We start from the raw sequence: 230686 nt of genomic DNA on the forward strand, positions 1-230686 counted from the left end.
TCAACCTGGAAACCAAGGGCCACCAGCACGGCGAGCAGGTCCTCAGCGCGCTCCGCGCCGAGGGTTTCCAGCCAATCGTGGTGCACTAGGAGGGACCATGGCCGGACTGATGGGCAACGAAGGCTTCGGGGAGCGGCGGACCATCGCCGCCCGGGCAAAGGGCGGACTGCTGGTGCTTGGCGGCTTCGTGGCCCTCCTGTTCGCCATCGAACTGTTCAACGCGCTGATGCTGCGCTCGCTGAACCGGACGTATGGTCTGCGGCCCAGAAGCGCCGACGGGCTGCTGGACATCTTCACCTTCCCGCTCCTGCATGCAAACCTGAACCACTTGCTGTCCAACAGCCTTCCGCTGATAATTTTCGGCTTCCTGGTCTTTCTGTCCGGACTGCGGGTTTTCCTGACGGCGCTGGCCTTCAGCTGGCTCGGCTCCGGGCTCACGGTCTGGCTGATCGGGAACGGCGGCATCACGGTGGGGGCCTCCGGCCTGGTCTTTGGGCTGTTCGCCTTCCTGCTGGTCCGCGGCTTTTTCAACCACAGCTGGCGGCAGATCCTCCTGGCAGTTGTGCTGTTCATGGGCTACGGCAGCATCCTGCTGGGCATCCTCCCCCTGGTCTCCGGCTTCGTCTCCTGGCAGGCGCACCTCGGCGGTGCTGCCGGCGGAGTGGTGGCCGCGCTGCTCCTGAGGCCCCGCAAAGGAGCAGCAGGCACGAAGTCCTGAAGTCGAGTCCTTAAAACAAAACGCTGGCCGCCCCGGGGGCGGCCAGCGTTTTGTTAAGGCTTAGGACTATGCGGCGTACGGCTTGGCTGAAAGGATCTCAACTTTGATGTCCTTGCCGTTGGGCGCGGTGTAGCTCAAGGTGTCGCCTTCCTTGTGGCCAAGGATGGCTGCACCCAGCGGAGACTTCTCGCTGAATACGTCAAGATCTGAGTCGCCTGCGATTTCGCGGGAACCGAGCAGGAAGGTCTCTTCGTCACCGGCGATCCTGGCGACCACGATCATTCCGGGCTCAACGATCCCGTCGTCTGCCGGAGACTCGCCCACATGGGCGTCCCGAAGCAGGGCAGTCAGCTGGCGGATGCGCGCCTCGATCTTGCCCTGCTCCTCCTTGGCGGCGTGGTAACCGCCGTTTTCCTTGAGGTCACCCTCTTGCCGGGCTGCTTCAATTTTTTGGACGATCTCTGCCCGGCCAGGGCCGGAAAGGTGGTCCAGCTCTGCCTTCAGGCGGTCAAAAGCTTCCTGGGTAAGCCAGGCTGCAGCTGCGCTGTTGGTGGTAGACACGGACTTCTCCTCTAATGGTCCTACATGCAAAAGACCCCGCCACGGTGGCCACTTGTGGAACAGTAACCAGCTCAGCGGGGTGAAGGTATTGCTCCATTGTAGTCAATCCTATGAATTTAACCCAACAAGGAAGCGGCCTGTATCACATCTTCCGAGCCTAGCCGCCAGCTTGGTCGTCGGGGATCCAGCAGCTGTCCACCACGCCGGATACGGACAGTGACTCGGTCCTGACCGGCACCCGCTGTGAAACCGTACGCCCGCCGTCGGCTGTTCCATCGGCCTCCGAAGGAGGAATGTCCACAACTTTCCACCCCACCACGGCGTACTTCGAATCCAAAGCCTTAATGGCACATTGCACCGGGATCCCGTGTTCCCTGGTCACTTGGAAGTCAACCTCGGCCAGCGTGGCGTCCGTCGTGACGTAGCCAATGTCCTTAAAGCTGACGTCGTTGAGGGAGTTCGACGTGGAAACCCAGGCCATAAAACCGATGCCTGCGGCCAGGGCCACACCTCCGATGGTGCGCTTGGCGGCAGGGGAGAGCCGGCGCTTTTTAGCACCATAACGATTGGCTAGGCTAGTGTTCGCGGGCTCGGAATCGGCCGACTGTTCCGGGGAGGTCACCTAACCAGTTTAGTGCCCCTTCCGCCGGAGCTTTCCCGGCCGACGGCACAGCAGGCCTTGAAGCGCCCGCCCGCACAGCGAACCGTTCAGCAGCCATCAAGCCGCCAGAAGAATAAGGAGCCGTCCTTCCATGACAGCGTCCAGCAACTCCCACGCACCGCTCCGGCTGCTCGCCGTCCATGCCCACCCCGACGACGAATCCAGCAAGGGTGCCGCCACGATGGCCATGTATGCAGCGTCCGGGGTGGACGTTATGGTGGCCACCTGCACCGACGGCTCACGGGGGGACATCCAGAACCCGGCCGTGGAAGGCGAGCCCCATCCCAAACGGGACATGGCCGGTGCCCGGCGGCTGGAGATGGAACGGGCCGCCAGGATCCTGGGCATCAAGCAGCGATGGCTGGGCTTCGTGGATTCGGGCCTGCCGGAAGGTGATCCGCTTCCGCCGCTGCCTGCCGGATCCTTCGCCACCCTGCCGCTTCACCACGCGGCTGCCCCGCTGGTGCGCCTGGTCCGCTCCTTTAAGCCCCACGTCATCCTCAGCTATGACGAAAATGGCGGCTATCCGCACCCGGACCACATCATGGCCCACCGGGTTGCTGTTGAGGCCTTCGATGCTGCCGGTGATCCGGCGCGTTATCCGGACGCAGGTGAACCCTGGGAACCGGGCAAGCTGTACTACGACCGGGCCTTCAGCCCGGAGCGGTTCCGTGCCCTTCACTTCGCCCTGGAGGAGGCAGGCCTCCAGTCCCCGTACGCCGAGCGGCTCGCCGCGTGGCTGGAGTCCGACGCCGAAGGCCACACGCCGCCGCCGGCATCCCACCCCACCACCACGCAGGTGGACTGCGGAGACTTCTTTGAAGTGCGCGACGACGCCCTGCGGGCGCACCGTACACAGGTGGACCCGCTGGGGTTCTTCTTTGCCGTCTCCCCGGAAATGCAGCGCCGGGCGTGGCCTTGGGAAGACTACTCGCTGATCCAGTCCAGGGTCCCCTCCGTGCTCCCGGAGAAGGACCTGTTCGCGGGGCTAAGATAGAAGCGGCAGGCAATTTCTATGCCGCGTAGAAGAGGTGGCCGGACTTGGGCCGCCGTATCTGCTGCCTGCTGACACCCGTTCCATAGAAGGTATTCACCGTGCATCGTCTACTCCTCAGCCTGGCTACCACCCCCTCGCCCCTGCCCACACCTTCCCTTCGTGAGGGGATTTCCGAGGACCAGGTAACGCCGGGCCTGCTGGGATTCATCATGACGGCATTTTTTGTGGCGGCCACCGCCCTGCTCATTGTGGACATGGTGCGGCGCATCCGCCGGGTCCGTTACCGTGCCCAGGTGGAGGAGGAGCGCATTGCCGCAGCCTCTGCTGCAGATATCGAAGCTGCGGAAGCCGCAGAGGCAGGCTCCGCAGATGCAGGTTTCGCGGCGGAAGGCCCTGCTGCCGGGCCGGTGGTTGGGGAGTCCTACCAGGGCCCGTCCGACGGCGGCGCGGACGTCGATCCCGGAAACCGCCGGCACTAGAGCCGTCCCGGCTCCCGTTCTTCCTATGCGGTCTCCGGCGCCTTGGCGGGCATCTCAGGCAGCCGGGACACCACTGCTGGCCTGGAGATACTGCACCTAGCTCAGCACTGCCAGGGCAATGGCTGTGAAATGCGAAGCGAAGGCCACCACGGTCAAGGCGTGGAAGAGCTCATGGAAGCCAAAGTGGTGGTAGCTGAAGTTCGGCTTTTTGAGGGCGTAAAAGACGGCACCAGTTATGTACAGGGCTCCGCCCACGCAGATGAGGACGGCGGCGGGGGCGTTGGCCTGGAAGAACTGCGGCAGGTAGAAGAGCGCACCGCAGCCCAGGGCGATGTAGATCGGAACGTAGAGCCAGCGCGGCGCCTCGGTCCAGAGCAGCCGGAACAGCACCCCCAGAATGGCGCCGGACCAAATGACCCACAGCAACAGGACGGCCTGGGGCCGTTCAAGGAGGGTCCAGGCCAGCGGCGTGTAGCTGCCGGCGATGACCAGCATGATGTTTGTATGGTCCAGCCGCTTGAGCACCATCTTCACCCCCGGCGACCAGTTGCCACGGTGGTACACAGCGCTGACACCGAACAGCAGCACGCCGGTGGCCGCGTAGATGGCCGACGTAATCTTGCGGTCGGCCGTCGGAGCCAGCAGCACGAGGACAATCCCCGCCGCAAGTGCCAGCGGAGCCGTCAGAGTGTGGATCCAGCCGCGCCACTTCGGTTTGATCATCAGGAGCTCGGCAAGGCGGACGGCCGCCTCGTCCATAGCGGTTGTGTTGGCGTTCGTTTCCGCGCTGGCTTCCGCGCCTGGATTGTCCTGGGGCCGCGGCGTCCGGGGAGCGTCCGGGGTGTCGCTGTTCATGGCTCCAGAATAACTTACGGCCCGGTAAGTTACCGGTCAGTAACCATGGACCCGCGCACGCCCGACGGCCGGGAAGAGCGTCTCAGTTCCCCGCGGACGGTAGCCTAGGATGTGCAAAGCCGAACGTACAGCAAGGAAGTCAGGTGAGAGACCGCGTGGAGTTGCCCGGGTTCCTCTACGGCTTTTACGAGCGCCGGCTGCTCAAGGACCTTGCCCGCGACCGCATTCCCCGGCACATCGGCGTTATGGTGGACGGCAACCGGCGTTGGGCCAAACAGTTCAACGCGCCCACCAGTCAGGGCCACCAGGCGGGCGCGGATAAAATCCATGAATTCCTCGGCTGGTGCCAGGAACTCGGAGTCAAGGTGGTCACGCTATACATGCTGTCCACGGACAACATGAACAGGTCCAGTGAAGAACTCGACCTCCTTATGGGCATCATTGCCAACACCCTGGACCGGCTGGACGAGGACGCCAATATTTCGGTGCACGCCATGGGTGCTCCCGAGCTGCTGCCGGACTATCTCGCGGAGCGGCTCAACAAGCTCACGGCACGCACGCCGGTCCGCGAAAAGATCCATGTCAACGTGGCCGTGGGGTATGGCGGACGCCGGGAGATCGTTGACGCCGTGCGCGAGCTCCTGCACGACGCCGTCGCAAGGGGCACGGACATCGGCCAGCTCGCGGACGACCTCTGCGTTGACGACATTTCCCGGTTCCTCTACACGCGGGGCCAGCCGGATCCGGACCTGGTGATCCGTACCTCCGGTGAACAGCGGCTCTCCGGGTTCCTGATGTGGCAGAGCGCCTACAGCGAGTTCTACTTCTGTGAGGCCCTGTGGCCGGCCTTCCGCAAGGTGGACTTCCTGCGTGCCCTCCGCGACTATGCCGGCCGGCAGCGGCGCTTCGGCTCCTGACATTCCGGGTTCACCCACAGTTCACATGGACGCAACAGGAATCGCCGCGTAATGGTTGCGGAAATTACTTCCGATGGATTTACGTTATATCCATCAGCAGGCAAACCGCCGGCTGATCGGGGAGGCCAGTACATGGAGCGAGACATCGCGCCGGTTGTATGGGAGGCCGGACCCGGCCTCGTGGCCGAGCCGCCTCACCACTAACAATTCCGGGCATGCGCCCGGGGCTGGAGTCGATGTGGCTACTTCTGAACAACTGCCCGCGGTCCTCTTCGACCAGGGACAGAAAGCTACCTCTCGCGCCATGCGAGCCACCTCAGAGACCGGCACAGCAGAAGATGCTGCGGCCGGTTTTGCTGTCTCCGGAAGGGAAGCCACCATCCACACGTTCGTGATCGACACCTCCGTCCTGCTGTCCGACCCCCGTGCGCTGCTGCGCTTTGCGGAACATGAGGTCATCGTTCCGGTTGTGGTCATCACCGAGCTCGAGGCCAAGCGGCACGACCCCGAACTTGGCTACTTCGCACGGAAGGCGCTCCGGCTCCTCGATGATCTTCGGGTCAAACACGGCGGCCTGAGCCAGCCGATTCCCATCGGCGACGACGGCGGCAGCCTCATGGTGGAACTGAACCACATTTCCGCCGAGGTGCTGCCGCTGGGGTTCCGAAGCGGGGACAATGACAGCCGCATCCTCGCGGTCGCAAAGAACCTCGCCAACGAGGGCCGGGACGTCACCGTGGTGTCCAAGGACCTTCCCATGCGGGTCAAGGCTTCAGCCATGGGGCTCACCGCCGACGAATACCGCAACGAGCTGGTGAAGGACTCCGGCTGGACCGGTGTGGCCGAGGTGGAAGCCGGCGAGCAGGAGATTGCCACCCTGTACGGGCACGAACCCGTGTTCATTCCTGCGGCAGCGGAAATGCCGGTGAATACCGGCCTGGTCCTGCTGTCCAACCGCGGCTCCGCGCTCGGCCGGGTCGGGCCGGACAAGCAGGTGCGCCTGGTGAAGGGCGACCGTGATGTGTTCGGCCTGCACGGACGGTCCGCCGAACAGCGGCTTGCCATCGACATGCTCATGGATCCCGCCGTCGGCATCGTCTCCATCGGCGGCCGGGCAGGAACGGGCAAGTCGGCCCTGGCTTTGTGCGCGGGCCTGGAAGCGGTGCTGGAGCGCCGCGAGCACCGCAAGGTGATCGTTTTCCGGCCCCTCTACGCAGTGGGCGGCCAGGAATTGGGTTACCTCCCCGGCTCCGAGTCCGAGAAGATGAATCCCTGGGCGCAGGCTGTATTTGACACCCTCGGGGCACTGGTCAGCCAGGAAGTGGTGGAAGAGGTCATGGACCGCGGCATGCTTGAGGTCATGCCCCTGACGCACATCCGCGGACGCTCCCTCCACGATGCCTTCGTGATCGTTGATGAGGCCCAGTCACTCGAGAAGAACGTCCTGCTGACGGTCATGAGCCGCATCGGCCAGAACTCGAAGATCGTTCTGACCCACGACGTCGCCCAGCGCGACAACCTTCGCGTCGGACGCCACGACGGAATCGCCGCCGTCGTCGAGACCCTGAAAGGGCACCCGCTCTTCGGCCACATCACCCTGACCCGCTCTGAGCGCTCACCCATAGCAGCACTGGTCACGGAACTGCTCGAAGGCTAAGAGCTCAGTTGTTCAGAGGGGTCGTGGTCCGGTTCGCCGGGCAACGGCCCCTCTTGTGCGCGTCCGCGGTTGGGTTCGTCCGCCCCGAGTCCTTCGCCGTCGCTTAGACACCTCCCGGCGCACCGCTACGGTCGCTGGGCGACCTGCGCATGCTCTGGTCGGCGATGCGCTCCTACGCGAAGCACTCGGACCGGCCGCGTGCCGAGGCGCACCTTGGGCGTCAACAGGCACAAGCCGGGTTATGGGCCTTCTCGTAGGAGCGCATCGCGGCGCATCGGCCGCCGGAGGTCGCCCAGCGACCGCAGGTGGCCCCATGCGTCGTGTCTAAGCGACGGAGAAGGACCGTGGCCCGGCGAAGCCAGCCACGGATGGGGCACTAACTGACCTTGAGGAACTTCGCCGCTGCTTCGTGGCCGCTCACTTGGAGGGTCCAGTCGGGGCGTTTGAAAGTGCTGGGCGTGAGGCGGACGTGCTGGACTGTTTCGACTTTGCTGCCCCAGGCCTTCCTGGTGGTGCCGTTCAGTTCGTAGCCCAGGGAGCGGGAGACGCCGAGGGAGGCTTCGTTCCAGCTGGCGGCTTCGGACTCGGCCACTTCTGCGCCCAGCCAGTCGAACGCGTAAAGCGCGACGGCGGCGCGCATCTCCTTGCCCAGGCCGCGGCCCTGCACGGACTGCGTGAGCCAGGATCCCGTGGTGACGGTCCTGAGCGCAGCGAAGTCCTTGGCCCCGACGTCCTGGCACCCGATGAAGTTGCCCTCGTGCCAGATTCCGAGGAGCAAGGTCCAGGACTCCGGGGAGCAATCCGCGCGGCAGCGCCAGTACCAGCGGGCCATGTTGGGAGCCAGCTCATCTGCCGGAAGCGCCGTCCACGGGGTGCTGAATGGACTCCTGCCCGCCTCGTGAATTCCGCTTTGCGCGGCTGCAACGGCCGCCGGAATTTCCTGGTCCTGGATGGGGCGGAGTTCCAGCCGCGGGGTGGCAAGCCTCAGGCCGAAAAGGGGCCAAACCTCGCTCAGTGATGTCATCAGCGAAGCCTAACCGATGAGCGCCGCGGGGGCCTGTCACAGTCAGGCAGGGACATCCCAGGTGATGTGCTGGCGTACGTCGGTAAGGCTCATCGACTGGGCCAGGAAGAGGTCGTCCAGCATGTACTCGTCGACGGCGATTATCCGCAGCCAGTGGCCATACTCCTCTGTCCCGGGCTCAAGGGACTGGCTTGCCACGCATACGCCGGTGGCCAGGTCCACCAGGATCCGGGATCTGCCGGCAAGGCACAGCGGCGCGGCCGGATGGGCCGGATGGTAGGCGGCTGTGGGGACCACAACTGCTTCAAGCACCGGACGTCCCTCGTGCTCCTGCTGCCGGACCTCGCGTATTTCCACAGAGTTGCTGCCGGGAAACTCAAGAGGCACGGGGGCGTTGCCGGCCAGCTCCACCGGGTCCAGGGCTGCGGAGAACCGTCCGTTGCCGAACCCTGGCTCGCCATAGGCTGCTTCCGGCCGCCGGCGCACCAGGCCATGGTCGTCGTACACGGGCGTCACCAGGTGCGGTGGCAGGAGCCACGACTTCCGGGTGGCACTGACATACAGGCCATCCCTGGAATCGTTGATCCCTGTAGTGCTGTGCAGGACAAGTCCATCGGCAGTTTCAAGACGGAGCGCGCCCGGACGGCGAAGCCAAGCCCGCACCAGGGGCGCCGCCGGATTCGGGGCATCCGCGAAAGGCTCATCCCAATACTCAAAGCGCAGGGACTGCCACTTCCAGGGCGAGGACCTGCAAAGATTCCGGAAGAAGGCAGGGTTCCCGGTGGCTGAAGTGCCGTCCGGATCCATCCGATGCCGGGAGTCCCACGTCGCCATATCCACAGTTTACGCGCGGGCGCTGCGGCGTCGAGCGGAAATCCAGTAGCATCCGAAGGTGATCCAACGACTGGGCGAACTGTGGCAGCACACCCCGCTGGCTTTCTGGCTGGTGCTGGCAGCCTGCGCTTACTTCGCGGTGATGGCCGTCCGCCTCACGGTGATCGACGTCCGCCACCACCTCCTGCCAAACCGGATTGTCTTCCCGTCCTACGCCGTGGCCGGCGTCCTGCTCCTCGCGGCAGCGGCCTTTGCCGGGGTTGGTGCAGGCCAAGGCAGTGCCAGTCCCGCCGCAGGCCTTATGGCTATGCCGGCACTCCGCGTAGTGGCCGGTGCCGCCATCCTGTGGCTTTTCTACTTCATGCTGCGGTTCGCGTATCCGCCCGGCATGGGTTTCGGGGACGTGAAACTCGCCGGAGTGCTGGGGATGTACCTCGGCTACCTGGGGTGGGGACACCTGTTTGCCGGTACTTTCCTGGCTTTCCTCCTCGGCGGGTTCTGGTCCATCGCGCTGCTGGCCGCCCGCAGGGGGACGCTGAAATCGTCCATCCCGTTCGGCCCCTTTATGCTCGCCGGGGCCGCCGCGGCAATGCTGCTTCCGGCCTGACGCAGCGTGCCGCCGGATGTAAACAGGCAGCAGAGGATGTGGCTTGGCCGGTTGAAGGCAAGGCGGGCAGGCAGTTCGGTAGGCTGGCGGAATGCCTGCCCCTGACTACGTCCTGAAACTCCGCAAGAAAATCGGCAACGATCCGCTCTGGGTTCCCGGAGTCAGGGGCGTGGTCATTGATGGCTCGGGGAGAGTGCTGCTCGCCCAGAGGGCCGACAACAGGCAGTGGGCGCTGGTCAGCGGAATGCTTGAGCCAGGGGAGCAGCCGGCAAGCGGCCTGGTACGGGAAATCTTCGAGGAAACGGCCGTCGTGGCGGAACCGGAACGGGTTGTATCTGTAGGGGCGGTAGGTCCGTTCACGTATCCCAACGGCGACGTGTGCGAGTTCCTGGACGTCGTGTTCCGTTGCCGCTACGTCTCCGGGACCGCCCGGGTGAATGACGACGAATCGCTGGCTGTCGGCTGGTTCGGCGTTGATGAACTCCCTGAGCTGATGCCCGGCCACCTCACCAGCATCCACCGCGCCCTGGCTCCGGCAGAGGCAGCCCACTTCGAACCCTGACAGCACCCCGCCACGCCAGGGCCCGGCCCGGGAACGCAGCAGGGGCGCCGCAACCCCCAAGATTGCGGCGCCCCTGCCAGTCCCGCACTCCCGCACCACAGGCCGCAGGAGTACGACGGCGGTCAGTTGCGCTGGGAGACCAGCTCGCCGTCGTCGTCCTTGATGGTGTCCCGCTCCAGGGCTCCCGCCGCTGCCCCCACGGTTGAGCCGGGCAGCCCGGCGGCGAGGCGCTCGGCTTCTTCACCACCCACGGCTTCGCCGCGTGCCACCATCCCGGCGGTATCCGACAACGGAATTTGCTTGAGCGTGACGGCAAGGATCAGCGCCACCGCAATGAACGGGATGAGGTACCAAAAGACCGGGGCGAGCGAGTCGGCGTAGGCGTTCACGATGGCGTCGCGCAACTGCTCCGGAAGCTGGCTCATGGCCTGCGGGTCCAGGGTGCTGGTGGACTGCGCAGCCTGCTCCGCGGAGGCGCCGGCGCCGGTGAACGCGCCGGTCAGGGATTCCGAGAGCCGGTTGGTGAAGATCGCACCGAAGATGGCCACGCCCATGGCCGCTCCCACCTCACGGAAGTAGTTGTTGGTGCTGGTGGCCGTGCCGATCTGGTCGGCGGGGACGGAGTTCTGCACCACCAAAACCACCACCTGCATGATCAGGCCCAGGCCTGCCCCGAAGATGAACAGCTGGACGCAGATGACCCAGATGGGGGTGCTGGCGGCGAGGGTGGTCATCCAGAGCATGGCAGCCATGGTGAGGGCCGCTCCCAGGATGGGGTACATCTTGTACTTGCCGGTCTTGGAGATCCGGATGCCTGAATAAATCGAGGTGCCCATCAGGCCTGCCATCATGGGCAGCATCAGCAGGCCGGACTCCGCCGCGGACGTGCCGGAGGACATCTGCAGGAACGTGGGTACGAAGGCGATCGCTGAGAACATGCCCAGGCCCAGGGTGAAACCGATGGCCGTGGCGTTGACGAAGATCCGGTTGCGGAACAGGCTGAGCGGAATGATGGGATCCTCTGCACGGCGTTCCACCATCACAAACGCGGCCGCGGACAGCACCATGCCGGCACCAAAGGCCCAGGTGAGGGGCGAATCCCAGCCTTCGTCCTTCTTGCCGCCGAAATCGGTAAAGAAGATCAGGCACGTGGTGGCGGCGGAAAGCAGCACAACGCCCAGGATATCGATCCGCTTTTCGGCCTTCTTGTTGGGCAGGGTCAGGGTGAACCAGGCGATGGCGAACGCTGCGATCCCGATGGGGATGTTGATGTAGAAGGCCCACTCCCAGGTCAGGTGGTCCACAAAGAAGCCGCCCAGCAGGGGTCCGGCCACAGCGGAAAGGCCGAAGATCGCGCCGAGCGGCCCCATGTACTTGCCGCGGTCCTTGGCCGGAACAATGTCCGCGATGATGGCCTGGGACAGGATCATCAGTCCGCCGCCGCCGAGGCCCTGGATGGCGCGGAAGATCACGAAGCCCCAGAAATCGGTGGCAAGGGCACAGCCTACCGAGGCCAGGGTGAACAGGGCGATGGCAATCAGGAACAGGTTGCGCCGGCCCAGGACGTCACCGAACTTGCCGTAGATGGGCATCACGATGGTGGTGGCCAGCAGGTACGCCGTGGTGATCCAGGCCTGGTGTTCCACGCCGCCCAGCTTGCCCACGATGGTGGGCATGGCGGTGGAGACGATGGTCTGGTCCAGGCTGGAGAGCAGCATCCCGGCGATCAGAGCCGAGAAGATGATCCAGATGCGTTTCTGGGTCAGCAGCAGGGGACCTGCGGGCGGTTTGGTGGTGGTACTCATTCGTGTCCTTCTGCGGCTGTGGTTTCCGGGTTGTCGAAAGGCTGTGAGAAGAGGGTGCTGGCGGCCGCGATGTTTTCCATCAGCAGCTGGCGGTAGGGGCGCGTGTTGCCGTCGGCGAAGTAGGCCATGCTGCTCTTGCGGGCGATGGTGCCCAGCAGCACCACAGCCATCTGCACCACGGGATGGTCGGCGGCTACGCCTTCGCGGCGGGCGACGTCTCGGGCGAACTGGGCTTCGCGCTGTTCGGTGATTCCGATGATCCTGAGGATCAGCTGGGGTTCCTTCTTAACAACGGCGATCAGCTGCCGGGTTTCCTCCTCGGAGCCGGCCAGGTCCTCGGAAAGCCGCAGGGAGAGCCGCACCAGGTCCTGGAACAGGGTGGGGGAGATCCCGCCGGGAGGGGACGAGGCGCCGCCTTCGATGAATTCCGCGATGACGTCCGTGGGGATGTCATCGTCCGCGTGGCCGATGATCGCATCTTCCTTGGTGGGGAAGTAGTTGAAGAACGTGCGGCGGGAGATCCCGGCGCGCGCGCACACTTCCTCCACCGTGTATCCGTTGAGGCCCCGTTCCCCCGTCAGTGCCCGTGCCGCGGCAGTGATGGCTGCACGGGTGGCGGCGCGCTTCCGTTCACGGAGGCCGCCCTCAATAACTGCACTTTCATTCACAAAGTAAAGTTTTGCACCGAAGCCCTCGTAGTGCAACTTTAGCCCACGGCCAATGCAAGAAGAACGACGACGGCCGCCCACCTTCGCTGGGAAGATGGGCGGCCGTCGCCTTTAGTAAGGGAGGCGGTGGGGACTAAGCCTTGTGCGGCGGGCGCGTCATGGACATAACGTCCAGGGCGCTGTCCAGCTGCTCCTCGCTAACCTCGCCGCGCTCCAGGAAGCCCATTGCGACGACGGTCTCACGGATGGTGAGCCCCTCTGCAACCGCCTTCTTGGCAATCTTGGCTGCGTTCTCGTAGCCGATGTACTTGTTCAGCGGGGTCACGATGGACGGCGACGCCTCGGCCAGGAAGCGGGCCCGCTCCACGTTGGCGGTGATGCCGTCGATCATCTTGTCCGCCATCACGCGGCTGGTGTTGGCCAGCAGGCGTACCGATTCCAGCAGGTTGGCGGCCATGACGGGGATGCCAACGTTCAACTCGAACGCGCCGTTGGTGCCGGACCAGGCGATGGCGGTGTCATTTCCGATGACCTGGGCGGCTACCATGATGGACGCCTCGCAAATGACCGGGTTGACCTTGCCGGGCATGATCGAGGAGCCCGGCTGCAGGTCCGGGATCGCGATTTCGCCCAAGCCGGTGTTGGGGCCGGAGCCCATCCAGCGCAGGTCGTTGTTGATCTTCATGAAGGAGATGGCGATGTTGCGCAGTTGGCTGGACGCCTCGATCAGGCCGTCACGGTTGGCCTGGGCCTCAAAGTGGTCGCGGGCCTCGGTGAGGGGAAGCCCGGTGTCCGTGGCGAGCAGTTCGATGACGCGCTCGGGGAAGCCGGCCGGGGTGTTGATGCCCGTCCCCACCGCCGTGCCGCCCAGAGGAACTTCGGCGACGCGGGGGAGTGAGGCGTTGATGCGCTCGATGCCGTAGCGGACCTGTGCGGCGTAGCCGCCGAATTCCTGGCCGAGCGTCACCGGGGTGGCGTCCATCAGGTGGGTGCGGCCGGACTTCACGACGTCCTTGAACTCAACCGCCTTGCGCTCCAGTGACTCGGCCAGGTAGCCGAGGGCCGGAATGAGGTCGTTGATCAGGGCCGACGTCGCGGCAACGTGCACCGACGTGGGGAAGACGTCGTTGGAGGACTGCGAGGCGTTGACGTGGTCGTTCGGGTGGACAACCTTGTCGCTGCCGGCGGCCTTGAGGGCCCGGGTGGCCAGTTCGGCGAGGACCTCGTTGGTGTTCATGTTCGAGGACGTGCCGGAGCCGGTCTGGAAGACGTCGATGGGGAAGTCGCCGTCGTACTTGCCGGCTGCCACCTCATCCGCTGCGTCTGCGATGGCCTTGGCAAGCTCGCCGTCGAGCACACCCAGTTCAGCGTTGGCCTGGGCGGCAGCCTTCTTGACCCTGGACAGTGCCTCGATGTGGGCACGTTCCAGGGTCTTGCCGGAAATGGGGAAGTTCTCCACTGCCCGCTGCGTCTGCGCGCGGTACAGTGCGTTCACGGGGACGCGGACTTCGCCCATCGTGTCATGTTCAATGCGGAACTCTTCAGTGGAAGTCATGGGGCTAGCTTAGGGCGATCCGGCACCCCATCGAAAACCGTGAAGAGCATGCTACGGGCTGGTTTTCACCCCTGCTCTAGAGCTCACCGATCCCGGAAACAACGTTGGCGCGGCCCTCGGCCAGGCTGTACGAGAGGCCGATGACCGCAGTGCGGCCGCTTTCGATTGCGTCCGAAATCACACGGGAGCTGTCCACCAGCCGCTGGGACGTCTGCTTGACGTGCTCCACCACCATGTCGTTGACCTCGTGCTTGTCCTGGCGCATGGAGGTCAGCACCGACGGCGTGATGCGCTCCACCAGGTCGCGGATGAAGCCCGGTGGCATGTCGCCGGTGTCCACGGCTGCCTTCGTGGCGCTGACGGCGCCGCAGCTGTCGTGGCCCAGGATGGCGATCAGCGGCACCCCGAGCACACCCACGCTGTATTCCAGCGAGCCGAGGACGGCGTCGTCGATAACCTGGCCTGCCGTGCGCACCACAAAAACGTCACCGAGTCCGACGTCGAAGATGATTTCAGCGGCGAGACGGGAGTCCGAGCAGCCGAAGATCACGGCGAAGGGGTGCTGGTTCTCAACGAGCGAGGACCGGCGCGAGGAGTCCTGGTTCGGGTGGGAGGACTGGCCGGCGACGAAGCGTTCGTTTCCTTCGCGCATCCGGCGCCAGGCAAGGGCAGGAGTCAGGTAGGTAGTCACCCTGCTTACTTTAGGGGGCGGTGGTGGCCGCGGGTGAAACTGTGACGGCGGGGTTGCTGGCCAGGGACTTCACGACGGCGTCCGCCAGGGTGGCGAATTCGTCCAGTGGGGCGGCGCCGGAGAGGATGACAGTGCTTCCGCGGTATTCCAGCACCATTGACTTTTCGCCCTTGCCGGTATCGCGGAGTTCCCATTCCTGGCCGCCCGCGTCCCGGGCGCCGGTGACCGGAGCGTTCTGCGTCTGCTGGAGGAGCCAGGTGGGGTTGGCGGCGCGGGTTTGGGCCAGTCCGATGAAGGACTCCTTGGGCGTGACGTAGCCCACCTCCCACGCGGGGACGCCGCTTGCCGTGCCGGCCTCCCACCTGGCGTAGTTCGGCCGGAAGGCGTTGCCGGTGTCCGGGGCTACCGGTGTGAAGCCCGCTACGTCCGTCGCGTTCCGGGCTGCGGCGCTGACGTCGATGTCCGGACGGTAGCCGTCGCTCTTGGGGGAGGGGTTCATCAGGACGATGGGCAGGAAGGCCGCGATGCTCACCACCAGGGCAATGATCATACCGATCACCGACGCATTGGCCCGCTTTGCTGCCGCCGCCGGAATAACAGGCTTAACCGGGCCCTGCCCTCCGGCTTCGCTGGATCCGCTGTTGCTTCCGGGTCCTGCCGGTTCGGGGGAAGAGCTGGTCTTTTCCTGCATGTCATTCACCCCTCTATAGTCGCCCATTCCGGTCCGCAACTCATACTCGGTCCGCCCGAAGCAGGTCCACCCGGGACACCAGCCTCCACGTACATTGCGCCGCCGCGTCATCCCGCCGCCGGAACCCGGTGCCGCGACTATGATCGATATCAGAGGAATCACCGCCCGGCTGTCCGGCCGGGCGGGTTCAATGATCGCCACTCGAAGAAGAGGTTCACGTGTCACCAGCGTCCATGACCCAGAAGTACTCCACGATCTCCCCGTCCCTGGCGGTGGGCAACGATGAGCCGGACCGCAACCTTGCCCTCGAGCTTGTCCGCGTTACCGAAGCGGCAGCAATCGCCGGCGGACACTGGGTAGGTTTCGGCGATAAAAACACTGCCGACGGCGCCGCCGTCGACGCCATGCGCTCCTTCCTCCAGACCGTCCACTTCAACGGCGTAGTGGTCATCGGCGAAGGCGAAAAAGACGAAGCCCCCATGCTGTTCAACGGTGAACGCGTTGGCGACGGCACCGGCCCGGAATGCGATGTGGCCGTCGATCCCATTGACGGAACCCGCCTGACTGCACTGGGCATCAACAACGCCCTTGCCGTGCTGGCAGTGGCGGAACGTGGCTCGATGTTCGATCCCTCCGCCGTGTTCTACATGGAGAAGCTCGTCACTGGCCCGGAAGCCGCGGACATGGTGGACCTCCGCCTCCCGGTCAAGCAGAACCTGCACCTGATCGCCAAGGCCAAGGGCGTCAAGGTCAACCAGCTCAACGTCATGATTCTGGACCGCGACCGCCACCGCCCGCTGGTGGAGGAAATTCGCGAAGCCGGCGCCCGCACCAAGTTCATCATGGACGGTGACGTTGCCGGCGCCATCGCCGCTGCACGCTCCGGCACTGGCGTTGACGCGCTGATGGGCATTGGCGGCACCCCCGAAGGCATCGTCGCGGCCTGCGCCATTAAGTCCCTGGGCGGAGTCATCCAGGGCCGGCTGTGGCCCACCAGCGACGAGGAGAAGCAGAAGGCCCTCGACGCCGGCCATGACCTGGACCGGGTCCTGTCCACCAACGACCTCGTCTCCAGCGACAACTGCTACTTCGCCGCCACCGGCATCACCGACGGCGACCTGCTCAAGGGCGTCCGGTACTCCAAGGACAAGGTCCTGACCCAGTCCATCGTGATGCGTTCCAAGTCCGGCACCATCCGCTTTGTGGACGGCGAGCACCAGGCCAGCAAGTGGGAAGGCTACGCCCGCAAGAGCTGATCCCTGGCCACCCACGCCATCGGAGCCCCGGAAAGCGCCCAGCGCATTCCGGGGCTTTGGCGTTAATGCGTTGGTATAGGGTTTAAGCCATGATTCCAGCTGTTGTGCCCTGTACTGACCGCGCCCTTTGGGACGAATACGTCGACCGGTTCCAGGGGCACCCGCAACAACTCTGGGGCTGGGGCGAGACCAAGGCCATGCACGGCTGGTCCGTGGACCGGGTACTCATCAACGACGGCGACAACCCAGTCGGTTGCGCGCAGCTGCTGGTCCGCCGGCTTCCGTTCCCCTTCCGCGCCCTGGTCTACATCCCCAGGGGCCCGATGTGTTCCGTGGAAAACGCCCCTGCCGTGCTCAGCCACCTGGCAGACCACGCCGCCGTCCGCCACCACGGCGTCGCCCTGAGCATCGAGCCGGACTGGGCCCAGGACTCCGCCTTCGCAGGCGCCGTCGCCTCGGCAGGCTTCCGGGCAACCACCAATACGGTACTGATCCCGCGCACGCTGATCCTTGACCTCACCCGGACTGACGACGAACTGATGGCGGAGATGTCCAAGTCCACCAGGGCGAACATCCGCAAGGCGATGCGCAGCGACGTGGAGTTCCGCAAGGTCAAGAATGACGCCGAGCTGGAACAGGTCCTCTCGATCTACCACGAGACCGCTGAGCGCGCCGGCTTCGGCATTCATGAAGACCAGTACTACCGGGACATCTTCAAGAACATGGGCGACGGGTCGCCGATCATCGCAGCCTTCGACGGCGAGCAGATGCTGGCCTTCGTCTGGCTGGCCAGGAGCGGTTCCACCGCCTTCGAGCTGTACGGCGGGGTCTCCTCCGAAGGGCAAAAGCAGCGCGTCAATTACGGCGTGAAGTGGGCAGCGCTGCAGGCCATGCGTGAAGACGGTTGCGTGCGGTACGACTTCAACGGACTCCTCAACGACGGCATCTCCGACTTCAAGAAGCAGTTCGCGAAGCACGAAAACATGCTCCTGGGCACATGGGAAAAACCGCTCTCGCCGTTCTACCCCGCTTACACCCAGGCCATGCCACTGGCACGCCGTGGACTTCAAGCGGTCCGGCGCCTGCTGAAGACGGCGGCCGGACAGGTCCGCCCGGTGATCGGGAAGCTGCGCCCGGGCAAATAGCTGCGGGTGCGGCCGGCCCCGGCAGCGAGCGGCGTCCGGGCAAAGGGCGACGACGGCACCCGGGCGGGCGCCGTCGTCGCCTTTTGCTGTTGCTAGCCGCGGGCGAGTGCCTGCTGCAATCCTGTGGTCACAGCGAATGCAAGCGCAGGCTCGGTGCTGCCGGCCACGGGATGAACGTTGACCGGGGCCTCGGCGGCAGCCAGGAAGGCACTGCCGCCCCGGGAGAGCTGCAGGTCGCCCTTGGGTGAATCCAGGTAGACATCTCCGGCAACCACAATCACCACTGCCGCGCCGGACTGGGCCAGCGGGACAGGCCCGGCGTTGGGCGGGAGTTCAATGCGCTGCAGCTGGAACTCCTCGAAGGGCGGACGGAAGAGCTCCTGGTCCATCACCGTCCGCTCTGCCTCCAGCATGGGCACCGCCACGGGCTGGAAATCGATGGTCCGCAGGAGTTCGGGAACGTCAACGAACTTCGGGGTCAGCCCGCCCCGCAGGACGTTGTCCGAGGACGCCATAACCTCAACACCCAGGCCGTGCAGGTACGCGTGGACGTTCCCGGCGGGCAGGTAGACCGCCTCGCCCGGCTCAAGCGAGATGCGGTTCAGCAGCAGCGAGATCAGGACGCCGGAGTCGCCGGGATACTTCTCATTGAGGCTGATCGCTGTAGACAGTTCGGCGTCAAAGGGAGCCAGCGGAGCTCCTGATAGCAACGCGGCCACCACCAGGGCCGTATCCTCGGCCACGGCCTGGCCGCCGGAGATCAGGCGCTCGAAAGCCTTCCGCAGCCCGGCTCCCTCGTTGCTGTCCTCAAGATCCGCCAGCAGGGCGGTGATCAGTGCCGGCGCCCCGCCCTCAACGGCTTCAAAGGCAGCGGCAACATGCTGCAGGAGCTTCCGGGTCTGCGCTGCCGGCCGGAAACCGCACAGCGCCTCAAACGGCGTCAGGGCAAGAATCATCTCGGGCTTATGGTTGTCGTCCCGGTAATTCCTGTTGGGGGCATCCGCGGCCAGGCCCTCGGCGTTCTCCCTGGCGAAGCCCGCCTTTGCCTGCTCCAGGCTCGGATGGACCTGCAGAGACAGCGGCTGGGCAGCCGCCAGGATCTTGGCGAGGAAGGGCAGCCGGGGACCGAAACGTGCCACGGAGTCCGCGCCGAGGAAATGCTCCGGGTCACCGGCGATCAGGACGTCCAAGGCGGCAGTGGTCCCATCCTCGGGCAGGCGGGCCACGGATGGTGAGTCCGGGTGAGCACCAATCCACAACTCTGCTTCCGGGCCGCCCGACTCCGGACGCCCCAGCAAGGCAGCGATCGCCGTCGTCGATCCCCAGGCATAGTCCCGGAGGACATTGTCAATCTCGTACAAGGCGGTGTCCGTTCCGTAGGTAGGTATGGTGGCGGCGTTGGCTATAACGGGGCGCACTGGCCGTTGGTTGCCACGAGTTCCCGGATAGCCTGCTCGTTGCCCTGGCTCTTGAGCTCGTTGAGCATCGCTTCAGTGATCGGCTCACCGCCAGGAGTGGTGGTCACAGGCGTGAAGTCCGACGCCGGGGGAGACTGTTGCGCCCGGGTCCCGCCGGCCGGCAGCGTGGCCAATGGATAGCGGACCGGTGCAGCCTGCAGCACCCCGCCTGTTGCGCCCGGCACCACCATTGCGTCATCCGGCAACCCGTCATCCGGCAACCCGGCAGACTGGGCTTCCGGCGCCGGGGCCAGCAGCTGGTCCACCCGGTCGTGGATGACATCGAAGTTGGGCACAGTGGAGAAGGAAGCGTCAAAATCGGGCGGGCCGATGGTGAGCCGCTTAATGTCCTGGCCCTTGGCCTTCATGGCGAGGTCCACGAAGCTGCCCAGCTGCGAGGAAGAGATGTTGGAGTCAACCACCTTGGTTCCCGCGTTGGCGATCTCCTCGAACTTGGCCAGCAGCGTAGCGGGGTCCAGCTGCTGGAGCATTGCCTGCTGCACGCACTGCTGGCGCTGGATGCGGGCGTAGTCGTCCACGAATTCACGCGACCGCCCGTACCAAAGTGCATGGTAGCCATCCAGCTTCTGCTCTCCTGCGGGGATCCAGCCCAGGGGCATACCGTGGATGCCGTTGGCCTCGTCAATTGTTTCGCCGCTCATGGGCACCCAGCCCCCCGCCTTGATCCTGATGCCGCCCATGGCGTCGATCAGCTTGGAGAACCCTTCCATATCCACCAGCACGTACGCCTGGACCGTGATTCCCAGCGTTCCGGAGACGGCCTCAAGCGTGGCCTGGGCGCCGGGATCTGCAACGCCGGGATAGAGGTCGGCGTGCTCGTTGGTCACTTCTGTATTGATGGCGTTGATCAGGCACGCGTCGCCGCAGTCGTAGCCGTCAGGGTAGATGGCCCGCATGGGGGAGCCCTCACTGAACTGGGCGTTCTGGAGGTTCCGGGGCACGGAGATGATGGCGGTCTGGCCGGTCTTGGCATCGACGCTCAGGACCGAGAGGCTGTCCGTGCGCCTGCCGGTCCGGTCGTCACCGGCGTCTCCGCCCATCATCAGGAAGTTGTAGCGGCCCTCCACCGGGTCGATCGCGGGACCGGCGGAGAAGATGCTGCCGATGGCATTCCGTCCCACGTTGAGCAGGTAGGCGGCGTAGCCGAGCGAGCCGCTGCCCAGGACCATTGCCAGCACCAGGGAAATTACGACGGCGGGCCGTGCCGGCGGCGCCAGCAGGACCGGGCGGATGAGCCTCAGGGTATTGATGAACAGGATTGCCCAGCCGGCGGCGAGTGCCACCAACAGGATCACGATGACCAGCGAGGCAACGGGGTTGGTGACGATATTGATGAGCAGGGTCCGGTTGAGCAGCAGCAGGAGCACGGCCAGCAGCAGGGCGGCCCACACGCAGAGCGTCACCCTAAGGGCCGCGCGCCCGAGTTTGCGGTCGCCTGCCACAAGCTGCGCGCTGCCTGGCACCAGGAGTGTCATAAGCACAAGCACGAAGCCGCGCTTGGTCCGGACCGGCGAGGAAGCGCTGACCGGGTAGCGGACCGGGTCGGTGAGCGCTGCGTCCGAAGCGGACTGCGGGACCTTGCTGCTGGTCATGGGTGCCTTCCTAACGGCTGCCCCGGAGCGGGCCATTGCCTTCAGCGAAGACCTCGCTGACCTTCTGCCGCAGGTTTGCCCCCTTGCGGGACGCTACGGCATTCAGGTCAGCGGCGAACTCAAGAAGGTCGGCGCGCAGTGATGCTGCAAGCTCATCCGTGCCTGCTGCAAGCATCCGGACCGCCAGGAGTCCGGCATTGCGCGCCCCCGCGATGGACACGGTGGCCACGGGAACACCGGCAGGCATCTGCACGATGGAGAGCAGGGAGTCCATGCCGTCCAGGGTCTTCAGCGGGACCGGCACTCCGATCACGGGGAGCGGAGTGACGCTGGCCAGCATTCCCGGCAGATGGGCAGCACCGCCGGCGCCGGCGATGATGACCCTCAGCCCGCGCTCGTGCGCTGTCTGGCCATAGCGGATCATTTCGGTGGGCATCCGGTGGGCGGATACAACGTCGGCTTCAAAGGGGATTCCGAACTCCGCCAGGGCATCGGCCGCAGCCTCCATCACCGGCCAATCAGAATCCGAGCCCATCACCAGGCCTACCAGCGGGCTGCCGGCGGAACCGGGGGCGGGGGTGGCTGGGGCGCTCATGCCTTCTCCTCAAAATTTACTGGCGGTTCTTCGGCGGGTACCCGCCCATCCCGGATGATGCCTGCCACGGTTCCTGCACGGCGCCGGACGGACTCAACTTCCTCCGTGGATGATCCCACCAGGTTCACATGGCCAATCTTCCGCCCCGGGCGTACCGACTTGCCGTAGCAGTGCACCTTGGCCGCCGGCTCGCTGGCAAGGGCCAGCGGGAAAGCGGAAAACAGGTCCTGGTTGTCGCCGCCCAAGAAGTTCTTCATGACCACTACCGGAGCCAGTACATCGGTAGCCCCCAGCGGAAGGTTCAGGACGGCCCGAAGGTGCTGTTCAAACTGGCTGGTGACCGACCCGTCCTGCGTCCAGTGCCCGGTGTTGTGGGGCCGCATGGCCAGTTCATTGATGAGGAACCCTGCGCCGGTACCCGGGGTTTCGAAGAGCTCCACGGCAAGGACCCCTGTCACTCCCAGCTCGTGGGCAATGCGCAAAGCTGCGTCCTCGGCGGCGGCTGCAACCTCCACCGGGATGTCCAGGGCGGGGGCGATGACTTCGTCACACACCCCGTCAACCTGGATGGTGTGCACCACGGGCCAGGCCCGGGCTTCGCCGTCGGGCGTCCTGGCGACCAAGGCGGAAAGTTCGCGGGTAAATTCGACTTTTGCCTCCGCCAGGAGGGGACTCATGGCCTCAAACCATTCTGTGGTTTCGGCAGCCTCCTCAGCAGAGGAAATGATTTTTACACCCTTGCCGTCGTAGCCGCCGCGGGGCGTCTTCAGGACCACCGGCCATCCGGTGTCCTCGCCGAAGCTGACGAGCGCGGCAACATCTGCCACGGAAGCCCACACGGGGTTGGGAAGCTCCAGCCGGTCGATGGCGGCACGCATTACCAGCTTGTCCTGGGCATGGACGAGGGCGTCGGGGCCGGGCTGGACATTGACGCCGGCTTCCTGCAAGGCCCGGAGATGGGCCGTGGGGACGTGCTCGTGGTCAAAGGTCATGACGTCCAGGCCCTGGGAGAACTTTAGAAGGGTCTGCAGGTCTTTGTAGTCGCCCACCGGTGATGAGGACACAGCCTGGACGGCGGAAACGTCATCGCCTTCGGCGAGGACACGGAGTTCAAAGCCGAGTGCAGTCGCGGCTGGGGCCATCATTCGCGCGAGCTGGCCGCCGCCAACCACACCTATTACTGGAAAAGTCACATATGCCAGCCTACCGAAGACCGCCCGGTATCCCGCTTTTGGGGCGAGGCGGGGTAGCAGTTTCCGCGCTGCCGGCCCTCCCCCTGCCGCATATTAGGGGGCTGCCCCTCAGCTTCGGGGGCTAAAATAGGCCTCTGGCCGAGTGGCCCATAGTTCCAACGGCCATGGAGGGTCATGTTTAACACACTTGCAGATCGCGTCCGGGGGCTCGCCTCACTTTTTTGGCGTGAGGTGGCCAAGTTTGGAGCCGTAGGCGGTGTGGCATTCGTCATAGACAACGGCCTCACGTATTACCTCATGCATGGTCCTATGACGGACAGCGAGGCCAAGGCCCGCTTTGTTGGCGCTTCGGTAGCCACCATTTTTTCCTGGATCGCAAACCGCTTGTGGACCTTCCGGCACCGGCGGCAGGACAACGTACTCCGCGAATTCCTGATGTTCATCCTTATCAACGGCATCGGCATCGGCATCTCGACAGGCTTCACTGCCCTCGCGAAGTACGGGCTTGGCGTCACCGACAAGAACATGCTCTTTTTCGCGGGAGTGGCAGGTATCCTGGTGGCCACGGTGGTCCGGTTCTTCGCCTACCGGTTCCTGGTGTTCAACAAGGAACTGGACCAGGAGCCCGAGTTCTCACACGACCACGAGCTCATCGAAGTCCACCACCATGCCAATGACGCCGGCGTCGGAGCCGGCGTGCCGGAGCGCGAGCCCTTCACGGAAGACCCCGCCCAGCCTACAAAATAAGGGCCAGGCCGCAGAAGCACCAGCTCAGCTGCCGTGGATGCGTTCCGCGGCGAGCAGCTTCCCAGTGGGCTCCACGTCGGGGTGCGTCATCACTACTGAACCCCCGCCCCGCCACGCGCCCAGTGCATTGGCCAGTGCCGCCTCAAGTCCGTCCCGGCCCGGTATGTGCAGTCGGACGGAAACTTCGTGGGGCACTGCGAACCCGTCAAGCAGGTCCTGGTGGGCGTGCCGGCGGCCGTCTTGCCCAACAATTGCACAGGCCGTGGGATTGGCCTCGGTGTGCTGCATAAAAACGTCGCCGTGGGAGCGCACTTCCGCCGCGTAATCAAGGTAGCCGGCCGGCAGTTCGCCGGCCCAGCGCATGGCCAGGGCCGGCAGTGCGACCGCCACGACGGCGTCGTACTTTCCTGCTGCCGACTCCGGCCGGGCGGTGGCCAGGAGGTCCGCCTCACCGCCGTCGAGGACTGTTTCCAGGCCTAGCTGCCAAGCGGCCAGGGCCCAGACCATTCCTTTCCAGTGCGCGGGCAGATCCAGGGCCAGCCGCATGCCGGGCTCGGCGTCCAGTTCGTCCTGGAGGAGGTTGCTGGTTTTGGCCACCCAGTTGTCCAGCACCTTTCCGGACAGCTCCACGCGCTCCGAGTCCGGGCCGTACCAGGTGAGGCGCGGGGCAGTGGAGTTGCCTGAACGAAGGCTGGTCATCAGATCTATTGCCGGGGTAGTCATGGCTCAATCCTGCCATTTCGGACGGGCGCGGTCACTGGAATGGGCCGTCATTCGGCAGGTATGCCATGGCTGTGACATTCGTCTCACAAAAAGGAGGCCATTTCCCGTTCCGGGGCTTTGGACCCGCTGATTACTGCACTTTTGAAGCCTGCACGCTGCATAAACCATTCAGCAATGGGTAAGCCGGCAAAACTCCGGGCGTGGCGAACACCATGTTGGGGGGCGTTGGTGATTATTATCCGGGCAGCGGCTTGACTCACCCTAGTTACACGCGTGTAATTAGATAACTAAAGGCACCTGCGTAAATACCGGCACACAACCGAGTGTCCACGTATCCAGGCAGGGGCTGCAACATCAGGAGGGTCGCCGTGGGGCAAGCAGAGCGTATCCAGGAAGATGCCGTCGTGGCCGGTCAGGCGACGGCAAGATACCGTGCGCGGGGGGTACCCAGCGATTGGTACGTGGATCCTGCCGATCCTGACGCTGCGGAGCGGTACAACACGGATAACAAGGACTTCCAGCAGGACCAGGCCACAGCTTTCCTGGCCGCGCACGAAGCACTTCTGGATGGCGCGCAGGACCCCGAGGACGACCTCGACCCGCCCATGGAGCTCGCGGCGGCCGGAACAGCACAGTCTGTGTGGATTGGGTTGCCTTTCCAGCAGGACTTTGGCGACGAAGGCGAGCTCGGCTGGCAGACGGATGCGTTGTGCGCGCAGACCGACCCCGAGGCGTTCTTTCCCGAAAAGGGCGGCTCCACCCGCGACGCCAAAAAGGTCTGCGGTGCCTGCAACGTGCGGTCCCAATGCCTTGAATACGCGTTGGCCAATGACGAACGGTTTGGCATCTGGGGAGGCCTTTCCGAGCGTGAGCGCCGGCGGCTTAGGAAGCGAGCAATCTAATTCATCAGGATGTCCACGTCACTGCCGTTGTGGTTGCCCACAACGGCAGTGCCTATCTCCCCAAAAACCTGGCAGCACTGGAAGGCCAGACCCGGCCGGCGGACCACGTCATCGGCGTCGACACCGGGTCCCGCGATAATTCCCAGGTCCTCCTTGAGCAGGCCCTGGGCCCGGCGCACGTAGTAAGCCACCGCGGAAAGAGCGGCATGGGCGCTGCTGTATCCGCCGCTCTTGCCGAACTCGCCCCTTGGCGGGGAGACCACGGCAACGGCAGTTCAGAGTGGATCTGGCTGCTTCACGATGACGCCGCGCCGGCACCGGAAGCCCTGGCGGAACTCCTCCTTGCTGTCGAACGCGCACCCTCCGTAACAGTTGCCGGCTGCAAGCAGCTGGACTGGCACGCCGAACGCAGGCTGGTGGACGTTGGCCTTTCGACCAGCCGCTGGGCGGAGCGGTTGACCCTTATCGACGCTGACGAACTCGACCAGGGGCAATACGACGGCCGCAGCGATACCTTTGCCGTGAACTCCGCCGGCATGCTGGTCCGCCGCGACGTCTGGGAACAGCTTGGCGGCTTCGATCCCGCCCTCCCTGGCAGCGGCGACGACGTCGACTTCTGCTGGCGCAACCGCCTGGCAGGACACCGTGTTGTGGTTGTCCCCACCGCCAGGATGTTTCACGTAGCGCACCGTCCCCATGCATTGGGGAACGCCGCTGCGGCCCGTAAGGCCCAAGTCCACCTGCGGCTGAAGCACGCACCCCTGTGGATGGTCCCCGTCCACGGTGCGGCCGCCCTTCTCGGCAGCATGTTCAAACTGGTGTTGAGTATCGCCGTGAAGGATCCCGGGCACGGCCTCATGCAGCTGGTGGCAACGTTTGCAGCCCTGGGCCGTCCCCGGGCCGTTATGCGGGCAAGAGCGAATGCCACGAAGACACGCCGGATCCGCCGGTCCGTGATCCGGAAACTCCAGACGCCCCGCCGTGAGGTCTGGAGCCACCGGCGCTCCCTTATGGAGGCTCTGGGTTCAGACGGCAGCCCCGCGGACCACCTCGAACAGGACCCGTTGGCGAACCAGCCTACCGGCGACGCAACGGATGACTTCGCGGCTCTTGCCACCAGCAGGCGCGGCTGGGTGGGGAACGGTGCCCTGGCCACTGTCATTATTGCCTCTGTTACCTCCCTGCTGGGCTTGACCGGACTCTTCGGTGCCCCCGCAGTGTCCGGCGGGGCGCTCATCCCGGTCGCAGGCGATCTGGGCGATATCTGGCACCATGCGTCAAGCTGGTGGATCTCGCTGGGTGCCGGGCTTCCGGGCCGCGGGGATCCCTTCGGATATGTCCTCTGGATCCTGGGTGTACTGGGTGGCGGGGACGCCAACGCCGCCATGGCCTGGCTGCTGCTGCTCGGCACGCCGTTGTCCGGCCTCACAGCCTGGTTTGCGGCGGGCGGCCTGACAGTGCGCCGCCGCCTGCGCCTGGCAGCAGCACTTTTCTGGGCCGCTGCCCCGGCCCTGCAGGTGGCCCTCAACCAAGGCCGGGCCGGGGCTCTTATCGCGCACCTCATGATTCCGCTGCTGGCCCTGGCCCTGCTGCGGGCAACCGGCTCCGCTGTGGGACAGGGACGATTCCAGCAGCCGGCTCCCGGTGACCTGCGCTTTACGGACCAGCCACCGGCCAGACCCGGGGTCAACGGAATGCCGTCCTGGACGGCTGCAGCGGCGGCGGGCCTTGCCCTGGCTGTGGTGACAGCGTCGGCGCCGTCCCTGCTTATCCCTGCCACAGTCGTGATAATTCTCTGCGGGCTCATGCCCGCGCGCCGCGGCCGGACAGTGTGGTGGGCATTGCTGCCCACCGCTGCCCTGTTCATCCCGTTCGGCCTTTCAGCCCTGGACAGGCCGCGGGCCCTGCTGGCTGATCCCGGCGTGCCGCTGGGCTTTGACGCCGCTCCGCTATGGCAGCAACTGCTCGGCCAGCCGCTTCAATTTGGTCCCAACAGCGGGCTGGCGGGACTACCGTACTTCGCGGACAGCACCGTGCCGTGGGCCCTGTTGCTGGCCCTCCTCGTTGCCGTCCCCGTTGTGCTCCTGGCCGTGGCGGGTATCGGGTTGCCCGGTAACCGGGCGGGGATGGCCCGGTCCCTGTGGGTTGTCGGCACCATTGCGCTGGCCGGAGGCTGGTTTGCCGGGCACGTGGCTACCGGCACGAATGCCGACACGATGGTCACGCCTTTCCCTGGTCCGGCGGTTTCCGCAGCAGCCTTCGCCCTGCTGGGCGCCGGCGTCCTGGGGGCAGAACGGCTGCTGGACATGGCAGAGCGGGCAGTGGCGGGCACTGCGAAGCATAAGAAGGCGTTGCGGTCAGCGGCCGCGTGCGGGATGGTGCTCCTACTGGTGGGACCCCTGGCAGGAATGGCTGCATGGTCGGCACAGAACGTCGTCCGTCCATCTGTTGCCACGGCCCAAATGTCCACGGAGTCCAATGCTCTGGGCACGCGCCGGCTGGTCGAGGCAGCCGGTGCGCGCACCCTTCCAGCCACGGCCATCGACCGCGGGACGGGCCCTGAACAGACGCGCACCCTCTTGATCAGAACCGGTGAGAACGGCACGTATCACGCTTCCCTGATGAGGGGGGCGGGCACAACGCTGGACAGCCTTTCGGCCATTGCCTCGGTGCGGAATATCCTGGGTGCGCCGGGATCAGAAACGGTGCGCGACGACGACGACGTTACTGCCGCGGTCCGCCGCGTGGTGGCAACGCTTGTGGCCGGCCAGAGTGTGGACCCCCGGACCGACCTGGAACAGCTCGGGGTCGGCTTTGTGGTTCTTCGGGCAGCAGACACCGCAGCCCAGCTCACCGCCAGCAGGATGGACGCGGTACCCGGGCTCATTGCCGTGGGGCAGACCGACGTCGGATGGCTGTGGCGGATCACCCCACTGAACGAGCCTGCCCTGCAAGCGGGTGACGTTGCCCCCCGGGTGCGGGTCGTTAACCCGGACGGTGCCGCAATTGCGCTGGTACCGTCAGGGTTTGACGACGTCGACGCTGCTGTTCCCGAGGGGCCGGAGGGCCGCCTGGTGGTGCTGGCCGAACGGGCAGATCCCGGCTGGACTGCGTGGCTGGACGGCCGCAGGCTGACGTCCACTACTTCCGGATGGTCCCAGGCCTTCACCCTTCCAGCCTCGTCGGGCCACCTGACGGTGCGGTACGAGAACCCATGGGCCGTGTGGTCCGGGATTGCCCAGTACACCGTCTTTGGACTGACGGTAATGCTCGCCATTCCGATGCCTGCCCGGCGCCAGAGGACTGGTATTTCACGGGACGAAGGCTCGCTGCGTAAGGAACACCAGAATGCATAACACTTCCACCTCTGCGGAAGCATCAGAGGCAAGCGGTGCCACAGTTGTGGAACGCCCGGAAAGCCCCGAGCGCGGCAAGCGTCCAGGGGCAAAGGGGCGGAAGGCACTGCTCCCCAGCCTGGTGTCCGCCGCCATCGTCATCACCGGTGCCGGCGCCGTGGTGGCAGCCGGGTCGGTCCTGCCGCAGCCAGTTTCCAGCCGTGCCGTACCCGCGGGGGAGTCGGCAGTTCCTGCCGGAAGCAGCGTTGGAGTCTGTCCTGGCCCCGCCCGGCTGCTGGAAGGCACTGAAGCGGGCACTGATCCACAATTCAGCCCGGAGTCGGAAACTGCCGCAAGCTCGGTCACGGGGGCAGTCCTCAGCGCAGGAGGGGTGCTGCCGGCAAGCCGCCTGTCGAAACTCAGCGGAACAACCGCCGTCGAGATTGCAAAAGAGCAAGCCCAGCCCGGTGCCGCCGGAGGTTCCCAGGAGCTTCTCGCGGGAGTGGTAGCGGGCCGTTCCGTGGACCAGGTGAGCGTCCTCAGCGCCGATGCCCTGGCAAACCAGAAGGCCTCGGCAGCAGCAGCCATGAAGTTCACGGCAGCGGACGGCGACCTGAGGGGAATTGCGGCAGCCAACTGCCTGCAGCCGTCCAACGATCAATGGCTGGCGGGCGCCACCACCGTTGTGGGCCGCACGTCGGTGCTGGTTCTGACCAACGCATCCACCACACCGGCCACCGTCAGCCTGGAGCTTTTCGGGTCCTCGGGGCAGATCCAGGCACCCGGCAGCCGGGGTCTGCTGGTGGCGCCCGGTACATCGCGGCCGGTAGTCCTCGCCGGGCTGGCACCGGGGGAGGCCCAGCTAAGCGTGCATGTGCGCAGCGCCGGAGGGCCTGTCGCAGCCGTCATCCAGCAGAGTGTGCTGCGGGGGCTGACCCCTGGCGGCGTGGACTTCATTGCGCCCGGAGCCGCACCGGCAGTCCGGCAGGTGATGACCGGCGTTGATATCCAGGACCCGGGCCAGGTTGCTGCGCTCACCGGAAGGTCCGGGTACGAGGACGCCGGCCCGGCCCTGCAGCTCACCGTTCCCGGCCCTTCAGACGCCGTGATTGAGGTTAAGCTCTACGGACGCGACGGCCAGAAGGCGCTGCCCAACGGGGGAGTTATCACTGCCAAAGCGGGCACCGCCACGGAAATCCCGCTGGCTGGCGTCCCCGCCGGCCATTACACGGTGGTTGCATCATCGGATGTCACCTTTGTCGCCGCCGCACGGGTTACCCGGGGACTCCAGGACACCAGGGCGGCCGACGTCGCGTGGGCAGCATCGGGAGTCAGGCTCGGCAGCCAGCACGTGGTCCCCGTTCCACAAGGTGGCCAGCGGCACCTCGTTTTCGGTGCCCTCGACAACCGGGCCACCATCACCTATTCGGCCATCACTGCGGACGGAAAAGTCCGGGCGGCATCCACCGCCGACATCGCCGGCGGAACCACGGCGTCCATCGCCATTCCTGAAAGGGCAGAGGGTTCCGCCGTCGTAGGGTATGTGGTGTCGGCTTCAGGCGACGCCGCTTACGGAGCCCTGCTGCTGCAGCAGGACGGCAGTGACGATGTCTCGTCACTCGCCTTCCTGCCCGCAGCGGCGGGACAGGAGACAGTGCCCGTCACCCTGGGCTACTGACTCAACCGGGGTACCGGCGGTCAGCAGCAGCTGACGAAGCGGGATCAGTACCGCCGGCGGTACACGGGATCCAGGGTCTCCGGGGCAACACCCAGCATTTCAGCCGTGTGCTCCACCACCACGTCATGGACCAGGTCAGGGAGTTCGTCGACACCTCCGCACGCCTGCTCAACCACGCGCCGGTACACGGTAATCATCGGCCCGTCTTCCCCCGTCGCAGGGGTGTAGGAACCCATGGGTGGCGTGGTGGCATTGGCCGCCAACTGCTCCAGGTCCGGCGGGATTTCATCGACGCCAAAACGGACTCCGTCGAGGGTCTTGCCCCAGATGTCGTGCAGCCTTTGCGCGGAGTCCAGCACCATGTCATCAAAGCGGTCAGAACGCGTGCGGTAGCCGGGATGGGTGGGGAGCATCACCTCGCCGCGAAGGCCCCGTCCGTGGCGGTTACGGCGGCGCATCATAAAGCTTTTGCCCGGCGATGCGGTGCCCGGATCCCTGCTGGCATCCGGGTCAGCCAACCGGACCGAAAAGCCTGATTCATGGTTCGATGACTGCATACATCGACTGTAAACCCGGGGAAGGATTTACGCGACACATGGGCCGCCCCCGCCAACGCGCGTCGACCCGGGGCGGAAATGCCGGGTTTTGCCGCCTGCACGGAGTAGTCTGTGATGTCGTGGGAGCTATCCGTCAGTGTTCAAGATCTGCGTGCCGCCAGTCAGCGGTAGCTACTCTGACGTATGTCTACGCGGACTCCACGGCGGTCCTTGGTCCGCTGGCCACCTACGCGGAGCCCCATTGTTACGATTTGTGTGGGCAGCACGCTGATTCCCTCACTGTCCCGCGGGGCTGGGAAGTTCTGCGCCTGGCCATGCCCTCCACCCCGCAGCAGCCGGGCCCGGACGACCTCCTGGCGCTGGCCAATGCAGTCCGCGATGCCGCTGCCTTGCCCGCGCAGGCGCCGCCGCCTTCCGGAAAGCGCGGCCCCCATTCGGTGCTGGAAGCACCGGCTGGAGCCGAAGGCACCCGAAGGGGCCACCTCCGCGTCCTGCGGGAACCGTCCTGACGCGCATCTGGCGGTAGGCTGGAAGCTGCAATTCCGTCCGCTACCGGCGCCAGCGCGCCCGTCAGGGAGCATGAATAATGCCAAAGATCAGTCCTGAACTCCTGTCCGTCCTGCGTTGCCCCGTGACAGGGGCGTCCCTGGTGCAGGAAGGCGATGAGCTTGTTGCGGCCGTCGCGGGCGAATCCGGAATGAAGCCGCGCTATGCCATCGAGGACGGAATTCCCCTCCTCCTGCCGCCCGAACTGCTGACAGCGGCGGCCGCGGCTGGTGCAGACCAGCACGATTCGGACCAGCACGATGCAGGCGCCGGCACGCCCCAGGCCGTTTAGCCCCCGCGACAGCACAGACCACAGGCGCCCGCGCCGCGGACCCGGACCGGGCTCCGCAAGCAGCACCCGGCCCACCGCCGGACAGAGTAAAGGATTCACCCATGGCTTTTGATTACAAGGTTGCCGACATCTCGCTGGCCGAGGCCGGCCGGCACCAGATCCGCCTTGCTGAGCACGAAATGCCCGGCCTGATGTCCCTTCGCGAGGAATTCGGACCCACCCAACCGCTTAAGGGTGCACGGATCGCGGGGTCACTGCACATGACGGTGCAGACCGCCGTGCTGATCGAAACCCTCACTGCCCTGGGCGCCGAGGTCCGCTGGGCTTCCTGCAATATCTTCTCCACCCAGGATGAAGCCGCCGCCGCCGTAGTGGTGGGGAAGGGCACCGTGGAGGACCCGCAAGGTGTTCCGGTGTTCGCGTGGAAGGGCGAAACACTAGAGGAATACTGGTGGACCGCCGAGCAGATCCTCACTTGGCCCGGCGCGGAGACCAACCCGGAGCTCGGGCCCAACATGATCCTTGACGACGGCGGAGACGCCACCATGCTGGTGCACAAGGGCGTTGAGTTCGAGGCCGTGGGCAACGTCCCGTCCGCCGACCCGACCGATTCCGAAGAGTACGGCATCTTCCTTGACGTCCTCCGCCGCTCCCTCGCAGCAGACCCGCACAAGTGGACCCGCACGGCCGCCACGATCAAGGGTGTCAGCGAAGAAACCACTACCGGCGTCCATCGCCTGTACCAGCTGGCTGAACAGGGCAAGCTGCTCTTCCCCGCGATCAATGTCAACGACTCAGTGACCAAGAGCAAATTCGACAACAAGTACGGGATCCGGCACTCGCTGCCGGATGGGATTAACCGTGCCACGGACGTGCTCATGGGCGGCAAGGTCGCCGTCGTCTGCGGCTATGGTGACGTCGGCAAAGGGGCCGCGGAGGCACTGCGTGGCCAGGGGTCACGTGTGATCGTCACCGAAATCGACCCCATCTGCGCCCTGCAGGCGGCCATGGACGGTTACCAGGTGGCCAAGCTGGAGTCCGTCCTGGCCCAGGGGGATATCTTCATCACCACCACAGGCAACAAGGACGTCATCATGGCCGAGCACATGGCGGGTATGAAGAACAAGGCGATTGTGGGCAACATTGGCCACTTCGACAACGAGATCGACATTGCCGGCCTCGCCAGGATCCCTGGCATCAAGAAGGTGGAAATCAAGCCGCAGGTCCACGAATGGGTTTTCGAGGCGAACCCGGCCACGGAAGAGGGCAGCCGTTCCATCATCGTCCTTTCCGAAGGCCGCCTGCTGAACCTGGGCAACGCCACGGGGCACCCGTCCTTCGTAATGAGCAACTCGTTCGCCAACCAGACCATCGCCCAGATCGAGCTGTGGACCAAGAAGGACCAGCGCGAAGGGGAGCGCGAGTACGAGAACCAGGTCTACGTTCTGCCCAAGGTCCTGGACGAAAAGGTGGCCCGCCTGCACCTGGACGCCCTCGGCGTGGAGCTGACCGAACTGTCCAAGGACCAGGCTGAGTACCTGGACCTGGACGTCGCAGGCCCGTACAAGCCCGAGCACTATCGTTACTAAGAAGTGAAGTGCCCGAATGCCGAGAGCACCCGGGCCGTTACTTTCTGCGCCTAGGATCAAAATATGGAGCCCGAAGTCCAGTCCCGCCGGCCGGGTCGTGTGAAGAAAATACTTGTGGTGGCAGTTGTGTGCCTCCTCGCCGCTGTGGGTGGCGTGTTCGCTGCAGTGGCCCCGGGCATTGCCCGGGGCGCCATCGAATCCGAGGCGGGGTCCGCCGTCAGGACCTCGCCCGGTATCGCCGCGCCCGTCATTGCGCCGGTCAAGCTCGACGCCGCACCGGCCAACGGTGCCAAGCAGGTGAACCCGGCCGCCCCAGTGTCGCTGAAGGTGGCCAACGGCTCGATCGAACGCGTCACCCTGACCAGCACGTCCGGCAAGACGGTGGAAGGCAGCATCGACGCCGCGGGGACAGGCTGGACGGCATCCGGGCCCCTGGCGTTCAACACGGACTACAGCTACACCTACGTGGTGAAGGATGGGGCTGGGCGCGAGACCAGCACCACGCAGTCCTTCAGTACGGTTTCCAGTTCGCACGAGGCGGATGCAGCCATCTACCCGCTGGACGGCATGAAGGTGGGCGTCGGGCAGCCGCTGCAGGTCATCTTCAGCGAACCGGTGGTCAACCGTGAGGCCGTGGAAAAGGCCATCAAGATCACCAGCAGCGCCGGCCAGGTGGGCGCCTTCCATTGGCACAGCAACACCATGGTCCGGTACCGGGCGGAAAACTTTTGGGCGGCAAACTCCACCATCACGATGGACATGCAACTGTTCGGCGTGGATCTCGGCAACGGGCAGATTGCCAACTTCAACAAGAAGGTGAACGTCTCCATCGGCGACAAGAAGGTGGCGGTGGCGGACTCGGCGGCCCACACCTTCACCCTTAGCGTCAACGACCAGGTGGTCAAGACGCTGCCGGTGAGCATGGGGGACAAGCGGTTCCCGTCCGCCCGCGGCTACGGCGTGCTGATGGAGAAGAAACGCTACGACCACTTCCGGGCCTCAAGCATCGGGCTGAAGCCCGGTGACCCGGCCTACTACGGTGACAAGGACGTGGAATACACCATCCGGCTCACCCTCAGCGGTGCCTACATGCACCAGGCCCTGGAATCCGCGTATCCCTTCATCGGCAACACCAACGTCTCCCACGGCTGCATCGGATTTGCCCCTGACGGCGCCGCCTGGGTCTTCGACAATATGGGCACCGGAGACGTTGTCCAGATCGTCAATACTGAGGGCGACTACGCAGCCCACGACGATGGGTTCGGCGACTGGAACATCCCTTGGAGCGAATACGCCAACTAGCGCTCAGCTGCTGAAAGGCAGCCGGTGCAGCCGCTCACCCGTCTCAGCGCTCCGCCGTCGTGCCTGGGACAATTTGGCGAGTTCCCTGCTCCGCCGCTCAGCCACGACGGCCGCGAGATAGTCATCCGGGCTGGTCCCGGCAGGCGGCGGCGGAGCCACGTGGCTGGCGAGCTCAGTTGCGATCGACTCGGCCATGCTGGCCCTGGAAAGTGGCGCCATCCTGCCGGCCTGGCGGATGAACTGGGATGCCCGGCGCGCCGTAGCATCAGGGATTCTTCCGATATCCGCCGCCGTGGCCCAGGACCGCAGCCGGGGCGGAACGAGCACCGGCGAAGATGCTTCTACCGGGACACGGCTGCGGATGGCGTAGGTGCCGGCCATCAGGTCGCCCAGCCGGCGGGACCTGTCATTGAACAGGGCCACGGCAATGGCCAGCCCGCCAAAGGTCAGGTAGATCTCGAGGAAACCGGTCAGCCCACGGATCAGGGCGTGGCGGAACCGGATGGCGCCGCCGTCCTCCCGTACCACCCGCAGGCCCGCTGCGAGCTTGCCCAGCGAGAGCCCGCGGCTGAGGGTCTCCACCGCCACCGGGACAATCACCAGGCAGAAGACCACACTGGCCACCACCAGGGCCCGCATCGCCGCGTCGTCGAGGTCTTCGCCTGCGGCCGCAACTCCCACCAGGATTGCCACCAGCAGAATGATGCTCAAAGCCATGTCCAGGAGCAAGCCCAGCGCGCGGGCCGCAAAGGATGCAGGACGCAACTCCAGGACAACGGCCTCACCAGTGATTATCGAACTCACGCTGTTCCTGTTCGTTGCGGCTGACGAGGTGCTCCTAGTCTATGGCGGGCCGCTAGGCTGGTGCCGTGGATATGGACGCGTTCTCCGCCGTCAACGCGGACAAGTGGTCCCGGCTGCACGAGCTTGCCTACAAAGGCAGGCTGAGCGGGCCGGAAGCAGATGAACTGCTGACGCTGTACCAGTCCACGTCCGCCCACCTTTCGCTCATCCGTTCACTGGCCCCGGAGAGCGGCCTGTCCGCCTCCCTGTCCGCGACGCTTGCCCAGGCGCGGACGCGTTTCACCGGCGCGCGCTCCAACCCGATGGAAGATCTGGCGCGGTTTTTTGTGGTGGCACTTCCGGCCGCCTTTTACCGGCTCACCTGGCTCACCCTGGCCTGCGGGGCGGCCTTTGTCCTCGTCGGTGCGGCCTACGCCCTTTGGATCGGCACATCCCCGGAGGCGTTGCGGGCAGTGGCGTCCGAGGCAGCGGCCAGGCAGTATGTCGAGGAAGACTTCATCACTTATTACTCGGAGAACCCCGCTGCGTCCTTTGCCGGCGCCGTCTGGACCAACAACGCCTGGATCAGCGCACAGGCTGTTGCCCTCGGCATCACCGGAGTGTGGGTGCCGATGATCCTGTTCAGCAACGCGCAGGGGGTAGGTATTGCCGCCGGCATCTTCGCGGCCGCCGGGAAGTCAGAGGTTTTCTACAGCTACATCCTTCCGCACGGCCTGATGGAACTCACGGCGGTGTTCATCGCCTGCGCCGCCGGTCTTCGGATTTTCTGGGCGATGGTGTCGCCCGGGCCCCGCACCCGGGCCCGGGCAGTGGCCGAGGAGGGCAGGTCCCTCATCACCGTAGCCTTGGGCCTGGTCCTGGTGCTGTTCGTTTCCGGGCTGGTGGAAGGATTCGTCACGCCCAGTGCGCTGCCGGCCTGGGCAAAGATCGGAATTGGGGCCGCCGTGCTGGCCGGCTACTGGCTGTATGTCCTCGCCTGTGGAAGGCCTGCCTACCTGGCGGGGGAGCGCGGCGACCTGCGCCGCGAAGACGCCGGCTATGTGGAAATCGCCGGGTGAATCCTTGCCTGAATCGTTGTAATCCCTCCGGGGTGGTTCCTCGCCCAGCCGCAAGCCCGGACGGTAGGCTCGTCAACAGATAAAGCGCGCCGGCGGACCCAGAACCTGGCGCGGAAACCCAAGGGAAGTGACGCTGCTGTGAAAGACGAAACTCCTGCCCGCGCCAGGCGCGACGAGCCGCAGCCGGAACCGGTCCTGGACTCGTCAGGGGACTCTGACGAGCCGGCATTTGCCTGGATGACTCCCGCCGCAACGGACACCGGGAGTTCTGCAGCGGGCGGTTCCGATGAACCAGCCGCTGAAGCGCCGGGAGAATCAGCAGGGAGTGCACGCGCCGGTTCCCCGGCCACAGGTGCTGGCTCCACCGCAACGGACGCCGGGCCGGCCGCAGCAGGCGGCGGTTCTTCCGCCCCGGTGGGCGCCGCTGCCACCGCCGCGAAGGCCCGCAAAGCCGTCCAGCCGGAAAGCCGGGCCGGCCGGAGAGCCGCAGAGGCCGCCGATGAAGGCGTGAAACCCGCATCCGGGCACGGCAGCTCGCCCGTTTTCAGGGAACCGCTGCCCACTTCCGCGCTGCAGGTCCGTCCGCCCGAGGAGGAGGTGGAGCGCCGCAATGCGCAGCGCGAGAGCGCAGCCAACGCCAAGCCGGTGGCCCCGCGGGTCATGCAGGTCCTGCTTGCCATCTTCTTCCCACTGATCCTGCTCATCCTTGCGGTGCGTGCGGTGACCAGCCCGCTGTTCCTGTGGGTGGAGTACAACCGTCCCGGATTTCCCGGTGACGGCTACGGCTTCAGCACCGACGACAGGATGACCTACGGCTCCTACGCCGTCGACTACCTCAGTAACTGGTCCGGCCCGCGCTACCTGGGCGACCTGGTGCACCGCAGCGGCGACAAACTGTTCAAGGACGGCGAAGTCAGCCACATGGCTGACGTCAAGCTGGTGATCCTCTCCACCTTCGGTGCCGGCCTGCTGCTGGTCCTGGTCAGCATCATCGCTGTCCTCTACCTGCGCAAGAGAAGCAACGGGGGAGTCCGCAGGGGACTGTTCGCCGGTTCCATCATCACGCTGGTCCTGATCCTGGGACTGGGTTCCCTGGCAGTGCTGGGCTGGCAGCAGTTCTTCACCGAGTTCCACCGGATCTTCTTCGCCGACGGTTCCTGGACGTTCAGCCTGGATGACACCCTGATCCGGCTGTTCCCCGGCCAATTCTGGGTCGACGCCGGAATTGTGATCGCGGGCCTGGTGCTGTTGACCGCGCTCGTGACGCTGATCCTCACCTGGCCCACACGCCGGCGCCGCGGTCTCGTCAAGGACCAGCCTGCTGGAGCAGACCAGTCAGCTGAGCAGGCAGCGGGTCAGGAGTAGAGTTTGGCGATTTCGCCTTCGTAGTCATGCACGACGGCGGAGCGCTTCACTTTGAGGGAAGGCGTCAGATGTCCTGACTCCACAGTGAACTGGGCGGCCAGCACGGTGAACTTCCGGATGGACTCCGCCTTGGACACCAGCCGGTTCGCCCCATCCACCGCCTCCTGTATTGCTGCGGCCACCTGCGGATCCGTAACGGCATCCCGGAGAGCAAGAGCGGGCAGCCCCTGCTCGGAGCGCCAGTTCTCGAGGCCTTCCGGGTCGAGGCTCACGAGAGCAGAGACAAAGGGCTTTCCGTCGCCCACCACCACGGCGTAAGCCACCAGCTGATGAGCACGGATCCTTTCCTCCAGCGGCCCGGGCGCAACATTTTTGCCGCCGGCGGTGACCAGCAGGTCCTTCTTCCGCCCCGTAATGGTAAGGAACCCCTGGCGGTCCAGCTCGCCTAGGTCGCCCGTGCGGAAGAAACCATCCACGAAGGCTTCTGCGTTTGCGGCCTGGTTGGCGTGATAACCCCGAAAGACGCCAATCCCCTTGACCAGGATCTCGCCGTCTTCCGCTACCCGGACGGTGGTGCCGGGGATGGGGATGCCCACCGAACCCACCCGCGTGCGGGACGGCGTGTTCACGGTGCACGGAGCTGTGGTCTCGGTGAGGCCGTACCCTTCCAGCACAGGAATCCCGGCCCCACGGAAGGAGTGCGCGTCCTCTGTTGCCAAAGCACTGGCACCGGAGACTGTGTACCCCACGTGGCCGCCGAAAGCCTGGCGAAGCCGGGGGTAAAGCAGCCGGTCGAAGACCCCGTGGCGGATCCGGCAGAGCAGCCCGGGACCGTTGCCCTCACCCCGGCTGCGCTTGTCCTCCGCCTGCGAGTACTCAATCGCAGTTGCCGACGCAGCGTTGAAAAGGCGCGCTTTTCCGGCTGCTGCTGCCTTGTGCGCTGCGGCTGCCCGGACCTTCTCGAAAATCCGCGGAACCACCAGCAGGAACGTGGGCCGGAAGGATGCCAGGTCCTCGAGGAGCTGGGCCGCCCCCGTGTGCCCGACCGTGGCGCCGGCGGTGAGGCAAACCACCTGGACCGCCCGGGCCAGGACATGTGCGAGTGGCAGGAACATCAGCGTGCGGGCCTGGTCCCGGAGCAGCAGTTCCGGTAGGAAAGCGACGATGTTCCTGGCCACCAGGGCGAAATTGCCATGGGTGATTTCGCAGCCCTTAGGGTTGCCGGTGGTGCCCGAGGTGTACACCAGGGAGGCGACGTCATCCAGTCCTGCCCGGCTCCGGTGCCGTTCAAGTTCTGCGTCGGTGACACCCATCCCGGCGGCGGCCAGGCTGGCAAGGTCAGGGGCTTCGCCCTCAAAGCCCATCCGGACCACGTTGATGAGCCGGTCCCGCAGCAGTTCCGAACCGGCCAGGACAACGGCCATCAGCTTCACCTTGGCATGGTCCTCGGCGAAGACCCGTCGCACGCCGGCGTCATGGAGGATCCACTCGACCTGGCCGGCGGAGGACGTTTCGTAGATGGGAACTGTCACGCCGCCGGCGAACCAGATGGCGAAATCAACCAGCGTCCATTCGTAGGAGGTGGCGGACATTACCGCCACGGTGTCGCCGGGTTCGAGGCCGCCGGCGATCAGGCCCTTTGCAAGGGCCTTGACGTCCTGCAGGAATTTCTGCGCCGTCACGTCAACCCAGCCGTTGGGCCCCTTGCACCGGTAGAGGGCGTGGGCCGGATTGGCGGAATGCTGCTCGAGCAATAGGTCCGTAACGTTGCTGGCGGCATCAAGCTCAACCAGCAGTTCGGTGCTCGCTTCTCTCACAGCAAGTCTCCGTTCCGCTGCCATGCCGCGGCAGCGGCTCCGTCGGGGTCTTCTGCCATCCTGCCCTAGATCCAGGAAGGCATCCACATCCGGAGCCGCCACTCCTGGTACGGGATGACCTCTGCGGCCCAGACGGGGTAGAAGAAGGCTGCCAACAGCACTGCGGCGGCCACGAACAGGGCCACCAGGTACAGCCCTGACCGGCGGCGCCACGGGGGATCCGTCGTCCTGCCCAGGACCAGCCCCAGGCAGTACACGAGGGCCAGCACCAGGAACGGTTCGAAGGACAGCGCATAGAAGTAGAACATAGTCCGCTCCGGGTACATGAACCACGGCAAGTACCCGGCGGCCACCCCGGCCAGCACCGCTCCAGCCCGCCAGTCGCGGCGGCCCGCCCACCAGAACAGGAGCACCACCAGCGATATCACTGCCGCCCACCAGACCATGGGATTTCCGACGGACAGGATGGCGGATGTGCACTTGTCCATGTCGCAGCCCGGAGTGCCCTGCTCCGGGGATTCATAAAAGAAGGATGTGGGCCTGCCCATCACCAGCCAGCTCCAGGCGCTTGCCTCATACGGGTGCTCGGACCCCAGGCCCTGGTGGAAGTTGTAGGCTTCCAGATGGTAGTGCGCCAGGGACCGGACCGATTCCGGCAGCCAGCCCCACTCAGCGGACGGATTGCTCTGCGCCCAGCGGCGGAAGTACGCGTTGTCTGAGCGGAACCAGCCGGTCCAGGTGGCGGTGTAGACCAGCGCGGCAACCGGAACCATGCTGAGGAACGCGGGGATGCCGTCCTTGATCACGCCGCCGCTGATCCAGCCGCGGATCCCCGCCACCCGCCGGGCGCTGAGGTCCCACAGGACGGTGAGGATGCCGAAACCGGCCAGGAAGAATAAGCCTGACCATTTGGTTCCCACGGCAAGCCCCAGGAAGACGCCTGCCGCCAGCCGCCACCAGCGCACGCCCAGCCACGGCCCGGACAGCAGTTGGGAGGTGGTGGGAAGTCCCCCGTTGGCGGACGCAACTTTCGCCAGCCGGTCGGCCAACCGCCGTCGGCCGTCATCCCGGTCCATGAGTAAGGCGCCAAATGCTGCCAGGATCCAGAACATCAGGAAGATATCCAGCAGCGATGTCCGGGACATCACCAGGTGATGGCCGTCCACGGCCAGGAGCAGTCCCGCAGCACCGGCCAGGGGAAGTGAACGGAAGAGTTTCAGCGCAATCAGTGACAAGAGCAGGATGGACAGGGTTCCGGTCAGGGCTGCCGCGAAACGCCACCCGAAGGAATTGTCTGCGCCGAAGATCCACATACCGGCCGCGATCATCCACTTTCCCACCGGGGGGTGGACCACGTACTCGGGAGAGTCCAGGAGCAGGGCCGGGTTACCGGCGTTGAAGGAATCATTGGCTTTGTCCGGCCAGCTGCGCTCATAACCGCTGATCAGGTACGAGTAGGCATCCTTGACGTAATACGTTTCGTCAAAAACCAGTTTGTGCGGGGTCTCCAGCCGGACAAACCGCAGGATTCCGCCGGCTGCCGCAGTCAGGACAGGAACCAGCAGGATCCAAAGCCGCAGCGACGGCGGATAGTCCCGCCAGCTGTGGATGGGCCGAAGCAGCCGCGCACGCAGGGATTCCGCCGTGAAGGCCTCAGTCGGGCGGCTGACCCACGGCCGGGTATGGAGCCGCCCGGGCTGGCCCTCATCTTCGGAAGTGGAAGTGCTGGACGCCATGGGTGTGGCGTATTCGGCCCCGGCCGGCCGCGTCGAGGTCTGCGTCACGAGCCCCATGCTACCTTTTGCGGCTGGCCGCGCCCGGCAGCAGTAGGCTGGTGGCGTGGACCCTAACCTCAGCCCCTTTCCTGATTCCGGCACTGCCATCCCCGATGCGGAAGCCGGAGGACAGTCGTCAGGGGCGACGGAGGCGGCCGCGGTGCCAGCGCCTCCCGGAGGCCGGATCGTGCTGGCGGCCACCCCGATCGGCAACACGGGCGACGCTTCTGCCCGCCTGGTGGAACTGCTGGGGACAGCGGACATCGTTGCTGCTGAGGACACCCGCCGCCTGCACCGGCTGGTGCAGAGCCTGGGCGTCACTGTGGCGGGGCGGGTGATCAGCTATCACGAACACAACGAGGCAGCCAAGACAGCCGAGCTTCTGGAACAGGTCCGGGCGGGCAAGACCCTGGTAATGGTCACCGACGCGGGGATGCCCTCGGTCTCCGATCCAGGGTTCCGGCTGGTGGAGGGCGCCGTGGCAGGCGGGCTCAGGGTCACGGCCGTACCCGGCCCATCAGCTGTACTGACGGCGCTGGCGTTGTCTGGCCTGCCCACGGACCGTTTCTGCTTCGAAGGGTTCCTGCCACGGAAGGCAGGCGAACGTGCGTCACGTCTGGCTGACCTGGCGGGGGAGCGACGGACGATGGTGTTCTTCGAAGCGCCGCACCGGCTTGAGGTGATGCTGCGGGCGCTGCGCGAACGCTTCGGCCCTGAGCGCCGCGTAGCCGTCTGCCGGGAACTGACCAAGACCTACGAAGAAGTGATCCGGGGCTCGCTCGGCGAGCTCCTGCAATGGGCGGAAACCACCGAAGTCCGTGGTGAGATCGCCATTGTCCTGGCCGGCGCACCTGAACAGGAGCCCGGAACACCCGAGGACCATGTGGCCGCTGTCAACGAACTGGTGGCCCAGGGAATCCGCCTCAAGGAGGCTGTGGCCGCCGTCGCGGAAGACGTCCGGGTGAGCAAACGGGAACTGTACTCAGCTGTTCTGGCCGCACGCTAGCCAAGCCGCCAGGGATCCGGGAATGGCTGTGCAGCTGCACAGCCATTCAGTGTTTCGGCAGTGCGTGAAGGCGTAGACCCGCTGGTGGCGCAGCAGTAGTCTGGCAACTAATCAGCCAGGACGACGGCGGCTACTCCGGCCGCCGCCGGGGCTGCAATAACCCTACTGACGAGGGAGTCATCGTGACTGTCACTGCACAGCCGGCCGTTTCCGCAGAACGCGAAAGCGCCCTTTTGGCCTCTGTTCCCACCGGCCTGCTCATCAACGGTGAGTGGCGTGCCGCCGCTTCGGGCAAGACCTTCGACGTCGAGGACCCGGCGACAGGCAAGGTGCTGTTGAGCATTGCCGACGCCGGCGCTGAAGATGGCGCCGCGGCGCTGGACGCCGCCGTGGCCGCCCAGGAGTCCTGGGCCAAGGTCCCGCCGCGTGAGCGCGGCGAAATCCTGCGGCGCGCGTTTGAGCTCGTGACTGAACGGGCTGAGGACTTCGCCCTGCTGATGACCATGGAGATGGGCAAGCCGTCGGCGGAAGCCCGCGGTGAAGTCACCTACGGTGCGGAGTTCCTGCGCTGGTTCTCGGAGGAAGCCGTCCGTGCCTTCGGCCGCTATTCCGTGTCCCCGGACGGCAAGTCCCGGCTGTTGGTCACCAAGAAGCCGGTGGGTCCCTGCCTGCTGATAACCCCGTGGAACTTCCCGCTGGCCATGGCTACCCGCAAGATCGCGCCCGCCGTGGCGGCCGGCTGCACCATGGTGCTGAAGTCCGCGAACCTGACCCCGCTGACCTCCCAGCTGTTCGCCGCCGTCATGATGGAGGCTGGCCTGCCCGCCGGTGTCCTGAACGTCATTCCCACCTCAACGGCCGGTGCCACCACCGGCCCGTTGATCAAGGACTCCCGGCTGCGAAAGCTTTCCTTCACCGGCTCCACTGAAGTTGGGCGCCGCCTGCTTTCCGATGCCTCGGAAACAGTTCTGCGCACCTCCATGGAGCTCGGAGGCAATGCCCCCTTCGTGGTCTTCGAGGACGCGGACCTTGATGCCGCCGTCGCCGGCGCCATGCTGGCGAAGCTGCGGAACATGGGCGAGGCCTGCACCGCCGCCAACCGCTTCATTGTGCACGAGTCTGTTGCCGGGCAGTTCGCGGAGAAGTTTGCCGCGAAGATGAAGGAAATGACCACGGCCCGCGGCACCGAGCCGGAATCCAAGGTGGGCCCGTTGATTGACGCCAAGAGCCGGGACAAGGTCCACGAACTGGTGTCCGACGCCGTTTCCTCCGGCGCGAAGGCAGTCCTCGGCGGCGGACCGGTGGAAGGCCCGGGTTACTTCTACCAGCCCACCATCCTCTCCGGCGTCACCGAAGGCACCCGGATCCTGTCCGAGGAAATCTTCGGACCCGTTGCACCGATCATCACCTTCAGCAGCGAAGAGGACGCAGTCCGGCTGGCCAACAACACCGAATACGGGCTCGTGGCCTACGTCTTCACGAAGGACCTCAACCGCGGCATCCGGATGGGCGAGCGGCTGGAAACCGGCATGCTGGGCCTGAACGCGGGGGTCATCTCCAACGCAGCGGCACCGTTCGGCGGCGTCAAGCAGTCCGGCCTGGGCCGTGAAGGCGGCCTCGAAGGCATCGAGGAATACCTTTACACCCAGTACATCGGCATCGCCGACCCCTACGCCGGGTAGTCCCGTCCCTCCGGGGCGGCAAAGCCGCCGCATGCAACTGGATCAGGAACGCGCAGACCAGCGTGCTGACCAGAAGCGTGCGGCGGCTTTTGCTGCCCGGACCGCGCCTGCTCCTGCAGCCCTGAACGGCGCCGACAGCAGGCGCCCCAGCCGTCCAACCACCGACGGCGGCACCCACACAGCACGCAGTCTCCGCAGTGCGGGGGCATGGGCCCGTAAAGCGGAGTCAAGAGCTGCGATTCGGGCTCCCGTCACCTCCTGGTTAGCGCCTGCGGTCCCCGGGCCGGCACGGCCGGTGCGCTCCGCCGGCACATCGGCCGCCGCCGGCGGCGGGCCGTATTCGCGGCGTTCGAAGTCTGAGGTCAAGGCAGCCGCGGCCCGGTGGGCAGCATCGTCAAGCCCCCCGGGTTCCCCCAGCAGCGCAGATTCGCGGAGGCGGGCGCTGTAGGCACGCGGGGTCTCGCTGGACTTCCGAGGCAGGCCATAATCGGTCCCCAGGTCCGCCAGTTCGCTCCAGGCCAGCGCCGCGGCCGTGCCTGGATCTGCCGGTCGAAGCCGCCGTGACCGGATGCCCGTCCTTGCCAGGCGCGGCGCGGCTGCCAGAAGGGCCACCCCCAGGAGGCTGCCCAAACCCAGCAGCAAGGGCAGGAGCTGCACGCCGGCATCAGCGGCTTCGCCTCCACCCGGCGCGAGCAGGGGAGCTGCGCTTGGTGCCGGGGCAGGAGCCGGGGCGGCATCCGGGACCAGATCGTCATTGTTGTCGAGGGCACCCGGGGCTGAAGGGGCCGATGCTTCCGAAGCATAATCAGGCACGACCCCACGGGACGGCGTGGGCTCAAATGGCACCCAGCCCAAACCCTGAAAATACAGTTCGGGCCAGGCGTGGGCATCCCTGGCATCAACCTCGTATTCGGGCAGTGCACCCTCGCCCGCCACGGAAACGGTGGCCCCGGTCAACCTGCCGGGCGCATAGCCCACCGCGATGCGGCTGGGGATCCCCTCGAGCCGGGCCATCACGGCCATGGCTGACGCGTAATGGATGCAGTACCCGCTTTTCTGGTCCAGGAAATCGGCAAGGACCGAGAGGCCGTTCCCGTCATAGCCGCCCTGCACGGGTGACTGCAGCGAGTAGGTGAACTCCGCGGAGCGCAGGTACTTCTGGATAGCCATGGCCTTTTCGTAGGGCGTGGCGCTGGAACCGGCCACCGTGCTGGCCGTCGTCCGGACAATCTCGGGAACGTTGCCCGGAATCCTGGTGAAATCCTCCGGGATTCCCTGCACGCCTGCCGATGACCGGGCCAACTGCTCCGCCGTAAGCTTCGGAACCGAAGACCGGACCAGGTACTCCTGACGCCTGGAGGTGGCGTCCGTTCCCTTGATGCTCAAGGTGGCGGGATCCCAGGTCCACCTGCCATCCAGGCCCCGCACGGATTCCGGGGGGTACGGGGCCGGCAGGTAAGGGCTGGTAAAAGTTCCGGTATCGATGGCTGTGACTACCGGCTGCTGTTCATCTGCCAGGACCGCATAGCCAGGGTCGATCTGGCTGCCAAGGGAGCGCCGGGAGGCGTTGCGGTCGTCCGGGCCCCAGGAGTCGCCGTCGAAATGGTCCACGGTGACTGAGCGCAGGTACAGCGGTGCCGTGGAATCGGTGGCATACGTGATCCGTCCGGTGCCGGCAGGAGTCCGCAGGCTGTTGCCCAGCGTGATCATTGGGTTCAGCCCCGTGGAGGCACCCCACGGATTGAGGCGGGAACCCTGTGGGAATGTGCCCTGGTCGAATCCCGGGATTGCCAACGGCACCAGCAGGGTGGCGGCCAGCGCCACGGATCCGGTGAGGGCAGCCCGCCGGACCTGGCCAGGGCTGCGGGCGGAATCGGCCGGTGTCCGCGCATCCGGAACAAACCATTGGCTGCAGGCAAGGATCATCAGGTATCCCGCCACAGCGGCGGTGAAACCCCAAAACCCTACGCTCTGGGGCTTGATCATGGCCGGCACTACGAGGATGGCCAGAAGCCCGGCACCCGTGGCGGCAGGCATGCCCAGCGCCACCGCGAACGCGTCCACAAGGATGACCGCCAGGCCGAGGACGGCGCAGATCACCATCACGATGCCGACGTTGGGCGCCACGGGAGCGGTTTCGGACAGAACGGTTTCGCTGGCGCGGCGGATCAACCGGTCAAGCTCAGCCAGGCTCGCCCCGGTGGGGATGACGCCGGCAATACTGGATCCGCGGAAGAACGTCAGGGTCAGGACGGCGCCCAGGGAAAGGAACCCGCCGGCTGTGACCAGCAGGGGCTGTGCCCTCACCGCACGCAAGGCGGCGAGGGTAAAGCAGACCACCAGCACGGTGGTGAAAACGGGCCAGTACCACCCCCAGCCCCGCAGGACTCCGTTCAGCGACAGGGCAGCTCCGGCGACCCCCAGGGCGATGGAGCCTGCCATCACCCAGGGGTAGGGGCCAACGCGGGTACGTCCTGCTGCGTTCCCTGTGGGCGGCGCGGGCTGCTGGTCTGTTCCCGTATTGCGCGGCGGGGCAATGGTCATCCTGCCACCTCCGCTCCCCGCCGGACCTCCGTCGCCGGGGTTTCCGGCAAGGCGACATCCTGGTCGAACTGGTTCCAGGCAGCTGCGACCGATAGTGACGGCGGCACGGCAGCCGCACGCCAGCCTCCCTGCCGGAGCTTTTCGAGTGCGTCCTCGAACTCCGCGGGCCGCTCGGTGACAAGGATGGCGAAGGCGTTGGTGCCGTATCCGGCGGCCGGGGCGAGGGACAGGGCCTCCAGCGCTGAAATCCTTCCCAAAACAGCGATCATGGGTCCCCGCATCCGGTGCGCCGACAACTTGTCCATCAGGTTGTCATCAAAGGGCGGCGGTCCGGAGTCCTGGTGCCCGTGGGATTTTCGGGGGCCGGGAATATCACTGCGCCCGGAGTCGCGGCGGGTGTGCGGCCCGGTCAGCTGGATAGCCGCCAGGCTTTCTGCGATGGACTGGAGTCCGGATGCACCGGTGTACTCCTCCACCTCAGGTTCGGGAGCCGAGGGCGAACGCAGGAACGCCGGTTCCCCACGGGCATCCAGCAGGCGCAGACCATAATTGCGCTCAGCCAGGTGGGCGCTGATGGACATGGCGGCAACAACAGCCCACTCGAACGCTTCACTGCTGATCATGGTGTGGCCGTCCTGGCTTGCGTTCCCTGGCGGTACCGTCCCGGACCCGCCGGAGAACGCTGTGAACCTGTGGTCCAGGATGATCGTGGCCTCGGGTGTGGTCACGGATTCCTCCTGCCGCACCATCAGGGAGCCGTGCCGTGCGGTAGCAGCCCAGTGCACCCGGCGCATCGGGTCCCCGTGCCGGTATTCGCGCGTCATGACGTCGTCGTCGCTGGGGTTGGCCCGGATTCTGGTGGCCGTGACGCCGTCGTTGCCCCGCGCACCGGCCAGCCCGGTCAAGGGAAGCACGACGGCGGCGGGCGTCACGGTGAGGGTGTCGCCGTCGTCTATTGCCTGCCGGTGCAGGGACAGCCCGAACGGGTCGGTGAATTCGGCTGTCACGGGTCCAATAAGGAACTGTCCGCGCTGGGCGGAGCGCAGGTGGTATTCATACCTGCTGGTGTTGCCGGTTGCCGAACGGGACGGAAACCGGAAGGCGGGCGACTCACCGAACCGGGACGGCAGCCTTTCCTCCATGGTGGCCCTGCCGCTGGCTGCTCCGGTGCGCGCCACCGCGAGCCGCACGGTAGTGGAGGCCGAGGTTTCCACCGGTGACGGGTTGAATTCCCGGTATACCTGGAAGCGGGGCTTTACCAGCCGGATCCCCGCAAGGGAAACCAACGGAAGGACGAACAGCAGGACAGCCAGGCTCAACAGATCCCGGCGGCCCATCACCTGCGCTGCGGCAAGTGCCGCGGCCCCTGCAGCCAGCATTCCCCAACCTCGCTGGGTGAAGAGATGTCGGGGCAGTCTGTCCAGCAGCGCCATGGAAAACCGCCTAATGGTTCCTGCTCAGGCCTGAGACAGGGGTGTTCCTGTTCGTGGGCCCGGGAGCCTTGTTCCCCGCATCGGCAGGCCTCTGTCCGACCGGCAGCCTGGACAGGATGCCGCGGAGGACGCTGTGCGCGGTTTCGCCCGCCCCGGCGGCTTTCCGGTCCAGGATGATCCGGTGCGCCAGGACAGCTTCCGCAACGTGCACGACGTCGTCAGGCAACACGAAATCGCGTCCGTCAAGGGCCGCCGTGGCCTTGGCAGCGCGCAGCAGCTGGAGCATGGACCGGGGGCTCGCGCCCAAACGGAGCAGCGGGCTCTCCCGGGTGGCCCTGCCCACTGACACTGTGTACTCCTTGACCGCCTGCGAGACGTAGACCTGTTGGACAGTGGCGATCATGGCCGCAACATCCGCGGTGGTTACTACCGCAGACACCTTGGCCAGCGGCGACGCTGCCTGATGGGTCTCGAGCATTTCGATCTCGGAGTCCTTGTCCGGGTAGCCCATCGAGATGCGCGCCATAAAGCGGTCCCGCTGGGCTTCAGGCAACGGATACGTGCCCTCCATCTCGATCGGATTCTGCGTCGCCACCACCATAAAAGGCTCGTCCAGCCGGTACGAATTGCCGTCCACCGTCACCTGGTGTTCCTCCATGCACTCGAGCAGGGCCGACTGGGTCTTGGCTGAGGCGCGGTTGATCTCATCCCCGATCACGATGTTGGCGAACACGGCACCCGGCCGGAACTCGAAGAGCCGGGAGGCCTGGTTATAGATGGAAACGCCGGTGACGTCGGAGGGCAGCAGGTCCGGGGTGAACTGGATCCGGTTGACAGTACAATCGATGGTCCGGGCGAGTGTCTTGGCCAGAAGCGTCTTGCCCACGCCCGGCACATCCTCAAGAAGCAAGTGTCCCTGGGCCAGCAGGACGGTCAGCGCAAGCTTCGCGGCGTCGGACTTCCCGTCGATCACCGTGTTGATCGTCGTCAGGATCCGTTCGCTGGCCGCGTGGAATGAGGGGGCATCCATTGCGGTTTGCCGGTGCCCGTTGAGGTGGCTGACGGGGTCTGTAACCCCCGCCAGATTACGGTTCGCAGCGATCACGTCGTTGGCAGTGCGTCGGTGGGATTCCATCGGCAACCTTTCAGCCCGGGGTTCACCTGGACGGGACAGCAAGCCCTGCCTTCGCCCGTCGGTGGGCGTCCGCATGTGTTCGTACCAGACTACTAACACAACTGCTTCAGCTGACAGAGAGTTCCAACAAATATGCGGCTTCCATGGCGGTTTAGGCTTGATGGATGTGCAATCCGCTGATCCCCGCCGCTTACCGGGCTTCCGCCGACGACGGCGGCCAGGAATCCGGAACCTCCCCGAAGCGGGAATTTCCCCCTGCTCCCGAGCCTTTGCCGGTGCCGGTTATGGACAACCACACGCACCTGGATTTCCCGGACGGCAAAGCGCCGGTGGGAATTAAAGAGGCGCTCGACGCCGCAGCGGCGGTGGGCGTCCAGGGTGCGGTCCAGGTGGGTTGCGATCTGGAATCCTCGCGGTTCACCGTCCAGGCGCTGGACCTGGACGAGCGCCTGCTGGGAGCGGTGGCGCTCCATCCCAACGACGCTCCGCGCTATGCCGAACGCGGCGAGCTGGAGGAGGCGCTGGCCGAGATTGAGCGGCTGGCAGCCCATCCCAGGGTCAGGGCCATTGGCGAAACGGGCCTCGATTTCTTCCGCACCGAGGGGGAGGGCCTGGCACACCAGCGGCACTCCTTCCGCCGCCACATCGACATCGCCAAGCGGCTGGACCTGACGCTCCAGATTCACGACCGGGACGCTCACAGCGACGTGGTGCAGGTACTGAAGGAAGAAGGGGCCCCGGAGCGGGTGGTTTTCCACTGCTTTTCCGGCGATGAGGAGCTGGCGGCCACTTGTAATAAGGAAGGCTGGTGGATGTCCTTCGCCGGAACACTGACGTTCAAGAACGCAACCAACTTGCGGGCCGCGCTCGCCATCGCGGATCCCGATCTGGTGCTGGTGGAAACAGACGCTCCTTTCCTCACCCCCCACCCGCACCGGGGCCGTCCGAACGCCAGCTATATGGTCCCCTACACCGTCCGCTCCATGGCGGAATTGACAAGCACTGACCTTGCGGAGCTGTGCTCGGGAATCCAGCAGAACACCGTGCGCGCCTACGGAACGTGGGATTAAGAACACGTCCCACCCCGCCTGGATCTTAATACCGGGTATGCAAAAATGTTGGTCGCTTTATAACGCTACGGTTACAGTAGGACTCAGTTAGCCGGGGTCGGGGAAGGCCACCAGGCAAATTCACTCTGTTTTGCAGCAGGATCTGCTGGGCCTGGTTCCAGCCTGCCCGCTGCGCAGAGTGTGGCGGCGATGATGCCCGGACTGCCCCTTTCGGAGGTGCTGCCGGGCATTTTATTGCCCTATCCCCGTGCCCGGAAGGACCTAAAGTTACGGGCAATCGTGGTCAAGTTCTTTACAACGGACGGCAAGTTCAGCTTTATCAAGGTTGGAACCCAACTCCTGGTGCTGTGCGCGCTGGTGGTGGGCCTCGTAGCCTTCGTCGGCAATAACAAAACCATCACGCTGAACGTGGACGGCAAGGTAACGTCCGTGCAGACCTTCGGTGGGACCGTGGGGCAGGTCGTCAAGAGCGCCAACGTCGAGCTGAAGCCGGCGGACAGGGTCTCGCCAGCCATTGATGCCACTGTCCAGAACGGCACGGTCATCAACGTCAACATGGCCAAGGAAGTCAAGGTCAGCCTGGACGGCTCCGAAAAGACGGTAAACACCACCGCCCAGGACGTTGCCGGACTCGTGACTGAACTCGGAGTCGCAAGTGCATCGTTGGTCTCCGTGCCCAAGGACGCCCAGCTTTCGGTAGCAGGGTCCTTCGTCTCCATCTCCACTCCCAAGTCCGTGAGCATTGTTGCTGACGGCAAGGTGGACACCGCCACCACAACTGCCGCCACGGTGGGCAAGGTGCTGGAAGATGCAGGCCTTACCCTTGGCGCCAATGACCGGACTTCCCAGCCCGCAAACGCCCACGTGGTGAACAACATGGTCATCAAGGTGTCCCGCGTGGACACTCGCAAGACCGCCGTGACTACCGAGGATGTCCCGTTCAAGTCGGAGACCAGGGAGAGCGCCGAGCTGCTGAAGGGTGAAAAGGAAGTCACCCAGGCAGGCGCCGCCGGCAAGGTGGAAAAGACCTTCAAACTCGTGCTGGTTGATGGCCGCGAAGCCTCCCGCACCCTCGTGTCCGAAGCGGTCACTGCGCAGCCCGTGACCGAGGTGATCACGGTGGGCACCAAGGCCAAGCCAGTAGCCCCGCCGGCCCCCGCCCCGGCAGCCACTGCCGGCGCCAACACCGGCGCCGCCGCCCCTGCCATGATGAACGAGGCCATGTGGGACAAGATCGCCCAGTGTGAATCAGGCGGAAACTGGTCCATCAACAGCGGCAATGGCTACTACGGCGGCCTGCAGTTCGACATCCAGACCTGGCTCGGATCCGGCGGCGGCGCGTACGCTCCCAACGCCAGCCTTGCCACCAAGGGCCAGCAGATCGATATCGCCAACCGCGTTTACGCTCAGCGCGGCCTGCAGCCGTGGGGCTGCGGCTGGGCTGCCACCAGCTGACGCAACCTGCCTCAAGCCCCGCAAGGCAGTGCGGCCGGGCCCGGATCTTGAGCTGCTCCCCGAAAGTTGGACTGAAAATTCAGTTCTGACTTTCGGGGAGCAGTTTCATGTTTAAGGGCAGTTCGTTGTCTCAGGAGCAGCGTGAAGTTGCGGTGGCGCGCGGGACGGGCATTCGCCTGACAGCCGCCGCAGATCCGGTCAGGCCAGCCAGCGCCACCAGCGTGGCTGCTCCGGTTCCGGCGTCGGTTCCGGCTCCGGCTCCTCGCCCAAGGCCAGGGCGGCCTCGGCGATGTCGCCCGCGGTGAGCGTAATGACGGCCTCACGATCGAGCGCGTCGAGACTTTGTTCCTCGTCGAGCGACAGCCGCAGCGCCTGGCGGTTGAGCGCCTGCTCGAACAGCGTGCGGGCGAACCGTGCGTTGCCGGAGTCCTCGCCCGCGTGGAGCCCGGTGAGGATGCGGCGCAGCATCTGGTCCGCACCCTGCTCCAGCGTGTACTCGTGCTGGGCCAGCATCTGGTGGAAGATCGTCTGGAGTGCGTCGACGGAGTAGTCGGGGAATGTGATCTCACGGGCGAACCGGGAGCGTAGTCCGGGGTTCGAGAGCAAGAAGGACTCCATCAGCCGCGGATACCCGGCCACGATCACGACCAGACGGTGGCGGTGGTCCTCCATCCGCTTGAGCAGGACCTCGATCGCCTCGGGGCCGAAGTCCATCCGGCCGTCCTCCGGAGCCAGCGCGTAAGCTTCGTCAATGAACAGGACGCCGTCCAGCGCACGCCGGATCACCCGATCCGTCTTGATGGCGGTTGAGCCGACGTATTGCCCCACCAGGCCCGAACGGTCCACCTCGACCAGGTGGCCTTTCTGCAGCAGACCGACCGCGCGGTACATCTCGGCCAGGAGCCGCGCCACGGTGGTCTTGCCCGTGCCCGGGTTTCCGAGGAACACCAGATGCTGTGATGTGGCCACCTCCGGCAGGCCGTGCGTCTTACGGCGGGCCTGGACCTGGAGCAGCGCGACGAGGGCCCGCACCTGTTCCTTCACGGTCTCCAGTCCGACCAGCGCGTCGAGCTCGGCCTGCACCTCGGACAGCGGCCGGGCCGGCCCGGGCCTCACACCGATGAGATCGCCAACCAGGTCGTCGACGCGCTCCGAGCCGGGCAGCTTGAGCTGATCGGCCAGATGGCCGATGGTTTCGCGCAGGTCATCGAGCGGATTGCGGCTGGCAGCCATGCATCCACTGTAGTACCCGATTCCCCACCGGGATGGGGTTGGCCCCAGTTCAACGCCATTGCGCAGCGATGCCGGTGAAACAAGAAGGGCCGGCTCATCTCTTCCGGGTCCGGCCGCAGCATTTAACAAGGCCGGGCGCAAGTGGCGCGCGGGATAGGATACCTAGGTGACTGAACCGATCCCCGCCGCGCCCGCACCGCTGTTTGGTGCATCCGACATACGCCGGCTGGCGGAAGAGATAGGTGTCCGGCCCACCAAGACCCTCGGCCAGAACTTCGTCATTGACGGCAATACGATCCGCAGGATTGTGACGGCGGCGGGGGTTGGTCCGGACGAGACGGTTTTGGAAGTGGGCCCGGGCCTGGGATCGCTGACCCTCGGTCTGCTGGATGCTGCCGCGTCGGTAGTCGCCGTGGAGATCGATCCCGTACTTGCTGCAAAGCTTCCTGCCACCGTCAAGGAATGGCGCCCCGCCGCAGCGGGAACGTTCCATCTGGTGCAGGCGGACGCCATGAAGGTCACTGAACTCCCGGTCCAGCCCACGGCCCTGGTGGCCAACCTGCCCTATAACGTGGCTGTGCCCGTGGTGCTGCATCTGCTGCAGCACTTTCCGAGCCTGCAGCACGGCCTGGTGATGGTCCAGGACGAGGTGGCGGACCGCCTTGCTGCCGGCCCGGGATCCAAAACCTACGGCGTGCCGTCCGTAAAGGCTGCGTGGTACAGCCGCATGCGCAAAGCCGGCGTTATCGGCATGAACGTTTTCTGGCCCGCCCCCAAGATCCACTCCGGACTGGTGTCCTTCACCCGCCAGGAGCCCCCGGCCACCACCGCCAGCCGTGAGCAGGTTTTCGCCGTGGTGGACGCCGCTTTCGCACAGCGGCGCAAGACGCTCCGCGCAGCCCTCGCCGGCTGGGCCGGAAGCGCGGCGGAGGCCGAACGCTGCCTGGTGGCCGCCGGCGTCGATCCCACAGCGAGGGGCGAAGTGATCGACATCGCCGCCTTCGCGAAGATCGCGGAAGCCCGTGAGGCCCGGCCGTGAACGCCCCGGCAGGACGTTTTGCCGCCCGCACCGTCCGCGCGAAGGCGCCTGGCAAGGTCAACGTGTCCCTGGACGTCGGACCGCTCCGGCCCGACGGCTACCACTCCGTGGCCAGCGTCTACCTTGCCGTATCCCTGTACGAGGAAGTGGCGGCCACCAGCACTGAAGCCCCCGGCATTACAGTAAGCCTCAGCCCGGACAGCACGCTGGACCTGGACGACGTCGATATTCCATTGGACCGGAACAACCTGGCGTACAAGGCTGCAGCCATCATGGCGGACGTGTCTGAGCACGCCACCGGCGTCCATCTCGAAATCACGAAACGGGTACCGGTTGCGGGCGGCATGGGCGGCGGATCCGCTGACGCTGCAGCCACGCTCCTGGCTTGCGACGCACTCTGGAACAGCGGGCTCTCCCGTGAAGAACTGGCGCACCTTGCTGCCGAGCTTGGCGCCGACGTTCCCTTTTCGCTGCTCGGCGGTACGGCGGTGGGTTTGGGCCTCGGCGATGAGTTGTCTCCGGCGCTGGCCAAGGCGCAAACGGACTGGGTCCTGGTCACGGCTGACTACGGACTCCCCACGCCCGAGGTGTACAGGACGCTTGACCGGATGCGGGCGGCAGAGGGCATCGACGCTGCCGAACCAACAGGGGTGGACCCGCAGATCCTTACCGCGCTGCGCAGCGGGGACGCTGAAGCCCTCAGCCGTGTGCTGGTCAATGATCTCCAGCGGGCGTCCATCGAGCTGGCGCCTGCACTGCGCGATACGCTGGGAATCGGCGAATCGCATGGGGCCATTGCCGGCATCGTCTCCGGCTCCGGTCCCACCGTGGCGCTGTTGGCAGATGATCCTGTAGCCGCAGAAGGCCTGGCAGAAAATCTGCAGCGTTACGGACTGACGGCACTCGCCGTCCACGGCCCGGTCCCTGGGGCCCGCATCATGTCAGACATCCTCCTGTAAAACCTTCAGTTCCTACCTCAGCAGCAGAAAGCAGTTCCCTTGGCACACCTTCTTGGCGGCGAGAACCTGACGGTCTCCTACGCAACCCGCACCGTCCTGGACGGCATCACCCTCGGACTCGAAGAGGGCGACCGGATAGGCATGGTGGGCCGGAATGGTGACGGAAAGTCCACCCTGATGCGTCTGCTAGCGCTGCGGTCCACTCCGGATTCCGGACGCGTTACCAAGCGTGGCGACGTCAACGTCGGCTACCTGGACCAAAGCGACGTGCTCGACGGCGACCTGACAGTCGGCGCCGCGATCGTCGGGGACCAGGCTGATTATGAGTGGGCGCGGAACCCGCAGATCCGCGAAATCATGGGTGGGCTGGTGTCCGACGTCGACTGGCACGCCAACGTCCACGCCCTGTCCGGCGGCCAGAAGCGGCGCGTGGCCCTTGCCAAGCTGCTCATCGAGGACCACGACGTCATCATGCTCGACGAGCCCACAAACCACTTGGACGTGGAGGGCGTTGCCTGGCTGTCCCGGCACCTGAAGACGCGGTGGCGGGCAAACCAGGGCGCTTTCCTGGTGGTCACCCACGACCGCTGGTTCCTGGACGAGGTCTGCAACAAGACCTGGGAAGTCCACGATGGCATCGTGGATCCCTTCGAAGGCGGCTACGCCGCCTACGTGCTGGCCCGCGCCGAACGGGACCGCTCGGCGGCAGTCATGGAAAGCAAGCGCCAACAGCTGGTCAAAAAGGAACTCGCCTGGCTTCGCCGCGGCGCCCCGGCGCGAACCGCCAAGCCAAAGTTCCGTATTGAGGCGGCGAACGCCCTCATCGCCGATGTGCCCGAACCCCGGGATTCCACGGCGCTGAGCAAAATGGCAACCGCGCGGCTCGGCAAGGACGTGCTGGACCTGGAAAACGTCTCGCTGGACTTCCTCGGCGGCGACGAAGGGCAAAAACTCTTCAACAACATCACCCTCCGCCTCGCACCCGGGGAGCGGCTGGGCCTGGTGGGCGTCAACGGCGCCGGCAAGACCACACTGCTGAAGCTGCTCAACGGCCAGATCGAGCCCACATCCGGCAAGCTCAAGCGCGGCAAGACCGTAGTCACTGCCGTGCTGACCCAGGAGGTCAAAGAGCTCGACGACGTCTCGGACCTGCGCGTCATCGAAGTGATTGAGCGCGAGAAGCGTTCCTTCAACGTGGGCGGCAAGGAGTTTACGGCGGGCCAGCTCGTGGAGCAGCTTGGCTTCACCAACGAGAAGCAGTGGACCCCGGTCAAGGATCTCTCCGGCGGTGAGCGCCGCCGCCTCCAGCTGCTGCGCCTGCTGGTGGGGGAGCCCAACGTGCTGATGCTCGATGAGCCCACGAACGACCTCGACACCGATACCCTCGCCGCCGTCGAGGACGTCCTCGACGGCTGGCCGGGAACGCTGGTGGTGGTAAGCCACGACCGTTACCTGCTGGAACGCGTGACGGACCACCAGATGGCGCTGCTGGGCGACGGCAAGATCCGCGCCCTTCCGCGCGGCGTGGACCAGTACCTGGAACTCCGGGAATCAGCCCTGGCTGGTTCCACCATCACCGGCGGCGGCAACCCGGTCACCAGTGGCGGTTCAGCTTCCGCGGCCGCCGCTCCCACCGGCCCGTCCGAAGCCGAAAAGCGGGACGCCCGCAAGGCCAAGAACCGCATCGAACGCCAGCTCGGCAAACTTGAGCAGCAGGAAAAGAAGCTTCACGACCACATGGTCAAGAGCACGGCAGAGAACGATTTCGATGCCCTGGCCGAACAAAACAAAAAGCTCAAGGACCTCGCCGGCGAACGCGAAGCCCTCGAACTCGAATGGCTGGAGGCCCTGGAGGTCCTCGGCGAGTAGACCGAACGGAACCAATCAGCCCTCGATACGGAGCTCCGGGTCTTTTTTGAGGCCGGTGAGGCCGTTCCAGGCGAGGTTTACCAGGTGCGCGGCAACAGTGTGTTTGTCGGGCGTGCGGCTGTCCTGCCACCATTGGCCGGTCATGGCGACCATGCCGACGAGCATCTGGGCGTACATGGCGCCGTCCTGCGCGCTGAAGCCGCGGCGGTCGAATTCGTCGGAGAGGATATGTTCCACCTTGGCGGTGACGTGGGAGAGCAGGGTGGAGAAGGCACCCTCGGGCTGCGACGGTGGGGCGTCCCGCATCAGGATCCGGAACCCGTCGGTGCGGTCCTCGATGTAGGTCAGCAGCGCCAGGGCGGCCCGTTCCACGAGGACCCGCGGCTTTGCCTCCTCGGTAAGGGCTGCGGTGATGTCGTCCAAAAGGATGCGGAACTCGAAGTCCACCACCTGGCTGTACAGCCCTTCCTTGGACCCGAAGTGTTCGTAGATGACCGGCTTGGAAACTCCCGCGTTCGCGGCGATCTCCTCGATGGTGGTGCCGTCAAGTCCGCGGGCTGCGAAAAGGCCCCGTCCGACGTCGATCAGCTGGCTCCGCCGCTGAATGCCGGTCATCCGTATCCGCGGAGGATTGTTGCTCACATTCCCATCATGCACCAGGCGTTCATCGCTGAACTGCAGCCGCCAGGCCGTGCCGGAAAAGGGGAAGGAACAGGGCAGAAACGTGGCAGGACCGGGGGATGAACGGTCCATGTCGCGCGGCGCCCCGAACCCGTGGCAAAATAACTACTTGTGCCCAGGCGAAGCGCCGCGGCACGGTCCGCTCTGGTGTAATGGCAGCACCCCGGCCTTTGGAGCCGTGGAGTATAGGTTCGAATCCTATGGGCGGAACTGCTGTGCGAGGAGCGTTCAGTAGGATGACATTCGGTGCCGGGACGGCTTCAGGCCGCGCGGGCACCGTGAAACGCCAGCATAACTTAGCAAGGAGAGCCCGCACGTGATCCCCGAGAATACCGGCCCGGCCGCGGTCATCGTTCTGGCGGCAGGCGCCGGTACGCGGATGAAATCGCGCACTCCCAAGATCCTTCATGAGATTGGCGGCAGGTCCATGGTGGGCCACGCCCTGTTGGCCGCACGCAGCATCAAGCCCCGGCAGCTCGCCGTCGTGGTCCGCCATGAACGTGACCTGGTGGCACGCCATCTTTCGGAGCTGGATCCTGCTGCCGTGATCGTTGACCAGGACGAGGTTCCGGGCACCGGACGCGCAGTGGAGGTCGCCCTCGAAGCCCTGGCCGGCGAACAGCACCTCACGGGAACCGTTGTGGTGACCTATGGCGACGTTCCCCTCCTTTCCGGAGACCTGCTGGCCGAGCTCGTGGCCACGCACGAACGCGAAGCCAACGCGGCCACCGTCCTCACTGCGGTCCTTGATGACGCCACCGGCTACGGCCGTATCCTGCGCGGCGGTGACGGGACCGTCACCGGCATCGTTGAAGACAAGGACGCCTCCGACGCCGAGCGGCTCATTCGCGAGGTCAACTCCGGCATTTACGCCTTTGACGCTGCAGTCCTCCGCGACGCCCTGGCCCACGTCACCACGGACAACTCCCAGGGCGAGAAGTACCTCACCGACGTCCTCGGGCTGGCAAGGCAGGCAGGCGGCCGCGTCGCCGCCGTCGTCACCGCAGACCGCTGGCAGGTCGAAGGCGCCAACGACCGCGTCCAGCTTTCCGCCCTGGGTGCCGAGTTGAACAGCCGGGTTGTGGAAGCGTGGATGCGTGCAGGCGTCACCGTGGTGGATCCGGCAACCACCTGGATCGACTCTTCCGTGACCCTCGATGAGGATGTCCGGATCCTGCCGAACACCCAGCTGCATGGCGCCACGACGGTGGCGCGGGACGCCGTCGTCGGCCCGGACACTACGCTTACCGACGTCACCATTGGTGAGGGTGCCAAAGTAGTACGCACCCACGGGTCAGGGGCGGTCATCGGCCCGGACGCCGCCGTCGGACCCTTCACCTACCTGCGCCCCGGCACCGTCCTGGGCGAAAGCGGCAAAATCGGCGCGTTCTACGAAACCAAGAACGTCACCATCGGCCGCGGCTCCAAGTTGTCCCACCTCGGCTACGCCGGCGACGCCGAAATCGGCGAGGACACCAACATTGGCTGCGGAAATATCACGGCCAATTACGACGGCGAGAAGAAGCACCGCACTGTAATCGGCTCGGGCGTTCGGACAGGCTCCAACACAGTGTTCGTTGCCCCGGTCACCGTGGGGGACGGTGCCTACAGCGGCGCCGGCGCGGTGATCCGCAAGGATGTGCCGGCAGGTGCCCTCGTGCTGACGGTAGCCGCCCAGCGCAACACCGAGGGCTGGGTGGCCGCGAACCGCCCCGGTACCCGCTCCGCGGAACTGGCCCAGGCAGCCACCCAAGATTCCTCAAGTACCCCGGCATCTACAGAAGAGGGCAAGCGATAATGAGCGAAATTACGGCGCGCGGCGAAAAGAAGCTGGTGCTGGCCACAGGCCGCGCCCACCCCGAGCTGGCCCGGGAGATCGCCAAGGAGCTTGGCACCGACCTCCTTCCGGTGGACGCGTACGACTTCGCCAATGGTGAGATCTACGTCCGTGCCGGCGAGAGCGTCCGCGGAACGGATGCTTTTGTCATCCAGGCGCACCCCGCGCCGCTAAACAACTGGCTTATGGAACAGCTGATCATGATCGATTCGCTGAAGCGTGCCTCGGCCAAGCGCATCACGGTGGTCTCACCCTTCTATCCGTACGCCCGCCAGGATAAAAAGGGCCGCGGCCGCGAGCCCATCTCGGCCCGCCTGGTGGCAGATCTCTACAAGACCGCCGGTGCCGACCGCATCATGAGCGTGGACCTGCACACCTCCCAGATCCAGGGCTTCTTTGATGGCCCGGTGGACCACCTGATGGCCATCCCGCTGCTCGCCGACTACATCCGCACCCGGGTGGACGCAGAGAACATCACGGTGGTCTCGCCTGATACCGGCCGTGTCCGCGTCGCGGAGCAGTGGGCAGAACGCCTGGGCGGCGCCCCGCTGGCGTTCGTGCACAAGAGCCGCGACCTCACAGTCCCCAACCAGGCGGTTTCCAAGACCGTCGTGGGCCAGATCGAGGGACGCACCTGCGTCCTGATCGACGACATGATCGACACCGGCGGAACCATCTCAGGTGCCGTCAAGGTGCTGAAGAACGCCGGGGCCAAGGACGTTATTATTGCCGCCACGCACGCTGTGTTCTCCGAGCCGGCCGCCCAGCGCCTCTCCGAGTCCGGCGCCCGGGAAGTGGTGGTCACCAACACGCTCCCGCTCACGGGGTCACAGCGCTTCCCGCAGCTGACGGTGCTGTCCATCGCTCCGCTGATCGCCCGTGCCATCCGTGAAGTGTTCGACGACGGCTCGGTCACCAGCCTGTTCGACGGCAAGGCCTAGCGGGTCCGATGGTTGAGTTGGGCCCACGCCAGCAGGGTTCCCTAAGTGGGCTTGCGAGTTTAGGGTGCTGGCGGGGAGGGCCCGTTTTCAGTATTTGGGCCCGCCGCTGGTAGACTTTCCAGCGATACCTTGGCGAGGGAGAGCGCCGGTACCCAGATGGGAACCGGTCTGCAGTCTCCGTTATCGACTGGGTCTGAATCTCCCTTCGAAGATGGATCCGGCCGCGGCCGCCCGGCGTTGAAGGTCGCAACAGACCTCCGCCCTTGCTGAACACCGTTTTAGTTTCAAGGAGATATCCATGTCTGAGCAGAAGCTCGCAGCAGAACTGCGCACCGAATTCGGCAAGGGCTACGCCCGCCGCGCGCGGATGGCCAACCTGATCCCCGCCGTCATCTACGGCCACGGCGCAGAGCCCATCCACGTCACCCTCCCGGCCAAGGCAACCACCCTCGCCGTCCGCACCGCCAACGCCCTGCTGGCCCTGGACATCAACGGCGAAGGTCACCTGGCCCTGGTCAAGGACGTCCAGCGCGACCCGATCAAGCAGATCATTGAGCACATCGATCTCCTGACCGTCCGCCAGGGCGAGAAGGTCACCGTCGACATTCCGGTTCACGTCGTCGGCGAGGTTGCTCCGGGCAACGTCTTCAACCAGGAACTCACTGTTATTTCCCTTGAGGCCGAGGCAACCCACCTGCCCACCGCCGTCGAGGTCAGCGTTGAAGGCCGCACTGCCGGCGAGCACATCCACGCGTCCGACCTCGTCCTGCCCAAGGGTGCGGTCCTCCTGGCCGATGCCGATGCCCTCGTGGTGAACATCTCCGAGGCCACCGAGTCCGGCGACGAAGAAGGCACCGAGGAAGGTGCTGAAGCCGCAGCCGAGTAATCAGCCTGCACTTTACAGCAGTGGCCGGATCCCCAAAGGGTCCGGCCACTGCCGTGTCTGCGTCCCGCTGTCCCGCTGTCCGCGCCAAGCGCACTGCGCCCCACCTTAGGATTGATTCATGACTGACACCTGGCTGATCGTTGGCCTCGGAAACCCGGGAATCCAGTACCAGGGCAACAGGCATAACGTCGGACAGATGGTCCTTGACGAACTCGCCGGACGTGTCGGAGCAGGATTCAAGACCCATAAGGCACGCGCCCAGGTGATGGAGGGCCGGCTCGGCATCGGTGGTCCCCGCGTGGTGCTGGCCAAACCCATGAGCTACATGAATGTCTCGGGCGGACCCGTTTCGGCGCTGGCCGGCTTTTACGGCATCACGCCGGACCACGTGGTGGCGGTCCACGATGAGATCGACATTCCCTTCAACACGGTGAAACTCAAAACCGGCGGGGGAGAAGGCGGCCACAACGGGCTGCGCGACATCTCCAAGGCCCTTGGCACCAAGGACTATCTCCGGGTCCGGGTGGGCGTCGGAAGGCCGCCTGGCCGGATGGACACTGCCGACTACGTGCTGCGGGATTTCGCCACTGCCGAGCTGAAGGAACTGCCTTTCCTGCTGGATGAGGCAGCTGATGCGGTTGAACTTCTCCTGCGGGAGGGGCTTACGGCCGCGCAGCAAAAATTCCATCCGACGAAGTCCGAGCGCTAGCAACAAAAAAACTTAAAGGCCAGGTACCTGTTTCCTTGTCTGTGACACAAGGTAGTCTTTTTCGTATGCGGGGGAGCAATGGGGCTACATCCCGCTACCGCGGGACGTAGGGGACAAGTTCATGTCAATCGAGCCACTTAGTTGGGGACGTGGGTCAACACCTCACGACGTTGGGCTGCAGACTGAAAGCTCCGGCGCGCCCGGGGCGCAGTGGTCTGTGCCTGCCCGCAGTGCCAACCTTGAAGCGGTGCGCACAGCGCTGGTCAGCGAAGACTCCCTGGGCGTTGTCATCACCGGCGGCCGCGGTGTAGGAAAGTCCTCCCTTGCCCGGGCCGCAGTTTCCGACCTCGGAGCGGACGTCTGGTCCCTGCAACTTCGGAGCGGGCCTGCCGGCGCCAACACACCTTATGGCTGCCTCTCGTTCCTGCTGGCGCGCCTGCCGCAGGCCTACATGGGTTCTCCCACGGCGATTCTCCGCGGGATCACGTCGCTGATCCGGAGCGACGCCGCGGGCCGGAGCTGCGTCATCACCCTGGACACGTCCGGAAGCATTGATGACATGAGCGCGGGCGTGCTCTTGAATGTACTCCTGACCGGCACAGCCAAAATCATCGCCGTTGCACCAAAGGTCAGTGACCTTCCCGCAGACTTTCACTGGCTGCTCACAGACCGGCGCCTGAACGAGGTCCGGCTCAGCAACCTCAACGAGTTGCAGACCCGCCAGGTCCTGCTGTCCCTGCTCGGCCAGCGGGTCTCGGCGTCGCTGGTCACCACCTACCACCACATGGTGGGCGGCAATCCGCTGCTGTTGAAAGCGCTTGTTACCGAACAGCGGCTCTCGGGCAACCTCGTGCTGTCCGACTCCGTCTGGACCCTCCGCGACAAAGTGGTGCTCGACGGCGCCGCCAGCCTTGACGACATCGTCCGGTCCCGCTGGTCCCGGGAGACGCCGGAAACCAGGGAAGTTATCGAAATGCTTTCCTGCGCCCGGCGGGTGGAGCTGTCCAGGCTTACGTCGGTGTACCGCGCCGAGGTGGTGGCGGACATGGAGGATGCCGGCCTGCTGGAGATCGACGACTCGGACCACCGCTGGGTGTCGCTGCGTGAAAAGTACATCGGCGACGTCGTGCGGTCATGGATTAGCATTGCCCGGCGGCGGGAACTGCGAAGCGCGCTCCTGGGCGGCACCGAGCCGGACCCGGCGGACATGACCGTCGAGGAGCTGATGGCCTTTGCCGCGTGGACGCACGAGTGTGAGGCCGAACTGAGCCCCGCCCTGGCCCTGGCCGCTGCCGAAGCCGCCGTCCAGCTGTTTGATCCCCGCTTCGCCCTGGCCTATGCGGACATGCTGAAGCGGACGGACCAGGAGTGGGTGCCCGCCCAGCGCCAGAAAGCGGGCGCTTATCTTCAACTGGACCTGCCAGTCCAGGCCCTCGCTGCGCTGAACGATATATCCCAGCCTGAGCTGGAGAATGTTGGTGTCGAGGAATACGCCCGTGTCATAGCGGCCAAAGCCCGGGTGATGTTGTGGGATCCGGAACAGGCCGGCAGGGTCCCGGCCCTTCTCGCTGAAGCCCGGGAACGCCTGGATGCAGCGGCACATGACGCAGCCTGGCCCCACCCCGCAGTGGCAGCCGCGAACCGCGTCGCGCTCAGCGAGTTCGAGTACCGGGCGTTTGCCGGCGGCTACGAGGCCATGATTCCAGAGCTGGAGGCAGCAGCAGATCCGGCCCGGAACCCGGACACCGCCTACCGGATGCAGTCCGCTGTGATCCTGATGACTGCGCTGGCCCTGACCGGGCGGGAAATGGATGCGCTGAGCCTGATGCGGCAGCTTGGAGGCCAGATAACAGACGCCTCGCACGTGGTGGGTTTGCGTGAGCAGTACACCAGGGAGGCCTACCTGGTGTTGTTGACGGCCGGGCAGTGGCGGCGCTGCATCGACCTTCTGGGTCCGCACGGCAGCGGGGAGTATGGCCGCCTGCCGTACCGGAGCGCCGCGACAGAACTCGCTGCCGGGCTCGCCTATGTCTACTCAGGCCGGGGCGGGGCTGCGCTGGACCCGCTGATTTCCGCGGTGGCGCAGCTGGAGCTACAACCGCTCCAGAGTGCCCTCCGCTGTGCTTACGCGGCTACAGCTCTGGCCCACGCGCAGACGGGCAACGCTGCACAGGCGCGAAAGTTCCTGGCCAAACTCCAGCGCACACCAGGCAAATCGGGTTTCGCGACGGAGAGCATCATCGAATTCTGCGCGCTGGTGGCGGGACGCTGGCTGGGCGATTCGGAGGCCGTTGCCGGCCTGAAGCAGTCTGCCCGGCGGAACCTGGGGGCGGGACTTTACACAGTCGCCGGGATCAGCCTGCTGGCGGCAACCGTGAACGGCAGCGACGCCGACTTCCGCCTCCTGGAGGAGATTTCGGATCGCCGGCAGGGCCCCCTCGCGGAGATCGCCAGGCTGATCGCGGTGGGTAGCCGGACCAAGGATGCCAAGGTCCTGCTTGCCGCCGGGGAAATCGCGGCCACCCTCGAACTGGACACCGTGGAGGCCCGCTGCATGGCATTGGCGGTGGACTTCGCGCGGCAGGAGGGAGATTCCATCTCCGCCCGTACCGCCCAGGCGCGCCTGGACATCCTGGCTGCCACTGTGGCGAACCTTCCCATCGTGCCCAGCAGCGGCAGCCCGTTGCTGACCGTACGCGAGCGCCAGATCGCACGGCTGGCCGGCCGCGGAGCCTCCAACCGTGACATCGCCCTCGAAATGGGTGTATCCGTCCGAACGGTGGAAGGCCACCTGTACCAGGTCTTCACAAAGCTCGGCGTAACTTCCAGGGGTGATCTGACTGGACTCGTCTAACGGCCAAAAACCAGCAGCCGCCCACCGCCCCGTTACCGGCCGGCGCGAGCCCCTGGACCGGATAAGCAACATTGTCCGGAACGGGACCAGCCAAGCGGTTTTTGTGATGGCAGGGCCCGGGATCGGCAAAACATCCCTGACAGAGGCGATCGTAGACCGGTTCTCCGGGGATCTGAACATCCTTCAGATCCACGGCAGTTCCGCCCTGGCCGCTGTGCCTTTCGGCGTCCTGACTCCCTATACAGGTGAGCTGACCGCCGAAGAGTCGGTCTCGCCCGTGGCGGTACTGCGTTCGATGTGGACCTACTTCGAGAAGTTGAAGGCAGGCAGGGGCACCCGTGTCCTTCTGGTAGTGGATGACGCGCACCACCTGGACGACGCCTCCGCCGGGGTACTGGCGGATCTGATCTCAGCAGGTTGGGCCACAGTGGTGGCTGCTGCCAGGCCACGGCCAGGGCTGCCACAGCCACTGGAGCAGCTCTGGTACGACGGCCTTGCCGAGCGGGTGGACCTTCGGCCCCTGAACCGGGAACAGATTGAGGAAGTCCTGGCCCACGTCCTCGATGGAACGGTGCCGGCGGCAACAGTGGATTCCGTGTGGATTGCCTCCGGTGGCAATCCCCGCATTCTCGACGCCCTGCTGCACGATGCAGCGGAAACCGGTGTCCTGGCCAAGCGGAACGGCATTTGGATGTTACTCGGGCCCGTTCCCGCCGACGGTGCCCAACTCACGGCAGTGGTGACCAAGGACCATATCCGGCGGGGCCCGGAGGAGCAGGAAGCCCTGAAGCTCATCGCGCTTGCCGGGCCGGTGGGCCGGAAGGTGATCGAGGACATCAGCGGTGCCGCCGTCGTCCGGTCGCTCCTTGACCAGCAGATGATTATCGAGACTTCGGGCGTCCCGGCCGAACTCTCCATGTGGAATGCCCTCTTCGCCAACGCCCTCCGAAGCACACTCTCCGTGTCGCGGAGCCTGCAACTGCTGGAAAAGATCCGGGCCCACCAGAACGGCACGGTGCTGCACGGGGCGGGCATGCTTCGGTCCGTGGAGTGGGCCTTTGAGTGTGGGATGCGCGCATCGGACCCGGAAATGCTCGACGCCGCCCGCGAGGCCCTGAAGCGGTTCCGCAATGTCAGCGCCCGCACGATAGCCGCCAAAATTCAGGATCCTGCGCTGGTGCCATTGGCCACGGCCATCCAGGCACGGGCCCTCTACAACGAGGGCGCCTACAGCCAGGCCGCCCACCTGCTTGATGCCTGTTGGCATCAGCTTTCCGGGCACACCGACGGTCCTGCGGTCCTCCTGCTTCGGGCAGCGGCCCACCAGGCCGCCGGCCAGTCATTGGACGCCTTGGCCGAGGACATGCGGGAACACGCCCGGGAGCGTGCCGAAGGGGACTACGAACCCCAGGACCAGCTCCTGCAGGTCATGCGCTTCCTGCAACTCGGCGCAACTGTGGATGCCGGGGCGCTGGCTACGGAGGTCCGGGAGATCCGGAGCATTGCCTCCCCGGAGCCCGGAGGTGAATCCGTCCGGGTGCTGGGTGAGGCACTTCTGGCCCATGCCCTCGCTGCCGCCGGCCGTGCCGATGAGGGACTGGATTCCGCCCTCCAGGCCGCCTCGGACCTGCCGCCGCTGGAAGACAGCCTGTTTTTCTTCACCGAGTTCGTACTGGGACGGCTCGTGACCGATTACCTGGCAATGGGTGAATGGGAATCAGCCGAGCGGGAACTGAACAATTACGCGGCCGGACATACGCCGGGTGCTGCCACCTTCAACGGGAGCCTGCAGGTGCTTCGGGGCTACTCGCTTCTGCGGCAAGGCAGAATGGAAAGGGCGTACCAGGTGCTGCTGCCGGCCGTTGAGGCGCTGAGGCTGAATGATCCGCTGCAGCTGTTCCGTTTCGCGTCCTCCCTGGGCTTCTATGCAGCGGCCAGGCTGGGGGATGCCGCGCAGGCAAAACGACTTGGTCAGGACTTCACTGACGCAGTGGCCGGTGGTCCGGCCCACGAGCTGCTGGCCGCCGCCTACGGTGCCGCAGCCGCAGAATATTTGTCCCGGGACGGCAAAGGGCTGGCCACGCTCCATACCTTGGCCACCACGCAGGATGCCACTGCCAGGGCAGGAACCCTTCTCGAAATCCTGGCCATCTGCTGGGATCTGGGTGACCCTTCAGTTATCCCCATGGTGCAGTCGGTCGCGAAGACTGTGGAAGGCCGATGGGCCGAGGCGATGCTGGCGCTTGCTGCCGGCTGGGAAGCAGCTGATGGGGATGCCCTGATGGATACGGCAGCCTCACTTGAGGAATCAGGATTTGTGAACCTCGCGCGCGAGGCCTATGCCCGCGCCAGTACCGTTTTGGATCAGGCCGGAGAACGCCGGCGGTCCAGGCAGGCGGTGGCACTGCGCGAGAAGTGCGACCACGAGCTGGGCGAGCGGTTCAGGGAAGGCCGTTTCATTGCTGCGGCTCCGGCCGTCCACCTCACCCGCCGCGAGCAGGACATCGTGGGGTTGGCTGTGCAGGGTCTTACGGACCGCGAAATCGCCCAGCGGCTGATGGTCTCTGTACGGACCGTGGAGGGTCACCTGTACCGCACCTACGTAAAGCTGGGCGTGCGCAGCCGCGAGGAGCTGGAGTCAGCCCTCCCGAAATAGGCTGGCCCCCAGAGCACTCTGCCAGGGCGCGGTGAGCATGTACGGCGCAGGGTGAGGATCCCCGCGCTGGCTCTGCCGCCGTCGGCCGGTTCTTGCCTCTGTACCGCGGCCGCCCCTCTTTGGCCTGCCCACATTGGGACTGCACGCCCGCACACCCTTCGTCCAACTGCCCCTTGCTGCCCTGCGGGTACTGCAGGCAATCCCGGTAGTTGATGGACGCTGAATTCGAGTACACCCTACTCGTGTGCAGTGCGGTCCCGACGTATTTACTTAAGGAGGCAAAAGGAACCGCCGACAGTGGCCGTAAGAGTTGCCTCCAGCAGAACAAGGCTTTACCGTCCTGACAAACTTCCGGTCCTTCGGGGCCGGGCTGGACGGGGCCGGCAACGTCAGAGTCTTCTGAGACCGAGGCTCTCCCCCCAGCCGTTGCCGGCCCTCCATTCCGCGGGCTGAAGCCCGGAGCGACTGTGGCGGCTGCCCCTCCGGGCGGCCGCCACAGCCGTGCTGTGGGACAATTGAGTGTCATCCGTTGGCATCTCAAGGAGTTAGTTTTGGCCGTAGTATCAACGCCAGCCACACTGGAACGCGCCTTGCCGGTCATGGACAACGCGGAAGTGCAGCGCATCCGCAACGACTTTCCGGTCCTGGACCAACTGGTCAACGGACGGCCGCTGATCTACCTCGACTCCGGAGCCACGTCCCAGAATCCGCTGAGTGTTATCGAAGCCGAGCAGGAATTCTATGAGCAGCGCAATGCTGCCGTGCACCGGGGCGCCCATCACCTTGCGGTTGAGGCCACGGAAGCATTCGAGGACGCCCGTCAGACAGTGGCAGACTTCGTCAGCGCTGACTATTCCGAGATCGTTTGGACCTCCAACGCCACCGAGGGCCTCAACCTGCTCAGCTACGCGCTGTCCAACGCCGGCCTGTGGGCCGCTCAAGGGCGTGGTGACGCCCGGCTGAAGGACCTGGCACTGAACCCGGGGGATGAGATGGTGGTGACGGAGATGGAGCACCACGCAAACCTCATACCGTGGCAGGAGCTTGCCTTCCGCACCGGGGCAACCCTCCGCTACATCCCAGTGGACGACGCCGGCAGCCTCCGCATGGACGTGGCCAACGACATCGTCAGCGGGCGGACGAAGGTGGTGGCTTTTACCCACGCCTCCAACGTCCTGGGCACCATCAACCCGGTCCGCGAACTTACCGCCCTGGCCCGGAACGCGGGGGCCCTGGTGGTCCTGGACGCCTGCCAGTCCGCCCCGCATATGCCTTTGGACGTCAAAGAACTGGATGTTGACTTCGCAGTATTTTCCGGACACAAGATGCTCGCCCCCACGGGAATCGGGGTGCTCTACGGAAAGCAGGAAATCCTGGACGTCCTGCCGCCATTCCTGACGGGTGGGTCCATGATCACCACTGTGACCATGGAGCGCGCCGAGTACCTCCCCGCGCCCCAGCGCTTCGAAGCCGGAACCCAGCGGATCTCCCAGGCTGTGGCCCTGGCCGCTGCGGCCAACTACCTGACGGAAACAGGGCTGGACCGGATTCACCGGTGGGAGGCTGAGCTCGGCCAGCGGATGATCGCCGGGCTGGAGTCACTTCCGGGCATCCGGGTCCTCGGTCCGGCCGCGGGTCAGGACCGGATCGGGCTCGCTGCGTTCGACGTCGAAGGAGTCCACGCCCATGACGTGGGCCAGTTCCTTGATTCGCAGGGCATCGCCGTGCGTGTCGGGCACCACTGCGCCCAGCCGCTGCACCGCAGGCTGGGGCTGACGGCCACCACCAGGGCAAGCGCGTACCTGTACAACACCACGGACGACGTGGACCAGTTCCTGGATGCCGTCGCAGGCGTACGGGCCTACTTCCGCGCCTAATACACCAAACGCAGACGCACATCGAAGGTATGACATGAGCCTTGACCACCTGTACCAGCAGATCATCCTTGACCATTCCAAGGCCCGACACGGCAGCGGGCTGGCCGGGACCAAGGCCCCGGACGGCGCCACGACAGGGCAATCGCACCAGCTCAACCCCGTCTGCGGCGACGAAGTAACCCTGCGCCTGGCCGTAACCGACGGCAAAGTGGCACAGATCGCCTGGGACGGCGCGGGCTGCTCCATTTCCATGGCGTCCGCCTCTGTCCTCACGGACCTGGCAGAGGGAATGACGGTGGCAGAGCTGCGCGAGGTGATTGACAGCTTCCGCGAGGTCCTCCGGTCCCGCGGCAAAATGACAGCAGACCCGGAACTCCTGGGCGATGCCGCGGCTTTCGAGGGAGTCGCCCGTTACGCGGCACGTGTGAAGTGCGCCATGATCTCCTGGGTTGCGGCGGAGGACGCGCTCAACCAGGCAGCCTGACGCCAAAGAAGTCCGGGCCTCCTTCCTGCAGGAAGGAGGCCCGGACTTCTTTGTGGAACCTAGCTGAACAGCGCCATGATGCCGATGATGGCGGTGGCCGCCCCCAGCACCATGGAGATGCTCACCAGCACCACGTGAACGGTAAGGAACTTGGTGGCCTTGCCGGCGGCGTCCCGGGCACGGGAGTCCTTCATGACCCGGCGCAGGAACTGCGGCCAGACCACCAGCGACCAGACGCCGGCAATGATCAGGACCAGCGCGGCGAACACGGGCAGCTCCACGAACTAGTGGCTTTCCAGCCAGGCCTGGGCCTGCTTGGCCTGCAGGTTCAGCGCCTTGGCAACCATGGGCTCGGCGGCGTCGGCAATTTTTCCGCCGAGGAACGGAACGGAGGACTTGACGGCACCCTCGAGCTCGACGCGCGTGCCGCCGTCGGCAGCAATCAGCCGCTGCACGGCGGTGACGTCCACGGGGGCGCCGGCCACCTTCAGCGAGATGTTGCTCTGGCGGGAGCCGTCAGCGGCGGGCGCTTCCCAGCTTTCCACCTGCGTCACCTTCAGGTGCTCACCCACAAACTTGCGGGCGAACTCGGGAAGCCGGGTGGTGGGGAGGGTGCGTACGGACGTGGCGCTGAAAGCGCCGGCAACGTCGCCGTCAACGGTGAACGATTCGAGGCTCCCGCCCACCAGCTGGCTGACGTGGCGCTGGAAATCCTCGTTCACCAGGACAGCTGCAACGCTGGGGACGGAGTGCGGAAGGGTGGTCGTTGCGCTCAGGGCCATGGGTCCTCCTGGGACGTGGGGAACGGATTAAGCTCCAAACATCCTACGGGGTCCGGGCTGTCCGCTCCGCATCTGCGATTTTTCCGGCCGCCCCGCTGATATTCCTCGCCATGGCCGGAAAGATCAGGCTGTGGAACGGAAGGACGGCCAGCCAGTACAGCCGCCCGCTCAGGCCTTTGGGGAAGAAGATGGCCCGCTGGCGGTACCGGCTGCCGTTCCCGTCCGGCTCCACGGACAGTTCGAGCCACGCCCGGCCCGGAGCCCGCATCTCCGCGCGGAGCCGCAGCAGTTTTCCGTGCTCGATCCGTTCCACCCGCCACCAGTCCACCACTTCGCCGGCGGCGAGAATACGCGGATGCCTGCGGCCGCGCAGCAGTCCGGCTCCTCCCGTCAGTTTGTCCAGCCAGCCGCGTACCTGCCAGGCCAGGGGCAGGGAGTACCAGCCGTTCCGCCCGCCAATGCCCTCGATGACCGTCCACACGTGGGTGGGATCCACGTCGCTGTGGAAGGTTCTTTCGTCGATGTAGACCTTGTGCCCTGCCCAGCCGGGGTCGCTGGGCAGGGGATCGGCGGCAATCCCGGCGTTGGCCCAGATGGTCTCCACCTGTCCGTCGCGTTCCTTGCCGAGGGCAAGGGCGACGGCGGTGCGGTAGGCGGTGAGGCCGCCGTCGGGCTGCGGGATGTACCGGTCGATGTCGTGCTCATTGGACACGGCGTCGTGCTGGAGGGACTGGACCAGGGGCACGGCCATGGACAGCGGGATGGGCGTGGTCAGGGCAACCCACATGCCGGCCAATTTGGGCGCGGGGACGGGCAGTGCCAGCACCACCCGGTAGGGCAGCCCGGCCTCCGTTGCGTACTCCTTCATCATCCCGGCGTAGGTGAGCACCTGCCGGCAGCCGATGTCGAACGTGCGGTTGATGGGGCCGTCCAGGGAGGCCGCGGACACCAGGTAGTAGAGGACATCCCGCACCGCGATTGCCTCAATGCGGTTCCGGACCCAGCTGGGCGCCGGCATCAGCGGCAGGGTCTCGGAGAGGTGCCGGATCATCTCGAAGGAGGCCGAGCCGGAGCCGATGACCACGCCCGCCTGGAACACGATGGCGTCCACTGGACTGTCCAGGAACACTTTGCCCACGGCTTCCCGGGAGCGCATGTGGGTGGACAGTTCCACGCCCTGAGGGTGAAGCCCGCCCAGGTAGATGATCCGGCCCACACCCACCGCCCCAGCAGCTTCCGCGGCCGCACGCGCCATCGCCTGTTCCTTGGCTTCAAACCCCGCCCCGGCCGCCATCGAGTGCACAAGGTAGTACAAGACGTCGACGCCGGCCAGCGCCGCCCGCAGCGCGTCGCCGTCGTCCAGGCTGCTCTCCACGACGTCCACCCTGTCCCGCCACGGAACACCGGCGATCTTCCCGGGGGAGCGCACCAGGACTTTGACGGTGTGGCCCTCCTCCAAAAGCTTCGGCACCAGCCGGCCGCCTATATAGCCTGTGGCCCCGGTGACCAGGACAGTCTTAGGTGAATGCTTGGTGTTGCTGGTTCCGCTCATGCTGTCTCCTCGTCGTCCTTAAGCTGTTCGGAGCCGCAGCGCGCCTGGACGGCCGTCCTGCTGCCTGAAGCGCATTGCCAGCCTAGCTGCATGCATCCGCCATGTCGTTGCGGAGGGGTAGGCTGGGTTTTACCCGGGATTCGAAGCGAATTTCGGGTTTTCGCGTTGCGCTTTTTCGCTAAATACCCACAGGAGCTTTTGCCATGAGCCTTCCCGGCCCGTCCACTGCCGGCCATTCCAGCGCGGGCCCGTCGCTGGACGGACTGCGCCGCGCGCTCGCCCCTGACCAGACCTTCGCCCGCGTCCGGGCCGAGACTGCCCGTGGCTTCGACGTCCGGGGCCAGGACTACCAGATCAGTGCGCCCGCCGGACTGCGGCCGGTGCTTCTTGCCGAGATGGCGGATGGAATAGCGGCCGCTGCCGGGGCAGGGCACGACGTTGCCGGACCGGGTGTGGTGCTGGCAGTCACCGCTACCGGCCGGGAGGCTGAGGACCTGACGGCCGCGCTGCGTGCCTATCTTCCTGCCGACGCCGTGGCTGAATTTCCCAGCTGGGAAACCCTTCCTCACGAACGGCTCTCCCCGCGCTCGGACACGGTGGGCCGCCGGCTCTCCGTGCTGCGCCGCCTTGCGCACCCGGAAACCTCGACGGCGGGACCGCTCCGAGTGCTGGTGGCGCCCGTCCGCGCCGTGGTTCAGCCCGTGGTGGCTGGCCTGGGCGAGCTGGTTCCGGTCACCCTGAAGGTGGGCCAGGAGATGCCCTTCACGGAGGTGGTGCGGCAGCTGGCAGATGCTGCGTACGCCCGCGTGGATATGGTGACGCACCGCGGTGAGTTCGCTGTCCGCGGCGGCATCATCGACGTTTTTCCGCCCACCGAGGACCACCCCATCCGCGTCGAGTTCTTCGGCGACGAGGTGGACCAGATGCGCTGGTTCGCCGTCGCCGACCAGCGCTCGCTGTCCTCGCCCGGGCTCCACCACCCCACTGAACTGCACGCCCCGCCGTGCCGGGAAATCCTCATCACCCCGTCCGTGATGTCCCGCGCGGCCACCCTGAAGTCCCAGCTTCCCGCTGCGGCGGACATGCTGGAAAAGATCGCCGGCGGCATCGCCGTGGAGGGGATGGAATCCCTGGCGCCGGTGCTGGTGGATGCCATGGTCCCATTTGTGGAGCAACTGCCCGCGGGTTCCATTTCGGTGATCATCGAACCGGAGAAGGTCCGTACCCGCGCCCACGACCTCGCAGCCACCAACGAGGAATTCCTCGAGGCGGCATGGTCCACGGCCTCCGACGGCGGGACCGCACCGCTGGATCTCAGCTCACAGGCAAGCGCTGCGCTCCACTCCGCCAGCTTCCGTTCCCTGACGGAAACGCGAACTTCATCCCTGGAGCACGGCGTTTCGTGGTGGTCCATCACCTCACTGGCGCAGGACGAGGAGCTGCTGCCGGACATCGACGTCCTGAACCTGCATGCGCGGGAACCGCGGGGCTACCAGGGCGACGTAGCGGAAATGATGGAGTTCATCGGGTCCCATGTGCGGGACCAGTGGCGGATCGTTGTGGCCACCGAAGGTCCCGGACCCGCCCAGCGGCTCGCCGAACTGTTCCACGACGCCGACATCCCCTGCGCCCGGGTGGACAGCCTGGACCATGAGCCCCAGGCGGGCATCATCGAGGTGACCACTGCCGCCGTCGGGCGCGGTTTTGTCCTGGACGGACTCAAGCTCGGCCTGCTCACCGAGGCGGACCTGCTGGGCCGCACGTCCGCAGGGTCCACCAAGGACATGCGCCGCATGCCGTCGAAGCGGCGCAATGCCGTGGACCCCCTGCAGCTGGTGGCCGGGGACCACGTGGTCCATGAACAGCACGGCATCGGGCGCTTCGTGGAACTGATCCAGCGCAAGGTGACTGTCGGCGGCTCAAAAAATGCAATTGGCGTGCGCGAGTACCTGGTCCTGGAATATGCGCCGTCCAAGCGCGGCGCCCCCGGTGACCGGCTGTTTGTGCCCACCGACCAACTGGACCAGGTGACCCGTTACGTCGGTGGCGATGCTCCCGTCCTGAGCAAGATGGGCGGCGCCGACTGGGCCAGCACCAAGTCCAAGGCCCGGAAAGCCGTTAAGGAAATCGCCGGCGAGCTGATCCGGCTGTACTCGGCCCGGATGGCCTCGCGCGGACACGCCTTTGGAGCCGATACCCCGTGGCAGCGCGAACTCGAGGAAGCCTTCCCGTACGTGGAGACGCCGGACCAGCTGACCACCATCAACGAGGTCAAAGCGGATATGGAACGCGAGATCCCCATGGACCGGCTGGTCTCCGGCGACGTGGGCTACGGCAAGACGGAGATCGCCGTGCGAGCGGCATTCAAGGCGGTACAGGACGGCAAACAGGTGGCCGTGCTGGTGCCCACTACCCTCCTGGCCCAGCAGCACTACGAAACGTTCACCGAGCGGTTCTCCGGCTTTCCGTTACGCGTGAAGCCGCTGTCCCGCTTCCAGGCCGCCAAGGAGGCGAAGGAGACCGCGGAGGGCGTTAAGAACGGCTCCGTGGACGTGGTGATCGGCACGCACCGGTTGCTGTCCAAGGACTTCGAGTTCAAGGATCTTGGCCTGGTGATTGTGGACGAGGAACAGCGCTTCGGCGTGGAGCACAAGGAAGCGCTGAAGAAGATGCGCACCAACGTGGACGTGCTGGCGATGAGTGCCACGCCGATTCCCCGGACTCTCGAAATGTCCCTCACGGGCATCCGGGAGACGTCCACCCTGGCCACGCCGCCGGAGGAACGCCACCCGGTCCTGACGTACGTCGGCCCCTACACGGACAAGCAGACTTCTGCCGCCATCCGGCGCGAACTGATGCGCGAAGGGCAGGTGTTCCTGGTCCACAACCGGGTATCCACGATTGAAAGGACGGCGGCGAAGATCCGTGAGCTGGTTCCGGAGGCCCGGGTGGAGGTGGCGCACGGCAAAATGTCCGAGAGCCGCCTGGAGCAGATCATTGTGGACTTCTGGGAGCGGCGCTTTGACGTGCTGGTGTGCACCACCATCATCGAGACCGGCCTGGACATCTCGAACGCCAACACCCTGATAGTGGACGGGGCGGACAAGTACGGCTTGTCGCAGCTTCACCAGCTCCGCGGCCGGGTGGGCCGTGGCCGTGAGCGTGCCTACGCCTACTTCCTCTACCCGTCGGAGAAGCCGCTGGGTGAAGTGGCGCTGGAGCGGCTGAAGGCCGTGGCCACGCACAACGAACTCGGCGCCGGCATGCAACTGGCGATGAAGGACCTGGAAATCCGCGGCGCCGGCAACCTGCTGGGCGGCGAACAGTCAGGCCATATCCAGGGGGTCGGATTCGACCTCTACATCCGGCTGGTGGGCGAGGCGGTGGCAGACTTCCGCGGCGAGGCCGAGGAAAAGGCCGCGGAGATGAAGATCGAACTCCCGGTCAATGCCCACCTGCCGCACGACTACGTGCCGGGGGAGCGGCTGCGCCTGGAGGCCTACCGCAAGCTCGCGTCGGCGCTCACCAATGAGGCCATCGACGAGGTCCTGGCCGAACTTGTGGACCGGTACGGCGAGCCGCCGCTGCCGGCCCGGAACCTGGTGTCAGTGGCGCGCTTCCGGGTGGGTGCCCGCGAAGCGGGGCTGTCCGACGTCGCGCTGCAGGGCAACTTCATCAAGTTCTCGCCAGCCGCCCTTCCCGAGTCCAAAGTCATGCGCTTGAACCGGATGTACCCCGGGTCCCAGTCCAAGCCTGCCCTGGATGCCGTGTTGATCCCCAAGCCGAAGACCGCAAAGATCGGTGGCCGGGACCTGCAGGACGCCGAAATCCTGGAATGGGCCAACGGCGTCATCCGGAACATCTTCTCGGACGCACCGCTGGCGGTGGGTTAGCACTTGATGGGAGGACACCACGCCGCGTCGGGAGCCGCGGCGTGGGTAGCTATTGCCTCAACGGGGCCGTACACGCTCGGCTGGTATCCGCTGGATGCCACCGGGATCCTGATCGGCGGGATGGCGACGGCGGGAACTGCCCTGGTGTGCGACTGGGACCACCGGCACAGCACGGTGGCGAATTCCCTGCCGCCCCTGTCCAACGTGATCGCCGTTGGGATCGAGAACGCCAGCGGCGGGCACCGGCAGGGCACACACTCCGTACTCGGGGCGGCATTCTTTGTGCTGCTGGCCACCCTGGCCGGTCAGGTCCAGGTGCAGACGGACTGGGGACTGCTGTCCGTGGGTGCCGGGCTGCTGTGTATGTTTATGATCAACATCGCGGCAAAGGCCCTGAAGCTGTTCCCCAAGGCGGGCTTCGTCAGCAACTGGATCTTCGCACTCACCATGGCCGGGCTGGTCACTTGGTTCGCGCCGGACCAGTGGACCTGGCTCCCCGTTTCGATGCTGACCGGCGTGGTGGTGCACATTGTGGGGGACCTGATCACCACAGGGGGCGTGCCCCTGCTGTGGCCGATCGTCATCCGGCCGCCCAAGCTGCTGCGCAAAGTGCCGCTGCTGCGCCAGGTCTGGCGGCCCAACGGCGCCCTGTCGCTGCCGTTGCTGGGCCGTGCCGGATCGAAACGTGAGTGGCTGCTGCTGATCCCGGTGAGCGCCTACGCGATGGTGGGGCTGTGCGTGGCGGGCTGGTCCATTGCCCAAGGCCAATTAACCAGGGTGGCGGCCGCAGCCGAGGCCTGGACCCGGATCTGGTTTTAAAACGCCCTGGGCACAAAGAGACCCCCTGGAATTCTTTCCAGGGGGTCTCTACTGATTGCGGGTCTCAGTGCTCGCCGGCGGAGTCTGAGCGTCCGAGGATGGTCTGCGGGATCCAGTAAGCCAGGGCAAACAGCACCAGGCAGGCGGCCATCGGCCAGGGATTGCCCAGCGTCAGGAACGACAGCGAGTAGATGGAGCCGAGGAACAGGGCCATGCACACCACGAAGAGAAGAATGCTCGTGCCGAGCTTGTTCTCGTTCTGGGGGGTCCGGACTGACCCTTCGTGGGATGCCGGGTTCTGGTTGGAAGCCGTGATACTGCTGGACATTCGTTCCTCCTTGGCCCGCGGGCCTCAATCTGTGGCGGCTCCGGTTGCTGTCAGTAGGAGGATGAACCCTGTTCACCCCTGACGATGGCAATGCCGGAACTGGCACCAATACGTGTTGCACCTGCAGCAATCATAGCCTGCGCGTCTTCGAGGGAACGCACGCCGCCGGAGGCCTTCACGCCAAGGTCCGGGCCCACTGTCTTCCTCATCAGGGCGATATCCTCCGCGGTGGCACCTCCGCCGTTGAAGCCTGTGGAGGTCTTCACGAAATCGGCCCCGGCTTCCACGGCGGCCTCACAGGCGAGAATCTTCCGGGCGTCGTCGAGCAGTGCGGTTTCAATGATGACTTTAAGGATGGCTCCGCTGGCGTGGACAGCCTCTGCCACCGCGGTGATGTCCTCAACCAGCGCACCCTTGTCCCCCGCCCGGGCGGCGGCGATGTTGATCACCATGTCCACCTCGTCGGCGCCGTCCAGCACCGCGCCGCGGGCTTCGAAGGTCTTGACATCGGTGGGCGTGGCACCGAGCGGGAAGCCCACCACGGAACAGGTCAGGACGCCGGAACCTTTGAGGGCCTTCTTCACTGTCTTGACCCAAACTGGGTTAACGCAGACCGACTTGAAGTGGTATTCCACGGCTTCGGCACAGACCTTGAGGACGTCAGCTTCTCCCGCCTCGGGCTTCAGCAGGGTGTGGTCGATGAAGGATGCGATGTTGCCGGATGCGGTGGCGGCAGTTTGAACGGAAGGGGTGGCTTCGTTGCTCATGATGGTCCTCTCCAGGGCCCGTGGGCCGGGCGCTGTGACGCCCATGACTCGTTTCGGAACCATCTTGCCATAGCCGGAGCGGCCCTATCAGGCAGGCAACCGGGCGCGGCCTACGTCAGGCAGCCGCCGGCAGGGCGGCAGGTGCAGAAGCCGTCAGCAGTTGCGTGGCGCAGGCGCCCGCCGCGGAAGCGGCCGCAACCAGCAGACCCAGCCGGACGCCGTCGAACGCTGCGGCATCACCTATGGCCCAGATGCCCGGAACGGACGTCCGGAAGTCCTCGCTGATGACAATCCCGCCGAAGGCTGCCGTGCGCAGGCCAGCGCTCGCTGCGAGCTGGTCCCGGGACACCCGCTCCTCGGCAAGGACCACCAGGTCGCCGTACATGCTGCTGCCGTCCTCGAAGACCACACCGGAAGCTGCGAAGCCGGACGGTGATGCACCGGGCATCACCGCGGCCGGCCTGGCAGTGGTGCGGATGGGGCGTACACCCCTGGCACGGAGCACTGCTTCCGCCTGGCCTGCCGCGGCCCCGGTGCCCACGAGGATCCCCAGCGGACGCCTGCCGAGTTCCCTCGTGACCTCACTGACGGCCGCGCCAACGCGGGCAGCGTCATCAATGGTGGAGTAGCTCAGGCACCGGCTGGCGCCGTCCACCGGACTGGCCACCGGTGCTGACCCGGTGGCGATGACCAGCTGGTCGTAGTTGAATTCCATTCCGTCCGCCGTCGCGACAGTCCGGTTCTCCGCATCGATGTGGCTGGCTGGCTGGCCGAAGCGGACGGAGACCTGGGGGAGCAGCGCAAGCTCCAGGAGCTCCTCCGGCGTATCGTCCCGGTTGCTCAGTACGGTGATTGTGCCGGTGAACCGGGCACGGTCGAGTTGGCTGACGAGAGCCTGGGCAGCAGGGCCGGCCCCTGCGATGACAATGCGGATGGCGGGTGCGGTGGTGGAGGGTGCCGGAGCGGACATGTGCTGGCCCTTTCGCTGGCGGCCGGAAACCGGCCGGAACTTCATGATGGAACCCAGCGTAGGCCCGCGCTTTTTCCGGGGTGTTTCCCCGCAATTGCCGTTTAACGGGCCGGTGTTCGCCAGTATTTACCAGTCGGTAACAGAACCCGTGACGTGGCTCTCATTCCGCCGCGCGTAGACACATTCAGCACCCGTCAACCGCAGCTAGACCCGTATGCGGTAGCCCCGTTTCACCACGGTCTCCACCAGCTGTCCGTCAGGCAACGAGGAACGCAGCCGGCTGACGGTCATGTCCAGGGCGTGCACCGATCCGCGGAGTTCCAGCAGTTCTGACAGGGATTCGCGTGACAGGACCGCACCGCCGGCCCCCAGCAGGGCGCGCAGCAGCAACAGCGGAGCCGGCGCCAGTTCGACGGGCTGGCCGTCAATGCGCAGGCTGCGTCCCCGCAGTTCAATGTTGCCGGACCGGGTGTCGAGCCGCCGGACGTGGTTCAGGGCGAGGTGCTCACACACCAGCCTGATAAGCGCACCCATCCGGAACCGTTCTGGAACCAGGGGTGTGACGCCGGCATCGAGCAGGGGCTGTGCCGTGACGGGGCCCACCACCGCGGTGGTGACGTTGGTCTTCAGGCTTTCAATCAGCTGTTTGTAGACACCCATCTCATGGGCGGTGCTCCACATGGCGTCGACGGCAGGCGCGCTGGTGAACGTCAGGACGTCCAGGTTTCCACTGCACGCTGCCTCGATGAGGCGGGGAAGCCTGTCCGCGCCATCGGGCTTCACCCAGCGGTACGGCGTAACGGTCAGGACCGTGGCGCCGGACATGCGCAGGCGCTCCAGCTGCCGGACATCGGTGTAGCCGTGCAGCTGCACGGCCACTGTCTTGCCGCGGACGCCCTCGGTGAGCAGCATGTCCACCAGCGTCGCGGTGGTTTCGTCGCTGCTGATTCCGACGTCGGCAAGCCCGGCAGCACGCACGGCACCGCGGGCTTTGGGGCCCCGGACGAACATGCGGCAGGCACCGAGGGTTTCCAGCAGCTCGTCGCCGATTCCGAAGGAGTCCGCGGCTTCACACCAGCGGCGCATGCCATAGGCAGTGGTGGCGATGCAGAGGTCCGGCTTGGCCGCGATGATGGCCCGGGTGTCCTCGATGAGGCGCATGTCCTCCTGCACGGGGGCGATTTTCAGCGCGGGCGCGTGCAGCACTTCCGCTCCACGGCGTTCCAGGGCCTCGATCAGGTCCTGGGACCGCCGGTGCGAGGTGACACCGATGCGGAAACCCTCCAGTGGGGCTTCAGTGGGGTCGGGCGCTTCTTCAGCCTGCGGAGTTTCGGCCGGTGCAAGTGCAGTCATGGAGGTCAATCCTTTCACGAGCCCAGCAGCGAGGCCGCCAGCCTGTCCAGGTCGGCGGCGGCCTCAGCATGCCCGCGGTTGGCTTCAGCCACCCGAACCACCTCGCCGATAACAAGTACGGCCGGGTTGCTGCAGCCGGCAGCGGCGGACGTTATGGTGCCCAGGTCAGCGATGGTGGTGCGTTGGCCCGGACGGTAGCCGCGTTCCACAACGGCCATGGGCATGTCGGCGCGCATTCCGGCCCTGCGAAGTCCGGCGGCGAGCTGGTGGAGGGTACCGATGCCCATCAGGACTACGATGGTCCCGCCAAGGCCTGCCAGGTGGTGGTGCTCTTTTTCGGTCAGCGGCGCGTGCCCGGAGACCACAGTGAACATGTGGCTGACTTCGCGGTGAGTGACCGGGATTCCGGCAGCGGCGGGGACGGAGACGGCGCTGGTGACGCCGGAGATGACCCGCACGGGCACCCCGGCTGCCACGCAGGACGCCACTTCTTCGCCGCCGCGGCCAAACACATACGGATCGCCGCCCTTGAGCCGGACCACGTTGTTGCCTGCGAGGGCACTTTCCACCATCAGCTTTTCAATGTCGCCCTGGCTGACCTTGTGGTGCCCGGGCTTCTTGCCCACGTCCACCAGTTCGGCGGAGGTCAGGGACGCCAGCTCCTGGCACGGGGCCAGCCGGTCATAAAAGACGACGTCGGCGTCGCGGAGGGCCTTGACGGCGCCGACGGTGAGCAGCTCGGTTGTTCCGGGGCCGCCACCCACGAGAGTGACGTGGCCAACGGGTCCGGCCGCCGGTTCGGCGGCGACCGGAATCCCGGTTTCCCGGCACCTGCCCAGCAGGTGCTCCCAGCCGGGCTGGCCGTCGTCGACCGCAGCAACCAGGAAGGGACGTTCGGGCAGCGGGCCGTCGTGGCCGGCACCGTGGGGTGTGCTGAGGCGGGAGACGACGGCGCCGGCGGCTTCGTAGCGGCGGACCGCCTGGCGCGCGGCGTGGTCCGAACCGGTGACCAGGACCTCGCGGCCTGTGAGATCGATGCTGAGCTGCATGCCTATACCTCGTTCCTGATGGGTTCCGGGCTGCCGGGCCGGACCGCGATGGACGCTCCGAGCAGGACCTGGCCCTTTTCTTCCTGTGTAGCAGGGCGCATCTGGCCACGCTCATCCGGGACAAACGTGATGGAGTCGTCCTTCTGGTCGGGCGCATTGACGAAGGAGCGGAACCGGCGCAGGCGCTCGGGATCCTTCAGGGTGTCTGCCCACTCGTCGACGTAGGTGTCCACGTGCTTGGCCATGGCCGCCTCGAGGTCCTCGGCAATGCCCAGGGTGTCCTTCACCACCACGTCCTCAACGTGCTTGATGCCGCCGTCGAGCTCCTCCTGCCAGCGGGCAGTACGCTGCAGGCGGTCAGCGGTGCGGATGTAGTACATAAAGTAGCGGTCGATGTACTTGATCAGCGTTTCGTCATCGAGGTCCTTGGCCAGCAGTTGGGCGTGCGCCGGGGTGGCGCCCCCGTTGCCGCCGACATACAGGTTCCAGCCGTCGGCGGTGGCGATCACGCCCACGTCCTTGCCGCGGGCCTCGGCGCATTCGCGGGCGCAGCCGGAGACGCCCATCTTGAGCTTGTGCGGACTCCGGAGGCCGCGGTACCTCAGCTCCAGCTGGATGGCCATGGCCACCGAGTCCTGAACGCCGAAGCGGCACCAGGTGGACCCGACGCAGGACTTCACCGTGCGCAGGCTCTTGCCGTACGCCTGGCCGGATTCAAAGCCGGCGTCCACGAGTTCCTTCCAGATTTCCGGGAGCTCCTCAAGCCGGGCGCCGAACATGTCGATCCGCTGGCCGCCGGTGATCTTGGTGTACAGGTTGTACTTCTCAGCCACTGCTGCGATGACGCCCAGCTTCTTGGGGGTGATTTCACCGCCGGCGATGCGGGGGACCACCGAGTAGGTGCCGTCTTTCTGCATATTGGCGAGGGCGCGGTCGTTGGTGTCCTGCAGGGTACCGCGGCCGGCGTCCAGAACGTAGGCGCTGTTCTGGCTGGCCAGGATGTTGGCGATGGTGGGCTTGCAGATGTCGCAGCCTGCTCCGGTGCCGTACTTGGCCATAATCTCTTCGAAGGAGGTGAGTTCCAGGACGCGGATGGCGTCGAAGAGTTCCTGGCGGGACAGCTCGATGTGCTCGCAGAGGGCCTTGGAGACCTCGACGCCGGACTTGGTGAGCTCCGTTTCCAGCAGCTTCTTGAGCATCGGGACACAGGAACCGCACTGGGTACCGGCGCGGGTGCACCCCTTCAGCTCACCGAGTTCCTGGACCGGGGCGTTGCCCTCGCAGGTGCCGCAGCCGTTGATGGCGTCGCGGATGGACCCGGCAGTTACGTTGTTGCAGGAGCAGAGGGTGGCGTCGTCCGGCAGTTCCGTTTCCGGGGCTTCACCGCCGCCGGCCGCGCTGAGGAACGCGCCGGGCTCGGCGGGAAGTTCGCGGCCCAGGAGCGGACGCAGGCTCATGTACGGTGAGGCGTCGCCTACGAAGATGCCGCCCAGCAGGGTCTTGGCGTCGTCGGTGGTGACGATCTTCTGGTAGACGCCGCGGGCAGGGTCGGCGTAGACGATTTCGAGGGCGTGCTCGGTCTTGGCGAACGCGTCACCGAAGCTGGCGACGTCGACGCCGGAGAGCTTGAGCTTGGTGGCGGTGTCGAAGCCGGGGAAGGTGGCGTCGCCGCCGTGCAGGCGGTCGGCCACGATCTCTGCCATGGTGTTGGCGGGGGCAACCAGGCCCAGGCACATGCCGCCGAAGTTGGCCACTTCGCCGATGGCCCAGATTCCGTCCACCTCGGTGGCGCAGTAGTCGTTGATAACCACGCCGCCCCGCTGGCCCAGCGAGAAGATCTGCTCCTCGCCCTCCGCGGCACGGAAGAGTTCATCGCGCGGCCGGACACCGATCGCGACGATCACAAGATCGGCGTCGATGACGCGGCCGTCGGCCATCAGGACACCGGTAACCTGGCCGTCGTCGTCGGACAGTACTTCCGAAGGGAAGACGCCGCCGTGAACCTCGAAACCCTTGGATTTGATGAGCCGGCCCATTGCCTGGCCCGCGCCTTCATCCAGCTGGGTGGCCATCAGCCACTGCGAACCGTCGATGACGATCGGGTTCGCGCCAAGCTGCTCGGTGCCGGCCGCCGACTCGAGCCCGAGGAGGCCGCCACCGATAGTGACGGCGTTGACTTTGCGCCCCAGCTTTTCGGTGAGTTCGGCAATGGCCTTGTTGATGGCCCAGACGTCTTCGAGGGTGCGGTAGACGTGCGTGTGCTCGGCGCCGGGAATCGGCAGGCGGGCGGCATTTGAACCCGTGGCAACCACCAGTTCGTCGTATTCGAAGACGCTTCCGGCCGCCGTTTGCACCGTCTTGGCTTCGGAGTTGATCTTAACGACGCGCTCGCCGGTCTTCAGGGACAAGGCATCGTGGTCCCACATGGACGCCTGGCCCAGGGTGAGGTCGTAGTCCATCTCGGTCAGGGCCTTGGAGAGGGCAACACGGTCGTAGGGGAGGTGGGCTTCCTCAGTGAGGACCGTGACATGCCAGCCTTCCAGGCCACGGGCATGCATTGCGTCCGCGAAACGGTGGGCCGCGGGGCCGCCGCCGGCGACGACGATGCGGCGCGGAGTCTCTGTGCTGGAAGTCTGTTCGGTCACTGTGGGCCTTTCGCATGGGCCGCAGACAGTTCTCTGCAGCCTTCTCTGACGAGTGTCCATCCAGACTAGGCAGGGGCAGTTTCGCTTCAGTTTCCCAATTGTTTCGTCAACTTAACTTCTGCATCACGAGCGCGTTTCGGACGGCGTGAGGTGTCTTTTACGCGCCGGACACATTCACTGCACCCCTTTGAAACACCCCGGGCCTAGCGTGGAACACGGCCGCAAAGGCAGCCAAACGCAAGGACTACACGCACAGGGAGAGGAGCCGACATGACGGCAACACTGGAACTTGGGGCACTCGCAGCCGGCATCGATGAGGCCGTATCGGGCATCGCCGCCGGCTGGCACCGCATCTGCCTGGTGGATGATCTGGAACCCGCCTGGGGTGAAGCAGCCCTCGTCGCCGGACGCCAGATTGCCCTCTTCCGCACCGGACCCGGCGAGGTTTTCGCAGTGGCCCATGAGGACCCGGCCACCGGAGCGCACGTCATGGCCCGGGGAATCCTGGGATCACGTGGCGCCCGTCCCACCATCGCTTCGCCCCTGCACAAAGAGGTCTATGACCTGGAGACCGGCGAATGCTTCAGCACCCCGGGCCTGAGCCTTGCAACGTACAACACCCGCATTTCGAATGGTTTCGTCGAGATCGAGCTCTAACCGGCTTTCCGCCCCGGCGCCCCCGAGCTAAAGCCCCAGCGCCTCACTGACGTCCTGCAGCACCTCGTCCAGCGCTGCCCGCGCTGCCTGCCGGGCCTCCGGAAGTTCAGCTGCGGTGCCTACGTGGTGGATGACTTCGAGGTAGCACTTGAGCTTGGGCTCAGTGCCGCTGGGCCGGATGATCACCCGGGTGAGGTCCCTGGTGAGGTAGAGGAGTCCGTCGGTGGGAGGAAGCTGCTCGCTGCCCTCGGCCAAATCCGTAAAAACCTCCACCGCGGATGACCCGAAGGACTCCGGCGGGTTGACCCGAAGCCGGTTCATCATGGCGTCCAGGAGGCCCAGGTCCGCCACCCGGATGCTCAGCTGGTCGCTGGCGTGCAGCCCGTGCTGCAGGTAAAGCTCGTCCAGGGTGTCAAAAACGGTCTTCCCGTCAGCCTTTGCGGCGGCGGCGAGTTCCGCTATCAGTACGGCCGCGGAGATCCCGTCCTTGTCCCTCACCACATCGGGCGCCACGCAATAGCCCAAGGCTTCCTCATAGCCGTACAGCAGCCCCGGCACCCGGGAAATCCACTTAAACCCTGTCAACGTCTCCTCATGCCCGTAGCCTGCGGCCGTTGCGATCCGCGCCAGGAGCCGTGAGGACACGATCGAATTCGCGAATACCCCCTTGCTGCCGCTGTCGCCGCCGTCCCCGTCAGCCGGGGCCAGCCGCGTCGCAATGTGGGCGCCCAGCAACGCGCCAACTTCGTCTCCGCGGAGCATCCGCCAGGCGCCCGTGTCCGGATCCTTGGCTGCAACTGCCGCCCTGTCGGCGTCGGGATCGTTCGCGATAACGATGTCGGCATCCAGGCGTTCAGCCGTTTCCAGGGCCAGGTCCAGCGCTCCGGGTTCCTCCGGGTTGGGGAAGCTCACTGTGGGAAAGTCCGGGTCCGGTTCGGCCTGCTCGGCCACGAGGGTAACGTCGGTGAACCCGGCAGCGGTCAGCACGGCCCGGGCGGTTTCGCCCCCCACGCCGTGCATCGGGGTGAGAACGACGCGCAGGTTTCGAGCGGGGAAGCGCTCCGGCAAGGCCAGTGCCGCCGTGGCCTGCTCGTAGCCGGCGGCCAGGGTTCTGTCCAGCACTGTCCAGCCGCCGGGGGCAAGATCAACGGATTCCAGCGGGCCGACGGCGTTGATGCAGGCCGCGATTTCCGCGTCGTAGGGCGCCACGATCTGGGCGCCGTTGCCGCTTTCCGTGACGGCATGGCGGCCCAGGTAGACCTTGTAACCGTTGTCCTGTGGAGGGTTGTGGCTTGCGGTCACCATCACGCCGCCGTCGCATTCCAGCGCCCGCACGGCGTAAGCCAGCAGGGGAGTGGGCAGCGCCGCCGGCATCACGAAGGTTTCTATCCCGGCGGCGGTAAAAATAGCGGCGGTTTCTTCAGCGAAGATGTCCGAGTTGTGCCGGGCGTCATAGCCGACGACGGCGCGGGGCCGGGTTCCCGGTGCCGTCTTGCCCACCGCCCCGAGCAGGAAGTCTGCCAGCCCCGCGGCGGCCCGGCGCACCACCACCCGGTTCATCCGGTTGGGTCCGGGACCCAGGGCCGCCCTCAGGCCTGCCGTGCCGAACTGCAGTGTCCCGCGGAAGCTGTCTTCGAGCTCCTGCCGGGCGGCCGGGGTGTCCTCTTCTACAAGCCGGACGAGTTCCAGGAGCGAAGCCGAAGTCTGGGAGTCCGGGTCTTGGGCGGCCCATTCGCGGGCTTCGGTGAGCAGGCGGAAGTCGGCATCGGAGGACGTCATGGGCCTAACGCTATCGTCATTGGGCACTGAACTCTTGCTGCCCTTCGGGGAACGGCAAAATCCCCGCCGTCAGAGCCGGGCGATGATTTCGGCGAGCAGTTTGGAAATCCGGGGGCCTGCGGCCTGTCCTGATTCGATGACTTCCTGGTGGCTGAGCGGGTGCGGGCTGATGCCCGCGGCAAGGTTGGTGACCAGTGAGATGCCAAAGACTTCCATCCCGGCGTGGCGCCCCGCGATGGCCTCCAGCGCCGTGGACATGCCCACCAGATCGGCGCCGATGCGCTTGGCGTATTGCACCTCGGCGGGGGTCTCGTAGTGAGGGCCGGCGAACTGGGCGTAGACGCCTTCGTCAAGGGTGGCGTCGACTTCCCGGGCGAGCCCGCGGATCCGGGCCGAGTAGAGATCTGTCAGGTCAACGAACGTGGCGCCCTCCAAAGGTGAGGCCGCGGTGAGGTTGATGTGATCGCTGATCAGCACCGGCGTGCCGGGGGCCCAGTTTTCGTTGAGCCCGCCGCAGCCGTTGGTGAGCACCAGGGTGCTGCATCCCGCTGCCGCTGCCGTCCTGATGCCGTGCACTACGGAGCGGACACCCTTGCCTTCGTAGTAGTGGGTGCGGGCGCCCAGGACCAGCGCCCGCTTGCCCTGCGTGGTGAGCACCGAACGGATGGTGCCCACGTGCCCAACTACCGCAGGAGCGTGGAAGCCGGGGACTTCTTCAGCTGAGAGGGTGGCGGTGGTTTCACCGATCAGGTCGGCTGCCTCGCCCCAGCCGGAGCCAAGAACCAGGGCGACGTCGTGGCTGTCCACGCCCGTTTCCTCGGCAATGTACTCGGCGGCGGCGCGTGCGGCAGCGAAGGGATCGGTGTTCAAAAAGTCTGTTGTACTCACTGGTACAAGTTATCCTGCCGCTCCGCCTGCGCCCACCCCTGGGCCGCTTTCCTGAGAGACCGTTTTCTTTGGTGGTCAGGGGAGGATGCAGGACAATGATTGATTGTGACTACGCATCCAGATTTCAGCTCACCCCGGATCGCAATCCTGGGAGGTGGCCCCGGCGGATACGAAGCCGCCATGGTGGCCGCCTCGCTCGGAGCGCAGGTCACGATCATCGAACGGGCGGGGCTGGGCGGCTCGGCCGTGCTGACCGACGTCGTCCCCTCCAAGACGCTGATCGCCACGGCGGACCTGATGACCCGCGTCGCCGAGGCGGGGGAGCTGGGAGTGAAGTTCGACGTCGACGGCGGCGACTTTGTGCCGGTGATGCGTGCGGACCTTAAGCACATCAACGACCGCCTCCTCAACCTGGCGCGCAGCCAGTCCAAGGACATCCACGACGGACTGGCCAACCAGGGCGTCCGCATCCTGACCGGATCGGGCCGGCTTGTGGACGACCACACCATCGAGGTCCTCACGGCCGAGGGTACGGAAACCGTCGAGGCGGACACCATCCTGCTCGCGGTGGGCGCCCATCCGCGCGAGCTTGTGACCGCCCGGCCGGACGGCGAGCGGATCCTCAACTGGACCCAGATTTACGACCTCGACGAACTGCCCGAGGATCTGATTGTGGTGGGTTCCGGCGTGACCGGTGCGGAATTCGCGTCTGCCTACAACGGACTGGGTTCCAAGGTGACGCTGATTTCCAGCCGCGACCGGGTTCTTCCGGGATCCGACGTGGATGCAGCAGTGGTGCTGGAGGAAGTGTTCGAGCGTCGCGGCGTCCGCGTCCTGTCCCGCTCCCGCGCCGAGACCGTGGAACGGACTGACGACGGCGTGGTGGTAACCCTCAGCGACGGGTCCAGAGTGACCGGCAGCCACTGCCTCCTCTGCCTGGGTTCCATTCCCAACACCGCAGGCATTGGCCTGGAAGAAGCCGGCGTGGCGGTCAGCGAAAGCGGCCACATCAAGGTGGATGGTGTCTCCCGCACCACCGCTCCCAATATCTACGCCGCCGGTGACTGCACCGGGGTGCTGCCGCTTGCCTCGGTGGCCGCGATGCAGGGCCGCATCGCCGTCGCCCACTTCATGGGCGACAGTGTCACTCCGCTCAAGCTGCACCAGGTTGCGTCCAATATTTTCACCTCGCCGGAAATCGCCAATGTTGGCGTCTCCGAGGCAGAGATCGACTCCGGCAAGTACCAGGGTGACGTGGTCAAGCTTTCGCTGCGCAGCAACGCGCGCGCAAAGATGCGCAACCACAAGGACGGCTTCGTGAAAATCTTCGCCCGGAAGGGTTCTGGCACAGTGATCGGCGGTGTAGTGGTGGGGCCGAACGCTTCCGAGCTGATCTTCCCCATCTCCATCGCAGTGAAGCAGAAACTGCACGTTGACGACGTTGCCAGCACCTTCACCGTTTACCCGTCATTGACCGGGTCCATCTCGGAGGCGGCGCGCCGACTGCACGTGCACCTGTAGCGGGGTCCCGGAAGGGGGCTGGAAGGTCTGGACCCCTGCGGCGCCTCCTGCATAGACTCCTTCAAGGACCGGCCGGGAATTTCATCAAGGAATTTTCCGGCCTTTCCTGCATCAGCCGTCGACGCGAGGAGAATCCCATGGAACTGCAGGACGTCAAGTGGAACGATCAGGCACGCCAGAAGATCCTGCTGGACGCCGACCGGGCGCTGCAGGAAGCGGTCAAGGAAGCTGCGTCGTCTATGTCCGAGGCCGGCAAGGACGAGGTGTACAAGTTCCTGTTCGAAAAGCTGAAGGACCAGTTCGTGGATTTCCAGCCGGGGCCTGACCTCACGCAGTATGCGGAGGCTGTGGCCGGCGGCGAGTTTTCGGCGGCCGGCGAAGCACGGGCTGAAGGGTAGCCGGGACCATGACAACAGCCCTCGTCCGTCCCCGCAGCGGCAAGATCATCGGCGGTGTCTGCGCGGCCCTCGCAGCCCGGTTCGGGCTCCCGAAATTCCTGGTCCGGCTGGGCTTCGTGATCTTCGGCCTGGTGGGGATCGGCGAACTGGTTTACATCGCGCTCTGGATCATGATTCCCAAATCACCGGCCTAAGAGCTCCCCGGCCGCTCCTTCTACTCATGCTGCGGTGACCGCCTGGGGCCACAGCCGCCGGGTTCCCTGACCAGGGAGCCGGTGCGGCCTTGCGAGGTTAGGGGACGGCTGGGGAGAAGTGTTTTTCGATCAGTCCCTTGATGTCCTCGTGGCAGCCGCCGCAGCCGGTACCGGCCCTGGTTGCCTTGGACACCTCGGCAACGGTTGAGCAGCCTTCCTCCACGGCGCCTGTGATAGCGGCTCCGCTGACGCCCGCACACCGGCAGACGGTTCCCTGCGGGTCGGCAGCCGCGCCCGGGAGCTGGTCCGGCCCGTCGAGGCGCAGGAGCAGCGACCTGTCGGCCGGCAGTTCCGCACCGCGCTCAAACAGTCCCACCAGTTCCGCGGCCGTGCGCGGCATTCCGACGGCCACCAGGCCCTCCAGCACGCCGCCGCGGGTGGTCATTTTGACGTAGCGCCCGTGTTCGGGATCGGCCCATTGGGCAATCTGCAGCCGCGGACGGCCGTTGACTGCACCGGCAGTGAGGACTTCCTCGTCCCAGGGTTCAGCAGCGTTGTTCCCGGCAACCGCCATGTTCATGCCCCGTGCCTTCAGGACAATGACGCCTGCCTGCTCGGCGGGCAATTCCGGCAGCAGTTGCGCCTCCCCGGGAGTCCCGGTCGCCAGGACGGTCAGGTATTCGGCGAGCCACTCGGCCTGCCGCCACCCAGGTCCGACAAGCCCGGATGGGCCCTTGGCGTTCCGGCACTGCGCGCAGTCCGGATCAGGGCAGCGGACTTCGGCGCAGTCACCAACGGCGAAAATGTGCGGCTCGTGGTGGGCCCGGAGACGGTGGTCCACCAGGATCCCGGCGGACGTGGAGAGCCCGCAGCCCTCTGCCAGTTCCGTGCGGGGACGAACGCCGCACGAGATGACCAGGAGGTCGCCGTCGATTGCTGACCCGTCATCAAGCAGCAGGGCCGAGAACCCGCCGTCGGGCGCGTTGTGCTCCACTCCGGTGGAACGCGCATTGCCGGCCATCCGGACGCCGCACCTGCGCAGGCTGGCGGCCAGGACGGCGCCGCCGCCGCGGTCAATGGTGCGGCCCAGCGGGTGGGGCCCGTTGTGGACCACCGTGACGGTGGCGCCTTCTTCTGCCGCTGCCAGGGCCGTCTCCAGCCCCAAGACGCCGCCGCCCAGCACCACCACCCTTTTGCCGCCGTCCACTGCCTGGCGCAGCACCTCCGCGTCACGGAGGTCGCGCAGTGCGGTAACACCCGCGGGGAGGACCGGCGCGGCGGGGTCCGGGTTGATGCCGGTCAGGTTGGGAATCACCGGCCGCGATCCGGTGGCGAAGACCAGACGGTCATAGTGGGCAACTCCGCGGTCGGTCAGGAGGACCTGCTGCCGGGCGCGGTCCACGCGGCGGACGCGGACGCCAAGCCGGACGTCCACACCCTCCGCCGCCAGGGCGCCGGCGTCGGAGAGTGCCAGGGCATCGGCGGTGGTCCGCCCCACGCCGAGGTCGGCAACCAGCACGCGGTTGTAGGCAGCTTCCGCTTCCGCGCCCACCACAGTGAGGCTCAGGTGGCCGCTGCGGACGGCAGGCAGCAGCTCATCAACCAGCCGGGCCGCCACCGGCCCGAATCCTACAATGACAACTTGCTCGCTCATGAGGCCTCCGTCGTTTGAAGCACGTTGGGTGAAACCGGTGTGGCCGCCGGCCGGACCCACACCTTGTTGAACTTGAATTCGGGCATCCCGGAGATGGGGTCCGTGGCGGCCTCGGTGAGGCGGTTGGCGCTCTCGAGTTCGGGGAAGTGGAACGGCAGGAAGACTGTGTCCGGACGGATTGCAGTGCTGAGCTCAGCCCGGCACAGCACCTCGCCGCGCTCATTCGCCACCGAGACGAAGGCACCCTCGGTGATGCCCATTGACGCCGCGGCTGCCGGATGGAGCTGCAGCTTCGCTTCGGGCCGGGCCTCCAGCAGCTCAGTTACCCGGCGGGTCTGTGCGCCGGACTGGTAGTGCTCCAGGAGGCGGCCGGTGATGAGGGTCATGGTTTTCGCGGTGGGATCCGGGCCACTGTCGGGAGTACGACGGCGGCGGGGCGTCACCGGGGTCATCACGGCTTTGCCGTCTGCGTGGCCGAACTTCTCCTGGAACAGCCGCGGTGTTCCCTTGCTGCCGGCGGGGTAGGGCCAGTAGGCGGCTTCGCCGCGGTCCAGCATGGCGTAGTCGATGCCGGAGTAGTCGGCGAGCCCGCCGGCAGAAGCCAGCCGGAGTTCCTCGAACACTGTTTCCGGGTCCTCGCTGTAGGTGGAAGGAGCGTCCAGGGCCTCAGCCAGCCGTGCCATGATCCAGAGCTCGCTGCGGGCCCCGTCCGGCGGCGTCAGGGCCCGGCGGCGGCGCAGCACGCGGCCTTCGAGGTTTGTCAGCGTGCCTTCCTCCTCCGCCCACTGGAGAACGGGAAGAATGAGGTCCGCCTCAGCCGCGGTCTCGGACATAAAGAAATCGCAGACCACCAGGAAGTCCAGGCTGCGCAGGCCCTTGATGACCGCGTTCGCGTCAGGTGAAGCCACGGCGATGTTGGAGGCGTGGACAAAAAGGCAACGGACGCCGTCGGGCTTTCCCAGTGACTGCAGCAGCTGGACGGCCGGCAGGCCAGGCCCGGGAATAAGGTCCTCCGGGACGCCCCAAATGCCGGCCACGTGCGCGCGGGCAGCGGGGTCGGTGATCTTGCGGTAGCCGGGGAGCTGGTCGGCCTTCTGGCCGTGCTCGCGCCCACCTTGGCCGTTGCCCTGGCCCGTCAGGGTGCCGTAGCCGCTGCTTGCCGAACCAGGCAGTCCGAGCAGGAGGCTGAGGTTGATGGCTGCCGTGGCGGTATCGGTGCCATCCACATGCTGCTCCACGCCGCGGCCTGTGAGGATGTAGCTGCCGCCGGTGCGTGCGCCCTCAGCGAGCCGGCGCGCGGTTTCCCGGATCAGTTCCGCCGGGACTCCGGTGATGGACTGCACCCGTTCCGGCCAGAACGAGTTCACGCTGCGGACTACGGCGCTGTAGCCCGTGGTGCGTTCCTCGATGTACGTGGTGTCCACCAGGTTTTCGTGGATGACGGCGTGGGAGATCCCCAGCAGAAGGGCAAGGTCGGTGCCCGGCAGGGGCTGGAGGTGGAGGCCGCCGCCGTCGGCTGTAAAAGCAGCCGTGGCAGAACGTCGCGGATCCACCACAATCAGCCCGCCGGCGTCGCGCGTTCCCTTCAGGTGCTGCACGAACGGAGGCATGGTTTCGGCCACGTTGGAACCCAGCATCAGGATGGTGCCGGCGGTGTCCAGGGCTTCGAGCGGGAACGGCAGGCCGCGGTCAACCCCGAAGGCACGCATCCCGGCGGCCGCGGCGGAGGACATGCAGAACCGGCCGTTGTAGTCGATCCGGGAGGTCCCGAGGGCGAGCCGGGCGAACTTTCCCAGCATGTAGGCCTTTTCGTTGGTGAGGCCGCCGCCGCCGAACACTCCGACTGAGTCCCGCCCGTAGCGGGCGCGGGCGTCCTTCACGGCGCCCGCGGCGAGTTCCAGCGCCTGGTCCCAGCTGATGGGGCGGTGAACGCCGTCGGGGCCCTTCAGGAGGGGCTCGGTGACCCGGCCCGGGTGGTTCAGGAGCGAGGCGGACGTCCAGCCCTTGCGGCAGAGTCCGCCGCGGTTGGTGGGAAAGTCCCGGCCGCTGACCTCAAGGACTGGCGGGTTCCTGGCGGGGGATTCCGGGCGGGTCGGTACGGCCACGGGGACTGGCCCCGGCTGGGAAGCCGGGGCCAGTTCCGCTGGAGACGTGAGCGTCATGGCGCACTGCAGGGCACAGTAAGGGCAGTGCGTGTCGGCGCTTTTGGGCATGTTAGACGTGTCCCATCGCATTTCGGTTGGCATTGCGGATGTAGAACGCCCAGCAGACAACCAGCATCAGGACGTAGGCCCCCACGAAGCCGTAGAAGGCGGGTGTGTAGGATCCGCTGGCGGTGTTGGAGGCGTTCAGTACCTGCGGGATCACAAACCCGCCATAGGCGCCGATGGCGGAGATCAGGCCGAGTGCGGAGGACGCGAGGCGCTGGGTGGCCACCGAACTTGCCCCGTTCCGTGCGGCCCGGCTGGAGGTGGCGAAGATGACCGGGATCATCCGGTAGGTGGCGCCGTTTCCGAAACCGCTGGCGGTGAAGAGCATCAGGAAGAGGACCAGGAAGAGCCAGAAGTTCTTCAGCGGCAGGGTCCAGATCATGGTGAGGGTGATGATGGCCATGGAAGCGAAGGCCGCCACGGTCATCCGGGCGCCGCCCATGCGGTCTGCCATCCGTCCGCCGTACGGGCGTGCCAGGGAGCCCACCAGCGGGCCGAGGAAGGCCAGTGAGAGCGCCACCGTGCCTACTCCGATGGAGGAGAAGTCCGGGAAGTAGTCCTTGATCAGCTTGGGGAACACGCCGGCGAAGCCGATGAATGAGCCGAAGGTGCCGATGTACAGCAGGGCCATGATCCACAGGTGTGGTTCCTTCAGTGCTGCCACTGAACCGGCGATGTCACCCTTGGCACTGGTGAGGTTGTCCATGAACTTCCAGGCGCCAAAGGCCGCAACCAGGATGAACGGCACCCACATCCAGCCGGCCATGGGCAGGTTGACCGTGCCCACGGCGAGCAGGGTGATCACAATCGGTACAGCAAGCTGTGCGACGGCGGCACCCATGTTGCCGCCGGCGGCGTTCAGGCCGAGCGCCCAGCCCTTTTCCCGGGCAGGGTAGAAGAAGGTGATGTTGGCCATGGAGCTGGCGAAGTTTCCGCCGCCGAATCCTGCGAGGGCTGCCACAAGCAGCATGACGCCGAACGGGGTCTCCGGGTTGGAGACGCACAGGGCCAGGCCGATGGAGGGAATCAGGAGCAGCAGGGCGGACACGATGGTCCAGTTGCGGCCGCCGAAACGGGGCACCATAAAGGTGTAGGGGATGCGCAGGGTCGCGCCCACCAGGCTGGGCATGGAGATCAGCCAGAAGATTTCGGAAGTGGAGAAGTTGAAGCCGGCAGCGGGTAGCTGGACCACCACGATGGACCAGAGCTGCCACACAACGAAACCGAGGAACTCGGCGAAGATTGACCAGTTGAGGTTGCGGCGGGCGATGGAGCGGCCGCCGGACTCCCACTGTTCCTTGTTCTCGGCGTCCCAGTTGGCGATCCAGCGGCCGGGGCGGAATTCAAGCGCAGGGGCGTCTGTGGTGCGGGTAGGGCCGGGCTGTGCGCTGGCGGATGCGGCGGTTCCGGGCCTTGCGGCTTCGTCCAGATCCAGGGAATTGCCGGGGCCGGCATCAGCGGTGCGGTCAACAGTCACGGGGTACCTCCTTCGGGGGGATGTTGTTCCTCCAAAGTAGGGACGCCGCGTTTCGCGCACCGACGATGTTTGTTAACGCGCTGTGACATTTGCCTATCGTTGGCCGTGCAGCGACGTGAGGCATAGGCTGGAGCCACACAATGAGACGTAAAGCACATATCCGCATAGTGGACATTTCGTCCATTGACTGGACCGCCGGAACTAATATTGAACTCTAACTATTTGGAGTCGGGCCTTTACGCACGGCCTGGCCGGTTCTCATGAAAGCGTTTACCTATGTCATCCACCGATACCTCCACGGTGCCAGGATCCCCGCAGCCGGTGAACTCACGCGGCCGCGTGATCGTCGCCAGCCTGATCGGCACCACGGTTGAGTTTTACGACTTCTACGTCTACGCCACCGCAGCCGTACTGGTTTTCCCGCAGCTGTTCTTCCCCAACCAGAACGAAACCACGCAGCTGCTGAGCTCCTTTGCCGTATTTGGCGTGGCATTCGTCGCCCGCCCGCTGGGTTCCATTGTCTTTGGCCACTTCGGCGACAAGTTCGGCCGCAAGGGCACCCTGGTGGCCTCCCTGCTGACCATGGGTATTGCCACGTTCCTGATCGGCTGCCTGCCCACCGCGCTGGTACCCGGCTGGGGTTTCTGGGCTCCGGCCCTGCTGGTGGTTATGCGTTTCGCCCAGGGTCTGGCCCTGGGCGGTGAATGGAGCGGCGCTGCGCTGCTGGCCACGGAGAACGCGCCGGCCAACAAGCGCGCCATTTACGGCACCTTCCCCCAGTTGGGCGCCCCCATCGGCTTCATCATCGCCAACGTGATCTTCCTGGTCTTCAGCTACGCACTGTCCCCGGCTGACTTCCAGTCCTGGGGCTGGCGCGTGCCGTTCCTGCTCAGCGCCGTTATGGTCATCATCGGCCTCTACGTCCGCCTGAAACTGATCGAAACCCCCGCCTTCACCAAGGTGATCGAGTCCAACGAGGTAGCCAAGCTGCCCCTGGGCCGGGTATTCAAGACCAGCTGGCGCCAGCTGATCCTCGGTACGTTCATCATGCTTGCCACCTACGTGCTCTTCTACCTGATGACCACCTTCACCCTGACCTACGGCACGCGCCCCGCCAGCCTCGACGCTGCCCGGGCCGCGGCCGAAAAAGCCGGAAAGCCGATGACCGAGGCCGCCGCGGCAGCCTTTGTTCCCGGCCTCGGCTTCACGCGCAACGACTTCCTCTGGATGCTGATTGCCGGCGTCGTCTTCTTCGGCATCTTCACGCTGGTCTCCGGACCCCTGGCCGAAAAGTACGGGCGCCGCAAGATGCTGCTTGCGGTCACCGGCGGAATCTTCGTCTTCGGCCTGCTCTTTGTCCCCTTGTTCAGCGGCGGGTTCGTGGGCACCATGGCCCTGCTGGTCATCGGCTTCTCCCTGATGGGCCTGACCTTTGGGCCGATGGGTGCGCTGCTGCCGGAACTGTTCCCCACGAACGTCCGCTACACAGGATCGGCCGTGAGCTACAACTTCTCCAGCATCCTGGGCGCAGCGGTGGCTCCGTTCATCGCCGTGGCCCTGTGGGAACTGGCGGACGGCAGCCCGGTACTGGTGGGTGTCTACCTGACCGCCATGTCCGTACTGACCCTCATCGCCCTGTTCGTCAGCAAGGAAACCCGCGACGTGGACTACGAGAACAACGTGGCCTGATAACGCCTCTTTCTTCAGCGGAATGCCCGGCTGGTCTGCGGACCGGCCGGGCATTTCCATTAGCCGGAGGCGTAGCGGGCCACGAAGTTCTTCAGGATGTTCATTGGTTCCGTGACCGTGAACTGCCGTGCGTCGTCCATCAGCTGCCCGGCCGACTCCGGCGGAAAGTAGCCGGCATGGCGGTAGATGTCGATCCTCGTGACCAGGCCCTCGGCGTCCAGTTCGGGGTGGAACTGGGTGGCGTAGAGGTTCGTGCGGATACGGAACATCTGGACCGGGCACGCGGCGGACCTCGCCAGCAGCACGGCGTGCGGGGGCAGTACGGTGCAGGCTTCCTTATGCCCCGTGAAGGCGGTGAAGGTCCTCGGCATTCCGCTGAGCACGGGGTCCTCCAGGCCCGCGTCCGTCAGTTCGATTTCCGCGGCGCCGAGTGGTTCGCCGAAGGTCCTGTCGATCACTGCGCCCTGGTGCGTCCCGAGGGTGCCAACGCCATAGCAGGCGCCGAGGAACGGGAAGTCCCGGGCCACCAGCTGGTCCAGGAGGCCGGACAGCTCGCGCTCCACGCGGTGCTGCGTGGGAGTCTTGTGTTCGGGTGGGTCGCTGGACGTGAACGGGCTGCCACCCACGATCACCCCCGAGTAGCCGTCCACATCAAGTTCGGGCAGGGGAGCGGCCTCCAGGCGGACGCGCCGGAGCCCGGATGGTTCCAGTCCGGCGAACCGGAGATAGGCGGCGTATTCATCCTCGGCGGCTGCGTCTTCGGCCCTGGTGGCAAGGAGCAGGAAAGGCTTCATCCGCCTAGTGTGCCTTTTCCGGCGGAACCTGTCAGCTGTTGGCGGGCTGGCTCAGGGACCGGCGGGACTGTGGCCGGGCAGCCGGGTCGGCGTGCCGGTGCAGGAGCTTCCAGTAGCCTTCCTCCCGGCGGAAGACACTGGTCACGCGGAGCGCGAACTCTTCCGCGACGGCGGCGCCGTCCAACCGTGCACGGAAATGTTCCGTTTCGAGCAGGAAGGCAGTGTCACGTGCGGTGTAGGACGTGATGGTGTCGAATCCGAGCATCTCACCGTCCTGGAACTGCCGCGCCGCCTGGTCCAGCCGGGCTTCAACCTGGGCCCAGCCGCGCGCGATGCCGCCGAACGGGTTAGCCAGCGTGACGTCGTCGAGCCGGGAGTACAGCTCCTTGACCGGTCCCGGGTTGCCGCGGGTGATTTCGGGAACAGCGAGGTGGTAGCGGTCCACTTCTTCTTCAAAGCTGGGTGCGAGCATGGGGGCCTCCGGCGCTGGCTAGTCTTCGATGGTGGCGATCACGGCGCCGGCTGACACCGTTTCGCCCGGTGCAGCGGTCAGGCCGGTGATGGTTCCGGAGCGGTGCGCAGTCAGCGGCTGCTCCATCTTCATGGCCTCCAGGACCACCACGAGGTCGCCCTCGGCCACAACATCGCCATTGGCCACGGCCACCTTGACGATGGTGCCCTGCATGGGGGACGTCAGCGCGTTGCCGGTGGCTGCTGCCGTGCCCCCCGAGCGGGAGCGCTTCTTCGACTTGCCGGGCTTGGCCACGGCGCCGGCGGTGCCGGTTCCCACGGAACCGAGCGAGGCGGGGAGTACTACCTCGAGCCGTTTGCCGCCGACTTCAACCACCACGCGCTGCCGCTCCCCGCCGTCGGCCTCGGTGCCGGCGCCGCCGTCGGGGGTCCAGGCCGGGAGGTTGTTGACGAATTCGGTCTCGATCCAGCGGGTGTGGACGCGGAAGGGTCCCTCCGCCGGCGCGAACGCGGGGTCTGAAACCACGGCGAGGTCGAACGGGATCACCGTCGGGATGCCCTCAACCACCATCTCCTCCAAGGCACGGCGGGCACGCTGCAGGGCCTGCGGCCGGCTGGCTCCCGTCACGATCAGCTTGGACAGCATGGAATCGAAGTTGCCGCTGATGATGTCGCCCTCCTCCACGCCGGAGTCGATGCGGATGCCGGGGCCCGTGGGGTTCTTCAGGACCCGGAGGGTACCCGGGGCCGGCAGGAAGTTCCGGCCCGGGTCTTCGCCGGTGATGCGGAATTCAAAGGAGTGGCCGCGTACCTCGGGGTCGTCGTAGCCCAGTTCCTCGCCGCGGGCCAGCCGGAATTGCTCGCGCACCAGGTCAATGCCGGTAACTTCCTCGGAAACGCAGTGCTCCACCTGCAGGCGGGTGTTCACCTCAAGGAAGGAGATAGTGCCGTCCTGGCCCACCAGGAATTCGCAGGTGCCGGCGCCAAGGTAGCCGGCTTCTTTCAGGATGGCCTTGGAGGACTCGTACAGGCGGCGGTTCTGTTCCTCGGTAAGGAACGGGGCCGGGGCTTCCTCCACAAGCTTCTGGTTGCGGCGCTGCAGCGAGCAGTCGCGGGTGGAGACAACCACAACGTTGCCGTGGGCGTCCGCCAGGCACTGGGTCTCGACGTGTCGGGGCGCGTCCAAAAAGCGCTCAATGAAGCACTCGCCGCGGCCGAAGGCAGCGGTGGCTTCACGGACAGCGGATTCAAAAAGTTCGGGAATCTCGTCACGGCTGCGGGCCACCTTGATGCCGCGCCCACCGCCGCCGAAGGCGGCCTTGATGGCCACGGGAAGCCCGTACTGGTCCACGAAGTCGAGGATCTCCTCGGCGGACTGGACGGGGTCCGCGGTGCCGGGGACCTGTGGTGCGCCCACCTTCTCGGCGATGTGCCGGGCCTGGACTTTGTCGCCGAGGGCGGAGATGGCCTCCGGGGAGGGGCCGATCCAGGTGATGCCGGCCTCAATCACGCGGGCGGCAAACTGGGCGTTTTCGGCCAGGAAACCGTAGCCGGGGTGGATGGCGTCGGCGCCGGACTGACGGGCCGCGTCAATGATCTTGTCCATCACCAGGTAGGATTCGGCCGCGGTGTTCCCGCCGAGCGCGTAGGCTTCGTCAGCAAGGCGGACGTGCAGCGCGTCGCGGTCTGCGTCGGCGTAGACAGCAACGGAGGCGATGCCTTCATCACGGGCGGCGCGGATGATGCGCACCGCTATTTCACCGCGGTTGGCGATCAGCACCTTTGTGAGGGTCGACTGCGTGGGACGTGCGGACTGCTCCAAATTTGCTGACAAGGCGTCTCCTTCTTTCCTTCAGGGAGCCTAGCGCGGTTTTGAGGGTTCCGCCGATATTATTTGCGGATTCCGCGTGTAAAGTGGCCATGCTTTGTAGGGAAGCTACAAGAGTCCTGAAAATCAGGATCTTTACGCCGCTGCCCACAGTTCGGTGATACGCACCTGCGCCTGGGCCAGCAAACCGCGGAGCGTGGAGACGGACAGGCCGACGACGGCGTGCGGGTCGCCGTCGACCTTTCGGATGAATGCTCCGCCCAGGCCGTCGATGGTGAAGGACCCGGCGCAGTGCAGCGGCTCCCCGGTGGCGATGTAGGCGTCAATCTCCGCCGCATCCATGTCAAGGAAGGAAACCTCCGCTGACGCCACAGTCCCCAGTGTGGCGCCCGTGCCCGGGGCTGCACCGTCGTCGGGATCCGTGTCCCGGCAGTCCACGAGCCAATGTCCCGTATGCAGGACGCCGGCGTTGCCGCTCATCCGCAGCATGCGTTCCCGGGCGACGGCGGCGGTGTAGGGCTTGCCGTGCGCCTCGCCGTCGAACTCGAAAACGGAGTCGCACCCGAGTACCAGCCCCCCCTCCGCTTCCGGCAGGGCGGCCACAGCCTCCGCTTTCGCCCGGGCCAGCAGCAGGGCCGTATCGTGCGGGTCGGTGACGCCGTACCGTGCCTGGACGGCGTCCTCGTCAACGTCCGACACCAGGACTGAATGCCGGATGCCGGCCTCGGCCAGGAGTTTGGTGCGGGCGGGGGACTGGGAGGCAAGAATCAGGCGGACCACGGCTCCAGCCTAATTGACCGGCGCCGGCTTAGTGGACCAGTTCCCCGGATGCCTGTGCGGCCTCGGGCCGGTTCAGCTGCGCGCCTTCCACATCGACGTCCGGCAGGATCCGGTCCAGCCAGCGGGGGAGCCACCAGGACTTCTCGCCCAGCAGGTACATCATGGCCGGAACGATGGTCATTCGCACCACGAACGCATCAAGCAGGACACCGAACGCCATCGCGAAGCCGAGCGGCCGCACCATGGTGAGGTGGCTGAAGATGAAGCCGGCGAAGACGCTGACCATGATGATTGCTGCGGCCGCCACCACGGCGGCGGCGTGGCGGAAGCCCACGCGTACGGCCTGCTTGGCGGAGGATCCATGCATGTACGCCTCGCGCATGCCGGAGGCGATGAACACCTGGTAGTCCATGGCCAGCCCGAAGAGCACGCCGATCAGGATGATCGGCAGGAAGCTCAGGACGGCGCCGGGATTGGCGACGTCGAACACGCCGCCCAGCCAGCCCCACTGGTACACGGCCACCACGGCGCCGAATGCCGCGGCGAGGGAGAGCAGGAAGCCGCCGGTTGCGAGCAGCGGCACCACGATGGAGCGGAACACCAGCAGCAGCAGGACCAGGGAAAGTCCGACGACGATCGCCAGGTAGGGCGGCAGGGCGTCACCGAGCTTCGTGGAGACGTCCACGTTGCCGGCGGTCTGGCCCGTGAGCCCCATTGCCACATCGAATTCGGACTGGATGTCGTCGTTGAGGCCGCGGAGTTCGGAGACCACCTGCACCGTGCTGGCGCTGGCCGGGCCCTCCTTGGGGATGACCTGGAACACAGCTGTCCGGCGGTCCTCGCTGAGGGCAACGGGCACGGCGGCCACTACGTTGTCCACGGCGCGGAGCTTGTCCGCGACGTCGTACTGCAGGGTCTGAGCCTGGGCTTCGTCGAGGCCTGCGGGGAACTCGCCTACGGCCACGATGGGGCCGGTGACGCCTTCGCCGAAGCTCCGCGCGGTCAGGTCGTAGGCCTGGTAGGCCTCGGAGTCCACCGGTTCGGAGCCGCCGTCGGGCAGTGCAAGCTGCAGTTGGGTGGCGGGCAGCGCAAGGGTGCCCAGGAGGAGGACACCGGCCAGCAGTGCCAGCACGGGGTGCCGGGTGACCAGGCCGCCCCAGCCATGGGTGCTGCGCTCGCGGTCCTGGGCTTCATCGGCTGCTGCGTGGCCGGGCTCTGCATTGTGGGCCTCGGCTTTGGCCCAGGCGCGCCGGGAGATGATGCGCCGGCCGATCAGGGACAGCATGGCCGGTGTGAGCGTGATGGCCACCAGCACCGCTACTGCCACTGTTCCGGCCGCGGCCAGGCCCATCACGGCGAGGAAGGGCAGGCCCGGAACTACCAGCGCGGCCAGGGCTATGATCACGGTCAGGCCGGCGAAGACCACCGCGTTGCCGGAGGTGCCGGTTGCGCGCGCCACCGATTCCTCCTGGTCCATGCCCGCAAGAAGCTGCGTCCGGTGCCGGTTGACGATGAACAGTGAGTAATCGATTCCCACGGCCAGGCCCAGCATGAGGGCCAGCATGGGGGAGATGGAGCTCATGTCGAAGAGGCCGGAGAGGGCGAAGGTGATGCCCACGCCCACTCCGACACCGATCACGGCCATGAGCAGCGGCAGTCCGGCGGCGATGAGGGTCCCCAGCATGATGATCAGGACCAGGGCCGCGACGGCGATGCCGATGATCTCGGCGGCGCCGAACAGTTCGGAGATGTCCTCGGTGATTTCCTTGCTGGCATAGGCGGTGACGCCGGCAGCGGAGGTTTCATGGGCGATGTCCTGGACCTGCTGGCGGACCTCGGGGCTCAGTCCGTTGATGGAGGTGCTGAACTGGACCTGCGCGACGGCGGCCCGGCCGTCTTCGGAAACGAACCGGATGGCCGATGATGCCTCTGCCTGCCGCTTGCCCAGTTCCAGCTTGGCCTTGCTGGCTTCAAGGTCCCCTGCACCGGCGTCGAGCTTTGCCTGTCCTTCTGCCAGGGCGGCCTTCTGCTGGCCAAGCTGTGCCTCGATGAGGGCGGCCGGGGCGCCGGCCGCAACGAGCTGCTGTTCGGCTGCGTCGAGCTGGGCTTTGCCGGCCTCCAGCCCGGCGCGGGAGGCGTCAAGCTCTGCCTGGCCTGCGGCGAGCTGCTGCTCACCGTCGATGAGTGCCTGCCCGGCCTGGTCCACCTGCGCCTGGGTGGCGAATGGATCTATGGTGCCGCGGACATCCTGAACGGACTCCAGCTTTTCCAGCGCGTCGGTGACGGCCGTGCGGCTCTCGGCGGTGAAGCCGCCGTCGGGCGCTTCGAACACGATGGTGGCGGTGCCGCCGGACGCTGAAGGAAGCTCTTCCCTCAACTTGTCCGCGATGCGCTGCGTTTCCGTGCCCGGGATCTGGAAGTTGTTGGACAGGGTGCCGTGAAAGGCGGCAGCCGAACCGCCCACCGCCACCAGGGCGGCCAGCCACAGCGAGATGACCAGCCAGCGCCGGCGGTAGGAAAACTTGCCCAGGCGGTAAAGGAGCAGTGCCATGAAGGGAAACCGATCTGATCAGGAGGAACGGGAAGCGGAACGTGAGGAAGAAGGCGGCTGGATTGTAGTGAAGCCGGAACCCAGGAGCGCCATGGCGTCGATGAGCAGCTGCCGGAGTTCGGCGAGGGATGCCGGCGAAAGGTCCGCGCCGCGGCGGGAAAACCAGACCTCCATGGCCGCCTTGCCGCAGGAGATCACGGAGCCGGCAAGGGCGCGAAGGTAGAGCTCGTCCGCCGCGCCGGGCGTTCCGGCCGCGCGTTCACGGGCCACCGCGGTGATCTGTTCCCGGCAGTGGTCCCAGGCCTCCAGCTCGGAATGGGACATCAGGCTGCTTTGCTGGGTGAGGGTAAAGAGCTCGGCCAGCGGAGCCACCGTCATGGGGTCCGCGAGCGCCATCAGGGCTGCCCGGGCCGACTCCAGGACCGGTTCCTCGGCCGGCCGGAGCCGAAACTGCTGGATGGCATTGTCCAGGAAGCCGTGCGTGACGGACGCGAGGGCGGCGTCGGTGCTGCCGAAGTAGTTGAAGAAGGTGCGCCGCGAAATGCCGGCTGCATCCGCGATGTCCTCGACGGTGAAGCTTCCCGGGCCTCGGCTGCGCAGCAGCGACAGGGCAGCCTCTGTTATTGCCTGGCGGGTGGCCGCCTTGTTCTGCTCGCGCCGTGAAGGGGCGGGTGCGGGTACGGCTTGATCCGTTGGGACTGTCACGCCCTTACACTACGTGCAATTTTGCACTGTGGGCAAGTTTTGGCAGGACCGCTTTCACAGGAAGATGAAAGGTTCCGAACAGCTCTTCCAATACCGGTGCCCGGATGCTGGTGAATACCCCGGAAGGGGCGAACCCATCACCAGCCGTCACCGACGGCGGATCCAGGAGACAAGAAATGTCACGCACAAAGCAGATGACCCTCGGCCTCACAGCCACGGCGCTGGCCCTGAGCACCGGAATTGGAGTTGCCGGCATGGCCTCCGCCACCACCACACCCGCGCCCAGTGCCAGTTCCAGCGCATCCGCGGACGGGAGCACCAGCACCGCGCCCGGCGGCGGCATGGGCAAGCACGGCGGGCGGGGCGGAGAGCGGGGCGCTGCGCAGGCATCTGCGCTCGCAGCGAAGCTCGGCGTGGAGGAAGCGAAGGTGACGGAGGCGCTGCAGGCCTTCCGTGAGGCGAACAAGCCGACTACCCCATCCACTGAGGGCACGAAGCCGGACGCCGCCACCCGTGATGCTGCCCTGGCCAAATCCCTGGCCGGCTCGCTGGGAGTTGAGGAGTCCAAGGTCACCGCCGCTTTGGCGGAGCTCCGCGCCGAGAAGCAGGCAGAGAAGGCCGCGGCCCTGAAGACACGGCTGGACCAGGCCGTGACGGACGGAAAGCTGACCCAGGCCGAGGCTGACGCCGTCACCAAGGCAGTGGAAAACGGTGTCATCGGCGGCGGCCGCTGAGCTTTTGTACCAATGCAAAAGAAGTCCCCGGGAAGATTTCCCGGGGACTTCTTTCTACAGCAGGGGTGAGCAGGGACCCTTAGGCCTTCGCGTCCGCCAGTTCACGTGTTGTGGTGTCCGTGGAAGTTCCGTCGGACGGGGCGTCAGCGGCGTCGACAGTGTCGTCAACAAAGGGAGTGCCGTTGCGGGGTGCGTTGTACAGGGCTTCGTCGAGGATGCCCTGGCGCTTGGCGACGATGGTCGGGACGAGTGCCTGGCCGGCGACATTCACCGCCGTGCGGCCCATGTCCAGGATGGGGTCGATCGCCAGGAGCAGGCCGACACCGGCAAGCGGCAGTCCCAGCGTTGACAGCGTCAGCGTAAGCATCACGACGGCGCCGGTGGTGCCGGCGGTTGCCGCGGAGCCCAGGACAGAGACCAGGGCGATCAGCAGGTACTGGCTGAAGTCGAGCTGGACGCCGAAGAACTGTGCCACGAAGATGGCAGAGATGGCGGGGTAGATGGCAGCGCAGCCGTCCATCTTGGTGGTGGCACCCAGCGGCACCGCGAAGGAAGCGTAGGCGCGGGGCACGCCCAGGCTGCGTTCGGTAACGCGCTGGGTCAGGGGCAGGGTGCCCACCGAGGAGCGGGAAACAAAGGCCAGCTGGACTGCCGGCCACACGCCGGAGAAGTACTGCTTGACCGACAGGCCGTGGGTGCGGACCAGGATGGGGTACACCGCAAAGAGCACAAGGGCCAGGCCCACGTAGATGGCGAAGGTGAACTTGCCGAGGGAGCCGATGGTGTCCCAGCCGTAAACAGCGACAGCGTTGCCGATGAGACCGACAGTACCCAGCGGTGCGATGCGGATGATCCACCACAGGACCTTCTGGATGACGGCCAGCGCGGAGGCGTTCAGGGTCAGGAACGGCTCGGCGGCCTTGCCCACCTTAAGGGCTGCAACGCCGACGGCAATGGCGATCACCAGGATCTGAAGCACGTTGAAGCTGACAGCGGTGGTGACGGCGCCGGATTCGGCGACGGTGGAGCTGGCGCCCAGTCCGAGGAAATTCTTGGGGAACAAGCCGATGAGGAAGGACCACCAGTCACCGGACTTGCCGGAGTACTCCGCTTCGTCGGTGATGCCCGTGTTGGCTCCGGGCTGCAGCAGGACACCCAGGCCGATGCCGATCAGCACGGCGATCAGGGAGGTGATGGCGAACCACAGCAGCGTGTTCCAGGCCAGCTTGGCGGCGTTGGACACCTGGCGCAGGTTGGAGATGGAGCTGACGACGGCGGTGAAGATCAGGGGTACGACGGCGGTCTGCAACAGCGAAACATAGCTGGAGCCGATGGTCTGGAGTGTGGCGCCGAGCCCGTTGGGGCTGGCTTTGGTGCTGCCGGTGTACTTGGCCAGCAGGCCGAGGCCAAGCCCTACGATGAGGGCGGCGATGATCTGGAAGCCGAACGAGCCAGCCCATTTGGGCAGCTGGAAGCCGGTCTTTCCTGCGGATTCTGAGGGGCGGGTTGATGTGCTCACCCGAATACGTTAAAGCGCACCCTAATATCACGTCGAACGCATGTTGAGAAATATTACGCGTCCCCAAATCTCGTTCCCGCTTCTTTTCCGCGACAAATCAAGGGTTTCAAGGCGCTTTGTTACTTATTCCCGGCATTCATGTGGCAAACGTCTCGCTCCTGGGCGCATTTTTCGGCTAGGAAGGCTTCGGCCGCGCGCGTACGTGCATCCGTTCGCCCTGCTGCCCGAACAAACTGATGAACTCGACAGGCCTGCCGTCGGCGCTCGCGAACCAGTGCGGGGTGCGGGTGTCGAATTCCGCGGCTTCACCCGGGCGAAGTTCAAAGTCCTTGCCGCCCAGCACCAAGCGCAGCCGTCCGTTGAGGATGTAAAGCCATTCGTAGCCTTCATGAACGCGCGGATCGGGCTCTGCCCCGCGGGCATCACCGGTTAGCACCATCTTGAAGGCCTGCAGTCCGCCTGGGCGGCGCGTGAGAGGAACGGCCGTCATTCCGGCATGGGTAATGGGCCGCAGGTGGATTCTTGGGTCCCCGGTGGGCGGGGCGCCCACCAGGTCATCAAGGGGAACCCCGTACAACTGCGCGAGGGGCAGCAGGATTTCGAGGTTTGGCCTGCGTTGGCCGGATTCGAGGCGGGAAAGGGTGCTCACCGATATCCCGGAGGCGGACGAAACTTCCCCAAGGGTGAGGTTCCGCTCCGTCCGGATCGCCCGAAGCCGGGGTCCGACCGCCCCGAGAACGTCGTCCAACTCATTGGCTGCCATTTTGCCATTTTGCCATGTTGGCAACTGTGTTTGCTAATCCTCTGCGAGGAGATGGAGGCTGGTGTCACCGCGCAAGGACGCTTGGGGCGGACACAAAGAACGCGAGGAAGGACAAAGCAGCATGGACACCACACGGTATGACGTTGTGATCATTGGCGGCGGGGCCGCGGGTCTCAGCGCAGCGACGACATTGGCCCGGGCGTTGCGCTCGGTGCTGGTCATTGATTCCCGAAGTCCACGGAATGCACCCGCGGCGGGTGTGCACGGGTACCTTTCGAGGGACGGCATGAGACCCTCGGACCTCCTGTCCATCGGTCGCGGCGAAGTGCTCTCCTACGGCGGTACGGTCATTGACGCCGAAGCTGTTTCGGCACGGCGTATACCCGGTGGCTTCGAGGTTGTCACCGAAGACGCCCGCCGGTTCTCGGGCAGACGCCTCCTCGTGACCGCCGGCCTGACGGACGAACTGCCTCCAATCCAGGGGCTGCGGGAGCAATGGGGAAAGGGTGTTGTGCATTGCCCCTACTGCCATGGTTGGGAAATCCGCGGGCAACGGATCGGCGTGCTGGGCACGGGCCCTTTGTCAGTCCACCAGGCGCTGCTGTTCCGGCAATGGTCCAGCGATATCACCCTCTTCCTCAACGACACGGTGGAACCCACTGACGGGGAATGGGACAAGCTCGCTGCCCGGTCCATAACGGTGGTTGCCGGACCAGTGGCTTCGGTTGACGCTGTGGATGGTGTCCTCACGGCGCTCACGCTCCGCCAAGGCACGTCATTCGGCATAACCGCGCTGGCTGTCGGCACGCGGATGGAGGCCAGGTCCGCGCTTCTGCAAGCGCTTGGGCTGACTTCCCAGGTGCATCCGTCGGGCGCGGGACGGTTTATCGAAACCGATGCCATGGGCGCGACGGACGTCCCCGGTGTGTATGCGGCGGGCAATGTCTCCAATCTGATGGCTCAGGTGGTCACTGCGGCGGCCGAGGGTGTCATGGCCGGCGCAAGGATCAACGCGGACCTCATCGACGAGGAAACGCGGTGGGCTGTCGAGGGGCACGTCGGCCCCCTCTCAGCAGCCACAGTAGATGCCGCCACCCCCAACTAAGCCCGGGGAAGCTCAATCATGCGAGCAGCGCGCGCCTCAGGGTGTCGAGTCCAACCGACCCGATGTTCAAAGCGCGGGTGTGGAACTCCTTCAGGTCGAACCCTGGGCGGGCTTCGAGTTCGGCGCGGATCTGTTCCCAGAGCCGCTGTCCCACTTTGTAGGAGGGGGCCTGGCCCGGCCAGCCAAGGTAGCGGGTGAACTCGAAGTTGAGCTGTCCCTCGCTGATGGGCAGGTTCTGCTTCAGGAACCCGTAGCCATTGTCTGCGTTCCAGGTGCCGGAGCCCCAGCGTTCGGGAACCTCGAGTTCGAGGTGGACACCGATATCGAACACCACGCGGGCGGCCCGCATCCGCTGCATGTCCAGCATGCCCATGTGGTCGCCGGGATCGTCCAGGTAGCCCAGCTCCTGCATCAGTTTTTCGGCGTAGAGGGCCCAGCCTTCGCCGTGGCCGGAGGTCCAGCACACGTTCCGGCGCCACTTGTTCAGCAGTTCGCGGCGGTACGTGGCCGTGGCCACCTGCAGGTGGTGGCCCGGGACGCCTTCGTGGAAGACCGTGGTGGTTTCGGCCCAGGTGGTGAACGTGTCCTCGCCCGCCGGGACGGACCACCACATGCGCCCGGGGCGGCTGAAGTCGTCGGACGGGCCGGTGTAGTAGATGCCGCCCTCATCGGTGGGGGCGATCAGGCACTCGAGCTTCCGCATGACATCCGGGATTTCAAAATGGACGCCGGCAAGTTCAGCAACCGCCTTATCCGAGAGTTCCTGCATCCACTCCCGCAATGCCTCTTTGCCTTTCAGTTGGCGTGCGGGATCGTTGTTCAGGATTTCCTTCGCCTCGGCGATGCTTGCACCGGCCTTGATGGTGTGGGCCACCCGTTCCTGCTGGGCAATCAGCCGGTCGAGTTCCTCCACGCCCCAGGCGTAAGTTTCCTCCAGGTCCACGGTTGCGCCCAGGAAGGAACGTGAGGCCAGCGCATAGCGGGCCCGGCCTACGGCGTCCTTCTCCGGCGCGGCGGGCAGCAGCTCGGTCCGGAGGAATTCTGCCAGTTCGGCGTAGGAACGCCGGGCGGCGGCAGCCCCGGCGTCGAGCTCTTCCTGAACGGCCGCCGGCAGGGGCCCGGCGGCCGTGAACGCTCCTGCCGCAAGCTGCGCGAAGAAACCGTCCCCGGCGGCATACTTTGTGGTCTGCTCAATAACGATCTTCACCTGCCGTACAGCGGCAACCCGGCCGGCGTCCCGGGCAAGCCGCAGGGATTCCATGTAGCCGCGGATGGCCCCTGGAACATTTGATGCACGGCCGGCGATGTGCTGCCAGTCCTGCTCCGTCGCCGTGGGCATGAGGTCGAAGATGGAGCGGATGTCCTGGGCGGGGGAGGCGATGTTGTTCAGGTTCGCGTAGTCCCAGCCGGACGCGTGGATCAGCAGCTGCAGGCCAAGCCGCTCCTGCATGGCGTCGAGGGTGACGCAATCGACGTCGTCCTCGGGCTCGAGTCCCTCAAGTTCTATCAGGGCCTCTCGTGCAGCCTCGGCGAATTCGGCGAGGCCGGCGGGGGAGAAGTCCTGGAATTCGGTCTCGTTTCCGGGAACGCCAAGGGTGGTGGCGAGGGACGGATTCAGCCTGATAAGCGTGTCCGTGTACTTGTCCGCGACGTCGTCGATGCGGGTTTTCGGGCGGGCGGCAGGAGCAGTGTCTGTAGTCACACTCCGAGACTAACGCCCTGTTGTGAATCGCCGGGCTATTTCAGCCGCGGCTGCGCTTCCACGCTCCCGGCCCGGGGGTGGGTGCCAGCCGCAGCTGCTGCCGGCGCACCCAGTGACGCACCGACGGTTTGTCGGCGAGGGCCGGTTCGGCGCCTCCGAGGGAGAGCACGACGGCGGTCAGTGCGGCCAGTTCCTCGGCCGTCGGCTGGCCTTTGACAACAGAGAGCAGCGGCGCGTCGGGTGCGTTGCTTTCATCGGCAGGTTGGTTGGGGAGGGTCACAGCGGGATGTTCCCATGCTTCTTGGTGGGGAGGCTGGCTCGTTTGTCGCGGAGCGCGCGCAACCCCTTGATGATTTGGGTCCTTGTTTCGGACGGGGCGATGACGGCGTCAACATAGCCCAGTTCTGCTGCCTGGTAGGGGTTCAGCAACTCTTCCTCGTACTGCCGGATTACGTCAGCCCGGCGCGCTTCGACGTCGCCGCCGGCTTCGGCCACCGCGGCGAGGTCGCGGCGGTACAGGATGTTGACTGCGCCCTGTGCACCCATAACGCCGATCTGGGCCGTGGGCCAGGCCACGTTCAGGTCGGCGCCCAGCTTCTTGGACCCCATCACGATGTATGCGCCGCCGTAGGCCTTGCGGGTGATTACGGTGAGTTTGGGAACAGTAGCCTCGGCGTAGGCGTAAAGGAGCTTGGCGCCGCGGCGGATGATGCCCTGGAACTCCTGGTCCTTCCCGGGCAGGAAGCCCGGGACGTCCACCAGCGTGATGATGGGGATGTTGAAGGCGTCGCAGTGGCGGACGAAGCGGGCGGCCTTTTCCGAGGCGGCGATGTCCAGGGTGCCGGCGAACTGCAGGGGCTGGTTGGCCACGATGCCCACCGTGTGGCCCTCCACCCGGCCGTACCCGATCATCACGTTGGGCGCGTACAGGGCCTGCATTTCCAGGAAGTGGCCATCGTCCACGATCTGCTCAACAACGCTGCGCATATCGTAGGGCTGGTTGGCCGAATCCGGGATCAGCGTGTCCAGGGCGAGGTCGTCGTCGTCGACCTCCAGCTCCTGCTGGTGCTCCAGCACGGGAGCCTCTGAGAGGTTGTTGGAGGGCAGGAAGTCGAGCAGTTCGCGGACAAACTCGATCGCATCGGCTTCGTCGGAGGCCAGATACGTGGACGTGCCCGTGGTGGCGTTGTGCTGGCGGGCGCCGCCGAGGGTTTCCATATCCACGTCCTCGCCGGTGACGGTCTTGATGACGTCCGGGCCGGTGATGAACATGTGCGAGGTCTTGTCCACCATCACCACGTAGTCGGTGAGCGCGGGGGAGTAGGCGGCGCCGCCGGCGGAGGGACCCATGATCAGGGAAATCTGCGGCACCACACCTGAAGCGTGGACGTTGTTGCGGAAGATATCGGCGAACATGGCCAGCGAGGCCACACCCTCCTGGATGCGTGCTCCGCCGCCGTCGAGGATGCCGACCACGGGGCAGCCGTTGCGCAGTGCGAATTCCTGGACCTTAACAATCTTTTCGCCGTTGACCTGGCTCAGGGAGCCGCCGTATACCGAGAAGTCCTGGCTGTAAACGGCTACGGGGCGTCCATCCACCGTGCCGTAGCCGGAGACCAGGCCGTCGCCCAGAGGCTTCTTCTTCTCCATGCCGAAGGCGGTGGAGCGGTGTACTGCCAGGGCGTCGAATTCCACGAAGGAGTCAACATCGAGCAGGAGGGCGATGCGCTCCCGTGCGGTGTTCTTGCCGCGTGCGTGCTGCTTTTCGATTGCTTCAGGGCCGGAGGGCTGTTCGGCACGCGCCTGGCGGTCGCGGAAATCGGCGATCTTTCCCGCTGTCGTTGTCAGATCGTGGCTCATCAAATATCTCCGGCTCTGTAGCAGATTGGTCCTGTTGGCGCTGTCCTTGCTGGCAGGTCTGATGCGGGAGTTAAGTAGCATCCACACAAAAAACCAGCCCTGCTGGCTAGTCTAGTGACGCTTCTGGTGCCCACCGCTGTAGAAAACCTACAATTTTCTGCCGTGCCGCAGCCCGCAACGGCATGTTACTCGCCAGTAACATAATTGGGTTACAGTGGCTTATATGACTTTGAGCAACGATGCTTCGGGATCCCCTGGAAGCCCCTACCGGCCCACTGGTTCCCTCCGTGGCCGCACTGTCCTCATCTCCGGGGGAAGCCGCGGCATCGGACTGGCCATTGCCACCCGCGCAGCGGAAGACGGCGCCAACATCGTGCTGATGGCCAAAACCGGGGAGCCTCATCCGAAACTGGAAGGCACGGTTTACACGGCAGCCAAACAGTTGATGGCGGCCGGTGGCCAGGCCCTTCCGCTGGTGGGCGATGTCCGGCGTGACGAGGACGTGGAGCGCGCTGTCTCGGCGGCCGTGCAGCACTTCGGAGGCATCGACGTCGTCATTAACAATGCCTCTGCCATTGATCTGTCCCGCACCGACGCCGTCGACATGAAAAAGTACGACCTGATGCAGGACATCAATGTCCGCGGAACGTTTATGCTGTCCAAGCTGGCGTTGCCGGCGCTGCGCGCCTCCGCCGGCGGCCACATCCTCACCCTCTCACCCCCGCTGAACCTTGATCCGCAATGGGCCGGGAAGCACCTGGCCTACACCATGGCCAAGTACGGGATGAGCCTGACAACCCTGGGGCTTGCGGAGGAACTGAAAGCGGACGGGATCAGCGTGAACTCGTTGTGGCCGTGCACCCTGATCGATACCGCGGCCATCCGCAACATGCCCCACGGCGAACAAATGGTCCTGACCGCGCGCGGTCCGCAGATCATGGCTGATGCGGCGCACGCCGTACTCACCGGCGGCAACCTGCGCGCCGGCGCCGCTGCCAGCGGCAACTTCTACACGGACGAGGAAGTCCTCGCTGCCTCCGGTGTGGCCGACTTCAGCCCTTACAGTTTGGGGGTGCCGGTGGACCGGCTGGTTCCGGACATCTTCCTCTAGGCGGGGCCCCCTACCCATGTCGGTAGGATTTAGCTATGGATGACGCACATACCCCCGGTACACCCCTGGACCGGGGGGACCTGGCGGACCAGAACTTCCTGTCCGCCACCGGCATCCCGCGGCTGGAGGTGGTGGAATCCACCGGGTCCACCAATGCCGACCTCCTCCGGTCCGTTACGGTGGAGCCCGCTGCCTGGCCCGACCTGTCGGTGCTCACTGCCGAGTACCAGACAGCAGCGCGCGGCCGGCTGGACCGGCCTTGGGAGGCCCCGCCGCTGAGTTCCATCTCGGTCTCGGTTGTCCTGCGCCCGGCTAACGCTGAAGGGCGTCCGCTGCCCACGCAGAGTTATTCCTGGTTATCCCTGATTGCCGCGCTGGCGCTGCGGGAAACCCTGCTGGAAACCGCAGGAATTCCGGCGGAGCTGAAATGGCCCAACGACGTCCTGGTACGCGGGAAGAAGATCGCGGGCATCCTGGCGCAGCTGGGGCCCATGGTGGACGGCTCCGTGCCGCCCGTCATCGTGGGCACAGGCCTGAACGTAACCCTCCGGGCAGCGGAGCTGCCCGTCCCCACCGCCACCTCCGTGGTGCTCGAGGACGCCAGGACGGCGGACCGGACCCTGCTCCTGAAGAGTTACCTTTCGAAGTTTGCCGTGCTGTACCGCAGCTTCTGCAATGCCGACGGCGATCCGGCGGCAGGAATGGCGGGCGGCGCGTCGCTGCACAAGCGGGTTGAGGCTGTTATGGCCACCTTGGGCAAGCAGGTGCGGGCGCAGCTTCCGGGCGACCACGAGATCATCGGCCATGCGTCCCGCCTTGACGAGTACGGGTCGTTGCTGGTGGTGGACCGCGACTCCCGCGAGCACGTGGTCACCGCCGGGGACGTGGTGCACCTGCGTCCATGGACCTCCCCTGACGCCTCCGGCCAAGGCGGTTATGCGTAAAGACCTTGTCCCGGGCGAGCAGGTGATTGTCACCACCCGCCCGCAGCCGAGGAGGCTCACCGGCGCCATGGTTGCCTTCGTTCTCTCGCCGGCGATCGCGGCCTATTGCTCCGCCTGGGTGATCCGCGGCGAAGCCGGGCGGGCTGTTCCCGCTCTTTCCGGCCGTTGGACTCCGTGGCTTGTGACGGGGTGTGTCCTCGCGGCCGCTTCGGTCTGGCTGGGCTTCTGCCTGCCCCGGTTGCTGCGCTGGCAAGGAACCCGCTATACGCTGACCAGCCGGAGGCTGGTGGCCAGGTCCGGAAAATTGAAACGGCAGGAACGGCAGGTGCACCTGGCTTCGATCCGTAACCTGACTGTCCATGAGTCGGTCCTGCAACGTCTCTTCCGCTCCGGGAATATATCCTTGGAAACCGGATATCAGGGAAAGGTCACGTTCCCTGATGTGCCGGAAGTGGCCAGGTTCCGCGACTTCATCCTCGACGCCATCGGGGACCTGCCTGACGAACACGACGCCCAGCCGGGCGGAACAACGGATTACCCCGCCGGAGCTTTGCCGTGGGAAATGAGAGAAGGTGGACCAGATGAACGATGAGCACCAGCAGGAACGCCTTGAGTCCATCGCGCCCACTCCGGCCGTCGACGCCCACCCGGCCACCGGGGCCATGTCCGCCGAGAGGCTGGCGATGAAGGCCCTGGAAGCCCGCCTGCTGGGCGGGGAACGCAAGCTCCGCCGTCGTGAAGTCGCCGCCGGCGCCGGGCTGTCCCTGCTGTCCGCGCGCAAACTTTGGCGTGCCCTGGGGTTTCCCAATTTCGGCGACGAGGATGTTGCCTTCACCGAGCGGGACCAGGCGGCCCTCTCCACCGTTGTGGACCTGGTCCGGTCCGGGAAGCTGACGGAGGAAGCCGCCATCTCCGTCACCCGCTCCATCGGCCAGATGACGGACCGCATGGTGGTCTGGCAGATCGAAGCCCTGGTGGAAGACATGGTGCACGAACAGGGTGTCACCGATGCCGTCGCCCGCAAGCGCCTGGTGAATGAACTCCCGGCACTGGTGGACGCGCTGGAGGAAATGCTGGTCTACTCGTGGCGCCGCCAGCTCAACGCCGGCATCCAGCGGCTCGCGGTCCGCGCTGAAGCCGGCCTGCAGGCCAGCGAGGAAGGCCGGGAAGGCGACGAGGACGACGCTCCGCTGCCCCTTGCGCGCGCCGTCGGCTTTGCGGACCTTGTTTCCTACACCAGCCTGTCCCGGCGCATGAACGAAAAAACGCTGGCGCGGCTGGTCCAGCGGTTTGAAAACAAGTGTGCGGAAATCATATCTGTTGGCGGCGGCCGCCTGGTCAAGACGGTGGGGGACGAAGTCCTTTACATCGCGGAAACCCCGGCGGCGGGCGCGGAAATTTCCCTGGCGCTGGCCCAGGCCTTCACCGAAGACGAGATCCTGCCGGAAGCCAGGGTGGCGATGGTCTGGGGCAGGATCCTGTCCCGGCTCGGCGATATCTACGGCCCCACCGTGAACCTCGCGGCCCGGCTCACCACCCTGGCGGACCCGGGAACGGTCCTGGTGGACTCCATGACGGCATCTGCGCTGGAGCACGACGAACGGTTTGTGATGCTCCCCCAGCCTCCCGAGAACGTCCGCGGTTTTGGCGAGATCCTGCCGGTCCGCCTCACCCGCGGGCTCGGCAAGGGGCTGGTCCTGGACTAGCGGCGAATCTCCGGGCTGAACGGTTCGGCAAAGTTTATCCAATTGGTGGTTTATCCCGGTATAGTCGGTGCCGTTGCTGCTGCCGCTGCTGGGGGAGGGCTCCCCATCGCGGCCGGGAAAAGGCAATGGGTAAGCTTGCCTCCGGACGTTCGGCTCTGCCGGATTCCATTCGGACGCCCTGCCGGGCGGCCAATGCCAGGTCTCATTTCGCTCCCCAGGAGCGACGCTTTAATTCAAGGCACGGGGTTATAACCCCCGGGCAGAGCTGCCGCGCGCAGCGCTAATCAGGGGAATCAACACTGTGACAACACTGCTGGGGAAGCTTGGGCTGAAAAGGCGACGCAAGGGGATTGTTACCGGTACTGCTTTTGGTGCGGTTGTTGCGGTGGTGGTGACGGGTGCTGTGTTGTATCCGGGGTTTAAGACCACTGAGGTGGAGTTGAACGACGGCGGTGTGTGGGTGGTCTCGAAGTCAAAGAATGCGGTGGGACGGTTGAATTACCCGTCCCGGGTTCTTGATGGTGCGGTGACTCCGGCGTCGACGACGTTCGACATTTTGCAGGATGCCGGGGAGGTGTTTGTTGATGATGAGTCTGGTTCAACGTTGAATCAGGTGTCGCCGGCGAACATGCGCCTGGGCGGGGATAAGCAGCTGCCGGGGGCTGCTGATGTGAGTTTCGGCTCGGAAGTAATCTCGGTGACGGATGCGGCTTCGGGCAAGGTGTGGGCTGTGTCGCCGTCCACGGTGAATGGTTTTGATGAGGAGGCCACCGAGCCGGTGCTGGTGGGTTCGGAGGGCACGGTTTCGGCGGTGGGGGCCGATGACCGGATTTATTCGGCGGAGCCGAAGTCCGGTGTGGTGACGGTGACCGGTGTTGATGCCAATGGTGCTGTCACGTCGTCGGAGTCTGAGACCTGGGGCGAGTTGAAGGGCTCGGGCGACCTGCAGATCACGGTGGTGGGGGATAAGCCGGTGCTGTTGGACGCGGCGGCGGGGGCGTTGTTCCTGCCGGGCGGGAAACGGTTGCAGTTGGAGAATGCGCGGGAGGCGAAGCTGCAGCAGGGCGGTCCCGCCAGCGACTTTGTAGCAATTTCCACACAGAAGGCGCTGCTGAAGCAGCCCCTGGATGGCGGCACGGCAAGAACGGTGACGTTCGACGGCGAGGGTGTGCCGGCGGCTCCTGTGCAGTTGGGCGGGTGTGTGCATGCTGCGTGGTCCGGGGCGAACAAGTATGTCCGGGACTGCGTGAACGATGCTGATGATAAGAACGTGGATGTGCCCAAGGCCAGTGCGTCGCCGTCGTATGTTTTCCGGGTGAACCGGGACCTGGTGGTCCTGAACGACGTGAACTCCGGCAATGTGTGGCTGGTCAACCAGAACATGCAGCTGGTGAACAACTGGGAAGACGTCATCCCGCCACAGCAGACTTCGGACGACGCCGACAAGGACTCCGCGGACGAGGTGCAGCAGACCGTCCTGCCGGACCGCACCAAACCCAACAGCCCGCCTGTGGCCAAACCGGACACCTTCGGGGTGCGCGCCGGAAAGACCACCATCCTCCCGGTGCTGGACAATGACTCGGACCCCGACGGTGACATCCTGACCGTTCGAACCCCGGAGCCTCTCAAGTCCGGCCTGCTCTCACCCATCTATGGCGCCACTGGTTTCCAGGTCAGCATCGGCGCTGACAAAACAGGGTCGGAGGTTTTCAAGTACACGGTGGACGACGGCCGCGGCCTTTCCGGCTCCGCCGACGTCACGCTTAACATCATCCCTCCGGGCGAGAACTCCGCCCCCCGGCAGAAACCGAACCGGAACAGCACACTGGTGGTGCAGGCGGGCAAGGTGGTCAGCCAGAATATCCTGTCCGACTGGATCGATCCCGACGGCGATGACCTCTTCGTCGTCGGCGCGTCCAGCAGCGACCCCCGCGACCAGGTCAAGATCCGTCCCGACGGGTTGCTCAGCTTCCAGGACTCCGGGACCGAGCCCGGCCGTAAGACCGTCACGGTCAGTGTTTCGGACGGCCGGTCCACCACGGAGGGCAAGGTCACCGTCGACGTGCGGCCGGCGGGCGCCCTCCCGCCGATAGCCAACGCGGACCACGTGGTGGCAGTCGCCGGGGTAGACACCGTGATCGCCCCGCTGAAGAACGATTCGGACCCGCAGGGCGGCGCGCTGCGGCTTGCCCAGATCACTCCGAACGGCAACTCCACAGCCGTCATGGGCGCCGACCAGCAAACGTTCACGTTCAACTCCACCGCCCGTGGCGCCCACTACGTCACTTACCTCGTCACCAACGGACCAGCCAGCGCCCAGCAGCTGGTGCGCGTCGACGTCGTGCCCGGCGGCGGTGACGCCGCCCCCGTGGCCGTCCGTGATACCGCCCTGCTGCCCAGCGGCGGCAGCGTGCTGGTGGACGTCCTCGGCAACGACTCCGACCCTTCCGGCGGTGTACTGGTGGTCCAGTCGGTAACAGCCGCGGACGGGCTGCCGCTCAGCGTCGCAGTCCTGGACCATTCCGTTGTGCGGATCACCGACCTCCGCGCCCAGGGCCAGCTCACCGTCAGGTACACAATTTCCAACGGCAAGTCCTCCGCCACCGGGGAGATTTCCGTGCTGGTGGTCCCCGCCCCCGCCAAGTTGCAGGCCCCGCAAGCCAAGCCCGACGAGGCGACCGTCCGCGCCGGGGACGTCGTCACCATCCCCGTACTGGAAAATGACACAGACCCCAATGGCGGCAAGCTCACCCTGGAACCCGTGCTGGCGCAATCACCGGATGCCGCAGACGGCCGCATCTTCACCTCAGGGCAAAACGTGCGTTTCATCGCAGGGGACGCGCCCAAAACCGTTTACGCCATCTATAAGGTCACCAACGACTCCGGGCAATCCGACTCCCAGCAGGTCACCATCCGGATCCGGGCCCGGGACGACCAGCTCAACACCCGGCCGGAGCCTCGAAACCTGACCGCCCGCGTCGTGGCCGGCATGACGGTCCGCATCCCCGTGCCGCTGGACGGCGTCGACACCGATGGCGACTCCGTCCAGTTGGCCGGGGTGGATAAAGCCCCGGCGATGGGAACCGCGGTGGTTAAGGACGGCTACCTCGAATTTACCGCCGCAGGCAACGCCGCCGGCACGGACACTTTCACCTACCGGGTCCGGGACCGCATCGGCGCCGAAAACACGGGCACGGTGATCGTTGGCATCGCGCCGCAGGAGACGAATAACCAGAAACCGATCGCCATCGACGACGCCGTCGACGTCCGTCCCGGCCGGAAGATCGCCGTCGACGCGCTCACCAACGATTCGGATCCGGACGGCGACCCGATCAGCCTGGTATCCAATGGCTTCGAGGCCCTCCCCGAACTCGGTGTGGAAGCAGCTGACGGCGGCAAGGTACTGCTCACCGCGCCCGCCGCCGCCGGCAATGAAAGCGTCAGCTACAAAATCCAGGATGACAAAAAAGCCCAGGCCGGTGCCGTGATCCGGGTCCGGGTGAGTCCCGACGCCGCACTGAAGATTCCGCTCGCAAAGGATGACGTGGTCACCCAGGCGGAGACGTTGGGCAAGTCCGCGGTGGACGTTCCGGTGCTGAAGAACGACGCCGATCCCGACGGCGTCGCATCCGAGCTGAAGATCAGCCTGCCTGACGGCAACCCCAATGCCCGTGCCGGCGGCGGGGGGAACGTTGTTGTGACGCTGACACCGGAGGACCAGCTGGTTCCGTATACCGTGACCGACATCGACGGCCAAAGCGCGACGGCAGTCATCTGGGTTCCCGGCCAAGGTGAGCAGCACCCCACCCTGGCGCGGACCGACGTCGTGGAGGTCATGTCCGGCAAAGAGGTCACTCTTGACCTGACGGAATACGTCCGGGTCCGGGAGGGACGTACGCCGCGGATTACCCAGGTGGACAAGGTCCGCGTGCAGGGTGCGGCACCGGAGAACGTGGTGGGCGGGAACGGCAACGCACTGCGCTACGCCGCCCTCAAGGAATACGTGGGTCCCGGGTCAGTCACCTTCGAAGTGACTGACGGGACCGGGCCCGACGATCCAGCCGGCCTCAAGTCCACCCTCAGCATCATCACCAAGGTCATCCCTGACCCGAACGCCAACCACCAGCCCACCTTCAGCGGTGCCACCCTCGACGTGCCAAGGGGCGAGTCCGCCACGCTGGAGCTGGCAAACCTGGCCAAGGACGTGGACTCCGGCGACCAGGACAGGCTCAAGTTCGAACTCGACGGCGCGCTCCCGGAGGGCTTCAAGGCCAGCGTGGAAAACGCAACCTTGAAGGTCACCCCGGACTCGGCCAAAGACGCAGGCTGGAAGGGAAGCATCCCGCTCAAAGTCACCGACGGCCGCTCCGAGCCGGTTCGCGCCACGGTGACCGCCACCGTTGTTGCCTCGAACCGGCCGCTGCCCGTGGCCAACGAGGATGTGGTGGACAAAGCCAACGCCGGTACAGCCGAGACCGTCAACGTCCTCGGGAACGACTTCAACCCGTTCCCGGAGACGCCGCTGCGGATCACTTCCGCGTCGGTGGAAACGGGCTCCGCCGCCGGGCAGCCGGCTGTCTCGGGCGACAACATCACCGTCACCCCGGCCAGCGGTTTCAAGGGTGTGATGGTGGTGCGGTACACCGTCATGGACAAGACCGACGACGTCTCCCGGCAGACGGACGGACGGATCCGCATTACCGTCCGGGACCGGCCCGACGCGCCGTCCGCCCCGACTGCAACGGACGTCCGGAGCCGGACCGCCGTGCTCAAGTGGACCCCGCCGTCGGACAACGGCGCGGCCATCACCAAGTACACCGTGCGTTCCGGCAACGGCTTCAGCCAGGAATGTGCCACCACCACCTGCACGTTGACCGGGCTGACCAACAACGTCAAGTATGTCTTCACCGTCACCGCAACCAACGAGGTGCGCGAATCCGATCCCTCGCCGGCATCCAACGAGATCAGGCCGGATGAAAAACCTTCACCTCCTGACGCCCCGACGGTCAAGGCCGGCGACAAGAACATGGAGATCGCCTGGCCCGCCGCCAAGACCGAGGGTTCACCGGTGAAGAACTACAACCTGGAAATCTCCCCTCCGCCAGCCAGCGGGATTGCCGTTAAGAACGGCGTGACCGGACTGAGCTATACCTGGCCGGGGCTGACCAACGGTGTCCGCTACAAAGTGCGGGCCCAGGCCGTCAACGAGCTCGGCCCGTCCGACTGGGGCCAGTACTCTGCCGAGGACAACCCCGCCGGTGTCCCCGCTGCTCCGGCCGCACCGACGTCGTCGGTGGCATCGTCGGTGGGAAACTCCAACCAGCTCAAGGTTGACTGGAACGAGCCGAACACCAACGGCGACGCCATCAGGAACTATTACGTCACCATGAGCGGCGGCGGCGGCGCGGCCCAGACCCAGGTGGTGGCCGGCACCGTCCGGACTGCCAACTTCACCGCCAACAATTCCGAGGCGTCGTACACCTTTACGGTCCAGGCCGAGAACAAGGCCGGCAAGGGTGCAGTCAGCGCCGCATCGGCTCCGCGGAGGGCCACCGGCAAGCTCGCCCAGGTCTCCGGCGTCTCCGCAACGGAAGCCAACACCGGCGGCGCAGGCCGGCAGGTGACCATCAACTTCAACGAACTCACCTCGGCGGAACGGAACGGTTCGGCATACGGCGAGGTTAGCTACACCTACTACGCCACCACCGGCCAGACCGGGCCCATCAAGCCGGGGCAAACCGTGGGCGGCTTCACGAACGGGGCCGCCACCACTATCACAGTTACCGCCAGTTCCAGTGTGGCGCCGAGTTCCGATGCCAGCGCCCCGGCGACGGCGAATCCGTACGGATCGGCCGGTACGCCGTCGGCGTCCGGCCAGAACGGGGCGGAGAACCAGAAGAACCTCAGCTTCAGCTGGAACTCGCCCTCCACCTCGACGAACGATGTGGCCTACACACAGATCAACATCGACGGCGCGGGCTGGGAGCGGGTGGCCGCCTCCGGAAGCCGGACGGTCAACACGGGTGGCTTCAACGAACCGCATACGATTCAGGTCCAGACAGTCAACTCCCGCGGCACCGGCGGTCCGGTGGCGTCCGCCTCCGCCCAGTCCGGGGCGCAGAAGACCAGCTGGGGCACGCGTCTCAACTCCGGCATGGACCGCAGCTGTACGGACCTGCCCGGCCCTACGTCCTATGACCCGGTTGCCCATACCTGCGACGGCAGGGGCGGCTACGACCGGCCCTGGATGTCTCACATGGACTCTTTCAACGTCATGTGCTGGAAGCCGCACGGCACCACCTACGGCGGTGACGGTCAGTGGTACTACATCATGCGGGGATCACCGAACGCGACCCGCTGGATCCAGTCACTGCACACCACGATCGGGTCGCCTGCGCAAAGCGGCGTGCCGCTGTGCACCTTCCCGACAGGAGCCACACCATAGCTGGCCGGGGGCCGGGCCAAGGCCCGGCACCGGGCAGAGCTCCCCATCGCGGGGCGTGTAAGGGTTCGATAAGCTTGCGCCGGGGAAAAGAGAGCCGAGTGCCAGTCCCGCGAACGGGCTGCCGTACGGCCACACAATCTGGGGGAAAAATTTCGCTGTGACAAGTCTGCTGGGGAAGCTTGGGCTGAAAAGGCGCCACAAGAAGTTTGTCAACGGAACGGCGTTCGGCGCCGCCGTGGCTGTTGTGGTCACTGGCGCTGTGTTGTATCCCGGATTCAAGACCACCGAGGTGGAGCTGAACGACGGCGGCGTCTGGGTGGTCTCCAAGTCCAAGAATGCCGTGGGCCGGCTGAACTACCCGTCCCGGGTCCTGGACGGTGCCGTAACACCGGCGTCCACCACCTTCGACATCCTGCAGGATGCCGGGGACGTGTTTGTGGATGACGAAACCGGTTCAACCCTTAACCAGGTGTCGCCGGCCAACATGCGCCTGGGCGGGGACAAGCAGCTGCCTGGCGCGGCCGACGTCAGTTTCGGCTCCGAAGTAATCTCGGTGACGGACGCAGCATCGGGCAAGGTGTGGGCGGTGTCGCCGTCCACGGTCAACGGTTTTGACGAGGAAGCCACCGAGCCGGTGCTGGTGGGCTCCGAAGGCACCGTTTCGGCAGTGGGGGAGGATGACCGGATTTATTCGGCGGAGCCGAAGTCCGGTGTGGTGACGGTGACCGGTGTTGATGCCAATGGTGCTGTCGCGTCGAGGGAGTCTGAGACGTGGGGGGAGTTGAAGGGTTCGGGGGATCTGCAGATCACGGTGGTGGGGGATAAGCCGGTGCTGTTGGACGCGGCGGCGGGGGCGTTGTTCCTGCCTGGCGGGAAGCGGTTGCAGTTGGAGAATGCGCGGGAGGCGAAGCTGCAGCAGGGCGGTCCCGCCAGCGACTTTGTAGCAATTTCCACACAGAAGGCGCTGCTGAAGCAGCCCCTCGACGGCGGCACGGCAAAAACAGTGGCCTTCGACGGCGAGGGTGTGCCGGCGGCTCCTGTGCAGTTGGGCGGGTGTGTCCACGCAGCGTGGTCCGGTGCCAACAAGTACGTCCGTGACTGCACGAACGACACTGATGATAAGAACGTGGATGTGCCCAAGGCGAGTGCGTCGCCGTCGTATGTGTTCCGGGTGAACCGGGACCTGGTGGTCCTGAACGACGTGAACTCGGGCAATGTGTGGCTGGTCAACCAGAACATGCAGCTGGTGAACAACTGGGACGACGTCATTCCACCCAAGAACGAATCCGACGAGCAGGACCAGGAGTCCGCGGACAACAACAGCATTAACGTCCTGCCGGACCGCACCAAGCCCAACCGTCCGCCGGAAACCAAGCCGGACGCCGTCGGCGTCCGCCCGGGCCGGACCACCATCCTCAGTGTCCTGGACAATGATTCGGATCCCGACGGCGACGTGCTTACTGCAGCTGTCGGTGCCTCCGGCCCCCGGGCCGGCATGCTGGAAAACATCTACGGCGGCACCGCCTTCCAGGTCTCCGTCCGGGCAGATGCAACACCGGGAACGGAGATGTTCAGCTACAACGCCTCGGACGGCCGCGGCCTCTCCGCCGCCGGCCAGGTCACCCTGAGCGTGGTGGGACCGGACGAGAACAAGCCGCCGCAGTTCAAACGCGGCGATGACACCACCATGCTCGTGGAACAGGGCAAAACGGTCAGCCAGAACATCCTCACGGACTGGATCGACCCCGACGGCGACGACCTGGTGCTGCTGGACGCCAAGGCGGACAACGAGCAGGACCAGGTTAAGGTCCGGCGCGACGGCCTGCTCACCTTCCAGGACTCCGGCGCCACCGCGGGCAAGAAGACTGTCGAGGTCACCATCTGGGACGGCCGGGCAACGGTCACCGGAAAAGTAGTGGTGAACGTCCAGCCACCGGGTGCCTTGCCGCCAGTGGTCAACGCCGACCATGTCACTGCCGTGCTGGGCCAGGACCTGGTCATCTCCCCGCTCAAGAACGATGTCGATCCCAACGGAGGCGCCCTCAGGCTGGCCCAGGTGGAAGCCAACGGCCCCGCCGAACTGGGCCCCGTCACCGACGGCGGCACCTTCACGTTCCGCAGCACCACCCCCGGCCCCGTCTATTTGACGTACATCGCCAGCAACGGCCCGCAGAGCAGCCAGGGCCTGATCCGCGTGGACGTGGAATCCGGCGATGACACCGGCAACCCGGTGGCTGTCCACGACGTCGCGTTGATGCCCACCGGCGGAAGCGTGCTGCTGGACCCACTGGCCAACGACTCAGATCCGTCCGGCGGCGTGCTGGTGCTGCAGTCCGTCAAGCTCCCGGGAAACTCCACCGCTTCGGTCAGCGTGATCAACCACAGCGTCCTGCGCATCACGGACATCCGGGGAACCAAGGACCCCGTCCTCTTCGAATACACCATGTCCAACGGGAACAAGTCGGCCACCGGCAGCGTCTCCGTGGTGCCGGTCCCGGCCCCCGCCGTCGTGGAAGCACCCCAGCCCAAGCCGGACGAAGTGAACGTTCGGGTGAACGACGTCGTCACCATCCCTGTGCTCGACAACGACGCCCACCCGCAAGGCCAGGAACTGACCGTGGACCCTGACCTGCCACAGGGCGTGGACCCGGTGGACGGAAAGAGCTTCGTCTCGGAGAACACCCTCCGGTTCATCGCCGGCAGCCAGCCAAAGACAGTCAGGGCCATCTACAACGCCGTGGACCCGCAGGGCCAAAAAAGCGCCGCCGCCGTGACCATCCATATCCTGCCGCTGGAAGGCGCGGAGAACTCGCGTCCGCAGCCGCGCAACCTGACGGCTCGGGTGGTTGCTGCCGGTACGGTCCGGATTCCTGTCCCGCTGGACGGTATCGATCCCGACGGCGACTCGGTCCAGCTGACCGGCATCGACAGCACCCCGGCCATGGGCACAGCGACGGTCGGCAGCAACTTCATTGACTTCACGGCGGCCGGAGACGGCGCCGGCACCGACACGTTCCGCTACAAGGTGGTGGACCGGCAGGGCGCCGTCAACACGGGCACGGTGACGGTGGGCGTTGCGCCGCGCGGCGAGGTCAACCAGAAACCGACTCCTGTGGATGACGAGGTTCGGGTCCGGCCCGGCCGCCAGATCGCCGTCGACGCCACAGGAAATGACACCGACCCCGACGGTGACCTCATCCGCATCCTGACGAACGGCATCGAGGCCGATCCGGCACTGCAGGCCACCGTGAGCAAGGCCAGTGGCAGGATCATCCTGCTGGCACCAGGTGAAGCCGGCACTGTCAACGTGCGCTACACCATCGCTGATGACAGGGACGCCTCAGCGCAGGCCGCCATCCGCGTTGTGGTGGATAACCAGGTGCCCCTCAAGGCTCCCATCGCGCGGGACGACAGGGTGACGTCCGCCCAGACTCTGGGAAAGACCGCCGTTGATGTCCCCGTCCTGAAAAATGACGAGGATCCCGACGGCGTGGGCGAAAACCTCAAGATCAGCACCGAGGCCACCACGGCCCGCCCCGGCGCCGAGGGCAATATGCTGGTAGACCTGACCGAGCAGCCGCAGCTCATCCCGTACACCGTGGAGGACGTGGACGGGCAGCAGTCGACGGCGGTCATCTGGGTCCCCGGCCTGGGACAGCAGGTGCCCACCCTGGCCAAGGATGAGGTCATTGAGGTCACTGCGGGCCAGTCCGTGGATATCGACCTGGACGAGTGGGTGAAGGTCCGCGAGGGCCGCTCGCCGCGGCTGACCCAGGCGGACCGGATCAAACTGATCGGCGCCGACGGCGGGGATCCGGTCACGGGTGACGGGACGGGCCTCAAGTACACGGCCGGCACGGACTACGTGGGCCCGGGTTCACTTACCTTCGAAGTGACGGACGGAACCGGTCCGGATGATCCTGCCGGCCTGAAGTCCACCGTCAGCATCCGGACCAAGGTGCTGCCCGATCCCAACAAAAACAACCCGCCGGAGCTCCTGGGCGCCAACGTGGACGTCCCGAAGGGGGACTCCGCCAGCACCGACCTCGGGAAGCTGACCTCGGACCCTGACCGGGACGACGTCGAAAAGATGACGTACGAGCTGGTGGGCGGGTCACCGGCAGGCTTCAACGCCGGCGTTGACGGCAGGAGCCTCAAGGTCTCGGCGGCGGACTCGAGCGGCACGGGAACCACTGCAGCCGTCCAGGTCAAGGCCCGGGACCCCCGCGGACTCGAGGCCACCGCAACCTACCAGCTGGCGGTCACGGCCTCGAACCGGCCCAAACCCGTGGCAAACGACGACGTGGAGCCCAACGTCGCCGCGGGCAAGCCCGTGACCGTAAACGTCCTGGCCAACGACGCCAACCCGTTCCCGGAGTCGGCGTTGAAGATCATCGCTGCCGGAGCGGAAACCGGCAGCGGAAACGTTGAGGTGAACGGTGATTCCGTGACCGTGACACCCGCCCCGGGCTTCACCGGAACCATGGTGGTGTCCTACACGGTGGCCGACAAGACGGAGGATTCTTCCCGGCAGGCGACAGCCCGCATCCGGCTTACCGTCAAGGACAAGCCGCAGGCGCCCACCACGCCGCAGGCCCAAAGCGTGGGCGACCGGACGGCCCTGCTGAACTGGACGGCGCCCGCGGACCGCGGCTCGCCCATCACCAAGTACACGGTGTACGGCGAGGGCGGGTTCCAGCAGGACTGCCCGGCCAACACCTGCACCCTCAACGGGCTGGTCAACAACACCAAGTACCACTTCCAGGTGACGGCCACCAACGAGTTCGGTGAATCGGACAGGTCGCCCGCCTCCGCGGAGGTGCGTCCGGACGTGAAGCCCGATACCCCGCTGGCACCGTCGCTGAAGTTCGGCGACAAGGAACTGTCCATCAACTGGACAGCACCGGCCAGCAAGGGATCCCCGGTGAAGTCCTACGACCTGGAAATCTCGCCCCCGCCGGCCGGGCAGAACGCCCAGATCCAGAACCTGGCAGCTGTCAGCTATGTCTGGAAGGGCCTGCAGAACGGTGTCTCCTACAAGGTCCGGGTCCTGGCGCGCAACGACGCCAAGGAACCCTCCGAATGGAGCCCCTACTCGGCGGCCGAAGTGCCGGCCGGAGTGCCGGCTACGCCAGCCGCGCCCACGGCTGCCGAGGCAGGGTCCTTGGGTGCGCAAAGCCAGTTGAAGGTCACCTGGACGGCGCCGGACAACAATGGCGACGCCGTCTCGGCCTACACGCTGACCACCCTGCGCGGCGGCGCAGTGGTGTCCACCCAGCAAGTCACCGGCACCTCGCAGAACGTGACGGTGGACAATTCGGAAACCAACTACACCTTCTCGGTGTCGGCAACCAACAAGGCCGGCACCAGCGGGACCAGCGCCGAGTCGGCCGCCATCCGGGCGGCCGGCAAACCAGACCAGGTGAGCAGTGGAACGGTTGCGGATACCGGGAACGGCGGCCAGCTTAAGGTGACCTTCACGCCCCTGACGCAGGCACAGCGCAACGGGTCCACGGAGGGCGAGATCCGCTACAGCTACAACGCTGACGGCCAGAGCGGATCCATCCCGGCCGGCGGCGGCAACATCGGCGGCCTCACCAACGGGAAGGACGTCACGGTCACCATCATTGCGACGTCCACCAAGAACAACGTTTCGGGTGATGCCAAGGCCATCGGTACCGGCAACCCCTACGGGCCGCCGAATGCCCCGAGCGTTGACGGCACCACCTCCGCGAAGGGTGACGGCGACGTCCACTGGACCTGGAACAACCCGAACACCAACGGACGGCCGCTTAGCCACTACGAGGTGAGTTACGAAGGCGGCGGCTGGATCAACGTCGGCAAAGCCAACCGCTATGACCGCTCCGCGGGTGGCTGGAATCAAAGCCGCCAGCTCAAAGTCCGTGCGGTGACGGTTGTTGCCGGTGCTGCCGGTTCGGCAACGTCGCGGTCCGGCGACAACCCGACGCCGCCGCCGCCCACTTCGTGGACCATCACCGCAACACCGGTGCGCAGCTGCACCGAGCCCGGGTACGGCGTCGACAGCTTCCGTGCGGGCAACCCGTCATCCTGCGTCGGCGGGGGCAAGTGGTTGCCGGAAAACACGCCATCGGAATCGGACTTCTACGTGGTTTGGTACAAGACCTCCGCGAACCCCTCGGGCATCTGGTACCACCTCACCAGCGGCCCGGCCACCGGAAACTATGTCCGTCACGACACCACCAACCGGGACGGCCAAGGGCCGCCGGCAGGCATGCCGCAGCGCTAGGCACACCGGCAAGACTTCGAGCATCACCAAGACTGAAAAGGACTACATCATGACCATGACCACCGAGCAGGCCGCCTGGTTTGCAGGCACCTTCGACAAGCTTGTCGCCAACGTGGGGCAGGCAGTGCTGGGCAAAGAACACGTTATCCGGCTGACCTTCACGGCCATGCTCGCCGAAGGCCACGTGCTGTTCGAAGACGCCCCCGGCACCGGCAAGACCTCCCTGGCCCGGGCCCTGGCTGCCACGGTGCAGGGCTCCAACAACCGCATCCAGTTCACCCCGGACCTGCTGCCCTCGGACGTCACGGGTGTAACCATCTATGACCAGAAGACGCAGAAGTTCGAGTTCCACAAGGGCCCGATCTTCAACAACATCGTCCTGGCTGATGAAATCAACCGGGCCTCGCCGAAGACCCAGTCGGCGCTGCTGGAGGTCATGGAAGAATCGCGGGTCACGGTGGACGGCGTCACCTACGAGGCCGGCCGGCCGTTCATGGTGATGGCAACGCAGAACCCCATCGAACAGGCCGGCACCTACCGCCTGCCCGAGGCCCAGCTGGACCGCTTCCTGATCAAGACCTCCATCGGCTACCCGGACCACGCCTCCACCGTGCGGCTCCTGGGCGGGTCGAACCTGAAGGACCGCTCCCAGGAACTCTCCGCCGTCATCACCACCCAGGCAGTGGCGGACATGGCCGACCTTGCCGCCACCGCGCATGTGGACACCGCGGTCCTGGAATACATTTCCCGGCTTTGCGAAGAGACCCGCAGCGCCCCGGAAACCCGTCTTGGAGTCTCGGTGCGCGGCGCACTGGCCATGGTCCGCGCGGCGAAAGTCTGGGCAGCCGCCCAGGGCCGGAACTTCGTCCTTCCGGACGACGTCAAGGAACTGGCCCCGGTGGTGTGGACCCACCGTTTTGTGATGGACCCCGAAGCGGAATTCTCAGGCGCCACCGCCGAAGCCGTGCTGACCCGAATCCTGGCGGACGTCGCCGCACCGCAGCAGCGCACCAACGCCTGACGCCGCAGCCCTTACCCCGGCACAAGCCCGGCACAACCTCAAACCAGCACAACAAGAAGGCACACATATGTCCAGCGGCACCCCGTTGACCCGGATCGCGGAGCGTCTCAAGCAGCCCTTCCTCAGGAAAGGCCACCCTGCGGCCCTGCATCCCTCTGCCGTCTGGGCCGAGGCCTCCACAACGGCAGGACTCGCCGTGGCTCCTGCCTGGCGAGCTGTCCGCGGGGCCTGGCTGAAGTACGCCTGGCCCGTGCTCTCGGTGGTCAGCGTGCTGGGCTGGTCCGTTCTTGCGGCAGCCGTCCTGCTGTGGACTGCCGGGCAGGCCTATGGCTGGCAGGAAGCCAAGGCAGCAGCGGTGGCGGCCTTTGTGATGTTCGTGCTTGCCGTGGTCTTCATCCTGGGCAGGTCCACCTACGGTGTAGTCCTCGACCTTGCCCGGACAAGGGTTGCCGTGGGGGACAGCGCCGTAGGCAGCATCGCTGTCACCAATACGTCCAACCGCCCACTGCTGCCCGCGGCGGTGGAGCTGCCGGTGGGCGGCGTCACGGCCGTCTTCCACCTGCCCCGGATGAAGCCGCAGCAGGTCCATGAGGACCTCTTTACCATTCCCACTGCGCGCCGCGCCGTGATCGTCGTGGGCCCGGTGCGCTCAGTCCGCGCTGACCCGCTGCACCTCCTGCGCCGGCAGGTCCTGTGGACCGAGCCGGAGGACCTCTTCGTCCATCCCCGCACGGTAGCCATCGCGGGGTCGGCTGCCGGCTTTATCCGTGACCTCGAAGGCATGCCCACCACTGAGCTGTCCAGCGCCGATGTGTCCTTCCATGCCCTGCGGGACTACGTCCCGGGGGATGACAGAAGGCACATCCACTGGAAAACGACGGCCCGGACCAACAAGCTGATGGTCCGCCAGTTTGAAGAGACCCGCCGCGCCCACCTGGCTGTGTCCCTGTCCATCAACACCGATGAATACGCATCGGAAGAGGAGTTCGAGATGGCCATCTCCGCTGCCGCCTCCATCGGCCGGCAGGCCATCCGCGAGCAGCGTGAGCTGGACGTCCTCACGCAGAAAGGCCCGCTGCGCTGCGAAACGGGCCGGAACATGCTGGACGACATGACCCGGATCGTGGGGGCACCCATGCGCCGCACCGCCGTCGACCTCGCCCGGACGCTCGCCGACACTGTTCCCAACGCCTCTGTGGTCTTTTTTGTGGTGGGCAGCAACGTGACCGCCACCCAGCTCCGGTCCGCCGCCGCCTCCGTGCCACCCGGTGTGCGCAGCCTCGCCGTGCGCGTGGAGGCCGGCGCCGCATCGAGCAGGGCGAACATCGCCGACCTCACAGTGCTCACCCTGGGCGACCTCGCCGACCTTGGCATCGTTCTTCGAAAGGCGGCAGCATGACTTCCGCGCCCGGCCTGCGCCCGCGCACCGCATCTGCCCGGCAGCCACGCGGCACCCAGGGATCACCCTTCGCAGACGGCCAGCCGCCCTGGCATTTCCTGCTCGACACGGGCGCCCTGACACTACTCCTGGGGCTGGGACTGCTTGGCTTCGGGCTCAGCTTCGGCGGCGATCCGTATTACCTCGTGTCCGGCTTTGGCGGGATCGTCCTGGGCCTGGCCATCGGCGTCCTCAACGCGCACCTTCGCCTGGGGCTGCTCATCACCTCGGCCCTGGTGCTGGGGGCCTACCTGGTGTTCGGGACGGTGCTGGCTGTGCCGGACTCGGCCATCGCCGGCTTCGTGCCCACCCTGGACTCGCTGCGGATCCTCCTCCTGGGCATCGTGTTCGCCTGGAAGGACATGCTGACCGTCGGCGTCCCGGTGGGAACAGCCGGGGGCGTACTCATCGTCCCGTTCCTGAGCTCCATGATCATGGCATTGGTGGCTGCGGTCCTGACCTGGCGGGCCAGGAGCCCTTACCTTCCGCTGATCCCGGTATTGGTCCTCTTTGTCACAGGCATCGCCTTCAGCACCAACGCCGCCTTCCTCACCCTTGAGCGCGGCATCGGCCTGACGGTGTTGGGCATTGCATGGGCGACCTTCCGCCGGGATGCGGTCCGAAGAAGCAGCAGCCGGAAAGTGGCTGTCAACAACCCGCAAGTTGACTCGGCCACCGCGCAGCGGGCCAAGCTGCGCAGGCTGGGCATGGCCGCGGGAGTAATCGCCGCCAGCGTGGCGGTCACTGCGCTGTCCGCTCCGCTGGTGACCGCCGGGGGAGACCGGAAGGTCCTCCGGAACGTTGTGGTCCCGCCGTTCGATCCCAAGGACTACATCACACCGCTCGCGAGTTTCCGCACGTTCGTCAAAGACAAAAAGGACGACACGCTGTTTGTGGTCAAGGGGCTGCCCCGCGACGGCCGGGTGCGGCTGGGCGCACTGGATGCCTTTAACGGCACCAACTACAACATGGATCCCAACGGCTCGGGCAACTTCAGCAAGGTGGGCGACACCGAGTCCATCAACACCCTCGCCGACACGTCCGGAGCTGTTCCCACCAACGATTACTCCATTGGCATCACCATCGAGGACTACCAGGGCTTCTTCGTTCCCGGCGGCCGCAAGACCACCGGTATCAGCTTTGACCAAGGCGCCTCCCTGGCGGCTTCGGGCCTCTACTTCAACTCCGGCACTGATACCGCAGTGACCACCAACGGGCTGTCCAAGGGCGATTCCTACAGCGTCCAGGTGTCCGATCCCGTCAAGCTCGAACACGGCCAGCTGACACAGTACGACTTCGCCCAGGTGTCCCTGCCGGGCCCGGCTGAGGTGCCGCCGGTGGTGGCATCCCAGGCGAACGACCTCTCGGCGGATGCCCCCACGGCCATCGACCGGGTGCGCCAGATTGAAGCCCACTTCCAGAAGACGGGGGCGTTCAGCAACGGCCTGGTCAGCGAAGGGCAGCTGCCCAGCGTCTCCGGTCATGGCTCTGCACGCATCAGGAACCTGTTGACGGCCAAGCAGATGCTGGGTGACGACGAGCAGTACGCCGTGGCGATGTCCCTGATGCTGCGCCACCTCGGCATCCCGTCGCGGGTGGTGATGGGCTTCTACCCTGATCCGACGAGCCCGGAAAACGGCGCCGGGGAAGTAAAAATCACCGGCAAGGATGTCCATGCGTGGGTGGAGGTCGCCTTCGAGCGGGTGGGCTGGGTCAGCTTCGACCCCACTCCGCCCAAGGACAACGTCCCCATCCCGCCGGATCCCGAAAACAAGTCCAAGCCCAAGCCCCAGGTCCTGCAGCCGCCGCCCCCGCCGCAGGAACCCGCGGACCTGCCGCCGGACTCTTCGCCGGATGCCCTGGACGCGGACCAGAAGAAGAACAACCCCTGGCTGTTCTGGGGAGCGCTCCTTGGCGCCCTGGGCGTCGCCCTGATCCCACTGTCCATCCTCGCGTTGCCGCTGTTGTTGATTGCGTTGCTTAAAGCACGACGACGGAAGTCACGTTTCCGGGAAGGTGACCCTGCGCAGCGGGTCGGCGGGGGCTGGAGTGAGGTGGTGAGCCTTGCCACCGACATGGGGGCCGCCGTCGACACCCGTTCCACGCGCCGCGAAAGCGCGGCAGTGCTGGCCGAGGCCTTCCCCGCCAGCGGCGGCACCACCACCATGCTGGCAAGGCGGGCCGACGCATCGATCTTTGGTGCCGGCCAGCCCAGCGAGGATGACGTCGGGGAGTACTGGACCATTGTTGACGGCTCGTTGAAGGAAATGACGTCCACCGTGGGATTCTGGCGCCGTCAGCAGGCAAGGTTCTCGCCACGATCCCTGCTCGCGGACGCGCGCACCCTCCTCGGCCGCCGCGGCGCCAGGCTGGCACTCCCCGTGCTGCCCTCCCTCAAGGGGACCGGCCGCCGTCGTCCTGCCGCCCCGGAAGCAGCTGTTCGTCCTGCCACGCCGGACGCCGCAACGCGCGAAACCGCAACGCCGGGCTCCGTGGCGCCGGACGCAACATTGCCCGACACAACACAGCAAGGACCCAGTACCCAGTGACAGACGACGCCGGGCGTTGCCCCCATTGCCGGCAACTGATCCGCGCGGGGGCTGCTTTTTGCGCTGCCTGCGGAGCGCCACTGCCCAACCGCTCAGCGCGCAGCATCCGCCATCCTCTCCCGGTTGCTGATCCCCGCCCCGGTTCCCCCGCCGCGCACCTGCCCGCGATTCCCGGTACTATCCCGGTAGTAGAAAGGCCCCCGGCACTTCCGGCCGTGGGCATCAATGCGGGCAGGGGCCGGGTGATCGCCGGCGGGTCCACCGTGCAGGTGGGCGCGGGTCCAGGGGGAGGAACGGGAATGGCAGTGAACCTTCAGCTTGTTCCGGCTACGGCGGGCAAGCGGCTTGGCGCTGCCGTTATCGACTGGCTGCCGCCCCTGGCAGTACTCGTGGTGGCGTTTACCCTTGGTTTCGCCGGCATCACGCGCACACGCAGCGGCGGGTTCATCATCTACGACACCGCCTCATTGGTATTGTTCGGCGGCATTGGCCTGGGGGTGACCCTGGTGTACCTGTTCGTGGTGATGGGATGGGAAGCCCGGACGGGCAAGACCCTGGGCAATGTATTGATGGGGATCAGGAGTGCGGACAATGACGGCTACGCACCGGGTGCCGGTGCCGTTTTCCTGCGCGGCCTGATCACAGGCGCAGGCATCCTGCTGACGTTGCTCGCTGCGATCCTTGTGGTGGTTTTCCAGTGGTTCGGGGCGGCATTTTTTGTCCTCACCCCGCTGCTGCTGGTGGGCGCGGTGTGGGCAGTGCTGGTGGTGGTGTCCAACAGCTGGGACAAAAACAGCGGGCTTCGGGGCTGGCACGATGTTGCCGCGAAAACCCTCGCCTTCGACGTCAAGGCAGGCCGTGATCCCATCACGACTGGCGGCATCCAGGGGCCTTACAGTTTTGCGCCGATGGACCTGCCGCCTGTGCAGCAGGTGTTGTCCCCGGTGGCCGGTGCCAACGTGCCCCAAGCCATCAACGCCCAGAACTCACACCCGGCCCCCGTCCCGCAGGTGCCCGGCCCCGCTGCCCCTGCTCCTGCCCCTGCTACTCCGGCCGCGGTTCCTGCTGCCGGGATGTCTCCATTCCATGGTGCGCCGGCGGTAACCCAGCGAACCGTCCCCGAGCTACAGGCGGAACATCACCAGGTTCCAGACTTGCAGGCACCGGCGTTCCAGGCCTCGGCGTTCCAGGCCTCGGCGTTCCAGGCCTCCGCATTCCAGACTCCAGGGCCGCGGGCCGAGCATCCAGACGATGACGTGGACCGCACCCAGGTCCGCCCCGGATCGGCCACGCCCGCACCCGCCGCGGTCCTGCGGATAAGGCTCGACGACGGCCGTGACTTCCAGCTGGACCGCAGCGTTCTGGTCGGGCGGAACCCCGTGGGCCAGGCCGGCGAACAGCAGGCCCAGCTGCTCGCCGTAGACGACGCCGGCCGCTCCATCTCCAAGACTCATCTCCATCTGCTGACGGACGGGGCAGGTGTCTGGGTGACCGACCGGAACTCCACCAACGGCAGCGCCGTAACCACCCCCGATGGCCGCCGCACACCCCTCCAACCGGGGGTGCCCGCATTTGTTACCCCGGGATCCAGTGTCCACTTTGGAGACCGTACTTTTTACCTAGGACAGGCATGAATCAACAGCCCGCAAGCGTTCCGTCCAGCGTCGAACCGGGGGCGGGGCCCAGCCTGAGCGTCGGCTACGGGACGGACCGGGGACTCCGCAGGGAACTGAACGAGGATTCCTACATCGCCGCCGATCCGGTATTCGCCGTGGCGGACGGGATGGGCGGCCACGAGGCCGGCGAGATAGCCAGCGGCATGTGCGTCCGTGCCTTGGCCGCAATTCCCCAACTCACCACCGGGGAACGAAGCGTCACGGCTGCCGTCCTCCAGCAGTACCTGGTCCGGGCGGACAATTCCATCCGCGAGGCCACCGGGGCGCGTGCCGGCACTACGCTGGCGGGGGCGGTCATAGTTGAGCAGATGGGCTTGCCCTATTGGCTGGTCATGAACATCGGGGACTCGCGGACCTACCGACTCAGCCAGGGAAAGTTCGAACAGATCAGCGTGGACCACTCCGAGGTCCAGGAGCTTGTGGACGCCGGAGAAATTACTGCTGAGCAGGCAATCGTCCATCCGCGGCGGCACGTAGTCACTCGTGCACTGGGTACCGGGGACGAGACGGAAGCGGACTACTGGCTCCTGCCGGTGGAGGAGGGGGACCGCGTCCTTATCTGCTCCGACGGGCTCACGGGCGAGCTGACGGACGACCACATCTTCCGGATCCTCAGCACCGTGGGTCATCCCCAGGATGCCGTGGACGCCCTGATCCAGGCCTCGCTCCGCAGCGGCGGCCGGGACAACGTCACGGTGATCGTGGTGGACGCGCGGAACGTGCTGAACGACGCCGGTGCAGCCACCACGGCCCCGCGCCCGGACACAGCCGAGGACGAAGTGACCCTGCCCCGTTCCCGAACGGGCCAGCAGGCAGACCAATCACCAGCAGCGCCATCAGCAGATCCCGCCTCCGCACCTGAAGACTTTGCAGCCGAAGGCTCTGCACACGAGCGTGAGGAACCGGGCGATGACCGCCGTTAGTTACACCCCGGGGACCTGGCTGGGAATTGTCCGCTCCCGCACCGTTGTCCTCCTGGGGCCGGACACCCAGCCGGCGCTCACAGCCGCACTCTGGGACCTGCTGGCAAGCCGGCCGGAAGTACACGAGGTCCTCCACGCGGTGACCAGCAGTTCCGGGGGATCGCTGGCCAACATGCCTTCCTTCGGCATCCTCGATTTCGGCGGCCCCCTTCGGGTTTTCCTGCGCGGGGACCTGGAGGTGACAGTCCAGACACCAGACACCGCAGTGGAACTGCACGGCCGGGACGTGACAACCTGGACCGAACGGCGGCTGGATCTGCCCGGACTGTGCCGGTTGACCATCCCCGCTGCTCCGGGCACCGCTTCGCACCATGGCCGCGCCGGCCTCGCCGAGTTGCCGATCGGAGAAGGCGTGGTGCTGCTGCAGTCCCTCGTGCTCGCACCTGATGGCGAACCTGCACGTCCCGGCACTGTACCGGCAGTTACCACTGCCACCCACCAGGAAGCCCAGCCACAACAGGATGTCCGGCCCGCCGCTGAACCGGCGGTTCAGGCGGAAGCGGGAGACCTTCCCGGAATCACCGTCGCACCCGAGCACGGGGCCTCGGCCGAGACCGTTTATGCGGTGATCGACGAGGACTTCGACTCGGACTCCGGCGCCGGTGCAGACCCGCTGGAGAAACTGGACCCATCGGGTGCAAGCGATCCGGAAGTTGATGGCCAATCACTGATCAGCGGCGAGCCGGACTTTATCCGTGCCGCTGGGAGTGCATCCGACGCCGTAGCGGCAGGGGCGGTTGGCCCTTCTGTCCTGCCAGAGCAGGTCCTTGCAAGTGAAATGACCAGCTCCTACGACCATCTGTGGGAGCGGACAGTCGTCCGAAGGATTGAAGACGCGGCCGTCCGCGAGGACCCGGAAGCAGCCGGCCCCGAAGCAGCCAGCCATAACGCAGCCCGCCATGGCGCAGGCAACCGGGAAGCTGGTAACCAGGAAGCAACAGGGCAGGAAGCAACAGAGCAGGAAGCCGCCGACCAGGAAGCCGCCGACCAGCGGAAGGAAGCAGCTGCACCCGCGAAGCCCGGCAGCCTTGGAGGATCTCCGGCAGCGGCTGCCCTGGTGGACGGGCATGAGCCGGCGGCGGTGGCGGACGTACCCACCGCCGTCGTACTGGACACGCCTTCCGCGGGTTCAGGGGACCCGGCACCCGTCCGGCCTTCACCCGGCGGACTCATCGACTCCGTACCCTGGCGGACAGCGGACTCGGGCAGGGAGCCGGCCACGCCCCCTGTGGTGCTCTCACCCATGCTCTCGGCCCTGCCCTCCGCATATTCCGTCGCCCCGGTGGCGCCCGGATCCCCAGCAGGCCACGCGGAATACGACCGTGACCACGACGGCCAGACAGTCATGAAAAGCAACCTGGGAGGGATTGCCGCACCCCCTGCCCCGGCAAAGCAGGACGTTTCCGCGGCCGGCCCGCTGGTGCTGGCCCGGCTGTGCCCCCAGGACCACGCCAACCCGCCCACAAGCGCCGTCTGTAGAACCTGCGGCGCCGGACTGCTCCCGGACGCCGTCCAGGTTGCCCGCCCGCGCCTCGGACGGATGCGCATCTCCACCGGAGAACTTGTGGACCTTGACCAGTCACTGGTGATCGGCCGGCAGCCATCGGTTTCCCGTGTCCAGGGCGGAGGGATGCCCCAGCTCGTCCAGGTTGCCAGTCCCGGCGGGGACATTTCCCGCTCCCACGTTGAAGTCCGGCTTGAAGGCTGGCACGTGATGCTTTGCGACCTCAAGGCCACCAATGGGACCATCCTGGTGCGTGAGGGCCAACCTCCGCGCCGCTTGGCCCAGAACGAGATGGCGATCCTGCTTGACGGTGACATTGCCGAGCTGGGCGACAACATCTCACTGCGTTTTGAGGAGATTCCTTGAGTTCGAAACGGCCGCCCGCGCCGCCGCCCCACATTCCGGGGTTCACCTACATCAGCCTGCTCGGATCCGGTGGATTCTCCGACGTATACCTTTACGAACAGGACCGGCCCCGCCGCAAAGTGGCCGTCAAAGTGCTGCTCTCGGACCTGAAAACCGAAGGTGCCCGCCGTCGGTTCGAATCCGAGGCCAACCTGATGGCCCAGCTGTCATCGCACCCTTACATCGTGACCATCTTCGAAGCCGAGGTCACCGACGCCGGGCATTCCTACCTGGCCATGGAGTACTGCTCCCGGCCCAGCCTGGACGTCCGGTACCGGCGGCAGCGGTTCAGCGTGGACGAGGTCCTGGCCGTCGGCATCCAAGTGGCGTCCGCGGTGGAGACCGCACACCGCGCCGGCATCGCCCACCGCGATATCAAACCTGCCAACATCCTGGTGACGGATTACAACCGCCCTGCGCTGACGGACTTCGGCATCTCCGGAACCCTGGCCGGGGACAGCGACGAGGACTCTGGCATGTCCATCCCGTGGTCCCCGCCGGAACAGTTCACCGACGGGAACGTGGACGGCGTCATGGTGGACGTGTGGGCCCTGGGCGCAACGCTCTATACCCTGCTGGCCGGCCGGTCGCCCTTTGTAATGCCGGGGGCGGATAATTCCCAGCGCGAGCTGATCAACCGGATCAGCAACACTCCGCTGCCACGGCTGGGCCGCGCAGATGTCCCCGCATCCCTGGAACTGGCCTTGTCAACGGCCATGGCCAAGTCACCGCAGTCCCGGTACTCCTCCGCCCACGCCTTCGCCCTTGCCTTGCAGCGTATCCAGGCCGAACTCAACCTCTCGGTCACGCCCTTCGAAGTCCTTGAGGAGCCGCACCAGGAGGACAGCCACCCTGATGACGGCGCCGAGGAAACCCGGGTGCGAAGCATCGCTGCCATTGATCCGGAGCGGACCGGGAGCGCGCCCACTTTCCCGGCCCGCACCCGGCCGCAAGTCCCTGAAAAGGAGGCCCCGCCGTCGCGCTTTAATCCGCCGGGCGTCCTGACCCCGGTGGCACCCTTCACGCCGTCAGCTCCCGCGCCGCAGCCCCAGGACTGGGGCCAGGCCACGGTGCTTCGGGGTAACGCCGGCAGTGCGGCGGTTACTCCCGGCCTTCCCCGGGACGGCGGCTTTCAGGACACCAGGGATTCCGACGACGGCGGCGCGGCCGACACCACCGTCCACCGGCCCGGCAGGGTGGAGGAACCCGCTGCTGCCACCACTTCCGGTGCCGACCAAGGGAAACGCAACCTGTGGCTGGCCATCTCCGGCGGTACCCTTCTGGCCTTGGCTGCGGTGGTGGGCATCGTGGTGGCCAACGCCGCACCGGACGCACCCAAGGCCGTGCAGAGCCAGGAAGCCAGCAAGCCGCCGGCAGATGCCCTCGATAACGGCACGGTCCCCGACGTCGAAGGCCTCACCGGGACGATTGCAGGTGACGGCAATGCCTCCTTTAGCTGGGTGAATCCGCAGCCCAAAGAGGGAGACACGTACAAGTGGCGGGTCTACACCATCGGGGGCGGCGGCGAATACCAGTCCATTGACAAGGCTCCCGTGCGGGTGAAGCCCAATCCGTCGGGGGAGACCTGTATCCAGGTAATGATCGTGCGCTCGGACGGCGCGTTCTCCCCGATGGAGCAGAGCTCCATCGGCTGCACCGGCCGGTGAGCCGCGAGCGTTCGCAGGCAACAGCACAACAAGCTCAAGCACAAGCATGACGACGTATTACAGAGTTTTGCCCGACGAGGAGGCGCGGAAAATGGGGGATCTAGCAATAGATTTCTGTGGTGAGTGGTACGAGCCATCGGACGAGGACGTTTTTAACATCGGCCGTGAAGGCGACCTCGAAGTGGATGACAACCCGTACCTCCACCGGCAGTTCCTGCAGGTTGCCCGCTACGACGGGATCTGGTGGCTCAGCAACGTGGGCACCATGCTTTCGGCGACGGTGGCCGACGGTTCCGGCGGCATGCAGGCCTGGCTCTCGCCCGGCGCACGGATTCCCCTGGTCTTCAGCCACACGAACATCATTTTCACCGCAGGGCCGACAACTTACGAATTTGCCGTGCACCTGAAGACTCCGTCATTCCGGCAGGAGGCGCGCGAGGAGGACAGCAACGGCGACACCACCATCGGACCAGTTGTGTTCACTGATTCGCAGAAGGCACTTATCGTGGCGCTCGCCGAACCGATGCTCAGACGCGAAGGGACCGGGTTCAGCGCTATCCCGTCCTCTGCCGCAGCCGCCAGGACGCTCGGCTGGGCGCTGACCCGCTTCAACCGGAAGCTGGACAACGTGTGCGACAAGCTGGACCGGGTGGGCGTCGCAGGCCTGCGCGGGGGTGGCGGAAAGCTCGCCACCAATCGCCGCGCCAGGCTCGTGGAACACGCAGTGACCTCGCACCTTGTCACCGCCGATGACCTTCACCTGCTCGAGAAGATGAGGGGCGTGGACGAAGGATGAGGATCCGGCTGACGCTCCGCCGGGATCCCGCCGAGGCCAAGGACCTGGCCGTTACCGTGGACGGCCTGGCCACGGTGGCCGATGTGGCAACTGTGCTGTGGGCTGCGGACCCTGCGCGCAAAGGCACGCCGCCGCCGGAGAACCTCTCGCTCCGGATCGATGAGGCGTTTGTAGGCGGCGGCATGCGGGGCAACGTCCTCGCCCGCGGGGAGAACCTGCTGGAGTCCGGGCTGCGGCCCGGCTCCGTGGTGTCGCTGGCACAGGTGAGTGAGCAGTTTGGCATGCCCGGTTCCAGCCGTGGACCGGCCGCCGCCACCCTCCGCGTGCTGTCAGGACCCGACGTCGGCCGCGAGTTTTCGCTGCCGTCCGGCACCAGCTACATCGGCCGGGACCGGGACGTTGACATCCGCCTCTCGGACCCCCTGACGTCCAAACGCCATGCCCGCATCAGCGTGGCGGAGGGCGTGGAAATCGTGGATACCAACTCAGCCAACGGCCTCCTGATGGACGGCCTCCCGGTTACCAGGGCCACCCTCAACTCTTCGGACACCGTCACCTTGGGCGATACCACCATCACAGTGGTGCCACTGGGCCATCACCAGGCGGCAGCGCCGACGTCGCCCCTGGTGGACTTCAACCGCTCACCCCGCGTTGTTCCCAGGTTCGAGGAGCCTAAGCGCGTCCTGCCCGCCGGCCCCAAGCGTCCCGAGGACAACCCGTTCCCCTACATCATGATGATCGCTCCGCTCCTCATGGGCGCCGTGATTTTCGCTGCCACCAGAAACCCGCTCTCGGTGCTGTTTATGTTGATGATGCCGCTGTTCATTGTGGGGCACTACGTGGACCAGAAGATGCGGACCAGGCGCCAGCAGAAGGAGCAGCTCAAGCACTTCCGTGCTTCCATGGCAGCCTTCCGGGAGGACATCACTGAACTCCAGCACGTCGAACGCGCCGTCCGGCTCCAGGAGGCACCCTCCGTCAGCGACACCGTTGACGCCATCTACAAGCTGGGTCCGCTGCTCTGGACGCACCGCCCAGAACATCACGGATTCCTGGGCCTGCGGTTCGGCCTGGGCACAACACCGTCGCGGGTCCTCCTGGAGGAACCGTCGAACAACGATACCGAGGTGGAATACGCGCGCGAGATCCAGGACTGCCTCAGGCAGTTCCGGGACATCGAAGGCGTTCCGGTGGTGTCCCAGTTCCGGACCGCCGGGTCGCTGGGCATTGCCGGTGCCCGCGGGCTGGTGGACGACGTGGCGCGCGGCATGGTGCTCCAGCTCGCGGGGCTGCACTCGCCGGCCGAAGTGGTCCTCACGGCCATCACGTCCGCCCAGTCGCGGGAACGCTGGAACTGGCTGCAGTGGCTGCCGCACGCGGGATCCGGACACAGTCCCCTTTCCGGTGACCACCTGGCCGCCGGTTCAGCCGGGGGTGCATCCCTCGTTGCCCGGCTCGAGGACCTCGTGGCGGCCAGGGATGCCGCGGCAAAGCGGTCCGGTGCCGACCTTCGTCCCGGAGTGGATCCGGCCAAGCACGAGGTGGAGGAGCCGGTAGTTCCAGCCGTGTTCGTCATCGTGGAGGACGATGCCCCGGTGGACCGCGGCCGGCTCACCCGCCTCGCAGAGCGCGGACCCGACGCCGGCGTCCACGTGATGTGGGTGGCCACGGACGTCCAGGCGCTCCCCGCTGCCTGCCGTGACTTCATGGTGGTGGACGGCGACCACGGAACCACCACGGGACAAGTCCGCCTGGGCCGCCACACCTACCCCGTCAGCTGCGAAAGCGTGGACGCGGAGCTCGCCGCCCAGCTGGCCCGGATGCTCACCCCGGTGGTGGACGTGGGCAAACCCGTCACGGACGACTCCGACCTGCCGCGCGCCGTCTCCTACGCCACCCTGATCGGGAAGGACTTCCTGGACAACCCGCAGGCCGTGGCCGAGCGCTGGACCGAAAACAATTCTGTGCATGCCAGCGCCGTGGCCAACCGCAAGGACAACGGCACGCTGCGTGCCCTGGTGGGTTCCAAGGGCATCGAACCGCTGTACCTGGACCTGAAGAACGAGGGCCCGCACGCGCTGGTGGGCGGAACCACCGGTGCCGGCAAGTCCGAGTTCCTGCAGTCATGGGTAATGGGCATGGCCGCGGCCTACAGCCCGGACAGGGTCAGCTTCCTGTTCGTTGACTACAAGGGCGGGGCTGCGTTTGCGGACTGCATCAACCTGCCCCACACCGTGGGCCTGGTGACGGACCTTTCGCCGCATTTGGTCCGCCGGGCCCTCACCTCGCTGCGCGCCGAGCTCCATTACCGTGAGCAGCTCCTGAACCGCAAGAAGGCAAAGGACCTGCTGGCGCTCCAGCGGGAGGCAGACCCGGAAGCACCGCCGTACCTGGTCATCATCGTGGACGAATTCGCGGCGCTCGCCAGTGAAGTCCCGGAGTTCGTGGACGGCGTGGTGGACGTTGCAGCCCGCGGCCGGTCCCTGGGCCTGCACCTCATCCTGGCCACGCAGCGCCCGGCAGGCGTGATCAAGGACAGCCTGCGTGCCAACACCAACCTCCGGGTGGCACTTCGCATGGCGGACGAGGACGACGCCGCCGACATCCTCGGCGTCCCGGATGCCGCCTACTTCGACCCCTCCATCCCGGGTCGGGGTGCAGCGAAGACAGGACCCGGCAGGATCCAGGGTTTCCAGACGGGTTACGCAGGCGGCTGGACCACGGACAAGCCGCAGCGGCCCCAGATCGACATCGTGGAGATGGCGTTCGGCTCCGGCCCCAGCTGGGAGGCGCCCGTCCCGGAAAAACCGGAAGTGGAAGTGCCCGCCGGTCCCAACGACATCGCCAGGATGACCGCCACCATCGTCCGTGCCGCCGGCTCACTTGCCATCCGGCCGCCCCGCAAACCCTGGCTGGACGAACTGGCTCAAACCTACGATTTTTCAAAGCTGCCCAATCCCCGGACCGATGAGCAACTCCTGCTCGGCGTGGCAGATGACCCCGTCCGCCAGGACCAGCCCACCGTCTTCTATGAACCGGACAAAGACGGCAACATGGCCATCTACGGTACGGGTGGTTCAGGAAAATCGGCCGCCCTCCGCGGCATTGCGATTGCCGCTGCAGTTACGCCCCGGGGCGGGCCTGTCCACGTCTACGGGATTGACTGCGGATCCTCGGGGCTGCGGATGCTGGAGGAGCTTCCCCACGTTGGCGAGATCATCAGTGGCGACGACGTCGAACGGGTCGCGCGCCTGCTGCGCCTGCTGCGGGACATCGCCGAGCAGCGCTCCGCGGCGTTCGCCGAGGTGCGTGCGTCCACCATCGTTGAGTACCGCAAGCTTGCCGACCGGCCCGGAGAGAAGCGGATCTTTGTCCTGGTGGACGGCATGTCCGCCTTCCGTGAAGCCTACGAACATAGCAAATTGTCCGCGCTTTGGGACATCTTCCTCCAGTTGGCCACGGACGGCCGGGCCCTCGGCATCCACCTCGTGGTCACGGGGGACAGGCCCAACGCAGTACCGGCCTCCTTGCTCGCCTCCATCCAGCGGCGCCTGGTGCTTCGCCTCTCCTCCGAGGATGACTACATATCGATGGACGTGCCCCGGGACGTGCTCGGTGCCGCCTCCCCGCCAGGGCGGGGATTGCTGGACGGCCTGGAGGTCCAGCTTGCCGTCCTGGGCGGGAACTCCAACCTGGCCCTGCAGGCCCGCGAGGTGCACAAGCTCGCTGAAGCGATGCTGCGCCAAGGCCTCGAGGCTGCCCCCGGCATCGAGAGGCTCCCGGACCAGGTGGCCCTGGATGTCCTTCCCGCCGGCCGTTCCGACCTGCCCGTCATCGGAGTCGACGACGAAACGCTCCGGCCCGCCGAGATCATGGCAAGGGGACCGCTCCTTCTGGCCGGTCCTCCCGGCGCCGGCCGGACCGTGGCACTGGTGACCCTCGCCTACGCCCTCCGCCGGTCCAACCCCGACACCGAGCTCATCTACATCGGGGCCCGGCGGTCCGCCGTCGCCTCCCTGCCCATCTGGAACCGCTCCGTAGTGGGGGCCGACGACCTGGCCGGGATCGTGGAAGACCTGGTGGAGCATTCCTCCGGGAACCCGGGAGCGGTGGGGATCTTCATCGAGGGGCTGACGGAGTTTACGGACACTTTGGCTGAGTCGGGCGTAGGCCGACTGGTGACTGCTTCCATTAAGGCCGACCAGTGGGTCATCGGGGAATCCGAAACCTCCACCTGGTCCTCGGCCTGGTCCCTGGCCCAGCCCTTCAAATCCGGCCGCCGCGGCCTGCTGCTCAACCCTGGCGACATCGAAGGCGACAGCCTGCTGAACACATCGCTGGGCAGGGTCAGCCCGGATTTCATTCCCGGCCGGGGCTACGTGGTGGGCCGCGGAAAGGCGCGCAAAATCCAGGTGGCATTGCCGCCTGAAAACAGGGACTGACGCGCTCTCAACGGCAGGGCCGCGAATCCGATGGATTTGCGGCCCTGCAGCGTGGTGTAGAAAACTGTCCGGGACAGCAGGAAGCCGCGGCGGGGGGACTGCGCGCAGCGAAAGGTAGCAATGACCCCGTCCTCACAGGTCCTACGGCTCGCCTCGGCGTCGGCATCAGCTGCGGTTCTGGCGATCTCCATGGGACTCTTCCCGGCTGGTCCTGCGGCCGCAGACTCTCCGGAACCAACGCCCGCCGCCACAACATCTTCCACACAGGCTCCCGCCGAGTGTCAGCTGCTGTGCCTGCCTGTCCTTGGGGAAGGTTCGACGCCCTCGGAGACCGAGCGGCCGCGGATGGCTAAGGAACCGGCAGCGCAGCCCGCAGCCCCGCCCGCCCAGCCCGCAGCGACTGCACCACCGGAGCAGCCCGCCCCGCCTGCTGCGCCGCCGGCCGCAACTGTTCCCGACCCCGCCGCCCCTTCCGAGGCTCCCTCACCCGAAGAAACTGACCCGGCCGGGGAGGCATCCGAAAACACCACCGCGGGCGCCGGCCCCACGCCGTTGAACGGCACCACCAGCGCATCGAACTGGAACACCCCGGTCACGAGGTCCGCCACGGCCACGCAGCTGGCCGCCGTTTCCCCTGGGAAGGGCCGGGACCCCGGTGGTCCTGAACTCCTGCCGGTCGCCGCCGGCGTCCTGTTGGTGGGCGTGGCCACCGCCGCCTTCACGTGGTGGGGCAGGAACCGCGTCGGAGCGCACTGACCTGCCCTGACATCAACGGCATCCCCGGGCCAGGCAGCCCACCTGCCAGCGTCCGGCACCCGCGGTAAGGCAAGATAGGTTTGTGAGCACAGGACCAGGCCCCGCAGAACAGACCGCCACCCGGACCACCGCACCCACCGAGCCGGAAACCACTCCTTCCGACTCGGTCCGCGAGGAATACCAAAACCTTGTTGACCTTGTCCGGACGTACAGGTTCGCGTACTACCAGGAAGACACACCCCTGGTCTCCGACGCCGAGTTCGACGAACTCTTCCGGCGGCTGGAGGAGATTGAGGCTCTTCATCCGGAGCTTGTCGCCAATGACTCGCCAACCCAGGAAGTGGGCGGGGAAGTCTCGGCCGCATTCGCCGCGGTGGAGCACCTGCAGCGGATGTACAGCCTCGAGGATGTCTTCTCCCTCAAGGAACTCGAGGCCTGGCTCACCAAAGCAGCAGCCGGCATCGCGAAAGTGGGTGACGGCTCGCACCAGCCGGCCTGGCTGACTGAACTGAAGATCGACGGCCTGGCGGTCAACCTGTTGTACCGCGACGGGAAACTCGTGCGGGCGGCCACCCGTGGCGACGGCACCACCGGTGAGGACATCACCCACAACGTCCTCACCATCAAGGAGATCCCGCAGGAGCTCCGCGGCGAGGGATTTCCCGCCGAAGTGGAAATCCGTGGTGAGGTGTTCATCCCGTCCAAGGCATTCGCCGAATTCAACGAGGCCCTGATTGAAGCCGGCAAGGCGCCCCTGGCCAACCCACGCAACGCCGCGGCCGGTTCACTGCGTCAGAAGGACCCCGCGGAAACAGCCAAACGCCCCCTGAAGATGTTCGTCCATGGGATCGGTGCCCGCGAAGGGCTCCAGGCGCGCAGCCAGTCCGAAACCTATGACCTGCTGAAGGACTGGGGGCTTCCCGTCAGCCCCTATTCCGAGGTGCTGGGGAGCCTGGAAGAGGTCCTGGGCTTCATCAAGCGGTACGGGGACCAGCGCCACAAGCTGCTCCATGAAATCGACGGCATTGTGGTCAAAGTCGATGACTTCGCCACCCAGCGGGCCCTCGGCTACACCACCCGGGTGCCGCGGTGGGCAGTGGCCTACAAATACCCTCCGGAGGAAGTCCACACCAAGCTCCTGGACATCCAGGTCAACGTGGGCCGCACCGGACGCGTCACGCCCTTCGGCATGATGGAGCCCGTGAAAGTCGCCGGCTCCACCGTGGAGATGGCTACCCTGCACAACCAGGACGTGGTCAAGGCCAAGGGCGTGAAGATCGGCGACATCGTCATCCTGCGCAAGGCGGGCGACGTCATCCCGGAAATCGTGGGCCCGGTCCTGGCCCTGCGCGACCAGCAGGATCCTCCGGTCCGCGATTTTGTGATGCCCACCGAATGCCCTTCCTGCGGTACGCCCCTGGCCCCGGCCAAGGAGGGCGACGTGGACATCCGCTGCCCCAACTCAAAATCCTGCCCTTCGCAGCTGCGCGAGCGGGTGTTCCACCTCGCCGGCCGCGGTGCTTTCGACATTGAAGCCCTCGGCTGGGAAGCGGCCATCGCCCTGACCCAACCGGCGGAACCGGATGTCCCGCCGCTGACCACCGAGGCGGCACTGTTCGACCTCACGCCGGAGCTGCTGGCCGAGGTCAGGATCCGGCGTGAAAAGCGCTCCAAGGGTGTGGCCACCGGGGAATACGAGCTGGTGCCGTACTTCTACAGCAAGGGCACCGCGAAATCGCCGTCCAAGCCCACCGCCACCACCGAGAAGCTTTTCCGTGAACTCGAGAAGGCTAAAACCCAGCCCTTGTGGCGGGTGCTGGTGGCACTGTCCATCCGGCACGTTGGGCCGCGAGCCTCCCGTGCGCTGGCCACAGCCTTCGGCACCATGGACGGCATCCGGAAGGCATCGGAGGAGGAACTGGCCCACGTGGACGGTGTGGGACCCACCATCGCTGCTGCACTGAAGGAATGGTTCGCCGAGGACTGGCACCTGGAAATTATCGACCGGTGGGCTGCAGCAGGCGTCAGAATGGAAGACGAGCGGGACGAATCCGTGCCCCGCACGCTGGACGGACTGACCGTGGTGGTCACCGGCTCGCTGCCCAACTTCAGCCGGGACGAGGCGAAGGAAGCCATCCTCATCCGCGGCGGCAAGGCCTCAGGTTCTGTTTCCAAGAACACCAGCTACGTGGTGGCCGGCGAGAACGCCGGAACCAAGCTGGACAAGGCCGAGCAGCTTGGCGTTCCAGTCCTGGACGAGGACGGCTTCCGGCAACTCCTGGCCGGCGGTCAGGCAGCACTGGGGGACACGGCAGCACTGGCGGAGGCAACCCCGTGAGCGGCGGTAATCCTGTGAGGGGAGTTGGGGGAGCCGGCGCCCAGGTATCGCCCGCCGGTTTGCTGGAGGTAGCCAAACGGGCCGCCGCCGCCGGCGCCGCTGTCCTGGCCGGCCGCAGCGCCGAGGCACTTCAGGCCAGCAACAAAGGTGACGCCGGCGATTGGGTCACCGCCTTCGACGTCGCCGCAGAGCACGCAGTCCGGGACGTCATTTCCGCGTCCCGTCCCAGTGACAGCATCACCGGTGAAGAGCACGGAACCACCAGGCCGGCGGGGGCCACCGGCTACCGCTGGTCCATCGACCCGCTGGACGGCACCACCAACTTCATCCGCAATATCGTCTACTACGGCACCTCGGTGGCAGTGGCCGATGCCGACGGCGTCTGGCTGGCCGGCGTCGTCAATGCCCCTGCGTTGGGGCGCGTGTACTACGCTGCCCGCGGCGAGGGTGCGTGGCTGGAGGAATACGGCGCCCTGACCCGGCTCCAGGGACCTGTCCCGGGGCGCAAGGGCCAAATCCTCGCCACCGGGTTCAACTACGACCCGCAGGTCCGCTCCGAGCAGGCCGCCCAGTTCGCCGAACTGCTGGAGGGTTTTGCGGACGTCCGCAGGCTGGGGTCCGCTGCCTTGGACCTGTGCCTGGTGGCGGACGGCACCCACGACGCGTTCGGCGAGCGGGGGCTGAACGAGCACGACTTTGCCGCCGGGGCACTGATCGCCGAGGAAGCCGGCTGCTGGGTCCGCCGGCCCCGGTTGACCAGCCCGCTGGACGGCGGACCCAGTGACCGGGAACGGCTGGACGCCTGGACCTGCGCAGCGAGCCTGGAGTTGTCCGGCAAATTCCCGCTGTGACGGCGCCAGCTGCCGGGCCCTGTCCCGCTTGCCGGGCCCGGCGTGATAGTTCAGTCACGGAAACCCCGGTTTTGGGCGCTGCTACTGACTGGTAGCACTACCATTGACGGGTGCATCCGCAGATAACAGTCCGTCCCGCCGTCGAATCCGACTTCGACGCCGTTGCCCGCATCACCAGGGATTCCTACCTGGCCGCCGGGTACTTTGACGACCCCGACCATCCCTACATGCGCAAGGTCCAGGACGTTGCACTCCGGGCCGGCCAGGCCACCGTCTGGGTGGCCGAGCGGGCAGGGAACGTGGTCGGTTCGGTGACGCTGGCCCTCGCCGGCGAGCCCTACGCCGACATTGCCCTCCACGATGAGCTCGAGTTCCGCATGCTGGTGGTGGACCCGGCCGTGCAGCGCAGCGGCGCCGGCAAAGCGATGATGGCGGCCATCCTTGAGCACGCCAAGTCCCTGGACGGAATCAACGGGGTGTCGCTGACTACCGGGAGCACGTGGGAAAGCGCCCGCGGACTGTACAACAAAACTGGCTTCGCCAGGGTCCCGGAACGGGACTGGCTAGTTCCTGGAACTGACATAAAACTGCTGGTTTACCGGCTGGACCTGTAGCCGCCCTAAAGTGGTGCCGACTCACTCCAGCTTTGAAAGGCCCACCATGCGCAAAACCTTCGGCACCGGCTCCGTCTGGGAACAGACCCTTGGCTACTCCCGGGCCGTCCAGGTGGACAACACCCTCTACATTTCCGCCACCGCGGCGAGCGGCGAGGACGGCATCGTAGGAAACGACTTCTACACCCAGACGCAGTTCATCCTCCAAAAGCTCGGCAAAGTCCTCGCGGACGCGGGCTTCAGCTTCGAGGACGTTGTCCAGTCAAAGCTGTACCTGACGGACATCAGCAAATGGGAAGAAGCCGGGCGGGCCCACGGCGAGGTCTTCGGCGACATCCGGCCCACCCTGTCACTGGTGCACGTCCTTCCCTTCCTGGATCCGGAGATGCTGGTGGAAATCGAACTCGTGGCTCAGAAGAGCGCCAGCTAGCGGTTCAAACCCGGTTACGGGGTGGCTGGCAGGCCGTAGCGGTGTTCCGGCCTGCCAGTGGTCCCGTAGCGCAGCTGGATGTCCACGGCGCCGTCGTCCGCCAGGGAGGACAGGTACCGCTGCGCAGTCGCCCGGGAAACACCCACCCGGCCCGCCACTTCGGCGGCAGAATACTGCTCGCCGGGAACCAGTGACTCCAGCACTGCCGCTTCCGTTGCCGAGCGGGGCTTTGACGACGGCGTGACGTCGCCGGGGATGAGGGCACGCTTGGCGCGCTCCACCCCGTCCTGGTCCAGCGCGCCCGGCTGGGACAACAAGCGCCGGTACCGCGCGTAGGACCTGAGCTGCTGCGAAAGCGACTCCGAGGTAAACGGCTTCAGCAGGTAGCCCAGCGCACCCCGGCGGAAAGCAACACGGATGGAGGCGGCGTCGGAGGCGGCGCTGAGAATTACGGTGTCCACGTCCAGTTGCTGCAGCAGGTCAAGCCCGGAGGCGTCCGGCAGGTAGACGTCCAGCAGCACCAGGTCCGGGCGGAGGCTATGGATGGCCTGCAGCGCGAGCGAGACCGTTCCCACCGGTGCCAGCGCCAGGAATCCCGCCACTGAATCCACATAGGCGGCGTGCAGCTTCGCCACGTGGAAGTCGTCGTCCACGATCAGCACCCGATAGTCCTCAGGCATTCTTTTCCTTTCCGGCTGCATCCTTCAGCCCTGCATCCTGCTGCCCTGCATCCTTCAGTCCTGTGTTCCTGGTTCCAGCGGTGGTGCCTGGCAGTGTGGCCATAAAGACCGCGCCGGGACCGCCCGGGGTGCCGGGATCCAGCAGCGTGACGTCTCCGCCGCGGCGCCGGGCCAGCTGGCGTGCCAGCGCCAGTCCGAAGCCCTGGCCGCCGCCTGCACGGACGGGGCCGGAAGCGGTGGTGAAGCCTTCGGCAAAGACTGCCTCGCCGTCCGTCCCCTCAGCCAGCCCGTCTCCTGAGTCGGCGACGACTACATGGAGCGTCCCGCCGTCGTCGTCCGGCTCATCCATCACTTCCACCTCAACCCAGCGCTCGGCAGCTGCGCCGGCCACTGCGGCGTTGACGGCATTGTCGATCAGGTTGCCCAGCACTGTGGTGACGTCCTGGGCGTCGGTCACCTGCCCGCGGACCAGGGTTTCCGGCCCGATGCGCAGGGCGACGCCCCGCTCGTCGGCCTCCACGCCCTTGGCGCCCACAAACGCCTGGAGATAGGGGTCCTGGAGCAACTCGGCCTGGTCCACCGGGAACTTCAGCGGCCCCGTCGCGGCCAGCCGGGCCAGGTACTCGCGGGCCTGCTGGTGCTGCCCAATGCTCATGAACCCGGCGATGGTGTGAAGCTGGTTGGCGAACTCGTGGCGCTGTGCCCGCAGCGCGGTGGACATGGTGCCCACGGCGTCCAGCTGGCGGGTGAGCTGCTGCAGTTCCGTGCGGTCGCGAAGCATCACTACCCAGCCCAGGTCCTCCCGCCGGTGGAGCGCCTTCCGCGCATTGGCCACCAGCACGCGGCCGCCGGCCACCAGCTCAACAGCGGGGGCGGTGCCGGGGGCCGGGCGGGTCAGGGACTTCAGCTGGTCCGGCACGGGCGCGTCCTCCCACCGGGTTCCGGCCAGGTCGGCCAGCCCCAGCAGCCGCTGTGCTGCCGCGTTGAACACGCTGATCCGGCCGTCGGCGGAAACGCCGATTACGCCGTCGTCCACGCCCTGCAGGACCGCCACCTGGTCGTGGACCAGGATGCTGATTTCCTCCGGCTCCAGGCCAAGGGTGAGGCGCTGGAGGCGGCGGCGCAGCAGGAAGGACCCCAGGGCGCCGGCGACCAGCGCGCCCGTGGCCGTCAGGGCAACGGGACCAATGTCACGCGCCACGCTCTGGCCCACGGTCTCCATCGAGTAACCCACGCTGACCTCGCCCACCACCGTGGTGCTGCCAGGGGCGTAAACGGGAACCTTTGCGCCGGCGGACGGGCCGAGCGTGCCGGTGTTCCGCGTGGTGACCTCCCGGCCGGACAGGGCCTCGGACGGGTCCGTGCTCACCCTTTCCCCGAGCCGCTGCGGATCCGGATGCGCCAGCCGAAGTCCTGTTTCGTCGGTGATGACCACAAACAGGGCACCCGTGCGGGTCCGCGCGGCCTCGGCCGACGCCATCAGGGGTCCGGCAGTAAGTTCGGGGGCCGGGGGAGTTCCCGCCTGTTTACTGATGGCCAGCACGTCCGCACGAACTGAGGGGTCGGAGGCCACGGTCCGGGCGAGGGTCAGGGCCTGGTTCTCCGCCTCGCGGCCCACCCTGTCATAGGTCAGCCAGGCGTGAACGGCCGCGCTGAGCAGAACCACCAGAAGTACCACCGCCAGTTGCAGCAGGAGCGTCTGGGTGGAGAACCGCAGCGGCGCGCGCGGACTGGAAGGCGGCATGATCCTCCTTGATTCGGGCGGTTGGCGGGAGCTCGCGGGAGTGATGAGCAGAATGAGCAAAATGCTCGCAATAAGCAGTATGCCAATCAATTGAGCCAAAGGCACGGCCGTGACGGCTGCCACCCTACAGTCTGTAGCACGCGTCACACCGCTGTGCCGCCGTTCACAAAGAAGGAGCCGGCCGTGCTGGTAATACTTGGATTCGCAATGATCGCGGTATTCATGGTGCTGATCATGACGAAGAAGTTGACGCCAGTGCTGGCGTTGATCATCGTACCCACCGTTTTTGGTCTTTTTGCCGGTGCCGGCCTTGGCATCGGCGACATGGTCATGGATTCCATGAAGGCCATGACGTCGACGGCAGCCCTGTTGATGTTCGCCATCATCTACTTCGGATTGATGATCGACGTGGGGCTGTTTGACCCGCTGGTCCGGTTCATCCTCCGCAAGTTGGGCAACGACCCCGCAAAGGTGGTCCTGGGTACCGCCATCCTCGCAGCCGCTGTGTCCCTGGACGGCGACGGCTCCACCACCTTCATCCTCACCACCGCGGCCATGCTGCCGATCTACCTCCGCCTGAAAATGAGCCCCGTGGTCCTCACCTGCGTGGCCGGCCTGGCCAACGGCACCATGAACATCGTGCCCTGGGGCGGCCCCACCGCCCGAGCCGCCAGCGCCCTCAAGATCGACGTCAACGAAGTCTTTGTCCCGATGCTTCCGTCCCTCCTTGCGGGCATCGCCGTCGTCCTGGCCTTCGCCTGGCTGCTGGGCCTGCAGGAACGCAACCGCCTCCGCGCCACCCAGCCGGAAATCTGGGGCGTCCCCGATACTGCTGAAGCGTTCGACGGCGGCACGCCGGCAAGCGGCAGCGGCACGTTCGGTAATGGTTCGGGCCGCAGTGGTTCAGGCCGCGGTCCGGCACCTGTTCCCGCAACGGGAGGCCCCGCCGTCGACGGTACAACCCCCGTCACTGGCGTGGCGGTGCTGGAACGCACGGAAACCCTGGTGGATGACAATGACACCGCCATGGCCGATACCGCGCTGGACCCCAACCGCAAGACCCTGCGCCCCAAGCTGCAGTGGTTCAACCTGGGCCTGACCGTGGCGGTCATGGGCATGCTCATCGCCGACCTCGTGCCCCTGCCGTACGTCTTTATGGTGGGCTCGGCCATCGCCCTGCTGGTGAACTTCCCCCACGTCAAGGACCAGGCCGCACAGATCGTGGCCCACGCGCCGTCGATCGTTGCCGTGGTCAGCATGGTCATGGCTGCCGCCGTCCTGACCGGCGTCCTCACCGGTACCGGCATGGTGGAAGCAATGTCCGCATGGCTGGTACAGATCATCCCGTCCAGCATGGGCCCGTTCATGGCCGTCATCACCGGCGTCCTCAGCATCCCGATGACGTTCTTTATGAGCAATGACGCCTTCTATTTCGGCGTCCTCCCCGTCCTGAGCGAGACTGCCGGCCACTACGGAATCAGCGCTGCTGAAATGGCCCGCGCTTCCATCACCGGCCAGCCGTTCCACATGCAGAGCCCGCTGGTGCCCGCCATCCTGCTCCTGGTGTCCCTGGCCAAGGTGGACCTCGGCGACCACCACAAGAAAGTTCTGTGGCGCAGTGCAGTAGTGTCCCTGGTCATGCTGGGAATTGGCGTGCTGACCGGAGCCATTGGAATCGGCTAGTCTGTAGCTGCCGTGGTCCTGCCCCAGTGGCCGGGATCCCGGTGTGAAGGTGCCCGTCTGACGCCCGCTGGGGGATGTCAGACGGGCATCATCGTTTCCCCACTAGAATGGACCGGAAAATCAATTCAAACTTTGCAGGGGAGATCCATGGCTGCGATCAACCGTGACGACGTCGCGCACCTCGCGCGGCTCGCTCACATTGAGATGAGTGCCCAAGAGCTGGACAGGATGGCCGGAGAACTCGCCGTCATCGTTGATTCGGTCAAGTCCGTGAGCGAAGCTGCCGGTGATGACGTCCCGGCCACGTCCCACCCCATCCCGCTGAACAACGTGTTCCGCGAAGACGTCGTGGGACACACCTTCACCGCGGACCAGGCGCTCTCCGGCGCACCGGACTCCGACGAGAACCGTTTCAAGGTCCCGGCAATCCTGGATGAGGCATAAGCATGACTGACACCAACGAACTCATTCGTCTCTCCGCCGCCCGGCTGGCAGAAATGCTGGCTGCCGGCGAGGTCACCTCCGTCGAGGTCACCCAGGCGTACCTGGACCGGATTGCTGCGGTAGACGGCGGCGAACGCGGCGTCAACGCGTTCCTGCACGTCAACGCTGCGGAAGCGCTCGCCGTCGCTGCCGAGGTGGATGCCATCCGCGCCGCCGGTGGCGCCGAGGCTGGCTCCCTGCACGTGCTGGCCGGCGTCCCCATCGCCGTCAAGGACCTCATCGTCACGGTGGGCCAGCCCACAACGGCGGGCTCCAAAATCCTCGAGGGCTGGCACAGCCCCTATGACGCCACCGTCGTCGAGCGCCTGCGCGCTGCGAAGATGCCTATCCTGGGCAAGACCAACCTCGACGAGTTTGCCATGGGCTCCTCCACGGAGCACTCCGCCTACGGGCCCACCCGCAACCCCTGGGACCTGGACCGGATTCCGGGCGGTTCAGGAGGCGGGTCCGCTGCCGCCGTCGCCGCCTTCGAGGCGCCCCTTGCCTTGGGAACGGACACCGGCGGGTCAATCCGCCAGCCTGGTGCCGTCACCGGAACCGTGGGCGTGAAGCCTACCTACGGCAGTGTGTCCCGCTACGGCGCCATCGCCATGGCATCGTCACTGGACCAGATCGGCCCTGTCTCGCGGACCGTCCTGGACTCGGCCCTCCTGCACCAGGTCATTGGCGGGCACGATCCCCGCGACTCCACCTCCCTCGCGGACCCGCTGGCTGACCTCGTGGCCGCCGCGAAGACGGGCAACGTGGAGGGCATGCGGATCGGCATCATCAAGGAGCTGCACGGCGAGGGCTACCAGGCCGGCGTCGAAAACCGTTTCAACGACTCCCTGGAACTCCTCAAGGAGGCCGGCGCCGAAATCGTCGAGGTGTCGTGCCCCAACTTCCAGTACGCCCTGGGTGCCTACTACCTGATCATGCCCTCCGAGGCATCCTCCAACCTGGCCAAGTTCGACGGCGTCCGGTACGGCCTGCGTGTCCTCCCCGAGAACGGTCCCATGACCATCGAACGGGTGATGGGAGCCACCCGCGCCGCCGGCTTCGGCGACGAGGTCAAGCGCCGCATTATCCTGGGCACTTACGCGTTGTCCGCCGGCTACTACGACGCCTACTACGGCTCCGCGCAGAAGGTCCGCACGCTGGTGCAGCGCGACTTTGAGGCCGCCTTCACCGTGGCCGATGTCCTCATTTCGCCCACTGCCCCCACCACAGCTTTCCGCTTGGGCGAGAAGCTGGACGATCCGCTGGCCATGTACCTCAACGACGTCGCCACCATTCCGGCCAACCTGGCCGGTGTCCCGGGCCTGTCGCTTCCCGGCGGCCTCGCGGACGAGGACGGGCTTCCCGTAGGCATCCAGCTCCTGGCACCTGCCCGCGAGGACGCGCGCCTGTACCGGGTGGGCGCAGTGCTGGAGTCGCTGCTTGAGGCGAAGTGGGGCGGCCCGCTGCTGGCCCAGGCACCTTCGTTGGTCGAGCCTGTGGAAACCCTCGAAGCCCAGGAGGCAAAATAATGAACACTGACGCAATCCTGAGCTTCGAAGAGGCCATGGAGAAGTACGATCCCGTCCTGGGGTTCGAGGTCCACGTGGAGCTCAATACCAAGACCAAGATGTTCTCCTCCGCCCCGAACGTTTTCGGCGACGAGCCCAACACCAACGTCAACGAGGTGGACCTCGGCATGCCCGGCGTCCTGCCCGTGGTGAACAAGGCTGCCATCGAGTCCTCGATCAAGATCGGCCTTGCGCTTAACTGCAAGATCGCCGAGTCCTGCCGCTTCGCCCGGAAGAACTACTTCTACCCGGACACCCCGAAGAACTTCCAGACGTCGCAGTACGACGAACCCATCGCGTACGACGGCTACCTGGACATCGAACTCTCCGACGGCACCGTGTTCCGTGTGGAGATCGAACGCGCCCACATGGAAGAGGACGCCGGAAAGCTGACCCACATGGGCGGTGCTACGGGCCGTATCCAGGGTGCGGACTTCTCGCTGGTGGATTACAACCGTGCCGGTGTTCCGCTGGTGGAAATCGTCACCAAGCCGATCGAGGGCGCCGGTTCCCGCGCGCCCGAACTGGCCAAGGCCTACGTGGCAGCGGTCCGGGAGATCGTCAAGAACCTGGGCGTGTCCGACGCGAAGATGGAACGCGGCAACGTCCGCTGCGATGCCAACGTCTCGCTCCGCCCGCACGGCCGGGAAAGGTTCGGCATCCGTTCCGAGACCAAAAACGTCAACTCGCTGCGCGCCGTCGAACACGCCGTCCGCTACGAGATCCAGCGCCACGCTGCCGTCCTTGATGCCGGCGAGCCGGTCATCCAGGAAACCCGCCACTGGCACGAGGACACCCGCACCACCACATCGGGCCGGGCCAAGTCCGACGCCGACGATTACCGCTACTTCCCGGAACCGGACCTTGTTCCTGTTGTTCCCTCGCGCGAGTGGGTTGAGGAACTCCGCGCCACCCTGCCCGAGCCGCCGGCAGCCCGCCGCAAGCGACTGCAGGCTGACTGGGGCTACTCGGACCTCGAATTCCGCGATGTGGTGAACGCCGGCGTGATGGACGAAATCGAGGAAACCATCGCAGCCGGTGCTTCGGCTTCCGTTGCCCGCAAATGGTGGATGGGCGAGATCGTGGGCCGCGCCAAAAACGCCGACGTTGACCCCGGCCAGCTGGGCGTCCAGCCCGCCACCATCGTGGAGCTGGCACGCATGGTGGAAGACGGCAAGATCAACAACAAGATGGCCTCCGAGGTGCTGGACGGCGTGCTCGCCGGTGAAGGCAGCCCTGCAGAGATCGTGGAGAAGCGCGGCCTGGCTGTGGTCTCCGACGACGGCCCGCTTCTTGAAGCCATCGACGCCGCCCTGGCCGCGCAGCCGGACGTTGCGGACAAAATCCGCGGCGGCAAGGTCCAGGCCATCGGGGCCATCGTGGGTGGAGTGATGAAAGCCACCCGCGGCCAGGCTGACGCCGCCCGCGTCCGCGAGCTGATCCTGGAGAAGCTGGGCGTCACCGTCTAAGTTCGTTCCACCCAACTGGGTAGCGCCAAGTGTCGTTTTGATCTTAACGACACTCAGCGCTACCCAGTTTTGCGTTAGACAGTACTCACATCCCACATGCCGCCCCTACTCGTGCGCAACAGCGGATACCGGTCCTACACTGAAGCTCCAAAGGCGCCGCCACACGCGTAAGCAGGCCCTGCCGTAGCTGCGGAAGGAATGGGCATGTCCGTCCGGGAACCGTTGAAAGTCGGCAAGACCCTGCTCGCCGCGGCGGTGGCACTCGCACTGACCGCGACAGGGGTGGCGTTCGCTTGGGCTGCGGTCGACTCAGCCTCACCGCCGCCCCCGCCGTTCCAGTCGCAGGCGGCACCCGGCCAGGAAAACCGCGGAACCAAACATGGCAAGGCCCAGCGCCAGCAGCACCTGCACAGTGAGAGCGTGGTCAAGAAGGCGGACGGAACGTTCGCAACGGAACTGAGCCAGCGGGGCAGGGTGGACGCCGTCAGCGCCACGTCCATTACCGTCAAGAGTGAGGACGGCTACTCGCAGACCTACGCCGTCAACGCCGCAACAAAGATTACGCAGATGCCGGCGGCAGCTGCGGGCGGCTCTTCGGCAACGCCCGACGGCTTCAAGCGCCTCAGGCCGGCAGCGGGCACTATCGCGGACATCGCCGTGGGCGACGCCGTCCGGATCTCCGGCGTGAAGACCGGGGACCAGGTCACGGCAGAGCGGATCATTGAGGGTGCCGGCGACCGCCCGGGGTTCGGGCCGGGCCGCGGCCATGGACACGGTAACGGTAAGGGGCACAGTCACCCAAGTGACTGGCGCTTAGCGTCCTTTGTCATCGCAGATCCACTGCGTTAACTGCGGCCCGGTTGGGGTCAGCCCTGTTCCACCAGGCCGGCCATGATGCCCTGCAGCGCCTCGGAGACGATCATGACGGAACGGCGCTTCAGGTTCTCGGGCCGTGCCAGGAGGTCGATCCTGCGCCGTGTGCTGATCCCCTCAAGGGGCCGCAGCACGATGTCCGGGTTGAGGACCGGCCCGGCCGTGTACCTTGGCAGCAGCCCCACCACTCCGCCGGCAGCCACCAGAGCCGCGACGGTGGAGTAGTCGTTGATCCGGTGCACGATGTTCAGCTCCCTGCTGGAAACGGCGGCTACGGCGGACAACACATCCGCGGGGGAGTAGCCGGTGTGGCTGGTCACCCAAGCCTGCCCGCCGACGTCGTCCGCCGTCACGGCCGCCTTCCCGGCCAGCGGGTGACCGGCGGGCAGCGCGACGTCGAGCGGTTCGTGGGCGAGGGGAATCACCGTGACCCGCTCTGCCGGCCACCGGGGGCTGTGGTCCATACGGTGGGCCAGCACCAGGTCATAACGGGCCGTGAGGGCAGGAAAGTCCTGCTGGGCCACGTCCTCGTCCGAAAGTTCGATCCGCGGCTGTCCCGGCGCAGCCAGGATCCTTGCGAGCGGCGCAAACACGGCCTGGCCTACGCTGTGGAAGCCGGACAGGGTGACCCTGCCGGCCGGGGTGCCGTGGTAGCTCCCGATGGCACTCCGGGCGTCCGCCATGGCATTGACGACGGCAGCCCCGGCGTCGGCGAGCACCTGGCCTGCCTCGGTGAGCACCAGGTTCCGTCCCTCCTTGCGCGTGAGCGGAACATCCACCGTCCGTTGCAGGAGGGCCAGTTGCTGGGACACGGCAGAGGGGGTGACCATCAGCGTGTCGGCCACAGCCTTGACGCTGCCCAGGGCGCCGAGTTCGCGCAGGATTTCGAGCTGGTGTATCTCCACCAGTTCAGTCTATGCGTTAGGTCCTGCTACATCGTTGATTGAGGAATTAGCGGTTGTGCTAAAGCTTCTTCCTCGCTGTAATGAGGAGGGCAGCACCTGCCGACGACGAGACAAAGAGTAAGGAAGCCGATGAAGGCTTTGTACAAGTCCGGCCCACAGGCCGGCTTCGAGCTGGTGGACCGCCCGGAACCGGTGGCCGGCCCCGCCGACGTGAAGATCCGGGTCATAACCACCGGGATCTGCGGCACGGATTTGCACATCCAGTCGTGGGACCCATGGGCGCAGGGCATTATTGAAGCTCCCCTGATCCCTGGCCACGAGTTCTACGGAGAAGTCGTCGAGATCGGCGAGGTCGTACGTGACGTCAAAGTCGGCGACCGGGTCTCAGGTGAAGGCCATGTGGTCTGCGGAATTTGCCGGAACTGCCGCGCCGGCCGCCGGCAGATGTGCATCCACACCGTCAGCGTGGGCGTGCAGCGGGACGGGGCATTCGCCGAGTATGTCGTGATTCCGGAAACCAACGTCTGGGTTCATCACGATCCCTCTGTTACTCCCGGGCTCGGCGCCATCTTCGACCCCTTCGGCAACGCGGTACACACCGCCCTGAGCTTCCCCCTGGTGGGTGAAGACGTGCTCATTACCGGTGCCGGGCCCATCGGGCTGATGGCCATCGCCGTCGCACGCCATGCCGGCGCCCGAAAGATCGCCATCACGGACATCTCCCGGCCCAGGCTGGACCTGGCCCGGCAGCTCGGCGCAGACCTGGCCATCGACGTTTCAAGCACCCGTGTCCGGGACGCCCAGCGCGAACTGGGCATGCGCGAAGGGTTCGACATCGGGATGGAAATGTCCGGCCACCCCACAGCCCTGCCGGAGATGATTGACAACATGAACCACGGCGGCCGGATCGCCATGCTGGGCCTGCCTAGCCAGGACATCACCATTGACTGGGGCAAGGTGGTGACCCACATGCTCACGCTCAAAGGCATCTACGGCCGCGAAATGTATGAGACCTGGTACGCCATGAGCGCCATGCTGTCGTCTAACCCCGCGCTGCACGCGGGCATCTCCGCCGTCGTCACTGATACGCTCCCCGCCGCCCAGTGGGAGAAGGGCTTCGATTTGGCCCGCAGCGGCGCGGGCGGAAAAGTTGTCCTCGACTGGACCCAACTCTAAGGAACACCATGTACACCTCGATTAAGGACCAGCTGAGCACCGAGCTGGAGGAAATCCGCACTGCGGGACTCTTCAAGACCGAACGCAGCATCAACTCGCCCCAGTCAAGCCACATCACCGCAGGCATCATTGGCCAGCAGGGCGCCAACGTGCTGAACTTCTGCGCCAACAACTACCTGGGCCTGGCTGACCACCCGGACATCATCAACACCGCCAAGGCAGCCATGGACGAACGCGGCTTCGGCATGGCCAGCGTGCGGTTCATCTGCGGCACCCAGGACCTGCACCTGGAGCTCGAAGCCCGCGTCTCCCGGTTCCTTGGTACCGAGGACACCATCCTGTTCTCCAGCTGCTTCGACGCCAACGGCGGGGTGTTCGAGTCCCTCTTTGGCCCGGACGACGCCATTATTTCCGATGCGCTGAACCACGCCTCCATCATTGACGGCATCCGCCTGTGCAAAGCCCAGCGGTACCGGTACGCCAATCAGGACATGGCGGACCTGGAGGCAAAGCTGGACGAGGCGAAGGGTGCCCGCCGCAAGATCATCGTCACCGACGGCGTCTTCTCGATGGACGGATACCTGGCACCATTGGAGGCCATCTGCGACCTCGCCGAAAAGCACGACGCCCTGGTAATGGTGGACGACTCCCACGCTGTGGGCTTCATGGGCGCAACCGGCGCCGGCACACCGGAACACGCAGGGGTATCCCACCGGGTGGACATCTACACTGGCACCTTCGGCAAGGCGCTGGGCGGGGCGTCCGGCGGGTACGTCTCAGGCCGCGGAGAAGTGGTGGCCATGCTCCGGCAAAAGGCACGCCCCTACCTTTTCTCGAACTCGCTGGCGCCGGCCATCGTGGCCGCCACCATCAAGGCCCTGGATCTGGTGGTGAACTCTGCGGACCTGCGGCGTGCACTCTTCGACAACGCCGCGCTGTTCCGCCGCCGGATGACGGAGGAAGGCTTTGACCTCCTGCCCGGCGAGCACGCCATTGTTCCCGTGATGTTCGGCGACGCCGTCCTCGCCGCCAAAGTGGCCGACCGGATGCTGCAGCACGGCGTCTTCGTCACCGCCTTCAGCTTCCCTGTGGTGCCGCGCGGGGCGGCCAGGATCCGTGTGCAGCTTTCCGCCGCGCACTCAGCGGACGACGTCGAAACGTGCGTGCGTGCCTTCGTCGCCAGCCGTGCGGAGGTGACAGCCTGAAAGCGGCCTCTTCTGCGCCTGACTCTGCAAGGATGGTGCCATGGCAGCACATTACGACGTCCTGATTGTTGGCGGCGGCATCGCCGGACTTTCCCTTGCATCCGCCCTGGCGGGCAGGTGCAGCGTCGCGCTGGTGGAGGCGGAACAGGAGCTCGCGTACCACACGTCCTCCCGTTCCGCCCGCCAGCTCATCCCCAGCTACGGCCCGCCGGTGGTGCAGGAGCTGACGGTCCGGACGCTCGAACTGATCGCGGCCCGCGACGCTGAACTGCCCGAGCCGGTGCTTACGCCACGCAGTTTTATGCTGATCGGCAGCGAGAGCGCGGTCGCCACGGAGGCCAGCGGCTCCATGCAGTCGATCACCCAGGCCGAAGCGCTGGAGCTCTGCCCGGCCCTGGTCGCTGGCACGTTCACTGCCGCAGGCCTGGACACCGGCTCCTTTGGCTGCGATGCCCCTCTGCTGCTGGCAGACCACCGCCAGCGGGCGCTCGCCGCAGGCGTGGACATCATCACCGGTGCCCGCGTCCATTCTGCACAGCGCGTCGGCTCCGGCTGGCAGGTCGGAGCCGGCATGGAAGCCTTCGAGGCGGGCGTCCTGGTCAACGCGGCCGGCGCCTGGGCGGACGAACTCGCCGTCATCAGCGGTGTAGAGAAGCTCGGGCTGCAGCCGTACCGGCGCACTGCGGCGATTGCCGCCGTCGAACGGCCCTTGCCTGAGCACAGCCCCATGGTGGCAGCCGCGGACAACACGTTCTACTTCCGCCGTGACGGTGACGACGTTCTGATCTCCCCGTCTGAGTCAGTTCCAAGCGGGCCCGAAGACGCCAGGCCCCGGCCCGGAGACGTTGAGCGGCTGGTGGCCCGGCTGAACCAAGTGACGACGCTGGGCATCACGGAGGTCCGCAGGGCCTGGACGGGACTGCGGACCGCAGCGGCCGACGGCGTTCCAGTGGCCGGTTTCGATGCCGAAGCCCCCGGCTTTTATTGGCTCGCCGGCCAAGGTGGCTATGGGTTCCAGACGTCGTCGGCCATGGCGGAACTCGCGGCCGGTCAGATTCTCGCTGGGGGCGGCCCCGTCAGCAGCGCGGCCGATGCGGAAGCGTGTCCGGCATCCCGGACAGCCGAGGCGCTGGCAGCCACGCGCTGGTCCGTCCGGCGCTGAAGAATGGTCGTATGAGTACTCTGATCACCAATATTGCCGAGCTGATGACGCAGGACCTGGAACATCGGGTCCTGAGGGACGCCGCGGTGGTGATTGAGGGGGAGCGAATCTCATGGATCGGCGCCGAAGCCGATGCTCCTGCCGCGGATGACGCCGTCGACGCCGGCGGCCGTGCCGTGCTCCCCGGCTGGGTTGATTCCCATACGCACCTGCTTTTCGCCGGTGACCGGACGGCCGAGTTCGAGGCGAGGATGGCCGGGGAGTCCTACTCAGCAGGAGGCATCGCCGTCACCATGGACGCCACCCGGGCGACATCGGATTTCGACCTCACCCGTCTGGCGCTGTCCCGCGTTGAGGAAGCTGTCGCGCAGGGAACCACCTACATCGAAACGAAAACCGGCTACGGCCTGGACGTCGCGCATGAGGCCCGGAGTGCCCGCATTGCCTCCACCGTGGCGGACCAGGTCACGTACCTCGGAGCGCACCTGGTGCCCTCCGGGCAGGACCCGGACGACTACACCGACCTTGTCTGCGGTCCGATGCTGGCCGCCGTGCGGCCCTACGTGCAGTGGGCCGACGTCTTCTGCGAAGAAGGCGCCTTTACCGCTGAACAGTCCCGCCGAGTCCTGCTGGCCTGCCGGGATGCGGGCCTGGGCCTCCGCGTGCACGGAAACCAACTGGGCGACGGCCCGGGGGTGCAGCTCGCGGTGGAACTCGAAGCCGCGAGCGTGGACCACGTGAATTACCTCACGGACAAGGACGTCGATGCCCTCGCCGGAAGCTGGACCGGCTGGGACGCCGCTGCCGGAACCGGACGGCGTGGCACCGTGGCAACCTGCCTGCCTGCCTGTGACCTCTCGACCCGCCAGCCGCTCGCACCCGCACGGGCGCTGGTTGACGCCGGCGTCCAGATTGCACTCGCCTCCAACTGCAATCCGGGTACCTCCTACACCAGCTCCATGGCATTTTGCGTTACTACTGCTGTGCTCCAGATGGGCCTGAGCGTCCATGAAGCGGTCCGGGCCGCCACCTACGGCGGTGCACTGGCGCTGCGAAAGGACTCAGGAAACGACGCCGACGGCGAACGCGCGGTGGGTTCCATCGCGGTCGGACACCGGGCGGACCTCCAACTGCTCAACGCGCCATCCGCGACGCACCTTGCGTACCGGCCTGGGATGCCATTGGCTTACGCTGTATGGCGGGCAGGGAAACGGGCCAGGTAAGCGGCGCCAGCAAATTGACGTTAGATGATCATTAGCTCTCTGTTATGATCAGAAAGCGTCATCGAAGCTGGTGGCGGAAGTAGCTGGAGGCCTTTGCATGACCCGCACCGACAGACTGACGGCCATCCTCGACATCCTTGCCAAAACAGGCCAGGTCGAGGTTGACGAGATTGTCAGCACCCTCAACGTCTCCCCGGCCACCGCCCGGCGCGACTTGGACAGCCTTGCCAAGCGCCGGCTGCTGACCAGGACCCGGGGCGGCGCCACCACCGGTGCGCTCGCCTACGACCTGCCGGGCCGGTACAACCGGGACGACCACGCCGAGGCTAAGGAGCAGATTGCCCAGGCCGCCTCTGCCCTGATTGCTCCCGGAGCCGTTATCGGCCTCTGCGGCGGGACCACCAGCACCGCGCTTGCCCAAATCCTGGCCACCCGCGAGGACCTCAACGCGCCTTCCAACCAGCCCACCCTGACTGTAGTGACCAATGCAATCAACATCGCCGGACAGTTGGCGGTCCGGCCAAACATCAAAGTCATGGTTACCGGCGGGATCCTGAATCCACGGTCCTACGAACTCGTGGGGCCATACACGGACATCATCATGCAGAAGGTGGTGCTGGACATCGCCTTCATCGGCGTCAACGGCATCGACCCCGAAGTAGGACCAACCAACACGGGGGAGGGGGAAGCCTCGGTGAACGCCCTGCTCGCCAGCAGGGCCCGCGTCTCCTATGTGCTGGCTGACTCCTCCAAGGTAGGGGTGCGCGCGTTCGCCACCATGGACGGCTACAACTTCAACCGCCTGATCACGGACGCGGGAATCACGGCCAAGGACAAGGCTGCGTTCGAGGCCAACGGCACGGAAGTGATCGTGGCTGCCGGCTGAAGAGACAACCCGGTGCGGTGCCGCGGCGCTTCTGAAGGGCAATCAGGCCCGATCCAGAAACTGCAGGCAAGATGGGTACATGCTGGTTCCCTCCCGCCGTCGTCTGCGGTTCGAAGTCTGGATTGTTTTGGGCCTGTCCTTGGGCCAGTCTGCCGTGTACTCGGTGGTGCAGCTCCTGGACAAGATGACACGGGCGCCGCTGGCAGAAGGCACGTCCACACTGAACCGTTCACAGAGCACCCGCGAGTACTTTGACCTGACCTACCAGCTGCTGGACATCATCTTCGCGCTGGTGCCCGTGCTGCTGGTGATTTATTTCCTCACGGACCAGCGGCAGGCCGCCTCCGGCGACGGCAGTAACGTGGGCTCAGCTTTCCGGAAGCTTGGATTCAACTTTGCGCGGCCGGGCCGGGACCTGCTCCAGGGGCTGGGGCTGGCTGCGCTGATCGGCGTACCGTCCCTTGGCCTCTATGCTGCCGGCAGGGCTCTCGGGATCACCACCGCCATCATTCCCAGTGCCCTCGACGCCTACTGGTGGACGGTGCCGGTGCTGATCCTGTCCGCGGTGCGCCATGCCGTGGTGGAGGAAGTCATCGTGGTGGGATACCTGTTGAACCGCTTTGGGAAGTTCGGCTGGAGCGTTCCGCTGTCCATCGTGGTGAGCTCGCTGCTGCGCGGCACATACCATCTGTACCAAGGTTTCGGTCCCTTCATTGGCAACGTGGTGATGGGCGTTGTCTTCGCGTGGCTGTATACCCGTACGCGCCGGGTTATGCCCCTGGTGATCGCCCACGCCTTGCTGGACATCGTTGCGTTCGTAGGATTCAGCCTCTTTGGCAAGGCAGTCGGGCTGGGCTAGGAAACGGCAACATACCGCCAGACAGGGTAGGCGCCGGGCACGGTAGTGCGCCGGCAGCGGAACCGGTGGGTGATCCTGTTGCGTCCCGGAGCTGTTGCCTATCCGTCAGTCCTAGTGCACTGAGAGGGACCCGCTTAGCCAGAGGTGCCAGTCCGGAAATGGGTCCTTGGGCAGTTCGTCTTCAGAAGGGCCAGGGTCTTCGGGCAAGTCGAAATCCGGTAAGTCATCGTCTTCCGGCACCTCAACGTCTTCGGGCACGTCAAAGAACTTGGGCATTTCAAAGTACTCGGGCGTGTTGAAGTATTCGGGAATGTACAGGTCCGAAGGCTGTGGGCCCGTCTCTGCGGATGCATTCCATACCTTTGCAATCCAACTCGGCGAGTGGGGTGGTTCCCAGTCCTGGTGTTCGCTTTTGTAGTGCCGGCCGGTGGGTGAGATCCATCCGGGTGGTTCGTTCATGGTGGCCGGTGTTGGTTTCCAGCCGCTGGTGTGCCGCAGTTTGTGGTGTTTGCGGCAGGGTTGGCCGAGGTTTGATATTCCGGTGGTGCCGCCGTGGTGCCAGGCGAGGATGTGGTCGGCTTCGTTGTCGAGGGAGGTGTTGTTGCAGCCGGGGAAGGGGCATTTGCCGTCCCGCATCCGCAGCCAGTTCCGCATGGCCTTGCTGACCCGGTAGCTGGAGCGGCCGATCTCCAGCGGTGCCCCGTCGCGAGGATCGACCAGCACCCGGTGGAACGAATCGGCGCCGTCGGCAACGAGTTTGCGCGCCACGGAGGCCGGGATCGGGCCGTGCCCGTCCAGTACCGCGGGTTCGTCGGTCAGGCCCATCAGGGAGAACACCGGCACGGTGACCAACACCTGCGCCCGGATCGACGAAGATGGGCCGGGATCCGTTCCTGCACCCTCGCCGCTGCTGGCAGGGTTATCGCTGCCGAGAAGCCCTGAAGAGAAACTATCGGCTACCAGTTGGGTCAGGGTGCGGGGCTCGTCCGGGCCCTGCATGCCCCTGGCAAGAGCGGTGAGCCGGTTCCGGATCGCCGACGCCCGGTCCGCTGGCAGGTGGGCGGCGACCCACGCCATCCCGTCACTGTCCGGCCAGTACTCCACCCGACGGTCCGCGACACTTTTCGCGTGGCGTTTCTCCAGGCTCTCCGGGTGATGGCGTTCCCGCCAGCCCCGGGCTTTGGCTTTGAACCGGTAGGCCGGCATTTCCCCGACCGGGCAGCCGCGGGCGGGGTTCGGCGCCGCCGGGTCCAGGAAGTGCGCCTCCAGCGCCGCCGCACCAGCGGGATCAAGACACGCGGTCTGCTCGATCATGGTCCGGGCGTGCGCCCACGAGATCGTCCCTGACTGCAGGGCCGCGAGCGTCCGGGGCAGGGAACTGGTCAGGGCGTGAGCCTCGGCGAGCAGGGTACCGGCGGCCCGGTCACCGATCGCCAGGGCACACCCGACCTCGGCCACCAGGCTCCGGTCCTGCGCGGCGGCCTCCTGCGGCGACCCGGGCGGAGGATTCAGCGCCTTCATAGATTCAGCCAGGACCGCCACGGCCTGTGCCTTCACCGCCGCCAGCTTCGCTTCTGACCGTGCCACGCCGGCCAGGACATCCAAAGCCGCATCAGCAACCCGCTGCAACGGATCCTCACCCAGTCCGCCAGCCAGCGCAACCCTGAACGCAGCGACAGCAGCATCAACTCCCACCTCCGCCTGCACCACCGCCGGGTTCGTCTTCATACCTCCATCATCGTGAAGGGGTCTGACATTCCGGTAAGTCTCCCATCAGCGAGCGGGGCGTGAATGCCTATGGATCTACTACCGGGTTTCGATGGGCTCAACCGCAGGGATTCCAGGTGCTGTCCTACCGGGTTCCGGCACGAAATGGATTCGGCCGCCATCAGCGGGTGACGCCGTTGTCACCTGCTGATGGCGGCCGAAGTTTTGGAGCACAGCTGCAGCGCCTGCCCAAGAGGCAAAGCCCTGGGCAGAGCCACCCGATCTACATGGGGAGAATCAGATCGTGACAGCTCCGTTGGAGGTCTCGAACGTCACCGAAAGGATCCCGGGGGTCCCGTGCGGTGCCACCCACTCCACGGCTACGTCTTCGAGCGGCTTCTCCACCGGCTCACCCAGCCATTCGGTGACGCGTGCAGCGGACCCGGCAATGGTCAGGCAGCTCATCTTGACGTTGCTGTCGTAGGCGTGGGACGGGTGCAGGGATGGGTCGCCCTCCCACTTGAGCATGTACGGAACCTGCGGGTCGGCAATCAGACCCAAGATGCCAATCTGCTTCCAGACCAGTTCCCGGCCATCAGGAAACTTGCGGTTCCCGTTGACCGAGGAGCGTCCGAGCCGCTCTTCGAAGGGGACCAGGTCGTCAACCTCGACGCACCAGCCCATCCAGCCGCCGCCGGCTGCAGACCGTGCACGCACTGCCTGCCCGAAGGGAGCCTTGTCAGAGGCGGGGTGGTCCAGCACCTCCACCACTTCGAGGTACTTGTGTCCCGCAAGCGGGATGATCATATTCCGGGTTCCGAACCGCGGGTGTACCCCGCCCTTCACTGCCTCAACGCCGAGGGCAGAGGAGATACGTTCGGTGGTGGCAGCCAGGCCATCGTGTTCACAGGCGTAAGAGACGTGATCCATGCGCATGGCAACATCTTGGCACTTTGTGATCGGGCTCTCAGCTAAGGCAAGCCTTACTAGGATTTCCGTGTCGAATCGGCATAAAAACCAGGGTCCGTGCAGGGCCGTCATGAGGACTATCTTCGTCATAATCCTGTCCAGCACCGCGTGCACGTTCCTACACTGAGCTCAGGTCATGAGTGCCAGCGCCAAGCCCCGGCTCGCTGGCCGGCAACCCTCCATCCGCGGTGGGGTGCCCCGGGTGAGGACCTGGCTGTCCGGCAACGGCCGGATGGCAAGCGCGGCCCGCAGTGCTCCCAGCATGCCGGGCCCATGTCAAAGGAGCCTTAGTTGTCCAACGGATGGTCTTTCGAAACCCGCCAGATCCACGCAGGTCAAGAGCCGGACGGCGCCACGGGCGCCCGTGCACTTCCCATTTACCAAACCACATCCTTTGTGTTCCCCAGCGCTGAAAGCGCCGCCAACCGCTTTGCCCTGGCCGAGCTGGCGCCCATCTACACCAGGATCGGCAACCCTACCCAGGAGGCGGTGGAGCAGCGGATCGCCAGCCTGGAGGGCGGTCTGGGAGCCCTGCTGCTCAGCTCCGGCCAGGCCGCTGAGACCTTCGCCGTCCTGAACATTGCCGAGGCAGGGGACCACATCGTGGCCAGCCCCAGCCTCTACGGCGGCACCTACAACCTCTTCGCCCACACGCTGAAGAAGTTCGGGATTTCCGTCACGTTTGTGGCGGACCCGGACAACCTGGAGCAGTGGCGCGCCGCAGTGCAGCCCAACACCAAGCTCTTCTTTGGCGAGGTGGTCTCCAATCCGCGGCAGGACGTCCTGGACATCGAAGGCGTGTCCCAGGTGGCGCACGACGCCGGCGTTCCCCTGATCGTTGACAACACCCTGTCCACCCCGTACCTGATCCGGCCGCTGGAATGGGGAGCGGACATTGTGGTGCATTCGGCCACCAAGTATCTGGGCGGCCATGGCTCCGCGATCGCCGGCGTGATCGTCGATTCGGGAAAGTTCGACTTTGGCAAGGATCCCGCAAAGTTCCCCGGCTTCAACACCCCGGACCCTACCTACAACGGCCTGGTGTACGCCCGCGACCTCGGTGCCGATGGAGCCCTGGGTGCCAACCTTTCCTACATCCTCAAGGCCCGGGTGCAGCTGCTGCGCGACCTTGGCTCGGCAGTATCGCCCTTCAACGCCTTCCTCATCGCCCAAGGACTGGAGACGCTGAGCCTGCGGGTGGAGCGGCACGTCGCCAACGCCCTGGAAGTGGCGCAGTGGCTGGAAGCGCGTGACGACGTCGAGTCCGTCGCCTATGCGGGGCTGCCCTCCAGCCCCTGGTACGAGCGGGGCCGCAAGTACGGGCCCAAGGGTACCGGCGCCATCGTGTCGTTCAACCTCGCCGGCGGCGCGGAGGCCGGCAAGCGTTTCGTGGACGCCCTGGAGCTGCACTCCCACGTCGCGAACATCGGCGACGTCCGTTCCCTGGTGATCCATCCGGCGTCGACCACCCACAGCCAGCTCTCGCCGGAGCAGCAGGAAGTTGCCGGCGTGACACCCGGACTGGTGCGGCTGTCGGTGGGCATCGAGCACATCGATGACATCCTCGCGGACCTTGAAGCGGGTTTCAGGGCGGCCAAGGGCGCCAGCGGCGCCTGATCCACGGGCACAAGCCGGTGGCAAGCCGGGATGTCACAACCGTTCACACTCTTGGCGGCAGGCAGGGGCTGTTTCGTACACTCGATGCAGGTCATGAGTGCCAGTGACAGCCCCGGCTTGCTGGCCGGCAACCCTCCTTCCGCGGTGGGGTGCCCCGGGTGAAGACCTGGCCTGCCGGTCAAACGACGGCGGGCAAGCGCGTAGAAGAGGTCTTGCCATGACGGTTACCGTCGCCCGTACAACCGTCCCCGAACACGGGATCGTCCGCTATGCCTCCATCGGAGGACTACATTTGGAGGCCGGCGGGTACCTGCCGGGCGTCACCTTGGCCTACGAAACCTGGGGCACGCTCAACGAGGACGGCAGCAACGCCGTCCTGATCGAGCACGCGCTCACGGGCAGCACGCACGTGACCCGGGGCGACACGGAGGAGCCCGGCTGGTGGGAACAACTCGCGGGGCCCGGCGCGCCGGTGGATACCACTCGTTTCTTCGTGGTCTCCATCAACATTGTGGGCGGCTGCTACGGGTCAACCGGGCCGTCGTCGACCGCTCCGGACGGAAAGCCTTGGGGCTCGCGTTTTCCGTTGGTAACCCTGCGGGACAGCACCATGGCCGAGGCCCGGCTGGCCGATCAGCTCGGGATCGGAAGCTGGTTCGCCGTGCTGGGCGGATCCATGGGCGGGGCCCGCGCGCTCGAATGGGCGGTCACGTTTCCGGAACGGGTGCAGCGCTGCGCCGTAATTTCCGTGGGAGCCGCGAGTACCGCAGAGCAAATTGCCTTCGCGCAGGCACAGACGCTCGCCATCCGGCAGGACGCCAACTTCAACGGCGGTGACTACTACGGCGGTCCATCGCCGGAGGAGGGTCTGGCCCTTGCCCGGCGTATCGCCCACATCACGTACCGCTCCCCGATGGAACTGGACGGACGCTTTGGCCGCGCGCCGCAGGCCCCCGAATCTCCGCTCCAGGGCGAACAGCTCGGAGCCCGCGGTCGCTACCAGGTGGAAAGCTACCTGGACCACCAAGGCACCAAGCTGGTCCACCGGTTCGATGCCAACAGCTATATCGCCATCACCGAGGCGCTCATGAGCCACGACATCTGCCGGGGACGCGGCTCCCTCGTTCAGACACTATCCAGTTCCAGTGCGCGCTTTTTTGTTGCCGCTGTTAACTCAGACCGGCTCTACTTTCCGTCTCAGTCGCGGGAGCTGGCCCTGGCTCTCCCCGGGGAGGTAGACGTCCACCTCATCGAAGCACCGATCGGGCACGATGGCTTCCTTACCGAGATCGGCCAGCTGGGAAACCAGCTGCGGGAGCACCTCTCGGAGTAAACACCACACCCACGTGCCACGCATTGTGCATAAACGCAGATGCGCTCTGCATGATTCGGCGTTGAGCTGCGCGTCCGGGCAGACCATACTCGTTGGGACCCGGCGGTTCGTGACCAAAAACACACGCACCCGCCATAGCCTGTCCCAGTGGTGTCGAAGACGACGCCGAAGGAGTTCACTAATGAGTACGGAACGCTCCGCCGCACAGCGGCCAGAGGAAACCGATGTCAAGGCCTCAGGCCTAAGGAAAGTCGTCACGGCCTCCATGGCCGGCACCGTCGTTGAGTGGTATGAGTTTTTCCTCTACGCCTCCGCCGCCACCCTGGTGTTCGGCAAGATGTTCTTCCCCAACTCAGGGACCGAACTGGATGGCATCATCGCCGCCTTCGTCACATACGCCGTAGGCTTCGTGGCCCGCCCGATCGGCGGCATAGTCTTTGGCCACTTCGGTGACAAGTTCGGCCGCAAGCAGTTGCTGCAGCTGAGCATCGTCCTGGTGGGCGTCTCCACCTTCCTCATGGGATGCCTGCCCACCTTCGCCCAGATCGGCTACTGGGCTCCGGCCCTCCTGGTATTCCTGCGCTTCGTCCAGGGCTTCGCCGTCGGCGGTGAATGGGGCGGCGCCGTGCTGCTCGTTGCCGAGCACAGCCCGAACAAGTCCCGCGGATTCTGGTCCAGCTGGCCCCAGTCCGCCGTTCCGATGGGTAACCTTTTGGCCACCGGCGTGCTGTTTACCCTGTCGTCCACGCTCTCCCAGGAAGCATTCCTCGGCTGGGGCTGGCGCGTCGCCTTCTGGCTGTCCGCCGTGATCGTGATCGTTGGCTACTACATCCGCACCAAGGTCCAGGACGCCCCGATCTTCATTGAGGCCCGCAAGGAAGTCACCGTCGAAAAGAAGGGCTACGGCGTCGCCGAAGTCTTCCGCCGCTACCCCCGCGGCGTCTTCACCGCCATGGGCCTGCGCTTTGCCGAGAACATCCTCTACTACCTCGTTGTGACGTTCTCGATCACTTACCTGAAGGTCGTTGTCCAGACCGACACCTCCCGCATCCTCCTGCTTCTGCTCGTGGCACACTTCATCCACTTCTGCGCTGTCCCGCTCGTCGGCAAGATGTCGGACGCGTTCGGCCGCCGGCCGGTCTATATGGCGGGCGCCATCCTCGGCGGAACATGGGGCTTCTTCGCCTTCCCCATGATGGATACCGCCAACGACATCATCATCCTGGCCGCCATCACCATCGGCCTGCTGTTCCACGCGCTGATGTACGCCGGACAGCCGTCCATCATGGCCGAGATGTTCCCCACCCGCATGCGCTACTCCGGCGTTTCCCTGGGCTACCAGGTGACCTCCATCGTCGCCGGTTCGCTGGCACCGATCATCGCCACTGCACTCCTGAGCAACTTCAAGTCCTCCACGCCGGTGGCGCTGTACTTGCTCGGAGCCTGCATCGTTACCGCAATCTCCGTGTTTTTCCTCAAGGAGACCCGCGGAATCTCCCTCCACGACGTGGACGCAGCCGACGCCAAGGGCACCGCCGAGCTGCTCGCGGCCGGCAAGAAATAGGCGCCCGCAGCAAAGTAACCACACAGCACACCGGCTGCCCGGAGACCCGCGACCACGCAGGCCCGGGCAGTCGGGCGTCAGCACCTTCGACGAAGTCAGGATGTCCCATGAAAGCAGCCGTCCTTTACTCCATGGTCCCGCCCGGAACCAGCTACACCGAAGCACATCCCCTTCGGGTCGAGCAGCTTGACCGGCCGGAACCCCGCGCCGGGGAGGTGGGCATCGCCATCACCTACTCAAGCCTGTGCCACTCGGACCTGTCCGTGGTGGACGGCTCCCGCGTCAGGCCCCTTCCCATGGCGCTGGGACATGAGGCCGTAGGACGGGTCGCCGCGGTGGGTGAAGGCGTCAAGGATGTTTCCCCCGGGGACCATGTGGTCCTCGTCTTCGTCCCCAGTTGTGGTGCCTGCCGCGCGTGCCAGGCGGGCCGCCCCGCGCTCTGCCACCGTGCGGCCGAAGTCAACGGGTCAGGGGACCTTCTGCACGGCGAGGCCCTGCTGAGGACGGCTGCGGGGGAGCGGATCAACCACCATCTGGGGGTCTCGGCGTTCGCCGATTACGCCGTGGTGGCCCGGGAATCAGTGGTGATTATCGACGACGACGTCCCGGACACCGTCGCGGCAATGTTCGGTTGTGCCGTGCTTACCGGGATGGGAGCAGTGTTCAACACGGCCGCTGTCCAGCCCGGCCAGTCCGTGGCTGTTTTCGGACTAGGTGCCGTGGGACTCTCGGCCGTTATGGCCGCGGCACTCGCCGGCGCCTCATCCGTGATCGCCATCGATCCCAATGCGGGCAAGCATGTGCTCGCCCAAAAGTGCGGGGCAACTGCCGTGGGGACCCCGGAAGAGGCGTCGCGTCTGGTTGCCGAGGCTGCCGGTGACGGCGTGGACATCGCCATCGAAGCTGTGGGGTCAGCGCGGGTCATTGCCGCATGCCTCGAGCATGTGACCCGCGGCGGTGCCGTTGTCTCGGTAGGGCTGCCGCACCCAACCGCAGAATTGACAGTGCCCGCGCTTCAGTTCGCCGGGGCGGGCAAGCGGCTGCTGGGCTCGTACATGGGCGACGCCGTTCCAGTCCGGGACATTCCGTTGTACCTCGGGTATTGGCGGGAAGGGAGGCTTCCCGTTGAGCTGCTGCACACCGACACCCGGCCGCTGGAGGAAATCAACGAAGGCCTCGACGCGCTCGCCGCCGGGCACGTGGTGAGGCGGCTCTTCCAGGCCTGAATGACCCGCAGGTTTGAAGCGGACCCGCAGGTTTGAAGGCACTGCAGGTTTGAAACGAAATTGCAGGCCTAAATTCGATCCGGTGCCCGGGCCCTATGCTGCCAGCAGATCCTGCCGTTCCGCCACTTCTTCCTGCAGCGCGGCGATCACGGCCTGCACCCGGGAGGAGCGCAGCGATTCCGGGCGTGCCACCGCCCAGATGGGCACCTGCCGCTGGAAGGCGTCGGGGAGCACCGGAACGAACTCCGGATCCCGCGCCACCATAAAGTTGGGAAGCAGCCCGATGCCTGCGCCGCGGCGCACCGCCTCGACCTGGGCAAAGATGCTGGTGGCCTGGAAGCTGGACTTCGGCATCGGCAGCTGCGAGGACCGGTGGCCCAGTTCGGCAACCTGGAGTGCGGACTCGACGTAAGAGACGAAGCCGTGCTGCCTCACGCCGTCGGGCGCTTCCGGCAGGCCCCGCCGGGCTGCGTAATCGCGGCTGGCATAGAGCCGGAGGAAGTAGTTGGTCAGGAAGATGGCCTGCGCGTTGCTCACGTCCGTGCGGCCCACCACCACCTCAAGGTCCACGCCGGAGCGGTTCTGGCTGACCTTGCGCGTGGCGCTGAGCATCTCCACATTGAGCATGGTATGCCGCTGCTGGAGGCGGACCAGCGCAGGCGTTACGAATTCTGCGCCGAAACCGTCTGAGGTGCTGATGCGCACCATGCCGGACAACGCGTCCCGGTCCTGGCCCGTGACCGCGGCCAAGGACCCGAGCGTTTCCTCGATCCTTTCCGCGGCGTCGACGGCCGAAGCCCCCAGCTCGGTCAATTCCCAGCCGTGCGGGCTGCGCTCCAGGGTGCGGCCGCCCAGTTGCTTGTCGAGGGCGAGGATCCGGCGCGAGATGGTGGTGTGCGTGGTGCCCAGCGTTTCGGCCACGGCGTTGAAACGACCCAGCCGGGCCACGGTCAACAAAATCAGCAAGTCGTCAGGACTCGGAAGCCGCGCCACCTGAGTGCCTTTCATCTGTGTGCATCAGTGCACATACGGTCTGTGTTTTTTCCCCTTGATTGCACTGTAGCAGGGTGTGATGGTTGACACAGACCTTCCGGCCGCCCTCGGCCGGAGACACAGCAAAGGAGCTCGGCCATGGCAGTAGTCGGTTGGATCGGTTTGGGGAACATGGGCGGTTCCATGTCCGGAAACCTCGCAAAGGCGGGCCACGACGTCCGGGGATTCGACCTTAACCCCGCCGCTCTCGCCGCAGCCGAGGCCGGCGGGGTAAAGCCGGTGGGAAGCATCGCCGAGGCCGTGGCGGGCGCCGACGTCGTGTTCACCATGCTTCCAAAGGGCGAGCATGCGCGAGCCGTCTACCTGGGCGGGGACGGGGTGCTGGCGCATGCCGATACGCGCACCCTCCTGGTCGATTCCTCCACCATCGATATCGCCGCCGCGAAGGAACTGCACGACGCCGCTGCTGCCGCCGGCTTCCGCTTCGTCGATGCCCCTGTCTCGGGTGGGATGAGCGGTGCCAAGGCGGGAACGCTCACGTTTATGGTGGGCGGTGAAACGGGCGCCGTGGCCGACGCCACTGGCTACATCGAGCCAATGGCAGCCAATATCATCCCCACCGGTGGAGCCACCACCGGCCAGGCGGCCAAGATCTGTAACAACCTGATGCTCCTGATCAACTTGGCCTCCACCGCCGAGGGCTCAGTGCTGGCGGACCGGCTCGGCCTCGACAAGAAGGTGTTTTGGGACATCGCCTCCGTCTCCTCCGGGGACAGCTGGGCCCTGCGCACCTGGTACCCCGTTCCCGGCGTTGTCCCCACCGCAGCATCCAACAACGACTTCGCTCCCACGTTTACTGCCGAGCTGGCGAACAAGGACATCGGCCTGGCCATCAGCGCTGCGGAGGATACCGGCACCCCGCTCGAAATCGGTAAGCACGTTCAGCAGCTGTACCAGCGCCTCATCGATGCGGGCGAGTCCGGCAAGGACTGCTCCATGATCATCAAACTCGTTGATGGCTCCCTGGATTCAAAGTAGAAAAGAGACACCCGTGCAAACCATTCCGCATTACATCAACGGCAGCCGAGTCACCGATGCAGAACGCTTCGGCCCCGTCTTCAACCCCGCCACCGGAGAGCAGGAAAAGCAGGTGGCGCTGGCTTCTGCGGCCCGGGTGGAGGAAGCCATCGCCGCCGCCAAGGCCGCGCTGCCTGCCTGGCGGGCAACGAGCCTGGCCAAGCGGACCAACATCTTCTTCCGCGTCCGCGAACTACTGACCCAGCGAAAGGCCGAACTGGCGGCCATCCTAACCAGCGAGCACGGCAAGGTACTCTCCGACGCCGAAGGGGAGATCTCCCGCGGCCTCGAGAACATCGAGTTCGCCACAGGGCTGTCCCACATGCTTAAGGGCGAACGCTCCGAACAGGTCTCCAATGGCGTGGACGTCCACTCCGTCCGGCAGCCGGTGGGCGTGGTGGCCTGCATCACGCCATTCAACTTTCCGGCCATGGTGCCGCTGTGGATGATCGGCAGTGCCCTGGCCTGCGGCAACACCGTCCTCCTGAAGCCCAGTGAAAAGGACCCGTCCTCAGCCGTGTTCATCGCGGAAGTCTTCGCGGAAGCGGGACTGCCGGCCGGTGTGCTGAACGTGGTCCAAGGCGACAAGGAAGCGGTGGACGTCCTGCTCGAACACCCTGACGTTAAGGCCGTCAGCTTCGTGGGCTCAACGCCCATCGCACAGTCGATCTACAAGCGGGCAGCGGACCACGGCAAGCGGGTCCAGGCCCTGGGCGGGGCAAAGAACCACATGGTGGTCCTTCCCGACGCGGACCTTGACATGGCGGCGGACGCCGCCATTTCGGCTGCCTACGGCTCCGCGGGTGAGCGCTGCATGGCGGTCAGCGTGCTCGTCGCCGTCGGCAATATCGCCGATGACCTTGTGGCGGCCATCCAGAGCCGGATGGGTACGTTGAAAATCGGCCCGGGCACCGATCCGGCATCACAGATGGGCCCGCTGATCACCGCCGAACACCGCGACAAGGTGGCCTCCTATGTGGCAGGTGCCGAGAACGAAGGTGCCACCGTAGTTGTTGACGGCCGCTCGCAGCAGTTCGATTCAACCGGATTCTTCATCGGAGTCAGCCTGGTGGACCACGTCAAGCCGGGCATGAAGGTCTACGACGACGAAATCTTCGGCCCCGTCCTGTCCGTGGTCCGGGTGGATACCTACAGCGATGCAGTCCGCCTGGTCAACGACAACGAGTTCGGCAATGGGGTGGCCATCTTCACCCGCGACGGCGGCGCCGCCCGGCAGTTCGAGTTCGACGTTGAGGCGGGCATGGTGGGTGTCAACGTGCCCATCCCGGTGCCGGTTGGCACCTTCTCCTTCGGCGGCTGGAAGAACTCCCTGTTTGGCGACACGCACATGTACGGGCCGGACAGCATCCGGTTCTATACGCGGGGCAAAGTGGTCACCACCCGGTGGCCGGACCCGGCAACGTCCGTCATCGACTTGGGCTTTCCGCAGGTGGACTGACGCAGGCTAACCGTTCATGATCTCGCCGCGGCGGGTCATGTACTCCTCAACGGACAGTTCGCCATTGCTGTATTGCTCATCCAGTTCGGCAAGCTTGCGTGCGCGGTAGCCCTGCGGGGCCGACGGCGGCGGGGGAGTCGCAGGTGCCGCGGGCTGCTGCGGGGCTTGCTGGGGTTGTCCCTGCAAGTGCTGGCCCGGCTGCGGCTGCCCGTACGGCGGGAACTGCTGGTCCATCGGGGGAACCGGCTGGATGGGCGGCAGCGGCTGGGGCCGGTCCAGCTCGCGGAATCCGCCGCTGAAGTAGTCCTGCTGGGTGAAGCCGTCCCGGGGCTGTTTGTTCTGCGGGCCGGCTGATCCCGGGAATTGCCCTCCGTCGGGGAACTGCTCGGGGTACCGCCCCGAAAAGCTCTGCTCGTGGTTCCTGCGGGCGACAGACTTCCGGTACATCCGCATGGCCATCGGGATCAGGAATGACAAAATGATGATCCAGAAAAACAAGTTGCTCACGGTGCCGTGCCTCTCATGTGTGTCCTTCCAGCTTAGCCCCGGACTGCACCCGAACGGCGGGGAGTCCGGTGAATACGCCGGACCGGTGCACTGCTTCCTGCAATGCCGCGGCCAGCGGCGAACCTGGCCGGTCTGCGCTATGCGGCAACCGGATATCCAGTTCGCACCGGCCGGGAAGCAGCGTGTGCCGCCAGGACCCGCTCCGCCACGGCTCCGCACCGGGGCGCCGCTCACCAGGACGCCGCTGATTTCTGCGTGCATGATCAGGTAGGCAAGCTCCAGGCCCTTCGCCGCGAACCCGGCGTTCCGCAGCCGTTCCGCGAGACCTTCCCGGGTCAGGTGGCTTCCGCCCGCGACGGCCCGGGCCAGCACGTCCGCGCTTCGGGCGGCGGCAGCCGCGTCGATGCCGGTGCAGCGGTACGTGAAGGCATTGGCCTGCTCGAGCCGTGGTGCGGAGAGTGCACGAAGCCAGCGGAGATCGTCCCGGTGGACGAAATGCCAGGTGGGCCGGAGGATGTGGGTGCGCAGGATCCGGCCATCGGCCACGGCCCGCTCGACATCCAGGGCCGTAACGGGCGCATCCGCATCGAGCCGCCTGGTTCCTGAAACCTTGCAGGCAGCTAGCGCCGGGCAGCCTCGCTGGTCCCCAACGGACCCTCGCCGGATCCCAGCGGAACGCCCGGACCAAAGACGGGACCCGGCGTCGGACGTTTGGCAGTGATTCCGTCGCCGGAGGACTGGTGGCGCAGGCGGCGCAGCACCCAAGGCACAAAGTACTCGCGTGCCCACACCAGGTCACCGGAGCGCGCCTCGCGCCAGGTGCGTGAAGGCACGGGTTTGGGCTGCAGCGGTTCCAGCGTGTGCTCTACGTTGAGTGAGTCCAGCACCATGGCCGCGATGGTGTGGTGGCCCAGCGGGGAGAAATGCAGGCGGTCCTGGTCCCACATCTGCGGATCGCTGAGCTGGCGCAGGGACCACATGTCGGCGATGACGGCATCGTGCCGGGCGGCCACGGTACGCAGGTTCTCGTTGTAGATGGCCACCTTGCTGCGGATCCTGCCCAGGACAGACGAGCCGGTGTCCGGGCCGTTAAAGAGGACCACGGTGGCGCCGCCCATGGCCAGGATCTGGACCACGGAATCGAGTTTCTCGGCCAAGGCGTCGGGATCCCCGCCGGGACGGAGGAGGTCATTGCCGCCGGCCGAGAGGGTGACAAGGTCCGGTTTCAGCGCCAGGCAGGGGGCGAGTTGCCGGTCCACAATCTGCTGCAGCAACCGTCCACGGACGGCAAGGTTGGCATAGGCGAAGTCGGGCTGCGTGCGGCCCAGTTCCTCCGCCACCCGGTCTGCCCAGCCGCGGTAGCCGCCGGGGCTTAAGGGCTCGGGATCGCCGATGCCCTCGGTGAAGGAATCGCCCATTGCCACGTAGCGGGTCCAGGGGTGGGATCCGGCGTGGGCGGTGGGGGTTCGAATGGCACTCGTGTCAGTCACGGTCCTATCCTGCCTTCCGCTTCGCTGGCTACGCGAACGTAGGTTGTTACCTATCGGTAGCTGTAACAATGGAAACCATGATTGAAGCCGAAGTATTTCCTGCCCCTGTTGTTTTGTGGTCCCACCCGGAGGACCAGCGCGACGGCAAGCCGCTGCTGGTCCTGTTGCATGGCTATGGCGCCAACGAACAGGACCTGCTCAGTCTGGCTGACCTGCTGCCGGGGGACTTCGCCGTCGCCTCCGTCCGGGCGCCCATCGCCATGGGCCCGGGCTTCACCTGGTTCCCGCTCACGGCATCCATCGACTACTCCCTGGAGCGGGTCAAGGCGGCTTCGTCCTTTGTGCTGGACTGGATCGACACCATCAAGGTGGGGCACCCCTCGGTGACACTGCTCGGCTTCTCCATGGGAATGGCCATGGCCACCACGCTCCTGCGGCAACGGCCCACCGACTTCGCGGCCGTCGTCGGGCTCTCGGGCTTTGTGGTGGACGCAGGCGACGATCCCAGCTTCAAGGACTCCGAACTGGACGGTACTGTTCCCATGTTCTGGGGCCGGGACCAGCAGGATCCGGTGATCACCCCGGACAAGATCGACTACACCATGGGCTGGGTCCGCCAGCACGTCAAGCTCACCAAGGTGCTCTACACGGGCATGTGGCACGGCATCAACCAGCAGGAGATCGGCCACGTGGGCGAGTTCCTTACCCACGAGGTCCTCAAGAAGTAGGCGGACGACGGCGGGCGCCGGCCTCGGAGATCAGCCCGCCTTCGGGGCCACCACCCGGACGGTCTGCCCGTTGACCGTGACAGTGTCCCCGTGGTGCAGTTGGCGGCCGCGGCGGTCGTCAATCTCGCCATTGACCTTGACGAGCCCGTTCTTGATGAGGTCCGCCGCCTCCACGCCGTCCTCCACCAGGCTGGCGAGCTTGAGGAGCTGGCCGAGGCGGATCATGCTGTCGCGGATGGGGATGTCTTCAACGGGGTTGCTCATGAAGCAATAATGCCTGACGTAAGGTGGATTCAGTGACTTCCACCTCCCGCCTGCCGCTGCTTGCAGGCCTTCCGTTGGCGGTGGGAGCAGGCCTGGCCATTCCCCTTCAGGGCCGCATCAACGGCGCCCTGGGTGCACGGCTGAACGACGGTATCGCCGCGTCCGTAGTGAGTTTCAGCACAGGACTCGTGGTGATGATCCTGATCTCGCTGCTCCTTCCGCGCGGCCGGGCCGGGCTGGCGCGGATCCTGCCAGCCGTCCGCAGCAGGGCCTTTCCCCGCGTCTATGTACTCGCCGGCGGCATCGGGGCGCTGTTCGTCTTTGCCCAGTCCTTCACGGTGGGCATCCTGGGTGTTGCCCTCTTCACCGTTGCCACAGTCACCGGCCAGACCGTCAGCGGGTTGCTTGTGGACAGGCTGGGCATCGGGCCGGCAGGCCGGAAGCCCGTCACCGCGATCCGGGTCATCGGCTGCCTGCTGACCATCGCTGCCGTCGCCTGGGCAGTTTCGCCCCGGTTCACCGGAACCACCGGGGGAGCGTCCGACGGCGGCCCTGCCTCTTTGGTACTTCCCCTCCTTCTGCCCGTCCTCGCCGGGTTCCTGATGAGCTTCCAGCAGGCTATGAACGGTACGGCCACAGCCCATTACGGGACGCCGATCGCCGCCACCCTGGTCAACTTCGTGGCCGGTTCGGTGGTCCTCTGGACGGCGTACGCCATCAAGGTGGCCATCGCCGGGCAAGGCAACCCGCTGCCGGGGGAGTGGTGGTACTACGTTGGCGGCCCCATGGGGTGCGTGTTCATCGGCCTGGGCGCGCTGCTGGTCCGCAGCCTCGGCGTCCTGGTCACAGGGCTGGGCATGATCGCCGGCCAGCTGCTCGGCTCGCTCGCCCTCGACGTGATCCTGCCGGCACCGGGAGCCGTGGTTGCACCGGCAACAGTGCTCGGCACCATCCTCACGCTGGCGGCCATCATCCTGGCAACCCTGCCTTGGCCGCGGGGCGCGCTCCGGACCGGGCACCGGTAGGCTGGGACACGCAGCTTTTTGCATCTTTCCTTCATCCGCCCCCGTGGCAGCCAGCGGTCACGCGCCGCCGGTTTGGCCGGGGCCTGAAAACCGCGGACCGCACCCAGCGGCCCTGTAGAAATTGGAGTTTCCCCATGGCAGCAAAATCCGTTCTCGACCAGGTCATTTCCCTCTCCAAGCGGAGGGGCTTTGTGTTCCAGGCCGGTGAGATCTACGGAGGTTCGCGTTCTGCCTGGGACTACGGGCCCCTCGGCGCCGAACTGAAGGAAAACATCAAGCGCCAGTGGTGGCAGTCCATGGTCCGCGGCCGCGAGGACGTGGTGGGCCTGGACTCCTCCGTCATCCTGCCGCGCCAGGTATGGGAAGCCTCCGGCCACGTGGAGGTGTTCTCCGATCCCTTGGTGGAGTGCCTCTCCTGCCACAAGCGTTACCGTGCCGACCACCTCGAGGAAGAGTACGAGGAAAAGAAGGGCCGCCCCGCCGAAAACGGCCTGAAGGACATCGCCTGCGCCAACTGCGGCACCCGCGGCGAATGGACCGAACCCCAGGAATTCAGCGGCCTCCTGAAGACCTTCCTTGGTCCGGTGGCCAGCGAGGAAGGCATGCACTACCTGCGCCCGGAAACGGCCCAGGGCATCTTCGTGAACTTCAACAACGTGCTCACCACCTCGCGCAAGAAGCCGCCCTTCGGCATCGGCCAGATCGGAAAGTCCTTCCGCAACGAGATCACTCCGGGCAACTTCATCTTCCGCACCCGCGAGTTCGAGCAGATGGAGATGGAGTTCTTCGTGGAGCCCGGCACCGATGAGGACTGGCACCAGTACTGGATGAAGGAGCGCATGTCCTGGTACACCGGCCTGGGCATCCGCGAGGAAAACCTCCGCTTCTTCGAGCACCCGCAGGAAAAGCTGAGCCACTACTCCAAGGGCACCACGGACATCGAGTACCGCTTCGGTTTCCAGGGCTCGGAATGGGGCGAGCTGGAAGGCATCGCCAACCGCACCGACTTCGACCTCTCCACCCACGCCAAGGCCTCCGGCACCGACCTGAGCTACTTCAACCAGGCCACCAACGAGCGCTACACCCCGTATGTGATCGAGCCCGCCGCCGGCCTCACCCGTTCCTTTATGGCGTTCCTGGTGGACGCCTACACCGAGGACGAGGCTCCAAACGCCAAGGGCGGCGTTGACGTCCGCACCGTCCTGAAGCTTGACCCGCGCCTGGCCCCGGTCAAGGCCGCCGTACTGCCGCTGAGCCGCAACGAGGACCTGTCCCCGAAGGCCAAGGACCTCGGCGCGCAGCTGCGGAAGAACTGGAACATCGACTTCGACGACGCCGGTGCCATCGGCCGCCGCTACCGGCGCCAGGACGAAATTGGTACACCGTTCTGCATCACCGTGGACTTCGACACCCTCGAAGACCAGGCCGTAACCATCCGTGAGCGGGACACCATGAGCCAGGAACGCGTGTCCCTGGACAAGGTGGAGGGCTACCTGGCCGCACGCCTGATCGGCGCCTAGCCGTGGCCATCGAATACCGCGAATGGCGTGAGGGCGATGACCTGGCCCTCCTGGAAATCTGGGGCGGCCCCGAAACCCACCAGGCCCGGCAGTTCCGGGGCGCCTTGGCGCCTTCTTCTGACGGCGCCGGCTCGCCGTGGCGGCGCTGCATCGTGGCAGAGGACGTGATCGACGGCGTGGGCATTCCGGTCGCGGCGGGCGTTGTGTACGAAGCCTCCCTGCACCCTGAGCGGCTGTGGACCTACATCGAGGTGGCACGCGATCACCGGCGCTCGGGTATCGGCGCGACGCTCCTGACCATGCTGCGGCGCGAAGCCGGGCAGTCGCCGTCGGGCGTGTCCAGGCTCCGCGCGAAGGTGGAGCCTGGCACCCCGGGTGCCGCCTTCGCTGAGCACTTCGGCCTTTCACCCATCCAGCGTTCCCGGCTGGTGGTAGTGGAGCCGGGTGCCCTCCGGCTTCCCGTGTTCCCGGCCAAGGACAACGACGGCGGTCCGGCCAACGATGAGAACGCGGGTTCCGACGTCGTGATGGACCTGGCCACCGGCTCCGTGGAACTGACGGACGTGGTGGGCCGCTACTACACGGCCATCCACGGCTGGGATTCCCCCGGAGTGCTGTCCGTGGGCCAGGTGCAGAAGCTGTTCCTGGACGACCTCACCGGTGCGCACGGCGCGATTGTGCTGCGTGCCCAGCCCGAGTCCGCTTTCGGTTCGGGGGTGGCACCGAGCAAAAAGGGCCGGATCCGTGCCTTTGCCGTCAGTTACGCGGCGCCGGCCCACGGTCCGGAGCAGGACGCGGGCCAGGACGGTCAGGAAGCACCTACGGACGTGTTCCTTGGCCACGAACCGGCGCTTGCCGCCGATGACGCCGCCGAAGCCGTCCGCGACATGCTCGCTCTGATCGCGTACCAGCACCCGGTAATGCTGGAACTGGACGATTCCATGACCGCCCTCCGCGCCGCCGTCGAGCCCCTGCTGGACAGCGGCAAGGCGCGTCTCTCCGCTCCGGAAACCCTGGTCGTCTCGGACTGAGCAGCGCCCACAACCCCGCTTCGCCGACTCGGTAGCGCCAAGTGTGTTTTGAGCCTCAAAACACACTTGGCGCTACCTGCTTGGGCTGGGGGATGTAGTGGGCAGGCAGTCACAGGGTCACCTGAACCGCCGATGCCGGCAGCAGCTGGTCAAAGCCCCGCGGCAGGGCAACGTCAACCCCGGTTGACTCCTGCAGGGCCTTCAGGACAAAACCGGTGGAAAGCGTATGCCACAGCCGGATCTTTCGGAACATAAAGTGCCCGACGCCTTTCAGAGCGACGTACTGCATGGACTCAGCGTCTGCTGCGGCGCGGCGGGCAAACGCGAGCGACGCCGATGGGCTGGTCCACCTGTCGATGGTGCCGTGGACAATCAGCACCTTCCGGCCGGCCACTGCGGAGACCGGAGTCCCGGGGCTTAGCCATGGCGCCAGTGCCACAACAGCTTCCACCTGGACGTGGTCCGCAGCGCAGACCGCGGTCAGGCCGCCCATCGAATGCCCCACCAGGAACACCGGAACGCCAGGGTGCTGGCTGCTGATCTGTTCTAGGGCCCACCGCGCATCCTGCAGCGGCGTCATATCGGCCCCGTTCCAGCCGCGCACGCTGTTTCGCAGGGACCACACCGCAAGTCCGTTCTTTCTGCCGGCCCGGTGCAGGTGCCTTGCGAAGGGGACCATCCTCGCGGGGCTCAGGTGCCGGGCCTCCACCGGCTCGCGGCTGTGGGATTTTCCACCGTGCAGCACCAGGGCAATGCCCAGGGTGGGCCCGGACGAGGGAAGCACGCTAAGCACGGCCTCGTGGGCGCTTTCGGCAGCCGTTGCGGCGGCGTCAGACCTGCCGTTTTCCTCAGTGCTGCCGTTGGCCACGCCCGGTTCCTCCCAGTTCTGACGATCCATTTATCAACCCTATGGCGCCGGACGTAGAGTTCAACGTATGAGGTTTTACTGCTGATGGGGTCCGGTCACTCCCACGCTTCCACAGGCCATTCGGAGCCGACGCCGCAGGCGATGGCCGCCCGCCGGAAGGCAAACCGCATCCTCGCGGCGGTGCTGATTCCCCTGACGCTCCTGACCCTGGCCGGTATGGCAATGCTGTGGCCCTCCGGGAGCAAGGAGGGAGTCTCCCTGGCCAACCCGTACTCCGCCGCGCCCGGTGTCACGTTCGACACCGGCACCATCCAAAGCGTGGTCGCCGAAAACTGCATGCAGGGCGTGGCCCAGCAGGGTCAAGGCCAGCAGGGGCCGGGCGAACAAGGCCAAAGCCAGCAGGGCCAAACCCAGCAGGGATCCGACTGCACCTTTGCCTTCACGGAACCGGATAAGGGCGGAAGCCCGGTCAAGGTGGTGATCAACCCGGACGTCGCGAAGTCGCACGGGGTCAAACCCGGTGACCAGATCCGGTACCTGAACCTGTCCAACGCCCAGGGCGCCTCAGCATCCCAGGGTTCGCCGGCCTTTATTTTCGTGGACTTCGTCCGGACCCTGCCGATAGTCCTGCTCGCACTGGTCTATGCCGCAGTGGTCATCGCGGTGGCCCGCTGGCGGGGTCTTCGGGCACTGATCGGACTTGTTGGCGCCTACTTCGTGCTGGCCAGCTTTATGCTTCCCGGCCTGGTGGAAGGCAAACCGCCGCTGCTGCTGGCGCTGGTGGGATCAACGGTGATTATGATCGGGGTGCTGTACTTCGCCCACGGCTTCTCTGCCCGGACGTCAACCGCGCTTTTGGGCACCATGTTCGGGCTGGGGATCACGGCGCTCCTGGCCGCCTGGGCCACCGGCGCCGCGAACCTCGCCGGAGTGGGCAACCACGAGGCAACCACCCTGGTGAATACATCGGCCAACATCTCCATCTCGGGCGTGATCCTCTGCGGGCTCATCATCTCGGGGCTGGGTGTCCTGAACGATGTGACCATCACACAGTCCTCCGCGGTGTGGGAGCTGTACGAACTGGCACCCGGAAGCAGCGCCCGGAAGCTGTTCACTTCCGCGATGCGCATCGGCCGCGACCACATCGCCTCCACCGTCTACACCATCGCGTTCGCGTACGCGGGCGCCGCGCTGCCGATCCTCATCATCGTGATGCTCTACGACCGCCCGCTCGCGGACACCCTCACGAGCGCGGAGCTGTCCGAAGAGGTCATCAGGACCCTGGTCGGTTCCATCGGCCTGGTCCTGGCGATCCCGGTCACCACCCTGATTGCCGTGCTGGTAGTTAAGGCCACGGGTTCAAGGACAACGGAGCTTCCAGGCTCCGGCGGCCGGCAAACGGAAACAGACCATGGTGAGGGCGCGGTGACCCCGGCGGCTGCCGGGGCAACAACACGACCAGTCGTCAACCCGGATGATGTTACCGATACAGGTACGCTCGCCGCCGCCGCCCTGCAGACCCGCCGCGGGCGGAGAGCAGCGGAGCGGGACTGACAGGGGTGGTGTCCGGGGCAGAGACCCGCGGGCCCATCGATTTGCCCGGCTTTGCAACAATGGATAGGTGACTGTTGCAGCAACTACTCCCGCACCCAGGCTGGAACTCCCTCCCCTGAAGCTTGGCCCCATCACCGTGGACACCCCGGTGATCCTGGCGCCTATGGCCGGCATCACCAACTCGGCTTTTCGTCGTTTGTGCCGCGAATACGGCGGTGGCATGTACGTGGCCGAGATGGTCACCTCCCGCGCGCTGGTGGAGAGGACGCCTGAATCCCTGCGCATCATCTCCCACGACGACGACGAGAAAGTCCGTTCCGTCCAGCTGTACGGCGTGGACCCGGTGACGGTGGGCGCCGCCGTACGCATGCTGGTGGAAGAAGACCGGGCGGACCACATCGACCTGAACTTCGGCTGCCCCGTTCCCAAGGTCACCCGGCGCGGCGGCGGCTCGGCCCTGCCCTGGAAGATCGACCTCTTCACCTCCATCGTGCAGACCGCCGTCAAGGAAGCCTCCAAGGGCAACGTCCCGCTGACCATCAAAATGCGGAAGGGCATTGACGACGATCACCTCACGTACCTCGACGCCGGCCGGATCGCACGTGATTCCGGCGTCGCCGCCGTCGCCCTCCACGGCAGGACGGCCGCGCAGTTCTACTCCGGTCAGGCAGACTGGTCCGCGATCGCCCGCCTCCGTGAGGCACTGCCCGACATCCCGGTGCTGGGCAACGGCGACATTTGGTCCGCTGAGGACGCGGTGCGGATGGTGCGCGAAACAGGTGTTGACGGCGTAGTGGTGGGCCGCGGCTGCCAGGGCCGGCCCTGGCTGTTCGGCGACCTGCAGGCCGCGTTCGAAGGCAGCGACACCCGCTTCCGGCCAAACCTGAGCCAGGTGGCAGAGGGGGTGTACCGCCATGCCGAACTGATGGTGGAGACGTTTGGTGACGAGGGCAAGGCCCTGCGTGAAATCCGCAAACACATCGCCTGGTACTTCAAGGGCTACGTGGTGGGCGGCGAACTTCGCACCCGCCTTGCCCTGGTGACCAGCCTCCAGGTGCTGCGCGAAACGCTCGCCGAGCTGGACCTTGAATCGCCGTACCCGGGCAACGACGCCGAAGGTCCCCGCGGCCGCGCCGGCTCGCCGAAGAGACCGGCGCTGCCTAAGGACTGGCTGGAATCGCGGGCGCTGAACGCGGACCAGTCCCGTGACATCTCCGCCGCAGAGCTGGACGTTTCCGGTGGCTGAGACACGGACTGCTGCACCGGTGCTGCCGGGCTACGACAGCGACGATTCAGCCCGATGGGTGGAGGAACCGACCAAGAACGTCTACCGTTCGGACTTCGAGCGTGACCGCGCCAGGGTGCTGCATTCCTCCGCGCTCCGCAGGCTCGGTGCCAAGACCCAGGTAGTGGCGCCGGACACTGACGACTTCGTCCGGACCCGCCTCACCCACAGCCTCGAAGTGGCCCAGGTGGGCCGCGAACTGGGCCGTGCCCTGGGCTGCGATCCGGACGTGGTGGATACCGCCTGCCTGAGCCATGACCTCGGCCACCCGCCGTTCGGCCACAACGGGGAATCCGCGTTGAATGAGGTGGCACACGCGATCGGGGGCTTCGAAGGCAATGCCCAGACCCTCCGGTTGTTGACGCGCCTGGAGCCCAAGGTGCTGACGGCGGACGGCCAGCCGGCAGGGCTCAACCTCACCAGGGCCAGCCTTGACGCTGCAGCGAAGTACCCCTGGTCGGCGTTGGAAGCCCCGGTCATCCACGGGCAGCGCACCAGCAAGTTCGGCGCCTACGAGGACGATCTCCCCATCTTCAACTGGATCCGCTACGGTGCCCCCGAGCGGCGGTCCTGCCTCGAGGCCCAGGTGATGGACCTCGCCGATGACATCTCGTATTCCGTGCACGACGTCGAGGACGCGATCGTCGCCGGACACTTCCAGCTCCGTTGGATGGACAACCCGGACCACCGCGCCAGGGTGGTGGGCTACGCCAAGCAGTGGTACCTGCCGCACAACGATCCCGCCGATATCGATGCCGCGCTGGCACGGCTGGAAGCCACCGACGTGTGGGTGCGGGAAGCCGACGGCAGCCGCAAGTCAATGGCCGCGCTGAAGAACATGACCAGCCAGTTGATCGGCCGGTTCTGCCAGAGCGCCCTTGAGACTACCCGCGCGGTCTACGGCCCGGAGAACCTCACCCGCTACACTGCCCAGCTCATGGTGCCGGATGAGACGGTCATGGAGATCGCCGTCATGAAGGGCCTGGCCACCACTTTTGTGATGACCACGGATCACCGGCAGCCCATCTATGAGCGGCAGCGTGAGGTGCTGCACGCCCTGGTGACAGCCCTGAGCGCTACCGGCGACCGGCATCTCGAGCCGATGTTCGCCGCTGACTGGCGTGACGCGCCCGACGACGGGGCCCGCCTTCGCGTCGTCATCGACCAGGTGGCGTCACTCACCGACGGCTCGGCGCTGGCCATGTATGAACGCCTGGTGGGGAGCCTTCCGTCGCTGTGGTGAGCCCGGTTACGCCCGGACCGGAGCTGTCTGCGCCCGGGGCTAGGATGGCTCTGTGGCTGGGCTGATCAAACGTGAAGATATCGACGAAGTACGCCAGCGCACGGACATCAAGGAAGTGGTTGACGGCTACGTCACGCTCAAAGGCGCCGGGCTGGGGACCTTCAAGGGCCTGTGCCCGTTCCATGACGAACGCTCGCCGTCCTTCACCGTCCGTCCCCAGGTAGGCCGCTACCACTGCTTCGGCTGCGGTGAGGACGGCGACGTTATCGCCTTCGTGCAGAAGCAGGACCACAGCTCCTTCCAGGAGGCCGTGGAGAAGCTGGCAGCCAGGATCGGCTATGAGCTCCGGTACGAGGACGGCGGGACCGGCCCCAGCCGTGAGGAAGTGGGGCGGCGGCAGCGGCTGCTGGACGCCCACAAAATCGCCGACGAGTTCTTCCAGGCGCAGCTGCTGACGCCCGGTGCCGCGGAGGGGCGGACCTTCCTGCACGGCCGCGGGTTCGACCGTGCTGCCGCCGAGCAGTTCGGCGTCGGCTACGCCCCGCAGGGCTGGGACGCGTTGCTCAGGCATCTTCGCAACCGCGGCTTCACTGACGCAGAGCTAAAGCTCACGGGCATGTTCTCTGAAGGAAACCGCGGCATCTACGACCGTTTCCGCGGCCGCCTCATCTGGCCCATCCGGGACATTGCGGGCGACACCATCGGCTTCGGCGCCCGTAAGCTCTACGAGGACGACCAGGGCCCAAAGTACCTGAACACCCCAGAAACCACCCTGTATAAGAAGTCCCAGGTGCTGTACGGGATTGATCTTGCCAAGCGCAACATCGCCAAGGACCGGCAGCTGGTGGTGGTGGAGGGCTACACGGATGTCATGGCCTGCCACCTCGCAGGGGTCCCGACGGCAGTGGCCACCTGCGGCACCGCGTTCGGCACCGAGCACATCAAGGTCGCCCGCAGGCTGCTTTCGGACGACGGCACGGGGGGAGAGGTCATCTTCACCTTCGACGGCGACGCCGCCGGCCAGAAGGCGGCCCTGCGCGCCTTTGAGGAGGACCAGCGTTTCACCGCCCAGACGTTTGTGGCCGTGGAGCCCACGGGGGCGGACCCGTGCGACCTGCGCCAGAGCAAGGGTGACGAGGCAGTTCACGCGCTGGTGCAGTCCCGCCGGCCGCTGTTTGAGTTCGCCATCCGCACCACGCTCAAGCAGTTCAACCTGGACACCGTGGAAGGGCGTGTACAGGGCCTGAAAGCGTCCGTGCCAGTGGTTGCCGCCATCCGCGACGCGTCCACCCGGACAGGGTATTGCCAGGCGCTCACGGGCTGGCTGGGCATGCCGGACCCGAACGAAGTGCTGCGCCTGGTGACCGCTGCCGTGAAGCGCGGAGACCAGGGCGGGCCTGCAGCAGATCCCCGGACTTCCGCAGGCGCCGCCCAACCGGGCGGACCCGGCGTAGCTGCCGGGCCGCCGTCGGGCGCTGTCCCGTCCTTCCACCGCCCCGACCCCCGCGATCCGGTGGCTTCCATGGAGCGGCAGGCCCTGGAGGTGGCACTGCAGGAGCCCATGCTGCTCGCCGGCGGGGTCTGGGAGCGCTTCTCCGCTGCCCGGTTCGCCACACCGGCCTTCCAGGCAGTCCATGACGCCATGCGCGCCACGGACCCCGCCCTCACCGCCGACCCCGTGCGCTGGGTGGAGCACGTGATGAACGAAGTACCCGAACCGCTGCGGCCCCTGGTGTCCGAACTGGCCGTGGTGCCATTGCCCGCCAGTACGGAGGAAGCAGTGCAGAAGTACTGCCGGGACATCCTGTCGAGGCTTTTCGAGCTCCAGATCACGCGGGTGAAGGCGGACAAGATGGGCCAGCTCCAGCGGCTGGATCCGGCGGCGGATCCGGAAACCTATCAGCGGCTCAACCGTGAGCTGATGATGCTCGAAATGGAACGCCGCGCCCTGCGCTCGGATGCCTGACCCGTACCCCGGCACGGCACCCGCCGGCCCCGATTTCGTTTCCCGGCCATACCTTTGCTAGGCTAATACCCGCTTCATTCCTCCTTAGCTCAATTGGCAGAGCATTCGACTGTTAATCGAAGGGTTGCTGGTTCAAGTCCAGCAGGAGGAGCGCACGATCCCCGTTCCGGAGTCCGGAACGGGGATTTTTTATGCCGTTAGGCCTTATGGGCCCGGCAAAACCGCCGATTTCACTTTGGCGGGAATCCTTTGCTAATGTCATACCTGCTTCATTCCTCCTTAGCTCAATTGGCAGAGCATTCGACTGTTAATCGAAGGGTTGCTGGTTCAAGTCCAGCAGGAGGAGCCAAACGAAAAATCCCCGTTCCTCCACTGGAGGGACGGGGATTTTTCGTTTGCTAGACGAAGTCCATCTCCACCTGAAGGAACCGCTCTGCCTCGACGATGGCGGCCAGGAACGCATCCTTTTCGGTGGGCGACTTCCGCGGCTGGCGCGGGTTCCACTCATGGGGCGCGGAATGGACGCGCACAAAGCCGGTTTCCGGTGGCGCGTAGAAGATGCCGAAGCGCTGGACGGGCCACTCGGGCGACGTTTCCGGGGCTACCAGCAGCGCTGCCATGAAGGCCGGATTGTGCCATTGGGCGATTGGCCGGCGGCGGTCCTCGGTGAACAGGCCCGCGGCGTAGAGGGCGGCGGACTGCTCTCCGCTCTGGGCGCACAACCGGTCCCACCACAGTGGCAGTATCCGGGTATCGCACCGTTGCCACGTGGCCGGAAGCGGCGGTTGATTCTGCCGGCTGGGCACGGACACATTTTATCCTGTGACGGTTGCCCGGCGGCAGACGTGAGGGGCTGTGCGCAGCAGGGCCGGGGAGTGCCGCTGGGGCTGTGCGGGCAGGATCAGGGCCTGTTCCAGGGGCCGGGGTTGACGCGGTACAGCAAAGCCGATCCCGCAACCATGCCCAGGACAATGCCCATGGCGGGGTTGCCCACTGCCCGGCCTGCAAAGTAGCCCACGACGGCGCCCAGCACCGCCCCCAGGAAAAGTCCCCGGCGGTTCCGGTTCGGCTTTCGCCTTTCAGCATGCTTCATGGCGTCAGTGGATCGACGGGACGGTGCGCGGCCGCACCACCAGCCAGAGGGCGGCGATGGCCAGAAGAATGCAGGCTCCCTGTACGGCGCCCATCGGAGCGGCGCTGGTGATACCCAGCCAGCCCACCACCGGGGAGATGAGTCCGGCCATCATGAAGGTCGCGAAACCCAGCAGGGAAGCAGCGGTGCCAGCTTGTTCGGCGTGGCTGGCAAGGGCGAGCACCTGCACGCAGGGGAACATAAAGCCCGTGCCCATGATGTAAAACCACAGCGGGACCATCACGCCCCAGAGGCCGAACCCCAGTTGGTCGAACACCACGATCAGCATGGCCATCACAAACATCCAGGCCGTGGCGCCGGCAAGGATCCACTGCGGCGGAACGCGTCGGATGAGGCGTGAACTCGTCTGGATGCCGGCCACGATGCCCAGCGAATTGATGCCGAAAAGCAGGCCGTACTCCTGGGCGGAAAAACCGAACACGTCCTGGAACAGGAAGGGGGAGGCCGAAAGGTAGGTGAACAGGCCGCCGAAGTTCAGGCCGGCCACCATCAGCAGCCCAACAAAAACCCGGTCGCTAAGGAGGATCCGGTAGCGCTGGCGGACAGTCATGCCGCTCTGCCGGCGCTTTTCCGGCGGCAGCGTCTCGCGTACCAGGAACAGGGCGGCAACGATGACCAGCGTGCCGTAGGCGGCAAGGAACACAAAAATCCCCGGCCACGGCATCACCAGGAGCAGCTGTGAACCGATCACCGGAGCCAGGATCGGTGCCAGCCCGTTGACCAAGGACATGCGGGAAAACATCTTGACCATGGCGTAGCCGGAGAACAGGTCGCGCACCATGGCCATGGCTACCACGCCGCCGCCGGCCGCACCCACACCCATGAGGACGCGGAAAATGCCGAGGGTGGTGATGTCTGTGGACAGGGCTGCGCCCAGCGAGGCTGCAATGTGAAGGGCTGTGGCCAGGATCAGCGGGGTCCGGCGGCCGAACCTGTCGCTGAAAGGGCCCACCACCAGCTGGCCGATGGCGAAGCCCACCGTAGTCCCGGCGAGGGTCAGCTGGACCTGGGCCTCGGTCACGCCCAGGCTGGCCTCCAGCGCGGGGAAGGCGGGAAGGTAAAGGTCGATCGTGAACGGACCCAAGGCCGTCAGGGCGCCGAGGAGAAGGATGTACAAAAGTTTCCGGCGTCGGCTCAACAGGTCGCCCGGATTGCTGGGTATGGTCACGGAGATTAATCCTAGGGCCGGGCGGGGGAATTCTGCAGCGTTGTAGGCCGCGTCGCCCGGCAAGCCCCGGGGTCCGTTATTCAGCTGAATGATAGTTTTGGTGCCGGGGACTGTGCAGCTGCACTTTCCCGCAGCACATGGAAGCCGAATCGGCCATGAAACAGTAAGGCGGAACCGATGAGCGGACGTCACAGCGGGCGGACCAGCCCGGGATTGCGCATCGCTGCGCTGCCCAGGACGCTTAAACTCCTTTTCCGGTTGGCGCCCCGCCAGCTGAATGACGAAGTCGCTTTCGCGAAAATGGAGCTCAAGCGCAAGGGCATTCAGGTCGGAGTTGCCGCAGCCTTCCTCGCAGTGGCCCTCGTCTTCCTGCTCTTCCTGGTGGTTGGCCTGATCGTTGCCGCCATCATGGGCCTTGCCACCATCATGCCCGCGTGGCTGGCCGCCCTGCTGGTCTCTGCGGCATTCCTGCTGATAGCACTTATTGGCGGCCTGATCGGCATGCGCAAATTCAAGAAGGCGATGCCCCTCCTGCCTGAGGAAACCATCCGCGGCATCAAGCACGACATTGGCATCGCGAAGGAGGGCTCCGCCTACAACCCGGCGATCCTCGATCCGCAGAGCCCCGAAGCCAAAGCGGCCAAGGCAGCCAAGGCAGAGGCCGACGCCAAGGCCAAGGCAGAGAAGGAAGCCAAGGCAGCAGAGCACCACAAGGAGTTCCCGCAGGCCTCCGAGCCGGACCTTGTCCGCCGCCTGAACCAGCGCCGCCACCACCTCACCGAGGTCCGCGACGACCTCGGTGAAGAGCTCGACGTGAAAACCCAGGCTCAGCTCCTGCTGGCTGCCGCGCAGGGCAAACTCCACCAGGGACAGGTTCTCGCCGGGCGGGGCAAAGACCTTGCCGGGCACCGGCTTGCAGCTCTCTCAGAATCCGCCGGCGGCCTGGGCAACCGGTGGAAGCCGCTGACTGCCTTCGCGGCTGCCGGCGCCGTGTTCGTCGTCCTGGTCCGCAAGCTCCTCCGGACCTACTAGGACCGGCTCTTTCAACGGAGCTGCCGTCGGGCAGCGCACGGCAGCTCCGCAGGCAGGAATCTATAGCCGCGCCGCAGGGCAGCAGGAAGGAAGGGGCGGGATGAAGTTCATCGGTGCCGGCTCCCGTCCCGGGCGCCCCCAAGTGGATCACGACCGCATAGTAACCATCCCCAACCTGCTCACCGTTGTGCGTTTTATGGGGGTCCCGCTCTTCATCTGGCTGGTTCTCGGCCAGAAGGAATACGGCGCCGCTGTAGTGGTCCTGGCCGTGATGGGCTGCACTGACTGGATTGATGGGTACGTTGCGCGGCGTTTCGACCAGGCCTCGAAGCTCGGCCGGGTCCTGGATCCCATCGCCGACAGGCTGGCGCTGATCGCCGTCGCCGTCACCTTGGTGATTGCCGGCGTCGTGCACTGGCTGTATCTGGCCGCGCTTTTGATCCCGGACGCCGTGCTGCTGGTCCTCACGCTGTCCTTCTTCGGTGGCCACCCGGACCTTCCCGTCAGCGCGGTGGGCAAGGTGCGCACAGGCCTGCTGCTCCTGGGCACGCCGTTGCTGGTCCTCTCCCGGCTGGACACCGCGTTCTCCGACGGGCTGCTCGTCGCCGCGTGGATCGTCCTGGGCCTTGGCCTCATTGGCCACTGGATTGCCGCCTACAACTACTTCTGGGCCATCCTGCGCAAAGGCAGAATGCAGCAGGACCACGACGGCGGAGCCTCCTGATGGTGTGGATGGCGGTTGCGCTTGCGGTGCTTGGCGCCTTCTGCCTGGCCTTGGGCGCCCAGCGCCAGGGGAGCGCTGTGAAAGCCGATACCGGGGGCCTGGCGCTGAGCTCCAACGGATTCCTCCGCCTCCTCCGGAACCCGCGCTGGGTATTCGGCCTCCTCCTGCTCTGCGCGGGGATGGCCATGAACGCGGTGGCACTCGTGTCCGCCCCGCTCACCGTGGTCCAGCCCATTGGAGCGATCGCCCTGGTCATCACCACCGTCGTCAACGCGCGGGACCAGGACCTCACCATCAACCGCGCCACCGTCGTGGCCATCTCCGCCTGCGTGGCCGGCTCGGCACTCTTTGTTCTCCTGGCAGTCAACGTGACCCAGGAAAACCACCACGTGAGCCTCGACGCCGAACTCACCATCGTGCTGCTGCTTGCCCTCGCGGTGGGGCTCTTCGGCACCCTGGCGGTGATGTTCAAGCACCGGATGAACGCGTTCGTCTATATCCTCGGCGCCGGCGTCCTCTTCGGTTTTGTGGCCGTGCTGACCCGGATCATCGGCAAGCACCTGCTTGATCCCAACGGACTGTTCCTCCTGAACGTGCAGTGGTATTCCGTGCTGGCCATCATCGCCGCAGGCGGCCTGGGATCCTGGTTTGTCCAGAGCGCCTATTCCACCGGCCCGCCCGATCTGGTGATCGCGGGCCTCACCGTGATCGACCCCATCGTGGGCATCGCCATTGGGATTGTCATCCTTGGTGAACTCCGCCCCGATGTCCACGCCGTGATGGCCATTGCCATGGGAACCGCCGCATCCCTTGCTATCGTGGGGGTAATCGCCCTTTCACGGCACCATCCCGAGGTCACCAAGCGCAAAAAAGACGCAAGGAAGGCCGCGGGCAGGCCGTCCCACTAGTCCGCCCAGCATCTACACGAGGCCCCGGCGCCAGCCGGCGGCCAACCGTGCTGCCAGTGCCAGCTGTCCGCACCGTGACCATCAGGAGCACTCCACGTGACCACGCCCGCAGACCAGCAACCCCTGACCGTCCTGATCGCCGCGGACACCTACCCGCCCCACATCAACGGGGCAGCCCAGTTCGGCTACCGGCTGGCCAAGGGCATGACAGGCCGGGGCCATAACGTGCATGTGCTGGCCTGCCGTGCGGACAACGGGAAGAGCTTCACCGAGTTCCGCTCAGAAGCAACAGTGCACCGCCTCCGCTCGCACGGCGTCCCCACCCATGAGTACTTCCGGATCTGCTTGCCCTGGGAAATCAAAAAGGAAATCAGCCTCCTCTTTGACCGCGTCAAGCCCGATGTAGTGCACATCCAAAGCCACTACATGATTGGCGAGCACGTCCTGTACGAGGCCGACAGGCGGGGCATCCGGATCGTCGCCACCAACCACTTCATGCCGGAAAACCTCAACCCGTTCCTGCCTTTTCCGCAATGGTTCAAGAACATCATCGGGCGGATTTCCTGGAAGGACATGGGCAAGGTCATGGGGCGGGCTGACGTGGTCACCACACCTACCCCGCTGGCGGCCAGAGCAATGCACCAACACGCTTTCCTCCGCAAGGTCCTTCCGCTCTCCAACGGCATCGACTCGGCCGCTTACGAAGTCCAGCCGGGCGAGCACATCGAACCGCACGCCCACCCCACCGTGATGTTCGCTGGTCGCCTCGCCGAAGAAAAGCATGTGGATGTGCTGATCGAAGCCGTCAGTAAGACGCCGCGTGAGCTGAACGTGCACCTGGAAATCGTGGGTGGCGGCGAAGTCCGTTCCTCCCTCGAAAACCTCGTCCATCGGCTCGGGCTGGGGGACCGGGTGAAGTTCCTGGGCCTGGCCAGCGACGAGGACCTGCGTAAGACCTACATCAAGGCCGATCTCTTTTGCATGCCAGGGACAGCGGAGCTGCAGTCCCTGGTCACCCTGGAGGCGATGTCCGCTTCGACGCCCGTTGTGCTGGCGGATGCCATGGCTTTGCCGCACCTGGTGCGCGACGGCGAAAACGGGTACCTGTTTACGCCGAACGACAGTGATGACCTTGCCAAGAAAATCACCATGATCCTTGAACTGCCGGCAGACCAGCGTGCCGCCATGGGCCAGGTCAGCCGGCAGATGGTGGAACCCCACAGCATCGAAGGCACGCTGCAGACCTTCGAGGACCTGTACCGGGGAGCGCGCTTCGAGGACAAAGTGGTCTGAAGGCTTTCCGGGGTTTGCTAGAGTGATTTTGCCCGGCCGGCACATCCCTTTTGCGGAGACCAGCCAAGGCATCTGGGGCTATAGCTCAGCTGGTTAGAGCGCGGGACTCATAATCCTAAGGTCCTCGGTTCAAGTCCGAGTAGCCCTACCCCCCACGAACGCGGAAACCGCGGCCGGTGCATCTGCCGGCCGCGGTTTTCTTTTTCGGTCACAGAGGCCGAACGCTCCATCACGTTCCGCAACGTATTGTGAACGCTCCATCACGTTCCGCAACGTATTGGTGAACGCTCCATCACGTTCCGCAACGTATTGGTGAACGCTCCATCACGTTCCGCAACGTGTTGGTGAACGCTCCATCACGCTGCCCGCGGCGGCTCTGCCATCGAACCGTACAGCGACTAATGGGATGCGCAGGGATAGTTGCAGGAGGTGATGGGGCGTTGTGGGGATAGTTGCAGGAGGTGATGGGGCGTTCGGAGCGCCAGGCCGGTGCATCTGCCGGCCGCGGTTTTCTTTCTTCAGCGGCACACCTGCGGTATGTTACTGAGCAGTAACTTACCGCGCTCTTTTCCGGAGAGCTCCGGTCACCGCTGATCCTGCGAGGTAAACATGTCCACTCCTGCCGCCGACCTCAACAACCTGCCCTATCCTGACGGCGACTTCTATTCCTTCGAGCAGTTGCTGAGTGAAAAGGAGCAGGGCCGACTGGCGGAGATCAGGGAATTCCTGGCCCGGGAGGTCCGGCCCATCGCTGTCGACTTCTGGAACCGCGGCGAATTTCCCATGGACCTGATACCTAAACTGGCGGACATCGACCTGGTGAGCCCGGTCCGCAGGCAGGGCCACTCCAACCTCTTTGCCGGCCTGGTCCACGCAGAGGTCACGCGCGCGGACGCGTCCATCTCCACCTTCATTGGCGTCCATGACGGACTTTTTACCGGTTCCATCGAAGCCCTCGCCTCCCAGGAGCAAAAGGACGCCTGGCTGCCCGACATCTACGCGTTGAAGACAATTGGGGCGTTCGGCCTGACGGAACCCCTCGGCGGATCGGACGTCGCCGGCGGAACGCGGACCACGGCGCGCCGCGAGGGTGATTCGTGGATCCTGAACGGGGCCAAGCGCTGGATCGGAAACGCCACCTTCTCCGACTGGGTGGTCATTTATGCGCGGGACCTTCAGGACAACCAGGTCAAGGGCTTCCTGGTGGACACCACGCTGGAGGGATTCAGCGCCGTGAAGATCGAGAACAAAATCGCACTCCGGACGGTCCAGAATGCCGACATCAGCCTGGACAACGTGGTGGTTCCGGACTTTTACAAGCTCGCCCACGCCAACAGCTTCCGCGACGTGAACAAGGTCCTGAAAGTCACGCGTCTCGGCGTCGCCTGGCAGGCCGTGGGCCAGCAATTGGCAGCGTTCGATGTAGCCCGGCGCTACGCGGTGGAGCGCCGCCAGTTCGGCCGACCTCTAGCCTCCTTTCAACTGGTCCAGAGCCAGCTGGTGCAGATGCTGGGTAACGCTGTTAGCTCAATGGGCATGATGGTGCGGCTGTCACAGCTTGAGGACGCCGGTGAGGCGAAGGACGAGCAGTCCGCGCTGGCCAAGGCCTTCACTACCGCAAGGATGCGCGAAAGCGTTGCCATTGGCCGGAGCCTCCTGGGCGGCAACGGCATCGTGACCGACTTTGAAATAGCCAAAATCTTCGCCGATGCCGAAGCGATCTACTCCTACGAGGGAACGCACGAAATCAACACCCTGGTGACCGGCCGCGCCATTACCGGCATCTCCGCCATCGTCTGACCCATCGACAGGAAGGGCGCCGGTGGGCCCGGCCGCCTGATGCACCGGTCCGGTCCGTCCCGCCGGCCAGTTAAAGGTACTAGGGCGGGGATCCGAGGGGCAGCAGGATGGATGGCCGCAGGTCCATCACGAACTGCAGCGGATTCACGTAGTCCTCGCCGCGCCGGACACCCCAGTGGACGCAGGAAGCCGCCCGGCAGTGGCCCGCGAGAACCGTGCCGATTTCCTGGCCCGCGCCCACCACACTGCCTGCGGTCAAGGTGCTGTTAACAGGTTCAAAGCTGCTGCGGAGGCCGTTGCCGTGGTCGATGGTGATCACCGGCCGGTCCACCACTACGCCCACGAAGCTGACGGTTCCCGGCGCCGGCGAGGTGACCTGAACGGCGTCGGACGCTGTTCCCAGGTCCACGCCCCGGTGTCCGCTGAGCCAGGGCTTGGGCGGCGGATCAAAATCACGAAGTACCGGCGGGCGCGGGGAAACCGGCCAGCGCCAGGAGGGTGTTGCCTCCGCGGCAGCGGGCCCCGGACTGAAGTCCAGCGTCTCCCCGGCGGGGGCAAGGGAAGCAGGCAGCAGGAGCAGGGCTGCCAGCAGCACCGGAGGTTTCATCTGCCCAGTGTGTACCGGCTGAAAATGTGCCGGCAGGGGTAGGCCGTGCTATGTGGATAAGGCCCGGCACGGGCAAGGTTCCTGTCCTCCGGGTGTGGGCGCCTGTAGTACACTTGGTGGAGCAGTTTGCTGCGCCCTCAACGCTTTCCGTCCGGCGGCTATCCCAATGGTTTTTCCAACGGTATATGCCCCTGTCCGGGTTGGCGTCGGCACGTCTCATTCAGGAGTGTGGGGGAGCGGCAGCTGACTACGCGCATCCAGCCCTCCCGTGGAGGATCATGCTTCTTGCGGTCCGCACCCCTGGTGCTGATGAGAAGCGCGATGGATGCCAGGAGCAGGGCCCGCCCGGGCCACGCTAATAAACCGTCAACTATTGGCAGGGTAAGAAGCCTTGGGGCTTTCTCATGAATGACCTGCCGGAAGGAGCGTCGGCATGCCCGTCGTAACTATGCGCCAGCTGCTTGACAGCGGCGTCCACTTTGGACACCAGACCCGCCGTTGGAACCCGAAGATGAAGCGCTTCATCTTCACCGAGCGCAACGGCATCTACATCATCGACCTTCAGCAGTCGCTGTCCTACATCGACCGCGCCTACGAGTTCGTGAAGGCCACCGTTGCACACGGCGGCACCGTTCTCTTCGTCGGCACCAAGAAGCAGGCCCAGGAAGCTATTGCCGAGCAGGCAACCCGCGTGGGCCAGCCGTACGTGAACCAGCGTTGGCTCGGCGGTATGCTGACCAACTTCCAGACGGTCGCCAAGCGCATCCAGCGCATGAAGGAACTCGAAGAGATCGACTTCGACGACGTCGCCGGCTCCGCGTACACCAAGAAGGAGCTGCTGCTCCTCAAGCGTGAACTCACCAAGCTCGAGTCCAACCTCGGCGGTATCCGCAACCTCACCAAGGCACCCTCCGTGCTCTGGATCGTGGACACCAAGAAGGAGCACCTCGCTGTTGACGAGGCCAAGAAGCTGAACATCCCGGTTGTGGCCATCCTGGACACCAACTGCGATCCTGACGAAGTCGACTTCCCGATTCCGGGCAACGACGACGCCATCCGCTCCGTGAACCTCCTGACCCGCGTTGTTGCCGACGCCGTTGCCGAGGGCCTCATCGCCCGCAACAACCGCGGCACCGGCACCACCGAAGCTCCGGAAGAGCCGCTGGCTGAGTGGGAGCGCGAGCTCCTCGAAGGCAGCAAGGCAGAAGAAGCTGCTGCTCCTGCTGCTGAGGAAGCACCGGCTGCTGCCGAGGCACCCGCCGCCGAAGCTCCGGCCGAAGACGCCAAGTAACAACCTAATCCGGATTTTCCTGCGCCGCCTGCGGCGCGGGAGCTGCTGACAGGACGGTGGCCCACCAGGTGGGCTGCTGTCCTGTCGGTCCGTACACCACAACAAATTTCTAGACAGAGGGGTTCACATGGCGAACTACACTGCCGCGGACATCAAGGCCCTGCGCGAGCGCACCGGCGCCGGCATGATGGACGTCAAGAAGGCTCTTGACGAGGCCAACGGTGACGCCGAGAAGGCCATCGAAATCATCCGCATCAAGGGCCTCAAGGGCGCTACCAAGCGCGAGGGCCGCTCCACCGCTGAAGGCCTGGTGGCCGCCAAGGTCAGCAACGGCGTCGGCGTTATGATCGAGGTCAACTGCGAGACCGACTTCGTGGCCAAGGCTGACAAGTTCATCCAGCTGGCTGACAAGGTCCTGGCAGTAGCCGTCGAGTCCGGCGCAGCCGACCTCGAGACCCTGCTGGCCACCGAAGTTGACGGCAAGCCCCTCTCCGAGGTCGTCGTCGAAGAAGGCGCTGTCCTGGGCGAAAAGGTTGTTGTCCGCCGCGTCTCCCGCGTCGAGGGCGCAACGGTTGACGCTTACCTGCACAAGACCTCCAAGGACCTCCCGGCCCAGGTTGGCGTGCTGTTCGCTGTTGACGGTGAAGGCGAAACCGCTGCCACCGCCGCCCACGATGTTGCAGTCCACATCGCTGCCATGGCCCCGAACTACCTGACCCGCGAAGACGTTCCGTCTGACCTGGTTGAGTCCGAGCGCCGCATCGCCGAAGAGACCGCAAAGGCCGAGGGCAAGCCCGAAGCCGCTCTCACCAAGATCGTGGAAGGCCGCGTGACGGGCTTCTACAAGGGTGAGGTCCTGGTTGACCAGGCATTCGCGAAGGACGCCAAGAAGTCCGTGGCGCAGGTCCTCGAAGAGGCCGGTGTCAAGGGAACCGCGTTCACGCGTTTCCGCGTCGGCTCCTAGTCGAACAGCAAGGGGTGGCCACTTCGGTGGCCGCCCCTTTTGCATGCGCGGGGACGCCCCGAATGGGACAACCCGAATGGGACCTTTGGCCGCGCAGCAGGATAACCTTTTTTCAGAGTTCACCAACGGGAAGGCATCATGGAAGCCGTCAACACTGTAGTCCAGCCAGAGAAAAGTCGACGCCGGGTCCTCCTGAAGCTCTCCGGCGAGGTCTTCGGCGGCGGGAAGCTGGGCGTTGACCCCGAGACCGTCCGGGATGTCGCCAAGCAGATCGCCGCAGCCGTCCCCCAGGTGGAGGTGGCCATCGTGGTAGGCGGCGGCAACTTCTTCCGCGGCGCGGAACTTTCCCAGAGCGGCATGGACCGCTCACGGGCCGACTACATGGGCATGCTTGGAACGGTGATGAACTGCCTGGCGCTGCAGGATTTCCTCGAGCAGGCCGGCGTCGAAACCAGGGTCCAGAGCGCCATCACCATGGGACAGGTAGCCGAAGCCTACATTCCCCGCCGCGCCATCCGGCACATGGAAAAGGACCGCGTGGTCATCTTCGGCGCGGGTGCCGGACTGCCGTACTTCTCCACTGACACCGTTGCCGCCCAGCGGGCACTCGAGGTCCATGCCGACGTCGTCCTGATGGCCAAGAGCGGCGTGGACGCCGTTTACACGGCTGACCCGAAAAAGCACCCCACTGCCGAGCGTCTCGAAACCCTCAGCTATGACGACGCCCTCCGCCGCGACATCCGCGTAATGGACCAGACAGCGATGACCATGTGCAAGGACAACAACCTTTCGATGGTGGTCTTTGGCATGGAGGGTGAAGGCAACGTTACCCGGGCCATCCTGGGCGAGAAGCTGGGCACCCTGGTCACGGCCTAGCTACGGCTAGGATGTCTTCAGGACAGTTCCGCCCCTGCCTTCGCGGCCAGGGGCGGAAGCAGTAACAGAGAACCACGTTTGTGCATGGACCCGGTGCCCCGGACTGCACCAGAATCTTCAGGAGAGACCGTGATCGAAGAAACCTTGCTCGAAGCCGAAGAAAAGATGGACAAGGCCGTTGAGGTAGCCAAGGAAGACTTCGCTTCCATCCGCACCGGTCGCGCCAATCCGGGCCTCTACAACAAGGTCCTGGTGGACTACTACGGCTCACCCACACCGCTGCAGCAGCTCGCCTCGTTCGCCATTCCGGATGCCCGTACCATCCTCATCACGCCCTTCGACAAGACGGCTTTGCGCGACATCGAACGTGCGCTTAGCGATTCCGAGGTCGGCGCCAACCCGTCCAACGACGGCAACGTCATCCGGATCACCATTCCGGAGCTGACCAAGGAACGCCGCAAGGAATACGTCAAGATCGTCAAGACCAAGGGCGAGGACGCCAAGGTCTCCATCCGCAACATCCGCCGCAAGGCCAAGGAAACCTTGGACAAGCTGGTCAAGGACGGCGAAGCCGGTGAGGATGAGGGCACCCGCGCCGAAAAGGAACTGGACGGCCTCACCAAGTCGCACGTGGACGGCATCGACGAGCTGCTCAAGCGCAAGGAAGCGGAGCTGCTCGAAGTCTGATGGGCCAGGCAGAGCAGGCCCCGGCACAACGGGCGCGCACACGGGGGAAGCAGCCCAGGACCAACCCGACGCCGAAGGCCGGGCGGAACCTGCCGGCCGCGGTGGCGGTGGGCCTGGCCATGCTCTTCGCCGTGCTGGGCGGGCTGTTGTTCCTGCCTCTTGGTTTTGTTGCGGTCACCACCGCATTCGCCGTCTTTGGGGTGTGGGAGATTTACCGTGCCCTGGAGGCGAACGGGACCAGGATGCCTGTCGTGCCGGTGATGACCGGCACGGTGGCGATGCCCTTCGCCGCCTACTTCGGCGGGATCGAGAGCCTGCTTTTTGCCATGCTGCTGAGTTCGGTGGCCGTGCTGCTGTGGCGTTCCATCGAGAGCGCTGCCGGCTCGGCCAACAGCATCTTCGCCGGCGTCTTCACCTTGGGCTGGGTGCCGTTCTTCATCAGCTTCGCGGCGCTCCCACTGCATGCGTCGGGCGGGGCTACTCCGGTGGGGCTGTGGCCGGGAGGAATAATTCCCGACGGCGCGTGGCAGGTGGTGGTGATGCTGCTGCTTGTAGTGTCCAACGACACCTTCGGCTACCTCGTGGGCGCATCCCTCGGCAAACACCCGATGGCTCCCAAGATCAGCCCGAAGAAATCCTGGGAAGGATTTGCCGGATCCATCGGCGGGGCGATACTGATCGGCATCCTGGCCAGTGTCTTTTTGCTGGACAAGCCCTGGTGGGTAGGCGTGGTCCTGGCGGTGGGACTGGTGGCGGCATCCACAGCCGGTGACCTTGCCGAATCCATGGTCAAACGCGAACTGGGCGTCAAGGACATGAGCAGCATCCTGCCGGGACACGGAGGCGTCATGGACCGGCTGGACTCTATCGTTTTTGCAGCCCCGGCGGCTTTTGTCCTGTACGGCCTCGTTTCCGGAGCCTGAAACACAACCCCAGCCGGACCCGGCCGCCCATAAACTGGTGCAGGAGCGGTACGGCTTGAAGAGCATCGAAGGAATCAAAAGTGGCATTGGACATTCATCGGCAGATCCCTGCGTCCTTTGAGCGCGTGCAGCGCAGCGATTACGGCTACAACGCCAAACAGGTGGACCAGTTCCTGCAGCGGGCGCGCGTGTCACTGGAAACGCCTGCCACGGCGGCGGAGCCCGTCACCAGTGCTGATGTCAGGGCAGTTTCCTTTGACCCCGTCAAGGGTGGTTACTCCGCCGCCGTCGTCGATGCAGCCCTGGACCGCCTGGAAGACGCCTTCGCCCGCCGTGAGCGGGACGAGCTGATTGCTGCCCGTGGCGAGGAGGCGTGGCTGCGCGAAATTGGCAACCTGTCCGGCATCCTCCGCGGCCGCCTGCACCGCCCGGATGGTGACCGCTTCCGCCGGCCGGCGAAGAAGAAGGCCCGCAGCTACAACACGGCTGACGTGGACCGGCTGTGCCACGAACTCGTCGCCTACCTCGAACAGGACAAGCCGCTCAGCGTCGACAACGTCCGCAGGGCAGTTTTCCGTCCCGCCGTTGGCCGTGACGGGTACGAGGAAACCCAGGTGGACGCCTTCCTGGACCGTGTGGTTGAACTGATGGCGGCCATCGACTGACCCTGCGTTCAAACTCCCACCGGCGGGGTGGGCGAGAGCGGCTCGTACCTTCTCCAAATATCCCTGTACGTCCGGTAACCGGGTTGCTCCGGTTTCCGAAGAAAAAGTCCGGATCACCTTTCGGTGGCCAGCGGCCTCTCCGGGGTGTGGAGCCGGGTCATGACCCGGGACATCGTCCTGGGGACCCTGTAAGCAGTTGCCCGCGAAACGACCACCATCACGGCGAAGGCGGCCGGCACTGTCCAGGCTGCCGGTTGCGCCAGCCAGGGCGGGAGGTTGGGCGAGCCCGCCACGGAGCCCGCGATCATCGCTCCGCCGCACAGTACCCCGCCTGTCAACATGCCGGCGATTGCGCCGGCGTCGGTAAGCCCCCGCCACCAGATGCCCAGCAGGAGCACCGGGCAGACCGTGGAGGCGGTGAAGGCGAAAACCAGGCCCACGCTGCCGGCAAGTGCCAGTGAGTCCGTCATGAAGGCGAAACCCAAGGGCACCACGATCGAGATCACTGCCGCCAGCCGGAAGCCGCCCACGCCGGCGCCCAGGACATCCTGGCTGATGACGCCGGCCAGGGACACCACCAGCCCCGACGTGGTGGACAGGAAGGCGGCAAAGGCGCCGGCCACCACAAAGGCTGACAGCAGGTCGCCGGCGGCGCCGCCCACCAGTTCGCCGGGGAGCAGCAGCACCAGGGCATCGGCCTGGTTGGCCCGGGCGAGGCCTGGCGCGAACATCCGGCCCACCAGTCCGTAGGCCGTGGGGAACAGGTAGAACACGGACAGCAGGCCCAGGACGATCAGTGTGGTCCGCCGAGCCGAGTGCCCGTCCGGGTTGGTGTAGAAGCGGACCAGCACGTGCGGCAGTCCGAGGGTGCCGAAGAGGAGTGCCACCAGCAGCGACACGTTCTGGTACATCCCGGCGGGGGCGAGGTTCGTGGGGTTCACGGCAGGCGGAGCCAGGGCAGGAGTCCCGCTTCCGGCGAGCATAAAAATGATGAACAGGATGGGAACCGCCAGGGCTGTGAGCTTGAGCCAGTACTGGAAGGCCTGGACGAAAGTGATGGAACGCATGCCGCCGGCAACCACCGTCAGGCACACAACTATCACCACAGCCACGGAACCCACCCAGGACGGCAGCCCTGTAGTGATCCGGATGGTCAAAGCGGCTCCATGGAGCTGCGGCACGATGTACAGCCAGCCCACCAGCACCACCACGAGGCTGGTGACCTTGCGGACAGCCCGGGAATCCAGCCGTGCCTCCGTGAAATCAGGAATGGTGTACGCGCCGGAGCGCCGCAGCGGCGCAGCAACAAACAGCAGAAGCATCAGGTACCCGGCGGTGTAGCCCACCGGAAACCATAAGGCGTCCGTCCCGGACAGCAGGATGAGGCCGGCGACGCCGAGGAAGCTTGCCGCGGAGAGGTACTCACCGCCGATGGCCGAGGCATTCCACCAGGGCCGCACAGTTCGGGAAGCAACATAGAAATCACCCGTGGTCCGCGAGATCCGGAGGCCGTAGAAGCCGATCAGCGCAGTCGCCACGGAGACCACTGCGAGCGCGGCTATGGCCACGCCTGGATTCATGGTGCCGTCACTGGTCCTTGGCCAGGTCCCGGTACCGCGCCTCGTTGCGCGCAGCGGTCCGGACGTAAAGCCAGGCACTGAGTCCGATCAGGGGGTAGATGCCTGCGCCCAGGAGAAGCCAGTCAAAGGGGATCCCCGCAATGCGGGTCTCCGTCAGTCCGGGCACCACGGCCAGCAGCAGCGGGAAAGCGCCAAGGATCAGCAGGAAACCGGAAGCCACCACCAACGCCAACCGCAGCTGGGACCGGATCAGCGACCTGACGAACACCTGCCCCACCTCGGAGTCCTGCGCCGCTTCCCGGCTGTCCCGGGGAGGAAGTGCTGCCGAGCGGGGCGCTGTGACGCGTACCCTGCTCATGCGTGCGGCCTGATCCGCGTGGCGCCCAGCTTTTCCCGCACTGTTGGCAGGTGGCGCCGGCTGATGGGAAGGCCGGCGCCTGCAACGGTGACGCTGGGGCCGTCGGCAACCAGCTTCATGGACGTTACGTGCTTCAGGGCAACGAGGTAGGAACGGTGCGTCCGGATGAAGCCGGCGTCCGCCCACTGCTGCTCGAGGTCGGCCAGCGGCACCCTGATCAGGTAGCTCGCATCTGCCGTGTGCAGCCTTGCGTAGTCGCCCTGGGCCTGAACGTACGTGACATCATCACGCCTGATCATCCTGGTGGTACCGCCCTGGTCAACGGTGATCATCTCCGCTGCCGTACCGCCGTCGCGCAGTTCACTGATGCGCCCCACGGACCGCGCCAGACGTTCGGCGCGGACCGGCTTGAGCAGATAGTCCACGGCGGCGAGCTCGAACGCCTTCAGTGCGTGGTCCTCGTCCGCGGTCACAAAAACAACTGCGGGGGGATTCCTGCCGGCAGAGATGGCGCGGGCAATATCCAGCCCGGAGACCGCCGGCATATGGATGTCGAGGAAGACGGCGTCAACCGGGCCGGCTGCCAGGGCCCGAAGGGCCTCGGTGCCGGAGGTGGCGCGGAGGACGGTGCCGATGCGATCGTCCCGCCCCAGGAGGAAAGCCAGTTCCTCGACGGCGGGCAGTTCGTCGTCGACAACGAGGACGTTAATCATGTTCCTAGGGTACTTTCCGGTGGGACCGGCAGGTTCACGCGTCGTGGCCCGGCTGGGACTTCGGTACCCGCATAGTGATCAGCGTTCCCTCCCCGGGCGCGGTGTCGATGACCAGCCCGTGGTCGTTGCCGTAGACCTGGCGGAGGCGGGCGTCCACGTTCCGCAGGCCCACGTGCTCGCCGTCGGTATGGCCGGCAAGCATGGACTGGAGCTGCGCAGGGTCCATGCCCACGCCGTCGTCCTCAATCGTCACCTCGGCGAACGCGCCCGCGTCGTTTGCGCTGATGCTGATGTGCCCAGGCCCTTCCTTGGCCTCCAGCCCGTGCCGAACGGCATTTTCCACCAGCGGTTGCAGGCTGAGGAAGGGGATGACGGTACTTAGGACCTCCGGCGCCACCCGCAGGCTGACCTGCACGCGTTCGCCGAACCGCGCCCGCTCCAGGAGGAGGTAGCGGTCGATGCAGCGAAGCTCCTCGGCGAGCGTTGTGAAGTCGCCGTGCCGGCGGAAGGAATAGCGGGTGAAATCGGCAAACTCCACCACCAGCTCCCGGGCGCGGGCGGGATCGGTGTTGATGAAGGACGCGATGGCGTTCAGCGAGTTGTAGATGAAGTGCGGGCTGATTTGGGCGCGCAGGGCACGTACCTCGGCCTCCATCAGCAGCGTCCTTGATGCGTCCAGCTCCGCAAGTTCCACCTGGACGGCAACCCAGTCGGCCACCTCGGCGGTGGCGCGGACCAGGCCCGCACCGGCTGACGGAGCGAAGGCGGCGACGGCACCCACCACGCGGGTTCCGGCCCGCACGGGAGCGATCACCGCGGCGAGCGGCCCGCCCGTACCGCTTCTCTGGGCACCGCCCTGCCCTGTGGGGTGGCCGGCTGGCAGCACCGCCGTCCTTCCGCCCGCCAGCACCCCTTCGGCAAGCCCCATCAACTGCGGCTTGAGTTCCTCGGCTGCGCCGTCCCAGGCCAGCACCCCGGTGGTGTCAGTGATGGCCAGCGCATCACAGCCCAGCAGCGCGCGCAGCTGACGGCTGGCTTTCGCCGCGCCCGTGGGGTTCAGGCCGCGCCGCAGATGCTGGCCGGCCTGGGATGCCGCATGCAGCGTGTGGTAGGTGGCGCGTTCGGCGTCCGTGCCGAGGTCCCGGAACGAGCGCAGCACCTTCAGCCCGATGCCGACGACGACGGCGATGGCCATGGCGATCACCGCCACAGCCGCGGCGGTAAGGAGGGGGGAGTCCGGCATGGTGCCCAGCGTAATGGCGGGTGCCGTTTGTCGCAGCATCGCGACCGTTGAGCGACCGCGGGCCTGCCGGGTCTGGTATGTGCCGCCGGTGGCCAGCAGAGTGATTGCAGTCACACTCGCGGTACCCCTGACGGGATTTGCGGCTGGGTGTGTGCAAGGCAAGTCTCAATGAGGAGGAACGATGGGTAACGATGCCCACACTCCGGACGCAGCGGCGTCCGTGGACTTTGAACAGGTCCAGTCGACCGGGCAGTTCCAGGAACTGCGCAAGCGTCACCGCAGCTTTGTCTTTCCCATGGCAGTTGCATTCCTGCTGTGGTACTTCGCTTACGTCCTGCTCGCGGACTACGCGGTGGCCTTTATGTCCACCAAGGTCTGGGGCAACATCAACGTTGGCCTGATCCTCGGCCTGCTCCAGTTCGTCTCGACGTTTGCGATCACCAGCTGGTACGTCAGCTACTCCAACAAGCGGCTGGACCCCATCGCTGCCGAGATCCGGGACGAGATTGAGGGGCACGAATTCGATAAGCAGGGCAACCGAGTGGGCGGAACCAACAAATGATAAACATTGCAGCTGCGGTGGATGTTGCGGCGCTTCAGGAAACCACTTTGCTGAACATGGGCATTTTCGGCCTCTTCGTGGCCGTGACCATGGTCATCGTGCTCCGCGCCAGCAGGAACAACAAGACAGCCGCCGACTACTACGCGGCGGGACGTTCCTTCACGGGCTCCCAAAACGGCACCGCCATCGCGGGGGACTACCTCTCGGCTGCGTCGTTCCTGGGCATCACCGGCGCCATCGCCATTAACGGCTACGACGGTTTTATGTATTCCATCGGGTTCCTCGTGGCGTGGCTGGTGGCACTGCTCCTGGTAGCGGAACTGCTCCGCAACACCGGCAAGTTCACCATGGCCGATGTCCTGTCCTTCCGGCTGAAGCAGCGGCCTGTCCGGATCGCGGCAGCCATCTCCACCCTCGCCGTGTGCTTCTTCTACCTCCTGGCCCAGATGGCAGGCGCCGGCAGCCTTGTTTCCCTGCTCCTGGGCATCAGCGACTGGGGCGGACAGGCCCTGGTGATCATCGTCGTCGGCGGCCTGATGATCATGTACGTCCTGATCGGCGGCATGAAGGGCACCACTTGGGTCCAAATCATCAAGGCCATCCTGCTGATAGCCGGTGCTGCCGTGATGACCGTCTGGGTCCTGGCCATCTACGGCTTCAATCTGTCCAGCCTCCTGGGCGCAGCAGTTGAAACCGCCAACAACCCGGCCGTCCTGAACCCGGGCCTGCAGTACGGCAAGACCGAGACCTCCAAGCTGGACTTTATGTCCCTGGCCCTCGCACTCGTCCTTGGCACCGCGGCACTGCCCCACGTGCTCATGCGCTTCTACACCGTCCCAACCGCCAAGGAGGCCCGCAAATCCGTGGTGTGGGCCATCTGGCTGATCGGGCTCTTCTACCTCTTCACGCTGGTACTCGGGTACGGCGCTGCTGCACTCGTTGGTCCGGAAACCATCCGGACGGCACCTGGCGGCGTGAATTCGGCAGCCCCGCTGCTTGCCTTCTACCTGGGCGGACCGCTGCTGCTGGGCTTCATCTCGGCGGTGGCCTTCGCCACCATCCTCGCCGTCGTGGCCGGCCTGACCATCACCGCCGCCGCGTCCTTCGCCCACGACATCTACGCCAGCGTCATCTCCAAGGGCAAGGCCGATGCCGACACTGAGGTTAAGGTGGCCCGGCGAACCGTGGTGGTCATCGGTGTCCTGGCCATCCTGGGCGGTATCCTCGCCAACGGGCAGAACGTGGCGTTCCTTGTGGCGCTGGCATTCGCTGTCGCCGCGTCCGCCAACCTGCCCACGATCGTCTACTCCCTGTTCTGGCGGAAGTTCACCACGCAGGGCGCAGTTTGGAGCATGTACGGCGGGCTTGGCGCCGCGATTGTCCTGATCATCTTCTCGCCGGTGGTTTCCGGCGGCGCAACCTCGATGATCAAGGACGCAAACTTCGCGCTCTTCCCGCTGAGCAACCCGGGCATCGTGTCCATACCGCTGGCGTTCTTCCTCGGCTGGCTCGGAACGGTCCTGGACAAGAGGCGCGAGGATTCGGCCAAGCAGGCCGAGATGGAAGTCCGGTCCCTCACCGGGGTCGGGGCAGAGAAGGCAGTCAACCACTGACCCCTGCGATGTAAGTATTCGCCAAACAGAAAGAGCCTTCGCGCTGTGACATGGTCACGTTGGCGCGGAGGCTCTTTCATGGTTGCAGCAGCACTGCCGATGGGCGGTTCCGGACCAGCGGTCCTGCCTGTTGCGTTGCAGCTAGGCCTTGGGCCGCAGCTTGATGGTAGTCATCTTCAGGTCCTCGGTACCTTCAAACCGGTAGGCAAGGTCCACTTCCTTGCCCTCACAGGCAATGACACCGGCCACGTCCGCTGCCTTGACCCCGTTTTCGGTACCCACCTGGAGGTCGTTGTAGGACGGCTTGCACGAGTCATTCATTTCCAACGTGTCCACCCCGGTGATAAACGCTTCCTTGGACAGCTGTTCCTTCAGGGCCGGGTCGAGGTACTCATCGTAGGCCTGCGAGCCCTGGCCGCTGATGACCATCCTGGTGAAGCCGTCGGCAAGGCCCCTCGCCTGGTTGGTGGCACTTCCCACCACGGTCACCAGGATGATGATGCCCAGGGCCACCAGGACCAGGACGCCGCCGATGCCCGCCAGGATGATCCACAGTTTCCGCCGGCTTTTGACCCGGGGCTGCTGGCCCGGCAGCCCGAATGGACCGGGTTCCGCGTAGGTGCCGCCGGGAGCCTGGTCAGCCTGCCCACCGTGGCCCGGCAGCTGCTGCGGTACCCGTCCCGGCTGGTACGGTTCCTGAGGATTGCTCAAGATGGAGCCTTTCCGGCGTGACGCATGGCACCCGCCTGGTTGCGGGGACCTCCCGGAACCCGTGAATAACTTGCAACAGCCTATAGCCCGCGCTGCCGCCGTCGTACTTTCATGGCTGTCCCGCTGGATCTGTCAATTGCCCTGCGGGCCCCGCTCCAGCAGGGGCTGCACCCGGAAGGGGATGAGCTCACCCATCGCCAGGGCAGTATCGGTCCGGTCCACGCCGTCGCACGCGAGGATCTTCCCGTTGATGCGGAAGAGGTCCTCGGCGTCCAGCGCCACCACCCGGAGCAGCAGGTCGGCCGAGCCTGTGAGCCCGTAGCCTTCGAGGATTTCCGGGATATCGGCCAGGGCTGTTGCCAGCTGGGCAAGCTTTTGCTGCTGGACATGGACGGAAATGAACGCCATCAGGGGATACCCGAGGGCCACCGGATTGATCCTGCGTTCGAAGGAAAGGAAGACGTGCTTTTTCTCCAGCTGGGCCATCCGTGCCTGGACCGTATTCCTGGACAGGCCAAGCTTTTGGGCCAGCGCCACCACCGTCCGCCGGGGATCGTGGGCCAGGGCAGACAAAAGGCGGGTGTCGGTGCCATCCAAAGCTTGCATATTGCGCAACGTTAGCACCGTCACAACACACGAGACATAGCATTCTGCTCAACGATGACCCTGGTGGTTGTACCCAATGAGCATTGTGAGTATGGTCACAGTATCCGGGGCAACGGCGCCCGGGGGCCGGCGGCCAGCGGGACCACAAGTTCCGGAGTCCGCGGTCAACAACGTGAGAAGGTGCGGCTATCGTGTCTACAGACGGAACGGGCCAGGACGGCGCAAATACCCCCAGTGCAGGTGCCCCGGGCGTTGATGCCATGGCGGAAATCCGCGGGCAGGGCAAAGGCCTTGTGCAGCTGATTACTCCCTCCGGGGAGCGGGTGAGCCACCCCGAATTCGACCCTTGGGTACAGGACATCACCGACGAGCAACTGTGCTCGCTGTTCGAGGACATGACTGTTGTCCGGCGCATTGACGTCGAAGCCACGGCCCTGCAGAGGCAGGGTGAGCTCGCATTGTGGCCGCCCCTGCTGGGGCAGGAAGCGGCGCAGGTGGGCTCCGGCCGGTCCCTTCGCGCGGACGACTTCGTCTTTTCCAGCTACCGCGAAAACGGGGTTGCGTACTGCCGGGGCGTCGACCTGACGGACATCGTCCGGGTTTGGCGCGGAAACGCCTCGTCCGGTTGGGATCCCTACGCCATCAACATGGCCACGCCGCAGATCATTATCGGTGCCCAGACACTGCACGCCACCGGCTATGCCATGGGCATCCAAAACGACGGCGCTGATTCCGCGGCGGTGACCTACTTCGGCGACGGCGCAACCAGCGAAGGCGACGTCAACGAGGCGATGGTCTTTGCCGCGAGCTTCCAGGTGCCCGTGGTGTTCTTCTGCACCAACAACCACTGGGCCATTTCCGAGCCGGTGCGGCTCCAATCGCACATCCAGCTGGCGGACAGGGCAGCCGGTTTCGGCATCCCCAGCCTTCGGGTGGACGGCAATGACGTCCTGGCGGTGATGGCCGCAACGCGGGTGGCCCTGGACCGGGCCCGGCGCGGCGGTGGCCCCACCTTCATTGAGGCCGTCAGTTACCGGATGGGTCCGCACACCACGGCCGATGACCCCACCCGCTACCGGGACGCCAATGAACTGGAGGACTGGGCAGCGAAGGACCCGATCAGCCGGGTCGAAGCGCTGTTGGACCGCAAAGGCCTGCTGACGGCAGCGCTGAAGCAACAGGTCAAGGACAAGGCCGACGCCGTCGCACGGGAAATGCGCACCGGCTGCACCACCATGCCGGAGCCGCAGCCGCTGGATGTTTTCAAGCACGTCTACAGCACCCCCAACTCCTGGCTGGACCGCCAGCAGGACCATTACACCCGCTACCTGGCCTCCTTCGGTGATCCCGCAGAAGCCGTCTCAGAAGAAGGTGCACGCTGATGACCCAGATGACCTTTGCCCGCGCCATCAATGCCGGCCTGCGCAAATCCCTGGAAAATGATCCGAAAGTAATCCTGCTGGGCGAGGACATCGGTGCCTTGGGCGGCGTCTTCAGGATCACTGACGGCCTTCAAAAGGACTTCGGCAAGCACCGCGTGGTGGACACACCTTTGGCAGAGTCCGCCATTGTTGGGACTGCCGTGGGACTGGCCTATCGCGGTTACCGCCCGGTGGTGGAGATCCAGTTCGACGGCTTTATCTACCCGGCGTTCGACCAGATCGTCAGCCAGGTGGCCAAGCTCCACTACCGCACACGCGGCGCGGTAAAAATGCCCATCACCATCAGGGTTCCGTTCGGCGGCGGCATTGGCTCACCCGAACACCATTCGGAATCCCCGGAAGCCTACTTCACGCACACCTCCGGGCTGCGGGTGGTGACCGTTTCCAACCCGCAGGACGCCCATACAGTCATCCAGCAGGCAATCTCCTGCGACGACCCCGTCCTGTACTTCGAGCCCAAGCGCCGCTATCACGACAAGGGCGAAGTCGATGAGTCAGTTGATCCGCTTTCAGCCGCACCGATGGACAAGGCGAGGGTGCTGACGGATGGCACTGACGTCACCCTGGTGGCCTACGGCCCGCTGGTGAAGACTGCGCGGGACGCCGCCCTTGCCGCCGCGGATGAAGGCATCTCCATCGAAGTCATCGACCTGCGCTCGCTGGCACCTGTGGACTACGACACCGTGGTGGCATCGGTCCGCAAGACCGGCCGGCTGGTGGTAACCCATGAGGCCGGGCAGTCCGGAGGCATCGGGGCGGAGGTGGCAGCCAGCATTACCGAGCGGTGCTTCTACTACCTTGAAGCGGCGCCTGTGCGGGTTACCGGCTTCGACGTACCGTACCCGTACTCCAAGCTGGAGATGCACCATTTGCCGGGCCTTGACCGCATCCTTGACGGCGTGGACCGTGCCCTGGGCCGGCCGAACTCCCTCAGCGGGCTGGAAGGATGAGCGCCACCATGATCAAGGAATTCCGGCTCCCGGACCTGGGCGAAGGGCTTACTGAATCGGAGATCCTCAGCTGGAAGGTTGGGGTGGGGGACACGGTCAGCCTGAACCAGGTGATCGCGGAGGTCGAAACCGCCAAGGCAGTGGTGGAGCTCCCGTCCCCCTTCGCGGGAGTCATCCGGGAACTCCACGAACAGCCCGGCACCATTGTTGAGGTGGGCAAGCCCATCGTCTCGTTTGAAGTATCGGACGACGCCGGCACCCCCTCATCAGGGCCCGGTACCGCTGCTGCGTCCCCGGCAGTCCCGCCGTCCCCCGCATCGGCGCAGGAGGGGGCGCCAGCCAAGAGGCAACCCAACCTGGTGGGGTACGGCGCCGTCGTCGAAAGCTCTGCCCGGCCGGCACGGCGCGCCCGCACCCTGCTCCCGGCGGGTGAGCTCGTCCAGGCGGCGGCCCCGGTGATTGAGCCTCTCGAAACCCGGCCTGTCGAAACCCGGTCTGTCGAAACCCGGCCTGTCGAAACCCGGTCTGTCGAAACCGGCCCGGCCGGAACCCGGCCCCGGTCCACCCCGCCCGTACGGAAGTTTGCGAAGGACTTGGGCGTGGACCTGGCACTGGTCACAGCCACGGGGCCGCAGGGCCTGATCACCCGCGAGGACGTCCAGCACTTTCTGGACGGCAGGTCGGCGGAGGACACTGCGGCCGGGGAAGCTGGTACTCCGGCCGGCGCTCAGGCTGGCCAGGGGGCGCGGGAAACCCGGAGTCCCATCAAGGGGATGCGGAAGTTCACGGCGGCTGCCATGGTGCAGAGCGCCTTCACCGCACCGCATGTCACGGAGTTCCTTACGGTGGACGTCACGCCGGCCATGGAGCTGCTGGCCAGGCTGAAAGGCACCCGCGAGTTCGCCGGCCGCAAGCTCACCCCGCTGACCCTGGCAGCGAAGGCTGTGCTGATTGCCCTGCGCCGGAACCCGGCCTTGAACGCGCATTGGGACGAGGTAAATCAGGAGATCGTGACCTATAACTACGTGAACCTGGGCATTGCCGCCGCAACTCCACGGGGACTGACCGTTCCCAACATCAAGGACGCAGACTCGCTGTCCCTCCTTCAGCTCGCGGACGCGTTGACTGAGTTGACGGAAACCGCCCGGGCAGGCAAAACCACCCCCGCCGAGCTGTCCGGGGGAACCATGTCGATCACCAACATCGGCGTGTTCGGGATCGACGCCGGCACGCCCATCCTCAACCCGGGCGAGGCAGCCATCCTCGCTCTGGGGGCGGTACGGAACATGCCGTGGGAGTATCAGGGCCAGGTGGCCCTGCGCCAGGTCCTCACCCTGAGCCTGTCCTTCGACCACCGCATGGTGGACGGGGAACAGGGCTCACGCTTCCTGGCGGATGTAGGCGCGATCCTCGCGGAGCCGGGTATGGCCCTCACGATGGTGTAGTGCTGCTGAGGCGCCCTTTTCGCAGCTCTCGTTCAGTTTTGCGGGACCTCCACCAGCAGCGCGGCCAGGGCCATGTGCTCCAGCAGGGGACGGGCGGACCGGGCGGCCATTTTACGGCCGTGGCTGCGCACGGAATGCGGTGTGGAATTGATGAGTCCAAACGTGGCATGCGCGCGCATCCGGAGCTCCGCGATTTCCGTATCCGGGTGGAGTTGGGCGAGGACGTCGACCCAGACCTCGACATAATTCAGCTGGAGCGTCCGTACGGCCGCCTGGTCCTGTTCGGACAGGTTACTGAAATCCCGGTCCTGTACCCGGATGACGTCCGGCTTGCCCACGGCGAAGTCCACCTGGAACTCCACGAGGCATCGCAAGGAGGACGCGGGATCGGGATTCCGGGCAACCACCTCGCGGCCGCCGTCGAGCAGTTCCTGGCTGACGGTCACCAGCAGGTCGGCGAGGACCGCCTGTTTGCCAGGAAAGTGCCGGTAGACAGCCGGGCCGCTGACTCCTGCCGCCGCGCCGAGGTCCTCAAGGGATACGCGGTTGAACCCGTTGACGGCGAACAGCGAAGCCGCGGCAGACAGCAGCGCCTGCCGGCGGTTCTCCTTGGCCTGGCCGCGCTGGGTGGACGGGCTTCGGTCTGTTGAAGACCCGCGGTCTGTTGAAGACCCGCGCTCTGTTGAAGACCCGCGCTGGGCGGGCGGACCATGTGGCGGAGCCGAGTCGGCCGGAGCGGACGGCTCGGTCGAGGGGCCGCGCTCAAGCGGGGACGCGCGCCTGCCTGTCTGCGTGGCGTCGGTGCTGGCCACAGTTCCTCCTCGGACCGCAAGTCTAGCCAGAGCGGTATGTGTTGGACTTCACAGTTAATACAGACTAACGTGAATTTCAGTTATTGGCCGCTAACCGAGTTGGCTTCGAGCAACCCGGATCGGAACAGGAACGGACGTCAATGGAGACCCTTGCCACCCTGCTTGACGCAACAGGCGAAGCTTATGTGTTGAACCGTGCCGCCCAGCTGGCGCTCGCCGAAGAGCTGCGGAAGAAGCTGGCCGACGCCGCCCTGGGCGGGCCGGAAAAGTCCAGGGAACGCCATGTGGCCAGGGGCAAGCTCCTGCCCCGCGAGCGCATCGACCAGCTGCTGGATGACGGCAGCCCCTTCCTCGAAATCGCCCCGCTGGCCGCCAACGGGATGTACAACGATGAGGCCCCTGGTGCCGGCGTCATCGCGGGAATCGGGCTGGTTCATGGCCGGCACGTGCTGGTGATCTCCAACGACGCCACCGTCAAGGGCGGAACGTACTATCCGATGACAGTTAAGAAGCACCTGCGGGCCCAGGAGATCGCTTTTGAAAACCGGCTGCCCTGCATCTACCTGGTGGACTCCGGCGGTGCCTTCCTGCCCAAGCAGGACGAGGTTTTTCCGGACCGGGACCACTTCGGCCGCATCTTCTACAACCAGGCCAGGCTCTCGGCGGCCAAGATTCCGCAGATCGCCTCAGTCATGGGGTCCTGCACAGCGGGCGGCGCCTACGTCCCTGCGATGAGCGATGAAACCGTCATTGTCCGGAACCAGGGCACCATCTTCCTGGGCGGGCCGCCGCTGGTGAAGGCCGCGATCGGTGAAATCGTGAGTCCGGAGGAACTCGGCGGCGGGGAAGTCCACTCGAGGATCTCCGGCGTGACGGACCACCTTGCCGAAAACGACGAACACGCCCTGCAGATCATCCGGGACATCGTCGCCACCCTGCCGCCGCCGGCACCACCGGCGTGGGAGGTGGCGGACGACGTCGAACCCGCCGGAGACGCTGAAGAGCTGTACGGCGCCGTGCCTACTGACGTCAATGCGCCGTACGACGTCCATGAGGTGATCGGCAGGCTGGTGGACGGCGGCCGGTTCCACGAATTCAAGAAGGAGTACGGCGCCACCTTGGTGACCGGCTTCGCCAGACTGCACGGGCACCCCGTAGGCATCGTGGCCAACAACGGGGTCCTGTTCAGTGAGTCGTCCCTCAAAGGTGCCCACTTTATTGAGCTCTGCGACCAGCGCGGGATCCCGCTGGTGTTCCTGCAGAACATCTCCGGTTTTATGGTGGGCAGGGATTCGGAGCAGGGCGGCATCGCCAAGAACGGCGCCAAGATGGTCACCGCCGTGGCCACGGCCAGGGTGCCCAAGCTCACGGTGGTGATCGGCGGCTCCTTCGGCGCCGGCAACTACTCCATGTGCGGCCGCGCCTATTCGCCACGGTTCCTGTGGATGTGGCCCGCGGCGCGAATCTCCGTGATGGGCGGCAACCAGGCCTCCAGCGTCCTGGCCACGGTGAAGCGTGACCAGTACGAGGCCGCAGGCCAGGAGTGGTCGGCCGAGGATGAGGAAGCGTTCAAGGCGCCCATCCGCCGGCAGTACGAGGACCAGGGCAGCCCCTACTACTCCACCGCGCGGCTGTGGGATGACGGCGTCATCGATCCCACTGATACCCGCACCGTCCTGGGCCTGGCGCTCGACGTCGTTTCCCGCACACCACTGCCGGAAACCTCCTTCGGCCTCTTCAGGATGTGAGTCCGCAATGACCATGCCCCTATCGCCCGCCACCCGGCAGGAACCGGCCGCAGCGGCTGCCCCAAACGGGACATCACTTTTCGGCACAGTCCTGGTGGCCAACCGTGGGGAGATCGCCTGCCGCGTCATCCGCACGCTCCGCGCCCTGGGCATCCGGTCAGTCGCCGTTTACAGCGATGCCGACGCCGGCGCCCGGCACGTGCGCGAAGCAGACACCGCCGTCCGGATCGGCCCCGCCGCTGCCACGGAAAGCTACCTGAAGATCGAAGCCATCATCGAGGCCTGCCGTAAGACCGGGGCCGAAGCTGTGCACCCGGGCTACGGCTTCCTGAGCGAAAACGTGGCCTTCGCCCGCGCCCTGGAGCAGGCGGGCATCACCTTCATCGGCCCGGGAGTGGAGGCCCTGAACATGATGGGCGACAAGATCCGGTCCAAAAACCATGTGGCGGGCTACGGCGTCCCCGTGGTCCCCGGGGTTGCGCAACCGGGCATGACGGATCGGGAGCTGGCAAGTGCTGCCGGAGCCGTGGGGTTTCCGCTGCTGATCAAACCCTCCGCGGGCGGTGGCGGCAAGGGCATGCATGTGGTGGAACGCCCGGAGGACCTTGAGGCCGCGCTGGCCACGGCGCGCCGGGTGGCGGCAAGCGCCTTCGGCGACGACACCCTGTTCCTGGAGCGGCTGGTGTCCACCCCGCGGCACATCGAGGTGCAGGTGCTCGCTGACAACCACGGCAACGTCATCCACCTCGGCGAGCGTGAATGCTCGCTGCAGCGGCGGCACCAGAAGGTTATTGAAGAGGCACCATCGCCCCTGCTCGAAGGGCTCCCGGAGGGCGGTGCAATCCGTGCCCGCATCGGCGAGGCCGCCTGCAACGCCGCCCGCAGCGTGAACTACAGCGGCGCCGGAACAGTGGAGTTCCTTGTCTCCGATGAGTCGCCGGAGGAGTTCTACTTCATGGAGATGAATACCCGGCTGCAGGTGGAGCACCCTGTCACCGAGATGGTGACCGGCATCGATCTCGTTGAATGGCAGGTACGGATCGCCGCCGGCGGGGAACTGACCGTCCGGCAGGCCGACGTCGAGCTTAACGGGCACGCAGTGGAGGCCCGCGTGTACGCGGAGGTACCCGAGAAGAATTTCCTGCCGTCCACGGGGACTCTGCTCCTGCTGGATGAGCTGCCCGCGGGGACGGCAGGTACAGGGACGGTCCGGGTTGATTCCTCCCTCGTGGAGGGGCTGGAGCTTTCGGCCAGCTATGACCCCATGATGTCCAAGGTCATCGCCTGGGGCGCCGACCGCGCCGCCGCCCTCGACACCCTGGACACGGCGCTCGCCGGTTACACAGCATTAGGGCTCGACACCAACGTGGAGTACCTGCGGCTGCTGATCAACGATCCCGAGGTCCGTGCCGGCCGGCTCGATACCGGCCTGATAGAGCGCAGGCTGCCGGATCTGGCGTTCCGCAGGGTTGCGGAGGCCGAACTGGTGGCGGCAGCACTCATCACCGTCGCAGCCGAGGAGCAGAACAACATACCCCTGCCGTCCGGTCCCTGGCACGGACGCAATGGCTGGCGCCTGGGAGCACCGGCACCCCGCCGGATCAGTTTGGGGACGCCCGACGGCGGCGTCGCAACGGTACAGGTGTTTGGAACCGCACCGCAGGGGACTGCCACCGTTGCCGTTAACGGGGGGGCCAGGCGTCACGCCACACTCCGTTTACCCGGACGCGGCCAGGCAGAGCTCACCCTTGATGATGACGCCGTGATGTACTCCTTGGCCAGGGTGCAGCCCGGACCATGTCCATCGGGCCCGGAAAACCCTGTACCCGCAGAACTTTTCCTTGGCAACGAAGGCTGGTCCTGCCGGCTGGAGGTACTCACCCGCGAGTCGCGGCTTGAGCGGGTACTCGCGGCCATCCACCGGGAGGAGAATGCCGCCGATCCCGCGGTTCGCTCACCGATGCCGGGAACAGTGGTGTCCGTGCCGGTCAGCGACGGCGACGCCGTGCTGGCCGGGCAGGTGCTGGCATCGGTGGAGGCGATGAAGATGGAGCACCAGTTACTGGCACCCCTGGAAGGGAAGGTCCACCTCACCATCCGGCCGGGCGACCTCGTGAAGGCGGGCCAGGTCCTGGCCACCATCCACCCGGAGGCGGCCGCAGAACAGCCACACGACGAATTTCCCAATGGCGAAGGAGCCTAGACATGGCAGGTTTTGAACTCAGCGAGGAATACCAGGACCTCAGCGACACCGTCCGGGACTTCGCGGACAACGTGGTTGCCCCGGTATCGGCCAAGCATGACGAGGAGCACAGCTTCCCGTACGGGGTAGTCAAGCAGATGGCGGAGATGGGTTTGTTCGGACTGCCCTTCCCGGAGGAATTCGGCGGGATGGGTGGGGACTACTTCGCCCTGGCCCTTGCGCTGGAACAGTTGGGCCGGGTGGACCAGTCCGTCGCCATCACCCTCGAGGCTGGCGTGTCCTTGGGCGCCATGCCGATTTACCGCTTCGGGACCGGGGAGCAGAAGCAGGAGTGGCTGCCCATGCTGGCGTCCGGCCAGGCGCTCGCCGGCTTCGGCCTGACCGAACCGGAGGCGGGCTCGGACGCGGGCGGCACCAAGACCCATGCCCGCCGCGAGGGCGGGGATTGGGTGATCAACGGCAACAAGGAGTTCATCACCAACTCCGGCACGGACATCACCCGCCTGGTCACCGTCACCGCCGTCACCGGCCAGAAGGAACACCCGGACGGCAGTGTCCAGAAAGAGATTTCCACCATCCTGGTCCCCACTGACACGCAAGGCTTCAGGGCGGAGAAGCCCTACAACAAGGTGGGTTGGAACGCGTCCGATACCCACCCGCTGACGCTGAAGGACGTGCGCGTCCCGGAAGCGAACCTGCTGGGAGCGGAGGGCCGCGGCTACGCCAACTTCCTGTCCATCCTGGATGAGGGCCGCATCGCCATCGCGGCCCTGGCCACCGGCGCGGCTCAGGGCTGCGTGGATCTTTCGGTCAAATACGCCAAGGAACGCAGCGCCTTCGGCCACCGGATCGGCAAGTACCAGGCGATCTCGTTCAAGATCGCCCGCATGGAGGCAAGGGCCCATACCGCCCGCCTGGCCTACTACGATGCAGCGTTCCGTATGCTGGCCGGAAAGCCGTTCAAGACCCAGGCGGCCATCGCTAAGATGGTCGCAGGCGAGGCGGCCATGGACAACGCGCGGGATGCTACCCAGGTATTCGGCGGCTATGGCTTCATCAACGAGTTCACCGTGGCACGCCACTACCGCGACTCCAAGATCCTTGAAGTGGGGGAGGGCACCACGGAGGTCCAGTTGATGCTGATCGCCCGCGAACTGGGTCTGTAATACCTGGGATTGTAGCCGGCCTGAAAGGATCATCGATGATTGACAAGGTTGTTGCCACCGCCGAGGAAGCAGTGGCGGACATCCCGGACGGCTCCTCCCTGGCCGTGGGAGGTTTCGGACTCTGCGGCATCCCGGTGTCCCTCATCGACGCGCTGCACCGGGCCGGCACATCGGAGCTGGAAACAGTCAGCAACAACTGCGGCGTGGACGACTGGGGCCTGGGGATCCTGCTGCGCGACGGCCGGATCCGGCGCACCATCAGCTCCTACGTCGGTGAGAACAAGGAGTTCGCCCGGCAGTATCTTGCCGGCGAGCTTGAGGTGGTGCTCACGCCGCAGGGAACGCTGGCTGAAAAACTCCGGGCGGGCGGCGCCGGCATCCCGGCCTTCTACACTAAAGCAGGGGTCGGCACTCAGGTGTCAGAGGGCGGGCTCCCGCAAAAGTACGACGCCGAGGGAGGCATCGCGGTGGCGTCCGCACCGAAGGAGGTGCGCTCCTTCGCCGGGGTCGACTATGTGCTGGAAGAAGCTTTGGCACCGGACTTTGGCCTGGTCCACGCGTGGAAGGGCGACCGCCACGGAAACCTGGTGTTCCACGCCACCGCCATGAACTTCAACCCGCTCTGCGCCATGGCCGGGCGGATCACCATCGCCGAGGTGGAGGAACTCGTGGAGCCGGGCGAGCTGGACCCGGAACACATCCACACCCCGGGGATCTTCGTCCAGCGGGTGGTTTTGGCTCCGGACGCGGAGAAACGCATCGAGAAACGGACCGTTGCCCTCGCAGCCTCCTCCGGGCCGGGCCGCAGCGGGAACGGCACCATCAAGAATGGCAGCAACCAGCAGGCAGGAGCTTAGCCATGGATCCGAACAGCCCCTACGCACCACGGCCGGAAGGCGTCCGTCCCGAGTACCGGCGCGCAGCCTCCCAGCACGACGCCCCCGGCGACGGACGTGATACGTCGGAAGCCAAAGGCTGGACCCGTAACGAGCTGGCCGCCCGGGTGGCGCAGGAGCTCAGCAATGGCCAGTACGTCAACCTGGGCATCGGCATGCCAACCCTGATCCCCAACTACATCCCGGCCGGCGTTGAAGTGGTGCTCCACTCCGAAAACGGAATCCTCGGCGTCGGCCCGTATCCGGCAGAGGATGCTGTTGACCCGGACCTGATCAACGCCGGCAAGGAAACCGTCACTGTCAACAACGGGGCTGCCTTCTTCGACTCGGCTTCTTCCTTCGGGATGATCCGCGGCGGCCACGTGGATGTTGCGGTCCTCGGCGCCATGGAGGTGGCCGAGAACGGCGACCTCGCCAACTGGATGATCCCGGGCAAGATGGTCAAAGGCATGGGTGGCGCCATGGACCTGGTTTTCGGTGCCAAAAAGGTCATCGTGATGATGGAGCATGTGGACCGCAACGGGAACCCCAAAATTGTCCAGCGGTGCTCCCTGCCGCTGACCGGCAAGGGCTGCGTGGACAGGATCATCACGGACCTGGCAGTCATCGACGTCGTAGCCGACACCTCAGGGTCCCGGCTGGTGCTCCGTGAGCTGGCGCCCAACGTGTCAGTGGAGGACGTAGCAGCCGCCACCGGCGCCGAGCTTTTTGAGGAAGACCGGGAACTGACTGTATGACCGGCAAAAAGTCCGACGGCGGGCCGCGCGTGATCGAGCAGCGCGGACTGTACTTCGATGAGCTGGAGGAGGGCGTGCTGTACGCCCACCGTCCCGGCCGCACCGTCACCGAAGCCGACAACGTCCTCTTCACCACCCTCACCATGAACACCCAGTCCCTGCACCTCGACGCGGCCTGGAGCGCCGGGCAGCCCTTCGGCCAGCGGCTGGTGAACTCCATGTTCACCCTCGCCACAATGGTGGGCCAGTCCGTCTCCCAGCTGACGCAGGGCACCATCATCGCCCAGCTGGGCCTGACCGACGTCTCCTTCCCGCACCCGCTGTTCCACGGCGACACCCTTTACACCGAGACGGTGATCAGCGGGAAGCGGCCCTCGGCCTCCCGCCCCGGCCAGGGAATCGTGACTATGGAACATACCGGCCGCAACCAGGACGGTGCGGTAGTGGCGCTCGCGAAGCGCAGCTGCCTGATGTGGATCCGGGAAGCGCACCGGCAGCATGCCGGCGGCCAAGGGGGCACAATACCGGTATGACCTTTGTGATGGGCCCTGCCCTGCTTTTTTGCCCTGCCGACCGGCCGGAGCGCTACCAGAAGGCCGCCACCCGGGCCGACGCCGTGATCCTGGACCTTGAGGACGCCGTCGCCCCTGCGGACAAACAGCGCGCCCGCGGTGCCATTCTCGCCCAACTGGGCGCCGGCGGCGATGAACCCGAGCTGGATCCAAGCCGGACCATCATCAGGGTCAACCCGGCCGGGACCGAGGAATTCGAAAAGGACCTCCATTGCCTGGCCCACACCCCCTACAAAACAGTGATGCTCGCAAAAGCCGAGGGTGCAGCGCAGCTGGAGGCCTTGGCCGGCTACCAGGTGATCGCACTGTGTGAAACGGCATTGGGCGTCCTCAACGCCCCGGCCATCGCCGCGGCCCCCAACACAGTGGCCCTGATGTGGGGAGCCGAGGACCTGCTGGCATCACTGGGCGGAACCTCCAGCAGGAAGGACGACGGCGCCTACCGGGCCGTTGCGCTTCAGGCCCGGTCCTCAGTTCTTCTGGCCGCCCGGGCCTTCGGCAAGGAAGCCGTGGACGCCGTCTACACCAACATCCCGGACCTGACGGGCCTGGCAACGGAAGCTGCGGACGCCGTCGCCTCAGGCTTCGGCTCCAAGGCATGCATCCATCCCAGCCAGGCAGCAGTAGTCAGGGGGGCTTATGCGCCGTCGGAAGCGGAAGTCTCGGCTGCGGCAGGACTGCTGCAGGCCGCTGCGGCGGCCGGACAGGGCGTTTTCCAGTACAAGGGCCAGATGATTGACGGGCCCATCCTCAAGCACGCCGAGGCCGTCATCCGGCGCGCAGGGGAGCACGCCTAACGTTTCCGCCCGCTGGAGCGCCGCAGCGAAACCGGTGGAATCGGTTCGTGGAGCAGCGTCCGCACCCAGCGGTCACCGGTCTCCCGGAACTCCTGACGCGTCGCAAACCGGTAGTGGTAGCTGAGCACGCGCACCCAATGCGGGGGCACGCCGTCGAACGGGTCATGGCGGAGGAGCCGCAGAGTGCGGTGGTCCGCTTCCAGCAGCTTGCCGAGGAAGGCGTAAAACCACTCCTCATGGACGCTTCGCAGCGGCAGGAACCACATCAGCCAGTCCAGCCGCAGGTGGTACGGCGCCCACTGGCGCGGGATCCTGCGGACATCGCCGGGCTTGCCCTTGAAGCCATACTCCCGCCACTCCGAGGAACGGTCCGGGTCCTCATCCAGCGTTCCTTCCACCACAATCTCAATGCGCTTCTTTGTCACAGAGCCGAACGCGCCGTAGGTGTTGACCAGCTGCCAGCGGTTAAAGCTGGCGTTCATCAGCTGCCGGCTGGAGAACAGGTTGCGCAAAGGCCAGTAACTCAGCACCACCAGCAGCAGGGTGACTGCCAGGGTAAGGACCAGCCACCAAAGGGGAGTGTCCCGTTCCATACCGGCTTCGCCGTGCCAGTCCAAGGGGATGCCAGGGAACACGGCGTGTGCCACGGGGTCGCTGACTGCAGCGAACGCCAGGACGATGCCGATCCAGTTCAGCCAGGCGAAGTTGCCGCTGGCTACCAGCCACAACTGGGTGACGATGACAATCCCCGCAGCCACGCTGGCAACGGGCTGGGGCGCGAACAGCAGGAAGGGCACCACCAGCTGGGTGAAATGGTTGCCGAGCACTTCCACTTTATGGAGGGGCTTGGGCAGCAGATGCGCTTGCCGGCTCAGGGGCCCCGGCATGGGCTGTGTCTCGTGGTGGTAGTACAGGGCGGTCAGGTCACGCCACTCCCGGCCGCCGCGGATCTTGATCATGCCCGCGCCGAATTCCAGCCGGAACACCAGCCACACGATCAGGATCAGGATGGTGCGCGGCGGGTCCGTTTGGTTCGAACCCAGGAAAGCCACCGTGAACCCTGCTTCAAGGAGCAACATCTCCCAACCGAAGCCGTAGAACGTCTGGCCGACGTTCACGATGGACATGTAAAGCAGCCACAGGCTCAGGAACGCGATGAGCGGAACCCACGGCGGCCCCTGCTGCGGGACACCGGCAACAAGCAGCGCCGACACCAATAACCCTGCCGCGCAGACCCAGCGCAGCAGCCGGTCCGAATACCGCCAGCGGAAAAGGGTGGGCCGGCGCAGGCGGCTGAAGCCTGAAAGATATTTGGGCGCCGGCAGGAGGCCCCGCTCGCCCAGCAGCGCGGGGAACTGGTTCAGTGAGGACAGGAACGCAACAAAATACAGTGCTGCCACACCCCGCTGCAGCACCTGCCGGGCGAACTCATATTCCGGCGCGTCAAACCAGGAAAGCCAGTCCACGCAGTCCACGTTACGCCCGGCCATCCCGTGGTCAAGGCGCAGCGGGTCACGGATGGTGGGCGATACTTAAGCAATGCAGCCACGCAAGATCGCCCTCCTCGGATCCACCGGCTCCATCGGAACCCAGGCGATTGACGTCGTCGACGGCGCCCCGCACCTTTTCGAGGTGGTGGCCCTCAGCGCCGGGGGAGGCAACCTGGAGCTCCTCGCCCGCCAAGCGGTGCACACCCGCGCAGCGGCCGTTGGCATTGCCGGCGGCGACCCGCGGCGCCTGGCTACGTTAATCGCGGAAGCTGCGGGCGCGGCGGGAAAGCACGGTTACCGGCCGGAGATCATTGCCGGACCGGATGCGTCCACCCGGATTGCCGAGGTCGAAGCCGACGTGGTGCTCAACGGAATCACCGGTTCCATCGGGCTTGCACCCACACTGGCGGCCCTCAAATCAGGCGCCACCCTTGCCCTTGCCAACAAGGAATCCCTTATTGTGGGCGGCTCGCTGGTGAAGACGGCAGCACGGGAAGGCCAGATTGTCCCGGTCGACTCCGAGCACTCGGCCATCGCACAGTGCCTGCGCTCCGGGTCAGCGGCCGAGGTGGACAAACTCATCCTCACCGCCTCGGGCGGCCCTTTCCGCGGCAGGACCCGGGCCGAACTCCACGACGTCACTCCGCAGGAGGCCCTGGCGCATCCCACGTGGGACATGGGCGTGATGGTGACCACCAATTCGGCCACCCTCGTCAACAAGGGCCTGGAAGTGATCGAGGCACACCTGCTGTTCGACGTGCCGCTCGACAGGATCGATGTGGTGGTCCATCCCCAGTCCGTGGTGCACTCCATGGTCCAGTTCATCGACGGGTCCATCATTGCGCAGGCCTCCCCGCCGGACATGCGCCTGCCTATTGCCTTAGGGCTGGGCTGGCCGGACCGCGTGCCCAAGGCTGCCGCCGCGTGCGACTGGACCAGGGCGGTGACCTGGACTTTCGAGCCGTTGGACGTGACGGCGTTCCCTGCCGTTGACCTCGCCAAGGACGCGGCCAGGCAGGGCAGCACCTTCCCCGCCGTGTTTAATGCCTCCAACGAGGAAGCCGTCACCGCGTTCCACGCGGGCCGCATCCGGTTCACCGACATCGTGGACACCATCGCAGCAGTTCTCAGCGAACACTCAGGCTCCTCCGGGCTGACGGTGGAAACCGTACTGGACGCTGAGAGCTGGGCACGTGCGCGCGCCAACGAACGTTTAGCAGTCAGTAGTCTCTAGGAAGCAGCAAGCATCTCCATGACCCCCGTTCTCCTTTTTGTCCTCGGTGTCGTCTTTGTGGCCATCGGCATCGCTGCCTCCATCGCGCTCCATGAAGTGGGCCACCTCCTGCCCGCCAAGCTCTTCAAGGTCCGCGTCACCAAGTACATGATCGGCTTTGGCCCCACCCTCTGGTCACGCCGGAAAGGCGAAACCGAGTACGGCGTGAAGGCCATCCCGCTGGGTGGCTACGTCTCCATGATCGGGATGTACCCGCCCAACAAGGAGGACGGATCCGTTCGCCCCTCCAGCACGGGAATGTTCCAGACCCTGGCAACGGAAGCACGGTCCATGGCCCACGAGGAGGTGGGCCCGGGCGACGAAAACCGGGTGTTCTACCGGCTCCCGGTGTGGAAAAAGATCATCGTGATGCTGGGTGGGCCGGCCATGAACATGCTCCTCGGCGTAGTGCTGACGGCCGTCCTGCTGATGGGCTTTGGCATGGCCACAGCCACCACCACCATTTCCGACGTCTCCAAGTGCCAGGTGGCGGCGGGCGAGACCGTGGATCCGGATTCAGCAGACTGCCAGCTCACGCCTGCCGCCGCGGCCGGCCTCAAACCCAATGACACCGTCACCTCCTTTGACGGGAAAGCCGTGACCAGCTGGGACCAGCTGACCGAGTGGATCAGGGCCTCGGCCGGACGGGAAGTGGCCATAACCGTGGAGCGGGACGGCGCCGCCGTCTCCACCACCGTGACTCCCGTGCTGTCGGCCCGGCCCATTATCGGAGCGGATGGCCGGCAGGCGAAGGACGACGCCGGCACGCTGCTTTACCAGGACGTCGGCTTCCTGGGCATTGGCGCGCAGACAGAACTGGTGGCACAGCCGGCGTCGTCTGTTCTACCGATGGCAGGCGAGAATATCCGGCAGGTGGCAGGAGTCGTGTTCAACCTGCCGGCGCGTGTGGTGGGCGTGGCGAAAGCGGCCTTCAGCGAGGAGCCCCGCGACCCTAATGGCCCCATCAGCGTGGTGGGTGTGGGCCGGGTGGCCGGTGAAGTGGCCGCCATGGAGGAGATTCCCGTCCAGTCGCGGGTGGCCACCCTGGTGGGACTGCTTGCCGGTCTGAACTTCGCCCTGGCGGTCTTCAACCTGATTCCGCTGTTGCCCCTTGACGGCGGCCACGTTGCGGGTGCGCTCTACGAAGGTGCCCGGCGCCAAGTAGCCAAACTGTTTGGCAAACCGGACCCCGGAGCCTTCGACATCGCCAAGCTTCTCCCGGTGACCTACATGGTGGCGGCCCTGCTCATGGGCATGAGCGCGCTCCTCATCTACGCCGATATCGTGAAGCCGGTAAACCTCTTCGGCTGACCTGCCCAGCGCTACTGAAGGAAACCCCATAGGGGCGATTCTCGTCCATCAGCCTTTAGCGGCTGATATTTAGTAATCAGCTATTTTTGATTGATTCCCTGAAATCCGCTGTTTAGAGTTGTGGCATGTACGTTCTGACCATTGATCAGCGGGGCAGCTCTTCCGACGTCGACCGGGTCCCGGAACTGATTGCCGCGTTGCAGGACCTCACGCCTGCCGCCTTTGAACGTTCCGTAGGTGATGAGCTCCAAGGTGTAGTGGAGCAGGCCGCAGACGTGGTGGATATCGCACTCCAGGCGCTCCGGAGTGGTTACTGGTACGTCGGAATCGGGATCGGCAGCGTGCGGATGGCTCCGGGGGACAGCCCCAGGGAGGGATCTGGAAGTGCTTTCGTGGCGGCGCGCAGAGCTGTTGAACTCGCGAAGAGCGCAGCCGGCCAGGTTCCGTTGTCAGTGGTCGCGGGCACGATGGGCCATGGCAGGGACATCCCGCCCGACGCCGGGGAAGGCGCCGTGACCAGCGCAAATGCCCAGGCAGTGCTTCGCCTGATCGGGAGGGTAGTGCAGCAACGTACCGAGGCGCAGTGGCGGGTGGTGGACCGGCTGCGCGCATTCCAGGGCGGCGAGGGCAGGCATGGCAGCCAAAAGCATGTCGCCCATGAGCTGGGAATTACGGAGCAATCGGTGAGCCGGGCCGTCTTTCGATCCGGCTGGCAGGAAGAATGGGCAGCCAGGCCAGCAGCAGCAATGCTCCTGGACTATGCCCACTCCCGGATTGTCCGTTCCCAGAATGAAGGAGCCCGGTGACCGCACTTTGGATCACTGCCGCACTGCTCGTGGCGGGCTTCGCCGGTTGGCCGGTGACCGCCCTGGTGTTCCGTCTGGCCAGAACCATCGACGACAAAGCGGATGCCGCCAAGGCTGCGGCGGAAGCCAAGCGGGCAGCCGAGGACCCGGCCGCTGACGTAACCGTGGACGGACCGCACGTCGAAACCCAAAACGTCGATGGTGAACTGACAGCGGCCGCTGACGCGCCGTCGTCGGGGGCTTCAGCTTTGACGCCGCCTGTTCCCAGCCAGCGCATCCTCCGGGGCGGGGCCATTATCGGAGTGCTGGAGCGGCTCGGGGTGTGCTTGGCAATCCTTACCGGCCAGCCCGTGGCCATCGCCTACATCGTGGCCATCAAGGGCCTGGGCAGGTTCGCGGAGCTGAAGGAAACGCCCGTGGCGGCCGAACGCTTCATTATCGGAACCCTGACCTCCATGCTGTGGGCTGCCGGAACCGCAGCCGTGGTCAAAGTGCTGTTCCTGTCTTAGGGACAGGTGTGTCCGGTCCCGCCCCCGCAGGGCTCCCGGATGGGTGCAAGGGCAGCCAGGGCGATAGGGTAGCGGTATGACAGTTTTTGCCGTTGAGTACGTTTACGCCGCCGATTCCGCCGAAGCCCGCAACGAGGCCCGGCCAGCGCACCGCGAATGGCTCGCGGGCCTGGCGCAGGACGGCGCCGTCCTTGCCAGCGGTCCGTACGGTGACGGCGCCGGAGCGCTCCTGATCTTCAAGACAGCAGACGAGGCCGCCCTCAACTCGATCCTCAAGCAGGATCCCTTCGCCGCCGCCGGAGTCATCGCCGGGACCCGCATCACGGAGTGGTCACCCATCATCGGCGTGCTCGCCGGACTCGTCGCGTAGCCGCTTCAACACCCCCTTCCAACTCTAGGAGTCCATGTGACCTCGGTCAGCCTGGGAATGCCGTCCGCACCGCCGCCCGTCCTCGCCCCCCGCCGGAAGACCCGCCAAATCAAGGTCGGTTCAGTAGGGGTTGGCTCAGACTTCCCCATCAGCGTGCAGTCCATGACCACAACCCCCACCACGGACATCAATGCCACCCTGCAGCAGATTGCGGAACTCACGGCGTCCGGCTGCGACATTGTGCGCGTCGCATGCCCGTCTGCGGATGATGCCGAAGCGCTGCCCATCATCGCTAAGAAGTCGCAGATCCCGGTCATCGCGGACATCCACTTCCAGCCGAAATACGTCTTCGCGGCGATCGAGGCCGGCTGCGCTGCGGTGCGTGTGAACCCGGGCAATATCCGGAAGTTCGACGACCAGGTCAAGGAAATCGCGGCTGCCGCCCGGGACCACGGCACCTCCATCAGGATCGGCGTCAACGCCGGCTCGCTGGAGCCCGGCATCCTGAAGAAGTATGGCAAAGCCACTCCCGAGGCCCTGGTGGAATCCGCCGTGTGGGAAGCTTCCCTGTTCGAGGA

189 protein-coding genes, 4 tRNA genes, 1 pseudogene and 2 riboswitches (2 of these 196 only partly in view) are annotated in these 230686 nt (G+C 65.8%); of the genes and pseudogenes, 122 read left to right on the plus strand and 72 right to left on the minus strand.

Annotation, left to right across the window (positions count from 1 at the left end; all coding sequences use genetic code 11):
* Together ilvA and M1E07_RS06865 are read left to right on the plus strand one after the other, a co-directional pair.
* A protein-coding gene (gene ilvA / locus M1E07_RS06860; protein WP_461189505.1) for a threonine ammonia-lyase crosses the window boundary here: on the plus strand, window positions 1–89 show its end. The gene continues 1150 nt to the left of window position 1, outside the view; 89 of the gene's 1239 nt are visible here — the last part of the coding sequence; the start codon falls outside the window, past its left edge; the stop codon is at window positions 87–89.
* A gap of 8 nt (window positions 90–97) precedes the next feature.
* Window positions 98–718, plus strand: a complete 621-nt coding sequence (locus M1E07_RS06865) for a rhomboid family intramembrane serine protease (RefSeq protein WP_461189506.1) — start codon at window positions 98–100, stop codon at window positions 716–718.
* 66 nt (window positions 719–784) lie between these two features.
* Here M1E07_RS06865 and greA read toward each other — a convergent pair whose 3' ends face one another.
* Complete coding sequence (gene greA, locus M1E07_RS06870; protein ID WP_461189507.1) at window positions 785–1279, minus strand: transcription elongation factor GreA; 495 nt, start codon at window positions 1277–1279, stop codon at window positions 785–787.
* Window positions 1280–1436: 157 nt separating this feature from the next.
* The gene (locus M1E07_RS06875) at window positions 1437–1901 is read right to left on the minus strand and encodes a DUF4307 domain-containing protein (protein WP_461189508.1); all 465 of its coding nucleotides are present in this window, start codon (window positions 1899–1901) and stop codon (window positions 1437–1439) included.
* Between the two features lie 130 nt (window positions 1902–2031).
* Between M1E07_RS06875 and mca the strand changes: the two genes are divergently transcribed.
* Window positions 2032–2937: a mycothiol conjugate amidase Mca gene (mca, locus tag M1E07_RS06880; protein ID WP_461189509.1), complete on the plus strand. Its 906-nt coding sequence runs from the start codon at window positions 2032–2034 to the stop codon at window positions 2935–2937.
* A gap of 98 nt (window positions 2938–3035) precedes the next feature.
* Window positions 3036–3416 (plus strand): hypothetical protein, encoded by a 381-nt coding sequence (locus M1E07_RS06885; RefSeq protein ID WP_461189510.1) that lies wholly within the window; start codon window positions 3036–3038, stop codon window positions 3414–3416.
* Between the two features lie 96 nt (window positions 3417–3512).
* Here the strand turns inward: M1E07_RS06885 and trhA are convergent, their stop codons facing one another.
* The gene (trhA, locus tag M1E07_RS06890; protein ID WP_461190343.1) at window positions 3513–4175 is read right to left on the minus strand and encodes a PAQR family membrane homeostasis protein TrhA; all 663 of its coding nucleotides are present in this window, start codon (window positions 4173–4175) and stop codon (window positions 3513–3515) included.
* Between the two features lie 251 nt (window positions 4176–4426).
* On the opposite strand from trhA, the gene M1E07_RS06895 reads away from it, so the two are divergent.
* Window positions 4427–5188 carry an isoprenyl transferase gene (locus M1E07_RS06895; RefSeq protein WP_461190344.1) on the plus strand — a complete coding sequence of 254 codons (762 nt, stop codon included), beginning with the start codon at window positions 4427–4429 and terminating at the stop codon, window positions 5186–5188.
* Between the two features lie 238 nt (window positions 5189–5426).
* On the plus strand, window positions 5427–6845 hold the full coding sequence (locus M1E07_RS06900; protein WP_461189511.1) for a PhoH family protein: 1419 nt from the start codon (window positions 5427–5429) through the stop codon (window positions 6843–6845).
* A 376-nt stretch (window positions 6846–7221) separates the two neighbouring features.
* Here the strand turns inward: M1E07_RS06900 and M1E07_RS06905 are convergent, their stop codons facing one another.
* On the minus strand, window positions 7222–7869 hold the full coding sequence (locus tag M1E07_RS06905; RefSeq protein WP_461189512.1) for a GNAT family N-acetyltransferase: 648 nt from the start codon (window positions 7867–7869) through the stop codon (window positions 7222–7224).
* Between the two features lie 42 nt (window positions 7870–7911).
* A complete protein-coding gene (locus M1E07_RS06910; RefSeq protein WP_461189513.1) occupies window positions 7912–8703 on the minus strand; it encodes a hypothetical protein in 792 nt (263 codons plus the stop codon).
* Between the two features lie 58 nt (window positions 8704–8761).
* Between M1E07_RS06910 and M1E07_RS06915 the strand changes: the two genes are divergently transcribed.
* Both M1E07_RS06915 and M1E07_RS06920 read left to right on the plus strand, forming a co-directional pair.
* Entirely contained in the window at window positions 8762–9310 is a 549-nt protein-coding gene (locus tag M1E07_RS06915) for a prepilin peptidase (RefSeq protein WP_461189514.1), read from the plus strand.
* A 91-nt stretch (window positions 9311–9401) separates the two neighbouring features.
* Complete coding sequence (locus M1E07_RS06920; protein ID WP_461189515.1) at window positions 9402–9872, plus strand: NUDIX hydrolase; 471 nt, start codon at window positions 9402–9404, stop codon at window positions 9870–9872.
* A gap of 122 nt (window positions 9873–9994) precedes the next feature.
* Here M1E07_RS06920 and M1E07_RS06925 read toward each other — a convergent pair whose 3' ends face one another.
* From M1E07_RS06925 to M1E07_RS06945, 5 genes are all read right to left on the minus strand, one after another.
* Entirely contained in the window at window positions 9995–11677 is a 1683-nt protein-coding gene (locus M1E07_RS06925) for an MDR family MFS transporter (RefSeq protein WP_461189516.1), read from the minus strand.
* Complete coding sequence (locus M1E07_RS06930; RefSeq protein WP_461189517.1) at window positions 11674–12345, minus strand: TetR/AcrR family transcriptional regulator; 672 nt, start codon at window positions 12343–12345, stop codon at window positions 11674–11676. Before M1E07_RS06930 ends, M1E07_RS06925 begins: the two co-directional genes overlap by 4 nt.
* A gap of 133 nt (window positions 12346–12478) precedes the next feature.
* A complete protein-coding gene (locus M1E07_RS06935) occupies window positions 12479–13900 on the minus strand; it encodes a class II fumarate hydratase (RefSeq protein ID WP_461189518.1) in 1422 nt (473 codons plus the stop codon).
* A 76-nt stretch (window positions 13901–13976) separates the two neighbouring features.
* Window positions 13977–14591 (minus strand): carbonic anhydrase, encoded by a 615-nt coding sequence (locus M1E07_RS06940; RefSeq protein ID WP_461189519.1) that lies wholly within the window; start codon window positions 14589–14591, stop codon window positions 13977–13979.
* A 10-nt stretch (window positions 14592–14601) separates the two neighbouring features.
* Window positions 14602–15282 carry a DUF4245 domain-containing protein gene (locus M1E07_RS06945; RefSeq protein ID WP_461190345.1) on the minus strand — a complete coding sequence of 227 codons (681 nt, stop codon included), beginning with the start codon at window positions 15280–15282 and terminating at the stop codon, window positions 14602–14604.
* A gap of 233 nt (window positions 15283–15515) precedes the next feature.
* Between M1E07_RS06945 and glpX the strand changes: the two genes are divergently transcribed.
* Together glpX and M1E07_RS06955 are read left to right on the plus strand one after the other, a co-directional pair.
* A complete protein-coding gene (gene glpX, locus M1E07_RS06950; RefSeq protein WP_307095921.1) occupies window positions 15516–16538 on the plus strand; it encodes a class II fructose-bisphosphatase in 1023 nt (340 codons plus the stop codon).
* A gap of 89 nt (window positions 16539–16627) precedes the next feature.
* Window positions 16628–17683: a lipid II:glycine glycyltransferase FemX gene (locus M1E07_RS06955; RefSeq protein WP_461189520.1), complete on the plus strand. Its 1056-nt coding sequence runs from the start codon at window positions 16628–16630 to the stop codon at window positions 17681–17683.
* A gap of 92 nt (window positions 17684–17775) precedes the next feature.
* On the opposite strand, the gene manA is transcribed toward M1E07_RS06955, so the two are convergent.
* Genes manA through M1E07_RS06975 form a run of 4 tightly spaced genes read right to left on the minus strand, consistent with a single transcriptional unit; the run spans window position 17776 to window position 22541 of the window.
* Window positions 17776–19044 carry a mannose-6-phosphate isomerase, class I gene (gene manA / locus M1E07_RS06960; protein WP_461190346.1) on the minus strand — a complete coding sequence of 423 codons (1269 nt, stop codon included), beginning with the start codon at window positions 19042–19044 and terminating at the stop codon, window positions 17776–17778.
* A 41-nt stretch (window positions 19045–19085) separates the two neighbouring features.
* Window positions 19086–20753: an LCP family protein gene (locus M1E07_RS06965; protein ID WP_461189521.1), complete on the minus strand. Its 1668-nt coding sequence runs from the start codon at window positions 20751–20753 to the stop codon at window positions 19086–19088.
* Between the two features lie 10 nt (window positions 20754–20763).
* Window positions 20764–21348 (minus strand): 5-(carboxyamino)imidazole ribonucleotide mutase, encoded by a 585-nt coding sequence (gene purE, locus M1E07_RS06970; RefSeq protein WP_461189522.1) that lies wholly within the window; start codon window positions 21346–21348, stop codon window positions 20764–20766.
* Window positions 21345–22541 carry a 5-(carboxyamino)imidazole ribonucleotide synthase gene (locus M1E07_RS06975; RefSeq protein WP_461189523.1) on the minus strand — a complete coding sequence of 399 codons (1197 nt, stop codon included), beginning with the start codon at window positions 22539–22541 and terminating at the stop codon, window positions 21345–21347. Before M1E07_RS06975 ends, purE begins: the two co-directional genes overlap by 4 nt.
* Before the next feature lie 174 nt (window positions 22542–22715).
* Between M1E07_RS06975 and M1E07_RS06980 the strand changes: the two genes are divergently transcribed.
* Window positions 22716–23288 carry a GtrA family protein gene (locus M1E07_RS06980; RefSeq protein ID WP_461189524.1) on the plus strand — a complete coding sequence of 191 codons (573 nt, stop codon included), beginning with the start codon at window positions 22716–22718 and terminating at the stop codon, window positions 23286–23288.
* A 24-nt stretch (window positions 23289–23312) separates the two neighbouring features.
* Here the strand turns inward: M1E07_RS06980 and M1E07_RS06985 are convergent, their stop codons facing one another.
* Entirely contained in the window at window positions 23313–24011 is a 699-nt protein-coding gene (locus tag M1E07_RS06985) for a TIGR03089 family protein (RefSeq protein ID WP_461189525.1), read from the minus strand.
* Window positions 24012–24379: 368 nt separating this feature from the next.
* Here M1E07_RS06985 and M1E07_RS06990 point away from each other — a divergent pair, with 368 nt between their 5' ends.
* From M1E07_RS06990 to M1E07_RS07000, 3 genes are read left to right on the plus strand one after another with little or no spacing between them, the layout of a single operon-like run.
* A complete protein-coding gene (locus tag M1E07_RS06990) occupies window positions 24380–24913 on the plus strand; it encodes a WhiB family transcriptional regulator (RefSeq protein WP_461189526.1) in 534 nt (177 codons plus the stop codon).
* 29 nt (window positions 24914–24942) lie between these two features.
* Window positions 24943–28269 carry a glycosyltransferase family 2 protein gene (locus M1E07_RS06995; RefSeq protein WP_461189527.1) on the plus strand — a complete coding sequence of 1109 codons (3327 nt, stop codon included), beginning with the start codon at window positions 24943–24945 and terminating at the stop codon, window positions 28267–28269.
* A complete protein-coding gene (locus M1E07_RS07000; RefSeq protein WP_461189528.1) occupies window positions 28262–29926 on the plus strand; it encodes a DUF5719 family protein in 1665 nt (554 codons plus the stop codon). The genes M1E07_RS06995 and M1E07_RS07000 overlap by 8 nt, the downstream gene beginning before the upstream one ends.
* A gap of 44 nt (window positions 29927–29970) precedes the next feature.
* Here M1E07_RS07000 and M1E07_RS07005 read toward each other — a convergent pair whose 3' ends face one another.
* Window positions 29971–30483, minus strand: coding sequence for a metallopeptidase family protein (locus M1E07_RS07005; RefSeq protein ID WP_461189529.1), 513 nt, complete (start codon window positions 30481–30483; stop codon window positions 29971–29973).
* A 119-nt stretch (window positions 30484–30602) separates the two neighbouring features.
* Here M1E07_RS07005 and M1E07_RS07010 point away from each other — a divergent pair, with 119 nt between their 5' ends.
* From M1E07_RS07010 to M1E07_RS07025, 4 genes are all read left to right on the plus strand, one after another.
* Window positions 30603–30992, plus strand: a complete 390-nt coding sequence (locus M1E07_RS07010; protein WP_461189530.1) for a DUF3499 domain-containing protein — start codon at window positions 30603–30605, stop codon at window positions 30990–30992.
* Between the two features lie 77 nt (window positions 30993–31069).
* Entirely contained in the window at window positions 31070–31321 is a 252-nt protein-coding gene (locus M1E07_RS07015; RefSeq protein ID WP_461189531.1) for a Trm112 family protein, read from the plus strand.
* 101 nt (window positions 31322–31422) lie between these two features.
* Entirely contained in the window at window positions 31423–32910 is a 1488-nt protein-coding gene (ahcY, locus tag M1E07_RS07020; protein WP_461189532.1) for an adenosylhomocysteinase, read from the plus strand.
* A 63-nt stretch (window positions 32911–32973) separates the two neighbouring features.
* Window positions 32974–34212: a L,D-transpeptidase gene (locus M1E07_RS07025; protein ID WP_461189533.1), complete on the plus strand. Its 1239-nt coding sequence runs from the start codon at window positions 32974–32976 to the stop codon at window positions 34210–34212.
* A gap of 3 nt (window positions 34213–34215) precedes the next feature.
* Here the strand turns inward: M1E07_RS07025 and M1E07_RS07030 are convergent, their stop codons facing one another.
* Complete coding sequence (locus tag M1E07_RS07030) at window positions 34216–35016, minus strand: RDD family protein (RefSeq protein ID WP_461189534.1); 801 nt, start codon at window positions 35014–35016, stop codon at window positions 34216–34218.
* Between the two features lie 65 nt (window positions 35017–35081).
* On the opposite strand from M1E07_RS07030, the gene M1E07_RS07035 reads away from it, so the two are divergent.
* Both M1E07_RS07035 and M1E07_RS07040 read left to right on the plus strand, forming a co-directional pair.
* Window positions 35082–36074, plus strand: coding sequence for a stage II sporulation protein M (locus M1E07_RS07035; RefSeq protein ID WP_461189535.1), 993 nt, complete (start codon window positions 35082–35084; stop codon window positions 36072–36074).
* Window positions 36075–36212: 138 nt separating this feature from the next.
* Complete coding sequence (locus M1E07_RS07040; RefSeq protein WP_461189536.1) at window positions 36213–37439, plus strand: TIGR01906 family membrane protein; 1227 nt, start codon at window positions 36213–36215, stop codon at window positions 37437–37439.
* Here M1E07_RS07040 and M1E07_RS07045 read toward each other — a convergent pair.
* Complete coding sequence (locus M1E07_RS07045; RefSeq protein WP_461189537.1) at window positions 37430–39256, minus strand: AMP-dependent synthetase/ligase; 1827 nt, start codon at window positions 39254–39256, stop codon at window positions 37430–37432. The genes M1E07_RS07040 and M1E07_RS07045 overlap by 10 nt on opposite strands.
* A 65-nt stretch (window positions 39257–39321) precedes the next feature.
* Window positions 39322–41049: a dolichyl-phosphate-mannose--protein mannosyltransferase gene (locus tag M1E07_RS07050; RefSeq protein WP_461189538.1), complete on the minus strand. Its 1728-nt coding sequence runs from the start codon at window positions 41047–41049 to the stop codon at window positions 39322–39324.
* A gap of 142 nt (window positions 41050–41191) precedes the next feature.
* Between M1E07_RS07050 and rsmI the strand changes: the two genes are divergently transcribed.
* On the plus strand, window positions 41192–42037 hold the full coding sequence (gene rsmI / locus M1E07_RS07055) for a 16S rRNA (cytidine(1402)-2'-O)-methyltransferase (RefSeq protein ID WP_461190347.1): 846 nt from the start codon (window positions 41192–41194) through the stop codon (window positions 42035–42037).
* Between the two features lie 182 nt (window positions 42038–42219).
* A complete protein-coding gene (locus tag M1E07_RS07060; RefSeq protein ID WP_461189539.1) occupies window positions 42220–43719 on the plus strand; it encodes an NAD-dependent succinate-semialdehyde dehydrogenase in 1500 nt (499 codons plus the stop codon).
* 42 nt (window positions 43720–43761) lie between these two features.
* Here the strand turns inward: M1E07_RS07060 and M1E07_RS07065 are convergent, their stop codons facing one another.
* From M1E07_RS07065 to M1E07_RS07075, 3 genes are read right to left on the minus strand one after another with little or no spacing between them, the layout of a single operon-like run.
* A complete protein-coding gene (locus M1E07_RS07065) occupies window positions 43762–46263 on the minus strand; it encodes a transglutaminase family protein (protein WP_461189540.1) in 2502 nt (833 codons plus the stop codon).
* Window positions 46260–47696, minus strand: coding sequence for a DUF58 domain-containing protein (locus tag M1E07_RS07070; RefSeq protein ID WP_461189541.1), 1437 nt, complete (start codon window positions 47694–47696; stop codon window positions 46260–46262). Before M1E07_RS07070 ends, M1E07_RS07065 begins: the two co-directional genes overlap by 4 nt.
* 10 nt (window positions 47697–47706) lie before the next feature.
* A complete protein-coding gene (locus M1E07_RS07075; protein WP_461189542.1) occupies window positions 47707–48831 on the minus strand; it encodes an AAA family ATPase in 1125 nt (374 codons plus the stop codon).
* A gap of 164 nt (window positions 48832–48995) precedes the next feature.
* Here M1E07_RS07075 and M1E07_RS07080 point away from each other — a divergent pair, with 164 nt between their 5' ends.
* Together M1E07_RS07080 and M1E07_RS07085 are read left to right on the plus strand one after the other, a co-directional pair.
* Complete coding sequence (locus M1E07_RS07080; protein ID WP_461189543.1) at window positions 48996–49901, plus strand: TatD family hydrolase; 906 nt, start codon at window positions 48996–48998, stop codon at window positions 49899–49901.
* A gap of 279 nt (window positions 49902–50180) precedes the next feature.
* Window positions 50181–51356, plus strand: coding sequence for a ubiquitin-like domain-containing protein (locus tag M1E07_RS07085; protein WP_461189544.1), 1176 nt, complete (start codon window positions 50181–50183; stop codon window positions 51354–51356).
* 198 nt (window positions 51357–51554) lie between these two features.
* On the opposite strand, the gene M1E07_RS07090 is transcribed toward M1E07_RS07085, so the two are convergent.
* Window positions 51555–52589: an AAA family ATPase gene (locus tag M1E07_RS07090; RefSeq protein ID WP_461189545.1), complete on the minus strand. Its 1035-nt coding sequence runs from the start codon at window positions 52587–52589 to the stop codon at window positions 51555–51557.
* A 166-nt stretch (window positions 52590–52755) separates the two neighbouring features.
* Between M1E07_RS07090 and rsmA the strand changes: the two genes are divergently transcribed.
* The 3 genes from rsmA to M1E07_RS07105 are packed head-to-tail and all read left to right on the plus strand — an operon-like array spanning window position 52756 to window position 56456.
* Complete coding sequence (gene rsmA / locus M1E07_RS07095; protein ID WP_461189546.1) at window positions 52756–53628, plus strand: 16S rRNA (adenine(1518)-N(6)/adenine(1519)-N(6))-dimethyltransferase RsmA; 873 nt, start codon at window positions 52756–52758, stop codon at window positions 53626–53628.
* Window positions 53625–54587 carry a 4-(cytidine 5'-diphospho)-2-C-methyl-D-erythritol kinase gene (locus M1E07_RS07100; RefSeq protein ID WP_461189547.1) on the plus strand — a complete coding sequence of 321 codons (963 nt, stop codon included), beginning with the start codon at window positions 53625–53627 and terminating at the stop codon, window positions 54585–54587. Before rsmA ends, M1E07_RS07100 begins: the two co-directional genes overlap by 4 nt.
* Window positions 54588–54626: 39 nt before the next feature.
* On the plus strand, window positions 54627–56456 hold the full coding sequence (locus M1E07_RS07105; protein ID WP_461189548.1) for an ABC-F family ATP-binding cassette domain-containing protein: 1830 nt from the start codon (window positions 54627–54629) through the stop codon (window positions 56454–56456).
* A gap of 15 nt (window positions 56457–56471) precedes the next feature.
* Here M1E07_RS07105 and M1E07_RS07110 read toward each other — a convergent pair whose 3' ends face one another.
* Window positions 56472–57098, minus strand: a complete 627-nt coding sequence (locus M1E07_RS07110) for a TetR/AcrR family transcriptional regulator (protein ID WP_461189549.1) — start codon at window positions 57096–57098, stop codon at window positions 56472–56474.
* Between the two features lie 177 nt (window positions 57099–57275).
* On the opposite strand from M1E07_RS07110, the gene M1E07_RS07115 reads away from it, so the two are divergent.
* The 9 genes from M1E07_RS07115 to sufU all read left to right on the plus strand — a co-directional run bounded on the left by M1E07_RS07115 (window position 57276) and on the right by sufU (window position 69381).
* Window positions 57276–57347 (plus strand) — tRNA-Gln (locus M1E07_RS07115).
* 106 nt (window positions 57348–57453) lie between these two features.
* Window positions 57454–58935, plus strand: coding sequence for a bifunctional UDP-N-acetylglucosamine diphosphorylase/glucosamine-1-phosphate N-acetyltransferase GlmU (gene glmU, locus M1E07_RS07120; RefSeq protein ID WP_461189550.1), 1482 nt, complete (start codon window positions 57454–57456; stop codon window positions 58933–58935).
* A complete protein-coding gene (locus M1E07_RS07125) occupies window positions 58935–59915 on the plus strand; it encodes a ribose-phosphate diphosphokinase (protein ID WP_461189551.1) in 981 nt (326 codons plus the stop codon). Before glmU ends, M1E07_RS07125 begins: the two co-directional genes overlap by 1 nt.
* A gap of 298 nt (window positions 59916–60213) precedes the next feature.
* A complete protein-coding gene (locus tag M1E07_RS07130) occupies window positions 60214–60801 on the plus strand; it encodes a 50S ribosomal protein L25/general stress protein Ctc (RefSeq protein WP_461189552.1) in 588 nt (195 codons plus the stop codon).
* Window positions 60802–60919: 118 nt separating this feature from the next.
* Entirely contained in the window at window positions 60920–61510 is a 591-nt protein-coding gene (gene pth / locus M1E07_RS07135) for an aminoacyl-tRNA hydrolase (RefSeq protein ID WP_461189553.1), read from the plus strand.
* Window positions 61511–61631: 121 nt separating this feature from the next.
* On the plus strand, window positions 61632–64364 hold the full coding sequence (locus M1E07_RS07140; protein ID WP_461189554.1) for a helix-turn-helix transcriptional regulator: 2733 nt from the start codon (window positions 61632–61634) through the stop codon (window positions 64362–64364).
* 106 nt (window positions 64365–64470) lie between these two features.
* Window positions 64471–67020: a LuxR C-terminal-related transcriptional regulator gene (locus tag M1E07_RS07145; RefSeq protein ID WP_461189555.1), complete on the plus strand. Its 2550-nt coding sequence runs from the start codon at window positions 64471–64473 to the stop codon at window positions 67018–67020.
* A 551-nt stretch (window positions 67021–67571) separates the two neighbouring features.
* Complete coding sequence (locus M1E07_RS07150; protein WP_461189556.1) at window positions 67572–68897, plus strand: SufS family cysteine desulfurase; 1326 nt, start codon at window positions 67572–67574, stop codon at window positions 68895–68897.
* A 34-nt stretch (window positions 68898–68931) separates the two neighbouring features.
* Window positions 68932–69381, plus strand: a complete 450-nt coding sequence (gene sufU / locus M1E07_RS07155) for a Fe-S cluster assembly sulfur transfer protein SufU (RefSeq protein WP_461189557.1) — start codon at window positions 68932–68934, stop codon at window positions 69379–69381.
* A gap of 59 nt (window positions 69382–69440) precedes the next feature.
* Here the strand turns inward: sufU and M1E07_RS07160 are convergent, their stop codons facing one another.
* From M1E07_RS07160 to M1E07_RS07170, 3 genes are read right to left on the minus strand one after another with little or no spacing between them, the layout of a single operon-like run.
* Complete coding sequence (locus tag M1E07_RS07160; protein ID WP_461189558.1) at window positions 69441–69662, minus strand: SCO4848 family membrane protein; 222 nt, start codon at window positions 69660–69662, stop codon at window positions 69441–69443.
* A gap of 3 nt (window positions 69663–69665) precedes the next feature.
* A complete protein-coding gene (locus M1E07_RS07165; RefSeq protein WP_461189559.1) occupies window positions 69666–70163 on the minus strand; it encodes a DUF2505 domain-containing protein in 498 nt (165 codons plus the stop codon).
* 43 nt (window positions 70164–70206) lie between these two features.
* Window positions 70207–71715 (minus strand): SDR family oxidoreductase, encoded by a 1509-nt coding sequence (locus M1E07_RS07170; RefSeq protein WP_461189560.1) that lies wholly within the window; start codon window positions 71713–71715, stop codon window positions 70207–70209.
* Window positions 71716–71918: 203 nt separating this feature from the next.
* On the opposite strand from M1E07_RS07170, the gene mfd reads away from it, so the two are divergent.
* A complete protein-coding gene (gene mfd, locus M1E07_RS07175) occupies window positions 71919–75608 on the plus strand; it encodes a transcription-repair coupling factor (protein ID WP_461189561.1) in 3690 nt (1229 codons plus the stop codon).
* A gap of 6 nt (window positions 75609–75614) precedes the next feature.
* Entirely contained in the window at window positions 75615–76427 is an 813-nt protein-coding gene (locus tag M1E07_RS07180) for a metal-dependent hydrolase (RefSeq protein WP_461189562.1), read from the plus strand.
* 64 nt (window positions 76428–76491) lie between these two features.
* Here the strand turns inward: M1E07_RS07180 and M1E07_RS07185 are convergent, their stop codons facing one another.
* The 6 genes from M1E07_RS07185 to nirB form a co-directional block, all read right to left on the minus strand.
* Complete coding sequence (locus M1E07_RS07185) at window positions 76492–76755, minus strand: hypothetical protein (protein ID WP_461189563.1); 264 nt, start codon at window positions 76753–76755, stop codon at window positions 76492–76494.
* 50 nt (window positions 76756–76805) lie between these two features.
* A complete protein-coding gene (deoC, locus tag M1E07_RS07190) occupies window positions 76806–77522 on the minus strand; it encodes a deoxyribose-phosphate aldolase (protein WP_461189564.1) in 717 nt (238 codons plus the stop codon).
* 115 nt (window positions 77523–77637) lie between these two features.
* Entirely contained in the window at window positions 77638–78492 is an 855-nt protein-coding gene (locus tag M1E07_RS07195; protein WP_461190348.1) for an FAD-dependent oxidoreductase, read from the minus strand.
* Window positions 78493–78696: 204 nt separating this feature from the next.
* Complete coding sequence (locus M1E07_RS07200; protein ID WP_461189565.1) at window positions 78697–79845, minus strand: uroporphyrinogen-III synthase; 1149 nt, start codon at window positions 79843–79845, stop codon at window positions 78697–78699.
* A gap of 14 nt (window positions 79846–79859) precedes the next feature.
* Complete coding sequence (gene cobA, locus M1E07_RS07205) at window positions 79860–80894, minus strand: uroporphyrinogen-III C-methyltransferase (RefSeq protein ID WP_461189566.1); 1035 nt, start codon at window positions 80892–80894, stop codon at window positions 79860–79862.
* A gap of 2 nt (window positions 80895–80896) precedes the next feature.
* Window positions 80897–83539 (minus strand): nitrite reductase large subunit NirB, encoded by a 2643-nt coding sequence (gene nirB / locus M1E07_RS07210; protein WP_461189567.1) that lies wholly within the window; start codon window positions 83537–83539, stop codon window positions 80897–80899.
* A 270-nt stretch (window positions 83540–83809) separates the two neighbouring features.
* Between nirB and nirD the strand changes: the two genes are divergently transcribed.
* Window positions 83810–84196: a nitrite reductase small subunit NirD gene (gene nirD / locus M1E07_RS07215; protein ID WP_461189568.1), complete on the plus strand. Its 387-nt coding sequence runs from the start codon at window positions 83810–83812 to the stop codon at window positions 84194–84196.
* A 27-nt stretch (window positions 84197–84223) separates the two neighbouring features.
* Here nirD and M1E07_RS07220 read toward each other — a convergent pair whose 3' ends face one another.
* Window positions 84224–85975 carry a phospho-sugar mutase gene (locus M1E07_RS07220; protein WP_461189569.1) on the minus strand — a complete coding sequence of 584 codons (1752 nt, stop codon included), beginning with the start codon at window positions 85973–85975 and terminating at the stop codon, window positions 84224–84226.
* Window positions 85976–86044: 69 nt separating this feature from the next.
* Window positions 86045–86863, minus strand: a complete 819-nt coding sequence (locus tag M1E07_RS07225) for a purine-nucleoside phosphorylase (RefSeq protein ID WP_461189570.1) — start codon at window positions 86861–86863, stop codon at window positions 86045–86047.
* A gap of 105 nt (window positions 86864–86968) precedes the next feature.
* On the opposite strand from M1E07_RS07225, the gene M1E07_RS07230 reads away from it, so the two are divergent.
* The 3 genes from M1E07_RS07230 to M1E07_RS07240 all read left to right on the plus strand — a co-directional run bounded on the left by M1E07_RS07230 (window position 86969) and on the right by M1E07_RS07240 (window position 88976).
* Window positions 86969–88384 (plus strand): NAD(P)H-quinone dehydrogenase, encoded by a 1416-nt coding sequence (locus M1E07_RS07230; protein WP_461189571.1) that lies wholly within the window; start codon window positions 86969–86971, stop codon window positions 88382–88384.
* Window positions 88385–88521: 137 nt separating this feature from the next.
* Entirely contained in the window at window positions 88522–88782 is a 261-nt protein-coding gene (locus M1E07_RS07235; protein WP_461189572.1) for a hypothetical protein, read from the plus strand.
* 8 nt (window positions 88783–88790) lie between these two features.
* Window positions 88791–88976, plus strand: coding sequence for a PspC domain-containing protein (locus M1E07_RS07240; RefSeq protein WP_461189573.1), 186 nt, complete (start codon window positions 88791–88793; stop codon window positions 88974–88976).
* 97 nt (window positions 88977–89073) lie between these two features.
* On the opposite strand, the gene M1E07_RS07245 is transcribed toward M1E07_RS07240, so the two are convergent.
* Genes M1E07_RS07245 through M1E07_RS07255 form a run of 3 tightly spaced genes read right to left on the minus strand, consistent with a single transcriptional unit; the run spans window position 89074 to window position 94317 of the window.
* On the minus strand, window positions 89074–90630 hold the full coding sequence (locus M1E07_RS07245; RefSeq protein WP_461189574.1) for an FAD-dependent oxidoreductase: 1557 nt from the start codon (window positions 90628–90630) through the stop codon (window positions 89074–89076).
* Window positions 90627–92843, minus strand: a complete 2217-nt coding sequence (locus M1E07_RS07250) for a molybdopterin oxidoreductase family protein (RefSeq protein WP_461189575.1) — start codon at window positions 92841–92843, stop codon at window positions 90627–90629. The genes M1E07_RS07245 and M1E07_RS07250 overlap by 4 nt, the downstream gene beginning before the upstream one ends.
* A gap of 1 nt (window position 92844) precedes the next feature.
* A complete protein-coding gene (locus M1E07_RS07255; protein ID WP_461189576.1) occupies window positions 92845–94317 on the minus strand; it encodes an MFS transporter in 1473 nt (490 codons plus the stop codon).
* Window positions 94318–94593: 276 nt separating this feature from the next.
* Between M1E07_RS07255 and M1E07_RS07260 the strand changes: the two genes are divergently transcribed.
* Entirely contained in the window at window positions 94594–96006 is a 1413-nt protein-coding gene (locus tag M1E07_RS07260; protein ID WP_461189577.1) for an MFS transporter, read from the plus strand.
* A 59-nt stretch (window positions 96007–96065) separates the two neighbouring features.
* Here M1E07_RS07260 and M1E07_RS07265 read toward each other — a convergent pair whose 3' ends face one another.
* From M1E07_RS07265 to M1E07_RS07290, 6 genes are all read right to left on the minus strand, one after another.
* Window positions 96066–96800 (minus strand): glutamine amidotransferase, encoded by a 735-nt coding sequence (locus M1E07_RS07265; RefSeq protein WP_461189578.1) that lies wholly within the window; start codon window positions 96798–96800, stop codon window positions 96066–96068.
* 31 nt (window positions 96801–96831) lie between these two features.
* Complete coding sequence (locus tag M1E07_RS07270) at window positions 96832–97272, minus strand: YybH family protein (RefSeq protein WP_461189579.1); 441 nt, start codon at window positions 97270–97272, stop codon at window positions 96832–96834.
* An 18-nt stretch (window positions 97273–97290) separates the two neighbouring features.
* Window positions 97291–99105: an acetyl/propionyl/methylcrotonyl-CoA carboxylase subunit alpha gene (locus M1E07_RS07275; protein WP_461189580.1), complete on the minus strand. Its 1815-nt coding sequence runs from the start codon at window positions 99103–99105 to the stop codon at window positions 97291–97293.
* Between the two features lie 129 nt (window positions 99106–99234).
* On the minus strand, window positions 99235–99879 hold the full coding sequence (locus tag M1E07_RS07280; RefSeq protein WP_461189581.1) for a Maf family protein: 645 nt from the start codon (window positions 99877–99879) through the stop codon (window positions 99235–99237).
* Between the two features lie 28 nt (window positions 99880–99907).
* Window positions 99908–102430: an MMPL family transporter gene (locus M1E07_RS07285; protein WP_461189582.1), complete on the minus strand. Its 2523-nt coding sequence runs from the start codon at window positions 102428–102430 to the stop codon at window positions 99908–99910.
* Between the two features lie 18 nt (window positions 102431–102448).
* A complete protein-coding gene (locus tag M1E07_RS07290) occupies window positions 102449–103135 on the minus strand; it encodes a TetR/AcrR family transcriptional regulator (protein ID WP_461189583.1) in 687 nt (228 codons plus the stop codon).
* Window positions 103136–103311: 176 nt separating this feature from the next.
* Between M1E07_RS07290 and M1E07_RS07295 the strand changes: the two genes are divergently transcribed.
* Entirely contained in the window at window positions 103312–103869 is a 558-nt protein-coding gene (locus tag M1E07_RS07295) for a hypothetical protein (protein ID WP_461189584.1), read from the plus strand.
* A gap of 79 nt (window positions 103870–103948) precedes the next feature.
* Here the strand turns inward: M1E07_RS07295 and M1E07_RS07300 are convergent, their stop codons facing one another.
* A complete protein-coding gene (locus tag M1E07_RS07300) occupies window positions 103949–105388 on the minus strand; it encodes a dicarboxylate/amino acid:cation symporter (protein WP_461189585.1) in 1440 nt (479 codons plus the stop codon).
* A 175-nt stretch (window positions 105389–105563) separates the two neighbouring features.
* The gene (locus tag M1E07_RS07305) at window positions 105564–106151 is read right to left on the minus strand and encodes a helix-turn-helix domain-containing protein (protein WP_461189586.1); all 588 of its coding nucleotides are present in this window, start codon (window positions 106149–106151) and stop codon (window positions 105564–105566) included.
* Between the two features lie 121 nt (window positions 106152–106272).
* Here M1E07_RS07305 and M1E07_RS07310 point away from each other — a divergent pair, with 121 nt between their 5' ends.
* Window positions 106273–107256, plus strand: coding sequence for an NAD(P)/FAD-dependent oxidoreductase (locus tag M1E07_RS07310; RefSeq protein ID WP_461189587.1), 984 nt, complete (start codon window positions 106273–106275; stop codon window positions 107254–107256).
* Window positions 107257–107272: 16 nt separating this feature from the next.
* Here the strand turns inward: M1E07_RS07310 and M1E07_RS07315 are convergent, their stop codons facing one another.
* The 3 genes from M1E07_RS07315 to M1E07_RS07325 are packed head-to-tail and all read right to left on the minus strand — an operon-like array spanning window position 107273 to window position 110818.
* Entirely contained in the window at window positions 107273–108958 is a 1686-nt protein-coding gene (locus M1E07_RS07315; protein WP_461189588.1) for a DUF885 domain-containing protein, read from the minus strand.
* A 40-nt stretch (window positions 108959–108998) separates the two neighbouring features.
* Entirely contained in the window at window positions 108999–109238 is a 240-nt protein-coding gene (locus M1E07_RS07320; RefSeq protein WP_461189589.1) for an acyl-CoA carboxylase subunit epsilon, read from the minus strand.
* Window positions 109235–110818 (minus strand): acyl-CoA carboxylase subunit beta, encoded by a 1584-nt coding sequence (locus M1E07_RS07325; RefSeq protein WP_461189590.1) that lies wholly within the window; start codon window positions 110816–110818, stop codon window positions 109235–109237. The genes M1E07_RS07320 and M1E07_RS07325 overlap by 4 nt, the downstream gene beginning before the upstream one ends.
* A 223-nt stretch (window positions 110819–111041) precedes the next feature.
* On the opposite strand from M1E07_RS07325, the gene M1E07_RS07330 reads away from it, so the two are divergent.
* The 20 genes from M1E07_RS07330 (at window position 111042) to M1E07_RS07425 (ending at window position 148762) form a co-directional block, all read left to right on the plus strand.
* On the plus strand, window positions 111042–111929 hold the full coding sequence (locus M1E07_RS07330) for an SDR family oxidoreductase (RefSeq protein ID WP_461189591.1): 888 nt from the start codon (window positions 111042–111044) through the stop codon (window positions 111927–111929).
* A gap of 35 nt (window positions 111930–111964) precedes the next feature.
* Window positions 111965–112873 carry a biotin--[acetyl-CoA-carboxylase] ligase gene (locus tag M1E07_RS07335; protein ID WP_461189592.1) on the plus strand — a complete coding sequence of 303 codons (909 nt, stop codon included), beginning with the start codon at window positions 111965–111967 and terminating at the stop codon, window positions 112871–112873.
* Window positions 112866–113465 (plus strand): PH domain-containing protein, encoded by a 600-nt coding sequence (locus M1E07_RS07340; protein ID WP_461189593.1) that lies wholly within the window; start codon window positions 112866–112868, stop codon window positions 113463–113465. The genes M1E07_RS07335 and M1E07_RS07340 overlap by 8 nt, the downstream gene beginning before the upstream one ends.
* Window positions 113455–114579: an adenylate/guanylate cyclase domain-containing protein gene (locus tag M1E07_RS07345; protein ID WP_461189594.1), complete on the plus strand. Its 1125-nt coding sequence runs from the start codon at window positions 113455–113457 to the stop codon at window positions 114577–114579. The genes M1E07_RS07340 and M1E07_RS07345 overlap by 11 nt, the downstream gene beginning before the upstream one ends.
* 301 nt (window positions 114580–114880) lie before the next feature.
* The gene (locus M1E07_RS07350; protein ID WP_461189595.1) at window positions 114881–121024 is read left to right on the plus strand and encodes an Ig-like domain-containing protein; all 6144 of its coding nucleotides are present in this window, start codon (window positions 114881–114883) and stop codon (window positions 121022–121024) included.
* Window positions 121025–121181: 157 nt separating this feature from the next.
* Window positions 121182–127292: an Ig-like domain-containing protein gene (locus M1E07_RS07355; protein WP_461189596.1), complete on the plus strand. Its 6111-nt coding sequence runs from the start codon at window positions 121182–121184 to the stop codon at window positions 127290–127292.
* A 49-nt stretch (window positions 127293–127341) separates the two neighbouring features.
* Window positions 127342–128313, plus strand: coding sequence for an AAA family ATPase (locus M1E07_RS07360; protein WP_461189597.1), 972 nt, complete (start codon window positions 127342–127344; stop codon window positions 128311–128313).
* Between the two features lie 67 nt (window positions 128314–128380).
* Window positions 128381–129712, plus strand: coding sequence for a DUF58 domain-containing protein (locus M1E07_RS07365; protein ID WP_461189598.1), 1332 nt, complete (start codon window positions 128381–128383; stop codon window positions 129710–129712).
* On the plus strand, window positions 129709–132300 hold the full coding sequence (locus M1E07_RS07370) for a transglutaminase-like domain-containing protein (protein ID WP_461189599.1): 2592 nt from the start codon (window positions 129709–129711) through the stop codon (window positions 132298–132300). The genes M1E07_RS07365 and M1E07_RS07370 overlap by 4 nt, the downstream gene beginning before the upstream one ends.
* A gap of 299 nt (window positions 132301–132599) precedes the next feature.
* Window positions 132600–133934, plus strand: a complete 1335-nt coding sequence (locus tag M1E07_RS07375; RefSeq protein ID WP_461189600.1) for an RDD family protein — start codon at window positions 132600–132602, stop codon at window positions 133932–133934.
* Window positions 133931–134899 carry a PP2C family protein-serine/threonine phosphatase gene (locus tag M1E07_RS07380; protein ID WP_461189601.1) on the plus strand — a complete coding sequence of 323 codons (969 nt, stop codon included), beginning with the start codon at window positions 133931–133933 and terminating at the stop codon, window positions 134897–134899. Before M1E07_RS07375 ends, M1E07_RS07380 begins: the two co-directional genes overlap by 4 nt.
* Entirely contained in the window at window positions 134886–136829 is a 1944-nt protein-coding gene (locus M1E07_RS07385; RefSeq protein ID WP_461189602.1) for an FHA domain-containing protein, read from the plus strand. The genes M1E07_RS07380 and M1E07_RS07385 overlap by 14 nt, the downstream gene beginning before the upstream one ends.
* The gene (locus tag M1E07_RS07390; RefSeq protein WP_461189603.1) at window positions 136826–138535 is read left to right on the plus strand and encodes a serine/threonine-protein kinase; all 1710 of its coding nucleotides are present in this window, start codon (window positions 136826–136828) and stop codon (window positions 138533–138535) included. The genes M1E07_RS07385 and M1E07_RS07390 overlap by 4 nt, the downstream gene beginning before the upstream one ends.
* Before the next feature lie 91 nt (window positions 138536–138626).
* Window positions 138627–139331 carry a hypothetical protein gene (locus tag M1E07_RS07395; RefSeq protein WP_461189604.1) on the plus strand — a complete coding sequence of 235 codons (705 nt, stop codon included), beginning with the start codon at window positions 138627–138629 and terminating at the stop codon, window positions 139329–139331.
* Window positions 139328–143773: an FtsK/SpoIIIE domain-containing protein gene (locus M1E07_RS07400; RefSeq protein ID WP_461189605.1), complete on the plus strand. Its 4446-nt coding sequence runs from the start codon at window positions 139328–139330 to the stop codon at window positions 143771–143773. Before M1E07_RS07395 ends, M1E07_RS07400 begins: the two co-directional genes overlap by 4 nt.
* Window positions 143774–143893: 120 nt before the next feature.
* Window positions 143894–144529, plus strand: coding sequence for a hypothetical protein (locus tag M1E07_RS07405; protein WP_461189606.1), 636 nt, complete (start codon window positions 143894–143896; stop codon window positions 144527–144529).
* A gap of 82 nt (window positions 144530–144611) precedes the next feature.
* Complete coding sequence (gene ligA / locus M1E07_RS07410; RefSeq protein ID WP_461189607.1) at window positions 144612–146867, plus strand: NAD-dependent DNA ligase LigA; 2256 nt, start codon at window positions 144612–144614, stop codon at window positions 146865–146867.
* Window positions 146868–146881: 14 nt separating this feature from the next.
* On the plus strand, window positions 146882–147718 hold the full coding sequence (locus M1E07_RS07415) for an inositol monophosphatase family protein (RefSeq protein ID WP_461190349.1): 837 nt from the start codon (window positions 146882–146884) through the stop codon (window positions 147716–147718).
* Between the two features lie 110 nt (window positions 147719–147828).
* Window positions 147829–148332, plus strand: a complete 504-nt coding sequence (locus tag M1E07_RS07420; protein WP_461189608.1) for a GNAT family N-acetyltransferase — start codon at window positions 147829–147831, stop codon at window positions 148330–148332.
* Window positions 148333–148378: 46 nt separating this feature from the next.
* A complete protein-coding gene (locus M1E07_RS07425; protein WP_461189609.1) occupies window positions 148379–148762 on the plus strand; it encodes a RidA family protein in 384 nt (127 codons plus the stop codon).
* Window positions 148763–148776: 14 nt separating this feature from the next.
* Here M1E07_RS07425 and M1E07_RS07430 read toward each other — a convergent pair whose 3' ends face one another.
* Both M1E07_RS07430 and M1E07_RS07435 read right to left on the minus strand, forming a co-directional pair.
* Window positions 148777–149442 (minus strand): response regulator, encoded by a 666-nt coding sequence (locus M1E07_RS07430; RefSeq protein WP_461189610.1) that lies wholly within the window; start codon window positions 149440–149442, stop codon window positions 148777–148779.
* The gene (locus tag M1E07_RS07435) at window positions 149435–151186 is read right to left on the minus strand and encodes a sensor histidine kinase (protein ID WP_461189611.1); all 1752 of its coding nucleotides are present in this window, start codon (window positions 151184–151186) and stop codon (window positions 149435–149437) included. The genes M1E07_RS07430 and M1E07_RS07435 overlap by 8 nt, the downstream gene beginning before the upstream one ends.
* Window positions 151187–151369: 183 nt before the next feature.
* Between M1E07_RS07435 and M1E07_RS07440 the strand changes: the two genes are divergently transcribed.
* The 5 genes from M1E07_RS07440 (at window position 151370) to M1E07_RS07460 (ending at window position 157238) form a co-directional block, all read left to right on the plus strand.
* Window positions 151370–152869 (plus strand): CitMHS family transporter, encoded by a 1500-nt coding sequence (locus M1E07_RS07440; protein ID WP_461189612.1) that lies wholly within the window; start codon window positions 151370–151372, stop codon window positions 152867–152869.
* Window positions 152870–153016: 147 nt separating this feature from the next.
* Window positions 153017–153313 (plus strand): Asp-tRNA(Asn)/Glu-tRNA(Gln) amidotransferase subunit GatC, encoded by a 297-nt coding sequence (gatC, locus tag M1E07_RS07445; protein WP_461189613.1) that lies wholly within the window; start codon window positions 153017–153019, stop codon window positions 153311–153313.
* Window positions 153314–153315: 2 nt separating this feature from the next.
* Entirely contained in the window at window positions 153316–154881 is a 1566-nt protein-coding gene (gene gatA, locus M1E07_RS07450) for an Asp-tRNA(Asn)/Glu-tRNA(Gln) amidotransferase subunit GatA (protein ID WP_461189614.1), read from the plus strand.
* On the plus strand, window positions 154881–156389 hold the full coding sequence (gene gatB, locus M1E07_RS07455; RefSeq protein WP_461189615.1) for an Asp-tRNA(Asn)/Glu-tRNA(Gln) amidotransferase subunit GatB: 1509 nt from the start codon (window positions 154881–154883) through the stop codon (window positions 156387–156389). Before gatA ends, gatB begins: the two co-directional genes overlap by 1 nt.
* Before the next feature lie 204 nt (window positions 156390–156593).
* Window positions 156594–157238: a DUF5666 domain-containing protein gene (locus tag M1E07_RS07460; protein WP_461189616.1), complete on the plus strand. Its 645-nt coding sequence runs from the start codon at window positions 156594–156596 to the stop codon at window positions 157236–157238.
* Window positions 157239–157255: 17 nt separating this feature from the next.
* Here M1E07_RS07460 and M1E07_RS07465 read toward each other — a convergent pair whose 3' ends face one another.
* Window positions 157256–158167 carry a LysR family transcriptional regulator gene (locus M1E07_RS07465; RefSeq protein ID WP_461189617.1) on the minus strand — a complete coding sequence of 304 codons (912 nt, stop codon included), beginning with the start codon at window positions 158165–158167 and terminating at the stop codon, window positions 157256–157258.
* 129 nt (window positions 158168–158296) lie between these two features.
* Between M1E07_RS07465 and tdh the strand changes: the two genes are divergently transcribed.
* The 6 genes from tdh to M1E07_RS07495 all read left to right on the plus strand — a co-directional run bounded on the left by tdh (window position 158297) and on the right by M1E07_RS07495 (window position 164678).
* Window positions 158297–159343, plus strand: coding sequence for an L-threonine 3-dehydrogenase (gene tdh, locus M1E07_RS07470; RefSeq protein WP_461189618.1), 1047 nt, complete (start codon window positions 158297–158299; stop codon window positions 159341–159343).
* Window positions 159344–159351: 8 nt separating this feature from the next.
* A complete protein-coding gene (locus M1E07_RS07475; RefSeq protein WP_461189619.1) occupies window positions 159352–160548 on the plus strand; it encodes a glycine C-acetyltransferase in 1197 nt (398 codons plus the stop codon).
* A gap of 40 nt (window positions 160549–160588) precedes the next feature.
* Entirely contained in the window at window positions 160589–161710 is a 1122-nt protein-coding gene (locus M1E07_RS07480) for an NAD(P)/FAD-dependent oxidoreductase (RefSeq protein ID WP_461189620.1), read from the plus strand.
* 11 nt (window positions 161711–161721) lie between these two features.
* Entirely contained in the window at window positions 161722–162933 is a 1212-nt protein-coding gene (hutI, locus tag M1E07_RS07485) for an imidazolonepropionase (protein ID WP_461189621.1), read from the plus strand.
* A 97-nt stretch (window positions 162934–163030) separates the two neighbouring features.
* The gene (locus tag M1E07_RS07490) at window positions 163031–163819 is read left to right on the plus strand and encodes a DeoR/GlpR family DNA-binding transcription regulator (RefSeq protein WP_461189622.1); all 789 of its coding nucleotides are present in this window, start codon (window positions 163031–163033) and stop codon (window positions 163817–163819) included.
* Between the two features lie 79 nt (window positions 163820–163898).
* The gene (locus M1E07_RS07495) at window positions 163899–164678 is read left to right on the plus strand and encodes a CPBP family intramembrane glutamic endopeptidase (RefSeq protein ID WP_461189623.1); all 780 of its coding nucleotides are present in this window, start codon (window positions 163899–163901) and stop codon (window positions 164676–164678) included.
* 111 nt (window positions 164679–164789) lie between these two features.
* On the opposite strand, the gene M1E07_RS07500 is transcribed toward M1E07_RS07495, so the two are convergent.
* Window positions 164790–166406, minus strand: a complete 1617-nt coding sequence (locus tag M1E07_RS07500; protein WP_461189624.1) for an HNH endonuclease signature motif containing protein — start codon at window positions 166404–166406, stop codon at window positions 164790–164792.
* A 276-nt stretch (window positions 166407–166682) separates the two neighbouring features.
* Window positions 166683–167321 carry a VOC family protein gene (locus M1E07_RS07505; RefSeq protein WP_461189625.1) on the minus strand — a complete coding sequence of 213 codons (639 nt, stop codon included), beginning with the start codon at window positions 167319–167321 and terminating at the stop codon, window positions 166683–166685.
* 165 nt (window positions 167322–167486) lie between these two features.
* Window positions 167487–167602: riboswitch (SAM riboswitch) on the plus strand.
* Between the two features lie 43 nt (window positions 167603–167645).
* On the opposite strand from M1E07_RS07505, the gene M1E07_RS07510 reads away from it, so the two are divergent.
* The 4 genes from M1E07_RS07510 (at window position 167646) to M1E07_RS07525 (ending at window position 173094) form a co-directional block, all read left to right on the plus strand.
* Window positions 167646–168971 (plus strand): bifunctional o-acetylhomoserine/o-acetylserine sulfhydrylase, encoded by a 1326-nt coding sequence (locus M1E07_RS07510; RefSeq protein WP_461189626.1) that lies wholly within the window; start codon window positions 167646–167648, stop codon window positions 168969–168971.
* Window positions 168972–169060: 89 nt separating this feature from the next.
* A riboswitch (SAM riboswitch) is annotated at window positions 169061–169176 on the plus strand.
* Between the two features lie 12 nt (window positions 169177–169188).
* Complete coding sequence (metX, locus tag M1E07_RS07515) at window positions 169189–170304, plus strand: homoserine O-acetyltransferase MetX (protein ID WP_461189627.1); 1116 nt, start codon at window positions 169189–169191, stop codon at window positions 170302–170304.
* A 181-nt stretch (window positions 170305–170485) separates the two neighbouring features.
* On the plus strand, window positions 170486–171868 hold the full coding sequence (locus M1E07_RS07520) for an MFS transporter (RefSeq protein WP_461189628.1): 1383 nt from the start codon (window positions 170486–170488) through the stop codon (window positions 171866–171868).
* A gap of 107 nt (window positions 171869–171975) precedes the next feature.
* Complete coding sequence (locus M1E07_RS07525; RefSeq protein ID WP_461189629.1) at window positions 171976–173094, plus strand: zinc-dependent alcohol dehydrogenase family protein; 1119 nt, start codon at window positions 171976–171978, stop codon at window positions 173092–173094.
* Between the two features lie 93 nt (window positions 173095–173187).
* On the opposite strand, the gene M1E07_RS07530 is transcribed toward M1E07_RS07525, so the two are convergent.
* Complete coding sequence (locus tag M1E07_RS07530) at window positions 173188–174060, minus strand: LysR family transcriptional regulator (protein WP_461189630.1); 873 nt, start codon at window positions 174058–174060, stop codon at window positions 173188–173190.
* Between the two features lie 165 nt (window positions 174061–174225).
* Here M1E07_RS07530 and mmsB point away from each other — a divergent pair, with 165 nt between their 5' ends.
* Together mmsB and M1E07_RS07540 are read left to right on the plus strand one after the other, a co-directional pair.
* Window positions 174226–175125 (plus strand): 3-hydroxyisobutyrate dehydrogenase, encoded by a 900-nt coding sequence (gene mmsB, locus M1E07_RS07535; protein WP_461189631.1) that lies wholly within the window; start codon window positions 174226–174228, stop codon window positions 175123–175125.
* A 13-nt stretch (window positions 175126–175138) separates the two neighbouring features.
* A complete protein-coding gene (locus tag M1E07_RS07540; protein ID WP_461189632.1) occupies window positions 175139–176623 on the plus strand; it encodes a CoA-acylating methylmalonate-semialdehyde dehydrogenase in 1485 nt (494 codons plus the stop codon).
* 6 nt (window positions 176624–176629) lie between these two features.
* Here the strand turns inward: M1E07_RS07540 and M1E07_RS07545 are convergent, their stop codons facing one another.
* The 3 genes and pseudogenes from M1E07_RS07545 to M1E07_RS07555 all read right to left on the minus strand — a co-directional run bounded on the left by M1E07_RS07545 (window position 176630) and on the right by M1E07_RS07555 (window position 178620).
* Window positions 176630–177130: a hypothetical protein gene (locus tag M1E07_RS07545; protein ID WP_461190350.1), complete on the minus strand. Its 501-nt coding sequence runs from the start codon at window positions 177128–177130 to the stop codon at window positions 176630–176632.
* Between the two features lie 150 nt (window positions 177131–177280).
* Window positions 177281–177676 (minus strand): annotated as a pseudogene (locus tag M1E07_RS07550) (DNA glycosylase AlkZ-like family protein); the annotation flags it as partial.
* A gap of 74 nt (window positions 177677–177750) precedes the next feature.
* Entirely contained in the window at window positions 177751–178620 is an 870-nt protein-coding gene (locus M1E07_RS07555) for an SGNH/GDSL hydrolase family protein (RefSeq protein WP_461189633.1), read from the minus strand.
* A 77-nt stretch (window positions 178621–178697) separates the two neighbouring features.
* Here M1E07_RS07555 and M1E07_RS07560 point away from each other — a divergent pair, with 77 nt between their 5' ends.
* On the plus strand, window positions 178698–179348 hold the full coding sequence (locus M1E07_RS07560) for an alpha/beta hydrolase (RefSeq protein ID WP_461189634.1): 651 nt from the start codon (window positions 178698–178700) through the stop codon (window positions 179346–179348).
* Between the two features lie 30 nt (window positions 179349–179378).
* Here the strand turns inward: M1E07_RS07560 and M1E07_RS07565 are convergent, their stop codons facing one another.
* Window positions 179379–179612 (minus strand): RNA-binding S4 domain-containing protein, encoded by a 234-nt coding sequence (locus M1E07_RS07565; protein ID WP_461189635.1) that lies wholly within the window; start codon window positions 179610–179612, stop codon window positions 179379–179381.
* A 32-nt stretch (window positions 179613–179644) separates the two neighbouring features.
* On the opposite strand from M1E07_RS07565, the gene M1E07_RS07570 reads away from it, so the two are divergent.
* The 3 genes from M1E07_RS07570 (at window position 179645) to M1E07_RS07580 (ending at window position 183188) form a co-directional block, all read left to right on the plus strand.
* Entirely contained in the window at window positions 179645–180637 is a 993-nt protein-coding gene (locus M1E07_RS07570; RefSeq protein WP_461189636.1) for a DMT family transporter, read from the plus strand.
* Between the two features lie 134 nt (window positions 180638–180771).
* Window positions 180772–182157, plus strand: coding sequence for a glycine--tRNA ligase (locus M1E07_RS07575; protein WP_461189637.1), 1386 nt, complete (start codon window positions 180772–180774; stop codon window positions 182155–182157).
* A gap of 2 nt (window positions 182158–182159) precedes the next feature.
* Window positions 182160–183188, plus strand: a complete 1029-nt coding sequence (locus tag M1E07_RS07580; protein ID WP_461189638.1) for a GNAT family N-acetyltransferase — start codon at window positions 182160–182162, stop codon at window positions 183186–183188.
* A gap of 109 nt (window positions 183189–183297) precedes the next feature.
* On the opposite strand, the gene M1E07_RS07585 is transcribed toward M1E07_RS07580, so the two are convergent.
* Window positions 183298–184086 (minus strand): alpha/beta hydrolase, encoded by a 789-nt coding sequence (locus M1E07_RS07585; protein WP_461189639.1) that lies wholly within the window; start codon window positions 184084–184086, stop codon window positions 183298–183300.
* A gap of 54 nt (window positions 184087–184140) precedes the next feature.
* On the opposite strand from M1E07_RS07585, the gene M1E07_RS07590 reads away from it, so the two are divergent.
* From M1E07_RS07590 to M1E07_RS07615, 6 genes are all read left to right on the plus strand, one after another.
* Window positions 184141–185610: a YibE/F family protein gene (locus tag M1E07_RS07590; protein WP_461189640.1), complete on the plus strand. Its 1470-nt coding sequence runs from the start codon at window positions 184141–184143 to the stop codon at window positions 185608–185610.
* Between the two features lie 67 nt (window positions 185611–185677).
* Window positions 185678–186856, plus strand: a complete 1179-nt coding sequence (dusB, locus tag M1E07_RS07595; protein WP_461189641.1) for a tRNA dihydrouridine synthase DusB — start codon at window positions 185678–185680, stop codon at window positions 186854–186856.
* Window positions 186849–188138: a deoxyguanosinetriphosphate triphosphohydrolase gene (locus M1E07_RS07600; RefSeq protein ID WP_461189642.1), complete on the plus strand. Its 1290-nt coding sequence runs from the start codon at window positions 186849–186851 to the stop codon at window positions 188136–188138. The genes dusB and M1E07_RS07600 overlap by 8 nt, the downstream gene beginning before the upstream one ends.
* A gap of 52 nt (window positions 188139–188190) precedes the next feature.
* Entirely contained in the window at window positions 188191–190104 is a 1914-nt protein-coding gene (gene dnaG, locus M1E07_RS07605; RefSeq protein ID WP_461189643.1) for a DNA primase, read from the plus strand.
* 78 nt (window positions 190105–190182) lie between these two features.
* Window positions 190183–190255: transfer RNA gene (locus tag M1E07_RS07610), tRNA-Asn, on the plus strand.
* Window positions 190256–190377: 122 nt separating this feature from the next.
* Window positions 190378–190453, plus strand: a tRNA-Asn gene (locus tag M1E07_RS07615).
* A 49-nt stretch (window positions 190454–190502) separates the two neighbouring features.
* Here the strand turns inward: M1E07_RS07615 and M1E07_RS07620 are convergent.
* The 3 genes from M1E07_RS07620 to M1E07_RS07630 form a co-directional block, all read right to left on the minus strand.
* Complete coding sequence (locus tag M1E07_RS07620; protein ID WP_461189644.1) at window positions 190503–190910, minus strand: hypothetical protein; 408 nt, start codon at window positions 190908–190910, stop codon at window positions 190503–190505.
* Between the two features lie 95 nt (window positions 190911–191005).
* Window positions 191006–191197, minus strand: coding sequence for a hypothetical protein (locus M1E07_RS07625; RefSeq protein WP_461189645.1), 192 nt, complete (start codon window positions 191195–191197; stop codon window positions 191006–191008).
* Between the two features lie 4 nt (window positions 191198–191201).
* Entirely contained in the window at window positions 191202–192425 is a 1224-nt protein-coding gene (locus M1E07_RS07630; RefSeq protein WP_461189646.1) for a multidrug effflux MFS transporter, read from the minus strand.
* Between the two features lie 177 nt (window positions 192426–192602).
* Between M1E07_RS07630 and M1E07_RS07635 the strand changes: the two genes are divergently transcribed.
* The 6 genes from M1E07_RS07635 to M1E07_RS07660 all read left to right on the plus strand — a co-directional run bounded on the left by M1E07_RS07635 (window position 192603) and on the right by M1E07_RS07660 (window position 198182).
* Window positions 192603–193457, plus strand: a complete 855-nt coding sequence (locus M1E07_RS07635; RefSeq protein ID WP_461189647.1) for a phage holin family protein — start codon at window positions 192603–192605, stop codon at window positions 193455–193457.
* Between the two features lie 100 nt (window positions 193458–193557).
* Entirely contained in the window at window positions 193558–194181 is a 624-nt protein-coding gene (locus M1E07_RS07640) for a CDP-alcohol phosphatidyltransferase family protein (RefSeq protein ID WP_461189648.1), read from the plus strand.
* The gene (locus M1E07_RS07645; RefSeq protein ID WP_461189649.1) at window positions 194181–195089 is read left to right on the plus strand and encodes a DMT family transporter; all 909 of its coding nucleotides are present in this window, start codon (window positions 194181–194183) and stop codon (window positions 195087–195089) included. Before M1E07_RS07640 ends, M1E07_RS07645 begins: the two co-directional genes overlap by 1 nt.
* A 96-nt stretch (window positions 195090–195185) precedes the next feature.
* Entirely contained in the window at window positions 195186–196382 is a 1197-nt protein-coding gene (locus M1E07_RS07650) for a glycosyltransferase (RefSeq protein ID WP_461189650.1), read from the plus strand.
* Between the two features lie 74 nt (window positions 196383–196456).
* Window positions 196457–196530, plus strand: a tRNA-Ile gene (locus M1E07_RS07655).
* Window positions 196531–196991: 461 nt separating this feature from the next.
* A complete protein-coding gene (locus tag M1E07_RS07660; RefSeq protein WP_461189651.1) occupies window positions 196992–198182 on the plus strand; it encodes an acyl-CoA dehydrogenase family protein in 1191 nt (396 codons plus the stop codon).
* A gap of 79 nt (window positions 198183–198261) precedes the next feature.
* Here the strand turns inward: M1E07_RS07660 and M1E07_RS07665 are convergent, their stop codons facing one another.
* On the minus strand, window positions 198262–198789 hold the full coding sequence (locus M1E07_RS07665; RefSeq protein WP_461189652.1) for a murein hydrolase activator EnvC family protein: 528 nt from the start codon (window positions 198787–198789) through the stop codon (window positions 198262–198264).
* Between the two features lie 433 nt (window positions 198790–199222).
* Here M1E07_RS07665 and rpsB point away from each other — a divergent pair, with 433 nt between their 5' ends.
* From rpsB to M1E07_RS07695, 6 genes are all read left to right on the plus strand, one after another.
* On the plus strand, window positions 199223–200080 hold the full coding sequence (rpsB, locus tag M1E07_RS07670; protein ID WP_461189653.1) for a 30S ribosomal protein S2: 858 nt from the start codon (window positions 199223–199225) through the stop codon (window positions 200078–200080).
* 127 nt (window positions 200081–200207) lie between these two features.
* Entirely contained in the window at window positions 200208–201044 is an 837-nt protein-coding gene (gene tsf / locus M1E07_RS07675) for a translation elongation factor Ts (RefSeq protein WP_461189654.1), read from the plus strand.
* A 138-nt stretch (window positions 201045–201182) separates the two neighbouring features.
* Window positions 201183–201920: a UMP kinase gene (gene pyrH / locus M1E07_RS07680; RefSeq protein WP_461189655.1), complete on the plus strand. Its 738-nt coding sequence runs from the start codon at window positions 201183–201185 to the stop codon at window positions 201918–201920.
* 129 nt (window positions 201921–202049) lie between these two features.
* Complete coding sequence (frr, locus tag M1E07_RS07685) at window positions 202050–202607, plus strand: ribosome recycling factor (protein ID WP_461189656.1); 558 nt, start codon at window positions 202050–202052, stop codon at window positions 202605–202607.
* A complete protein-coding gene (locus M1E07_RS07690) occupies window positions 202607–203530 on the plus strand; it encodes a phosphatidate cytidylyltransferase (protein WP_461189657.1) in 924 nt (307 codons plus the stop codon). Before frr ends, M1E07_RS07690 begins: the two co-directional genes overlap by 1 nt.
* An 80-nt stretch (window positions 203531–203610) precedes the next feature.
* Window positions 203611–204195, plus strand: coding sequence for a DivIVA domain-containing protein (locus M1E07_RS07695; protein ID WP_461189658.1), 585 nt, complete (start codon window positions 203611–203613; stop codon window positions 204193–204195).
* Window positions 204196–204308: 113 nt separating this feature from the next.
* Here M1E07_RS07695 and M1E07_RS07700 read toward each other — a convergent pair whose 3' ends face one another.
* Genes M1E07_RS07700 through M1E07_RS07715 form a run of 4 tightly spaced genes read right to left on the minus strand, consistent with a single transcriptional unit; the run spans window position 204309 to window position 208089 of the window.
* On the minus strand, window positions 204309–205775 hold the full coding sequence (locus M1E07_RS07700; protein WP_461189659.1) for a sodium/solute symporter: 1467 nt from the start codon (window positions 205773–205775) through the stop codon (window positions 204309–204311).
* 7 nt (window positions 205776–205782) lie between these two features.
* Window positions 205783–206133 (minus strand): DUF485 domain-containing protein, encoded by a 351-nt coding sequence (locus M1E07_RS07705; RefSeq protein ID WP_461189660.1) that lies wholly within the window; start codon window positions 206131–206133, stop codon window positions 205783–205785.
* Window positions 206130–206846: a LytR/AlgR family response regulator transcription factor gene (locus M1E07_RS07710; RefSeq protein ID WP_461189661.1), complete on the minus strand. Its 717-nt coding sequence runs from the start codon at window positions 206844–206846 to the stop codon at window positions 206130–206132. Before M1E07_RS07710 ends, M1E07_RS07705 begins: the two co-directional genes overlap by 4 nt.
* Before the next feature lie 34 nt (window positions 206847–206880).
* Window positions 206881–208089, minus strand: coding sequence for a sensor histidine kinase (locus M1E07_RS07715; protein WP_461190351.1), 1209 nt, complete (start codon window positions 208087–208089; stop codon window positions 206881–206883).
* A gap of 181 nt (window positions 208090–208270) precedes the next feature.
* Between M1E07_RS07715 and M1E07_RS07720 the strand changes: the two genes are divergently transcribed.
* Together M1E07_RS07720 and M1E07_RS07725 are read left to right on the plus strand one after the other, a co-directional pair.
* Complete coding sequence (locus tag M1E07_RS07720; RefSeq protein ID WP_461189662.1) at window positions 208271–208651, plus strand: DUF485 domain-containing protein; 381 nt, start codon at window positions 208271–208273, stop codon at window positions 208649–208651.
* Complete coding sequence (locus tag M1E07_RS07725) at window positions 208648–210264, plus strand: solute symporter family protein (protein ID WP_461189663.1); 1617 nt, start codon at window positions 208648–208650, stop codon at window positions 210262–210264. Before M1E07_RS07720 ends, M1E07_RS07725 begins: the two co-directional genes overlap by 4 nt.
* A gap of 141 nt (window positions 210265–210405) precedes the next feature.
* Here M1E07_RS07725 and M1E07_RS07730 read toward each other — a convergent pair whose 3' ends face one another.
* Complete coding sequence (locus M1E07_RS07730; protein WP_461189664.1) at window positions 210406–210975, minus strand: hypothetical protein; 570 nt, start codon at window positions 210973–210975, stop codon at window positions 210406–210408.
* Between the two features lie 132 nt (window positions 210976–211107).
* The gene (locus tag M1E07_RS07735; protein ID WP_461189665.1) at window positions 211108–211581 is read right to left on the minus strand and encodes an Lrp/AsnC family transcriptional regulator; all 474 of its coding nucleotides are present in this window, start codon (window positions 211579–211581) and stop codon (window positions 211108–211110) included.
* 191 nt (window positions 211582–211772) lie between these two features.
* Here M1E07_RS07735 and pdhA point away from each other — a divergent pair, with 191 nt between their 5' ends.
* Genes pdhA through M1E07_RS07750 form a run of 3 tightly spaced genes read left to right on the plus strand, consistent with a single transcriptional unit; the run spans window position 211773 to window position 215418 of the window.
* On the plus strand, window positions 211773–212963 hold the full coding sequence (gene pdhA, locus M1E07_RS07740; RefSeq protein WP_461189666.1) for a pyruvate dehydrogenase (acetyl-transferring) E1 component subunit alpha: 1191 nt from the start codon (window positions 211773–211775) through the stop codon (window positions 212961–212963).
* Complete coding sequence (locus M1E07_RS07745; RefSeq protein WP_461189667.1) at window positions 212963–213973, plus strand: alpha-ketoacid dehydrogenase subunit beta; 1011 nt, start codon at window positions 212963–212965, stop codon at window positions 213971–213973. The genes pdhA and M1E07_RS07745 overlap by 1 nt, the downstream gene beginning before the upstream one ends.
* Window positions 213970–215418 (plus strand): dihydrolipoamide acetyltransferase family protein, encoded by a 1449-nt coding sequence (locus M1E07_RS07750; protein ID WP_461189668.1) that lies wholly within the window; start codon window positions 213970–213972, stop codon window positions 215416–215418. Before M1E07_RS07745 ends, M1E07_RS07750 begins: the two co-directional genes overlap by 4 nt.
* Before the next feature lie 32 nt (window positions 215419–215450).
* Here the strand turns inward: M1E07_RS07750 and M1E07_RS07755 are convergent, their stop codons facing one another.
* On the minus strand, window positions 215451–216230 hold the full coding sequence (locus tag M1E07_RS07755; protein ID WP_461189669.1) for an SACE_7040 family transcriptional regulator: 780 nt from the start codon (window positions 216228–216230) through the stop codon (window positions 215451–215453).
* A 140-nt stretch (window positions 216231–216370) separates the two neighbouring features.
* Between M1E07_RS07755 and M1E07_RS07760 the strand changes: the two genes are divergently transcribed.
* The 7 genes from M1E07_RS07760 to M1E07_RS07790 are packed head-to-tail and all read left to right on the plus strand — an operon-like array spanning window position 216371 to window position 224349.
* The gene (locus M1E07_RS07760) at window positions 216371–217978 is read left to right on the plus strand and encodes a carboxyl transferase domain-containing protein (RefSeq protein ID WP_461189670.1); all 1608 of its coding nucleotides are present in this window, start codon (window positions 216371–216373) and stop codon (window positions 217976–217978) included.
* A gap of 7 nt (window positions 217979–217985) precedes the next feature.
* Window positions 217986–220181 (plus strand): acetyl/propionyl/methylcrotonyl-CoA carboxylase subunit alpha, encoded by a 2196-nt coding sequence (locus M1E07_RS07765; protein WP_461189671.1) that lies wholly within the window; start codon window positions 217986–217988, stop codon window positions 220179–220181.
* A 2-nt stretch (window positions 220182–220183) separates the two neighbouring features.
* Complete coding sequence (locus M1E07_RS07770; protein ID WP_461189672.1) at window positions 220184–221347, plus strand: acyl-CoA dehydrogenase family protein; 1164 nt, start codon at window positions 220184–220186, stop codon at window positions 221345–221347.
* Between the two features lie 35 nt (window positions 221348–221382).
* Window positions 221383–222204 (plus strand): CoA transferase subunit A, encoded by an 822-nt coding sequence (locus M1E07_RS07775; protein WP_461189673.1) that lies wholly within the window; start codon window positions 221383–221385, stop codon window positions 222202–222204.
* A gap of 2 nt (window positions 222205–222206) precedes the next feature.
* A complete protein-coding gene (locus tag M1E07_RS07780) occupies window positions 222207–222980 on the plus strand; it encodes a CoA transferase subunit B (RefSeq protein WP_461189674.1) in 774 nt (257 codons plus the stop codon).
* The gene (locus tag M1E07_RS07785) at window positions 222977–223513 is read left to right on the plus strand and encodes a MaoC family dehydratase (protein WP_461189675.1); all 537 of its coding nucleotides are present in this window, start codon (window positions 222977–222979) and stop codon (window positions 223511–223513) included. The genes M1E07_RS07780 and M1E07_RS07785 overlap by 4 nt, the downstream gene beginning before the upstream one ends.
* Window positions 223510–224349 carry an HpcH/HpaI aldolase/citrate lyase family protein gene (locus M1E07_RS07790; RefSeq protein ID WP_461189676.1) on the plus strand — a complete coding sequence of 280 codons (840 nt, stop codon included), beginning with the start codon at window positions 223510–223512 and terminating at the stop codon, window positions 224347–224349. Before M1E07_RS07785 ends, M1E07_RS07790 begins: the two co-directional genes overlap by 4 nt.
* Here M1E07_RS07790 and M1E07_RS07795 read toward each other — a convergent pair.
* Window positions 224346–225815: a lipase maturation factor family protein gene (locus M1E07_RS07795; protein WP_461189677.1), complete on the minus strand. Its 1470-nt coding sequence runs from the start codon at window positions 225813–225815 to the stop codon at window positions 224346–224348. The two genes, M1E07_RS07790 and M1E07_RS07795, sit on opposite strands and share 4 nt — an antisense overlap.
* A 73-nt stretch (window positions 225816–225888) precedes the next feature.
* On the opposite strand from M1E07_RS07795, the gene dxr reads away from it, so the two are divergent.
* The 6 genes from dxr to ispG form a co-directional block, all read left to right on the plus strand.
* On the plus strand, window positions 225889–227073 hold the full coding sequence (gene dxr / locus M1E07_RS07800) for a 1-deoxy-D-xylulose-5-phosphate reductoisomerase (RefSeq protein WP_461189678.1): 1185 nt from the start codon (window positions 225889–225891) through the stop codon (window positions 227071–227073).
* Window positions 227074–227091: 18 nt separating this feature from the next.
* A complete protein-coding gene (locus M1E07_RS07805; protein ID WP_461189679.1) occupies window positions 227092–228423 on the plus strand; it encodes a M50 family metallopeptidase in 1332 nt (443 codons plus the stop codon).
* A 125-nt stretch (window positions 228424–228548) separates the two neighbouring features.
* Window positions 228549–229229, plus strand: a complete 681-nt coding sequence (locus tag M1E07_RS07810; RefSeq protein WP_461189680.1) for a MarR family transcriptional regulator — start codon at window positions 228549–228551, stop codon at window positions 229227–229229.
* Entirely contained in the window at window positions 229226–229738 is a 513-nt protein-coding gene (locus M1E07_RS07815; RefSeq protein WP_461189681.1) for a hypothetical protein, read from the plus strand. The genes M1E07_RS07810 and M1E07_RS07815 overlap by 4 nt, the downstream gene beginning before the upstream one ends.
* 76 nt (window positions 229739–229814) lie before the next feature.
* A complete protein-coding gene (locus M1E07_RS07820; RefSeq protein ID WP_461189682.1) occupies window positions 229815–230108 on the plus strand; it encodes a YciI family protein in 294 nt (97 codons plus the stop codon).
* Between the two features lie 36 nt (window positions 230109–230144).
* Window positions 230145–230686, plus strand: partial view of a flavodoxin-dependent (E)-4-hydroxy-3-methylbut-2-enyl-diphosphate synthase gene (gene ispG / locus M1E07_RS07825; RefSeq protein ID WP_461189683.1) — the beginning only. The gene runs 625 nt beyond the window's last position; the window shows 542 of its 1167 coding nt (coding positions 1–542); it begins with the start codon at window positions 230145–230147; its stop codon lies off the right edge, out of view.

It is taken from the genome of Arthrobacter sp. Z4-13 (assembly GCF_054792705.1).

What these genes read in the sequence shown, in the direction of transcription:
- M1E07_RS07820 (WP_461189682.1), top strand. Translation starts at nt 229,815, where the DNA reads ATGACAGTTTTTGCCGTTGAGTACGTTTACGCCGCCGATTCCGCCGAA.
- M1E07_RS07080 (WP_461189543.1), top strand. Translation starts at nt 48,996, where the DNA reads ATGTGCAATCCGCTGATCCCCGCCGCTTACCGGGCTTCCGCCGACGAC.
- M1E07_RS07000 (WP_461189528.1), top strand. Translation starts at nt 28,262, where the DNA reads ATGCATAACACTTCCACCTCTGCGGAAGCATCAGAGGCAAGCGGTGCC.
- M1E07_RS07750 (WP_461189668.1), top strand. Translation starts at nt 213,970, where the DNA reads ATGAGCGCCACCATGATCAAGGAATTCCGGCTCCCGGACCTGGGCGAA.
- M1E07_RS07640 (WP_461189648.1), top strand. Translation starts at nt 193,558, where the DNA reads ATGAAGTTCATCGGTGCCGGCTCCCGTCCCGGGCGCCCCCAAGTGGAT.
- M1E07_RS07725 (WP_461189663.1), top strand. Translation starts at nt 208,648, where the DNA reads ATGATAAACATTGCAGCTGCGGTGGATGTTGCGGCGCTTCAGGAAACC.
- M1E07_RS07240 (WP_461189573.1), top strand. Translation starts at nt 88,791, where the DNA reads ATGACAACAGCCCTCGTCCGTCCCCGCAGCGGCAAGATCATCGGCGGT.
- M1E07_RS07070 (WP_461189541.1), bottom strand. Translation starts at nt 47,696, where the DNA reads ATGGCGCTGCTGGACAGACTGCCCCGACATCTCTTCACCCAGCGAGGT.
- purE (WP_461189522.1), bottom strand. Translation starts at nt 21,348, where the DNA reads ATGAGCGCCCCAGCCACCCCCGCCCCCGGTTCCGCCGGCAGCCCGCTG.
- M1E07_RS07170 (WP_461189560.1), bottom strand. Translation starts at nt 71,715, where the DNA reads ATGAGCGGAACCAGCAACACCAAGCATTCACCTAAGACTGTCCTGGTC.
- M1E07_RS07340 (WP_461189593.1), top strand. Translation starts at nt 112,866, where the DNA reads ATGCGTAAAGACCTTGTCCCGGGCGAGCAGGTGATTGTCACCACCCGC.
- M1E07_RS07050 (WP_461189538.1), bottom strand. Translation starts at nt 41,049, where the DNA reads ATGGGGCTCGTGACGCAGACCTCGACGCGGCCGGCCGGGGCCGAATAC.
- mmsB (WP_461189631.1), top strand. Translation starts at nt 174,226, where the DNA reads ATGGCAGTAGTCGGTTGGATCGGTTTGGGGAACATGGGCGGTTCCATG.
- M1E07_RS07770 (WP_461189672.1), top strand. Translation starts at nt 220,184, where the DNA reads ATGGCAGGTTTTGAACTCAGCGAGGAATACCAGGACCTCAGCGACACC.
- M1E07_RS07735 (WP_461189665.1), bottom strand. Translation starts at nt 211,581, where the DNA reads ATGCAAGCTTTGGATGGCACCGACACCCGCCTTTTGTCTGCCCTGGCC.
- M1E07_RS07720 (WP_461189662.1), top strand. Translation starts at nt 208,271, where the DNA reads ATGGGTAACGATGCCCACACTCCGGACGCAGCGGCGTCCGTGGACTTT.
- M1E07_RS07785 (WP_461189675.1), top strand. Translation starts at nt 222,977, where the DNA reads ATGACCGGCAAAAAGTCCGACGGCGGGCCGCGCGTGATCGAGCAGCGC.
- M1E07_RS07430 (WP_461189610.1), bottom strand. Translation starts at nt 149,442, where the DNA reads ATGCCTGAGGACTATCGGGTGCTGATCGTGGACGACGACTTCCACGTG.
- gatB (WP_461189615.1), top strand. Translation starts at nt 154,881, where the DNA reads ATGAACACTGACGCAATCCTGAGCTTCGAAGAGGCCATGGAGAAGTAC.
- M1E07_RS07395 (WP_461189604.1), top strand. Translation starts at nt 138,627, where the DNA reads ATGGGGGATCTAGCAATAGATTTCTGTGGTGAGTGGTACGAGCCATCG.
- M1E07_RS07520 (WP_461189628.1), top strand. Translation starts at nt 170,486, where the DNA reads ATGAGTACGGAACGCTCCGCCGCACAGCGGCCAGAGGAAACCGATGTC.
- M1E07_RS07295 (WP_461189584.1), top strand. Translation starts at nt 103,312, where the DNA reads ATGTCACGCACAAAGCAGATGACCCTCGGCCTCACAGCCACGGCGCTG.
- M1E07_RS07490 (WP_461189622.1), top strand. Translation starts at nt 163,031, where the DNA reads ATGACCCGCACCGACAGACTGACGGCCATCCTCGACATCCTTGCCAAA.
- M1E07_RS06955 (WP_461189520.1), top strand. Translation starts at nt 16,628, where the DNA reads ATGATTCCAGCTGTTGTGCCCTGTACTGACCGCGCCCTTTGGGACGAA.
- M1E07_RS06925 (WP_461189516.1), bottom strand. Translation starts at nt 11,677, where the DNA reads ATGAGTACCACCACCAAACCGCCCGCAGGTCCCCTGCTGCTGACCCAG.
- sufU (WP_461189557.1), top strand. Translation starts at nt 68,932, where the DNA reads ATGAGCCTTGACCACCTGTACCAGCAGATCATCCTTGACCATTCCAAG.
- gatA (WP_461189614.1), top strand. Translation starts at nt 153,316, where the DNA reads ATGACTGACACCAACGAACTCATTCGTCTCTCCGCCGCCCGGCTGGCA.
- M1E07_RS06985 (WP_461189525.1), bottom strand. Translation starts at nt 24,011, where the DNA reads ATGACTACCCCGGCAATAGATCTGATGACCAGCCTTCGTTCAGGCAAC.
- M1E07_RS07075 (WP_461189542.1), bottom strand. Translation starts at nt 48,831, where the DNA reads ATGGAATCCCACCGACGCACTGCCAACGACGTGATCGCTGCGAACCGT.
- M1E07_RS07660 (WP_461189651.1), top strand. Translation starts at nt 196,992, where the DNA reads ATGTCCACTCCTGCCGCCGACCTCAACAACCTGCCCTATCCTGACGGC.
- M1E07_RS06945 (WP_461190345.1), bottom strand. Translation starts at nt 15,282, where the DNA reads ATGCAGGAAAAGACCAGCTCTTCCCCCGAACCGGCAGGACCCGGAAGC.
- M1E07_RS07090 (WP_461189545.1), bottom strand. Translation starts at nt 52,589, where the DNA reads ATGGCTGCCAGCCGCAATCCGCTCGATGACCTGCGCGAAACCATCGGC.
- M1E07_RS07775 (WP_461189673.1), top strand. Translation starts at nt 221,383, where the DNA reads ATGATTGACAAGGTTGTTGCCACCGCCGAGGAAGCAGTGGCGGACATC.
- M1E07_RS07400 (WP_461189605.1), top strand. Translation starts at nt 139,328, where the DNA reads ATGAGGATCCGGCTGACGCTCCGCCGGGATCCCGCCGAGGCCAAGGAC.
- M1E07_RS07065 (WP_461189540.1), bottom strand. Translation starts at nt 46,263, where the DNA reads ATGACCATTGCCCCGCCGCGCAATACGGGAACAGACCAGCAGCCCGCG.
- M1E07_RS07180 (WP_461189562.1), top strand. Translation starts at nt 75,615, where the DNA reads ATGGGAGGACACCACGCCGCGTCGGGAGCCGCGGCGTGGGTAGCTATT.
- M1E07_RS07645 (WP_461189649.1), top strand. Translation starts at nt 194,181, where the DNA reads ATGGTGTGGATGGCGGTTGCGCTTGCGGTGCTTGGCGCCTTCTGCCTG.
- M1E07_RS07005 (WP_461189529.1), bottom strand. Translation starts at nt 30,483, where the DNA reads ATGCAGTCATCGAACCATGAATCAGGCTTTTCGGTCCGGTTGGCTGAC.
- M1E07_RS06920 (WP_461189515.1), top strand. Translation starts at nt 9,402, where the DNA reads ATGCCTGCCCCTGACTACGTCCTGAAACTCCGCAAGAAAATCGGCAAC.
- M1E07_RS06980 (WP_461189524.1), top strand. Translation starts at nt 22,716, where the DNA reads ATGTTTAACACACTTGCAGATCGCGTCCGGGGGCTCGCCTCACTTTTT.
- M1E07_RS07780 (WP_461189674.1), top strand. Translation starts at nt 222,207, where the DNA reads ATGGATCCGAACAGCCCCTACGCACCACGGCCGGAAGGCGTCCGTCCC.
- M1E07_RS07335 (WP_461189592.1), top strand. Translation starts at nt 111,965, where the DNA reads ATGGATGACGCACATACCCCCGGTACACCCCTGGACCGGGGGGACCTG.
- M1E07_RS07505 (WP_461189625.1), bottom strand. Translation starts at nt 167,321, where the DNA reads ATGCGCATGGATCACGTCTCTTACGCCTGTGAACACGATGGCCTGGCT.
- M1E07_RS07715 (WP_461190351.1), bottom strand. Translation starts at nt 208,089, where the DNA reads ATGCCGGACTCCCCCCTCCTTACCGCCGCGGCTGTGGCGGTGATCGCC.
- M1E07_RS07585 (WP_461189639.1), bottom strand. Translation starts at nt 184,086, where the DNA reads ATGGATCGTCAGAACTGGGAGGAACCGGGCGTGGCCAACGGCAGCACT.
- M1E07_RS06965 (WP_461189521.1), bottom strand. Translation starts at nt 20,753, where the DNA reads ATGACCAGCAGCAAGGTCCCGCAGTCCGCTTCGGACGCAGCGCTCACC.
- M1E07_RS07125 (WP_461189551.1), top strand. Translation starts at nt 58,935, where the DNA reads ATGAGCGAAATTACGGCGCGCGGCGAAAAGAAGCTGGTGCTGGCCACA.
- M1E07_RS07425 (WP_461189609.1), top strand. Translation starts at nt 148,379, where the DNA reads ATGCGCAAAACCTTCGGCACCGGCTCCGTCTGGGAACAGACCCTTGGC.
- M1E07_RS07365 (WP_461189598.1), top strand. Translation starts at nt 128,381, where the DNA reads ATGTCCAGCGGCACCCCGTTGACCCGGATCGCGGAGCGTCTCAAGCAG.
- M1E07_RS07310 (WP_461189587.1), top strand. Translation starts at nt 106,273, where the DNA reads ATGGACACCACACGGTATGACGTTGTGATCATTGGCGGCGGGGCCGCG.
- M1E07_RS07480 (WP_461189620.1), top strand. Translation starts at nt 160,589, where the DNA reads ATGGCAGCACATTACGACGTCCTGATTGTTGGCGGCGGCATCGCCGGA.
- M1E07_RS06905 (WP_461189512.1), bottom strand. Translation starts at nt 7,869, where the DNA reads ATGACATCACTGAGCGAGGTTTGGCCCCTTTTCGGCCTGAGGCTTGCC.
- M1E07_RS07195 (WP_461190348.1), bottom strand. Translation starts at nt 78,492, where the DNA reads ATGTCCGCTCCGGCACCCTCCACCACCGCACCCGCCATCCGCATTGTC.
- ahcY (WP_461189532.1), top strand. Translation starts at nt 31,423, where the DNA reads ATGGCTTTTGATTACAAGGTTGCCGACATCTCGCTGGCCGAGGCCGGC.
- pyrH (WP_461189655.1), top strand. Translation starts at nt 201,183, where the DNA reads ATGGAAGCCGTCAACACTGTAGTCCAGCCAGAGAAAAGTCGACGCCGG.
- M1E07_RS07185 (WP_461189563.1), bottom strand. Translation starts at nt 76,755, where the DNA reads ATGTCCAGCAGTATCACGGCTTCCAACCAGAACCCGGCATCCCACGAA.
- M1E07_RS07260 (WP_461189577.1), top strand. Translation starts at nt 94,594, where the DNA reads ATGTCATCCACCGATACCTCCACGGTGCCAGGATCCCCGCAGCCGGTG.
- M1E07_RS07330 (WP_461189591.1), top strand. Translation starts at nt 111,042, where the DNA reads ATGACTTTGAGCAACGATGCTTCGGGATCCCCTGGAAGCCCCTACCGG.
- M1E07_RS07015 (WP_461189531.1), top strand. Translation starts at nt 31,070, where the DNA reads ATGCCAAAGATCAGTCCTGAACTCCTGTCCGTCCTGCGTTGCCCCGTG.
- M1E07_RS07435 (WP_461189611.1), bottom strand. Translation starts at nt 151,186, where the DNA reads ATGCCGCCTTCCAGTCCGCGCGCGCCGCTGCGGTTCTCCACCCAGACG.
- M1E07_RS07145 (WP_461189555.1), top strand. Translation starts at nt 64,471, where the DNA reads ATGGCAGGGCCCGGGATCGGCAAAACATCCCTGACAGAGGCGATCGTA.
- M1E07_RS07565 (WP_461189635.1), bottom strand. Translation starts at nt 179,612, where the DNA reads ATGAGCAACCCCGTTGAAGACATCCCCATCCGCGACAGCATGATCCGC.
- nirD (WP_461189568.1), top strand. Translation starts at nt 83,810, where the DNA reads ATGACGGCAACACTGGAACTTGGGGCACTCGCAGCCGGCATCGATGAG.
- M1E07_RS07345 (WP_461189594.1), top strand. Translation starts at nt 113,455, where the DNA reads ATGAACGATGAGCACCAGCAGGAACGCCTTGAGTCCATCGCGCCCACT.
- M1E07_RS07635 (WP_461189647.1), top strand. Translation starts at nt 192,603, where the DNA reads ATGAGCGGACGTCACAGCGGGCGGACCAGCCCGGGATTGCGCATCGCT.
- tdh (WP_461189618.1), top strand. Translation starts at nt 158,297, where the DNA reads ATGAAGGCTTTGTACAAGTCCGGCCCACAGGCCGGCTTCGAGCTGGTG.
- trhA (WP_461190343.1), bottom strand. Translation starts at nt 4,175, where the DNA reads ATGGACGAGGCGGCCGTCCGCCTTGCCGAGCTCCTGATGATCAAACCG.
- M1E07_RS07220 (WP_461189569.1), bottom strand. Translation starts at nt 85,975, where the DNA reads ATGACGTCCTCCGATGCCGACTTCCGCCTGCTCACCGAAGCCCGCGAA.
- M1E07_RS07200 (WP_461189565.1), bottom strand. Translation starts at nt 79,845, where the DNA reads ATGACTGCACTTGCACCGGCCGAAACTCCGCAGGCTGAAGAAGCGCCC.
- M1E07_RS07375 (WP_461189600.1), top strand. Translation starts at nt 132,600, where the DNA reads ATGGCAGTGAACCTTCAGCTTGTTCCGGCTACGGCGGGCAAGCGGCTT.
- hutI (WP_461189621.1), top strand. Translation starts at nt 161,722, where the DNA reads ATGAGTACTCTGATCACCAATATTGCCGAGCTGATGACGCAGGACCTG.
- pth (WP_461189553.1), top strand. Translation starts at nt 60,920, where the DNA reads ATGACTGACACCTGGCTGATCGTTGGCCTCGGAAACCCGGGAATCCAG.
- M1E07_RS07305 (WP_461189586.1), bottom strand. Translation starts at nt 106,151, where the DNA reads ATGGCAGCCAATGAGTTGGACGACGTTCTCGGGGCGGTCGGACCCCGG.
- dxr (WP_461189678.1), top strand. Translation starts at nt 225,889, where the DNA reads ATGCAGCCACGCAAGATCGCCCTCCTCGGATCCACCGGCTCCATCGGA.
- M1E07_RS07495 (WP_461189623.1), top strand. Translation starts at nt 163,899, where the DNA reads ATGCTGGTTCCCTCCCGCCGTCGTCTGCGGTTCGAAGTCTGGATTGTT.
- M1E07_RS07025 (WP_461189533.1), top strand. Translation starts at nt 32,974, where the DNA reads ATGGAGCCCGAAGTCCAGTCCCGCCGGCCGGGTCGTGTGAAGAAAATA.
- mca (WP_461189509.1), top strand. Translation starts at nt 2,032, where the DNA reads ATGACAGCGTCCAGCAACTCCCACGCACCGCTCCGGCTGCTCGCCGTC.
- M1E07_RS07325 (WP_461189590.1), bottom strand. Translation starts at nt 110,818, where the DNA reads ATGAGCCACGATCTGACAACGACAGCGGGAAAGATCGCCGATTTCCGC.
- deoC (WP_461189564.1), bottom strand. Translation starts at nt 77,522, where the DNA reads ATGAGCAACGAAGCCACCCCTTCCGTTCAAACTGCCGCCACCGCATCC.
- M1E07_RS07810 (WP_461189680.1), top strand. Translation starts at nt 228,549, where the DNA reads ATGTACGTTCTGACCATTGATCAGCGGGGCAGCTCTTCCGACGTCGAC.
- M1E07_RS07525 (WP_461189629.1), top strand. Translation starts at nt 171,976, where the DNA reads ATGAAAGCAGCCGTCCTTTACTCCATGGTCCCGCCCGGAACCAGCTAC.
- tsf (WP_461189654.1), top strand. Translation starts at nt 200,208, where the DNA reads ATGGCGAACTACACTGCCGCGGACATCAAGGCCCTGCGCGAGCGCACC.
- M1E07_RS07665 (WP_461189652.1), bottom strand. Translation starts at nt 198,789, where the DNA reads ATGAAACCTCCGGTGCTGCTGGCAGCCCTGCTCCTGCTGCCTGCTTCC.
- M1E07_RS07380 (WP_461189601.1), top strand. Translation starts at nt 133,931, where the DNA reads ATGAATCAACAGCCCGCAAGCGTTCCGTCCAGCGTCGAACCGGGGGCG.
- M1E07_RS07245 (WP_461189574.1), bottom strand. Translation starts at nt 90,630, where the DNA reads ATGAGCGAGCAAGTTGTCATTGTAGGATTCGGGCCGGTGGCGGCCCGG.
- M1E07_RS06865 (WP_461189506.1), top strand. Translation starts at nt 98, where the DNA reads ATGGCCGGACTGATGGGCAACGAAGGCTTCGGGGAGCGGCGGACCATC.
- cobA (WP_461189566.1), bottom strand. Translation starts at nt 80,894, where the DNA reads ATGCAGCTCAGCATCGATCTCACAGGCCGCGAGGTCCTGGTCACCGGT.
- M1E07_RS07360 (WP_461189597.1), top strand. Translation starts at nt 127,342, where the DNA reads ATGACCATGACCACCGAGCAGGCCGCCTGGTTTGCAGGCACCTTCGAC.
- mfd (WP_461189561.1), top strand. Translation starts at nt 71,919, where the DNA reads ATGAGCCTTCCCGGCCCGTCCACTGCCGGCCATTCCAGCGCGGGCCCG.
- M1E07_RS07385 (WP_461189602.1), top strand. Translation starts at nt 134,886, where the DNA reads ATGACCGCCGTTAGTTACACCCCGGGGACCTGGCTGGGAATTGTCCGC.
- M1E07_RS07575 (WP_461189637.1), top strand. Translation starts at nt 180,772, where the DNA reads ATGGCAGCAAAATCCGTTCTCGACCAGGTCATTTCCCTCTCCAAGCGG.
- M1E07_RS07370 (WP_461189599.1), top strand. Translation starts at nt 129,709, where the DNA reads ATGACTTCCGCGCCCGGCCTGCGCCCGCGCACCGCATCTGCCCGGCAG.
- M1E07_RS07165 (WP_461189559.1), bottom strand. Translation starts at nt 70,163, where the DNA reads ATGGCCCTGAGCGCAACGACCACCCTTCCGCACTCCGTCCCCAGCGTT.
- M1E07_RS07590 (WP_461189640.1), top strand. Translation starts at nt 184,141, where the DNA reads ATGGGGTCCGGTCACTCCCACGCTTCCACAGGCCATTCGGAGCCGACG.
- M1E07_RS07285 (WP_461189582.1), bottom strand. Translation starts at nt 102,430, where the DNA reads ATGGCACTGCTCCTTTACCGCCTGGGCAAGTTTTCCTACCGCCGGCGC.
- M1E07_RS06910 (WP_461189513.1), bottom strand. Translation starts at nt 8,703, where the DNA reads ATGGCGACGTGGGACTCCCGGCATCGGATGGATCCGGACGGCACTTCA.
- M1E07_RS07405 (WP_461189606.1), top strand. Translation starts at nt 143,894, where the DNA reads ATGACCCCGTCCTCACAGGTCCTACGGCTCGCCTCGGCGTCGGCATCA.
- metX (WP_461189627.1), top strand. Translation starts at nt 169,189, where the DNA reads ATGACGGTTACCGTCGCCCGTACAACCGTCCCCGAACACGGGATCGTC.
- M1E07_RS07690 (WP_461189657.1), top strand. Translation starts at nt 202,607, where the DNA reads ATGGGCCAGGCAGAGCAGGCCCCGGCACAACGGGCGCGCACACGGGGG.
- M1E07_RS07790 (WP_461189676.1), top strand. Translation starts at nt 223,510, where the DNA reads ATGACCTTTGTGATGGGCCCTGCCCTGCTTTTTTGCCCTGCCGACCGG.
- glpX (WP_307095921.1), top strand. Translation starts at nt 15,516, where the DNA reads ATGACCCAGAAGTACTCCACGATCTCCCCGTCCCTGGCGGTGGGCAAC.
- M1E07_RS07130 (WP_461189552.1), top strand. Translation starts at nt 60,214, where the DNA reads ATGTCTGAGCAGAAGCTCGCAGCAGAACTGCGCACCGAATTCGGCAAG.
- M1E07_RS07705 (WP_461189660.1), bottom strand. Translation starts at nt 206,133, where the DNA reads ATGAGCAGGGTACGCGTCACAGCGCCCCGCTCGGCAGCACTTCCTCCC.
- M1E07_RS07560 (WP_461189634.1), top strand. Translation starts at nt 178,698, where the DNA reads ATGATTGAAGCCGAAGTATTTCCTGCCCCTGTTGTTTTGTGGTCCCAC.
- M1E07_RS07250 (WP_461189575.1), bottom strand. Translation starts at nt 92,843, where the DNA reads ATGCCCAAAAGCGCCGACACGCACTGCCCTTACTGTGCCCTGCAGTGC.
- M1E07_RS06935 (WP_461189518.1), bottom strand. Translation starts at nt 13,900, where the DNA reads ATGACTTCCACTGAAGAGTTCCGCATTGAACATGACACGATGGGCGAA.
- M1E07_RS07500 (WP_461189624.1), bottom strand. Translation starts at nt 166,406, where the DNA reads ATGAAGACGAACCCGGCGGTGGTGCAGGCGGAGGTGGGAGTTGATGCT.
- rpsB (WP_461189653.1), top strand. Translation starts at nt 199,223, where the DNA reads ATGCCCGTCGTAACTATGCGCCAGCTGCTTGACAGCGGCGTCCACTTT.
- M1E07_RS07710 (WP_461189661.1), bottom strand. Translation starts at nt 206,846, where the DNA reads ATGATTAACGTCCTCGTTGTCGACGACGAACTGCCCGCCGTCGAGGAA.
- gatC (WP_461189613.1), top strand. Translation starts at nt 153,017, where the DNA reads ATGGCTGCGATCAACCGTGACGACGTCGCGCACCTCGCGCGGCTCGCT.
- M1E07_RS07235 (WP_461189572.1), top strand. Translation starts at nt 88,522, where the DNA reads ATGGAACTGCAGGACGTCAAGTGGAACGATCAGGCACGCCAGAAGATC.
- M1E07_RS07270 (WP_461189579.1), bottom strand. Translation starts at nt 97,272, where the DNA reads ATGCTCGCACCCAGCTTTGAAGAAGAAGTGGACCGCTACCACCTCGCT.
- M1E07_RS07805 (WP_461189679.1), top strand. Translation starts at nt 227,092, where the DNA reads ATGACCCCCGTTCTCCTTTTTGTCCTCGGTGTCGTCTTTGTGGCCATC.
- M1E07_RS07765 (WP_461189671.1), top strand. Translation starts at nt 217,986, where the DNA reads ATGACCATGCCCCTATCGCCCGCCACCCGGCAGGAACCGGCCGCAGCG.
- M1E07_RS07475 (WP_461189619.1), top strand. Translation starts at nt 159,352, where the DNA reads ATGTACACCTCGATTAAGGACCAGCTGAGCACCGAGCTGGAGGAAATC.
- M1E07_RS07265 (WP_461189578.1), bottom strand. Translation starts at nt 96,800, where the DNA reads ATGAAGCCTTTCCTGCTCCTTGCCACCAGGGCCGAAGACGCAGCCGCC.
- M1E07_RS07625 (WP_461189645.1), bottom strand. Translation starts at nt 191,197, where the DNA reads ATGAAGCATGCTGAAAGGCGAAAGCCGAACCGGAACCGCCGGGGACTT.
- M1E07_RS07460 (WP_461189616.1), top strand. Translation starts at nt 156,594, where the DNA reads ATGTCCGTCCGGGAACCGTTGAAAGTCGGCAAGACCCTGCTCGCCGCG.
- M1E07_RS07140 (WP_461189554.1), top strand. Translation starts at nt 61,632, where the DNA reads ATGTCAATCGAGCCACTTAGTTGGGGACGTGGGTCAACACCTCACGAC.
- M1E07_RS07760 (WP_461189670.1), top strand. Translation starts at nt 216,371, where the DNA reads ATGGAGACCCTTGCCACCCTGCTTGACGCAACAGGCGAAGCTTATGTG.
- M1E07_RS07700 (WP_461189659.1), bottom strand. Translation starts at nt 205,775, where the DNA reads ATGAATCCAGGCGTGGCCATAGCCGCGCTCGCAGTGGTCTCCGTGGCG.
- M1E07_RS07745 (WP_461189667.1), top strand. Translation starts at nt 212,963, where the DNA reads ATGACCCAGATGACCTTTGCCCGCGCCATCAATGCCGGCCTGCGCAAA.